Annotated in this window: 196 protein-coding genes, 1 pseudogene and 1 riboswitch (1 of these 198 cut by a window edge); of the genes and pseudogenes, 82 read left to right on the top strand and 115 right to left on the bottom strand. The window is 72.1% G+C overall.

All coding sequences use genetic code 11. The features are described 5' to 3' along the window. The 9 genes from HAV39_RS22270 to HAV39_RS22230 all read right to left on the bottom strand — a co-directional run. A protein-coding gene (locus HAV39_RS22270) for a metalloprotease (RefSeq protein WP_191841088.1) crosses the window boundary here: on the bottom strand, window positions 1–812 show its 5' portion. 400 nt of this gene lie to the left of the window's left edge; 812 of the gene's 1212 nt are visible here — the first part of the coding sequence; the start codon lies at window positions 810–812; the stop codon falls past the left edge of the window. After that, window positions 809–1867 (bottom strand): lantibiotic dehydratase C-terminal domain-containing protein, encoded by a 1059-nt coding sequence (locus HAV39_RS22265; RefSeq protein ID WP_191841087.1) that lies wholly within the window; start codon window positions 1865–1867, stop codon window positions 809–811. The genes HAV39_RS22270 and HAV39_RS22265 overlap by 4 nt, the downstream gene beginning before the upstream one ends. Continuing rightward, window positions 1864–4614, bottom strand: a complete 2751-nt coding sequence (locus HAV39_RS22260) for a lantibiotic dehydratase (RefSeq protein ID WP_373311582.1) — start codon at window positions 4612–4614, stop codon at window positions 1864–1866. Before HAV39_RS22260 ends, HAV39_RS22265 begins: the two co-directional genes overlap by 4 nt. 65 nt (window positions 4615–4679) lie before the next feature. Continuing rightward, a complete protein-coding gene (locus HAV39_RS22255; protein WP_203736072.1) occupies window positions 4680–6251 on the bottom strand; it encodes a nitroreductase family protein in 1572 nt (523 codons plus the stop codon). A 60-nt stretch (window positions 6252–6311) separates the two neighbouring features. Then, a complete protein-coding gene (locus HAV39_RS22250) occupies window positions 6312–8231 on the bottom strand; it encodes a TOMM precursor leader peptide-binding protein (RefSeq protein ID WP_191841085.1) in 1920 nt (639 codons plus the stop codon). After that, the gene (locus HAV39_RS22245; protein ID WP_191841084.1) at window positions 8228–10462 is read right to left on the bottom strand and encodes a TOMM precursor leader peptide-binding protein; all 2235 of its coding nucleotides are present in this window, start codon (window positions 10460–10462) and stop codon (window positions 8228–8230) included. Before HAV39_RS22245 ends, HAV39_RS22250 begins: the two co-directional genes overlap by 4 nt. An 18-nt stretch (window positions 10463–10480) precedes the next feature. After that, window positions 10481–12484 (bottom strand): AfsR/SARP family transcriptional regulator, encoded by a 2004-nt coding sequence (locus tag HAV39_RS22240; RefSeq protein WP_191841083.1) that lies wholly within the window; start codon window positions 12482–12484, stop codon window positions 10481–10483. Between the two features lie 84 nt (window positions 12485–12568). Next, window positions 12569–12826, bottom strand: a complete 258-nt coding sequence (locus HAV39_RS22235; RefSeq protein ID WP_147432738.1) for a hypothetical protein — start codon at window positions 12824–12826, stop codon at window positions 12569–12571. 26 nt (window positions 12827–12852) lie between these two features. After that, window positions 12853–13035, bottom strand: a complete 183-nt coding sequence (locus tag HAV39_RS22230) for a hypothetical protein (protein ID WP_191841082.1) — start codon at window positions 13033–13035, stop codon at window positions 12853–12855. 510 nt (window positions 13036–13545) lie between these two features. Here HAV39_RS22230 and HAV39_RS22225 point away from each other — a divergent pair. Continuing rightward, a complete protein-coding gene (locus tag HAV39_RS22225; protein ID WP_191841081.1) occupies window positions 13546–14520 on the top strand; it encodes a TrmB family transcriptional regulator in 975 nt (324 codons plus the stop codon). A gap of 12 nt (window positions 14521–14532) precedes the next feature. On the opposite strand, the gene HAV39_RS22220 is transcribed toward HAV39_RS22225, so the two are convergent. Then, on the bottom strand, window positions 14533–16611 hold the full coding sequence (locus HAV39_RS22220; protein WP_191841080.1) for a PQQ-dependent sugar dehydrogenase: 2079 nt from the start codon (window positions 16609–16611) through the stop codon (window positions 14533–14535). Window positions 16612–16774: 163 nt separating this feature from the next. Here HAV39_RS22220 and HAV39_RS22215 point away from each other — a divergent pair, with 163 nt between their 5' ends. From HAV39_RS22215 to HAV39_RS22195, 5 genes are all read left to right on the top strand, one after another. Beyond that, complete coding sequence (locus HAV39_RS22215; protein ID WP_191841079.1) at window positions 16775–17575, top strand: class I SAM-dependent methyltransferase; 801 nt, start codon at window positions 16775–16777, stop codon at window positions 17573–17575. Between the two features lie 13 nt (window positions 17576–17588). After that, a complete protein-coding gene (locus tag HAV39_RS22210; protein ID WP_191841078.1) occupies window positions 17589–19517 on the top strand; it encodes a hypothetical protein in 1929 nt (642 codons plus the stop codon). 155 nt (window positions 19518–19672) lie between these two features. Further along, complete coding sequence (locus tag HAV39_RS22205) at window positions 19673–21034, top strand: type I glutamate--ammonia ligase (RefSeq protein WP_191841077.1); 1362 nt, start codon at window positions 19673–19675, stop codon at window positions 21032–21034. Then, a complete protein-coding gene (locus HAV39_RS22200; RefSeq protein WP_191841076.1) occupies window positions 21022–22128 on the top strand; it encodes an amidohydrolase family protein in 1107 nt (368 codons plus the stop codon). Before HAV39_RS22205 ends, HAV39_RS22200 begins: the two co-directional genes overlap by 13 nt. 96 nt (window positions 22129–22224) lie before the next feature. Then, the gene (locus HAV39_RS22195) at window positions 22225–22785 is read left to right on the top strand and encodes an ATP-binding protein (RefSeq protein ID WP_191841075.1); all 561 of its coding nucleotides are present in this window, start codon (window positions 22225–22227) and stop codon (window positions 22783–22785) included. A 1-nt stretch (window position 22786) separates the two neighbouring features. Here the strand turns inward: HAV39_RS22195 and HAV39_RS22190 are convergent, their stop codons facing one another. Then, on the bottom strand, window positions 22787–24022 hold the full coding sequence (locus HAV39_RS22190; protein WP_191841074.1) for an SAM-dependent methyltransferase: 1236 nt from the start codon (window positions 24020–24022) through the stop codon (window positions 22787–22789). A gap of 7 nt (window positions 24023–24029) precedes the next feature. Then, entirely contained in the window at window positions 24030–25391 is a 1362-nt protein-coding gene (locus tag HAV39_RS22185; protein ID WP_203736062.1) for an FAD-binding oxidoreductase, read from the bottom strand. Between the two features lie 80 nt (window positions 25392–25471). On the opposite strand from HAV39_RS22185, the gene HAV39_RS22180 reads away from it, so the two are divergent. The 3 genes from HAV39_RS22180 to HAV39_RS22170 all read left to right on the top strand — a co-directional run bounded on the left by HAV39_RS22180 (window position 25472) and on the right by HAV39_RS22170 (window position 28206). Further along, window positions 25472–26134 (top strand): adenylate kinase family protein, encoded by a 663-nt coding sequence (locus HAV39_RS22180; protein WP_191841073.1) that lies wholly within the window; start codon window positions 25472–25474, stop codon window positions 26132–26134. Between the two features lie 48 nt (window positions 26135–26182). Further along, window positions 26183–26662 (top strand): MarR family winged helix-turn-helix transcriptional regulator, encoded by a 480-nt coding sequence (locus HAV39_RS22175; protein WP_191841072.1) that lies wholly within the window; start codon window positions 26183–26185, stop codon window positions 26660–26662. Window positions 26663–26745: 83 nt separating this feature from the next. Then, on the top strand, window positions 26746–28206 hold the full coding sequence (locus tag HAV39_RS22170) for an MFS transporter (RefSeq protein ID WP_191841071.1): 1461 nt from the start codon (window positions 26746–26748) through the stop codon (window positions 28204–28206). A 124-nt stretch (window positions 28207–28330) separates the two neighbouring features. Here HAV39_RS22170 and HAV39_RS22165 read toward each other — a convergent pair whose 3' ends face one another. After that, window positions 28331–29710 carry an NAD(P)/FAD-dependent oxidoreductase gene (locus HAV39_RS22165; protein WP_191841070.1) on the bottom strand — a complete coding sequence of 460 codons (1380 nt, stop codon included), beginning with the start codon at window positions 29708–29710 and terminating at the stop codon, window positions 28331–28333. A 209-nt stretch (window positions 29711–29919) separates the two neighbouring features. On the opposite strand from HAV39_RS22165, the gene HAV39_RS22160 reads away from it, so the two are divergent. Beyond that, on the top strand, window positions 29920–30453 hold the full coding sequence (locus HAV39_RS22160) for an EF-hand domain-containing protein (protein ID WP_191841069.1): 534 nt from the start codon (window positions 29920–29922) through the stop codon (window positions 30451–30453). Window positions 30454–30588: 135 nt separating this feature from the next. Here the strand turns inward: HAV39_RS22160 and ligD are convergent, their stop codons facing one another. Then, on the bottom strand, window positions 30589–32028 hold the full coding sequence (gene ligD / locus HAV39_RS22155) for a non-homologous end-joining DNA ligase (RefSeq protein ID WP_191841068.1): 1440 nt from the start codon (window positions 32026–32028) through the stop codon (window positions 30589–30591). 70 nt (window positions 32029–32098) lie between these two features. Next, on the bottom strand, window positions 32099–32374 hold the full coding sequence (locus HAV39_RS22150) for a winged helix-turn-helix domain-containing protein (protein WP_373311555.1): 276 nt from the start codon (window positions 32372–32374) through the stop codon (window positions 32099–32101). Between the two features lie 180 nt (window positions 32375–32554). On the opposite strand from HAV39_RS22150, the gene HAV39_RS22145 reads away from it, so the two are divergent. The 3 genes from HAV39_RS22145 (at window position 32555) to HAV39_RS22135 (ending at window position 34399) form a co-directional block, all read left to right on the top strand. Then, complete coding sequence (locus HAV39_RS22145) at window positions 32555–32752, top strand: hypothetical protein (protein ID WP_191841067.1); 198 nt, start codon at window positions 32555–32557, stop codon at window positions 32750–32752. Between the two features lie 85 nt (window positions 32753–32837). After that, entirely contained in the window at window positions 32838–33254 is a 417-nt protein-coding gene (locus HAV39_RS22140) for a hypothetical protein (protein ID WP_191841066.1), read from the top strand. A 197-nt stretch (window positions 33255–33451) separates the two neighbouring features. Further along, a complete protein-coding gene (locus HAV39_RS22135) occupies window positions 33452–34399 on the top strand; it encodes a zinc metalloprotease (RefSeq protein WP_191841065.1) in 948 nt (315 codons plus the stop codon). A gap of 88 nt (window positions 34400–34487) precedes the next feature. On the opposite strand, the gene HAV39_RS22130 is transcribed toward HAV39_RS22135, so the two are convergent. The 3 genes from HAV39_RS22130 to HAV39_RS22120 form a co-directional block, all read right to left on the bottom strand. Beyond that, the gene (locus HAV39_RS22130) at window positions 34488–35585 is read right to left on the bottom strand and encodes a glycoside hydrolase family 18 protein (protein WP_239120092.1); all 1098 of its coding nucleotides are present in this window, start codon (window positions 35583–35585) and stop codon (window positions 34488–34490) included. Window positions 35586–35791: 206 nt separating this feature from the next. Beyond that, entirely contained in the window at window positions 35792–37924 is a 2133-nt protein-coding gene (locus HAV39_RS22125; protein ID WP_191841064.1) for a bifunctional polysaccharide deacetylase/glycosyltransferase family 2 protein, read from the bottom strand. Between the two features lie 2 nt (window positions 37925–37926). Beyond that, window positions 37927–38310 (bottom strand): hypothetical protein, encoded by a 384-nt coding sequence (locus HAV39_RS22120; RefSeq protein ID WP_191841063.1) that lies wholly within the window; start codon window positions 38308–38310, stop codon window positions 37927–37929. Window positions 38311–38511: 201 nt separating this feature from the next. On the opposite strand from HAV39_RS22120, the gene HAV39_RS22115 reads away from it, so the two are divergent. From HAV39_RS22115 to HAV39_RS22105, 3 genes are all read left to right on the top strand, one after another. After that, window positions 38512–39126 (top strand): RNA polymerase sigma factor, encoded by a 615-nt coding sequence (locus HAV39_RS22115; RefSeq protein WP_239120094.1) that lies wholly within the window; start codon window positions 38512–38514, stop codon window positions 39124–39126. Further along, the gene (locus HAV39_RS22110) at window positions 39123–39818 is read left to right on the top strand and encodes a hypothetical protein (protein ID WP_191841061.1); all 696 of its coding nucleotides are present in this window, start codon (window positions 39123–39125) and stop codon (window positions 39816–39818) included. The genes HAV39_RS22115 and HAV39_RS22110 overlap by 4 nt, the downstream gene beginning before the upstream one ends. Window positions 39819–40110: 292 nt before the next feature. Beyond that, entirely contained in the window at window positions 40111–42885 is a 2775-nt protein-coding gene (locus tag HAV39_RS22105) for a PQQ-dependent sugar dehydrogenase (RefSeq protein WP_191841060.1), read from the top strand. A gap of 65 nt (window positions 42886–42950) precedes the next feature. Here the strand turns inward: HAV39_RS22105 and HAV39_RS22100 are convergent, their stop codons facing one another. From HAV39_RS22100 to HAV39_RS22080, 5 genes are all read right to left on the bottom strand, one after another. Beyond that, the gene (locus tag HAV39_RS22100) at window positions 42951–43316 is read right to left on the bottom strand and encodes a hypothetical protein (RefSeq protein ID WP_191841059.1); all 366 of its coding nucleotides are present in this window, start codon (window positions 43314–43316) and stop codon (window positions 42951–42953) included. A gap of 140 nt (window positions 43317–43456) precedes the next feature. After that, window positions 43457–44899, bottom strand: a complete 1443-nt coding sequence (locus tag HAV39_RS22095; protein ID WP_120315892.1) for a glycine hydroxymethyltransferase — start codon at window positions 44897–44899, stop codon at window positions 43457–43459. Window positions 44900–44918: 19 nt separating this feature from the next. Continuing rightward, window positions 44919–45009: riboswitch (ZMP/ZTP riboswitch) on the bottom strand. Between the two features lie 65 nt (window positions 45010–45074). Beyond that, complete coding sequence (locus HAV39_RS22090) at window positions 45075–46889, bottom strand: glycoside hydrolase family 15 protein (RefSeq protein WP_275413892.1); 1815 nt, start codon at window positions 46887–46889, stop codon at window positions 45075–45077. Between the two features lie 123 nt (window positions 46890–47012). After that, window positions 47013–47414, bottom strand: a complete 402-nt coding sequence (locus tag HAV39_RS22085; RefSeq protein ID WP_191841058.1) for a GntR family transcriptional regulator — start codon at window positions 47412–47414, stop codon at window positions 47013–47015. A gap of 30 nt (window positions 47415–47444) precedes the next feature. After that, window positions 47445–48083 (bottom strand): maleylpyruvate isomerase N-terminal domain-containing protein, encoded by a 639-nt coding sequence (locus HAV39_RS22080; protein ID WP_191841057.1) that lies wholly within the window; start codon window positions 48081–48083, stop codon window positions 47445–47447. Window positions 48084–48298: 215 nt separating this feature from the next. Here HAV39_RS22080 and HAV39_RS22075 point away from each other — a divergent pair, with 215 nt between their 5' ends. From HAV39_RS22075 to corA, 5 genes are all read left to right on the top strand, one after another. Beyond that, on the top strand, window positions 48299–49714 hold the full coding sequence (locus HAV39_RS22075; protein WP_191841056.1) for a hypothetical protein: 1416 nt from the start codon (window positions 48299–48301) through the stop codon (window positions 49712–49714). A gap of 207 nt (window positions 49715–49921) precedes the next feature. After that, window positions 49922–52477 (top strand): ATP-dependent helicase HrpB, encoded by a 2556-nt coding sequence (gene hrpB, locus HAV39_RS22070; protein WP_373311556.1) that lies wholly within the window; start codon window positions 49922–49924, stop codon window positions 52475–52477. Between the two features lie 145 nt (window positions 52478–52622). Then, window positions 52623–53534 carry an NAD(+)/NADH kinase gene (locus HAV39_RS22065; RefSeq protein ID WP_203736063.1) on the top strand — a complete coding sequence of 304 codons (912 nt, stop codon included), beginning with the start codon at window positions 52623–52625 and terminating at the stop codon, window positions 53532–53534. Next, window positions 53531–54055 (top strand): GNAT family N-acetyltransferase, encoded by a 525-nt coding sequence (locus HAV39_RS22060; RefSeq protein ID WP_239120096.1) that lies wholly within the window; start codon window positions 53531–53533, stop codon window positions 54053–54055. The genes HAV39_RS22065 and HAV39_RS22060 overlap by 4 nt, the downstream gene beginning before the upstream one ends. Before the next feature lie 40 nt (window positions 54056–54095). Further along, window positions 54096–55211 (top strand): magnesium/cobalt transporter CorA, encoded by a 1116-nt coding sequence (corA, locus tag HAV39_RS22055; protein ID WP_191841054.1) that lies wholly within the window; start codon window positions 54096–54098, stop codon window positions 55209–55211. Window positions 55212–55250: 39 nt separating this feature from the next. Here corA and HAV39_RS22050 read toward each other — a convergent pair whose 3' ends face one another. From HAV39_RS22050 to HAV39_RS22035, 4 genes are all read right to left on the bottom strand, one after another. Then, on the bottom strand, window positions 55251–57152 hold the full coding sequence (locus HAV39_RS22050; protein WP_191841053.1) for a multicopper oxidase family protein: 1902 nt from the start codon (window positions 57150–57152) through the stop codon (window positions 55251–55253). A gap of 181 nt (window positions 57153–57333) precedes the next feature. Then, complete coding sequence (locus HAV39_RS22045; protein ID WP_191841052.1) at window positions 57334–58854, bottom strand: alkaline phosphatase family protein; 1521 nt, start codon at window positions 58852–58854, stop codon at window positions 57334–57336. Window positions 58855–58967: 113 nt separating this feature from the next. Continuing rightward, complete coding sequence (locus HAV39_RS22040; RefSeq protein ID WP_191841051.1) at window positions 58968–59615, bottom strand: HAD family hydrolase; 648 nt, start codon at window positions 59613–59615, stop codon at window positions 58968–58970. Window positions 59616–59717: 102 nt separating this feature from the next. Next, complete coding sequence (locus HAV39_RS22035; protein ID WP_191841050.1) at window positions 59718–61130, bottom strand: mannosyltransferase family protein; 1413 nt, start codon at window positions 61128–61130, stop codon at window positions 59718–59720. Between the two features lie 87 nt (window positions 61131–61217). Between HAV39_RS22035 and HAV39_RS22030 the strand changes: the two genes are divergently transcribed. Beyond that, entirely contained in the window at window positions 61218–62678 is a 1461-nt protein-coding gene (locus HAV39_RS22030) for a serine/threonine-protein kinase (protein ID WP_191841049.1), read from the top strand. 35 nt (window positions 62679–62713) lie between these two features. Here HAV39_RS22030 and HAV39_RS22025 read toward each other — a convergent pair whose 3' ends face one another. Together HAV39_RS22025 and HAV39_RS22020 are read right to left on the bottom strand one after the other, a co-directional pair. After that, window positions 62714–63142: a roadblock/LC7 domain-containing protein gene (locus HAV39_RS22025; RefSeq protein WP_120321338.1), complete on the bottom strand. Its 429-nt coding sequence runs from the start codon at window positions 63140–63142 to the stop codon at window positions 62714–62716. Next, complete coding sequence (locus tag HAV39_RS22020; RefSeq protein WP_191841048.1) at window positions 63139–64512, bottom strand: sensor histidine kinase; 1374 nt, start codon at window positions 64510–64512, stop codon at window positions 63139–63141. Before HAV39_RS22020 ends, HAV39_RS22025 begins: the two co-directional genes overlap by 4 nt. Before the next feature lie 308 nt (window positions 64513–64820). On the opposite strand from HAV39_RS22020, the gene HAV39_RS22015 reads away from it, so the two are divergent. The 4 genes from HAV39_RS22015 to HAV39_RS22000 all read left to right on the top strand — a co-directional run bounded on the left by HAV39_RS22015 (window position 64821) and on the right by HAV39_RS22000 (window position 69964). Then, window positions 64821–66731, top strand: a complete 1911-nt coding sequence (locus HAV39_RS22015) for a chorismate-binding protein (RefSeq protein ID WP_191841047.1) — start codon at window positions 64821–64823, stop codon at window positions 66729–66731. A 67-nt stretch (window positions 66732–66798) separates the two neighbouring features. After that, entirely contained in the window at window positions 66799–67110 is a 312-nt protein-coding gene (locus HAV39_RS22010; protein ID WP_191841046.1) for a hypothetical protein, read from the top strand. 147 nt (window positions 67111–67257) lie between these two features. Further along, window positions 67258–69030 carry a M91 family zinc metallopeptidase gene (locus tag HAV39_RS22005; RefSeq protein WP_191841045.1) on the top strand — a complete coding sequence of 591 codons (1773 nt, stop codon included), beginning with the start codon at window positions 67258–67260 and terminating at the stop codon, window positions 69028–69030. A gap of 121 nt (window positions 69031–69151) precedes the next feature. After that, window positions 69152–69964 (top strand): metal-dependent hydrolase, encoded by an 813-nt coding sequence (locus HAV39_RS22000; protein ID WP_191841044.1) that lies wholly within the window; start codon window positions 69152–69154, stop codon window positions 69962–69964. A 6-nt stretch (window positions 69965–69970) separates the two neighbouring features. Here the strand turns inward: HAV39_RS22000 and HAV39_RS21995 are convergent, their stop codons facing one another. Beyond that, entirely contained in the window at window positions 69971–71632 is a 1662-nt protein-coding gene (locus HAV39_RS21995) for a bifunctional 3'-5' exonuclease/DNA polymerase (RefSeq protein WP_373311584.1), read from the bottom strand. Between the two features lie 66 nt (window positions 71633–71698). Here HAV39_RS21995 and HAV39_RS21990 point away from each other — a divergent pair, with 66 nt between their 5' ends. After that, the gene (locus HAV39_RS21990) at window positions 71699–72346 is read left to right on the top strand and encodes a class I SAM-dependent DNA methyltransferase (protein WP_191841042.1); all 648 of its coding nucleotides are present in this window, start codon (window positions 71699–71701) and stop codon (window positions 72344–72346) included. Between the two features lie 122 nt (window positions 72347–72468). On the opposite strand, the gene HAV39_RS21985 is transcribed toward HAV39_RS21990, so the two are convergent. The 4 genes from HAV39_RS21985 to HAV39_RS21970 all read right to left on the bottom strand — a co-directional run bounded on the left by HAV39_RS21985 (window position 72469) and on the right by HAV39_RS21970 (window position 76863). Beyond that, window positions 72469–73335 (bottom strand): carbohydrate ABC transporter permease, encoded by an 867-nt coding sequence (locus HAV39_RS21985; RefSeq protein WP_191841041.1) that lies wholly within the window; start codon window positions 73333–73335, stop codon window positions 72469–72471. A gap of 12 nt (window positions 73336–73347) precedes the next feature. After that, window positions 73348–74253, bottom strand: a complete 906-nt coding sequence (locus HAV39_RS21980) for a carbohydrate ABC transporter permease (RefSeq protein ID WP_191841040.1) — start codon at window positions 74251–74253, stop codon at window positions 73348–73350. Between the two features lie 27 nt (window positions 74254–74280). Beyond that, window positions 74281–75699, bottom strand: coding sequence for an N-acetylglucosamine/diacetylchitobiose ABC transporter substrate-binding protein (gene ngcE, locus HAV39_RS21975; protein ID WP_191841039.1), 1419 nt, complete (start codon window positions 75697–75699; stop codon window positions 74281–74283). A 219-nt stretch (window positions 75700–75918) separates the two neighbouring features. Next, the gene (locus HAV39_RS21970; RefSeq protein WP_191841141.1) at window positions 75919–76863 is read right to left on the bottom strand and encodes a MurR/RpiR family transcriptional regulator; all 945 of its coding nucleotides are present in this window, start codon (window positions 76861–76863) and stop codon (window positions 75919–75921) included. Window positions 76864–77119: 256 nt separating this feature from the next. On the opposite strand from HAV39_RS21970, the gene HAV39_RS21965 reads away from it, so the two are divergent. From HAV39_RS21965 to HAV39_RS21950, 4 genes are all read left to right on the top strand, one after another. Beyond that, entirely contained in the window at window positions 77120–78097 is a 978-nt protein-coding gene (locus HAV39_RS21965; RefSeq protein ID WP_191841038.1) for an N-acetylglucosamine kinase, read from the top strand. Window positions 78098–78321: 224 nt separating this feature from the next. Continuing rightward, window positions 78322–78642, top strand: a complete 321-nt coding sequence (locus tag HAV39_RS21960; RefSeq protein ID WP_120315915.1) for a DUF6300 family protein — start codon at window positions 78322–78324, stop codon at window positions 78640–78642. 57 nt (window positions 78643–78699) lie between these two features. Further along, window positions 78700–79932 carry a GNAT family N-acetyltransferase gene (locus HAV39_RS21955; protein WP_191841037.1) on the top strand — a complete coding sequence of 411 codons (1233 nt, stop codon included), beginning with the start codon at window positions 78700–78702 and terminating at the stop codon, window positions 79930–79932. A 53-nt stretch (window positions 79933–79985) separates the two neighbouring features. Next, complete coding sequence (locus HAV39_RS21950) at window positions 79986–81509, top strand: ATP-dependent DNA ligase (protein WP_191841036.1); 1524 nt, start codon at window positions 79986–79988, stop codon at window positions 81507–81509. 72 nt (window positions 81510–81581) lie between these two features. On the opposite strand, the gene HAV39_RS21945 is transcribed toward HAV39_RS21950, so the two are convergent. The 9 genes from HAV39_RS21945 to HAV39_RS21905 form a co-directional block, all read right to left on the bottom strand. Continuing rightward, entirely contained in the window at window positions 81582–81773 is a 192-nt protein-coding gene (locus HAV39_RS21945; RefSeq protein ID WP_155386869.1) for a PspC domain-containing protein, read from the bottom strand. A 153-nt stretch (window positions 81774–81926) separates the two neighbouring features. Beyond that, entirely contained in the window at window positions 81927–82847 is a 921-nt protein-coding gene (locus HAV39_RS21940) for a carbohydrate ABC transporter permease (protein WP_203736074.1), read from the bottom strand. A gap of 82 nt (window positions 82848–82929) precedes the next feature. Further along, a complete protein-coding gene (locus HAV39_RS21935) occupies window positions 82930–83841 on the bottom strand; it encodes a carbohydrate ABC transporter permease (RefSeq protein ID WP_191841034.1) in 912 nt (303 codons plus the stop codon). 77 nt (window positions 83842–83918) lie between these two features. Further along, entirely contained in the window at window positions 83919–85349 is a 1431-nt protein-coding gene (gene ngcE / locus HAV39_RS21930) for an N-acetylglucosamine/diacetylchitobiose ABC transporter substrate-binding protein (RefSeq protein WP_191841033.1), read from the bottom strand. A 370-nt stretch (window positions 85350–85719) separates the two neighbouring features. Next, complete coding sequence (locus HAV39_RS21925) at window positions 85720–87222, bottom strand: CoA-acylating methylmalonate-semialdehyde dehydrogenase (RefSeq protein ID WP_373311557.1); 1503 nt, start codon at window positions 87220–87222, stop codon at window positions 85720–85722. Further along, complete coding sequence (locus HAV39_RS21920) at window positions 87219–88520, bottom strand: aspartate aminotransferase family protein (protein WP_191841032.1); 1302 nt, start codon at window positions 88518–88520, stop codon at window positions 87219–87221. The genes HAV39_RS21925 and HAV39_RS21920 overlap by 4 nt, the downstream gene beginning before the upstream one ends. 179 nt (window positions 88521–88699) lie before the next feature. Next, window positions 88700–90370, bottom strand: a complete 1671-nt coding sequence (locus HAV39_RS21915; protein WP_444542264.1) for a PucR family transcriptional regulator — start codon at window positions 90368–90370, stop codon at window positions 88700–88702. A 119-nt stretch (window positions 90371–90489) separates the two neighbouring features. Beyond that, the gene (locus HAV39_RS21910; protein WP_191841030.1) at window positions 90490–90882 is read right to left on the bottom strand and encodes a hypothetical protein; all 393 of its coding nucleotides are present in this window, start codon (window positions 90880–90882) and stop codon (window positions 90490–90492) included. 247 nt (window positions 90883–91129) lie between these two features. Then, window positions 91130–91927 carry a TrmH family RNA methyltransferase gene (locus tag HAV39_RS21905; protein ID WP_360642762.1) on the bottom strand — a complete coding sequence of 266 codons (798 nt, stop codon included), beginning with the start codon at window positions 91925–91927 and terminating at the stop codon, window positions 91130–91132. A 152-nt stretch (window positions 91928–92079) separates the two neighbouring features. On the opposite strand from HAV39_RS21905, the gene HAV39_RS21900 reads away from it, so the two are divergent. Further along, window positions 92080–92817, top strand: coding sequence for a polyprenol monophosphomannose synthase (locus HAV39_RS21900; RefSeq protein ID WP_191841028.1), 738 nt, complete (start codon window positions 92080–92082; stop codon window positions 92815–92817). A gap of 57 nt (window positions 92818–92874) precedes the next feature. Here the strand turns inward: HAV39_RS21900 and HAV39_RS21895 are convergent, their stop codons facing one another. Beyond that, complete coding sequence (locus tag HAV39_RS21895) at window positions 92875–93882, bottom strand: SPFH domain-containing protein (protein ID WP_120315926.1); 1008 nt, start codon at window positions 93880–93882, stop codon at window positions 92875–92877. Continuing rightward, window positions 93882–94304, bottom strand: coding sequence for an NfeD family protein (locus tag HAV39_RS21890; protein ID WP_120315927.1), 423 nt, complete (start codon window positions 94302–94304; stop codon window positions 93882–93884). Before HAV39_RS21890 ends, HAV39_RS21895 begins: the two co-directional genes overlap by 1 nt. Before the next feature lie 195 nt (window positions 94305–94499). On the opposite strand from HAV39_RS21890, the gene HAV39_RS21885 reads away from it, so the two are divergent. Further along, complete coding sequence (locus HAV39_RS21885; RefSeq protein WP_191841027.1) at window positions 94500–95816, top strand: serine hydrolase domain-containing protein; 1317 nt, start codon at window positions 94500–94502, stop codon at window positions 95814–95816. 5 nt (window positions 95817–95821) lie between these two features. Here HAV39_RS21885 and HAV39_RS21880 read toward each other — a convergent pair whose 3' ends face one another. Then, the gene (locus tag HAV39_RS21880; RefSeq protein ID WP_191841026.1) at window positions 95822–96637 is read right to left on the bottom strand and encodes a DUF3097 domain-containing protein; all 816 of its coding nucleotides are present in this window, start codon (window positions 96635–96637) and stop codon (window positions 95822–95824) included. A gap of 90 nt (window positions 96638–96727) precedes the next feature. Here HAV39_RS21880 and HAV39_RS21875 point away from each other — a divergent pair, with 90 nt between their 5' ends. Further along, entirely contained in the window at window positions 96728–97510 is a 783-nt protein-coding gene (locus HAV39_RS21875) for a hypothetical protein (RefSeq protein WP_191841025.1), read from the top strand. Between the two features lie 27 nt (window positions 97511–97537). Here the strand turns inward: HAV39_RS21875 and HAV39_RS21870 are convergent, their stop codons facing one another. From HAV39_RS21870 to HAV39_RS21840, 7 genes are all read right to left on the bottom strand, one after another. Beyond that, a complete protein-coding gene (locus HAV39_RS21870; protein ID WP_191841024.1) occupies window positions 97538–98353 on the bottom strand; it encodes an HAD-IIA family hydrolase in 816 nt (271 codons plus the stop codon). Next, window positions 98350–99390 carry a ferrochelatase gene (locus tag HAV39_RS21865; RefSeq protein ID WP_191841023.1) on the bottom strand — a complete coding sequence of 347 codons (1041 nt, stop codon included), beginning with the start codon at window positions 99388–99390 and terminating at the stop codon, window positions 98350–98352. The genes HAV39_RS21870 and HAV39_RS21865 overlap by 4 nt, the downstream gene beginning before the upstream one ends. Before the next feature lie 177 nt (window positions 99391–99567). Continuing rightward, window positions 99568–100329 carry an enoyl-ACP reductase FabI gene (gene fabI, locus HAV39_RS21860; RefSeq protein ID WP_120315933.1) on the bottom strand — a complete coding sequence of 254 codons (762 nt, stop codon included), beginning with the start codon at window positions 100327–100329 and terminating at the stop codon, window positions 99568–99570. A gap of 46 nt (window positions 100330–100375) precedes the next feature. Beyond that, window positions 100376–101089: a 3-oxoacyl-ACP reductase FabG gene (fabG, locus tag HAV39_RS21855; RefSeq protein WP_191841022.1), complete on the bottom strand. Its 714-nt coding sequence runs from the start codon at window positions 101087–101089 to the stop codon at window positions 100376–100378. Window positions 101090–101743: 654 nt separating this feature from the next. After that, entirely contained in the window at window positions 101744–102703 is a 960-nt protein-coding gene (locus HAV39_RS21850) for a VWA domain-containing protein (protein ID WP_191841021.1), read from the bottom strand. Further along, on the bottom strand, window positions 102700–103695 hold the full coding sequence (locus HAV39_RS21845) for a DUF58 domain-containing protein (protein ID WP_191841020.1): 996 nt from the start codon (window positions 103693–103695) through the stop codon (window positions 102700–102702). Before HAV39_RS21845 ends, HAV39_RS21850 begins: the two co-directional genes overlap by 4 nt. Continuing rightward, window positions 103692–104756, bottom strand: coding sequence for an AAA family ATPase (locus HAV39_RS21840; RefSeq protein WP_373311558.1), 1065 nt, complete (start codon window positions 104754–104756; stop codon window positions 103692–103694). The genes HAV39_RS21845 and HAV39_RS21840 overlap by 4 nt, the downstream gene beginning before the upstream one ends. 310 nt (window positions 104757–105066) lie before the next feature. On the opposite strand from HAV39_RS21840, the gene HAV39_RS21835 reads away from it, so the two are divergent. From HAV39_RS21835 to HAV39_RS21815, 5 genes are read left to right on the top strand one after another with little or no spacing between them, the layout of a single operon-like run. Beyond that, window positions 105067–105267 carry a hypothetical protein gene (locus HAV39_RS21835; protein ID WP_191841019.1) on the top strand — a complete coding sequence of 67 codons (201 nt, stop codon included), beginning with the start codon at window positions 105067–105069 and terminating at the stop codon, window positions 105265–105267. A gap of 17 nt (window positions 105268–105284) precedes the next feature. Next, a complete protein-coding gene (locus HAV39_RS21830; RefSeq protein WP_239120099.1) occupies window positions 105285–105815 on the top strand; it encodes a PH domain-containing protein in 531 nt (176 codons plus the stop codon). Further along, the gene (locus HAV39_RS21825; protein WP_239120101.1) at window positions 105812–107284 is read left to right on the top strand and encodes a PH domain-containing protein; all 1473 of its coding nucleotides are present in this window, start codon (window positions 105812–105814) and stop codon (window positions 107282–107284) included. Before HAV39_RS21830 ends, HAV39_RS21825 begins: the two co-directional genes overlap by 4 nt. 34 nt (window positions 107285–107318) lie before the next feature. Continuing rightward, window positions 107319–108791 carry an AAA family ATPase gene (locus tag HAV39_RS21820; protein WP_239120103.1) on the top strand — a complete coding sequence of 491 codons (1473 nt, stop codon included), beginning with the start codon at window positions 107319–107321 and terminating at the stop codon, window positions 108789–108791. A gap of 29 nt (window positions 108792–108820) precedes the next feature. Then, window positions 108821–108985: a hypothetical protein gene (locus tag HAV39_RS21815; RefSeq protein WP_191841018.1), complete on the top strand. Its 165-nt coding sequence runs from the start codon at window positions 108821–108823 to the stop codon at window positions 108983–108985. A 5-nt stretch (window positions 108986–108990) separates the two neighbouring features. Here HAV39_RS21815 and HAV39_RS21810 read toward each other — a convergent pair whose 3' ends face one another. Beyond that, window positions 108991–109449: a hypothetical protein gene (locus tag HAV39_RS21810; RefSeq protein ID WP_191841017.1), complete on the bottom strand. Its 459-nt coding sequence runs from the start codon at window positions 109447–109449 to the stop codon at window positions 108991–108993. Here HAV39_RS21810 and HAV39_RS21805 point away from each other — a divergent pair. Both HAV39_RS21805 and HAV39_RS21800 read left to right on the top strand, forming a co-directional pair. Further along, window positions 109448–109834 carry a thioesterase family protein gene (locus tag HAV39_RS21805; protein WP_120315939.1) on the top strand — a complete coding sequence of 129 codons (387 nt, stop codon included), beginning with the start codon at window positions 109448–109450 and terminating at the stop codon, window positions 109832–109834. The two genes, HAV39_RS21810 and HAV39_RS21805, sit on opposite strands and share 2 nt — an antisense overlap. Next, a complete protein-coding gene (locus tag HAV39_RS21800; RefSeq protein ID WP_191841016.1) occupies window positions 109831–110682 on the top strand; it encodes an MBL fold metallo-hydrolase in 852 nt (283 codons plus the stop codon). The genes HAV39_RS21805 and HAV39_RS21800 overlap by 4 nt, the downstream gene beginning before the upstream one ends. A gap of 26 nt (window positions 110683–110708) precedes the next feature. On the opposite strand, the gene HAV39_RS21795 is transcribed toward HAV39_RS21800, so the two are convergent. The 4 genes from HAV39_RS21795 to asnB form a co-directional block, all read right to left on the bottom strand. After that, complete coding sequence (locus HAV39_RS21795; RefSeq protein ID WP_191841015.1) at window positions 110709–111296, bottom strand: carboxymuconolactone decarboxylase family protein; 588 nt, start codon at window positions 111294–111296, stop codon at window positions 110709–110711. Further along, window positions 111283–111714 carry a hypothetical protein gene (locus HAV39_RS21790; protein WP_191841014.1) on the bottom strand — a complete coding sequence of 144 codons (432 nt, stop codon included), beginning with the start codon at window positions 111712–111714 and terminating at the stop codon, window positions 111283–111285. Before HAV39_RS21790 ends, HAV39_RS21795 begins: the two co-directional genes overlap by 14 nt. A 9-nt stretch (window positions 111715–111723) precedes the next feature. Next, window positions 111724–112209 carry a hypothetical protein gene (locus tag HAV39_RS21785; protein ID WP_191841013.1) on the bottom strand — a complete coding sequence of 162 codons (486 nt, stop codon included), beginning with the start codon at window positions 112207–112209 and terminating at the stop codon, window positions 111724–111726. Between the two features lie 118 nt (window positions 112210–112327). Next, on the bottom strand, window positions 112328–114343 hold the full coding sequence (gene asnB, locus HAV39_RS21780; RefSeq protein ID WP_191841012.1) for an asparagine synthase (glutamine-hydrolyzing): 2016 nt from the start codon (window positions 114341–114343) through the stop codon (window positions 112328–112330). A 72-nt stretch (window positions 114344–114415) separates the two neighbouring features. Between asnB and HAV39_RS21775 the strand changes: the two genes are divergently transcribed. Together HAV39_RS21775 and HAV39_RS21770 are read left to right on the top strand one after the other, a co-directional pair. After that, a complete protein-coding gene (locus HAV39_RS21775; RefSeq protein WP_191841011.1) occupies window positions 114416–115861 on the top strand; it encodes an aminopeptidase P family protein in 1446 nt (481 codons plus the stop codon). 264 nt (window positions 115862–116125) lie between these two features. After that, window positions 116126–116713, top strand: coding sequence for a calcium-binding protein (locus HAV39_RS21770; protein ID WP_191841010.1), 588 nt, complete (start codon window positions 116126–116128; stop codon window positions 116711–116713). A 60-nt stretch (window positions 116714–116773) separates the two neighbouring features. On the opposite strand, the gene pulA is transcribed toward HAV39_RS21770, so the two are convergent. Further along, window positions 116774–122518, bottom strand: a complete 5745-nt coding sequence (gene pulA / locus HAV39_RS21765; protein WP_191841009.1) for a pullulanase-type alpha-1,6-glucosidase — start codon at window positions 122516–122518, stop codon at window positions 116774–116776. 257 nt (window positions 122519–122775) lie between these two features. Between pulA and HAV39_RS21760 the strand changes: the two genes are divergently transcribed. Continuing rightward, entirely contained in the window at window positions 122776–122946 is a 171-nt protein-coding gene (locus HAV39_RS21760; RefSeq protein WP_191841008.1) for a hypothetical protein, read from the top strand. An 84-nt stretch (window positions 122947–123030) separates the two neighbouring features. On the opposite strand, the gene HAV39_RS21755 is transcribed toward HAV39_RS21760, so the two are convergent. The 3 genes from HAV39_RS21755 to HAV39_RS21745 all read right to left on the bottom strand — a co-directional run bounded on the left by HAV39_RS21755 (window position 123031) and on the right by HAV39_RS21745 (window position 125182). Beyond that, on the bottom strand, window positions 123031–124035 hold the full coding sequence (locus HAV39_RS21755) for a pirin family protein (RefSeq protein WP_191841007.1): 1005 nt from the start codon (window positions 124033–124035) through the stop codon (window positions 123031–123033). Between the two features lie 73 nt (window positions 124036–124108). Continuing rightward, window positions 124109–124753 carry a LysE family translocator gene (locus HAV39_RS21750; RefSeq protein WP_191841006.1) on the bottom strand — a complete coding sequence of 215 codons (645 nt, stop codon included), beginning with the start codon at window positions 124751–124753 and terminating at the stop codon, window positions 124109–124111. A 69-nt stretch (window positions 124754–124822) separates the two neighbouring features. Then, window positions 124823–125182, bottom strand: a complete 360-nt coding sequence (locus HAV39_RS21745) for a VOC family protein (protein ID WP_191841005.1) — start codon at window positions 125180–125182, stop codon at window positions 124823–124825. A 143-nt stretch (window positions 125183–125325) separates the two neighbouring features. Between HAV39_RS21745 and acnA the strand changes: the two genes are divergently transcribed. Together acnA and HAV39_RS21735 are read left to right on the top strand one after the other, a co-directional pair. After that, complete coding sequence (gene acnA / locus HAV39_RS21740; RefSeq protein ID WP_191841004.1) at window positions 125326–128064, top strand: aconitate hydratase AcnA; 2739 nt, start codon at window positions 125326–125328, stop codon at window positions 128062–128064. A 119-nt stretch (window positions 128065–128183) separates the two neighbouring features. Next, entirely contained in the window at window positions 128184–129143 is a 960-nt protein-coding gene (locus HAV39_RS21735) for a pirin family protein (protein ID WP_191841003.1), read from the top strand. A gap of 145 nt (window positions 129144–129288) precedes the next feature. On the opposite strand, the gene HAV39_RS21730 is transcribed toward HAV39_RS21735, so the two are convergent. The 3 genes from HAV39_RS21730 to HAV39_RS21720 form a co-directional block, all read right to left on the bottom strand. Further along, a complete protein-coding gene (locus tag HAV39_RS21730; RefSeq protein WP_191841002.1) occupies window positions 129289–130218 on the bottom strand; it encodes a serine protein kinase RIO in 930 nt (309 codons plus the stop codon). A gap of 276 nt (window positions 130219–130494) precedes the next feature. Beyond that, window positions 130495–131163, bottom strand: coding sequence for an HAD family hydrolase (locus tag HAV39_RS21725; RefSeq protein WP_120315954.1), 669 nt, complete (start codon window positions 131161–131163; stop codon window positions 130495–130497). Window positions 131164–131246: 83 nt separating this feature from the next. Further along, window positions 131247–132662: a DUF2637 domain-containing protein gene (locus HAV39_RS21720; RefSeq protein WP_191841001.1), complete on the bottom strand. Its 1416-nt coding sequence runs from the start codon at window positions 132660–132662 to the stop codon at window positions 131247–131249. 230 nt (window positions 132663–132892) lie between these two features. On the opposite strand from HAV39_RS21720, the gene HAV39_RS21715 reads away from it, so the two are divergent. The 5 genes from HAV39_RS21715 to HAV39_RS21695 all read left to right on the top strand — a co-directional run bounded on the left by HAV39_RS21715 (window position 132893) and on the right by HAV39_RS21695 (window position 137019). Continuing rightward, complete coding sequence (locus HAV39_RS21715) at window positions 132893–133465, top strand: TetR/AcrR family transcriptional regulator (RefSeq protein WP_191841000.1); 573 nt, start codon at window positions 132893–132895, stop codon at window positions 133463–133465. A gap of 437 nt (window positions 133466–133902) precedes the next feature. Then, window positions 133903–134661 (top strand): dimethylargininase, encoded by a 759-nt coding sequence (ddaH, locus tag HAV39_RS21710; protein WP_191840999.1) that lies wholly within the window; start codon window positions 133903–133905, stop codon window positions 134659–134661. A 47-nt stretch (window positions 134662–134708) separates the two neighbouring features. Further along, complete coding sequence (locus HAV39_RS21705; protein WP_239120105.1) at window positions 134709–135635, top strand: TIGR04222 domain-containing membrane protein; 927 nt, start codon at window positions 134709–134711, stop codon at window positions 135633–135635. Further along, complete coding sequence (locus HAV39_RS21700; protein WP_191840997.1) at window positions 135632–136471, top strand: MbnB/TglH/ChrH family RiPP precursor modification enzyme; 840 nt, start codon at window positions 135632–135634, stop codon at window positions 136469–136471. The genes HAV39_RS21705 and HAV39_RS21700 overlap by 4 nt, the downstream gene beginning before the upstream one ends. After that, the gene (locus HAV39_RS21695) at window positions 136468–137019 is read left to right on the top strand and encodes an SCO6045 C-terminal-like domain-containing protein (protein WP_239120107.1); all 552 of its coding nucleotides are present in this window, start codon (window positions 136468–136470) and stop codon (window positions 137017–137019) included. The genes HAV39_RS21700 and HAV39_RS21695 overlap by 4 nt, the downstream gene beginning before the upstream one ends. 111 nt (window positions 137020–137130) lie before the next feature. On the opposite strand, the gene HAV39_RS21690 is transcribed toward HAV39_RS21695, so the two are convergent. The 3 genes from HAV39_RS21690 to HAV39_RS21680 form a co-directional block, all read right to left on the bottom strand. After that, window positions 137131–139026 (bottom strand): ABC transporter ATP-binding protein, encoded by a 1896-nt coding sequence (locus HAV39_RS21690; RefSeq protein WP_191841134.1) that lies wholly within the window; start codon window positions 139024–139026, stop codon window positions 137131–137133. 272 nt (window positions 139027–139298) lie between these two features. After that, window positions 139299–140051: an enoyl-CoA hydratase/isomerase family protein gene (locus HAV39_RS21685; RefSeq protein ID WP_191841133.1), complete on the bottom strand. Its 753-nt coding sequence runs from the start codon at window positions 140049–140051 to the stop codon at window positions 139299–139301. A gap of 45 nt (window positions 140052–140096) precedes the next feature. After that, on the bottom strand, window positions 140097–140324 hold the full coding sequence (locus HAV39_RS21680) for a helix-turn-helix domain-containing protein (protein WP_120315961.1): 228 nt from the start codon (window positions 140322–140324) through the stop codon (window positions 140097–140099). Window positions 140325–140461: 137 nt separating this feature from the next. Between HAV39_RS21680 and HAV39_RS21675 the strand changes: the two genes are divergently transcribed. Beyond that, a complete protein-coding gene (locus tag HAV39_RS21675; protein ID WP_239120109.1) occupies window positions 140462–141775 on the top strand; it encodes a hypothetical protein in 1314 nt (437 codons plus the stop codon). 95 nt (window positions 141776–141870) lie between these two features. Here HAV39_RS21675 and HAV39_RS21670 read toward each other — a convergent pair whose 3' ends face one another. Further along, window positions 141871–143469: an ABC-F family ATP-binding cassette domain-containing protein gene (locus tag HAV39_RS21670; RefSeq protein ID WP_191840996.1), complete on the bottom strand. Its 1599-nt coding sequence runs from the start codon at window positions 143467–143469 to the stop codon at window positions 141871–141873. A gap of 151 nt (window positions 143470–143620) precedes the next feature. On the opposite strand from HAV39_RS21670, the gene ypfJ reads away from it, so the two are divergent. Then, on the top strand, window positions 143621–144652 hold the full coding sequence (gene ypfJ, locus HAV39_RS21665) for a KPN_02809 family neutral zinc metallopeptidase (RefSeq protein WP_191840995.1): 1032 nt from the start codon (window positions 143621–143623) through the stop codon (window positions 144650–144652). A 102-nt stretch (window positions 144653–144754) separates the two neighbouring features. On the opposite strand, the gene HAV39_RS21660 is transcribed toward ypfJ, so the two are convergent. Together HAV39_RS21660 and HAV39_RS21655 are read right to left on the bottom strand one after the other, a co-directional pair. Beyond that, a complete protein-coding gene (locus tag HAV39_RS21660; protein ID WP_275413898.1) occupies window positions 144755–145387 on the bottom strand; it encodes an acVLRF1 family peptidyl-tRNA hydrolase in 633 nt (210 codons plus the stop codon). Beyond that, the gene (locus tag HAV39_RS21655) at window positions 145384–146421 is read right to left on the bottom strand and encodes an aminotransferase class V-fold PLP-dependent enzyme (RefSeq protein ID WP_191840993.1); all 1038 of its coding nucleotides are present in this window, start codon (window positions 146419–146421) and stop codon (window positions 145384–145386) included. The genes HAV39_RS21660 and HAV39_RS21655 overlap by 4 nt, the downstream gene beginning before the upstream one ends. 177 nt (window positions 146422–146598) lie before the next feature. Between HAV39_RS21655 and HAV39_RS21650 the strand changes: the two genes are divergently transcribed. Further along, on the top strand, window positions 146599–147225 hold the full coding sequence (locus tag HAV39_RS21650) for a TMEM175 family protein (protein ID WP_120315966.1): 627 nt from the start codon (window positions 146599–146601) through the stop codon (window positions 147223–147225). 32 nt (window positions 147226–147257) lie between these two features. Here the strand turns inward: HAV39_RS21650 and HAV39_RS21645 are convergent, their stop codons facing one another. The 11 genes from HAV39_RS21645 to HAV39_RS21595 all read right to left on the bottom strand — a co-directional run bounded on the left by HAV39_RS21645 (window position 147258) and on the right by HAV39_RS21595 (window position 156307). After that, a complete protein-coding gene (locus HAV39_RS21645) occupies window positions 147258–148007 on the bottom strand; it encodes an HAD family hydrolase (protein WP_191840992.1) in 750 nt (249 codons plus the stop codon). A gap of 4 nt (window positions 148008–148011) precedes the next feature. Next, window positions 148012–148641, bottom strand: coding sequence for a LysE family transporter (locus tag HAV39_RS21640; protein ID WP_120315968.1), 630 nt, complete (start codon window positions 148639–148641; stop codon window positions 148012–148014). A 157-nt stretch (window positions 148642–148798) separates the two neighbouring features. After that, window positions 148799–149539 carry an N-acetyltransferase gene (locus tag HAV39_RS21635; RefSeq protein WP_191840991.1) on the bottom strand — a complete coding sequence of 247 codons (741 nt, stop codon included), beginning with the start codon at window positions 149537–149539 and terminating at the stop codon, window positions 148799–148801. A gap of 125 nt (window positions 149540–149664) precedes the next feature. After that, a complete protein-coding gene (locus tag HAV39_RS21630) occupies window positions 149665–150069 on the bottom strand; it encodes a metal-sulfur cluster assembly factor (protein ID WP_191840990.1) in 405 nt (134 codons plus the stop codon). Further along, a complete protein-coding gene (gene sufU, locus HAV39_RS21625) occupies window positions 150069–150521 on the bottom strand; it encodes a Fe-S cluster assembly sulfur transfer protein SufU (RefSeq protein WP_120315971.1) in 453 nt (150 codons plus the stop codon). Before sufU ends, HAV39_RS21630 begins: the two co-directional genes overlap by 1 nt. 2 nt (window positions 150522–150523) lie before the next feature. After that, the gene (locus tag HAV39_RS21620) at window positions 150524–151816 is read right to left on the bottom strand and encodes a cysteine desulfurase (protein WP_191840989.1); all 1293 of its coding nucleotides are present in this window, start codon (window positions 151814–151816) and stop codon (window positions 150524–150526) included. A 16-nt stretch (window positions 151817–151832) separates the two neighbouring features. Further along, window positions 151833–152612, bottom strand: coding sequence for a Fe-S cluster assembly ATPase SufC (sufC, locus tag HAV39_RS21615; RefSeq protein ID WP_120315973.1), 780 nt, complete (start codon window positions 152610–152612; stop codon window positions 151833–151835). After that, on the bottom strand, window positions 152609–152932 hold the full coding sequence (locus tag HAV39_RS21610) for a non-heme iron oxygenase ferredoxin subunit (RefSeq protein WP_191841131.1): 324 nt from the start codon (window positions 152930–152932) through the stop codon (window positions 152609–152611). Before HAV39_RS21610 ends, sufC begins: the two co-directional genes overlap by 4 nt. A gap of 8 nt (window positions 152933–152940) precedes the next feature. Then, entirely contained in the window at window positions 152941–154083 is a 1143-nt protein-coding gene (gene sufD / locus HAV39_RS21605; RefSeq protein ID WP_191840988.1) for a Fe-S cluster assembly protein SufD, read from the bottom strand. Then, entirely contained in the window at window positions 154083–155504 is a 1422-nt protein-coding gene (gene sufB / locus HAV39_RS21600; protein ID WP_191840987.1) for a Fe-S cluster assembly protein SufB, read from the bottom strand. The genes sufD and sufB overlap by 1 nt, the downstream gene beginning before the upstream one ends. Then, the gene (locus tag HAV39_RS21595; RefSeq protein ID WP_373311561.1) at window positions 155501–156307 is read right to left on the bottom strand and encodes a helix-turn-helix transcriptional regulator; all 807 of its coding nucleotides are present in this window, start codon (window positions 156305–156307) and stop codon (window positions 155501–155503) included. The genes sufB and HAV39_RS21595 overlap by 4 nt, the downstream gene beginning before the upstream one ends. Window positions 156308–156485: 178 nt before the next feature. On the opposite strand from HAV39_RS21595, the gene HAV39_RS21590 reads away from it, so the two are divergent. After that, window positions 156486–157427: a COX15/CtaA family protein gene (locus HAV39_RS21590; RefSeq protein ID WP_373311586.1), complete on the top strand. Its 942-nt coding sequence runs from the start codon at window positions 156486–156488 to the stop codon at window positions 157425–157427. 76 nt (window positions 157428–157503) lie between these two features. Then, entirely contained in the window at window positions 157504–158223 is a 720-nt protein-coding gene (locus HAV39_RS21585) for a hypothetical protein (protein ID WP_191840985.1), read from the top strand. A gap of 137 nt (window positions 158224–158360) precedes the next feature. Here the strand turns inward: HAV39_RS21585 and HAV39_RS21580 are convergent, their stop codons facing one another. The 3 genes from HAV39_RS21580 to HAV39_RS21570 all read right to left on the bottom strand — a co-directional run bounded on the left by HAV39_RS21580 (window position 158361) and on the right by HAV39_RS21570 (window position 160786). Then, the gene (locus HAV39_RS21580) at window positions 158361–159263 is read right to left on the bottom strand and encodes an ATP-grasp domain-containing protein (protein ID WP_191841129.1); all 903 of its coding nucleotides are present in this window, start codon (window positions 159261–159263) and stop codon (window positions 158361–158363) included. Between the two features lie 82 nt (window positions 159264–159345). Beyond that, window positions 159346–159666: a hypothetical protein gene (locus HAV39_RS21575; RefSeq protein ID WP_191840984.1), complete on the bottom strand. Its 321-nt coding sequence runs from the start codon at window positions 159664–159666 to the stop codon at window positions 159346–159348. 217 nt (window positions 159667–159883) lie between these two features. After that, window positions 159884–160786, bottom strand: coding sequence for a heme o synthase (locus HAV39_RS21570; RefSeq protein ID WP_275413899.1), 903 nt, complete (start codon window positions 160784–160786; stop codon window positions 159884–159886). A 319-nt stretch (window positions 160787–161105) separates the two neighbouring features. Here HAV39_RS21570 and tkt point away from each other — a divergent pair, with 319 nt between their 5' ends. The 6 genes from tkt to pgl all read left to right on the top strand — a co-directional run bounded on the left by tkt (window position 161106) and on the right by pgl (window position 169417). Then, window positions 161106–163184 (top strand): transketolase, encoded by a 2079-nt coding sequence (tkt, locus tag HAV39_RS21565; RefSeq protein ID WP_191840983.1) that lies wholly within the window; start codon window positions 161106–161108, stop codon window positions 163182–163184. Between the two features lie 2 nt (window positions 163185–163186). Continuing rightward, complete coding sequence (tal, locus tag HAV39_RS21560) at window positions 163187–164302, top strand: transaldolase (protein WP_191840982.1); 1116 nt, start codon at window positions 163187–163189, stop codon at window positions 164300–164302. Next, window positions 164299–165945: a glucose-6-phosphate isomerase gene (locus tag HAV39_RS21555; protein WP_191840981.1), complete on the top strand. Its 1647-nt coding sequence runs from the start codon at window positions 164299–164301 to the stop codon at window positions 165943–165945. Before tal ends, HAV39_RS21555 begins: the two co-directional genes overlap by 4 nt. Before the next feature lie 12 nt (window positions 165946–165957). Next, the gene (gene zwf / locus HAV39_RS21550) at window positions 165958–167493 is read left to right on the top strand and encodes a glucose-6-phosphate dehydrogenase (RefSeq protein ID WP_191841127.1); all 1536 of its coding nucleotides are present in this window, start codon (window positions 165958–165960) and stop codon (window positions 167491–167493) included. Window positions 167494–167527: 34 nt separating this feature from the next. Continuing rightward, entirely contained in the window at window positions 167528–168523 is a 996-nt protein-coding gene (locus HAV39_RS21545) for a glucose-6-phosphate dehydrogenase assembly protein OpcA (protein ID WP_191840980.1), read from the top strand. Between the two features lie 138 nt (window positions 168524–168661). Then, complete coding sequence (pgl, locus tag HAV39_RS21540; RefSeq protein ID WP_191840979.1) at window positions 168662–169417, top strand: 6-phosphogluconolactonase; 756 nt, start codon at window positions 168662–168664, stop codon at window positions 169415–169417. Between the two features lie 61 nt (window positions 169418–169478). Here pgl and secG read toward each other — a convergent pair whose 3' ends face one another. From secG to HAV39_RS21480, 12 genes are all read right to left on the bottom strand, one after another. Further along, entirely contained in the window at window positions 169479–169745 is a 267-nt protein-coding gene (gene secG, locus HAV39_RS21535) for a preprotein translocase subunit SecG (protein ID WP_120315984.1), read from the bottom strand. A 78-nt stretch (window positions 169746–169823) separates the two neighbouring features. Next, entirely contained in the window at window positions 169824–171605 is a 1782-nt protein-coding gene (locus HAV39_RS21530; RefSeq protein WP_191840978.1) for an ABC transporter substrate-binding protein, read from the bottom strand. Window positions 171606–171927: 322 nt separating this feature from the next. Then, on the bottom strand, window positions 171928–172707 hold the full coding sequence (gene tpiA, locus HAV39_RS21525; RefSeq protein WP_120315986.1) for a triose-phosphate isomerase: 780 nt from the start codon (window positions 172705–172707) through the stop codon (window positions 171928–171930). Beyond that, window positions 172707–173903: a phosphoglycerate kinase gene (locus HAV39_RS21520; RefSeq protein WP_191840977.1), complete on the bottom strand. Its 1197-nt coding sequence runs from the start codon at window positions 173901–173903 to the stop codon at window positions 172707–172709. Before HAV39_RS21520 ends, tpiA begins: the two co-directional genes overlap by 1 nt. Continuing rightward, window positions 173903–174907: a type I glyceraldehyde-3-phosphate dehydrogenase gene (gene gap, locus HAV39_RS21515; protein ID WP_120315988.1), complete on the bottom strand. Its 1005-nt coding sequence runs from the start codon at window positions 174905–174907 to the stop codon at window positions 173903–173905. Before gap ends, HAV39_RS21520 begins: the two co-directional genes overlap by 1 nt. Window positions 174908–175294: 387 nt before the next feature. Then, window positions 175295–176275, bottom strand: coding sequence for a DNA-binding protein WhiA (whiA, locus tag HAV39_RS21510; protein ID WP_120315989.1), 981 nt, complete (start codon window positions 176273–176275; stop codon window positions 175295–175297). A gap of 69 nt (window positions 176276–176344) precedes the next feature. Then, window positions 176345–177310 carry a gluconeogenesis factor YvcK family protein gene (locus HAV39_RS21505; protein ID WP_191840976.1) on the bottom strand — a complete coding sequence of 322 codons (966 nt, stop codon included), beginning with the start codon at window positions 177308–177310 and terminating at the stop codon, window positions 176345–176347. A gap of 138 nt (window positions 177311–177448) precedes the next feature. After that, window positions 177449–178297, bottom strand: a complete 849-nt coding sequence (gene rapZ / locus HAV39_RS21500; protein ID WP_120321355.1) for an RNase adapter RapZ — start codon at window positions 178295–178297, stop codon at window positions 177449–177451. Between the two features lie 233 nt (window positions 178298–178530). Then, window positions 178531–180585, bottom strand: a complete 2055-nt coding sequence (gene uvrC, locus HAV39_RS21495) for an excinuclease ABC subunit UvrC (protein WP_191840975.1) — start codon at window positions 180583–180585, stop codon at window positions 178531–178533. A 109-nt stretch (window positions 180586–180694) separates the two neighbouring features. Further along, entirely contained in the window at window positions 180695–181153 is a 459-nt protein-coding gene (locus HAV39_RS21490) for a Rieske (2Fe-2S) protein (RefSeq protein WP_120315992.1), read from the bottom strand. 261 nt (window positions 181154–181414) lie between these two features. Then, complete coding sequence (gene uvrA / locus HAV39_RS21485; protein WP_191840974.1) at window positions 181415–184321, bottom strand: excinuclease ABC subunit UvrA; 2907 nt, start codon at window positions 184319–184321, stop codon at window positions 181415–181417. Between the two features lie 365 nt (window positions 184322–184686). Continuing rightward, window positions 184687–185277, bottom strand: a complete 591-nt coding sequence (locus HAV39_RS21480; RefSeq protein WP_191840973.1) for a TetR/AcrR family transcriptional regulator — start codon at window positions 185275–185277, stop codon at window positions 184687–184689. A gap of 112 nt (window positions 185278–185389) precedes the next feature. Here HAV39_RS21480 and HAV39_RS21475 point away from each other — a divergent pair, with 112 nt between their 5' ends. Together HAV39_RS21475 and HAV39_RS21470 are read left to right on the top strand one after the other, a co-directional pair. Continuing rightward, window positions 185390–186133 (top strand): 3-oxoacyl-ACP reductase family protein, encoded by a 744-nt coding sequence (locus HAV39_RS21475; protein ID WP_191840972.1) that lies wholly within the window; start codon window positions 185390–185392, stop codon window positions 186131–186133. A gap of 202 nt (window positions 186134–186335) precedes the next feature. After that, complete coding sequence (locus HAV39_RS21470) at window positions 186336–187001, top strand: hypothetical protein (protein ID WP_191840971.1); 666 nt, start codon at window positions 186336–186338, stop codon at window positions 186999–187001. A gap of 192 nt (window positions 187002–187193) precedes the next feature. Here HAV39_RS21470 and rsgA read toward each other — a convergent pair whose 3' ends face one another. After that, the gene (gene rsgA, locus HAV39_RS21465; RefSeq protein WP_191840970.1) at window positions 187194–188252 is read right to left on the bottom strand and encodes a ribosome small subunit-dependent GTPase A; all 1059 of its coding nucleotides are present in this window, start codon (window positions 188250–188252) and stop codon (window positions 187194–187196) included. Window positions 188253–188445: 193 nt separating this feature from the next. Further along, window positions 188446–188643, bottom strand: coding sequence for a DUF2083 domain-containing protein (locus tag HAV39_RS21460; RefSeq protein WP_144121361.1), 198 nt, complete (start codon window positions 188641–188643; stop codon window positions 188446–188448). 186 nt (window positions 188644–188829) lie between these two features. Here HAV39_RS21460 and HAV39_RS21455 point away from each other — a divergent pair, with 186 nt between their 5' ends. Further along, window positions 188830–189690: a helix-turn-helix domain-containing protein gene (locus HAV39_RS21455; RefSeq protein WP_191840969.1), complete on the top strand. Its 861-nt coding sequence runs from the start codon at window positions 188830–188832 to the stop codon at window positions 189688–189690. Between the two features lie 24 nt (window positions 189691–189714). Then, complete coding sequence (locus HAV39_RS21450) at window positions 189715–189924, top strand: DUF397 domain-containing protein (protein WP_373311564.1); 210 nt, start codon at window positions 189715–189717, stop codon at window positions 189922–189924. A 10-nt stretch (window positions 189925–189934) separates the two neighbouring features. On the opposite strand, the gene HAV39_RS21445 is transcribed toward HAV39_RS21450, so the two are convergent. The 5 genes from HAV39_RS21445 to HAV39_RS21425 form a co-directional block, all read right to left on the bottom strand. Further along, a complete protein-coding gene (locus HAV39_RS21445) occupies window positions 189935–190327 on the bottom strand; it encodes a VOC family protein (RefSeq protein ID WP_191840968.1) in 393 nt (130 codons plus the stop codon). A 184-nt stretch (window positions 190328–190511) separates the two neighbouring features. Further along, window positions 190512–191336 carry an ABC transporter ATP-binding protein gene (locus HAV39_RS21440; protein WP_155386786.1) on the bottom strand — a complete coding sequence of 275 codons (825 nt, stop codon included), beginning with the start codon at window positions 191334–191336 and terminating at the stop codon, window positions 190512–190514. Beyond that, window positions 191333–194269, bottom strand: coding sequence for an FtsX-like permease family protein (locus tag HAV39_RS21435; RefSeq protein ID WP_191840967.1), 2937 nt, complete (start codon window positions 194267–194269; stop codon window positions 191333–191335). The genes HAV39_RS21440 and HAV39_RS21435 overlap by 4 nt, the downstream gene beginning before the upstream one ends. Then, window positions 194266–197235 carry a hypothetical protein gene (locus HAV39_RS21430; RefSeq protein ID WP_191840966.1) on the bottom strand — a complete coding sequence of 990 codons (2970 nt, stop codon included), beginning with the start codon at window positions 197233–197235 and terminating at the stop codon, window positions 194266–194268. Before HAV39_RS21430 ends, HAV39_RS21435 begins: the two co-directional genes overlap by 4 nt. Window positions 197236–197364: 129 nt before the next feature. Continuing rightward, on the bottom strand, window positions 197365–198624 hold the full coding sequence (locus HAV39_RS21425; RefSeq protein ID WP_191840965.1) for a glucosaminidase domain-containing protein: 1260 nt from the start codon (window positions 198622–198624) through the stop codon (window positions 197365–197367). Between the two features lie 147 nt (window positions 198625–198771). Between HAV39_RS21425 and typA the strand changes: the two genes are divergently transcribed. Both typA and HAV39_RS21415 read left to right on the top strand, forming a co-directional pair. Then, complete coding sequence (gene typA / locus HAV39_RS21420; RefSeq protein ID WP_191840964.1) at window positions 198772–200634, top strand: translational GTPase TypA; 1863 nt, start codon at window positions 198772–198774, stop codon at window positions 200632–200634. Window positions 200635–200904: 270 nt separating this feature from the next. Beyond that, entirely contained in the window at window positions 200905–201561 is a 657-nt protein-coding gene (locus HAV39_RS21415; RefSeq protein ID WP_191840963.1) for a lysoplasmalogenase, read from the top strand. Window positions 201562–201720: 159 nt separating this feature from the next. On the opposite strand, the gene HAV39_RS21410 is transcribed toward HAV39_RS21415, so the two are convergent. Further along, complete coding sequence (locus tag HAV39_RS21410; RefSeq protein ID WP_191840962.1) at window positions 201721–202386, bottom strand: hypothetical protein; 666 nt, start codon at window positions 202384–202386, stop codon at window positions 201721–201723. A gap of 64 nt (window positions 202387–202450) precedes the next feature. Here HAV39_RS21410 and HAV39_RS21405 point away from each other — a divergent pair, with 64 nt between their 5' ends. The 3 genes from HAV39_RS21405 (at window position 202451) to HAV39_RS21395 (ending at window position 205175) form a co-directional block, all read left to right on the top strand. Next, on the top strand, window positions 202451–203287 hold the full coding sequence (locus HAV39_RS21405) for a serine hydrolase (RefSeq protein WP_239120114.1): 837 nt from the start codon (window positions 202451–202453) through the stop codon (window positions 203285–203287). Between the two features lie 69 nt (window positions 203288–203356). Continuing rightward, on the top strand, window positions 203357–204445 hold the full coding sequence (locus tag HAV39_RS21400) for a mandelate racemase/muconate lactonizing enzyme family protein (RefSeq protein ID WP_155386778.1): 1089 nt from the start codon (window positions 203357–203359) through the stop codon (window positions 204443–204445). Between the two features lie 13 nt (window positions 204446–204458). Next, the gene (locus tag HAV39_RS21395; RefSeq protein ID WP_191840961.1) at window positions 204459–205175 is read left to right on the top strand and encodes a C40 family peptidase; all 717 of its coding nucleotides are present in this window, start codon (window positions 204459–204461) and stop codon (window positions 205173–205175) included. Between the two features lie 150 nt (window positions 205176–205325). On the opposite strand, the gene HAV39_RS21390 is transcribed toward HAV39_RS21395, so the two are convergent. From HAV39_RS21390 to pnuC, 3 genes are all read right to left on the bottom strand, one after another. Further along, complete coding sequence (locus HAV39_RS21390) at window positions 205326–206336, bottom strand: TerC family protein (RefSeq protein ID WP_191840960.1); 1011 nt, start codon at window positions 206334–206336, stop codon at window positions 205326–205328. A gap of 247 nt (window positions 206337–206583) precedes the next feature. After that, window positions 206584–207663: an AAA family ATPase gene (locus HAV39_RS21385; protein ID WP_239120116.1), complete on the bottom strand. Its 1080-nt coding sequence runs from the start codon at window positions 207661–207663 to the stop codon at window positions 206584–206586. Further along, the gene (pnuC, locus tag HAV39_RS21380) at window positions 207660–208289 is read right to left on the bottom strand and encodes a nicotinamide riboside transporter PnuC (RefSeq protein ID WP_191840959.1); all 630 of its coding nucleotides are present in this window, start codon (window positions 208287–208289) and stop codon (window positions 207660–207662) included. The genes HAV39_RS21385 and pnuC overlap by 4 nt, the downstream gene beginning before the upstream one ends. Window positions 208290–208346: 57 nt before the next feature. On the opposite strand from pnuC, the gene HAV39_RS21375 reads away from it, so the two are divergent. Genes HAV39_RS21375 through HAV39_RS21365 form a run of 3 tightly spaced genes read left to right on the top strand, consistent with a single transcriptional unit; the run spans window position 208347 to window position 210097 of the window. Then, window positions 208347–208646, top strand: a complete 300-nt coding sequence (locus tag HAV39_RS21375) for an antibiotic biosynthesis monooxygenase family protein (RefSeq protein WP_120316014.1) — start codon at window positions 208347–208349, stop codon at window positions 208644–208646. Window positions 208647–208672: 26 nt separating this feature from the next. Then, window positions 208673–209410: an alpha/beta hydrolase gene (locus tag HAV39_RS21370; protein WP_191840958.1), complete on the top strand. Its 738-nt coding sequence runs from the start codon at window positions 208673–208675 to the stop codon at window positions 209408–209410. A gap of 45 nt (window positions 209411–209455) precedes the next feature. After that, the gene (locus tag HAV39_RS21365) at window positions 209456–210097 is read left to right on the top strand and encodes a tetratricopeptide repeat protein (protein ID WP_191840957.1); all 642 of its coding nucleotides are present in this window, start codon (window positions 209456–209458) and stop codon (window positions 210095–210097) included. A gap of 93 nt (window positions 210098–210190) precedes the next feature. Here the strand turns inward: HAV39_RS21365 and HAV39_RS21360 are convergent, their stop codons facing one another. Beyond that, on the bottom strand, window positions 210191–210361 hold the full coding sequence (locus tag HAV39_RS21360) for a hypothetical protein (protein WP_191840956.1): 171 nt from the start codon (window positions 210359–210361) through the stop codon (window positions 210191–210193). Between the two features lie 242 nt (window positions 210362–210603). Beyond that, window positions 210604–211464 carry a GNAT family N-acetyltransferase gene (locus HAV39_RS21355; RefSeq protein WP_191840955.1) on the bottom strand — a complete coding sequence of 287 codons (861 nt, stop codon included), beginning with the start codon at window positions 211462–211464 and terminating at the stop codon, window positions 210604–210606. Between the two features lie 64 nt (window positions 211465–211528). Between HAV39_RS21355 and HAV39_RS21350 the strand changes: the two genes are divergently transcribed. Both HAV39_RS21350 and HAV39_RS21345 read left to right on the top strand, forming a co-directional pair. Continuing rightward, on the top strand, window positions 211529–212200 hold the full coding sequence (locus tag HAV39_RS21350) for a DUF2238 domain-containing protein (RefSeq protein ID WP_203736065.1): 672 nt from the start codon (window positions 211529–211531) through the stop codon (window positions 212198–212200). A 79-nt stretch (window positions 212201–212279) separates the two neighbouring features. Continuing rightward, window positions 212280–213056, top strand: coding sequence for a methyltransferase domain-containing protein (locus tag HAV39_RS21345; RefSeq protein WP_191840954.1), 777 nt, complete (start codon window positions 212280–212282; stop codon window positions 213054–213056). A gap of 59 nt (window positions 213057–213115) precedes the next feature. Here the strand turns inward: HAV39_RS21345 and HAV39_RS21340 are convergent, their stop codons facing one another. Beyond that, complete coding sequence (locus HAV39_RS21340; RefSeq protein ID WP_239120118.1) at window positions 213116–215236, bottom strand: endo-1,4-beta-xylanase; 2121 nt, start codon at window positions 215234–215236, stop codon at window positions 213116–213118. Window positions 215237–215425: 189 nt separating this feature from the next. On the opposite strand from HAV39_RS21340, the gene HAV39_RS21335 reads away from it, so the two are divergent. Then, complete coding sequence (locus HAV39_RS21335; RefSeq protein ID WP_191840953.1) at window positions 215426–216070, top strand: hemerythrin domain-containing protein; 645 nt, start codon at window positions 215426–215428, stop codon at window positions 216068–216070. A 177-nt stretch (window positions 216071–216247) separates the two neighbouring features. On the opposite strand, the gene uvrB is transcribed toward HAV39_RS21335, so the two are convergent. Next, window positions 216248–218404, bottom strand: coding sequence for an excinuclease ABC subunit UvrB (uvrB, locus tag HAV39_RS21330; protein ID WP_191840952.1), 2157 nt, complete (start codon window positions 218402–218404; stop codon window positions 216248–216250). A gap of 390 nt (window positions 218405–218794) precedes the next feature. On the opposite strand from uvrB, the gene HAV39_RS21325 reads away from it, so the two are divergent. After that, window positions 218795–220531: a hypothetical protein gene (locus HAV39_RS21325; RefSeq protein WP_191840951.1), complete on the top strand. Its 1737-nt coding sequence runs from the start codon at window positions 218795–218797 to the stop codon at window positions 220529–220531. Between the two features lie 174 nt (window positions 220532–220705). Here the strand turns inward: HAV39_RS21325 and coaE are convergent. Both coaE and rpsA read right to left on the bottom strand, forming a co-directional pair. Then, window positions 220706–221293, bottom strand: a pseudogene (coaE, locus tag HAV39_RS21320) (dephospho-CoA kinase); the annotation flags it as partial. Between the two features lie 244 nt (window positions 221294–221537). After that, complete coding sequence (gene rpsA, locus HAV39_RS21315) at window positions 221538–223019, bottom strand: 30S ribosomal protein S1 (RefSeq protein WP_120316024.1); 1482 nt, start codon at window positions 223017–223019, stop codon at window positions 221538–221540. Between the two features lie 377 nt (window positions 223020–223396). Between rpsA and HAV39_RS21310 the strand changes: the two genes are divergently transcribed. From HAV39_RS21310 to HAV39_RS21295, 4 genes are all read left to right on the top strand, one after another. Continuing rightward, window positions 223397–224185, top strand: coding sequence for a class I SAM-dependent methyltransferase (locus HAV39_RS21310; RefSeq protein ID WP_239120178.1), 789 nt, complete (start codon window positions 223397–223399; stop codon window positions 224183–224185). 106 nt (window positions 224186–224291) lie between these two features. Beyond that, window positions 224292–225761, top strand: a complete 1470-nt coding sequence (locus HAV39_RS21305) for an amino acid permease (RefSeq protein WP_239120121.1) — start codon at window positions 224292–224294, stop codon at window positions 225759–225761. A 190-nt stretch (window positions 225762–225951) separates the two neighbouring features. Continuing rightward, on the top strand, window positions 225952–227160 hold the full coding sequence (locus HAV39_RS21300) for a S8 family peptidase (protein WP_191840947.1): 1209 nt from the start codon (window positions 225952–225954) through the stop codon (window positions 227158–227160). Between the two features lie 136 nt (window positions 227161–227296). Beyond that, window positions 227297–227803, top strand: a complete 507-nt coding sequence (locus HAV39_RS21295; protein ID WP_239120123.1) for a gluconokinase — start codon at window positions 227297–227299, stop codon at window positions 227801–227803. A 144-nt stretch (window positions 227804–227947) separates the two neighbouring features. Here the strand turns inward: HAV39_RS21295 and polA are convergent, their stop codons facing one another. Further along, window positions 227948–230614 (bottom strand): DNA polymerase I, encoded by a 2667-nt coding sequence (gene polA / locus HAV39_RS21290; RefSeq protein ID WP_191840946.1) that lies wholly within the window; start codon window positions 230612–230614, stop codon window positions 227948–227950. Window positions 230615–230686: the final 72 nt, after the last annotated feature.

The raw sequence follows: 230686 nt of genomic DNA, 5'->3' as shown, positions 1-230686 counted from the left end.
ACCGCGCCGACGAGCAGGAAGCCCGCCAGCGGCGCCCGCACGGCGGACTGCGCCGGCAGCAGCAGCCAGGCCGCCGCGAACGGCAGCAGGTATGCCGCGTTGACCAGGGCCCCCGATGCCGCGATGGCGGCCTGCCTCCGTCGTGATTGGAGGTACAGGAGGTTGTCCACAGTGCACGATAGCGTCAGCATGCTGATGCCGCTGACCGTGCAGCCGAAGTGTCGCGCCGACACGCCGTGCGCCAGTTCGTGCAGCGCGGCGCTCACCCAGACCAGCAGGAACACCGCGACGATCGCCCACGGCTGCCCGCCGAGGCCGCGGAACCCGTCGACCAGCTCGGGCAGGTGCACGCCGAGCACGGCGAGCATGGCCGCGCAGGCCAGCACCACGCCCAGCACGACCGGGCCGCGGATGGCGAACCGCACCCAGCCGTGGACCCGGTCCACCACCGCCGCGGCGTCGCGGACCAGTCGGAACCGGTGGACCCGGCGGACCGGCTCCGGTGCCGCCGCCTCCGCCGGGCTGCCGGCCAGCAACTGCCGCCCGTGCAGCAGCCACAGCAGCTGCTCCCAGTGGCCGTCGCCGAGCCTGCGGCCGAAGGCCGCCGCGTACTCCGTGCCGATCTGCGCCAGCGAGCGCGCCCCGTCGAGCCTGCTGATGAGGAAGTGCTCGCGCTGGGCGATCTCGAACGCACGCCCGTTGCGCGGGTCCTTCACCAGGTAGACGGTGCCCGGCCCGCGCTGCAGCGGCGCGCTCAGCAGCAGGTCGCCGCGCAGCCGCGGGCGGGCGTCGGTGAGGGTGCGGGTGCTCACGGCGCCGCCTCCAGCCGTTCCCGCAGCGACCGGCCCAGCAGGTAGGACAGGTACGCCTCGTCGCGGATGGTGACGTGGAAGCGGTTGTTGGTCATGTGCAGGTACGGCGACAGCACCAGCGGCAGCGCCCGCTCCGGGTCGGTGACGGCCCGGTCGCCGGAGCCGTCCCACGAGCGCAGCACCAGCTCGCCGCGTATGGACAGCTCGCGGGCCCGGTCGGCCAGCTCGAAGCAGTGCACCGCCCAGGCGCGCAGGAACTCCGGCAGGCGGTCCAGCTCACGCCGCTCCAGCACGTCCAGCACCTCGACGAAGCGGGCCGACAGGTCGCCGGCCATGCCGTCGTACATGCGGGCGTACTCGTTGGTGCCGATGAAGTTCGTGCCGGCGAACGCGCTGTGCCAGAACGTGTGGTAGCTGTCCAGGAAGTCGACCAGCTTGCGCCGGTCGGGCAGGAAGCAGGCCGCCATCACCAGCATCAGCTGCGCGGCGACGCCGAACAGCACGGGCCGCAGGTGCAGGTTCATGGTGCGGATCGCGTGCAGCACCGTGTCGCTGGAGTGCTGGAAGTGCCACTCCGCCAGGGCGATGCCGGCCGGGCCGCCGTACTTGCCGTACTCGGGCTCGTAGTCGCGGTAGGCGAAGGAGTTGTTCGGCTGCATGCGCATCTGGCCGTCGTCGCCGATCAGGTGCGCCGGGCGGCCGTCGGGGAACTCCAGCTCGAAGAGCTTGTTGTAGAGCTCGCCGAGGAAACCGGTGCCCATCTCGTACAGCGCGGGCCGCCGCCGCAGGAAGGCGTTGATCTCCGCCTCCGCCCGGGCCGTGACCTGCTCGGTGTGCTCCGGCCGGGCCGGCTTGAGCCGCAGCCGGATGTGGGTGCCCTCCAGCCAGTAGTTGATGAAGAAGTACCCGGCCAGCAGGCCGTCCTCGGTCAGCTCCTTGACCAGCGGGCCCACGCAGTGGGTCAGCAGCGGTTGCGGGTTGGCGGCGTAGAAGACGTGGATGGCGAGCCACTCGCCGGTGACGGCGCCCGCGGGCGCCGGAATGGTCTGGGTCATGACGATGCACCCCTGGGGTCCGTGTGCGCGGCAAGCGGCGCCGGCGACGCCGCGTGGTGCAGGGTCTCGATCGCGAACTCGGCGACGTGGTCGCCCCGCTCGGAGCCGACGTGCAGCTCGTCCTCGGCCGGCAGCATCTCCCGCAGCACCACCCGGGCCTCGGGGCTCTTCACGAGCGCCTCGAACGCGGTCAGCGACAGGAAGCTGTCGAAGTCGAGGTACTGCGGCTTGGCCCCGCCGACGGCGCGGCCGCCGTTGCCGTACAGGGTGGCGAACACCCGGCGCGGCACCCCGTGCTCGGCCCGCCAGCGGTTCCAGTCGAGGAACCAGTCGGCGTCCGTGCCCGCGGCGTTGCGCAGCGGCAGGTCGGCGACCAGCACCGACCAGCTGCGTCGGCTCACCACGAGGCGGCCGTGGCGCACCCGCGGCCGGCGGGACACGCCCCGGTCCGGCACGGCCGGCGCGACGCCGCCCCACACGTCGAGCCGGGCCATCGAGGCCGGCGACAGCAGCAGCAGGGTGCGGGAGATCTCCGGCAGCGCCATCGGCATCAGATAGCCGAGGTACACCGGGATCACCTCGCGGTCCAGCCGCCGCGAGCGCAGCACCACCCGGTCGGCGTCGGCGTCGTGCACCAGGTAGAGGTCGTCCAGCGGCAGCTGGTCGGCCTCCGGCACGGTGCTCGACTCCCCCGGGCAGACGATCACGTAGTCGGTGAGCTGCCCGTGCAGGTTGAGGTTGGTGGACGCGCTGCCACCGGTGACCTCGGCGAACACCGCGCCCGCCGGCTGGATGGCGGCCGCGTGGCGGCGCAGCCCGGCCGACAGCGGACCCGCCGTGCCGTCCTGGGCGGAGCCGTCGAAGCAGTGCGTGAACCGGCTGAACGGGAACGACAGCCCGCCGAAGGACTGGTTGAGCACCAGCAGCGGGTCGTCGGGCCGGTCCACCAGCTGCATGAAGTGGCCCTGCGGCACGAAGCCGCCGGCGACCGGGGCCAGCTCCTCGCCGACGTGGGCGATGAAGTCGTCGTCGATGACGATCTCGTCGCGCCCGGCCGCGTCCTCCCACAGCTTGCGCATCCGGCCGGCGAACTGCCGCCGGGCTGCGTCCAGCGCGGTGATGCCGGGCAGCGCCAGCCAGTTCTCCTCCGGCACGTACTCGTGGTCGTCGCCGAACGGCCGCCGGTCGGCGGTGTATGACACGTACTGGTCGTAGAGGTCCTCGTGGAAGTCCTCGACCAGGCCGAGCATGTCGTCGCAGCGCCCGCCGCGGCCGAAGCGGGCCAGGAAGAAGCCCTTGAAGGTGATCCGGTGCGCCAGCGTCATGTCGAACGCGGGCAGGATGCGCTCGATGCCCGCGATCGCCGGCCCGAACAGCTCCCGCCAGGCCGCGCCCGCGGCCCGGACCTCGCCGGTCCGCACGTCCTCGTAGACCAGCGCCTGTGGCAGGCTCGCCGCCTCGTCGCCGAGCCGTTGCTGGATCGCCTGCAGGCTCTCCCGCAGCTGCGCCAGCAGCCGCCGCCGCTGCCCGACGTCACCCGCCGGGTACGCGTCGAGGCAGGCCAGCGGCGTGTCCAGCCACCCCGCCACCTCGAACGCCCAGGACGTGTCGACCGCGCGCAGCGACGCCTGGAAGGCGCGCACCGGGTCGGCGGTGTGCACATCGGTCTCCAGGCCCTGCACCTGGAGCATGCCCAGCCGCAGCAGCGTGGACAGGTACTGCTCGCACTCGTGCGGCTGGGTGCCCGGCTGGCGGGCCAGCCAGTCCACGATGTCGCGGCAGCGCAGCCGCGCACCGTCGGCGAACAGCTCGATGATCCGGTCCAGGATCCCGCTGCGGCGCAGGAAGAACAGCCCGTCCTTGACCGAGTCGAAGCTGACCGAGGCGCTGTCGTCGCCGACGGTCACCCACCGGCGTACGTAGCGGACCCGGTCCTCCTCGCGCCGCCAGCCCGGGCTGAGCGTCACCGGCAGGTCGCCGCGCCGCGCCGGGTCGGCCAGGATCAGCTCGGCGAGCCGGCCCAGCACGACCACGTTCAGCCGGACGTGGCTGGACCAGCGCGGGTCGGCGGTGATGTGGTGGCCCTCGCCGCCGCCGTCGAAACCGCCCAGCCCGATACCCGTGAAGGTGCTGAAGGGGCTGGTCTTGCAGGCGGTGCGGTACAGGTAGGACAGCACCGAGCGCTCCAGCTTGCGCAGCTTCTTGTCCACCTTGCCGCCGGGGGCCTCCCGGTGCAGGGCGTCGAGCTGCCCCTCCAGCACCGGGGAGGCCAGCAGCAGGCCCAGCCGCAGCCGGTCCTCGGTGATCAGCTCGCGCAGCGCCGCGCGGTTGCGGTCCAGGTCCGCGGCGAGCAGCGCCGCGCCCTGGGCCCGTTTCGCGTCGACGCGCCGCCGGTCGTCGATCCAGTCCGACAGCTGTGCGGCCGTGAACACGTCCTGTGCCAGCACCAGCCGCACGGCCTCGGCCGGGTCGGCGGGCAGCGCGTTCTTGAAGACCTGCCGGCGCAGCGCCAGCAGCCTGCGGCGCGCCTGGTCGTCGGAGTTGGCCCCGATCAGCTCGTGCAGCAGGTCGCTCAGGTGCGCGGCACGGCCGCGCAGCTGCTCCTCCAGCGCGATGACCTCGTCGGCCCACGCGCTCGCGCCGGCGCAACGCAGCCCGTGCACCGCCTGCACCGGCAGGCCGGCGCTGCGGAGCATGAACTGCGGCCCCAGGCTCCAGGCCGGGGCCCTCGCCCCGGCCGTCCCGATGTCCTCGCCCCGCGGAGCGCGGGTCGGGGGTGATGTGTTCACGGCGGTCCCTCCATTCCCTTCGCTCAGACCAGCTCGTAGCGGAAGTCGGCGGGGTGGCGACGCTCGTGCCCGACCAGCATGATCAGCAGGGGCATCTCGCCCGTCTGCTCGATGCCGAGCTGCTCGATGTACGAGATGTTGTCGAACCCCAGCGCGACGCCGCAGCCCAGATCGAGGGCCGCGGAGGCGGTGTAGAAGATCTGCGCCACGGCGCCGATGGTCGCGTTGACCACGTTGTAGCCGCGGTCGCCGACGGCGTCGAGCACGGCCGCGGTGCGGATGGTGGGCACCACCACCGCGCCCGCCTGCTCCAGGTTGTAGTTGGACAGGAAGTAGTTGCGCTGCAGGAAGTCGCCCGGCGGCACCGGGTCGACCAGCCGCAGCGCGTGCGCCCTCGGGTCGTACTCGTAGCTGCCCGCGGGCACGTCCTGGACGTGGTTGACGTAGGCGTAGAGCTTGGTCAGGTTCACCTCGGCCGGGCCCGCGTCGCCGTTGAGGTTCGCCGTCGCGGTCGCCGCGAGCAGCGTGCCCAGCTCCCCCGCGGTCATCACCCGCTCGGCCTCGAACCGGCCGAAGCTGCTGCGCCGGCTGCGCAGCGTGGCCCGGATCCCCGCGTCCAGCGGCTGCGGGGCGGGCAGGGTGATCCGCTCGCCGTCCGCCGGGACGGGCAGGGCCGCCGCGGCGGCCAGCGCCCCGGGGTCCGGCCGCTCGGCGGCGTGCGCGCTGGTGGCCCGGTGGATCTTCGTCAGGGTCGGGAAGTGCAGCACGGTCCGCGACCGCTCCCGGTCGCGCAGCCGCACCGTGGGGGCCGGGTCGTCGCCCAGCTCGCCCTCGGGGTTCCCGGCCGGCCGGGACACCGCGGCGCCGGCCCAGGCCAGCGGCACGACCGCGAAGACGCCCTCGGCGTCGCCGCCCGCGCCGACCAGGTCGCCCAGCGCGGCGGCGTCGAACCACAGCGCGGGCTCGATGCGCAGGCCCTGTGCCTGCGCCCACATCCGCCAGGTCTGCAGCACCGTGCCGACGTCCATGCTGACGGCGTGGTAGGAGAAGCTGTTGTACTTGAAGGCGTTCTGCCAGTACTTCACGCCGATCACGAGGAACTGGTCGGTCCCCTCCGGCAGCGGCAGGTCGCCCAGCGCGCGGCGGACCCGCTCGGTCACGTCGCCGGTGAGCAGCCGCTGGAAGGCGTGCTGCGGGTTGGCGTAGTAGTAGATCCCGGGGGTCATCGGGCCGCTCGACCCCGACACCCAGTAGACGGAGCACGGGTAGAGCCCGCCGCCCGAGGCGGTGCCCCGGTGCCAGTTGGCGTACGCGTACTGCGGCAGCGCCGCCATGTCGGTGTTGGCCTGCACGCCGAGGCGGCGGCCGAGCAGCCCGTACGAGTCGCGCAGCATCCCGCCGAGCAGCGGCAGGGTGAACCCGGCCGCCGGCTCGCCGGGCGCGTCGAGCCCGGCCTGCACCGTGGCGTCCGCGGGTGGCGGCGCGTCGGGCAGCGGGAGGTTCTCCGCGTCGGGGTAGAACTTGCTCTTGCGCGGCGCATCCGGCCAGTTCGGCTCGAAGTTGAACGGTGGCATCGCGACCCGCCCCCGGTGCATGATCGCCGTGGCGTAGTCATGGGCGTATCCCACGGTGGTTCCTCTCTCGTCGTCGTCGGCTCAGGGGAAGGGGTGTGGCGCCGGGTTCAGGTCCTGCGGACGCAGGTCGATGTCGCGCAGTCCCGCCGCCCGCAGCGCGGTGCGCACCCGGGGCATCAGCGGGGCCCGCTGGCGCATCCAGCCGAAGTCGATCGGCAGCAGTCCGGGCACCAGCACGCTGACCGTGTGCAGGCCGAGGTCGCGCTGCTCGGGCATGGTCTGGTCGACCACGATCACGTCGAAGCCCTTGTCCGTCACCGCCTGGACGCAGCGCTCCAGGTCCTCGCGCAGGTCGGTGGCGAGCGGCGGGGCCGGGCGGCTGCCGCCGTAGATCTCGGCGACCGGGCGGGCGGGCGTGTGCGGCTGCCCCTCCGGTCCGATGAGGAACTCGGCGTAGCGCCGCATCTGCGGCACGCCGTACATCAGGGGGTGGTCGTGCAGGCCGCGGACCAGGTCGAAGTCCTCGGTCAGCGTGCGCAGCCGGGCCTCGTCGGCCAGCGTGCGCCCGCGCACCTTCACCGAGTCGGTGGCGATCTCGCACAGCGCGGCGCTCATCGCCGCCTCCGGGTCGAGGCTCGCGCCACCGCCGAAGCACAGCGTGCCCAGGCCCCCGTCGCGGCGTACGGCCACGCCGGTGACCACCGGGATGTCGAAGGTGATGCGGGTGTCGAAGAAGCGGGCCTGGTAGCCGTACATCGCCATCCGGTCCACCATGTGCCGGGTCGCCGGCCGGGCGCTGGACTGGGGGTCGATCTCCGGCAGCGCGCTGCGCCCGTGCCACATCAGCAGGAACGCATCGCGCTCGACGAGCTCCATGAGCCCGAAGTAGATGGCCTCCTCCAGCGACCCGCCGGAGGCGCAGCCGTTGGAGGTCTCCTGCACGAACCGGTTCTCCATGCCGGTGGCGTGGTAGTACACCAGCACCTCGGGCACGAGCACGGGCCGCTGGTCGCGCAACGACCAGCCGTACACCCAGGGGATCTCCCGCTCCGGGGTGAACCGGGTGACGTAGGGGTTCTTGTCGTAGAACTCGTCGGAGTGCACCCCGCACACCCGCGGGTCGAGCGCGGCGTCGCCCAGGTCGCGCAGCGACGCGACGACCTTCGCCGGCTTGGCGCGGGCGCGCAGCCCGGCGGCCCGTTCCATGCCCTCCAGCACCCCGATGCGCGCGCTGCGGGCGTACGTGTCGGCGTGGCCGCCGTACAGCGTCTCCCGCAGGTACACCCCGGAGCGCAGGGTGAACGCGCCGATGGTCGGCGAGGTTGACACCGAGGACATGTCGTAGAGCAGGTTGGTGCTCAGCGCGCCGCACACCGGGTTGGCGAAGGCCTCCAGCTCGAAGCCGTAGTCCTCGACCTTGCGCACCCGGAACGAGCCCGGGTCCAGCTTCGGCGCGGGACGCAGCGTGATCTGCGCGCCCTCGGCGGTGTCGTCGAGCTGCCGGGCGCAGTCGGGGCACTCGGCGTCGGGCACCAGCGGCCAGCGCCGCACCCGCAGCGTCTCCAGGTCGACCTGGTAGACGCACGCCGTCGTGTCGTCGCGCGCCGGCTGCTCCGCGCGGACCAGCTCGGTGATCAGGGCGGCGACCGTGTCGGCGGCGAACGCCGTCGCGTACGGGTTGTCCCCGACCGCCTCGGTGTCCGAGCCGAGCTCCAGCGCGTCCCGCAGGTCCGTCGAGCGGATCGACTGCCACCGCCGGGCCAGGCATCGCCCGCAGGCGCCGGTCGTGCCGATCGGCCCGACGATGGCGGTGCGGCCGTACACGTGCACGGGCACGCCGCCCGCGGACAGCCCGGTCGCGGGGCGCGACAGCTCGTCGCGCACCCCGAGCGCGCTCACCTCGACCGGCCGGCGCGTCCCGCCCCAGCGCTGGGCGCTGCGGCGCAGCGCGGCGTCGAGCGGCGCGCAGGTGCGGTCCCACAGGACCTGCGCGGTGGTCATCGGTCGGCCCTCCGCGCGAGGAGCACCCGGGCCGTGTGGATACCGGCCGTGCGCAGGTCCTCGGGGGTGGTCGGGACGGCCAGCGCGGTCAGCCCGAGGCAGCTCAGCGCGTCGAGCACCCCGGTCCAGGTGGTGGCGGCGTCGAGGGTCGCCGCGGCGGACCCGGTCGGGTGCAGGGTGCCGGCGTCGAAGTCGCCGAGCACCGGGTCCCCGCAGTCGACGGCGGCGTCCGCGGGCAGCTGCTGGCGCAGCTGCACCTGGCCGAGCAGGTCGCGCACCGCGGCCAGCGCCGCGGCCTGCCAGGAGGTGTCGGCGGCCACCGCCCACACCCAGCCGGCCCCCTCGGGCGCGGGGGTGCGCGCGAACAGCGCGTGCCCGGCCCCGTCGCCCGGCAGCTCCAGCAGGTCGAGCCGGATGCCGAGGTTGTGCGCCGACTTGACCAGGAAGGTCAGCTCGGCGTCGCCGTCCATGGTGTCCAGCCCGATCCGGGTCACCTCGCCGCCACGGATCGCCGCGGTCAGCGCCCGGTGCGCCAGTGCGGACAGCAGGCCCTGGCCCACCGCCTCGGTGAGGTCGGCGCCGGCGCCCGCACCGGCCCGGGTGGCGGCGAAGACCCGCCGCTGGTTGGCCGGGCCGGACGGCTGGACCGCCGCGACGGGCACCTGCACGGCCTCACCGGTGGTCAGGCAGACCGCCGTGGTCTGCGGGCCGGCCGGGTCGCCGACCGCGGGCACACCCGTGGCGGTGCCGAAGGCCGCCGCGTCGAGCCGCGGCAGGGTGGGGTCCGCCGCGGGAAGCAGTCCGGCGCGCTCCACGTAGACCACCGCGGCCTCGTGCAGCGCCCGGCGGCGTGCCCCCGCGACGTGGTGCACGTCGAAGGCGGACACCTGGCGGCGCTGCCCGGCGGCGGTGGCCAGCTCGACGGTGCTGAGCTTGAGCGGGGTCTGCGTCCACTGCTCGTCGGTGTACTTCACGAACACGCCGGTGTGCGGCTGCAGCAGCATCGCGCGGGCGTTGAGCTCCTCGACCAGGGCGTCGGCCGCGTCGTCGGCGTTGGCCTCGGCGTTGGCGCGCGCGGCGGCCGCGGCGGCGAGCGCCACGTCGGCCGTGGTGCGCCAGGAGGTGTCGAGCACGTCGTCGCCGGCCGCCGTCGACGGACCGCAGTGCGGGCAGCGCGGATGCGGCAGCAGCCGCTCGCTGATCACGTCCAGCGAGGCCAGGTTCTGGATGATCACCTTGCCCGCGGTCTCGGCCGGCAGCGCGCCGGTGGCGATCCGGAACACCTCGTAGCCGAGCAGGTTGCCGATCATCGCGGCCAGCGGGCCGCCCGGGCGGCGCACGGGGGCGGCCACCGCCTCGGGCAGCGCCACCGTGCTCCACAGCGCGGCGCCGACACCGGCGTCGCCGTTGGCGCTCAGCCGCAGCGCGGAGCAGGTCCAGCAGCCGGCCGAGCCGGCGGTCATCAGCGGGCCGACGACGGCCCGCTCGCCGAAGACCCAGGTCGGCACCAGCGTCTTGCCCTCGGGCACACCCGCCGACAGCAGGCGCAGCGTCTGGTACGGCGCGCGCTCGCCGCCCGCCACCACGACCACGTCGTAGTCGGCGAGATCGGCCCAGTCGAACACGGACCCGGCCTCGCCCAGCGGCAGGATGGTCACGGGCGCGGCGGCCGCGGTGAGCTCGGCGGCCTCCGCCAGGTTCTGCTCGTGCAGGTCGGCCGCCTCGCCGCCGCCGGGCACCACGCCGAGCACTGCCGCACCGTTGCGGACCAGGCTGGAGGCGCACCAGCGGGCGACCGGCGACTCGCCGAGCACGGCGATCCGGGCCTGCCGGAACCGGTCGAACCGGGTCTCCGGGGCGTCGGCGTAGTGGTCGATGTAGGCGATCTGCGCGGCGAACCGCTCGGCGACCGCGGCGGCCAGGATCGGCTCGCCGGTGCCGTCGTCGGTCGGCTCCGCGGCCCGCGCGAAGTCCCGGGCGTACAGCGCGCTCACCAGCTCGCCGACCATCTCCCGCTGGTCGGCGCCGAGCCCGGCGCAGATGTCCGCGACCCGGTTGCGGCCGGTGAAGTGCGGCATGAGCAGCGATGCCAGCCGGTACGCCGTCCTGGCGTTGACCCGGAAGCCGCCCTGCGAGTTGTGGAACAGCACCCCGTCGGGTGTGCGGGTGAACAGCAGGTCACGGCGGACCCGTGGGCGGGTGTCGGCGACTCGTTCGTAGGCGGTGGTCATGGTGGATACACCTCTGTCCTATGCGGCGTTGACAACGCGGAGGGATACGGCCGGTTCGCCCGGGATGGCGACCATGCCGCGGCCGGCGGTACGGGCGGCGCTCGGTTTGCGGTTGACGTCGACCAGGCGGGTGGTGCCGGTGGTGCGGGGAAGGGCCGGGCCGACCGGTTCGGCCACCGCGGGCACGAGCCGGCTGCGCGCGTACAGCCACAGCAGTTCGTGCATCGCGTAACGGCCCGGCCCTTCCTCCAGGAGGTTCGCGTCGACAAGCTGGTCCAGCAGCTCTTCGGCCGACGCGCGAGCGGCACCGAACAGCTGGGCGCTGTCGGTGACCGTGAAGACGGGGTCAGCGGCCGCGCCGAGCCTGGTGAAGGCTTCGGCGAGGGCCGGCTCCAGGCGGGCCAGCGCCCGCTGGAAGCTGTTGCGCACCGACAGCAGCGGCTCGTCGGGCAGCGCGAGCCGGGCGATCCGGTCGTCGCGCAGCCAGGTCACCGCGTCGGCGATGCGCAGGCGGGGACGGGTCTGCAGCCGCGCGCCGACGATGCGCAGCGCGAGCGGCAGGTGGCCGCAGGCGATGGCGAGCCGGGACAGCTCGTGCGGCTCGGCCCCGGACCGCTCCGCGCCGAGCACCGTGGCCAGCAGCTGGTCGGACTCGTCGGGGTCCAGCACGTCCAGCCGGTGCACCCAGCCCCCGTGCGTGGCGACCAGGCCGGCGAGGCTGCGCTGGCTGGTGATGACGACGGCGTTGCCCGCGGCCGCCCCGTAACTCGGCAGCAGCGGGCGCACCTGCTCCACGCCGAGCACGTCGTCGAGCACCAGCAGGCCGCGCGGGTGGCCGGTCACGGGCCGGTTGCCGGCCGGCCCGAAGGCGGCGTCGAGCTGGCGGGTGATCTCGGCGGCCGGGCGGGCCAGCCCGTCCGGGCCGGTCATCGCCACGAACAGCTCGCCGCCGGGGAAACCCGCCTGGACGAGCCCGGCGACGTGCACCGCCAGCGCGGTCTTGCCGATTCCCGGCGGCCCGGTGAGCAGCACGGTCGCCGCGCCGGGATCGGCCAGCCGGGCCACGATCGCGTCGCTGACCACGGCCCGCCCGGTGAAGCTGGACACCGTCGGCATGCCGGGTGTGGCGACGGGCATCGCCGAGGCGGCCGGGCCGGGCTCGGGCCGCTCGGCGACGGCCACCGGCGGCAGCTCCTCGCCGCGCAGGATGACCATTTCGAGTCGCTGCAGCCCGCGTCCCGGATCGACGCCCAGCTCGTCGAGCAGGTACTCCTTGATCCGGCGGATCTCGCTGAGCGCGTCGGCCTGCCGGCCGGTGCGGTAGAGCGCCTCGATGAGCTGCTCCCCGAACCGTTCGTGGCCGGGGTGGGCGCGGGCGGCCTCCCACAGGTCGACCAGCGCCGACCGGGACCGGCCGAGCGAGATCTTGATGTCGCTGGCCCGCTCCAGCACCTTCAGCCGCTCCTCGGTCACCCGCGGCACCACGTCGCGGTGCAGGGCGTCGGAGGGCACGTTGGTGAGCAGCGGGCCGCGCCACAGCGACAGCGCGCCCTCCAGCAGGGACAGTTCGGCCTCGGCGTCGGCCTCCGCGGCCGCCCGGCGCACCAGCTCGCGGAACCTGAGCAGGTCCAGCGACTGCGGGCCGGCCAGGATGCGGTAACCGCCGGGCACGGTCTCGATGGCGTTGGCGACGATGCCGTGCCGGCCGAACAGCTGCCGCAGCCGCATGGCGCAGGTCTGCAGCGCGGCTTTCGCGGTGACCGGCTGGTCCTCGCCCCAGATGGCGCGCTGCAGCGCCCCGGCCGAGACCACCGCGTTGGGGTTGAGCAGCAGCACGGCCAGCAGGATCGTCGGCTTCGACGGTGCGAGCACGACGGACTCCGAGCCGTCGGTGATGGTCAGCGGCCCGAGCAGTTGGAACCGGGTCCGGCCCGGCGCCGGGTCGGCCTGACCCGGCGCCGGCGGCGTCTCGTGCCCCGGTCCCGGACCGTCGATGGTCCAGGCGTTGCGTATTTGCTGCATGGCGATGGCACCTCTCGGCGGGATCTGAGGCCCAGCGGGCGGTGGAGCACTCGGCTGCGGCGGGGCCGGCCGGTCTGGCACGGGTCACGGCCGGTGGATGGACCAACCGCGGAGTGCCGGCACGGAATGAATCGCGCGTCCGCATACCTTGCGGACTATGTAGTCGGAGATGCTCTGCTCGGAGGCGACCGTGAATACGCCGACTTCCACACAGTCGGCGCCGGCCCGGGCGTGGATGTGCTTCACTCCGTCAGACAGAGCCGCGTTGAGCCATAACAGGTCGACGATCTCGCTGACTGACAGGTGGATGCCGGGGCTTTCCGGCGGCCGGAGGACGATCATTGTCAGCAGCATTTCCTGGTGCCGTTCTAGTCAGTCTTGGCTGTCGGGCTCTGCGGCACCCGGCTCCAGTCGAAGCCATCCGCGACGGTGTCGGTGCGGTGCTGCGGCAGCCCGGTGAATGCGGCATTGGACGCGATGACCGAGAGGCTGAAGAATGCGGCGACGGCGAGTCCGCAACGCATTGCGACAGACATTTGCATGACCTTCATGACAGCTTCTCCCCAAGCTCGTAGGTCGTTTTCTCCGGTGCTTTTCTCGCTCTGGGATAAGCGTGCATCCGGCGAGCCGCCGTGTCATCGATTCTGTATTGGACCGAAGCGGCCCTGACCGCTTCCGTCCAGGCCTGCGGCGGAGAACCAGCAGCTCAGGGCCTGTGCGTCCGGGCATGCACACCCGAGCTCACCAGAGTGCCGAGACACGCGATCCGTTGCGGCACAAGGCTTCGCGAACGTCCGGGCAGGTGAAGGAGGGTCCAGTTGGCCGGAAACGGCCAGCCGTCGACGGACCGGGCCCACTTGGACGGCGTACCCACGACGCAGGCTGCGGAGCCGCACGTAATCTACCGGCGGGTAACGATCCGCCATCGGCCGAACGGCTTAGGCCAATAAGCCGGTTGTCGTATTCTCGGTCACGATTGCTGTCCTATTCTGCTACTCCACAATGGACCGAATGTGTTGCACAATGTGGCCGAGGCGCGCTCTGAGGACGACGGGGGAAGCATGCTGGAGCGACTCGGGGTGTCCGCCGAGGCCGAGGCCGTGTATTGGGCCATGCTGAAGCACCCCACGTGGGACGTCGAGGAGATCGCCGAGGCGCTCAGCCTGCCGGATTCCCGGGTCAGGGAGGCGCTCGGCTTCCTCGCGGAACGGGCGATGATCCAGCCTGCGGCGGGCCGCCCGGGGATGCTGCGCGCGGTCAGCCCGAAGCTGGGGCTCACCGCGCTGCTGGCGCACGTCGAGGCGGAGCTGTCCGAACGCCAGCAGTACTTCGCGACGGTCCGGGCGTCCATCGTCGCGGTGGCCGACGCGTACGACAACGGCCACGAACGCGACGAGGTGGTGCGCCTCGACGGCCTGGACGCGGTGCGCGACCGGCTGGCCGAACTGGCCCGCACGGCGCGGCACGAGTGCGCCACGTTCACCGCCGGCAACGCCCTGCCGCCCACCGCGATCGAGTCCGGCAAGTCGCTCAACCAGCTCGCGCTGGAGCGCGGCGTCGCGATCCGCAACATCTACCAGGAGAGCAGCCGCAACGATCCGGCCACGCTGGCTTACGCGACCTGGATGGCCTCGATCGGCGGCCGCAGCCGCACCGTGGCGACCGTGCCGATGCGGCTGACCCTGGTCGACCGGGAGATCGCGCTGCTGCCGCTGGACGTCACCGACAGCAGCAAAGGCGCGCTGGAGATCCGCAGCGGCAGCATGGTCGCCGCGCTGTGCCTGCTGTTCGACCAGACCTGGGAGCTGGCGACCCCGTTCGGCGAGACGCCCCAGCTCGACGAGCACGGGCTCAACCCGCAGGAGCTCACCGTGCTGCGGCTGCTCAACGCGGGGCACACCGACGAGTCGGTGGGCCGCAAGCTCGGCGTGTCCGGGCGCACCGCCCGGCGGGTCGTGGCCGACCTGATGAAACGGCTCGGGGTGGAGAGCCGCTTCCAGGCCGGGGCCGAGGCGGTGCGGCGGGGCTGGCTCTGAGCCCCGCGCCCGCTACTTGATTTTGATCGAGACCGGCACGCTGCGGTCGGTGCCGACCCTGGCGAACAGCTGATACGACCCCGCCGCCGGTGCGGGCCCGGTGGCCACCCGCACCTGGTTCTTGGCGCAGGCACTGCTGGACTTGCCGTTCCAGGCCACGGTGAACACCATCTCCCGGCCCGCCGCGAGCGCGGTGACCTGCTTGCCCGTCGGCGCGCCGCAGTGGTCCGACGACCAGACCTTGTCGGTGCCGTGCATCAGGAACAGCTCCTGCGCGTCGGCCCCGATGTCACGGTTGCAGGTGTGCTTCGACAGGTTCTTGAGCACCAGCGTGAACCCGACCGGGACCCCGCTCTTGACCTCGGTCTTCGACGCCCGCGCGAGCACCTGCAGGTCGCCGTCGGTGCAGGACTCCTTGGCCGCCACCGGCTTGGGCTTGGCCCCGGCCGCCTGCGGCGCGTACCGCACGCGGTAGATCTTCGCGGTCGGCAGGACCGGGTTGTAGCCCTGGTCGGGGTAGAGCCCTGAGAAGTAGAGCCCGTCCGGGCCGGCGGCGATCCCGGCGACCGTCGTCTTGCCGTACCCGTTGTACTCGACCAGGGTCTTGGGCTTGGACACCGAGCCGTCCTTGCCGAACGTGAACTCGACGATGCGCTTGCCCCGCAGCTGCGGGCCGGTCCCGTAGGTCGGGCCGCTTTCGGACACGAACGCGTTGCCGAGCTTCGAGTCGGGGAACCCGGCCGTCTGGTTGCCCTCCTTCTGGATGAAGGTGATGCCCACCGGCGCGTGCGTCGGCGCCCAGTTGTAGAGCGCCTTCTTCTTCAGGCTGGAGGTGTTGGAGTTCCAGCCGTAGTCGGCGCCCTTGAGGATCCGGGCCAGCCGGTCGTTGTTGGTCGAGCCGTTCTCCACCGAGTAGTGCTGGCCGTCCGCCGCCCGCCAGGCCCCGCCGAACGGGTTGCGGAAGCCCGACGCGAAGACCAGGTCCTTGACCTTGCTCTTGTCCACCGGGTCGTAGAACGGGTTGTCCTCGGGCGCGGTCCCGTCCAGGTTGACCCGCAGCACCTTGCCCCGGGCGTCGGTGAGATCACGCGCCTTCTCCGGGGCGAACCCGTCGCCGATGTGGATGTACAGCTTGCCGTCCGGCCCGATGGTCAGGTTCGAGATCTGGTGCGAGGCGACCAGCGGATCGTCCTTCAGGTCCAGGACGGTGGTGACGGTCTTGCCGGTCAGGCCGCCGTCCTCGCTGTGGATGCGCACGACCTTCGGGAAGAACTCCAACCCCGCCTTGTACAGCATGCTGGCGAACACGTCGCCGGTCGTCGGTTCGACCACGATCCCGGTCAGGCCGATCTCGCCGGTGCCGGGGAAGTCCGCGTACGGGTCCCAGTTCAGCAGGTTCTTGGCGTACACCCCGACCTTCAGGTCGCCGCGCACCACCTTGATCGTGCCGTACAGCTCGGTGACGTAGAACATCGGCTTGTCGGGCGCGATGGCATGGGAGGGCACCATGGCGATGTTCACCGGCAGCTCGAACCCCGACGCCACCTCCTCGACCTTGTACCCGGGCTGGGCCACCACCCACTGCGGCGCGCCGGGCAGCGGCTTGCGCTCCTTGTCGGTCCGGAACGGCCGCGTGGTGTACGGGCTCCACTCCGTCGCCGGGTTGCCGCTGCTGTCCTTGTGCCGGACCCGCAGCTCGTAGTCGCGGTCACCGGGCAGGTCACGGCGCGTCGCGAAGGCGTTCTCGAAGACGCCGTCACCGAAGTGGGTGTGCGTCTTCTGCACGCCGCTGATGCAGTCGGCGAACCACACCCGCTCGTGCGGCTGCACCGTCCAGATCTCCCAGTCGGTGCAGACGTGCTCGCTGCCCGCGTCGACGTCCTGCATGGGGCTGGTCTCCATGTGCACGTCCGCGCCGCTGAGCAGCTGGCCGTCGTGCTCCGGCTCGGTGATCACCGGACCGAGCGGGGCCGACGTGGCGGGCAGCACCGGACCAGCGGTGTGCTGGCACGCGGCGATCACACCCAGGACGGTGAGCAGGATCGCGACCAGGATGGACTCGCCGGCGAGCGCGATCTTGCGAGCGTTCATGCGGGCTGTCCCCCGGGGTCGTGTCGTCACCTCACGTAACTCGGGCGAGGGTACAGAGACTTTTGGGGGCTGTTGTGTATTACACGCCCATTATTACAAACTACGACCCATTTGTCCGTTTGGCGGGCTGGAAACTGACTCGTCGATTGCATAGCGTGTCCGGATGACGCACGCGACCTTCGCCGACGGCGACGCCTACGAAGCCTATGTGGGGCGCTGGAGCCGTCCCGTCGCGCAGGCTTTCCTCCGGCGGCTGGCCGTGCCCGCCGGCCGGGAGTGGCTCGACGTGGGCTGCGGCACCGGCGCGCTGACCGAGACCGTGCTGGCCATGGCCGACCCCGCACAGGTGACCGGCGTGGACAGGTCGGCGGCCTTCGTGGACCTGGCGCGGGCCAGGATCTCCGACAGCCGGGCGGCGTTCCAGGTCGGCGATGCCCGCCGGCTGCCGCTGCCGGAGCAGAGCGTCGACGTCGCGGTCAGCGGCCTGGTCCTGAACTTCGTGCCCGACCCGGCGCAGGGGGTCGCCGAGATCGCGCGGGTGCTGCGGCCGGGCGGCGTCGCCGCCGCCTACGTCTGGGACTACGCCGAGGGTATGGCGATGATGCGGCACTTCTGGGACGCCGCCGCCGAACTCGACCCCGCCTCGGCCGCCTGGGACGAGGGCCGACGCCTATCGGTATGCAGCCCCGACGCCCTGCGGGCACTGTGGACCGAAGCCGGGCTGACCGCGGTGGCCGTCGAATCCGTCAAGGTCCCGACGGTGTTCGCCGACCTCGACGACTACTGGGAGCCGTTCCTGGGCGGGCAGGGGTCCGCGCCCGGATACCTGCGTGGCCGGTCCGACGATCACCGTGCGGAGCTGCGCGAACTGCTGCGCTCCCGGCTCCCGGCGGCCCCGGACGGCACGATCCCCCTCACCGCCCGAGCCTGGACGGTCCGCGGCCGAACCCCTCCCACCCCATAAAGGACAAATCCAAATGACCCAGGTGGACGAGCGCGCGGCGCTCGCACCCCGGACGATTCTCGAACACGCCGAACTCCTGCATTTCACCCATCCCGACGGCCCGCTGCCCGACGGCGGCCGCCCGTATCCGGACGCCGAGCGCCACGCCGCGCTACCGCAGACCGGGCGACGGACCGCAGCGAGCAACAAAGCCCTCGTCGACCTGGTGACCTCGGTCTACCGGGCTGAGCCCGCCGCGGCCCGCGCCCGGTTCGCGCTGGCCGAGGCGCTGCGGTCGGTGGGCATCACGTCACGCGGGGGTGGACCGCTCATCGAGGCGGTGGCGTCCTTCGACCCGCGCTGGCGGCACCGGGTCGGGCGGCATCTGGCCTGCACCGGCACCGAGCGGAGCCAGGTCCTGGTCGGGCTGATCCTGCTCGGCGGGGTGGCCGGCCCCGACGACGCGCTGCCCGTACGCCTGCTCGGCCTGCTCAGCAGGCACTTCGGCGAGCCGGCGATCCGCGTGCTCCGGCAGATCCCCGCCGCCGACGACCTGATCTGGCTGGCCGAAAGGTCCGATCCACCGCGCCACGCACATGCCGTCTCCGCGTTGTGCGCCCTGGCCGACCCGGCCACGTTCGCCTGGCTGCTGCGCGAAGGCGTGCGCTCCGGCGAGCCGTCGGCCGAGCATGCCCGGTCCGTCGCCGCAACCGTCGACCTCCCCGACCTGCTCAGCGCGGATGGACCGGCGGGAAGGCGCCCTGGTGCCGGGGAGGCGCCCTTCCTTCACCTCGGCGAGGGGGAGGTCGTGGCGCAGGCGGGGCGGTTGCTGGCCACGATGATGGGGCGTGAGGCGGGTAATGCCGAGCTGCGCCGGTATGCGGACGCGGGGGCGGCGCTGGCCGGGTTCACTCGCGGCGTCGGGAGAATGCGTCCCGGGCTCGACCGGTACGCGATGGTCGTGTCCGTGCTCGCCGACCTTCATGCGGGTCAGGCGGCCACGCTCCCCCTGCCGGAGGGCGAGCTGTCCGCGATGCGGGCAGCGCTCGAACGCCTTCTCGACGAGCCTGACTGGGCCGCCGTCAGGGCGGACGCCGAGCAGTCGGCAGACCCGGCCACGCGGCACCGGGCACAGTGGGCCCTGGCGACCCGCACCGCCTGCCGCCTGACTCCGCTGCCTGCCGAACCGGCCGGGCAGACGCCGCCCGACGGCGCACCGCCGGACGGCGGGCGGAGCAGCTTAGCGATCCGGGTGGCCGTCGGCGACCCCGGTCGGCACGGCGGCGTCGAGACCAGGATCTTCATCGACGGGCGGCCGATCGTCGGCGAGGCGTTCGACAAGGGACCGTCCGAGCAGCCCGAATACCTGCTCGGACCCGAGCACCGGCTGCGTGCCGGCGACGAGCCGCACGAGGTGCGCCTCGCCGAGGCGGAGTGCACCGAGGGCTGCTGCGGGGCGCTCTACGTCACCGTCGAACGCCAGGGCGGCGAGGTCGTCTGGCGCGACTGGCGCAACCCCGACCGGACCGGCGTCGACCTGCCGTCCTACCGCTTCGCCGCCGCCGACTACGACGCCGAGGTGGCCCGCGCCGAGAGCGACCACTCCTGGGAGTGGCCCGACCGGACCGTCGCCCGGCTGCTGCGGGCGCGGTTGCGGGCGGAGCCGGACCTGCTCGGCCGGTGGGACTGCGATCCCGGCTGGGTGTCGGCCTGGCCGCACGATCTGGGGCGGGTGCAGGTGGCGTACTTCCACCCGCGCCGCCCGAGCCTGGCGGACGAGCCGTGGTTGCAGTTCGTCGCCGTCATCGACTTACCGCCGGGCGAGCCGGAGTCCGTCGCCGACGCGGTGGTCCGGCAGCTGGCCGACATCGATCCGCGCCGCCCCGAGTGGCTTTCCGGTGGCAGCGCCGAGGCCGCAGTGGCACTCGGCTTCGACTGGCCGCCCGCACGCCGACCCTCGTGATGATCGCCGTTTCGGAACGGAGAAGTGCGGTCCGGCCGCATCTCGTGACCCGAAACGGCGTTCATCGCGTACCGGCGGCGAGGTTCACGCCTGGTCGCCGGTCGATTTCGGCCGTCCGTGGCGCGGTGTCCAGCCCGGCCAGCGAGAATTCAGGCATGTGGGAGCCGGTGCTGGACCGCGACGCGCGCGGCACCGCCGCACGGTCGGCCGCGGCTCAGCTGGCCTCCGCGGGCGTGCAGGCCGTCGCCCTGACCTGGGTCGACAACGCCGGTGTGACCAGGGTGAAGGGGGTCCCCACCGAGCGCCTGGACCACGCCGCCGCCTGGGGCGTGGGCATGTCCCCGGTGCACGACGTGTTCTGCGTCGACGACAGCATCACCGCCGGCGACCTGATCGGCGGTCCGGTGGGCGACCTGCGCCTGCATCCTGACCTGGGCGCGCTGACCGTGCTCGCGGCGATGCCCGGCTGGGCCTGGGCCCCGGTGGACCGCTGGACCCAGGACGGCGAGCCGTATCCGGTGGACCAGCGCCTGTTCGCCAAGCGCATGGTCGAGCGCGCCCAGGCGGCGGGCCTGCACCTGCGCATGGCCTTCGAGATCGAGTGGTTCCTGGCGCGGCCCGACGGCTCGCCCGCGGCCGACGGTCCGGCCTACGGCATGGCGCGGCTGGCGGAGCTGTCGGACTTCGGCCGGGACCTGCTGGCCGCGCTGGCCGCGCAGGGGGTGGCGGTGGAGCAGTTCCATCCCGAGTACGGCCCGGGGCAGCTGGAGGTGTCGGTCGCGCACGCGGACCCGGTCACCGCCGCCGACCGCGTGGTGCTGGTGCGCGAGACGATCCGGGCGCTGGCCCACCGCCACGGGTTCCGCGCCTCGTTCGCCCCGGTGGCCCTCGCGGATCAGGTCGGCAACGGCATGCACCTGCACTTCTCGGTCTGGGCGGGCGGGGTGAACCTGTTCTCCGGCGGCGACGGCCCGTACGGCATGACGCGCCGCGGCGAATCCGTGCTGTCCGGGGTGCTGCAGCGGCTGCCCGCGCTGGCCGGGCTGGGCGCGCCGAGCCCGGCCAGCGCGCTGCGCCAGGCGCCGCAGCGCTGGGCCGGGGCCTACCAGTGCTGGGGGCACGAGAACCGGGAGGCGGCGCTGCGCTTCGTCACCGGCGCGACCGGCCATCGGGACACCGCCGCCAACGCCGAGATCAAGTGCGTCGACGCCTCGGCGAATCCGTACCTGGTGGCAGGCGCGGTCTGCGCGCTGGCCACGGACGCCGCCGGGGCCGGTATGCGGCTGCCGGACGAGGTGCGGGTGGACCCGTTCACGCTCGCCGAGGCACGCCGGCCACCCCGGCTGCCGGACTCCCCCGCGCTGGCCGCCGAGCGCCTGCGCGCCGACGCGGGCCTGGTCGCGATGCTGGGCGAGCCGCTGCTGGACGCGTTCAACGCCGTGCACGGCGCCGAGGCCGACACCCTCGGCCGCCTGACCACCACCGAACTCGTCGAGGCGGTCCGGTGGCGCTACTGACCGAGGACCTGCCGCTGATCGACGGGCACTGCCATGCGATCACGACGGGTCCGCTGGACGACGCGGCGTTCGAGCTGTGGTGCACCGAAGCGGACGAGCCGCCCCCGGCGGGCACGTCCTACCTGGACAGCCGGGTCGGGCTGGCGCTGCGCCGCTGGTGCGCGCCGGTGCTGGACCTGCCCGTGCACGCCCCGGTCGAGGACTACCTGCGGCGGCGGCGCAGGCTGGGGCCGGACGAGGTCGCGGGGCGGCTGCTGCGGGCGGCGGGCCTGTCCGCGCTGCTGGTGGACACCGGCCCGGTCGCGGGCGGCCTGGCCGACCGCGGCGTGCTGGGCACGCTGGCCGGAGCCCCGACCCACCAGGTGGTACGCCTGGAGCTGCTGGCCGAGCAGGTAGCGCCGGGAACCGACGCGAGCGGGTTCGCGGCCGCGTTCGCCGAGGCGCTCGACGAGGCCCTGCCCGGGGCGGTGGCGACGAAGTCGATCGCGGCGTACCGGCACGGCCTGGACCTGGACCCGGCGCGGCCGGGACCGCACGAGGTGAGCGCGGCGGCGGCCCGCTGGTTTCGCGACGGCGGGCGGCTGACCGATCCGGTGCTGCTGCGCCACCTGCTGTGGAGCGCGGTGGACGCGGGGCTGCCGATCCAGCTGCACACCGGTTTCGGTGACCGCGACGCGGCGCTGGCCCGCGCCGACCCGGCGCTGCTGCAGCCGTTCTGCGAGGCGACGCTGGCGTTCGGGGTGCCCCTGGTGCTGCTGCACTGCTACCCGTACCACCGCCAGGCCGGCTGGCTGGCGCAGGTGTACCCGCACGTCCACGCCGACGTGGGGCTGGCCGTGCCGCACCTGGGCGCACGGGCCACGGCGGTGCTCGGCGAGTTCCTGGAGCTGGCTCCGTTCAGCAAGGTGATCTACTCTTCCGACGCGTACGGCCTGCCGGAGCTGTACCTGATCGCCGCGGCGCAGCTGCGGCACAGCCTGGGCCTGGTGCTGGCCGAGATGGTCGACGACGGCGCGGCGGCTCCGGCCGACGCGCGGCGCATCGCCGAGCAGGTCGGCGCGGGCAACGCGGCCCGCGTCTACCGGCTGGGCTGATCACGCCCGGCACACCGGTCGCCGGGTAGACGATCAAAACGTGAGGGAATGGGTATGGGCCAGAGGCCAGCCGCACCCACCGGATCGAGGTGACGCATGAACCCCGCCGCCAGAACCCGCTACGGCACTCCCGCTGGTACCGCCCCGTACCGCCGAACCCGGCGGAACCTGCTGCCTCCTCCTGCCCCGCCGGTGCCGGAGCACGAGGAGGCGGCCGGGCACGACGTCCCGACCGGGCCGACACCGATGACGCCGCACGACCAGGTCCTCGTGGAGGGCCCGTTCACCCGGGTCGACCTGCGCCGGATCCGTGGCCGGATCCACGAGCTGGGCGAGTCGTGGCGGCTGCCGGAGCCGATCGGCTGGGCGCTGGAGCTGGTGACCACGGAGCTGGTCGTCAACGTCGTCATGCACGCCGAGGGGCAGGGCAGGCTGCGGCTGTCCCGCTACCCAGGATGGGTGTTCTGCCAGGTCAGCGACGTCGGGCCGGGAGTGAGCCGGCCTTACACGGCGGGCTGGCAGCCGCCGTCGGGGACGCAGACCTCCGGCCGGGGCCTGTGGATCGCCCGGTGCTTCTCCGACCGGCTGACCATCGACTCCAGCGCGCTGGGCACCACGGTCACCGCGAAACTCTGGGCGCCGTCCGGGCCGCGGTGAGTCAGGGCCAGCTCGGGCGCAGCGGCATGCCGCTGGCGCCGTGCCCGTCCAGGCGTACGCCCAGCACCTGGTGCAGCTGCACCTGGTCGCGTTCGAAGCCGAGGCGGCAGCCGGCCAGGTAGAGCCGCCACACCCGGGCCCGGCTGTGCCCGATCTCCTCGACCGACTCCGCCCAGTGCCGTTCCAGGTTCGCCGACCACTGGGTCAGCGTCAGCGCGTAGTGCTCGCGGAAGTTCTCCTCGTGGCGGATCTCGAACCCGCTCTCGTTCATCACGCCGATCAGGTGGCCGATGCCCTCCAGCTCGCCGTCGGGGAACACGTACTGGTTGATGAAGGTGCGCCGGTAGCGGCCCGGGTCGCGGTTGTCCGGCCGGGTGATGCAGTGGTTGAGCAGCCGCCCGCCGTAGCGCAGCCGCTGCAGCAGGAACCGGAAGTAACCGGGCAGCTGGGCGCGGCCGATGTGCTCGGTCAGGCCGATCGAGCTGATCGCGTCGTAGTGGTTGACCGGCACGTCGCGGTAGTCCATGTGGCGCACCTCGGCCAGGTCGGACAGGCCCGCGTCGGCGATCGCCTTGGCCGCCCACTCGGCCTGCCGCCGGGACAGGGTGACTCCGAGCGCCTTCACGCCGTACTCGCGGGCGGCGTGCATGACCATGCCGCCCCAGCCGCAGCCGACGTCCAGCAGCCGCATCCCGGGTTGCAGGTCGAGCTTGCGGGCGACCAGGTCGTGCTTGGCGAACTGGGCCTGCTCCAGGGTCGCCGCCGCGTCGGGGAAGACCGCGCAGGTGTACGCCATGGACGGGCCGAGCAGCCACTCGTAGAACCGGTTGGACACGTCGTAGTGGTGGGAGATCGCGGCCTGGTCGCGCTCCTTGGAGTGGCGGCGGCCGCGCAGCCGGGCCTCCATCGGCGGGCGCGGCGGCGGGTTGAGCAGCTTCAGGCCGCCCAGGTCGCGCAGCGCGCGATACCGCCCGGACCAGGACTGGTCCATCTGCAGCCCGTTGACGGCGGTGAGCGCGGCGTACATGTCGCCGTGCACCTCCAGGTCACCGGAGACGTAGGCACGGGCCAGGCCCAGCTCGTGGCGGCCGGTGGCCAGATAGGACAGCGCGCGCTCGCTGCGCACCTCGATGCCGACGGCGGCGTCGGACGGGCCCGCCTCGCTGCCGTCGAACGCGGAGAACCGCACCGGGACCGGGCCCGTGACGAGCCCCTGGACCACCTTCGCAATGCTCATGTCGACCTCACCGAACACACTTGTCGTAAAGGTCGGGCAGCCGACCGTCCGGGTCGTACTCGCCCTTCACCGCCGCGTACGCGGGGCCGTTGTAGAGCTCCCAGAACTCCTCACGCGGATAGTGCACCGTGGAGTAGAGGGACTTGTGGCCGCCGAGCGCGTCGACCCGCGCCTCGATCAGCCGGTTGTGGAAGTCCGCGGCCTGGCCCGGCCGCCGCGCGACGCTGGACCAGAACCCGAAGTTGACGTACAGGTCGTCGGGCTTGAGCGGGTAGAGCGGCCACGGCACGGGATCGCGCAGCCGCAGCGGGCACAGCCACAGCGGGGTGATGCCGACCTCGCCGAGGAAGAAGTCCAGGAACTCCGGGCCCTGGCGCACCGGCACCTCGACGTCCTGCACCACGGCCTCCTGCGGCGGCCGTCCGCGCACCTTGTCCAGCCGGGCGCTGAGCCGGTGCCTGCGGTCGAACCCGACGATGCGGTGGTAGACGTCGGAGCGCCGGTAGCGGCTCGGCCACAGCCTGCGCACCAGGGGATGCTGCGCGCCGAAGGCCCGCGAGCACCAGAACCAGTCGGTGTCCCAGCGCCACAGGTAGTCGCGCACCGTGAGGTAGTCGATGGGCCGCCGGGACGGCGACCGGTAGTAGATCTCCTGGCCGGTGTAGTCGCTGGTCCACGGCGCGGTGTCGGTGAACGTGCCGATGGTCAGGTACATCTGGCGGCCGTGGAAGACGGTGCCGTCGAGGAAGTCGACGCGCGCGTCGCCGTCGCGGCCCGTGCTGCACAGCTCGTCGAGCGCGGCGAAGCAGGCGGCGGCGTTGTCGAAGCGGCGGTGGCGCAGCCGCACGTACGGCTGCACGGGCTCCAGCTCGATGGTCAGCCGCAGCGCGTAGCCGAGCGTGCCGTACGAGTTGGGGAACGCGCGGAACAGCTCGGCGTGCTCGTTGTCGGGCCGGGCGACGACCACCCGCCCGTCGCCGGTGAGGATCTCCATCTCCAGCACGGACTCGTGCGGCAGCCCGTTGCGGAACGACGACGACTCGATGCCCAGCCCGGCCACCGCCCCGCCGATGGTGATGGTCTTGAGCTGCGGCACGACCAGCGGCATCAGCCCGAAACGCAGGGTCTCGTCGACCAGCCGCTCGTAGGTGACCATGCCCTGCACCTGGGCGGTGCGCTCGGTCTCGTCCACGTAGATCACCGAGTCGAAGGCGCTCACGTCCAGGCCGGGCCCGGTGTCCGGGCGGCCGAAGCGGAACAGGTTGGACGTGCGCTTGGCCAGCCGCACCGGTTCGGAGCGAGGCAGGGCCTGGTACTGCGCCCGCAGCGCGCGTACCGCACCGGCATGGTCCTCAACGGATGGCCCCACGCTGGAAACGTACCCCCACCCGGTGTGCTCGGCGTCATAAATCACTCATCACCGATACCCGCCCGTGGTTGACTTCATGTGTGCGCAAGTACGTGATCATGGGTGTCCAGGGCAGCGGCAAGGGCACCCAGGCCAAGCAGCTGGCCGCCGACTTCGACCTGGTGCACATCAGCGTCGGCGACATCTACCGCTGGCACGTGCAGTACCACACCAAGCTCGGGGCACAGGTGCGCCGGGCGATGAACGCCGGCGACCTGGTCGACGACGCCACCACCGAATCCGTGGTGCGCGACCGGATGGCGCTGCACGACTGGAACTACGGCTTCGTGCTCGACGGCTTCCCCCGCAACCGCCGCCAGGCGCAGTTCTTCCTGGAGAGCTACGACGTCGACGCGGTGATCCACCTCGACCTGCCCGACAGCGAGGTGCGCCGCCGCGTGCTGGCCCGGCGGCTGTGCTCGACCTGCGGCATGGACTACAACCTCATCGAGCACCGCCCGGCCCGCGAGGGCCGCTGCGACGCCTGCGGCGGCGAGCTGGTCAGCCGCGCCGACGACACCGAGGAGGCGCTCGCCTCCCGGCTGGCCGACTACCACGCCAAGACCGACCCGGCGCTGGAGCTGTTCCGCGGCAAGGAACTCGTGATCAGCGTGGACGCCCGGGCCGCCAAGGGCGCCGTGCAGCGCGCCATCCGCGAGCAGCTCGGCCTGCCCGTGCCCGCCCGCAAGCCGTCGCGTGGCTGACCAGCGCAGATAATCTGCTACGGATCGAATTTGCGTACACTGGCGGGCATGACCGCCATGGCGCCCACCCGCACCCGCCCCGACCTGTCCTTCCTGCTGGACCACACCAGCCACGTGCTGCGCAGCCGGATGGCCGCGGCGCTGGCCGAGATCGGGCTCACCGCGCGGATGCACTGCGTGCTGGTACACGCGCTGGAGGAGGAGCGCACCCAGATCCAGCTCGCCGCGCTCGGGGACATGGACAAGACCACGATGGTGGTCACCGTCGACGCGCTGGAGAAGGCCGGGCTGGCCGAGCGCCGCGCGTCGAGCACCGACCGGCGGGCCCGGATCATCGCGGTGACCCCGGAGGGCGCGAAGGTGGCCGCGCGGAGCCAGGAGATCGTCGACCGGGTACACGAACAGGCGCTGGCGGCGCTGCCCGCGGCGCAGCGCGAGGCCCTGTTGAGCGCCCTGGAAGGACTGGTCGGCGGACATCTGGCCACCCCCGCCGAGTCCCCGCAGCCGGTGCGGCGGGCCCGCCAGTAGCCAACCTGGTCCCGTAAAAGATTGTCTGCAACAAAACTATCCGCTACGGTCACTCCTAACGGCACCGTCCACAGGAGGACCGCATGTCCACGCCCGTCTCGTCCGCCCCACCCCGTTCCCGCTGGACCGCCCTGGGGGTGATCGCGACCGGGCTGCTGATGACCGTCCTCGACGGCAGCATCGTCACCGTCGCGATGCCCGCCATCCAGCAGGATCTGGGCTTCTCCCCCGCCGGCCTGAGCTGGGTGGTCAACGCCTATCTGATCGCGTTCGGCAGCCTGCTGCTGCTGGCCGGGCGGCTCGGCGACCTCATCGGCCGCCGCCGCCTTTTCCTGGCCGGAACCGCCGTGTTCACCGCCGCCTCGCTGCTGGCCGGACTCGCCGACACCCCGGCGCTGCTCATCGCCGCCCGCTTCGGCCAGGGCGTGGGCAGCGCCATGGCCGCCGCGGTCGGGCTGGGCATCCTGGTCAACCTGTTCCCCGAGCCCGCCGAGCGGGCCAAGGCGATAGCGGTGTTCAGCTTCACCGGCGCGGCCGGAGCCTCGCTCGGCCAGGTGCTGGGCGGCGTACTCACCGACGCGCTCGACTGGCACTGGATCTTCTTCATCAACCTGCCGATCGGCGTGGCCGCCCTGGCGGTCGCCGTCGCGGTGCTGCCCGCCGACCGCGGCCTGGGGCTGGCCGCCGGAGCCGACGCGATTGGGGCACTGCTGGTCACGGCCGGGCTGATGCTGGGCATCTACACCGTGGTCAAGGTCGAGGAGCACGGCTGGACATCGGCTCGGACACTGCTCACCGGCGCGGTGGCCGCGCTGCTGCTGGCCGCGTTCGCGGTCCGGCAGGCCACCGCACGGCGGCCGCTGATGCCGCCCCGCGTCCTGCGCTCGCGCAGCGTCACCGGGGCGAACCTGGTGCAGATGCTGATGGTCGCGGCACTCTTCTCGTTCCAGATCATCACCGCGCTGTACCTGCAGAAGGTGCTCGGTTACAGCGCGGGCGAGACCGGGTTGGCGATGCTGCCCGCCGCGCTGGTGATCGGCGCGGTGTCGCTGGGCGTCTCGGCCCGGCTCAACACCCGCTTCGGCGAGCGCCGGGTGCTGCTGACCGGCCTGGCCCTGCTGATCGTGCTGCTCGGGCTGCTGGCCCGCGTCCCCGTGCACGCGTCGTACGTCACCGACCTGCTCCCGGCGATGCTGCTGGCGGCCGGGTTCGGGCTCGCCCTGCCCGCGCTGACCACGCTCGGCATGTCCGGCGCGGGGCCGGACGACGCCGGGCTCGCCTCCGGCCTGTTCAACACCACCCAGCAGATCGGCATGGCGGTCGGCGTCGCGGTGCTGTCCACCCTGGCCGCCGGGCACACCGGGCACGCGCTGGCCGGGGGTGCGAGCCAGGCGGAGGCGCTGACCGGCGGGTACCGGTTGGCGTACACCGTCGGCGCGGGGCTCATGGTGGCCGCCTTCGCGGTCGCGTACACCCTGCTGCGCGAGCCGCGGCAGACCGCCCAGCCGCACCCGGAGCACCAGCCCGTCCCCGCCACCGCCTGACCCGCTGGCCCCGGCCGGACACCCACCCGCGCCATACATAGACGTTGGCCTATCTGATCGAGTTCGATCTTCGAAAACTCGATCAGATAGGCCAACGTCTATGATAGAACGGGTTGGTTCTTGCTCAGCGCTCGTCGGGCGGCGGGTGACCGTCGGCGGCGGGGACGAAGCCGGCGGGGATCTGGGGGGACGTGGCGGCGGCGTGGCGGCCCGGGTCGGGTACCGGTTCGCAGTTCACCTGCAGTTCCGCGGTCTGGGGTGGGACCAGGCCGAGGCGCACCGACGGGGTGGGCAGGATCGCGTCGAGCAGCCAGTCGGCGGCCACCCGGGACCGGTTGCCGGGCAGCGAGAGCAGGTGGTAGCCGCGGGTCACCAGCGAGGCGGGCAGCCCGGACAGGGGCACCCCGAACGGGTTCGCGGCCGCGTCCAGCCCGCCGAGGTCGACGAGGAAACCCAGGTCGTGGTGCCGGTACGGCCTGCGTGTGCCGACCCCGCAGGAGGCGGCGACGTTGTGCGCGGCGACCCGGCCCTGCCGCACCGCGTGCTGGGCGGTCATCGGGGTGTGGTGGCCCGGACGGGTCAGGTCGGGCACGGCGGCGGCGTCGCCGCAGGCGAACACCTCGGGGTGGCCGGGCACCGAGAGGTACTCGTCGACGATCAGGCGGCCGTCTGCCGACGGCAGCCCGAGCCCGTCCACCAGCGGGTCGGGGCGCACGCCGACGCACCAGATCAGCGAGCGCGTGGGCACGTACGAGTCGTCGGTGAGCTGCACGCCCTCGGCCTCGGCCTCGCGCACCGAGGTGCGCGTCCGCACGTCGACCCCGCGCCGGGCCAGCACCCGCGCGGCGGTGCGCGACAGCCGCGGGTCCAGCTCGGGCAGCACCCGCTCGGCGGTGTCCAGCAGCAGCCAGCGGGGCCGTTCCCGCAGCCGGGGCAGCGACTTGGCCAGCGCGTCGGTGAACAGCTGCCCCTGCGCGGCGACCTCGGTGCCGGTGTACCCGGCGCCGACCACGACGAAGGTGCAGCGGGCGCGGCGCTCCTCCGGGTCGGTGGCCTGCGCGGCCAGCTCCACCTGCAGCGTGATGTGGTCGCGCAGGAACATGGCCTCGGCCAGGCCGCGCAGCCCGTGCGCGTACATGCCGACGCCCGGGATGGGCAGCAGCCGGTTGACGCTGCCCGGCGTGAGCACGAGCCGGTCGTAGTCGATCGTGTTCGCCGCGCCCTCGGGGCCGGTGTAGTCGAGCCGCCGGGTCGCCAGGTCGACGTTCGTGACCATGCCGGGCACCTGCCGCACGTGCCGCAGCGTGCCGGTCAGCGACACCGCGATCCGGCGCGGCTCCAGCAGGCCGGCCATCACCTCGGGCAGCAGCGGCACGTAGAGCAGGTAGTCCGCCGGATTGATCAGCGTGATGTCGGCGTGGCCGCGCGACCGGCGCGACAGGGTGCGGGCAGCGTGGAAGCCCGCGAATCCCGCTCCGACGATGACGATGCGAGGCCGGGCCATAGCCGACTCCATTCCCCGGTACGGCGTTCGGCAAACCCGCCGCGACCGGCTCCGAACACACTCTGTCACAGAATCGCAACGCTCCGCCGCCGGTTCCCCGCGCTTGGTAGTGTCCTGTCAGGCCTCGGGTTCCGCGTGGCTCACCCGGTTCCCATACGGCCTTCGGTTCCGGATCGGCGTTCGCGCCGGTAGAGCAGGGGGTGCGACACATGTTGGACGTTCGGAGCGAGCGGCTCGCGCGGCGGTTCCGGCTGTGGGACACCGACGGCAACGGCCACGTCGACCGGTCGGACTTCGAGGCCGAGGGGCGGCGCATCGTGGCGGCGTTCGGCGAGGACGAGCAGTCCCCGCGCGGCCGGGCCGTGCTCGACTCGTACCTGGCGATGTGGGAGTACCTGGCCGCCAAGGCGAGCCTGGCGCCCGAGGACACGCTGTCGGCCAAGCAGTTCGACCGCATCGCGCAGACCGAGATCATCCTGATGGGCAACACCGGTTTCAGCACCGTGCTGCGCCCGACCATCAGCGCCACCCTCGACCTGTGCGACACCGACGGCGACGGCCAGGTCAACCCGGCCGAGTTCCGCCGCTGGATCGAGGCCATCGGCGTCACCAAGCCGCACGCCGAGGAGGCGTTCGACCAGATCGACGAGAACCACGACGGCCAGCTCAGCATCGACGAACTGGCCCAGGCCGTCCGCGACTACCACGCCGGCCTCCTCGACATCCCCCTCCTAGGCAGGTAAGGAAGGGCACCTTCTTATCGCTATGCGTAGAGGAAGGGCACCTTCTTAACATCGCAGGGCGCTGACCTGCGCGGATGAGGGGAGCTTGCGGAGGTAGGCCTGCGGGCCGCTCCGGGATGGACGGCGTGAGCCGGGTCAGGACTCGGGCACCACGTCGGACGGGGCCTTGTCCGGGCGCAGGCCACGCCAGGCGGGATGACGCAGGCGGCCGTCGCGGGTCCACTCGGTGAAGCGCACCTCGCCGACCAGCTTCGGCGTCGCCCAGTGCGCGTCGCGCGCCTCCCGGATCGGCGGCCCCGCCGCGAACGGCGACGTCTTACGTTCCAGCTTGGACAGCCGCTGCCGCAGGTCGTCGAGCATCTGCCGGGTGAAGCCGGTGCCGACCGAGCCGACGTAGCGCAACCCGTCCGGCCCGGGAATCCCCAGCAGCAGCGCCCCGACCGTGTCGGCTCGATTGCCCTGACCGGAACGCCAACCGGCGACGACCACCTCCTGCGTACGCAAATTCTTCACCTTGATCCAGGCCCGTGACCGCCGCCCCGGCTCGTACACCGAGTCCAGCAGCTTCGCGACGACCCCCTCCAGGCCCTGCTCCCGCGAGGTCGCCAGCAGCCGCGTCCCGCCGCCCTCGGTGTACGGCGGGGTGTCCCAGTGCGCCCCCGACAGGCCCAGCCCCTCCAGCAGTTCCCGCCGCTGCCGGTAGGGCAGTTTCGTGGTGTCCCGCCCGTCCAGGTGCAGCAGGTCGAAGATGACGTAGGTGACCGGCGTCTGCGCGGCCAGCCGGCGCACCCGCGCCGCGTCCTGCACATGCATCCGCGGCTGGAGCGCGCCGAACGAGATCCGCCCCGAGCGGTCGAACGCCACCAGCTCGCCGTCGAACACCGCGGTCGTCGAGCCGAGCGCCTCCCCGAACGCGCGCAGCTCCGGATACGCCGCCGTGATGTCGAGGTCGTTGCGGCTCATGGCACGCACCCGGCCGCCCTCCACGTAGACGACGGCTCGTACCCCGTCCCACTTCAGCTCGTAGCCGTAGCGGCCGTCCTGCGTCTTCGGCGGCAGCTCTCCCAGCGTCGCCATCATGGGCCTGACCAGGTCGGGTGGTGCGGTCCGGTCGGCCGGCGGCGGGTCCATGCGGTGCATCAACCACTGCGTGCCCCTGGTTTGGATGAGCACGTAGCGCCCCTGCACCCGGTGCCCGTGCAGCACGACCTTGACCTCGCGATCGCTCCACTTCTCCAGGTCGTAGGTGCCCCGGTCCCAGATGGCGACCTCACCCCCGCCGTACTCGCCCTCGGGGATGTGACCGGCGAAGTCCGCGTACTCCAGGGGATGGTCTTCGGTGTGGACCGCGAGGCGGTTCTCCTTCGGATCCAGCGGCAGGCCCTTGGGGACGGCCCAGGAGACGAGCACGCCGCCGTGCTCCAGGCGGAAGTCCCAGTGCAGCGCACGGGCGTGGTGCTCCTGGATGACGAAGGTGTCGTCATGCCCGCGCGGCAGCGGCCCGGCCGGGGGCACCGGCTCGGGCGTACGCGCCGCCGACCGCTTCCCCCGGTACGGCGCGAGCTTGTCGGCCACAGTGCAGTTCTACCCCGACCCAGGCTCATGCAGACCCGGTTTGCCCTGCACAACGGCCAAGTTGACGCCGTCAGCCCTGCTCCGGCACGAACGTGCCGCGTCCCGGAACCCCCACGATCGTTCCGCGGGTGCGGAGCACGATCATCACGCGCGAGATCGTTCCGTCGCTGACGTTGTAGAGGCTGGCGAGCTGCGCAATCGTCGGGAGTTGACTGCCCGGGGCGTACTCGCCAGCCGCGATTCGGGCAGTGATGTCCTCGGCGATCTGCGCAGAGCTCATCGGGATGGCAGGCATGGTGACTTCCTCGGGTCGGCTACCCGAGTTGATCACGTCTAGTTGCTTCATGGCAATCAAGTCTTGTGGCTCTACAACCTCTTACAGTAGGTTGCAGAAGAGCCTCCGGTCGGCACTTGGGGCTCACGGGCGGGCTGGAACGCACCCCAGCCCGCCTCCAGAACCGCCCCTGCCGTTCGCGCCCACCGAGACCGGGCGGCGGGGTGCGCTGGTCGGTGAGGAGTAAGCGGCATGGAGCCCATCAGCGACAAGCGGGCAGCGTTCCTTTACGAGGAACTGCACCGCCACCGCAACAGGAAACGAACGGGCCGCTGCCGCGTCTGCTCACGGGTGAGCCGCCAGGCGACCTGGCAGGCGACGGCGGAACTCCTCATGGCCGGCCGGCAGCCCACCCCACCCGGCAGACGGAAGTGGCTGCTCTTCGCGTGAACGACGGCAGTCCCCGAGCTGTGCGACAACACGGCGCAGTCGACAGGGACAGCGGAGCCGGCGAGCAGCGGGCACACTCTCCCGCATGACGCCGACGACATCGCCGACCCGGCCGGACGGCAGCCCTTCGCGTCGCTACGCGGGGCTGCCGGAGATGCTCGGATATCTCCTTCTCATCGCGTGGGTCGGCGCATTGGCCGGGCTGGCGTTGTCGAAATTCGAGCTGTTCGGCGGCTGGGACACGCCGGCGGACAACGCGGCGGAGCTTCGGCTGACCATCGGCTGGCTGAACGCGGTGCTCGCGATTCAGGGCGCGGGCGCGCTGCTCCTGCTGCTGCAGCGCGGCAAGCGCGGGAACGGCGCCGCGCTGCTCGCCGCGACGCTGCTGCTCGCGGTGTGCACGAGCGGGATGCGCGCCTCCGGCGGCACCCCGACTCCCGACGTCACACCCACCGGCTGCTACTCCCGCAGCGGCGGCACCAACACCTGCGCCGGAGGCTGAGCTGACCGGCACGGGAATCGTGACGTGGCGTCGTCCAGCCACATCGGAGTGTCATCGCGTATCCGTGACACGGCCGCGACAACGCCCCCATCCGTACACATGATTTCGATCTCCATCGATCAGCTCTAGCGTCCCTCCCACATGCATGGGAACGGCGCGGACTACCCCACCGCGCCAGGGGCAGGAGAGGTGAATCGATGAACCTGAGGCGCTCCCTCAGCACACTCGGGCTGACCGCGCTCGTCGCGGCGTCCACGCTCACCGGAGGGGCAGCGGTCGGTGTGGCCGCGGCGCCCGCGCCGGTGTGCGCGGAGCCCGCCGCGGCGGCGAAGGCCAAGCCGGGCGGCTCCGCCAAGCAAGACCCCAACGAGCTCACCACGGAGCAGGTGGCCGCCAACGAGAAGGCCCTCGAAGCCGCACTCAAGGCCAAGGGCAAGGCCCGCGCGTCCGGGGCCGCCGCCCTGGCGGCGACCGTCACGATCCCGGTGGTCGTGCACGTGATCTCCGAGGACGGCACCCGCGCCAACGGCAACATCCCCGACTCGATGATCAACAACCAGATCAGCGTACTGAACCAGGCGTACTCCGGCGGCACCGGCGGCGCGGCGACGGCGTTCGCGTTCCAACTGCAGTCGATCAACCGGGTGACGAACGCCGCCTGGTACCCGATCGTCTACAACTCCAACGCGGAGAAGGCGATGAAGGCGGCGCTGCGCGTCGGCGGCGACGGCACCCTGAACATCTACACCGGCCTGCTCAGCCAGGACCTGCTCGGCTGGGCCACCTTCCCCCAGTCGAACATCACCTCGTACGACGGTGCGGTGATCCTCGCCGAGTCGCTGCCGGGCGGCAACGCCAGCCCGTACAACCTGGGCGACACCGCCACCCACGAGATCGGCCACTGGCTGAACCTGTACCACACCTTCCAGGGCGGCTGTAACGGCCAGGGCGACCAGGTCGCCGACACCCCGGCGGAGAAGGCCGCCGCCTTCGGGTGCCCGACCAACCTGGACACCTGCAAGAGCAAGCCGGGCCTGGACCCGATCCACAACTTCATGGACTACACCGACGACGCCTGCATGTTCGAGTTCACCGCGGGCCAGGCGACCCGCATGCTCGACGCCTGGACCGCGTACCGCGCGTGACGGCAGGTGGGGCCCGGTGCGTCCGCACCGGGCCCCACTGATGTTCTCCGGGTCCCGGCGACAGGTGGGCGCCGGGACCTGGTGCCGGTCAGCTCTGCCGCAGCGGGGGCATCGGCACGGGGATGTTCAGGCTGGTCGCGCCGACGCCCATGCCGCCCTCACAGGTGTTCGGCGGGGCGGTGCCGATCCCGCGGGTAGACGGCTTCTCCGCGGCCCAGAACATGAAGCCCAGCATGCCCGCCGTGGTGCCCGCACCGTTCGGCGCGACCGACTGCACGTACGGGGCCGTCGCCTGCTGCACCGAGTTCGCGAAGTTCGTACACTCCGCGCGGACCTTGCTGCCCTCGGCGATGTAGAGCCCGCCGGTGAACTTCGCCGGGGCCAGCGGCGGCACCGGCGGGTTGTACTGCGGCTTGCCGTCGATGTGCTCCTGCCAGTTGGCCTGCGCCGTGGACGCCGACGGCTGCCGGGCGGGCACCATCGCGTTGGCCCAGTCCAGCACCGGGTTGTCGGTGCGCAGCCAGTCGGCGGTCGCCTTCTGGTTGAGCGCGATCAGCCAGCGGTCGCCCGCGGCCACGTCGATGGTCAGCCGCGCCCGCGGGTTCGCGCCGCTCGCGTCGTACGGGTGGACCGCCCGGTACGCGGTGATGAAACTCTGCAGGGCCGCGACGTTCGGGCTGCTGTTCTGCTCGTAGTCGATCTCGATGCCGACCCCGAACTGCGTCGCCACCGCGGCCGCGCGCTGCCCGAGCAGCGTGCCGTTCGTGGCGAGCGCGGTGTCCCAGTCGTCGGTGTAGGTGATGCCGCCGATGGAGAGCATCACCCGGATGCCGCGCGAGGTGAAGTGGTTGACGATCTCCTGCGTCATGCCGCGCGGCACGCCGTTGACGGTGGCCGCGTCGGTGGTCTGGTTCAGCAGCTTCAGCGGGTTGACGAAGCTGAGCACGACCAGGTTGACCGACGGCCGGCCGTCACCGCGGTCGACGAGCCAGTGGTTCTGGCTGTCGAACTCGGCCACGGACCGCGGCGTCGCCCACAGGCAGGCGTCGTTGCCGCAGTGCCAGGCACCGTAGATCTGGATCGGCGTGACCGCCGCGGCCTGCGGCGCGGACGGGGGCGCGGCCGCCGCGGGCAGCGGACCGGCCAGCCCGATCAGTACGGCGAGGAGCAGCGCGAGGCGTCTCATGAGGACCTCCGTTGAAGATGCCCGAACAGAAACCGGAAAGAAGGTTCACCGTTAAGGCGTCAACAGATGCCGATACGTCACTCCCCCAGGTTTACCATGATCGTTCGACTTGCCTGGCAGGTGGGCGAATGCGGGGTCAAGATACGCACAGGTGCCAGGCAAGTCGAACGATCAACGTGGAGCCGACCACCGGGGTCGGTGGCGGGTCAGGCGTTGGTGCGGGCGTGGGCGGTGGCAGCGCCGGTGCGGGTCATGCGGTGCCAGCGCAGGCGGTCGCCGACCAGGGCCATGACCGTGGACTGGATCACCACGAGGTACATCAGCTGCCGGTACACGACCTGCTGCAACGGCAGGCTCCACAGCGGGCCGTAGCGCTCGCCGTCGAGTTTGAGGGCGTACGCCGCGGTCAGCACCTGGACCAGGGTGAAGCCCAGCCACACCGCCGCCACCTGCGTCGGGGGCAGGAAGATCGCGCCGTACACGCCGTAGACGTCGACCATCGGCGCGGACAGCGGCAGCAGCACCTGGAACAGCGTCAGGTAGGACAGGCCGCGGCGGCCCAGCCGCCCCGACGCCCCGCCCTCGGTCAGCGCCCGGCGGTGCTTCCACATCGCCTGCATCGTGCCGTAGCACCACCGGTAGCGCTGCCGCCACAGCTGCCGCAGCGAGGCCGGGGCCTCGGTCCAGGCGATGGCGTCGGGCGCGTACACCACCCGCCACCCGGCCCGGATGATCGCCATGGTGAAGTCGGTGTCCTCCGCCAGGGTCTGCGTGGAGACGCCGCCGACGTCGACCACCGCCTCGCGGCGGAACGCGCCGATCGCGCCGGGCACGGTCGGCATGCATTGCAGGACGTCGAACATCCGGCGGTCCAGGTTGAAGCCGATCACGTACTCCAGGTGCTGCCAGCGGCCCAGCAGCCCGCCGCGGTTGGCCACCTTGGTGTTGCCGGACACCGCGCCGACCGCCGGTTCGGCCAGGGGCTGCACCAGCTCGCCGATCGCGTCGGGTTCGAAGACGGTGTCGCCGTCGACCATCACCAGAATGTCGCCGCGGGCGAACATGACGCCGGTGTTCAGCGCGGTCGGCTTGCCGGCGTTCTCCTGCTCGACCACGTACACGTTGGGCAGCCGCAGGCGGCGCACCAGCTCGGCGGTGCCGTCGGTGGAGCCGTCGTCGACGACGATGACCTCGACGTTCGGATAGTCGCCGCCGATCAGCGAGCGCACGGTCGCCTCGATGTTGGCCGACTCGTTGTAGGCGGGCACGATCACCGACACCGCCCCGACGTACCGCTTGCGCCGACGGGACAGCTTGCGCACCCGGCGCACATGCACGCGGGCGCACCAGACCTGCACGATCAGCCGCAGCACGGCGAGCACGACCGCGGCCAGCATGAGCCAGGTCATCGCGCCGGCCAGCCAGCCCGCGCCGAGCTGTGCGAACCGCAGGGCCTGTCCGCGCACCCGCTGCCCGGCGGACGCGGCCGGTGCGGCGGGCAGCGCCATGGCCTGCGACACGGTGGTGAAGCGGTAGCCCTGCTCCTGCAGCCTCGGGATGAGGATCTCCAGGGCGGCCACGGTCTGCGCACGGTCGCCGCCCGCGTCGTGCATCATCACGATCGCGCCCGCGCCGCCCGCGGGCGTGGCCGCGGCGACGATGGCGTCGACGCCGGGCCGGCTCCAGTCCTTGGTGTCCAGGTCGGCGAGCACGGTGAGGTACCCCTCGTCGGCGGCCTGCCGCATCGCCTCGTACGCGGGGACGGTCACCGCGTCCGGGGTCGCCGAGTAGGGCGGGCGCATCAGCGTCGCGCGCAGGCCGGTCGCGGCGGCGATGGCGTTGCCGGTGAGCGTCGTCTCCGCCGTACGCTGCCAGGCCGGCGCGGCGGTCAGATCGAGGTGGGTGAAGGTGTGCGCGGCGATCTCGCTGCCGCTGTCGACGATCTGCCGCGCGACGTCCGGGTGCTGGTTGACCTGCGCGCCGACGGTGAAGAAGGTGCCGGCCGCGTCATGGCGGCGCAGCACGTCGAGGATCGCGGGGGTCCAGCGCGGGTCGGGGCCGTCGTCGAAGGTCAGCGCGATGGTCTTGGCCGGCATCGCGCGTGTGGTCACCGTGCCGTCGGCGGCCAGCCGCTGCACCGGGCCGCCGTCGACCACCTCGTCCGGGGCGGGGCGCTCGTCGGTGACCGGGTGCGGGCCGCTGCCCTCCGCGCCGATGTGCTCGACGTAGCCGTTGAGCGACAGCCCGGCCAGCGCCAGTGCCAGGGACAGCGCCAGCAGCAGCCAGTGCGCCTTGGGCGCGCGGCGCGGGGACTCGCGCCGTCTCGCGTGTCGCGACATCGCTACTTCTTCTTCGAGGCGGTCGGGTGCGGCCGGTCGGTGGGCCGGTTGCCGCGGGCGGACGACGAGGGGGTGGCCGCTTCGCTCGGCTTGCCGGTGGTCTTCGTCGGCGACGCGGAGGGCCCGGTGAGCGGCTGCGGCCGCGGCTCCGGCGTCGAGGCGGCGGGCGCCGGGCTGGGCGAATCCTCGGCCGCGGGACGGTCGGGCAGCAACTGGGGCAGGCCGGGCAGCCCCGCCCCCTCCACCCCGAGGAATCCCGCCACCACGATGCCCAGCATCAGCGTGAGCGCCACTCCGCCACCGGCGGCGAGCACGGTGAACAGGCGCCGCCTGCGGCCCGTACGGTCCACGAACACCGGCCGGTTCGCGCCTTTTCTTCTGCTCATCCCCTGCTGCCCTGACCTAGCCCTCGCCCCCGGAGGAGGCCTGTCACCGCGCATGACATGCGCCACCGGTAGAGCGCCATGCGCCCGCCGTTCGTCACACCGGGTGACGCGTATCTCAGGACCGGGGTCAGCCGGTTCGCACAGTCGGGTGCGATGTGTGCACAATCAAGCGCTCAGAGACGTGTGGGAGGGGAGCTGCCGGTGACCGAGCTGCGGCCTCCTGCTGCCGACCTGACGGCGGCGGTCGATGCGGCCCGGCACGGCGACGAGGCGGCGTTCAACAGCCTCTACCTGGCCGTTCAGCCGGGACTGCTGCGCTACCTGCGGGTCCTCGTGGGCTCGGACGCCGAGGACGTCGCCTCCGAGACCTGGCTGCAGATCGTGCGCGACCTGCACACGTTCCGTGGCGACGAGGGCGGCTTCCGGCGCTGGGCGGCGACGGTGGGACGGCACCGGGCCATGGACCACCTGCGCCACCACCAGCGCCGACCGTCGGTGCCGTTCCCCGTCGAGGCGATGGCCCACCTGCCCGCCGCCGACGACACCGCGGCCTCCGCCGAGCAGTCGATGACTACCGACGGCGCGCTGTCGCTCATCGCCTCGCTGCCCGCCGACCAGGCCGAGGCGGTGCTGCTGCGGGCGGTGCTGGGCCTGGACGCCCAGTCGGCCGCCGACGTGCTCGGCAAGCGGTCCGGCGCGGTGCGTATGGCCGCGCACCGAGGGCTGCGGCGGCTGGCCGAGGTGCTGGGTGGCGCACGTCACGGTGGCGATGCAGTGACACCCGGCGCGGACCCGACGCTCAACGAGGTGACATGAGCGACTTTTCCACGACCGGCGGGATCGACCCCGGCACGAGCGAGCGGCTGCTCGACGGTGCCCGAACCCAGGTCGCCGACCAGGGACCGGTCGGCGACCTGCTGGCCCGTGCCGCCGCCCCGGGGCGGCCCGAGGAGCTCGCCGGGGCGCCCACGGTGCTGGCCGCCTTCCGCGCCGCGTACCCGCAGCCGGTGGCGCGCAAGCGGCACACGCTGCGGCGGGCCCTGGCGCTGAAGGTCGGGGCGATCGTCGCGGCGTTGACGGTCGGCGGCGTCGCGTTCGCGGCCCACTCGGGCGTGCTGCCCAACCCGTTCCCGATCGGCCCGCAGTCTCCGGTGTCGCCGTCGAAGTCCCGGCCGGGCACCACGCCGGGCCACAGCGCCCTGCCGTCGGCGAGCGGCACGCCGTCGCCGAGCGGCTCGCCCTCGGCACTGCCCTCGGCGGCGGCGAACCTGCACGGCCTGTGCCGCTCGTTCCTGGCCACCGCGGACAAGGACAGGCCGAAGGCGACGGACAGCCCGATGTACGCCGCGCTGGTCGCCGCGGCGGCCGGGCAGGACCTGACCGGCTACTGCACCGCCCTGATCGAGCCGAACGCCTCCCGGCCCAGCGGGAATCCCGGCAACGGGCCCTCGCCGAGGCCGAGCAAGGCCAACCCCGCGCCGTCGGCGAAGAAGACGAAACCCAGCTGACGGCACGCGCGTGACACGCGGGCGACGCCCGGCGCTATCACCAGTGGGACCAGCAGGACGCACCCCTGCTGGTCCCATCATCCGTCCATGGTGAGCGCGTCCCCCGTCGCAGCCCCATGGCGGCCGGGCGCGCCGCGCGGGCACTCCTCCCCGCACGCGCGACGCGCACCGGTCGACCGCCGACATTGCCGAGACGTCCCCCGCACGGCGCGTGCGCTTTATCCCACTCTGCGCTATAGGTAGCCTGACCTGGTTTGTCGCATTTGTTGACATTTCAGGAGGCATATCCAGCATGAATAACGGATTGAGAGCGGGCGCGCTCGGCACCTCACTGCTGTCCGCTGTCCTGATGTTCGGCACCGCGGCCGCGCCGGCCCCGGTCGCCGCCCGCGCCGCGGGCCCCGCGGCCCCGGTCATCACCGAACCGGAGAAGGACAACAGACTGCTCAGCGCCGCCGACGTGCACATGGAGACGCGGGCGATGCAGAACAACGACGCCGGCGACGCCCACCTGTGCACCGACTGGGAGATCTGGGCCGGCAACGCCGGCTCCGGCGAGCGGGTCTGGTTCGACTCCTGCGCCAGCGGCACCGGCCGGGTGCATGTGCACCTGGGCGACGGGGTGTTCGAGAACTCCTTCACCGGCCGCAAGGACCTGATCCCGGACAAGGCCTACACGCTGCGCGTGCGGCACCGCGACGCGAGCGGCGCGTGGAGCGCGTACTCCAGCCGGCCGTTCAAGACCGACGTCGAGCGCAAGCCGCTGCCCGGCGCGGGCGACTGGAAGGTCCACCAGCCCGGCTTCGTGGTCGAGGAGGTCACCGGCGACCTGGCGCTGCCGGTGAACATCGCGATGGTGCCGAACTACTCGGGCGACCCCACCAAGCCGCTGTTCTACGTCACCGAGCTGTACGGCCGCATCCGCGTCGTGACCGGCGACTTCAAGAAGCACACGTACGCCGACGACCTGCTCGACTTCGACCCGAGCGCGCAGTTCCCGGGCACCGGCGAGATGGGCGTGACCGGCATCGTGGTCGAGCCGGAGACCGGCGACCTGTTCGTGTCCATGCTCTACAAGGACGACGGCGACCTGCTGCCCAAGATCGTGCGCTTCCACAGCGCCGACGGCGGCATGACCGCCGCCACCAAGACCACGATCTTCAAGGCGCCGGACGAGCCCCAGTCGACCTCGCACCAGATCTCGAACCTGAGCTTCGGCCCGGACGACAAGAAGCTCTACGTGCACATGGGTGACGGCTTCGTCGCCGACACCGCCGAGGACATGGACTCGTTCCGCGGCAAGGTGCTGCGGATGAACCTGGACGGCACGGCGCCCAGCGACAACCCGTTCTACAAGGGCACCGGCAAGTTCCAGGCCAAGGACTACATCTGGGCGTACGGGCTGCGCAACCCGTTCGGCGGGGCCTGGCGGCTGGCCGACAAGCAGCACTACTCGGTGGAGAACGGCCCGTCTGTCAACGACCGGCTGGCCCGGATCACCAAGGGCGGCCGTTACCACTGGACCGGCGGCGCGAGCGGCCTGACCAAGAACGCCCTCTACAACTGGAAGGAGACCCAGGGACCGGTCAACATCGCGTTCACCGAGAAGGACGTCTACCACGCGGCCGGTTTCCCGCAGGAGAAGTACGGCAACGGCTTCGTCACCCTGAGCGGCCCGACCTACGCCAGCGGCCCGCAGCGCCGCGGCAAGAAGATCGTCGAGTTCTCGTTCAACGACGACGGCTCGGTCGACGACCCGAAGACCCTGATCGAGTACACCGGCAGTGGCAAGACCAGCGTCGCCGGCCTCGCCCCGGGACCCGACGGGCTCTACTTCACCACGCTGTACACCAAGAGCGGCGACGCCACCGACTCCGGCGCCAAGGTGCTGCGCGTGCGGTACGTGCGCAAGGACACCGGCTCGCCGGTGACGCTGTACTCCGACAGCGGGTTCAAGGGCGAGTCCAAGGGCCTGGGCACCGGCATCTTCGACACCGCCGCGTTCGGCAAGGTCAAGGACAACACCGTCAGCTCCCTGCGGGTGGCCGGCGGCTACCGGGCCGTCGCCTGCGACAGCCCGGCGACCGCGCCCGACCTCGGCGCCTGCCGCTACTTCGGGCCCGGCGAGCACGGCGCGCTCGGCGACTTCAACGACAAGTTCTCGTCACTGACCGTCTTCGGCGGCCCGGTCGAGGGCAAGGGTGTCGTCGGCTACGGCGAGACCGGCCTCAAGGGCACCGCGCAGCCGCTGGGCGCGGGCATGCACGAGTCGGTCGCGGGTGAGCTCACCGGTGGCGAGAACACGTCGATCAGCTCGCTGAAGATCGGCGCGGGATACCGGCTGATCGCCTGCGACAGGGACCGCTCGGCCGGCGCCGACCTCGGCGTCTGCCGCATCCTGGGCAGCGGCGAGCACGCCACGATCGGCGCGCTCAACGACAAGATCTCGCTGATCGGCGTCGTCGGGCCGCCGCTGGCCGTGTTCTCCGAGGCCAAGGCCAAGGGCAAGAGCCAGAGCTTCGAGGCCGGTGTCTACGAGGGCACCCGCGGCGAGCTGGCCGAGGTCGGCGACAACGCGATCACGTCGCTGCGCCTGGAGCCCGGCTACCGGGCCGTCGCCTGCGCCGGTGACGGCAGCACCGGGACCGGCCTGGCCACGCTCGGCCGCTGCCGGTCGTTCCCGCCGGGCGAGCACACGCTGACCGGCACCGACCTGGACGACAACATCTCGCTGCTGCTCGTCTCCGGCGAGCCGGTCAAGGGCACGAACGCCACCGCTTACGCCGACCAGGCCTTCAAGGGCGGCAAGTCCGCCCTGGGCCTGGGCATCTTCGAGGCGTCGCACGACGACCTCGACGGAGCCGGCAACGACAACATCAGCTCGCTGCAGGTCACCCCGGGATACCGGGCGGTCGCCTGCGAGCACGGCACCAAGCCGCTCGTGCTCGACGTCGGCATCTGCCGCTACTACAAGGCCGGTGACGTGACCTTCGTGGGCGCAGACGTCAACGACAAGTTCTCGCTGGTCGCGGTCGACAAGGTGGGCGGAGCGCCGGCCAAGCGCTGACGGCTCCATACGACGAAGGCCCCGTTCCCGCCGCACGGCGGGGACGGGGCCTTTCCGCATACCCCCTAGGAACTGCTGCTACTGCTGCCCGAGTCGCTGCCACCGCCGCCACCGCCGAACGAGCTGCCACCGGAGTCGGCGCCGCCACCGGACCAGCCGCCGCCACCGGAGTCGGCGCTGCCGCCCGACCAGCCGCCACCCGAGTCGCCCGACGAGCCGCCGCTGCCGACGTTGTGCTGCCAGGTGTGCTCGTCGGTCCACACCGGGTCACCGGACGAGGTGTGGACGGGGCCGTGGAACCCGGCAGGACGGCGCTTCTGTGCCTGCCCCCGGCTCCCGGCGCGCGTCGCGGCGATGACCGCGACGGCGATGCCGGCCACGACCAGGACGATGCACGCCAGCACCACGAAGAGAAGGATCATTGACTCCATCGGGTCAATGTAGACGCCCTGTGCCAGCGCTGCCGGCCCGTCAAGAACCGCCGCCACCATGCGCGCGACGGCAAGTCGCCCGGCAACCCGTGGTGGGCACGGCAAAGGCGCGGGCCCGTGCCCGCGCCTTTGCCCGATGCTCAGCCCAGGTCGATCGTCGGGTACAGCGGGAAGCCCTTGAGCAGGTCGGTGGTCTGCCCGGCGACCCGGTCGGCGACACCGTCGGCCAGCACGTACGCGGCCTTGGACGGCTTGCCGTCGGTCGTGCCGGGCGTGGTGCCCGCCAGCACGGTGTGGATCAGGTCGGCGATCTCGTCCATCTCGGCGGTGCCCAGGCCGCGCGTGGTCAGCGCTGGGGTGCCCAGCCGGATGCCGGAGGTGTACCAGGCGCCGTTGGCGTCCTGCGGCACCGCGTTGCGGTTGGTGACGATGTTCGCGTCCAGCAGCGCCGACTCGGCCTGGCGGCCGGTGAGGCCGTACGACGACACGTCGAGCAGCACCAGGTGGTTGTCGGTGCCGCCGGTGACCAGCTTCGCGCCGCGCCGCAGCAGGCCCTGGGCCAGCGCCTGCGCGTTGTCGACGATGCGCTGGGCGTAGTCGCGGAACTCCGGCCGGCGCGCCTCGGCCAGCGCTACCGCCTTGGCCGCCATGACGTGCGGCAGCGGGCCGCCGAGCACCATCGGGCAGCCGCGGTCGACCTGGTCGGCCAGCTCGGTCTGGCACAGCACCATGCCGCCGCGCGGGCCGCGCAGCGACTTGTGCGTGGTGGTGGTGACGATCTGCGCGTTCGGGATCGGGTCGAAGTCGCCGGTCAGCACCTTGCCCGCGACCAGGCCCGCGAAGTGGGCCATGTCCACCAGCAGGGTCGCGCCGACCTCGTCGGCGATCTCCCGCATGATCCGGAAGTTCACCAGCCGGGGGTACGCCGAGTAGCCCGCCACGATGATCAGCGGCCGGAACTCGCGCGCCGACCTGGCCAGCGCGTCGTAGTCGACCAGGCCGGTCGCCGGGTCGGTGCCGTAGCTGCGCTGCTCGAACATCTTGCCGGAGATGTTGGGGCGGAAGCCGTGCGTGAGGTGGCCGCCCGCGTCCAGCGACATGCCGAGCATGCGCTGGTCGCCGAGCTCGCGGCGCAGCGCCGCCCAGTCGGCCTCGTTCAGGTCGTTGACGTGGCGGGCCTGCGCCTTGGCCAGCGCCGGGCTCTCCACCCGCTGGGCGAGCACCGCCCAGAAGGCGACCAGGTTCGCGTCGATGCCGGAGTGCGGCTGCACGTACGCGTGCTGCGCCCCGAACAGCTCGCGGGCGTGCTGCGCGGCGAGCGCCTCGACGGTGTCGACGTTCTTGCAGCCGGCGTAGAAGCGGCGGCCGACGGTGCCCTCGGCGTACTTGTCGCTGAACCAGTTGCCCATGGCCAGCAGCGTCGCGGGCGAGGCGTAGTTCTCACTGGCGATCAGCTTCAGCGACTCGCGCTGGTCGTGCAGCTCCGCGCCGATCGCGGCGGCGACCGCCGGCTCGACGGCGCGGATGGCGTCCAGGGCGTGGCGGTAGGCCAGGGACTCGCTGGACAGGGACGCGTCAGACATCGGACCTCCTAGACGATACGGAAGAGGCCCAGGCGCTCGGCACAGCGTCACGACGACGGAGCCGCTCCCCGATGGTGACCCATCCCAGCGCGCCAGTCACGGCCCACCGCCCAGCCTAACAACCTCCGGACCGCCACGCCCCCCGCCGCACCGCCCCGCCCACATCGTGGCGGGGTCAGCCGAGGGCGCGGTCGAGGTTGTAGGCGGCGGAGATGAGGGAGAGGTGGGTGAAGGCCTGGGGGAAGTTGCCGAGTTGTTCGCCGGTCTTGCCGATCTGCTCGGCGAACAGGCCGACATGGTTGGCGTAGGTGAGCATCTTCTCGAAGGCGAGGCGGGCCTCGTCCAGCCGGCCCGCCCGGGACAGGGCCTCGACGTACCAGAACGAGCACATGGAGAAGGTGCCCTCGACGCCCCGCAGGCCGTCGGGGCTGACCGCGGGGTCGTACCGGTAGACCAGGGAGTCGGAGACCAGGTCCTCGGCGAGGGCGTCCAGCGTGGACAGCCACTTCGGATCGGTCGGCGAGACGAACTTCGCCATCGGCATCATCAGCAGCGCCGCGTCCAGCACCTCGGCGTCCTCGTGCTGCACGAACGACTGCCGGTCCGTCGAGAAGCCCTTGCGCATGATCTGGTGGTAGACGTCGTCGCGGGTCTGCCGCCAGTGGGGCAGGTTCGCCGGCAGGCCGCGGTGCACGGCCATGCGAATCGCCCGTTCGATCGCGACCCAGCACATGAGCCGTGAGTAGAGGAAGTTCCGGCGACCGCCGCGAGTCTCCCAGATGCCCTCGTCAGGCCGGTCCCAGTTGCCGCACACCCAGTCGACCAGCCCGGTGACCTCCTCCCAGCGGTCGCTGGAGATCGGGTGCGCCCACTTGTCGTACAGGTAGATCGAGTCGATCAGGGCGCCGTAGATGTCCAGCTGCAACTGGCCGACGGCGTTGTTGCCGATGCGCACCGGAGCCGAGCCCCGGTATCCCTCCAGGTGCGTCAGCTCCTGCTCGGGCAGGTCGGTACGGCCGTCGATGCCGTACATGATCTGCAGCGGGCCGTCGGGGCCGTCACCGCGCAGCGCGACGTGGCGGTCCAGGAAGTCCATGAACGCCGCGGCCTCCTCGGTGAAGCCCAGCCGCAGCATCCCGTACAGGCAGAACGCGGCGTCACGGATCCACACGTAGCGGTAGTCCCAGTTGCGCTCCCCGCCGAGCTGCTCGGGCAGGCTGGTCGTGGCGGCCGCGACGATCGCCCCCGTCGGGGCGTAGGTCAGCAGCTTCAGGGTCAGCACCGAGCGGTTCACCATCTCCCGCCACCGGCCACGGTAGCGGGAGGTCGACAGCCACCGCCGCCAGTAGCGCACCGTCTCGGTGAACTGGTCCTCCGCCTCCGCGAGCGGGCAGGACCGGGGACGCACCTGGTCGGAGACCCGGTCCAGCGCGAACACGGCCGTCTCGCCCTCGCCGAGGGTGAAGGCCGCCCGCGCGTCCCCGTCGTCGGTCGTGACCTCGACGCTGCTGGTCAGGGCGAGCGACAGCACCTCGCAGCTGAACACCACCCGGTCGCCGTCACGGTGCAGCGTGTGCGCCCGGCGGCCGTAGTCGAAGCGGGGCGCGACCAGCGCGGCGAAGGGCAGCGTGCCGCGTACGCAGACCACGCGGCGGATCAGCCGGTGCCGTCCCGCCTCGGTGGGGTCGCCGACGATCGGCATGAAGTCCTGGATCTCGCCCACGCCTTCGTCGGCGTAGAAGCGGGTGATCAGGACGTTGGTGTCCGGGAAGTAGAACTGCTTGGTCCGTGCCGGGACGGCCGCGGCCAGCTCGAACCGCCCGCCGCGGTCGGCGTCCAGCAGCGAGGCGAAGACGCTGGGCGAGTCGAACCGCGGGCAGCAGTACCAGTCGATGGTGCCGTTCATGCCGACCAGCGCCACGCTGCGCATGTCCCCGATCAGCCCATGATCTGAGATCGCCAGGTAGCGATCCGAGCCTCCGTCCGCCACACCGCCAGCATATGACCGGAATGTCCATCCGGCGGCATCAACCGGGCAGGGTGATCGCGCGGCCCGGGGCGGCCGTCGTGCCGGGCGGGCACCACCAGGTCATCACCTCGACCGCGGCGGTGGTCAGGCGCGGCCCGGCCGGTCGGCAGCCGGCGGCTCCGCATCCACCCGGCGCAGCGCCTGGATCGCCCCCTCCACGGTGGCGCCGAGCGCGCGGGCCGCGGTGCGGTAGGCCCGCGCGGCCTCGTCGAGCCGGGCCATCGCCTCGGCAGGCGGCAGGTCGGGGCGGCGCTCGGCGACCGTGGTGCCGTGCCGCACCCGGCTGACCACCAGGCCCGCGGCCTCCAGCTCACGATAGGAGCGGGCCACGGTGTTCACGGCCAGGCCGAGGTCCGCGGCGAGCTGCCGGATCGTGGGCAGGTGCGCGCCCGGGGCCAGCCTTCCGTCGGCGATCATGGCGGCGACTCCCGCCCGCACCTGCTCGTACGGCGGCACGGTGCTGGTGGAGTCGATGTCGAGCCTCATCAGAGGGTCCCCTCGCAGGTCCGACCGCGCTCAGAACGCGGTGATGCTCTCCGGTGCGCGCTCGGCGCGGCTCAGCGCGCGGATCACCGCGGCCTGCCCGTGGCGGCGCACGGCGAGTTCGCCGAGCAGCGCCAGCACCGGTCCGAACACGGTCGGCGGCTGGTCGGGCGTGGGCACGCCGACGCTGTACGCCAGGTCGTCGGAGTGCACGGTGATCTCCATGAGCCGGGTCACCAGGAAGTCGTCCAACCCCATCGCCCACGGCCCTGCGGGAGGGCTGACCAGGCGATCGGCGTGTTCCTCGGCGAGCAGCGCCCGCAGCTCCGACACGGCGAGCCGGATCTGCTCCACCAGCGCCACCGGGCCGCCCCCGGCGACCGCCTCGCCGCCCTGGCGGATCTGCACGTTGACGTCGGCGTCGAGGTCGGCGCCGATCCACCGCACCCGGCCGTAGTGATCGGCCAGCGCGACCGGAGGCCCGTCCGGAGCCGGCGCGCGCAGCACCCGGGGCACGTTCACCACCTGGGCGGCCAGGTGCCCGGCCAGCCCGGCGACGGTGAATCCGGCCAGCGCGCCCGGCTTCGCCCAGGCCGCGGCCACGGCGGGGTCGCCGACCAGGGTCGCCACCGAAGTCGCGGCCTGCAGGTACGCCTCACGCACCGCACTCATCCGAGCCTCCCGGGTCGCTCGCCCACTCCGGCGAACACCCTAACCCGCCCCGGCCGCCGCGCAGCGGCGCTGCGGACCGCCGGGCCGCACGGACTGACCGTCGGGCGTACACCGGCGTATCCCGCCCGCGAGCGGACCGTTCTTGATGAGTGACCCGGACCTGCGCCCCACGTGTGCGCGGGCTCGAAGTCGACCCGTCATCGAAGGGATCGAACGTGCACGACGGCTCGCTGCTCACCGCCGAACGGACGCGCCCCGCCGCGCCGGCGCCCACGCCCGTGCCCGCCGCGGGCCGGACCCCGCGTCCGGTCGCGATCGCCGTGCTGGCAGGAGCGGGGCTGACCGTCGTCGCCGCGGTGCTGGCCGCGCTGCGGCTGCTGCCCGCGGGCTCGCGGGCGGGCGCGTGGCGCTACCGCTACGTCCACACGTTCTCCTGGGAGATGCTGCTGCCGTTCGCGGGCGGCGTGGCCGCGGTGCTGGCCCTGCTGTGGCTGACCCACCGCCTCGGCGCGCGACGGGAGCGGCTCGCGCTCGGCATGTGGCTGGCTGCCGCCGTCCCGCTGCAGCTGGTCGTGCGCGCCGCCGACGAGGCGTCGCTGGGCGCGATCGTCGGCAGCGACCGGGCGAACTCGTTCTACACGCCGTCGCTGCGCTTCACCGCGTACGAGTACCTGACGCGCTTCGAGGAGATCGTGCACGCGCTGCCGCAGCACGCCCGCTCGAACATGCCCGGCAAGACGCTGCTCTACCACCTGCTGGGCACCGTCACCACGAACCCGGCCGCGCTCGGCATCGCCGTCACGGCCGTGTCCAGCCTGGGCGCGCTGCTGGTCTACCTGGTGGTGCGCGAGGTGCTCGGCGACCGCCGGGTGGCGCTGTACGCCCTGATCCTGTGCCTGCTGGTGCCGGGTCGGCTGTACTTCCTGCCCATCCTCAACGCCGTCTCGCCGGTGCCGATCCTGCTGTCGCTGTGGCTGTTCACCCGTTATCTGCGCCACGCGCACTGGGGCTGGGCGGTGGGCCTGGGCGCGTCGCTCTACCTGGTGTTCTTCTTCGAGCCGCTGCCGCTGGTGATGGGGCTGACGTTCGCGGCGCTGGCCGCGCTGGCGCTGCACCGGCGGCGGCTCGACGGGCTGGGGCTGCTCAAGCTGGTCTCGTTGACGCTGGCCGCGTTCGCCGGGGCGTACCTCGGCCTGAAGCTGGTGTTCGGCTACGACCTGTTCGTCAACCTCGCCGAGGTGCTCGCCGACGCGACCGACTTCAACGAGCGCGCGCACCGGCCGTACGACGTGTGGGTGGTGCGCAACCTCGGCGACTTCGCCCTCTGCGCCGGGATCGCGGCCATCGTGCTGATCGGGTACGCCGCCTGGGACGCGGTGCGCCGCGGGGCGGCCCGCCCGATCGCCGCGCTGACCCTGTCCGGGCTGGCCGTGCTGGCCTTCCTCGACCTGGTCGGGATCAACCGTGGCGAGACCACCCGGCTCTGGATCTTCCTCGCGGTGTTCCTGATGATCCCGGTGGCCTGGGCGTGCGCCCGCTCGCCCCGGGTGTGGCCGTTCGCCGTGGTCGCCGCGGCCCTGATGCTGCAGGTCGCGACGACCACGCCGATGATCGCCTTCATCCGCCCCTGAGCCGAGCGCAGCGGCTGAGCCCACACAGTGCGGCGGCCCGACCCACGGTCAGCCGGGTCACCACCAGCCGCGGGGCGGCGCCCCGGTAGAACGCCTCGAAATCTGACACTGTCACGCCAAGGACACGGGCCGGGCCGCCGCCAGGTTGCAGCACCGCCGGGTCTCGCGGGAAGGGGCGTCCGGCAGACTGGGCGGGTGCTTCGTGACGTGGCTGGAACCGACCTCCCGGTGCGGGAGGCGCTGCCCGCGCTGCTCGCGGCGCTGTCCGGACCCGGCGCGGCGGTGCTGGTCGCGCCGCCCGGCTCCGGCAAGACCACGCTCGCGCCGCTGGCCCTGGCGGGCGAGGTCGCCGGCCGGGTGATCGTCGCCGAGCCGCGCCGGGTCGCCGCCCGCGCGGCGGCCCGCCGCATGGCCGAGCTCACCGGCACGCCGCTGGGCGGCCCCGTCGGGTACAGCGTGCGCGGCGACAGCCGCACCAGCGCGGCCACCCGGGTCGAGGTGGTCACCACCGGCCTGCTGGTGCAGCGCCTGCAGCACGACCCGGAGCTGTCCGGGGTCGACGCGATCCTGCTCGACGAGGTGCACGAGCGCCAGCTCGACTCCGATCTGGCCCTGGCGTTCACCACCGACGTGCGCGCCGCGCTGCGGCCCGACCTGCGGCTGGTGGCCGCGTCCGCGACCGCGCAGGCCGAGCGGCTCGCCGCCGTGCTCGGCGCGGGCACCCCCGTGGTCACGGCGGGCGGCACGCCGTACCCGATCGAGGTGCGCTGGCGGCCGCCGACCGGCCCGGTGAGCGCGCCGTACGGGCTGCGGGTCGATCCGCGCCTGCTCGACCACGTCGCCGCCGTGATCCGGCAGGCGCTGGCCGAGACCGCCGGCGACGTGCTGGTGTTCCTGCCCGGGGCGGGCGAGATCGAGAGTGTCACCGGGCGGCTGGCGGGGCTTCGCGCCGAAGTGGACCTGCTCAGCCTGCACGGCCGCCAGGCCGCGGGCACCCAGGACGCCGCGCTGCGGCCAGGACCGCGCCGCCGCGTCGTGCTGGCCACCGCGGTCGCCGAGAGCAGCCTGACCGTGCCGGGCGTACGCGTCGTCGTCGACGCGGGCCTGGCCAGGGTGCCGCGCACCGACCTCGGCCGCGGGCTGGGCTCGCTGGTCACGGTGCGGGCCTCGCGCGCCTCGGCACACCAGCGCGCCGGACGCGCCGGCCGCGAGGGGCCGGGTGTGGTCTACCGGTGCTGGTCGCAGGCCGAACACGAGCGGCTGCCCGAGCACCCCGAGCCCGAGATCGCCACGGCCGATCTGACCGCGTTCGTGCTGCAGCTGGCCTGCTGGTCCAGTGCGGACGGCGCGGGCCTGGCCCTGCTCGACCCGCCTCCGGCGGCCGCCGCGGCGGTGGCCCGCGAGACGCTGACCGCGCTGGGCGCGCTCGACGGCGACGGGCGGGTCACCGGGCGCGGCCGGGCCATCGCGGGTGTCGGCGCGCACCCGCGCCTGGCCCGCGCGCTGCTCGACGCCGCCGGTGAAATCGGACCGCACCGCGCCGCCGAGGTCGTCGCGCTGCTCGGCGCGGACGCTCCGACCGGGACCGACGACCTGGCCGCCGGCTGGCGGCGGCTGCGCGACGGGGTCGACGCGGCCGCGAGCGCCGCCTGGCGCACCGAGGTCCGCCGCCTGACCGGCAGCCTGCGCACCGGCGGCCAGGAGACCGCGGCTCGCCGCGACGGCAGGGGGCGAGCCGGTGGCGCGTCCGCCGCACGTGACCGGGCCGAGTCGGGTGGGCTGACCGACGACCTGGCCGGGGCGCTGGTGGTCGGGCTGGCCTACCCGGAGCGGGTGGCGCGGATCCGGGGTGCGGGCAGCCGGATCTACCTGATGGCCGGGGGCACCGCCGCCGAGCTGCCGCCGGGCTCGCCGCTGACCGGGGTGCCGTGGCTGGCCGTGGCCGCCGCGGACCGGCAGCCGGGCAGCAGCTCGGCCCGGATCCGGCTGGCCGCCGCCACCGACGAGGCGACCGCACGGCAGGCGGCGGCTCCGCTGCTGGTGACCGGTGCGGAGATCGCCTGGTCCGACGGGGACGTGGTGGCCCGGCAGGTGACCAGGCTGGGCGCGATCGTGCTGGCGGAGCGCCCGCTCGACCGGCCCGACCGGGAGCTGGTGGCCCAGGCGCTCGCCGAAGGGCTGCGCCGGGAAGGGCTGCGGCTGCTGCGCTGGACGCCCGAGGCGAACGCGCTGCGCGAGCGCCTGGCGTTCCTGGCGCACGCGCTCGGCGAGCCGTGGCCCGCGGTCGACGACGAGTCCCTGCTGGCCGCCGCCGGGCAGTGGCTGGGCGGGGCGCTGCACGCCGCGCGCCGCCGCGCCGACCTGCAACGGGTGGACGTCGCCGCGGCCCTGCGCGCCCTGCTGCCCTGGGCGCAGGCGGCGCAGCTGGACCAGCTCGCCCCGGAGCGGCTGGAGGTGCCCAGCGGGTCGCGGGTCCGGATCGACTACGCGGACCCGGCCGCCCCGGTCCTGGCCGTCAAGGTCCAGGAGGCTTTCGGCTGGACCCAGACCCCCCGCCTGGCGGGCGGCCGCGTGCCCGTGGTGCTGCACCTGCTCTCCCCCGCCGGCCGCCCCGCCGCCGTCACCGGCGACCTGGTCTCCTTCTGGCGCACCGGCTACCCCCAGGTCCGCGCAGAACTACGCGGCCGCTACCCCCGCCACCCCTGGCCAGAAGACCCGACGACGGCCCCACCCACCCGCCGCCTCCAACCCCGCAACCCTTGATCGCGACGATCTTGCGTGGACGGTGGGTACGACACGCACTGTTCGGACAGATCGCCAGCGGTTCGTGCAAGATCGTCGCGATCAAGGGGCGGGTAGCGGGGCGATAGCGGCTGCCTGGGCAGGGGGTGGATCGTAGAGTGGCAGCGTGGGGCTGGTGCATACGGTGGGTCTGGTGCTGCATCCGCAGCGCGACTCCGTGCCCGCGATCGACACCATCATGGATTGGGCACGCCGCCGCGACGTCACCGTGCTCGGCCTGCCCGACGAGGTCGACCGCATCTTCTGCGACGCGGTCGCGGTCGACCCGCAGGAGCTCGCCGAGCGGTCCAGCCTGCTGGTGAGCCTGGGCGGCGACGGGACGATGCTGCGCACCATGCGCCTGGGTGCGGGCCGGCCCACGCCGGTGCTCGGGGTCAACCTCGGCCGGCTCGGCTTCCTGCCCGAGATCGACGTGGACGGGCTGCCCGCGGCCCTGTCCGCGATCGACAACCAGCACTACTCGATCGAGTCGCGGCTGGCGGTGCGCACCACGCTGCCCGGCGACCACGAGGTCACCGCGTTCAACGACATCGCGCTGTGCCGGATCCCGGGCGACGGCCTGGCCGGGGTCGCCATCACCGTCGAGGACCACGCCTTCGTGCGCTACGCCGCCGACGCCGTCATCGTCGCCACACCCACCGGATCGACGGCGTACGCCTTCTCCAGCGGTGGCCCGATCGTCTCCCCCACCGTGCGGGCCGTGCTGGTGACGGCTGCCGCCGCGCACTCCAGCTTCAACCGCGCGCTGGTGCTCTCCGCCGACGAGCAGCTGGCCCTGCAGGTGCTGCCGAGCAGCGGCCGGCTCGCCGTGGAGGTCGACGGGCGCGTCGACGGCTACGTGGCGCCGGGCGACCGGCTCGCGATCACCGCGCTGCCCGACGCCGGCCGGGTGGTGCGGCTCGGGCTCACCACGTTCTACGAGCGGGCCCGGCGCAAGCTCCAGGTGCGCGGCAGCGCCGAGGTCGACGGCCCCGGCGACCTCGGCGCCGCCGAGCCCATGTCGCATACGGCACTATGACCGCTGTGTTCATCCGCCGCGAGACACCCGCCGACGTCGACGCCATCCGCACGGTGACCCAGGCCGCGTTCGGGCCGCAGTACGCGCCCGAGCCGGCTCCCGAACCGGGACTGGTCGACCAGCTGCGCGCCGACAGCGCCTGGCTGCCCGCCCTGTCCCTGGTCGCCGAGGTCGACGGCGAGATCGTCGGGCACGTGGTGTGCACCCGGGGCCGCGTCGGCGACACCCCGGCCCTGGGCCTCGGCCCCCTCAGCGTGCGCCTCGACCACCAGCGGGCCGGCGTCGGCAGCGCGCTGATGCACGCGGTGCTGGGCGGGGCCGACGCGCTCGGCGAACCGCTGGTGGCCCTGCTGGGCGATCCCGGCTACTACCGCCGGTTCGGCTTCCGGCCCGCCCAGGAGCTGGGCGTGCTCGCGCCGGAAGCCGAGTGGGGGAACCACTTCCAGGCGCGGCCGCTGGCCGGGCACGACCCGGCGGTGCGGGGACTGTTCACCTACGCGGAGCCGTTCCTTCGCCTGTAGCCGACTAAGATCGCGGCGAGGGCCCGGCCGGGAGGTGACCATGAGCGACGAACCGCAACCGCAGGGCACCGCCTGGGCGTGGGCCGCGCCACTGCGCAAGGCCGCCTCCCGCATCCGCCCGCCGGAGCCCGCCGGCACCGAGGACGACGGCGACACACCGGGCCGGTCCGTGGTCGACTGCGCGGTGTACGTCGAGGGGCGACGTCGGCCGGGCGCGTGCGACTACGACTCCGGCCTGGCGACCGTGAGCCAGACGCCCGGCTCCTTCCTCTGGCTGGGCCTGCACGAGCCGAGCGAGGCAGACTTCGCCCCCATCGCCAAGCGCTTCGGCCTCGACGAGCTCGCGGTGGAGGCGGCGACCACGCGCCGCCAGCGCCCCAAGATCGAGCACTTCGCCGACGTGGCCCTGTTCGTGCTGCGCACCACGCGGTATGTCGAGCACTCGACGCTGACCGAGAGCTGCGACGTGGTGGAGACCGGCTCCGTCGTGCTGTTCATCGGCGACGCCTATGTCATCAGCGTGCGCCACGGTCCCGCGGGCGAGCTCGCGCCGGTGCGCAGCGACCTGGAGAAGCGGCCCGACCGGCTGGCGCAGGGCCCGTGGGCGGTGGCGCACGCGGTGGCCGACCGGCTGGTCGACTCGTACCTCGAAGTCGCGGTCGCGTTCGAGAACGACATCGACGAGCTGGAGGACCACGTCTTCGCGCCCCAGTCGCAGAACCGGGCCGCGCAGATCTACCAGCTCAAGCGCGAGCTGATGGAGTTCAAGCGGGCGGTCGCCCCGCTGCAGCACCCGCTGGCCGCGCTGATCGACGACAAGGAAGGGCTGCCCAAGGAGATCCGGCGCTACTTCCGCGACGTCAACGACCACCTGCTGCGCACGGTGGAGCGCATCGTCACGTACGACGACCTGCTCAACTCGATCCTGCAGGCGCGGCTGGCGCAGCTGTCCGTGGACCAGAACAACGACATGCGCAAGATCGCGGCCTGGGCCGCCATCGCCGCCGCGCAGACCGCGATCGCCGGCATCTACGGCATGAACTTCGACTACATGCCCGAGCTGCACTGGAAGTACGGCTACGTGATCGTGCTGGCGCTGATGTTCGTGGTGGCGTCGACGATGTACCGCGCGTTCCGCCGCTCCGGCTGGCTGTGACCCCGGGGCGACGCGGTCCGCGCCGCCCCAGGCGTCGGCTCAGCCGACCCGGTAGGGCCGCATCATCTCGTTGTCCTCGTGCTCCAGCAGGTGGCAGTGCCACACGTACTGCCCGGCCAGGTCGAACTTGGCCTTCACCCGGGTGATCTCACCCGGCAGCGCGATCACGGTGTCCTTGGTGCCGCGCTCGCCCGGCTCCGGCGGCTGCTTGCCGTCCACGCCCCGGCCGAGGATCTCGAACTGCACCAGGTGCAGGTGGATGGGGTGCGCGTCCTGGCTGAAGTTGTGCAGTTCCCAGATCTCGGTCGCGTCGAGCTTCGGGTTCTCGGTGATCGGGTGGTCCCAGTGCATCGGCATGGCGTGGCCGTCGGGGCCGACCGTGCCGAGCATCAGCTCGATGGACTGGTCGTGGCCCAGCTCCTCGTCCAGCGACAGCTGCCGGGTGTGGTCGGCCGGGCCGATCGGCTTGATCCAGGGCAGGTCGAGGTCCTCGGGCGGGGTGCTGCGGTCCTTGCCGGTCAGCCGCCCGACGGTGAAGCGCATGACCTGGCCGGTGGTGGCCGGGTCGGACGGGTTGAAGGTGCCGTTGTAGGGCTCGTCCGGGCCCTCGTTGATGAGGTACAGCTCGGTGCCCTCGCGCAGCCCGGTGAAGTCGAGGATGACGTCGGCGCGCTCGGCCGGGCCCATCAGCAGCTGCTGGAGCTTCGCGGGCTTGGGCAGGAAACCGCCGTCGTTGCCGATCTGCCAGATGGGCAGGTCTGCCTGCGCCGGGCGGGCGGTCGGGTTGGCGCTGACCTTCATGATCAGTACGCGGCCGTTGCAGCCGTTGAGGAAGCGCAGCCGGTAGCGGCGCGGCTCGACCTCCAGCTCCGGCCAGGTGTTGCCGTTGACCATGATGGTGTTGGCGAAGAACTCCGGGTTCCAGATCGGCGGGAACGGGCCCTCCGGGATGTACGGGCCGGCGTCGTCGGCGAACGCGCGGCTGGCCGGGTAGAACAGCGAGCCGTCGGCGTTGAACGAGCGGTCCTGCACCACGACCGGGATCTCGTAGTAACGCGTGCCCGGCTTGTCGCCCAGCTGCGGAGCCGGGCCCGGCAGCACGCCCGGGGGCAGGTCGCTCTTGCCGCCGCGCAGCAGGTAGAACCCGGCGAGTCCGGCGTACACGTTGACGCGGGTCACGCCGAGCGAGTGGTCGTGGTACCACAGGGTCGAGGCGCGCTGGTCGTTGGCGTACTGGAACGTCGCCGTGCCCGGCTTCCAGGACACCCCGTTGCGCTGCTCGAACTCCGCCCCGAACTCGTCGTAGAAGGTGCCGACGGTCGCGTACCCGGCCGGGATGTTGCGCGCCTTCGGCAGGTACCACGCCTCCGGGTAACCGTCGCTCTCCTCGTGCGAGTGGCCGCCGTGCAGGTGCGTGACGATCGGCACCGGCCCCCGGTACGGCCCCGGCGTCGAGGTGAACGTGGGCCGGGTGTCGCGTCCGGCGTCACCGCCCGGCGGGTTCGCCCAGTGCAGCGTCGGGTCCACGGGCAGCAGGTGCGGACGGAAGTCGCCGTACGAGTCGACCAGGTCGTTGACCCAGGTGACCCGCACCGGCCGGTCCACCCGGGCCTCGATGGTGTCCGACGGGGTGCGGAAGCTGCGCGGCTTCGACACGTCGCCGTAGCCCCAGACCGTGGTCTGCGGCAGGTTCGACGGCAGGATCTGCTGCCGGAACTGGCGCACCCCGACCAGGTAGCGGGCCAGGCCGTCCTCGCCCCGGTGCGCGGGCGGCATCACCGACGGCACCGCCAGCGGCGTCACGTACTTGCGGATCTTCGTCGGGTCCAGCGTGCCCGCCCGGCCCTGCCCCACCGCCCAGGCCCACCCGGCACGTTGGGAGATCACCGTGGCGGCGCCCACGGCCGCCGTCGCCTGAAGAATCCGCCTGCGGTCGACCATGTCGCACACCTTCCGCCGCCCCCGCGCGGCGTCACGAAACTGCCGCAGGACGTCGGGAGTCCCGCGCGGCGCCGCCCCCGCGCGGCGCCTGCCAGGAGGAACGACTCAATCGACCTTGGGAAACGAGCCAGGCGGCGTACCGGACCGGCGAGCGAACGGCCGGACCGGTACGCCGCGCGGGTCAGCTGACCCGCAGATCGTCGATGACCCAGTACCAGTTGTTGCTCGCGTTGTAGTAGCGGAACTTCACCGTCATCGAGGTCGCCCCGGCGGGCACCGTGACGGTCAGCGACTCGGTCTTCGCCCGGGCGTCCGCGCTGTAGCGCTTGACCAGCTGGTTCGCGCCGCCGTTGAAGGAGACCAGCACGTCGCCGGTCTGCGCGCCCTCCTGCAGGTAATGCGTCACGTAGCGCAGCGTCTTCGTGCTGCCCGCGGTCACCGGGTACGCGGGCGAGACCAGCGTCGAGTCGAACGACGCGCCGCCCGAGCGGTCGTCGAACTCGTCGGAGTCGGCCACCGCGAACACCCCGCGCAGCCGCAGGCCGTTCTCGCGGTTCTGGGACGACTGGGTGCGGCTCCAGAACTCCTCGTTGGTGAAGGACCAGCCGCGCCACTCGTTCACGCCGCCGGCCGGCATCGCCGAGCGGTCCACCGACCAGCCGGCGGGAGCGGTGTGCGTCCAGCCCTTCACCGTGGCCGGGATGCCGGTCTCGTGCGAGCGGGTCTGCAGCGAGGCGTTCAGGCCGTCGAACGGGTCGGTGGCGCGTACGTTCAGCGGCTTGCTGTCGAGGTTCCAGGCCGGGTTGACCGCCACACCCAGGTGCGCGAACACCGTGCCGGCGACGTCGGACAGCCGGGTGTCGATCGGGCGCAGGCCCGCGGCGTGGCCGGTGCCCTTGGCCAGCACGAACGTGCGGCGCTCGGCGTCGACGCCGCAGCCGCCGTGGCCGCCCGACGGGTTGTTGTGGCCGTGGTCGGTGGTGACCACGATCAGCCAGTCCTCGCTCGCGTACGTCGGCCGGGCCGCGATCGCGTCGAGCATCCGCTTGAGCTGGGCGTCCTGCGTCTCGATCGCGGTCCGGTACGCCGTCCCGGTGCCGACCGAGTGCGCCACCACGTCGGTGTTGCCCAGGTAGACGAAGGCCGCGTCGGGGTCGTTGTTCCGAAGCTGGCTCACCGCGTCGTTGGTGACCTTGACGTCCTCGCCGACGTAGCCGTTGGCGTCGCCGTTGTAGGTGATCCGGGTGTCGATCGCCGCGCCGAACGTGCCCTGGGTGTGCAGCACCGCCCAGTCCAGGACGGACAGCGTGGAGTACGCCGGGTCGGCCTGCTCCAGCCGGGTCAGGAAGTCGGGGTACGTGCCGTACTGCTTGCCGCTGAAGGTGTTGTCCTTGACGCCGTGCTTGTCGGGCATGACGCCGGTGGCGATGGTGGACCAGCCGGGCCCGCTGGACGAGTTCGCCACCGGGTTGCAGTAGAGCAGGCTCTCGCCGAGGGTGCCGCCGGCGGCCAGCGCGTCGAGCGTCGGGGCGTTCGCGTCGACGACCTTGGCCCAGTTCAGCCCGTCCATGCCGACCACGAGCACCTTCGGGGTGAGCGCGGCGGCCTGGGCGAGCGGTGTGGTGAGCGTGAGCGTGAGCGCGGCCGTGGCCGCGACGGCGGCGGTGGCCGCGAGGGCACGCGGACGGGAGAACGGCGACATGGGTCGACCTCCGATCGGGACGGGATGTCCAGATCAGACCGTCACCCGATGAACGTTGCGCGACAACGGCCGCCCGTTCGGACTACACCGCCGTGAAAGGACGACGCCGCACCCTAGCGCAGCCCGAGCAGGCCGGGGAGCTTGCGCATGTCGTGGAAGACCACGGTGTCCGGGCCTTCGAGCCAATCGGCCGGCGTCACTCCCCCGGCGTACGCCAGGACCCGCATGCCCGCCGCCCGCGCGGCCTGCACGCCGGGCCGGCTGTCCTCGACCACCACGCAGCGCGCCGGGTCCGCCCCCATCCGCGCCGCGGCGTGCAGGAACAGGTCGGGCGCGGGCTTGCCGTTCGCCACCTCGGTGGCCGAGAAGATGCGGCCTTCGAACCGCTCGTAGAGCCCGGTGATCCCGAGCGTGTTGCGCATCTTGTCGTGCCGCCCGCTGGAGGCCACGCAGGTCGGCAGCGTGATCGCGTCGAGCGCCTCGACGATGCCGGGCACCGGCACCAGGCCGGCCTCGTGCGCGGCCAGCTGGCGCGCGACGAACATCTCCGGCCACTGCGGCAGCGGGCGGCCCAGCTTCTGCTCGATGACCGGCACCATCGAGGCGGCCGAGCGGCCCACGAAGTGCTCCAGGACCTCGTCTTCGGTCAGCGGCCAGCCCAGCTCGGCCAGCATCTGCGAGGCGACCCTGATGGCGATGGTCTCGGAGTCCACCAGCACACCGTCGCAGTCGAAAATGACAAGATCCACCGATTCGATCACGGCAGGACCCTACCGCCCGGCCCGGCCGCGGCCCGCATCAGTACGACGCGGTCCCACGGCGGATGCGGCCGTCGACCGCACCCGCCAGGAGCGGAAGCTCCATCAGCCGACGAAGTTGTTCTGCACGAAGACGATGATCATGGCGCCTTGCAGGGCGAACATGACGGTGGTGTAGATGCGGTCGAAATGCACGTTCCGTCCCATCCGGGCCAGCACCATGAACGCCACCGCGCACTCCAGCGCGTACCGCCAGGTCGAGCTCAGCGGGTAATGGGTGTGGATCGGATTCGACAGCGGCATCAGGATGATGATCGCCGCGAAGATCACCAGGTAGGCGTGGTCCGCCCCGAGCTTCCAGGGCCCCACCAGGGCCAGCACCAGCAGCGCCAGCATGACCAGCGCCGTGGTCAGGTTGACGATGTTGCGGATCGCGTCGGGGTGGTAGGCCGAATCGCTGCCGCTGATCAGGTCGGCGACGTCGCCGATGACCGTCCACGGCGCGGTGAACCCGAACCGGAACCAGGCCTTCTGCGCGTCGAGGAACTCCAGGGCGTTGCCGAAGGTCAGGTAGCAGAACAGCATGTATGCGGCGAGCCCGGTCGGGACCAGGAGCACCGCGAACACGTTCCGGTCGAGCACCCCGAACGTGCGGCGCAGGGGCACCCGCACTCCCCGCAGCCAGCCCCTGACGTCGTGCCGGGAGAAGCCGCCCAGCCACTGCGGGACCGAACCCGGCGAGAATCCGCGCTGGCGCAGGTACTCGTAGCCGAAGGCCACGCCGAGCATGACGCCCGCCATCCGGGTGGCGCTGGCGTACCCGGCGAACATCGCCGCCCACCACCAGCGCCCCCGCCGCATGTTGTAGAGCGAGGCCAGCGCCAGCGCCACGAACAGCGACTCGTTGTATGCGGCGACCAGGTAGAACGCCGTCGGGAAGGCCAGCAGGTAAATCGTGGTGCGCCGGGCGTCCTCGGCCCCGATCATCTCGGTGGCCAGCCGGTGCACCAGGATCAGTGCGGCCAGGCAGGCCAGCGCGCCGATGATGAGGCCTGCTTCGAAGGTGCCGCCGGGCAGCACCGGGTTGAGCGCCCGCACCGTCATCGGGTAGAGCGGGAAGAACGCGGTGCTGCGGGAGTCGTACTCGTAGCCGGAGTCCGCGATGATCAGGTACCACTCGGTGTCCCAGCGGTTCCACGCCTGGATGAGCTCCGCGAACGTCGTCGGGACGGGCCCGGCCTTGCTGTCCAGCCCTTCGGTCGGCATCCACGCGACCGCGGTGACCAGGAAGTAGGCCAGCAGGCCGCTCGCCCAGGCGACGAACCCGGTGACCACCGAAGGCCGCCACCGCCGCCAGGCCGCCTGCCCGCCGCGCTCCGGCTCCGCTGCCGCCGCCTCGTCATCAGGTGACGAAACGGGTGACTCGGGCAGATCGTCGGTGGGGAGGGCGCCGTCGCCGGGTGCGCCCGCCGGGTGGCGGCGCACCGGGACGAGCCCTGGTCCGGGGGAGTCAGACATAGGCAGGAATATAACCATGGGCGACCGAGGTCACGCTGCCCCGCGCTTGGTGTCACCGGCAGCTGGGACACGGTACGGTTGTCCACCATGTCCGCCTTCACCCCCGGTCTCAAGCTGCACGACCGCTACCTGCTGGATCGCCGCATCGGCTCCGGCGGCATGGCGGAGGTCTGGCAGGCCCACGACCTCGTGCTGGGCCGCCCCGTGGCGGTGAAGGTGCTCGCCGGGCCGACCGCCGCCGACCCGGCCCTGCGCGCGGGTGCGCTGCGCGAGGCCCGCTCGGCCGCGCAGCTCACCCATCCGCACATCACCGCGGTGCACGACTTCGGCGAGGTCACCTTCCCCGACGGCCACGTCGAGCCGTATCTGGTGATGGAGCTGCTCACCGGCGACTCCCTGGCCGACCTGATGGCCCGCGGGCCGCTGCCCTGGGCGCACGCCGCCTCGATCGGCGCGCAGGTCGCCGGTGCGCTGGCCGCCGCGCACTCCCGGGACGTGGTGCACCGCGACATCAAGCCGGGCAACATCATGATCACCGCGACCGGCGCGAAAGTGCTCGACTTCGGCATCGCCGCGATGACCGGCCTGCCCGACGCGACCGGCACGCTGATCATCGGCACTCCGGCGTACGCGGCCCCGGAGCGGCTGCGCCAGAAGGCCGCCGATCCGGCCGCCGACGTGTACGCCCTGGGTGTGCTGCTCATCGAGATGGTGACCGGCCGGCGGCGCAACGGCATCGACAGCTGGGAGCAGTTCGAGTCCGAGCACGCCCGCCCGCGGCCGCTGCCCGCGCTGCCCGGGGTGCCCCCGGCGATCATCGCGCTGATCGCGGCCGCGGTGGACCCCTCGCCCGCGCGCCGCCCGCGCGCCGACGACCTCGCCCACGCCCTGGGCGGCCTGTCCGTGCCCGCGGTGTCCGGCCCCGCGCCCGCCACCGTGCTCGCCGGCCCGAATCCGACGTTGCTCGCACCCACCGGCGGCTCGATCGCCGGCGCGGCCCGGGTGCCCGCCCCGGCCACCCGGGCGCAGGCCGCGCCGCGGGCCAAGGCGGCGCCCCCGGCCCGCCCGAAGCGCAGCCGCAAGCCGCTGCTGGCCCTCGCGCTGGTAATGGCGATCATCATGATCAGCGGCGTGCTCCTGATCATGTCGGCGCTGCGGGAACCGCTGGACCCCGCGAACGCCACCCCGACCCGGACGCCGAACCGGCCCGCCCGCACCACGGCGGCACCCAAGCCCAGCCCCACCCCCGAGCGGGCCGGGCCGTTCCAGGTCGTGAAGCTGATCTCCGACCTCGACGACGCCGTGCAGAAGCTGCGCGACACCGAGGTGATCACGCCGAAGCAGAAGGCCGAGCTGGAGAACGGGCTCAAGAACATCTCGGGGAAGATGCTCCAGGGCGACTGGGACGAGGCGCGCCGTCGCGCCGAGAACCTGCAGAAGAAGGTCGAGGGCTGGGCCGCCGACGCCGAGGGTGACGCCAAGGAGGCCTACGAACCGGTGCAGAAGCTGCTCGACGAGTTGGAGAAGCTCGCCAAGCGCAACAGCTGAGGCTCAGCAGCGCGTTGCGATGTCCCGGCCGCCGGTCAGCGCGGCAGGGCGCGTTGCAGCTCGGCGCGCAGGGCCGGGGTGAGGATCTCCCCGGTCTGCTTGGCCAGCCGCGCCATCTCGAAGCCGACCACGCCCAGGTCGGCGTCGGCGGCGGCGACCACCGCCAGCACCGAGCCGTCCCGGATCGCCATGGTGAGGAAGTAGCCCCGCCCCATCTCGATCACGGTCTGGCGCACCTCGTCGCCGTCGGACAGCTGCGCCACGCAGCCCGCGATGCCGATCAGGCCGGAGGTGACCGCGGCCAGCTGGTCGGCGGTGGCCCGGTCCAGGTTCGCGGAGACCGCGACCACCAGGCCGTCCGAGGACGCCACGATCGCGTGGCGCGCGCCCGGCACCCGGTCGGCGAATCCGGCCACCAGCCAGTTGAGGTCCTGGGCCGGCTTGCTGAGCGTCGCAGTGGTCATGGCTCCCCCTTGATGTCGTCCGGTGCCGCCGGCGGTGCCGCCGGGCCGTCGCCGGCCTGCCCACGGCGTACGCCCTCGTACAGCCGGGTCAGCGTGGCGGCCGTGGCCGCCGGGTCGGGCTCGCGCCGGCGCCGCGGTGCGCTCGGCGGTTCGACGGTGGCCGGGCGGGCCGGCCCGGCAGCGGGTGGCCCGGGCCGGACCGGTGAGTCCGCGGGCTCGGCCAGCAGCGCGGCGGGCAGCTCGACGGCCGCGCGCACACCGCGGTCCGGGCACAGCGACAGGCCCACCCGCACGCCGTGCCGGGCCGCCAGGTGGCTCACCACCACCAGCCCCATCCGTTCGCTGGACGCCACGTCGACCTCGGCGGGCACGGCCAGCAGCGCGTTCGCCTCGGCGAGCGCGCGTTCGCTCAGGCCGATGCCCTCGTCCACGATCTCGACCAGCGCACCGCCGGGCGCGACGTGCGCGCTCACCCGCACCGCGGTGTCCGGCGCGGAGAAGGCGGTGGCGTTGTCCAGCAGCTCGGCCAGCAGGTGACCGATGTCGGCAGCGGCGTGCCCGGCGATGTACAACGAGTCGTCGACGTCGGCGCGCACCCGTTCATAATGCTCGATCTCGGAGAGCGCGGCCAGCGCCAGCGCCGCGAGCGGCACACCCTCACGCCACCGCCGGCGCGGCTCGGCCCCGGCGAGCACCAGCAGGTTCTCGTCGTTGCGGCGCAGCCGGGCGGCCAGGTGGTCCAGTTTGAACAGCGCCGCCAGCCGGTCGGGGTCGCGTTCGTCGCGCTCCATCTCGTCGAGCAGGCGCAACTGCCGCTCCACCAGGATCTGCGAACGCCGGGCCAGGTTCGTGAAGATCCCGTTGACGGCACGCCGGGAGCGCGCCTGGCGCAGCGCGAGCGCGACCACGCTGTCCCGGACCGCCGACAATGCCTCCCCGGCCGCGGCGAACCCGTCGGCCGCGGACGTCGCCTCGCTGGGAGGTCCGTACACCTCCGCGGCGGGCGCCTCGCCGTTGCCGGTGCGCAGCCGCTCGAAGGTCACCGGAAGCTCGTCGGCCAGGGCCAGCGCGTCGCGGCGCAGCCGGTCGGCGGCGGCCAGCAGCTCCCATCGCACGGCGACGACGAGGCGGATCAGCAAGCCGAAGGCCAGCACCGGGCCGACCGCGATCACGGCCACCCATCGCCAGGCCACGTCCGCGCCGTGCGCGGCACCGTCGACCCCGAGCGCGGCCGCGTCCCGCAGCTGCAAGGCCTCGGCCACGGCCCAGCCCAGCAGCGCGCACGCCGCCATCGCGAAGGCGAGCAAAGGCAGGGTGAACGCGGACGCGAGACGGGTTGCCGCCCACTGCTCACGAACGTCCCCCGCCACCGGCCCCTCCCCTGCCTCGGCTGAACCACCGCCACCACTGGTGACTCGCGGTATGTTACCCGTCACACAGCGAAAAGTGGATAGGCGAGCGCGAATGTGACAACCGACCCGGTGAGGTTTCTGGACAGTCGCGCCAGTCGCCGGTAGCGTTACCGCCATGACTTCCACCCGCAACCTGTGGTGGCGCGCCCGACCGGCGGCCATCGACACGCGCGGGTAGGCATACCCACACCGCGGCCGCCTCGACGAGGCGGCCTTTGCTTTTTCGGTCGCCCGGCGCACGGCCCACCCGAACCGGGAGACCATCGATGAACCTGCTCCACGACCTGCTCGGCGCGCCCGACCCGGGCCCGTTCGCGCTGTTGCGACGCGAAGGTTCCGAGCACCTCGAGGTGCTGCGAGGTCCGCTGTCCACCGTGGCACGGCTGGCCGACATCCCCCTGCCCGAGCACGCGGACGGCGACGAAGCCGGCCCGCGCACGCTCGCCCTGGTCCCTTACCGCCAGCTCGTCGAGCGCGGCTTCGACCGCATCGACGACGGCACCCCGCTGGCCTGCCTGACCGTCGAGTCGTACGACCGCATCCCGCTGGCCGAGGCCCTGGCCGCCCTCCCGGACACCGTGCCCGACGTGACCGACCTCGGCTTCGACATCGACGACGCGGCCTACCGGGAACTGGTCTCCGCCGTGCTGCGCGACGAGATCGGCCACGGCGCCGGATCCAACTTCGTGATCCACCGCACCGCCCGCGCGCACACCGACGCCGACCCCCGTCTGCTGGCCGGGGCCGCACTGCGCCGCCTGATCTCGGGTGAGCGGGGCGTGTACTGGTCGTTCCTGGTCCACCTGCCTGGTGAAGGCGGCCGCACGCTCGTCGGCGCCTCCCCGGAACGGCACGTCAGCGTCGACGACGGCCTGGTCATGATGAACCCGATCTCCGGCACGCTGCGCCACCGCGACCTCGCGCCGGGCCCGGACGGGCGCGAGACGCTGCTGAGCTTTCTCAGCGACCGCAAGGAGATCAACGAGCTGTCGATGGTGCTCGACGAGGAGCTCAAGATGATGGCGGTGGTCGCCCAGCAGGGCGGCCAGGTGCTCGGCCCGTACCTCAAGCACATGACCCACCTCACCCACACCGAATACCTGCTGGCCGGGCGCACCGACCTGGACGTGCGCGACGTGCTGCGGGAGACCATGTTCGCCCCGACGCTGACCGGCAGCCCCATCGAGAACGCCGCCCGCGTCATCGCCCGCTACGAGACCTCCGGCCGCGCCTACTACGCCGGGGTGCTGGCGCTGCTGGGCCGCGACAACGACGGTCGGCAGACGCTGGACGCGCCGATCCTGTTCCGCTGCGCCGACATCGCCGCCGACGGGACCATCGCGGTCAAGGCGGGCGCGACGCTGGTGCGCGACTCCACCCCGGACGGCGAGGTCGCCGAGACCCACGCCAAGGCGGGCGGCGTGCTCACCGCGCTGGGCCTGCGCACCGCGCCGGACACGCACTCCGCCGCCGACATCAAGGAACTGGCCGCCAACCCGGCGGTACGCGCCACGCTGCTGGCCCGCAACGAGCGGCTGTCGCGGTTCTGGCTGGCCGAGCGCGCCGCCGAGCCGGTGACCGGCCCGCTGGCGGGCCGCACCGCGCTGATCGTCGACGCGGAGGACACCTTCACCGGCATGCTCGGGCACGTGCTGCGCTCGCTGGGCATGCGGGTCACCGTCCAGCCCACCACGGCACTGGGCGGACTCAGCTCGTACGACCTGGTGGTGGCCGGACCGGGGCCCGGCGATCCGGGCGACGACACCGACCCCCGGGTGGCGACCCTGGGCAGGGTCGTGGAGGAGCGGCTGTCCCGCCACGCGCCGCTGCTCGGCGTGTGCCTGGGCCACCAGGTGCTCAGCCGCCGCCTCGGCCTGCCGATGCACCGCCGCGACGTGCCCTACCAGGGCCTGCCGTGTGACATCGACCTGTTCGGGGTGACCCGCCGGGTGGGCTTCTACTCCACCTTCACCGCGGTCGCCCCCGCCGACACCCTGTCCACCGCGTACGGCGACCTGCAACTGTCCCGCGAGGACGGCACCGGGTTCGTGCACGCGCTGCGCGGTCCGGGTTTCGCCGGCGTGCAGTTCCACCCCGAGTCGGTGCTCACCGAGCACGGCCCGGAGCTGCTCACCGAGCTGGTGACCGGCATCTTCACCCCGGCGGCGGTCGCCTGAGGCGGAGTTATCCACAGATCGCGTGGGGGGCGTTGTGCCGTCCCCCACGCGCTGCCACTCTCGATGCGTGACGCAGCTGACCGGCGAGCCCCCGCAGACCCTGCGGCTGGCGGCGGACCTGGAATCCCTGGCCGAGGCCCTGCACCGGGCCCCGCTGCCGCCACCGGAGCGTCCCTCCGGAATGGACGCGGCCATCACGACGGCCCACCTGGCCACGGTGCGGGCGGCCGAACACGCGCTCGCCGCGCTCGCTGACGGCCTGCTCACCGACGCCGACCGGCTCTACCTGGTCGCGGCCACCCACCGGCGCACGGAGGAGCAGTCGGCCGCCGACCTCGACCGCGTCCGCGACCCCCGCCGCCCCCGGGGCATGTGGTGACCCGCCGACCGGGTGCCCGATGAAGGCCAGCACGCCGCAGCGCCCTGCCACAAGCGCGCAGGGGCACGGCGTTCCGGGCCGGTGCGCAGGCGTGCCGTCCGGCGCTGCGGCCAGCCCGCCGGGGTCCGGCGCTCCGGCCGGTGCGCGGTGAGGCCGGACGCGCCGGCCGACGCTGCGGTCGAGTTCGTCATCGCGCTGCCGCCGCTGTGGTCGCTGCCGGTGCGCGAGGCGCCGCTGCTGGCGGCGGCACAGCGCTGGCGGTCCTGCGCGGCGCTGGCCGCCGACACCGCCGACGGGCTGGCCGCGGCCACCGCCGCGAGCGCGGCGTGGACCGGCGCCGACGCGACGGCCTACGAGGACTCCCGCAGGCGGCTGGCCGCCGGGGCCGCGCTCGCGGCGGAGCTGGCCCGGCGGGCGGCGCTCGCGCTGGAGGTCCTCGCCGGGCGGCTGACGTCGGTGCAGCGGCACCTGGACGAGTCGCTGGCCCGGGTCACCGCCGCCGTGCCCTGCCGGGGCGGCCCGGACCGGGTCCTGTTCCTCGCGCCCGGCCCGGCGCACGCCGCCCGGGTGCACGCGGCCGCCGCCGAGGCGAGCGACCTGCGCGGCGACCTGGCCGCCGCGACCCGCCAGGCCGAGGCCGCCCTCGCCGCCGTCACGGCGGGCTGGCAGGAGCTGGCCGGAGGGTTCCCGCCTGCCGCGCCGCCGCCGACACCGGAGCCGTCGGAGCCGGTGGTGGTGCGCGGCGGCGGTGTCACCCTGGTGAGCACCGGCGCGCACGACGACGACGTGGTGGTCACCGTCGACGCCGCCGGCCGCCCGCTGGTGCTGGTCGGCGGCGTGACGGTGGCCGCGGTCCCGGACGGGCGGCTGGTGGTGCGCACCGGGGCCGGCGAGGACCGGGTGCGCGTCGACCCGGCCGTGGCGGCCTCGGTCAGCGTGCTCGCGGGCGCGGGCGACGACCGGATCGACGGCGGGAAGCTGCTGCACGGCGCGGGCGGCGGGGACACGCTGCTCGGCCGCGACGGCGACGACCTGCTGCTGGGCGGTGACGGCCGGGACTACCTCGACGCCGGGGCCGGGGCCGACATGGCCGACGGCGGTCCGGGCGACGACACCGTGTACGGCCTGAGCGGCGACGACACCCTGCACGGCGGCACGGGACGCGACCACCTGTCCGGCGGCCGCGGCCGCGACCTGCTGTCCGGCGGGGACGGCGACGACGTGCTCACCGGCGGCGCGCAGGCGGACCTCCTGGACGGCGCGGGCGGCTTCGACCGCGCCTACCGCGACCTGGCCGATCCCGCCACCGAGGCCGAGTCGTCGCACGCCGCACCGCAGACCGCGGCAGGCGCCGGGATCACGGTCACCGGCACCCCGGAGTTCGCCGAGCGCGTCGTTTCCGATCTGGACCTGCTGCGGGCGTCGGCTACCGGGCGGCGCATGCTGGCCGAGCTGGACACGGCGCTGGCCGGCAGCGACGGCTGGCTGCCCGGCGACGCACCGGACACCCTGGAGATCCGGGAGCTGCCGGCCGGGGCCGCCAACGGCTTCGCGGGCGTGGACGGGGACGCCGACCGGCACGTCATCTCGTACGAGCCGGGTTTCCAGGGCCTGCCGGGCGGCGCGCCGCCGGTCGTGGTGCTCTACCACGAGCTGGCGCACGTCTGGGACGACCTGGCCGGGCACGACCACCCGGGTGCGCACAGCCGCGACGACCTGATGTGGGACGGCGACGGCTGGGTGCCGGTGCCCGACCGGGAACGGGTGGCGGTCGGCCTGCCGATCGACGATGACGGGGATCCGACAACGCCCGAACGCCTCGACCCGCACCACCCGTATCCGCTGACGGAGAACGCCCTGCGCGATGAGCTGGGCGTATCCGGCAGGCAAACATACGGCACGACGCGCCGCCCTACGTGACGCCACCGCCACCGTCTGCTATGGAGATCCGGCCGATTGCATCCGGACGCCCTTGTTTGACACAGTGTGCGACGTTGATCGCAACGCGACGTTGTGGTGGTCAGGGGAGGAATCAAACATCATGATGGGTCCACAGCACGCGCTGTCCGGCGCGGCCACGTGGCTGGCCGGGTCCTGGGTGGCCGCGCAGTTCTTCGACTACCCCCAGTCGGCCACGACCATCGCGGTCGGCGCCGCGGTGTGCGCGGGCGGGGCGCTGCTGCCCGATCTGGACATGTCCGGCAAGGTGACCAAGGGCCAGGGCGGCTCGACCGTCTCCCGCAGCTTCGGCGTGGCCTCGCTGTTCGTCGCCGAGGTCATCGAGAAGATCTCGGTCGGCGTGTACACGGCCACCAAGTTGAGCAAGGACCCCGACCGGCACAACGGCCACCGCACGCTGACCCACACGCTGCCGTTCGCGGCCCTGATGGGCTTCGGCTCGATCTGGCTGTGCACCAGGTACGGCCGGTGGGCGGTGATCGGCATCCTGTTCTTCATGTTCGGCTTCGCGCTGCGCGGGCTGTTCGACAAGTGGGCCGACCGGGCCGGCTGGGTCATCGTGACGCTGACCTCGGGCGCCGCGGCCTACTTCGCGTTCAACTTCCTGCCCAGCGAGAACCGCGGGTATCCGATGATCGGCCTGGCGGTGGGGGTCGGCTGCATCGTGCACCTGATGGGCGACATCGTGACCCGGGCCGGGGTGCCGATCCTGTGGCCGATCCCGACCGGGCGGCGCATGTGGCGCATGATCGGCCTGCCGGACACCTTCGCGATCGAGGCCGGCAGCAAGGTGGAGACCACCGTGCTGCGCACCGTCTTCACGGTGATCTCGCTGGTCGCGGGTGCGGGCCTGCTGGCCCCGGCGCTGCTCAAGCGCTTCGACATCGAGGTCTGACCAGGTTCACTTCGCGTCGCCGTAGGAGTCGACGACGGCGACCGTGAGCGGGAACCGCACGGGCGAGCTGCCGAACAGCAGCTCGCCCGTTGCTTTCGCGCCGGCCGCAAGGGCCGCCACCACGACGTCGGCCTCGTCGTCCGGGCAGTGCACGATGACCTCGTCGTGCTGGAAGAAGACCAGCTCGGCACGGGTGTCCCAGAGCCGGGCGCGCAGCGTGGCCAGCAGCGAGGCAGCCCACTCGGCCGCGGTGGCCTGGATGACGAAGTTGCGGGTGAACCGGCCCCGCGAGCGGCCCGACGCGCCCTCGTCGGCCCACGACGACTCCAGCGCCGACGGCGGGCAGGTGCGGCCCAGCCAGGAGCGCACCAGGCCGCCCGTCTCCCCGGTGCGCGCGGCCGCCTCGACGTACGCCCAGGCCTTGGGGTAGCTGCCGCGCAGCGCCGCGATCGCTGGTGCGGCCGCGCCGCCGGTCTGGCCGTACATCGCACCGAGCAGGGCCAGTTTCGCCGCCGCCCGGTCGCCCTTGAACGCCTCGGCGGCCAGCACCGCGTAGAGGTCGCCCGCGGCCGCGGCACGGGCCAGCCCGGCGTCACCGGACACCGCGGCGAGGATGCGCGGCTCCAGCTGCCCGGCGTCGGCCACGACGAGCCGCCAGCCGGGATCGGCACGGGCCGCGCCGCGCACCGCCTTGGGGATCTGCAGCGCTCCCCCGCCCCGGGTGGCCCAGCGCCCGGTGACCACCCCGCCCGGCACGTACGCGGGCCGGAAGCGCCCCTGCTGCACCCACTGCTCCCGCCAGCTCCAGCCGTGCGCGGTCCAGATCCGGTAGAGCTCCTTGTACTCCAGCAGCACCTCGATGACCGGGTGGTCGACCGCGCGCAGCACCCAGGACCGGGTGTTGGGCACCTCGATCCCGGCCCGGCGCAGCGCCTTGCGCAGCTCGGCGGGCGAGTCGGGGTGCAGGCCGGGCGCGTTCAGCAGCTCGGCGATCCGGCCCGACAGCTCCGCGAGCCGCCGCGGCGGCCCGCCCACCGGGGACGGCTCACCCAGCAGGCCGACCAGGATCTCGTCGTGCGCGCGGGCCTGCCAGGGCAGGCCGGTGTGCCCCATCTCAGCGGCGATCAGCGCGCTGGCCGACTCGGCCGCGACCAGCAGCCGCATCCGCGCCGGGTGCTCGACGGCGGCGGTGCGGGCGAGCTGGTCGCGATACACCGCGGCCAGCGCCGCCAGCGGGTCCACCCCGTCCGGCACGGCGACCGGGGCGGGCGTGTCGCCGAACAGGGTGCCCTGCAGGTCTCCCGGCGGCTGGGCGGGCCGGGCGGCGTGATCGGCGGGCACCGGCGCACCGGTCAGCCGGGCGTACGCGGCGGCGGCCGAGCGGGGCTCGCCGTAGCGCCCGGCGTGCCCGAGCAGCAGCACCTCGGCCAGCTCGACGTCGTGGCAGCGGCGCACCCGCACCCCCGCGGGCAGCAGCGGCCCGTAGACCTGCTCCGTCGACCCCCACAGCCAGCGCGGTCCGCCGTCCTGTTCGCGGGAGGCGACGGCCGCGGCGAGGTCGGCCACGGCTTCCTCGGGCCCGCTGGGCTCGCCCGCGGCGTCCAGCGGGCGCAGCCGACCGCCGCCGCTGCCGTCCGCCACCACCGCGATCACCGTCACGCCGCCCATTGTGCTGGTCGGGGCGGACATCCCGAATCAGCTCCGGGCCCGGCGGGATGCGGCTATATAGAAGTCATGACCGAATCCAGGCCCGTGTTCGACCGGATCGGCGCGACCTACAGCGAGGCCTTCGCGGATCGGCCGGGCCAGCTCGCCGCGGGCCGGTGGCTGCTGGAACGGCTCTCCGACCGGCAGCGCCCGCTGGTGCTCGACGTCGGCTGCGGCTCCGGCACCCCGACCGCCCGCCAGCTCATCGACGGCGGCTGCCACGTCGTCGGCATCGACACCTCGCCCGTGATGCTCGAACTTGCCCGCAACACCGTGCCCGAGGCCATCTTCGTGGAGCGCGACCTGTTCGACCTGGACGGCCTGCACCCGACCCAGCAGCGCTTCGACGGCGTGGTCGCCTTCTTCTCGCTGCTCATGCTGTCCCGGGCCGACATCGACAAGGCCCTCGACGACATCCACCACGTCCTCGACCACACCGGCTACTTCGCCCTGGGCATGGTCGAGGGCGACTCGGACCACCTCATGCGCGACTTCCTCGGCACCCGCGTCCCCCTGACCGCATACCCCCGAGAAGCCCTGAAGCACCTCCTGAACCGCCACGGCTTCACCGTCGAGGACCTGGTCACCGACCTCTGGGAACCCGCCCTCCCCACCGTCGACACCCAACCCCAAACCCACCTCTACGCCTACTGCACCGTCGCCCGCCCCTACTGACAAAGATCGCGACGATCTTGCGCGAACTGTTGGGGATACGCCCGAATAGAGCGTGTCATCCCCACAGCTCAAGCAAGATCGTCGCGATCTTGACGGGCGGGGTGGTGGTGCGACGGGGGGGGTTACTTCACGGCGCCGGCGGTGAGGCCGGACTGGATCTGGCGCTGGAAGATGGTGTAGACGATGATCATCGGGATGATGGCGATGCTCAGCGCGGCGAAGAGGGCGGGCCAGTCGGCCTGGTAGCCGGCGGCGGTCGAGATGTTGGCGATGCCCTGTGTGAGCAGCCACTTCTCCTGGCCCTCGGCACCGCCGGGGAGCAGCGAGACCGGCAGGACGTACTGGTTCCACTGGCCGATGATGTTGAAGATGGTGATGCTGATCAGGCCGGGCTTGGCCATGGGCATCATCACGCGGAAGAACAGCTTGGTGTGCGAGGCGCCGTCGATCATCGCCGCTTCGGCCACCGCGTTGGGCAGTGTCTTGAAGAAGGCGGCCAGGAAGAAGACGGTGAAGGGCAGCGAGTAGGCGATGTACACCAGGATCAGGCCGGTGTGCGTGCCGAGCAGGCCGAGTTCCTGGACCACGATGTAGAGCGGGGTGAGCGCCAGGTACACCGGGAAGGCCAGGCCCGCGATGAACAGGAAGTAGATGAACCTGTTGCCGATGAACTCGTAGCGGGCCAGCACGTAGGCGGCCATCGCGCCCAGCAGCATGGTGCCGAACGTCGAGCAGGTCACCACGATCAGGCTGTTCAGGAAGTACGTGCCGACCTTCGCCTCGGTCCAGGCCCGGCCGAACGACGCGAAGTCCCAGTGGCTCGGCAGCGCGAACGGGTTGCCGATGAAGATCTCGGTGTTGCTCTTGAACGCGGCCAGGAACGTGAAGACCAGCGGATAGATGATCAGGATGGCCCAGACGGCCAGCGCGACGTGGGACAGCTTGTTCAGGACGCCGGCGCTGCTGCGCTTGGAAGACTTGTTTGCCACGACAGACCCCGCTCAGTGCTCGACCGCGTTGCGCTTGCCGCCACGCAGGGACAGCACCGCGAAGATGATGGTGAAGACGGCCAGCGCGACGCCGAGCGCCGACGCGTAGCCGTAGTCCGACTCCCGGATGCCGGACTTGTAGATCTGCACCGGCAGCACGGTGGTGGCCCCGTCCGGGCCGCCCTCGTCAATGGAGAGCACCATCACCAGGGCGAACGCGTCCATGGCCAGGATGCCGAGGTAGACCCAGGCGACCTTCACGGTCTCCATCAGCAGCGGGATGGTGACCCGGAAGAAGATGGTGACCCGGCTGGCGCCGTCCATCACGGCCGCCTCGTAGATCTCGGCCGGGATGCTCGACATGCCCGCGGCGAACAGCACCACGTAGAAGCCGACCGCCTGCCAGACCAGCACGCCGAGGATGGACCAGAGGCCGTACTCGGCCATGAACTGCACCGCGTCCACGCCGAACAGTTCGAGGAAGCGGTTGAGGATGCCGCTGCCGTCCGGGGCGTACACCCGGCCGAAGATGACGCCGACGATGACGACGGCCAGGACCTGGGGGAGGAAGAACACCACGCGGTAGAACTTCGACCCCCAGACCCCGGTCATCATGCCGCCGCGGGTGCCCCCGCCCATGTTCAACAGGAACGCGAAGAACAGGGCGAGGGCGATCGTGATCACCGGCAAGGTGACCAGCAGGAAGACGTGGTGCTTGGCTGCCAGCCATACCTTGTCGTCGTCCAGGAGCTTCTGGAAGTTCTCCAGGCCGACGAAATCGAAATTCGGGGACAGGCCGCTCCAGTTCGTCATGGACACCTGGACCGCCGCGGCGATCGGGCGCAGGACGAACATGCCGTAAAGGGCAAGTGGGGCGATCAGGAACCCGATGACGAACGGGTATTTACCTTGCCGCATGATCAACTACTCCGGCTTCGGGGGGATTTAGCGGGAGAACTTCTTCTCGGTCTTGTCAGCCGCGGCCTGCATACGGGTGCAGAACTCGTCGGCGGTGCCACCCTGGAACATGAGCTTGTTGGTGGCGGCGCGGCACTCGTCGTCCAGGTTCTTGTACCAGGCGTCCCAGCGGAAGCTGAAGTTGGCCGCACCGGCCGCGGTCAGCGCCGCGTTGGCCGAGGTCAGACCGGGCGAGAGGGTCAGACCCTCGGCCGCGCCGGTGACGACGGTCAGCGACTTGGTGAGCTCGGTGAAGCCCTTGGCGCCGGCCTTGGACAGCATGTGGCGCAGGTACTCCTTGCCACCCTGGACGTTCTTGCCCTTGCTGGCGACGAAGTACATCTCACCGGCGGCGGCGTAGAGGCCCGTGGCGGGCAGCTTGTCCGACGCGGCGGCACCCGGGATGGCGGCGACCTGGTAGTCGAAGCCGGCCGGGGTGTCCTTCGACTGCTCGTTCTCCAGCCAGGAACCCGACGGGTAGAAGCCCACCTTGTACTGGTTCTGCTGCAGCTGCACCTCAGTGTGCTTGAGGCCCAGGTGCGCCTTGTTGCCGTACTTGGCGCCGATCTCGCCCCAGAGGGTGGCGGCCTGCTTGACGGCGTCGTTCGTCCAGGCGCCCTTCTCCAGGTTGTCGATCGCCTTGAGCACGTCCGGGCCACCGATCTTGGCGGCCGTGGTCAGGATGACCAGGTACTGGTAGTAGGCCGCGTTGGCGCCCGCGTACGAGTACGGGGTGATGCCCTTGGCCTTCATCTTGTCCAGCAGCGCGGTGAAGTCCGCCCAGGTGGTCGGCGCGGTCCAGCCGTTGTCCTTGAACAGCTTGCCGGAGTACCACAGGCCGAACACGGTGTAGGCGTAGTTCAGCACGTACGGCTTGCCGTTGAACGTGCCCTGCTCGATGGTGCCCGGGATCAGGGTCTCACCGACGGTCTTGCCGGCGATGTCCAGCGACGGCGCGGCGAACAGGTCGCTCAGGTCGGCAACCTGGCCGGCCTCGACGAGCTTGCCCTGGTCCATCAGCTTCGAGCCGGCGTTGTTGACCATGTCCGGCGGGGTGTTGCTGGCGAACCGCGGCTGCAGGGTGGTCGAGACCTCCTGCGTCGAGGAGAAGGTCACCTTCGACTTCGGGAACTTCTTCTCGTACGACGGCACGTGCACGTCCGTGGCGTACTTGGTGCCCAGACCGCCATCGAAGATCACAACCTCGACCGGGGTCTCGGTGGAGACGCCCAGCGGGTTCTCCGCGGAGACCTGGCCGGTCGCCTGGGTGGTGGGCTCGTCGGTGCCGCCGCCGACACAGGCGGAGAGCAGACCGGCGGCGGGGGTGGCCAGCAGGCCGACGGCCGCGGTCCGGCGCAGCACGCTGCGACGGTTCAGGGCCGACGGGCTGTCGGTGTGGTTGGACATCATTGTCTCCTCAGTTTCGGGTCGCTGAAGTAGTGACTCGAGGGTGTGGTGAGGCGGTGCCTGTAGCAGTCGCGGTCACGGGCGGACCCGCGGCCGCGGCGGACCCGGCCGCACCGGGTTGCAGTGCGGCACCACACCGGGCGGCGTTGCCCGATGTGGTGTCGGCCCAGTGCTCGATCGGGTCGAGCACGGTCATGGACAGCACGGCGGCGGGGGCGGTCACAGCTCGCCCTCCTTGCTCTGGCCGTTGCTGAAACGGTGCGCGTCCACCGCGCGGGCGGTGCGCTGGAACGCGGCGTGGGAGCGGTCGTGGGTGCGCTGGGCGACCGCGATGTAGAGCAGGTCCAGCACCACCAGCTGCGGGTGGCGCGCCGACAGCGCGTCGGGGCGGAACGAGGTGGCCTGACTCGCGGTGAGCAGCACGATGTCGGCGAGCTCGGCCAGCGGCGAGCGCGGGAAACCGGTCAGCGCGACGGTGACCGCGCCGTGCGAACCGGCCTCGGCCAGCATCTCCACGGTCTCGCGGGTCTGCCCGGTGTGCGAGATGCCCAGCGCGACGTCGCCCTCGCGCAGCAGCGCGGCACTGGCCAGGCCGTTGTGCACGTCCGGCCAGGTCCACGCGGCGATGCCGATGCGGTGCAGCGAGAACTGCATCTCGGCGCCGACCAGCGCGGAACCCGACGCCCCGTAGATGTCCACGCGGTTGGCCGAGGAGATCGCGGCCGCGGCCCGCTCGACCTCGGCGAGGTCGAGCATCGCGGCGGTGTCGCGCATCGCCTGGGTGTCGGCCGCCATTATCTGTCCGAGTACGCGCTCCAGCGGGTCGCCCGGCTCGATGGCCCGGCCGATGTCCTCGGCCCAGCCCGCGGAGCGGGCCGCGCGGCCGGTCTCCCCGGCGATGGCCAGGCGCAGATCGGCGTAGCCCTCGAAGCCCAGCGCGCGGCAGAAGCGGGTGATCGAGGCGGGCGAGGTGCCGGAGCGCTCGGCCAGCTCGACGATGGTGGCGCGGGCGGCGCCCGCCGGGTCGGTCAGCACCTGCTCGGCGACGCGCTGCAGGGCCCCGGTGAACTCGGGCAGCTGCGCCCGCACCCGGACCAGCACGCTGTCCGGCCGGTCCAGGCCGCTGAGCCGGGCGTGCGGGATCTCCAGCGGGGCGGACTGCACCGCCGCGACCGGTTCCACGCGCTCCACCACTGACTTCTCCTACTGACCGGGTCCCGAACAATTAACCGAAAGGAAGTTAACTGTTAGTGGTAAAAGTTCTTACTGACGACCCCCTCTTGTCAAGTCCACGGGCAAACTTTTTAAAGCTGTTACCTGGCGATGCTGCCGTGGCCTTGCTCCAGGCGGCCACTACGGGCAGCATGAATGCCGCATAGGCCACACCAGCGCTGACCGTTTGGACGAGGTAAGAGGTGACATGTCGGACAAGCTGGTACTCGGGCTCGACGTCGGCGGAACGAGCACCCGGGCCGTGCTGGCCACGCCCGACGGGCAGCGGCTCGGGGCCGGTCGGGCCGGCGGCGGCAACCCCACCACCCACGGCGCCGCCGCGCTGGCCGAGCTGACCGGGGCGATCCGCGCCGCGCTCGGCGACGCCGCGCCCGAGGCCGTCGCCGGGGCGGTGCTCGGCATGGCCGGGTTCACCAAGCTCGGGGCCGACCCCGCCCTGCGCGCCGCCTTCGACCAGGCCTGGACCGGGCTCGGCCTGCGCTGCGAGCCCCAGCTGGTCAGCGACGTGCTGGCCGCGTACGCCGCGGGCACCCCCGACCCCGACGGCACCGTGATCGTGGCCGGCACCGGCGCGATCGCCGCCCGGGTCCGCGGCCACCGCCTCGACCACGTCGCCGACGGCCACGGCTGGCTGCTCGGCGACCTGGGCTCCGGCTACTGGCTGGGCCGCGAGGCGGTCCGCAGCGCCCTGCGCGACCTGGACAAGGAACGCCCGCCCGGCGCGCTCGCCGCGGGCGTGCTGACCGAGCTGCTCGGCACCGACACCGTCGCGCCCCGCCGCCGGGACACCGCCGCCGCGCTGGTGCAGGCGGTCGTCGCGGAGCCACCGATCGCCCTGGCCCGGCTCGCGCCGATGGTGCTGCGCTGCTACGACGCCGACGACCCGGCCGCCGTGGACGTCGTGCAGCGCGGCGCGGCCCACCTGGCCGACACCGTCGCCATGGTGCGCGCGCCCGGCGAGACCACCGTCCTGGTCCGCGGCGGCGGCCTGCTCACCAACGACACCCCGCTGGCCGCCGAACTGGCCGCCGCGATCGCGGTGAGCTGGCCCGCCACCACCCTGCGCCCGGCCGGCGACGCCGCCGCGGCGGCCGCCTGGCTCGCCGCCCTGCCCACCGCCCCCGACCCCCGCACCCTGCACACCCGTCTGCTCACCCCGTCCTGACCCGCCATGATCGTCCGACTTGCCAGGCAGGTGGGCGAAAGGCGGGTCAAGATACGCACAGGTGCCAGGCAAGTCGAGCGATCAAGGGCGCCCGTGCGCCCTCGCGAACGGGTGGATGCGGGGCGGCGCGGACGTGGAACGGTGCGGGGCTGGCGGGGCGCGGGCGGGTGCGCCCGGTAACCTGCTCCGGTGCAGGTCTGCCAGTTCGCTCCAGAGGCGTCGCGATGACGGACGTCAAGGTCCGCGCCGCCGGGGGCACCCGCTGCGGCAGCTGCGCCGAGGCGCTGTGCCTGACCGCCCAGGTGCCGCTGCCCCGCTCCAGCCGCACCCGCACCGTCGGGCTGTGCCCGCAGTGCGACGCCGGCCGCCCCGAGACCCAGGGCCTGCTGGCCTACTTCGCCGAGCACCCGCAGGTGCGTCCCGAGGACCTGCACCGGGTGTCCGAGCTGGTGGGACGCTGGCTGGAGGCGCTCACCGAGCGCGCCGACCGGGACAGCTCGCTGGCCGCCGACGTCGAAGCCTGGTGGGCGGGTCGCGCGGGCTGAGCCGCCACACCGGCGAATACGGTTGCCGCCGTCGCGCCCGCGGGTTAAGAACCTCCCATGGTGACTTTCCGGACCGGCGTCGAGGGTGACTACGACGAGGTCAACCAGCTGGCCCAGCGCACCTTCCTCAACGACGTCGCCGGGCGGGAGTGGGACGAGGAGCGGGCCCTGTTCGAGCCCGCCCGGTCCGTGCTGGCCGTGGACGGCGACCAGGTGGTCGGCCACGTCGGCACGTACACCCGCGAGCTGACCGTGCCCGGTGGCGTGCTGCCCGCCGGGTTCGTCACGTGCGTCGCCGTGGCCGGCACGCACCGCCGCCGGGGCCTGGCCTCGGCGATGCTCACCCGCCAGCTCGGCGAGATCCGCGACCGCGGCGAGGCGCTGGCCGTGCTCTGGGCCAGCGAGGGCAGCATCTACGGCCGGTACGGCTACGGCCTGGCCAGCCGCCGTCTCAGCTTCGAGATCGACCGCCGCGAGGCGCGCCTCGACGGCTCCCGCTTCGACAAGTCCCGCCTGGACGGGCTCCACCTGCAGGCCGGACCCGCCGCCCGGCACCGGGCCCAGGTCACCGACCTCTACGAGCAGGCCCGCCCGGCCCGGCCCGGCTTCGCGAGCCGCGACGCCCGCTGGTGGGACTACCGCCTCGCCGACCAGGCCTGGCACCGCGACGGGGCCGGCCCGCTGCAGGCCGTGGTCTGCCACGACGGCGACACCCCGGTCGGCTACGCCCTCTACCGGTTCCGCTCCAGCTGGGACGGCAGCGGGCCGAACGGCGAGGTCGGCGTCATGGAGACGGTGACGACCACCCCGGCGGCGTACACGATGCTCTGGGACTTCCTGCTCAACGTGGACCTGACCCGCAAGGTCGGGCTCTGGCTGGGCGCGCTCGACGAACCCCTGCAGTACCTGGCCAACGATCCGCGCCGGCTCGGCATGCGGCTGGGCGACGGCCTGTGGGCCCGCCTGCTCGACGTGCCCGGGGCGCTGTCCGGCCGCCGTTACGCCGCCGAGGTCGACGTCGTGCTGGAGGTCGTCGACGAGCTGCTGCCCGCCAGCGGCGGCGTGTTCCGCCTGCGCGGCGGCCCGGACCACGCCACCTGCGAGCCGACCACCGACGCACCCGACCTGCGCCTGGACACGTCCGCGCTGGCCGCCGTCTACCTGGGCGGCAACAGCCTCGGCTCGCTGGCCGCCGCCGGCCGCGTCGACGAACTCCGCCCCGGCGCCATGGCCGCCACAGCCCCCGCCTTCACCTGGACCCGCGCCCCCCACGCCCTCGAAATCTTCTGACCCACCCCGCCGACGCCGGGTGGGGTGTCGGGGTGGGCTGCCAGGATGGGGGCATGCTGTTCGCCGGGATCGCCGCGACGTCGGCCGCCGTGACCGCCACCTCGGGCCGCAAGGCGAAGGTGGAACTGCTGGCCGCGGCGTTGCGTGAGCTGGCAGCCGGTGGCGACCCGGTCGAGATCGCGGCGGGGGCGGCCTACCTCAGCGGTGAGCTGCGGCAGCGGCAGATCGGGGTGGGCTGGGCGTCGCTGCGCGAGCTGCCCCCGCCCGCCGAGGCGGCCACGCTGGACGTGCGGGCCGTCGACGCGGCACTGGAGTCGATCGGGCTGATCAGCGGGCAGGGTTCGCAGGCGCGGCGGCGCGACGCCGTGGGGGCGCTGTTCGGCGCGGCCACCTCGGGCGAGCAACTGCTGCTCAGCGGGCTGATCCGCGGCGAGTTGCGGCAGGGCGCGCAGGCGGGGCTGCTGGCCGACGCGGTGGCGCTGGCCTCGGGGGCGTCCGCGGCGGTGGTGCGCCGGGCGCTGCTGCTGTCGGGGGATCTCAAGACGGTCGCCACGACCGCGCTGACCGAGGGCGAGGCGGGGCTGTCCGCGCTGCGGCTGTCGGTGGGCACCGCGCTCGCGCCGATGCTGGCCCAGTCTGCGCCGGACCCCGCGCAGGCCCTGGCGGCGACCGGGGTGCCCGCCGCGGTGGACGCGAAACTGGACGGCATCCGCATCCAGGCGCACCGCGACGGCGACGAGATCGCGGTGTTCAGCCGGAGCCTGGACGACATCACCGCCCGGGTGCCCGAGATCGTGTCCGCGGTGCGGGCGCTGCCGGTGCGCTCGGCCGTGCTGGACGGGGAGGCGATCGCGGTCGACGAGCGCGGGCGGCCGCGCCCGTTCCAGGAGACGTCAGGGCGGGCGGCACAGCGCGCGTCGGGGTCGCTGACCTCGTACTTCTTCGACCTGTTGCATCTGGACGGCACGGACTGGATCGACGAGCCGGGCACCGCGCGGTGGGCCGCATTGGACACGATGCTGCCCGCGGCGATGCGCGTCGAGCGGACCGTCGCCGAGACACCCGAGCAGGCGCAGCGGGCGTTCGCGGCGGCGCTGGCGGCCGGGCACGAGGGCGTGGTCGTGAAGGCGGCGCAGGCGGCGTACGAGGTGGGCCGGCGCGGCGCGGGCTGGGTGAAGGTGAAGCCCCGGCACACGCTCGACCTGGTGATCCTCGCCGCCGAGTGGGGAAACGGGCGGCGGCGCGGCTGGCTGTCCAACCTGCACCTCGGCGCGCGGGATCCGCAGGGCGGCTTCGTGATGCTGGGCAAGACGTTCAAGGGCCTGACCGACGCGATGCTGGCCTGGCAGACCGAACGGCTGCTGGAGCTGGCGGTCGAACGGAACGACTTCCAGGTCACGGTGCGGCCGGAGCTGGTCGTGGAGATCGCGTTCGACGGGGTGCAGCGCAGCACGCGCTACCCGGGCGGGGTGACCCTGCGTTTCGCGCGGGTGCTCGGCTATCGCGAGGACAAGAGCGCCGCCGAGGCCGACACCCTGGACGCGGTCCGCGCGCTCGGCGCGTCCGAAGAGGCCTGAACACGGCACGAGGGCCGCGCCGGAGGCCCCCGGCACAGCCCTCGTCGATCACGCGACGCGGACACCCCGCGCTCACTCCTCGGGGACGATCACCCACATCGCGATGTAGACGATGAACTGCGGTCCCGGCAGCAGGCACGACAGCAGGAACAGCAGTCGGACCAGCCACGCCGGCATGTTGAAGCGCTGCGCCAGCCCGGCGCAGACACCCGCGATCCAGCGTCCGTGACGCGGCCGGTACAGCCGCCGACCCGTTGAGGCCATCTTGGTCAACTCCCCGAAGAAGCGGTGCGGCGTGTTCGCCGCGGCTGTCTACGACGGTAGAGGGCGGGGTCACCCCCGCCCTCGATCCCGAGATGGATAAACGCTGGTCGTCGCCCCGTACGGGCGTCCCCTATGGCGCGGCTGTGCTAGGTCTCACTTCATCTGGCCGGCGGTCAGGCCGGACTGCACCTGGCGCTGGAAGACCGCGTACACCACCAGCACCGGCAGCATGGCCAGGGTGAGGCCGGCGAACAGCCGCGAGTAGTCACCCCGGTAGCCCTCGCTGATGGCGAGGTTGGCCAGGCCCTGGGCGAGCACCTGCTTCTCGTCCGAGGTGATCAGGACGACCGGCAGCAGGTACTGGTTCCAGTGGCCGAGGAAGTTGAAGATGCCGACGCTGATCAGGCCGGGTTTGGCCATCGGCAGCATGACCCGGAAGAAGGTCCGGAACGGCCCGCACCCGTCGATGTAGGCCGCCTCGGCGACCGCGTCGGGCAGGGTGCGGAAGAACGCGGTGAGGAAGAAGACCGTGAACGGCAGCGAGTACGCCGTGTAGATCAGCATCAGACCGGGCAGGGTGTCGCGCAGCCCTACCCCGCCGACGATCTTGAACAGCGGCACGAAGGCCAGCACGACCGGGAACATCATGCCGCCGACGAAGACGAAGTACACCAGGCGGCTGCCGAGGAACTTGTAGCGGGCCAGGGCGTACGCGGCGGTCGCGCCGAGCAGCATGGTCAGCGTCAGCGATCCCGCCAGCACGATGCCGGTGTTCACGAAGTACTGCCCGATGTTGCCGTGCGTCCAGGCGCGGGCGAAGTTGTCGAAGCGCAGCGCGCTGGGCAGTCCCCACGGGTCGCCCAGGATCTCCGCGTCGTCCTTGAACGAGCTCAGCACCACCCACAGCAGCGGCAGCGCGGTGAGCAGGCCCCACACCACCAGGAAGGCGTGCGAGAACACGTTCAGCGTGCCGTCGACGGCCTTCCGGCCCCGGCCGGGCTCCCCGCGCGCCGGCTTGGCCGGGCGGACCGCCTGGCCGACCTCTGGGCCACGCTCGATGACGGTGGCGTCCATCGTCTGCTCGCTCATGCCATCTCCTCGCTGCGCTCGTCGCCGGCATGAGTCCGTGCGCTCATGATTCGCTCGCTTTGCTCGCTCATGAAAGCTCGATCCTCTCGCGGCGGGTCAGGCGCAGGGACAGCACGGTGACGCTGAGGGTCACGAAGAACATCACGACGCCGATGGCCGACGCGTAGCCCCACTTGTAGTCGCCGAACGCCTCGGTGTAGAGCCGCAGGCCGACCACGTCGGTGGAGAAGTTCGGGCCGCCCCGGGTCATCACGTGGATCAGCGCGAAGCCGTCCAGCGCCAGGATGGCCAGGTAGACCCAGGCGACCTGGATGGTGTCCCAGAGCAGCGGCACCGTGATGCGCACCAGCGTGGTCAGCCGGCTCGCCCCGTCCAGCGCGGCGGCCTCGTAGATGTCGCGCGGCACGGACTGCATGGCCGCGCCGAACAGCACCACGTAGAAGCCGACGTTGGCCCAGACCATGACCGCGAGCACGGCCCAGAAGGCGTACGCCGGGTCGCCGAGCCAGACCTTGGCCAGCCCGTCCAGGCCGAGCGCGCGCAGCGCCGAGTTGAGCAGGCCGCTGCGCGGGTTGTAGACCTCGGCCCAGAGCACGCCGACGATGGACACCGACAGCATCTGCGGCGCGAAGTAGATGACCTTGTACAGCCCCGAGCCGCGCACGCCGGTGACCGTGCTGCGCCCGCCGCGGCCGCCCACGTTGAGCATGGTGGCCAGGAACAGGCCGAGCGCGATGGTCAGCAGCGGCAGCAGCACCAGCAGCCACAGGTTGTTGAGCAGGGCGTTCCAGACGTACTCGTCGCCCATCATGCGCTTGAAGTTGTCGAATCCGACGAACTCGTACGCCGGCGACAGCCCCTGCCAGTCCGTCATGGCGATCAGGAACGACTGGGCGTACGGGGACACCACGAAGTAGCCGTACAGCGCCAACGGCGGCAGTAGAAACGCCAACAGCAGCGGATACTTCCCGTGTCTCACGTCTTGCCCTCCCCATCGAGTGCGGTTCGGCGCCCGCCCCGCCCCAGGCGGACGGGGCGGACGCCGTGGTCAGCGCGTCAGGCGCTGCGCTTGTACTTCTTGAAGCTGGTGTCGGCCGCGATCAGGTCCGCGCCCTTCTGGCAGGCCGCGAGGAACTCCGCGGGCGTGGTGCGCCCGGAGAAGAACTCGCCGCACGCCGCGTCCACCAGCTCGCGCTCCAGCTTGCGGTAGTACACGTTGTAGACCCAGTTGAAGCCGTTGCTGCCCGAGTCGGCCAGCGCCTTGACCGCGCTGGTCAGACCGAACGGCAGGGTGGCCCCCTCGGCCGCGCCGGCCACCACGGACAGGCTGGAGACCTTGCCCGTGAAGTCCTTGGCGCCCTTCATGGACAGCATGTGCCGCATGAGCTCCATGCCGCCGCGCTCGTTCTTCGCCTTGGCGGGCACGATGAACGGCTCGCCGGCGGTGCCGCGGATGGCGGCGAACGGCAGCTTGTCGCCCGAGCCGAGGCTCGGGGTCGGGGCGACGGCCATGTTGAAGCCCTCCGGGGTGACCGCCTTCTGCTCGCTCTCCAGCCAGGAGCCGCAGGAGATGAACGCGGCGTTGCCCTTGCACCACTCGGTCTGCGACTGCTTGTGGTCCAGGCCGGGCGAGCCCTCAAGGATGTACTTGTCCTTGACGATCTGGTACCACGCCTCGGCGGCGGCCTTCATCGCGTCGGAGGTCCACGCGTTCGGCTCCAGGTTGTCGATCGCCATCGCGACCTGCGGCCCGCCGAACTTGATCGCCGTGGAGATCACCGGCCAGGACATGTAGCGCGGGTGCTTGCCCTGGTAGGTCCACGGCGCGATGCCGGCCGCCTTGATCTTCTTGCACAGGGCGATGTGCTCGTCCCAGGTCTTCGCGTACTCCCAGCCCTTGGCCTTGAACAGCTTGTCGGAGTACCAGATGCCGTAGACGGTGTACGCGTAGTTCAGCACGTAGGTCTTGCCGTCGAAGCTGCCGCTCTCGACCGTGCCGGGCAGCAGGGTCTCCCGCACCTTCTTGCCGGGCACGTCCAGGCTCGGCGCGTCCAGCAGCGGGGTGAGGTCGGCGAGCGCACCCTGGGCGACCAGGCCGCCGAGGTCGATCTGGCCCGCGCCGGAGTTGTTCACGAAGTCCGGCGGGGTGCCGTCGACGAAGCGCGGCTGCAGCTCCTTGTTGATCTCCACCACGGCCGAGTGCTTGACCTCGGCCTTGGGGTAGGTCTCCTTGTACATCGCCTGGTGGGCCTTGGCGTAGTCCTCGCCGAAGCCCCCGTTGAAGATGACGACGTCCAGCGGGGCGTCTTCCTTCACACCCAGCGGGTTCTTGTCGGTCTTGGTGCCCTCGTATTTGCCGGACGTGTCGCCGGACGTGTCGTCGCCGAGCGCGCAGCTGCTGAGCAGCCCCGCGGCCGGACCGGCGAGTACGCCGGCCGCGGCGGCACGCCGCAGCACCGTACGCCGGTTCAGGTCGGACTGTGCCATCACCACTCCTTGCCAGAGACGGTCTGGTATTTCCCTACAAGTTTCGGCCGTGTTCTGAAGGATTCTTACGGCCGCCGTCGTCACTAGGCAAGATGTCGCCGCAGAAACGTTACGCAGACTTTCTACAGAACCCCCATAATTCGCCCCCAGGCGTTCATGAGCAGGTGGCCGCCTGTTCACGAACCCGCAGGATCATCGGATGATCCCCTACCCGCGGCGGTGAAAGTTTTCACCAACTCCCCCGCGCGGACATGACAGCAGCTCCGAACATGCGCCTGAGCTGCATGATCCGGAGTTGCGGGCGATCCTCTCACAAACACGAAACCCCGTCCACGCAGCTCAAGCGGCATGGACGGGGTTTCGCCGACGATCAGTGCTGGGTCGGGAAGCCCAGGTTGATCCCGCCGTGGCGCGGGTCCAGCCAGCGGCTGGTGACCACCTTGCCCCGGGTGAAGAAGTGCACACCCTCCGCGCCGTGCGCGTGGGTGTCACCGAACAGCGACGCCTTCCAGCCGCCGAAGGAGTAGTACGCCATCGGCACCGGGATCGGCACGTTGACGCCGATCATGCCGACCTCCACCTCGTGCTGGAAGCGCCGGGCGGCCCCGCCGTCGTTGGTGAAGATCGCCGTGCCGTTACCGTACGGGTTGCCGTTGACCAGCGCCAGCGCCTCGTCGTACGAGCCGACCCGGACCACGCTGAGCACCGGTCCGAAGATCTCGTCCGTGTAGATCGACATCTGCGGTGTGACCCGGTCGAACAGCGTCGGCCCGAGGAAGAAGCCGGACCCGTCCGCGTCCGGCCGGACGGTGCGGCCGTCCACGACCACCTTCGCGCCGGCCCGCTCGCCCGCGTCGACGTAAGACACAACCTTGTCCCGGTGCACCTTGGTCACCAGCGGCCCCATGTCGCAGCCGCGGCGGCCGTCGCCGGTGCGGATGCCCGCCACCCGCTCGGAGATCTTGCCGACCAGCTCGTCGCCGACCGGGTCGACCGCGACCACCACCGAGATCGCCATGCAGCGCTCGCCCGCCGAGCCGAACCCGGCGTTGACCGCCGCGTCGGCGGCCAGGTCCAGATCCGCGTCGGGCAGCACCACCATGTGGTTCTTCGCGCCGCCCAGCGCCTGCACCCGCTTGCCGTGCGCGGTGCCCGTCTCGTACACGTAGCGCGCGATCGGCGTCGAGCCGACGAACGAGACCGCCTTCACCTGCGGGTGCGTCAGCAGCGCGTCCACGGCCTCCTTGTCGCCGTGCACCACGTTGAACACCCCGTCGGGCAGCCCCGCCTCGGCGAACCACGACGCCAGCAGCACCGACGCGCTCGGGTCCTTCTCACTCGGCTTGAGCACCACCGCGTTGCCGCAGGCGATCGCGATCGGCGCGAACCACAGCGGCACCATCGCCGGGAAGTTGAACGGCGTGATCACCGCGACCACGCCCAGCGGCTGCCGGATCGAGTACGAGTCCACCTCCGTGGAGACGTTCTCGCTGAAGAAGCCGCGCTGCGCCGACGGGATGCCGCAGGCGAACTCGACCACCTCCAGGCCGCGCTGCACCTCCCCGGCCGCATCCGAGAGCACCTTGCCGTGCTCGGCGGTGATCGCCGCGGCCAGCTCGTCGCGCCGCTCGTGGATCAGCTGCCGGAAGGCGAACAGCACCGCGGTCCGCTTGGCCAGCGACGCGTCCCGCCACGCCCGCGCCGCACGGTCGGCCGCGCCGACCACCACGCCGACGTCGGACGTCGACGCGAAGTCCACCAGCGCCGCCACCTGCCCGGTGGCCGGGTCGTACACCTCGCCCTGCCGGGTCGCCCCGTGCTCCCAAGGCTTGCCGTCCACGAAATGCGTGATGTATCCGATGTCGCCGCTCATGCTTTCACCGCCTGCTGATGTGCGGCCGCCAGCGCGGCGGCCAGGATGTCCAGGCCTTCCTTGGCCTCGGCCTCGGTCAGCGTCAGCGGCGGGCCCATCCGGATCACGTTGCCGTAGAGGCCGCCCTTGCCGACCAGCAGCCCGTTGGCCTTGGTCTCCTCCAGCACCCGCAGCGCCAGCTCGGGAGCCGGGTCCAGGGTGCCCGGCCGGACCAGCTCGAACGCCAGCATCAGGCCCTTGCCGCGCACCTCGGCCACGATCGGGGAGTCCAGCCCGCGTACGCCCGCGTGCAGCACCTCGCCCACCCGGGCCGCGTTGGACTGCAGGTCGTGCGAGAGCACGTAGTCGAGCACGGCCTGACCGGCCGAGGCGCTGATCGGGTTGCCGCCGAAGGTGTTGAACGAGACCGCGTTCAGGCAGTCCATGATCTCGGCACGGGCGACCACCCCGCCCAGGGCGAAGCCGTTGCCGATGCCCTTGGCGAAGGTCAGCATGTCCGGCACCGCGTCGTGGGCCTGGTAGCCCCAGAAGTGCTCGCCGGTGCGGCCCCAGCCGGTCTGCACCTCGTCGGAGACCCACAGGATGCCGTGCTCGTCGAGCACCTCCTTGATCGCCTTGAAGTAGCCGTCGGGCGGCGCGACGAAGCCGCCCACGCCCTGGATCGGCTCGGCGATCAGGCAGGCCACGTCGCCCGCGGTCGTGGTGGCCAGCACCTCGCGCAGGTCGGTCACGGCCCGCGCGATGTACTCGGCGTCGGACAGCCCCGCGAACAGGCCGCGCAGCCGGTCGCCGGAGTGCAGGTAGCTGACGTTCACCGGGGACAGCGAGGTCGCCGACCAGCTGCGCTGCCCGGTCACCGCGAGCGCGGCGAAGCTGCGGCCGTGGTAGCTGTTGCGCACCGCGAGGATCTGGTTGCTGCGCCGGTACTGCGTGGCCAGCAGCAGGGCGGTGTCGTTGGCCTCGGTGCCCGAGTTGGCCAGGAACACCTTCGCGTCCGGGATGCCGGACACCTTGGCGATCTTCTCGGCCAGCTCGACCTGCTTGCGGATCAGGTACAGCGTCGAGGAGTGCGCGATGCCCTTGTCGATCTGGCGGCGCACCGCGTCGGAGATCTCCGGGATGTCGTACCCGATCATGTTGGTGAGCACGCCGCCGAAGAAATCAAGGTACGTGCGCCCCGACGCGTCGGTGACCCGGCAGCCCGCGCCGGAGACCAGCTCGATCGGCTCGGCGTACAGCGGACTGATCCAGTTGGGCATGACAGCGCGGTGGCGGTTGAGCAGTTCGTCGGTGCTCATGGGCTAACACGTCCTTCGGCGGGCGGTATGCGGCTGTGTGTCAGATCACCCTGGACGCTCCCAGCTCCGGGAGCCCCGGGCAAGCTACATCCTGCCAGCCGCCGCCGTGTCCGCCTGACAGGTCGTCAAGCCGAGGGGGTACGCGCCGGGCACCGTGCCTAAGAATCGAAGGTTTGAGGTCAGCCCCGCAACGCGTCCCGAGCCAGCAGCGCCACGTGCAACGACAGGCACGCCTGTACCGAGTCCAGGTCTACTCCCAGAATGCGCTCGATCCGGGCCAACCGCTCGTAGAAGGCGGGCCGCGACAGGTGCGCCGCACCGGCCGCGATCGACTTGTTGCGCCCGTGCTCCAGGAACACCCGCAGCGTCGGCAGCAGCGCGTCCCTCGGATGCTCCGCGTCATACGCCAGCAGCGCCCCGAGCTGCCGCTCCACGAACGTCTGCAGTCGCGGTTCGTCGCGCAGCAGGTGCAGCAGGCCGGGCAGGCCCACGTTGGGCAGCCGGTGCACCACGGGCCCGGTCGGGTCGTGCCGGGCCGCCTGTGCCACCTGGCGTGCCTCCACCAGCGAACGCCGGGCCTCGCGCAGGCTGTCCACGCCCGAACCCGCCGCGATCAGCAGCGTGTCGGCCCGCCCACGGCGCAGCGTGGCGGCGAAGGACTCCAGCGCCGGCTCCTCCTCCCCGCGTACCGCCAGCAGCGCGCCCACCGCGCGGTCGTCGACGGCGCTGGTAAGCCCGGTCTGCTTGGCCTCGCGCAGCGCCTGCGAGACGGCGTCGGCCAGGTCGCGCAGGGCGGCCTGGCCGGCCTCGGTGCCCGCCGCCAGCGACTCGTCCCGGAGCCGGACCACCACCCCGACCAGCCGCCGGCGCTCCAACTGGATGCCCAGCGCGGCGGCCCGCAGCGCCACCTCCGACACCGGCAGGCTGTGGTCCAGCAGCGCCGACAGCAGGGTGCCGTGCAGCTGCCGCTCCAGCCCTTCGGCGTCGCGCCGGATCAGCCGCCCGAGCGCCAGCGTCGAGGCGGCCCGCTCCAGCAGGATGGTGAGCCGCGTCGGCGGCGCGGTCGGCAGCACCCGCAGGCCCGCATCCGGCTCCTCCCATGACACGTCCCGACCCGAGGCGGGCCAGCGCAGCAGGAGGCGGCCCCAGTCCTGGCCGCGCGCCCCGACCGGGGTCACCAGCCAGCCCGTGTCCGGGTCGTAGCCGGTGCGGCCGCTGCCGGACGGCTGCGCCTTCACCCGGCGGGAGTGCTGCTCCCACCCGTCCAGCAGCATCTCCGCGCGATCTCCGGCCGCGTCGTAGGCCAGCACCTGCCGGGCCAGGTTCTCCAGCACCACGGGGCACCCGGCGAGTTGCGCGGCCTGGTGCACCACCTCGGCGGGCTCCGCGCCCTCCACGCTCAGCTCGGTGAACCGCTGGTGGATCTGCTCGGTGGCCCGCAGCTCGGCCAGCTGCGCATCGACGATCAGCGCATGCACCGCCTCGGTGATCTGCACGAACGGGGTCGGCCTGCGCAGCTCGACCAGCGGCATGCCCGCCTTCTGCGCGGCAGCCGCCATCACCCGCGGCACGCTGGCCGTGTACCGCCGCCCCAGCTCCACGATCAGCCCGGCCACGCCCACCTCGGCCAGGTCGTTGACGAACGCGCGCACGCCCGCGTCGTCGGCGGGCAGCCCGATGCCGGTGGTCAGCACCAGCTCGCCGCCGCGCAGCAGGGTCGCGATGTCGGGCACCTCCGCCGAGTGCACCCAGCGCACCGGCCGGTCCAGGCCCGACTCCCCCGCCACCAGCCGCGGCGCGCCGATCCGCACCGAATCCAGCGCGATCACCTCACGCACCGTCGGGAACACCGCCGTCACCACGGCTCCGCGGTGAGCACGTCAGCGGTACACATGGCGCAGGTCCCATCATTCGCAGCTCAGCTGTGGTCACCACCCTACTGAGGCGGGCGCGCGAGCGGCGAGAGCGGTCAGCCAGGCGGCGGGGCGGACGCCGCCTGCCCGTGGCGGTCGGCGCGGTCCTGCAGCACCGCCATCGGCACGAACGCGAGCACGGCTGCCGCGGCCGCCCACAGCGGCGACATCTCGCCGCTCACGCCCGTCATGGCCGCGGCGAACGCGGTGGCAGTCCAGACGAGCTCAGTGGCCCTCCCCGCGGTCCGGAGCGAGCGCGGCACGGCGGGCTGCCACCGGGACGGTCCGGCGTTCGGACGCCGGTCCAGCCACCACTCCAGCGGCCAGGCGATCACGGCCCCGAGCAGCCAGGTCAGCGCGAAAGCGCGCCAGCTGAACGGCTCAGCCGACTCCGCGCCCGGCAGCCACCTCCCGACCAGCACGAACAGGTACATCCCCACGGCCGTCACGAGCACTCGGATCGGAATGCCCCACCGACCGAAACGCCCAGCAAACCAGCCGTATCCGGCATGGCGTCCGGGCGGATCAGACTCCGTCACGGGCGGCAGCCTACGAAACGCCCGCCACGCCCGCCGCCCCGAAGACCGCTCGACTTGCCAGGCAGGTGTGCGTATCTTGACCGCGCTTTCGCCCACCTGCCTGGCAAGTCCGACGATCTTGGCGGCGCGCCGCGGGTCGCGACGCGGCTCGGGTCGGTCAGGCGGGGTCGTCGCGGGTGAGTTCCCAGCAGGCGACGGCGGTGGCGGCGGCGACGTTGAGGGAGTCGACGCCGCGGCGCATGGGCAGGCGCACGCGCACGTCGCTGGCGTCCAGGGCGTGCCGGGACAGGCCTGGCCCCTCCGCGCCCAGCAGCAGCGCCGGGCGCAGCCGCTGGGTGTCGGTGAGCTGCTGCATCGGCACCGCGTCGGCGGCCGGGGTCATCGCGAGGATCGTGTAGCCCGCGTCGCGCACCTCCGACAGCGCCTGCGGCCACGGATCGAGCTTCGCGTACGGGATCGCGAACACCTCGCCCATGCTCACCCGCACGCTGCGCCGGTAGAGCGGATCCGCGCAGGTCGGCGAGAGCAGCACGGCGTCAACCCCGAGCGCCGCAACACCCCTGAAGATCGCCCCGATGTTCGTGTGGTTGTTGATGTCTTCGAGGATCACCACCCGGCGCGCCGCGGCCAGCACCTCCGAGGCCGGCGGCACGGGCTGGCGGTGGAAGCTGGCCAGCACGCCGCGGTGCACGTGGAAGCCGGTGACCTGCTCCAGCACCTCCGGGTCGGCGCCGTAGACCGGCGCGCCGTCGAGGTCGGCGACCTGCCCGGCGCGCTTGGCCTCGACCAGGAACGAGCGCGGCCGGTAGCCGGCCCGCAGCGCGCGCCGCAGCACCAGCTCACCCTCGGCGATGAACAGCCCGTGCGGCGGCTCCCAGCGGGTGCGCAGCTCTACGTCGGTCAGCGCCCGGTAGTCCGCGATCCGCTCGTCGCCCGGATCCGTGATCAGTTCCACGTCCCGATTCTGCCGTCCCGGCAGGCGCGGCCTGGCGGCGACACCGGGCTTGGGGCGTTCGGCCCCGCCGACGGGTAGGATCGGCCACCGCCGCCCGTCCATCGGCCGCCCGCCCGCTCAGCCGGTCGGACGTCCCCAATCCCGAGGTATCGATGAACAGCACCGAGCCGAAGATCACCGTGGTCGTGCCCACGTACAACGAGCGCGACAACCTGCCGAAGATCGTCGACCTGCTGGCGGCCCTGCCGGTCCCGAACGTCCACGTGCTGGTGGTCGACGACAACTCGCCGGACGGCACCGGCGAGGTGGCCGACAAGCTGTCGGTCGACGGGCCCATCCCGGTCGGGGTGCTGCACCGCACGGCCAAGGACGGGCTGGGCCGTGCCTACGTCGCCGGCATGACCAAGGCGCTGGCCGAGGGCGCGGACATCGTGATCCAGATGGACGCCGACCTGTCCCACCCGACCACGGCGATCCCCACGATGCTGCAGACGCTGGCGGAGACCGACGCGGCCGTCGTGCTGGGCTCGCGCTACGTCGCGGGCGGCGCGGTGGCCAGCGACTGGCCGTGGCACCGCAAAGCCCTGTCGGCCTGGGCCAACTTCTACGTCAACGCCATCCTGCAGCTGCGGGTCAAGGACGCCACGGCCGGCTTCAAGGCCTGGCGCGCGCAGACCCTGCGCGCCATCGACGTCGAGTCGGTGCAGAGCAACGGTTACGCCTTCCAGGTGGAGATGAACCACCGCGTCGTGCGCCGCGGCCTGCGCATCGCCGAGGTGCCGATCAAGTTCGAGGAGCGCGAGGAAGGCGTCTCCAAGATGAGCCTCGGCGTGCAGCTCGAGTCGGCGCTCGTGCCGTGGAAGCTGCTGCTGGGGCGCGATCCGCGCTGACCTGGTACAGCAGAAGGGCCGGCAGCGTGCGCTGCCGGCCCTTCTCGTGCCCGTCCGTCACTCCTTGGGGAGGCGGCTGGTCTCGATCTCGATCTCCTTGACGGCCGCGGCTGCCTCCGCCGCCAGCCGGGAGGCCTCGGCCTCGGCCTCGGCGCCCGACTCGCGGGCCGCCTCGGCTGCCCCCGGGTCGCTGCGCAGGCCGCCGAAGGTCGCCGCGATGCCGTCCAGCGCCTTGGTCAGCTCCACCGGGACGATCCACAGCTTGTTCGACGCGCCGGCCGCGATCTGCGGGAGGGCCTGCAGGTACTGCCAGGCCATCACCTTGTTGTCGGGCGAGGACACGTGGATGGCGTCGACGACCAGCTTGATCGCCTTGGCCTGGCCCTCGGCCTGCAGGATGCGGGCCTGGCGGTCACCGTCGGCGCGCAGCACGGCCGCCTGCTTGTCACCCTCGGCCGTGAGGATCTGGGACTGCTTGACGCCTTCGGCGTTGAGGATCGCGGCGCGGCGGTCCCGCTCGGCGCGCATCTGCTTCTCCATGGAGTCGCGGATGCTCGGCGGCGGCTCGATCGCCTTGATCTCGACCCGGGTCACCTTGACGCCCCAGCGGCCGGTGTTCTCGTCGAGCACCGCCGACAGCTGCCGGTTGACCTCCTCGCGGCTGGTCAGCGAGCGCTCCAGGTCCATCGAGCCGATGACGTTACGCAGGGTGGTGACGGTCAGCTGCTCGATCGCCTGCAGGAAGTTCGCGATCTCGTAGGTGGCCCGCACCGGGTCGATGACCTTGAAGTACAGCACGGTGTCGATGGAGACCACCAGGTTGTCCGACGTGATCACCGGCTGCGGCGGGAAGCTGACCACCTGCTCGCGCAGGTCGACCTTGGTCCGCACGGCGTCGATGAACGGCACCAGGATGTTCAGACCGGGGGTCAGCGTGCGGTTGTACTTGCCGAGGCGCTCGACCACGTCGTTGCGCTGCTGCGGCACGATCTTGACCATCTTGATCAGCGTGATCAGGACGATCAGCGCGACGATGGCCACCAGCGCGGTGATAAAAGTCTCCATCAATCCCTCCAGACCAGCGCCGTCGCGCCGTCCACTTTCACTACCCGGACCCGGTCACCCGGGACGTATGTCTTCGTGGCGTCGTACGGCCGGGCCCGCCAGAGCTCGCCGCCGATCTTGACCAGGCCGTTGTCGGCGTCGACCCGCTCCACCACGAGCGCGTCCGCGCCCTCGGTGACCGCGAGGCCCATCGAGGCGGCGTCGGCGTCCTGCCGGAACCAGCGGTGCTTCATCCAGGGACGCACCACCGCCAGCGAGAGGACGGACACCACGACGAACGCGATGCCCTGGATCCAGCCGGGCGCCCCGGCGAGACCCACCAGCGAGGCGACCAGCGCGCCGGCAGCCAGCATCAGCAGCACGAACGTGCCGGTGAAGAGCTCCGCGATCACCGCCACCGCTGCGAGGAGTAGCCACCACATCCAATCTTCCACGAGCTGATCGTGTCACGCCCGCGCCAGTGATGGGAGGTGTGGATCTCCTCGTCCGTTCGGCCAGATCCGGAGGTACGCGCAGCCAGCCGCGGTAACGCCTTGGCTCGGACGCCGTTGTCCGCATAGGTTGTCCAGCGCGATTGGCAGCGCACGGAATGGCACGGTGCGCAGGGTGGAGTGACGATGACGCTGAACACGCAGACCGCGGCACGGGTCGACGAGCTGGTCGCCGGCGCCCAGGCACAGGGGCGTACGCCCTGCCTGGTGGCGGCCGTGGTGCGCGAGGGGCGACCGGCGCACCTGGCGGTGGCGGGCGTGGACCCGGCCACCGGGGCCGCGCCCACCGGCGACACCCAGTTCCGGATCGGCTCGATCAGCAAGACGCTGACCGCCGTGCTGGTGATGCAGCTGCGCGACGAGGGCGCGCTGTCCCTGGACGACCTGCTCTACCGGCACCTGCCGGGCACCCCGGTCGGCAGCGCGATCACCATCCGGCAGCTGCTCGGCCACATCTCCGGCCTGCAGCGTGAGCCCGACGGCCTGTGGTGGGAGCGGCACGACGGTCCCGACCTGGACACCTTCCTGGCCGCGCTGACGCCGGACAAGCTCGCCTACCCGCCGCACCGCGCCTACCACTACTCCAACCTGGCCTACGGGCTGCTCGGCGCGGTCGCCCACAAGCTCACCGGTCTGCACTGGACGGAGCTGGTCACCAAGCGGCTGCTGGAGCCGCTGGGCATGACCCGCACCAGCTACACCGAGGTCGAGCCGTTCGCCCGCGGCTACGTGGTGCACCCCTGGCACGGCACGCTGCAGGAGGAGCCGCGCACCGACGCCGGGGCGATGGCCCCCGCCGGGCAGCTCTGGTCCACCGCCGACGACCTGATCAAGTGGGCCGCGTTCCTGGCCGAGCCCGACCCGGCGGTGCTCGCCCCGGCGACGCTGGCCGAGATGTGCGCCCCGGTGGTGATGACCGACCTGGACGCCTGGACCACCGGCCACGGCCTCGGCCTGGAGCTGGTCCGCAGCGGCGAGCGCATCTTCGCCGGGCACGGCGGCTCGATGCCCGGCTACCTGGCACACCTGTGGGCGCACCGGCCCAGCCGGACCGGTGTGGTCACCTTCGCCAACGCGTACACGCTGCACGGGCGGCGCATGGCCGACCTCAGCCGGCAGCTGCTGGCCGAGGTCCTCGACGCCGAGCCGGAGCGCCCCGCGCCGTGGCAGCCCCAGCCCGTGGGCGAGCCCCACGAGCTGGAGGGCACCTGGTGGTGGATGGGCCGCGAGTTCGCCGCCCGCTTCGACGCCGCCGCGGGCGAGCTGGTCTTCACCCCGGTCACGGTGCCCGCCACCCCGTGGCGCTTCACCACCGAGGGCGCGGACGTGTGGCGCTGCCACAGCGGCAGCAACGACGGCGAGGTGATGCGGGTGCGCCGCGACGCCGACCGCACCCCGGTGGAGCTGGACATCGCCACGTTCGTGCACACCCGGCAGCCCTGACGCGGCTACTCCTGCGGCGCGGTCACGAAGTCGATGAGCCGCTCCACGGAGTTCACCAGCGGCGTCTCCAGGTCGTGGTAGCTGTCCACCCGCGACAGCAGCCGCCGCCAGAACAGCGCGGGCTCCTTGACGCCGAGCGCGGCGCAGATGCCCTCCTTCCACGGGTGCCCGTACGGCACCACGGGCCACTCCTCCATGCCCAGCCGCGACGGCTTCACCGCCTGCCACACGTCGACGTAGGGATGCCCGGCGATCAGGGCGTACGGGCTGTCCACGGCCTTCGCCAGCCGGGCCTCCTTGGTGCCGCTCACCAGGTGGTCGACCAGCACGCCCAGCCGCCGCCCCGGTCCGGGCGCGAACTCGCGCACCGCGGCGGGCAGGTCGTCGACGCCGTGCAGGGGCTCCACCACCACCGCCTCGGCGCGCAGGTCGTCGCCCCAGATCCGCTCCAGCAGCTCGGCGTCGTGCAGGCCCTCGACCCAGATCCGGCCCGCCCGCGCGACCTGCGCGCGGGTGGGCGTCGCGGCGACCGAACCCGACGCGGTGCGGCGCGGCTGCGCGGGCGCGGCGGAGGCCTGCGGGCGGCGCAGCGTGACCACCGTCCCATCCAGTAGGAAGGCGGCGGGTTCCAGTGGGAAGTGCCGGCGGCGGCCGTGGCGGTCCTCCAGGGTCACCGCGCCGTACTCGAAGCCCACGATCTCACCGCAGAAACCGCTGCCGGCGTCCTCGACGACCATGCCCAGCTCAGCGTCGTGTTCGGGGGTCACCCGGCGGGGCTTGCGGCGGTCGAAGGAATCGAGCACATCATCGCTGTAGCGCATGCGACGGCACCCTAGTCCGCGCGCGCGTTCCGCGCTCAATGACGCGCCGGTCCGGGACAAACCCCAGGAACAGCACGTACCCTGGTCGGCATGTCCCCCGCAGCGCAGGTGACCCTGACCACGCGCCGGTCCGCCCGCTTCGTCGCGTGGACCCGGGCCTGGCGCGCCGGACTGGTGTCCTTCGACGAGATCCTCGACGACCTGACCGCCGAGGAGGAGCAGCACGTGCGCGACCTGCCCGGCCAGTGGCGCGAGGAGGTCGAGCTGCGTGAGGCGCTGCCCGCGCTGGCCAAGCTGCACCCCGACGAGATCCGGCTGGTGCTCCCGGTGCCCGGCGACCCGCGCGGGCTGCCCGGCCCCGGCCCGTTCACGAGCCACGCGCTGGTCAGCGGGGAGGGCGTCATCGCCAGCCGGCTCGGGTTGGTGCCCGAGACCCGGCAGCACACGTCCGGTTCGGGCGTCACCTTCACCACCGTGCTGTGGCGGGCGTTCGAGCTGCCCGAGGCCCCGAGCGCGCAGCTGCCGGGCGTGCGCGAGGCCGACGGCGCGCTCAGCCTCGCGCTGACCGAGACCACCACCCGGCTGGTCCGCCTGGACGTGGCGCAGTGGCGCCCGGAGCTGGCCGGGGCGCTGCAGGCGCTGCGCAAGCCCGACGCCGAGACCGACCTGCCCCCGGGCTACGACCCGCGCGCCAGGCGGCTCTACGCCCGCGCATGCGTGCTGGACCGGGTGCTGACCCTGGCCGGCCAGGCCGCCCCGGGCGGGGCGCTGAACAGCTTCGAGGCCCAGCAGCGCGACGAAGCGCTGCGCCCGCTCGCCGGCGCCTGCCGGGCCGCCCTGATGGCCGCCTGCAACGCCCCGTTCGAGGGCTGAGGGGCGGACCCGGGACGCGCGGCCCGGTCAGGCGGTCGTGGCCTCCGCCGCTTCCTTCAACGGCTCCACCTCGTCGATCAGGTCCGCCACGGAGTTGACGACCCGCGACGGCCGGTAGGGGTAGCGCTCCATATCGGCCTTGGTGGCGATGCCGGTGAGCACGAGGATGGTGTGCAGGCCGGCCTCCAGACCGCACAGCACGTCGGTGTCCATCCGGTCGCCGATCATGGCGGCCTGCACCGAGTGCGCACCGATCTTGTTGAGTGCCGAGCGCATCATCATCGGATTCGGCTTGCCCACGAAGTACGGCTCGATGCCGGTGGCCTTCGTGATCAGCGCGGCGACCGAGCCCGCGGCCGGCAGCGCGCCCTCGTTGGACGGTCCGGTCGCGTCGGGATTGGTGCAGATGAAGCGGGCACCCTTGTTGATCAGGCGGATCGCCGTGGTGATCGCCTCGAAGCTGTAGTTGCGGGTCTCGCCCAGCACCACGTAGTCCGGCTCGTAGTCGGTCATGATGTAGCCCGCCGCGTGCAGCGCCGTGGTCAGGCCCGCCTCGCCGATGACGTACGCCGTGCCGCCCGGCCGCTGGTCGGCCAGGAACTGCGCGGTGGCCAGAGCCGACGTCCAGATCGCCGACTCCGGCAGGTCGAAGCCCAGCCGGGTCAGGCGCGCGTGCAGGTCGCGCGGGGTGTAGATGGAGTTGTTGGTGAGCACCAGGAACGGCACGCCCGCAGCCCGCAGCCGGCCGATGAACTCCGGCGCGCCCGGCACCGGCTCACCCTCGTGGACCAGTACGCCGTCCATGTCGGTCAACCAGGCGGCGATCGGCTTGCGGTCGGTCATCGGGTTCCCTCTCTGTTGCTGCGCACCGGCGGCGGGCAGCAGTTGCTCGCACAGACATCCCAGTGCTCGAGCCTACCGAGCGCGGTCCGCTCCCGGCCGCCCGGTGCCGTGCGCTCCAGCACGAGGTCGCGCACCATCGCCACGAAGCGCGGATCGGCCCCCGGCGTGCCCGCGCGGGCGAAGCCGAGGCCCAGCCGCCGGGCCGTCGCCGCGGCCTCCTCGTCGAGGTCCCACAGCACCTCCAGGTGGTCGGAGACGAACCCGATCGGGCTCACCACCACCTGGGTCACCCCCTCCTTGGCCAGCACCTCGAGGTGGTCGTTGACGTCCGGCTCCAGCCACGGGACGTGCGGCGCGCCCGAGCGGCTCTGCCACACCAGGTCCCACGCCAGGCCCGGCGCGCCCCGCTCGGCGACCAGCCGGCCGGTCTCGCGCAACTGCGCCTCGTAGCGTCCGCCGGCCGGGCCGCTGGACTCCGCCATGGACACCGGGATGGAGTGCGCGGTGAACACCAGCCGGGTGTTCTCGTGCTGCGACACGTCCAGCGTCGACAGTGCCGCGGCCACCGCGTCGGCGAACGGCTCGACGAATCCCGGGTGGTCGTGGAAGTGCCGCAGCTTGTCCACGACCGGGGCGCGCGGCCCGACCGCGGCCCGCGCCGACGCGATGTCCTGCAGGTACTGCCGGCACGACGAGTACGACCCGTAGGCGCTGGTCGCCAGCGCCACCGCGCGCTCGATGCCGTGGTCGCGCATCTGGGCCAGGGTGTCGGCCAGCATCGGCCGCCAGTTCCGGTTGCCCCAGTAGACCGGCAGGTCCAGCGCGTTGGCCGCGAAGTCGGCCCGGATCGCGGCGACCAGCTCCCGGCACTGCTCGTTGATCGGCGACACCCCGCCGAAGCGCAGGTAGTGCTCGGCCACCTCGGCCAGCCGTTCGGGGGGCACGCCGCGGCCCCGCGTCACGTTGTGCAGGAAGGGCAGCACCTCGTCCGGGTGCTCCGGACCGCCGAACGACAACAGCAGGAAGGCGTCGTACATGCGTAAAAGGCTAGAACCCCACCCGGACCGCCCACACATCACCCACCCGCCGTCCCACCCATGTCACACCCCCACACACCATCCAGGCCGCAACTCTCAGAGAGTTGCGGCCTGGATGGTGTGTGGAGGCCGCGACTCTTTAAGAGTTGCGGCCGGGGGGTGTGCGCCCGGGGAGGGTTACGCGCCGAGGGCGTGGTAGCCGCCGTCGACGTGGATGATCTCGCCGGTGGTGGCTGGGAACCAGTCCGAGAGCAGGGCGCAGACGGCCTTGGCGGTGGGCACGGTGTCGGTGAGGTTCCAGCCCAGCGGGGCGCGCTCGGTCCAGGACTCCTCGAACTTCTCGAAGCCCGGGATCGACTTGGCGGCCATCGTGCGCAGCGGCCCGGCCGACACCAGGTTGCTGCGGATGCCCTGGTCACCGAGGTAGTTGGCGAGGTAGCGGGAGGCGGACTCCAGGCCGGCCTTGGCCACGCCCATCCAGTCGTACACCGGCCAGGCCACGGTGGCGTCGAAGGTCAGGCCGACGATCGAGCCGCCGTGGGGCATCAGCGGCAGGGTGGCCATCGCCAGCGCCTTGTACGAGTACGTGGACACGTGCACCGCAGTGGCCACGTCCTCCCAGGTGGTCTGCAGGAACGTGCCGCCCAGCGCGGTGGCCGGCGCGAAGCCGATCGAGTGCACCACGCCGTCGAGGCCGTCGACGTACCCGCGCACGTTGTCGGCCAGGGCCGCCAGCTGCTCCGGGTTCGTCGCGTCCAGCTCGATCACGGGCGCGGTGACGGGCAGCCGCTTGGCGATCCGCTCGACCAGGGACAGCCGGCCGTATCCGGTCAGCACCACGGTCGCGCCCTGCTCCTGAGCGATCTTCGCGACGTTGAACGCGATCGACTGCTCCGTGATCACGCCGGTGACCAGGATGCGCTTACCTTCGAGCAGCACGTCTACTCCTCATTCGAAATCTTGTTGAGCACGGTGGTGAGGACCGTCAGTGGCCCATGCCGAGGCCGCCGTCGACCGGGATGACCGCGCCGGAGATGTAGCCCGCGGTGTCGCCGGCGAGCCAGGTGACCACGCCCGCGATCTCGTCGACCGCGGCGATCCGGCCGGCCGGGATGGCCTTGCGGATCTCGGCCTTGCGCTCGTCGGTGAGCTTGTCGGTCATGTCGGTCTCGATGAAGCCGGGGGCCACCACGTTCGCGGTGATGTTGCGGGTGCCCAGCTCGCGGGTGATGGAGCGGGCCATGCCCACCAGACCGGCCTTGCTCGCCGCGTAGTTGACCTGCCCGGCGCCGCCGTACAGGCCGACCACCGAGGAGATGAAGATCATGCGGCCCCAGCGTCCCCGGACCATCTTGGTGGAGGCGCGGCGGGCACAGCGCCAGGCGCCGCTCAGGTTGGTGTCGAGCACCCGGCCGAACTGCTCCTCCGACATGCGCATCAGCAGCGTGTCGTCGGTGATGCCGGCGTTGGCGACGAGCACCTCGACCGGGCCCAGCTCGTTCTCGACGGTGGTGAACGCCGCGTCGACCGCCGCCGGGTCGGTGACGTCACAGGTGACGCCCAGGATCTCCGGCGCGACGGCCGGGTCGAAGGTGCCCCGGTGGGTGATCGCCACACGGTCGCCCTGCTTGGCGAACGCCTGCGCGATCGCCAGGCCGATACCTCTGTTGCCGCCGGTGACCAGGACGGTGCGAGACACGGTTACTCCTTCGCGATCAGGTTGTTCCGCCTGAGCCTAGGGCGCTGCCCGGAAGGCGGCGGGTACGGGGGCGTGACTAAATCCGACTATAATCTTTGTGCGATTCCGCCAAACGGCCCCGTCCGGGTGGACACGGAAACCCTGCCGGTACGGCTGATGCGGATCACGATCGCCCATACGGTATGATCACGACGTTTGCGAGCTGGATTTCGGCCTAAGGAGGTGATCGCTATGCGAGATAGCGATCCTCCGAGTCATGGCCGGGTCCTGCGAGCCGCAGTGCGCCGATCCTGCGCCTGACTTTCTCGCATCCCCGCGCGTCCTCCCGTCGAAACCGAGCCGGTGCGTCTTCCACCGGCTGGGAGGTCCGTGCGCTGACCTGGTCATGACTCACACCCGAGTGTCCCTGTAGTTGCCTGCACAACACAGTCACCGGAGTAGGTCATGAGCCGTTACCTCGCCCCGCTGGGCTTCACTCTCGCCGCGGCCTGGGTAGGAGCCATCTTCCTGCTGGTCAGCCGCTGAGCGCCACCGGCAGCGCACGCCCGCGACGCCGCCGGCGTGCCGTACCGACAGCTTCTGCTCTGCACCCGCCCGCGCAACACCTCGATGGTTGCGCGGACGGGTGCAGAGCAGGCGAACACCGCCGCCCCGTCAGGGCAGGCGTGACGTCCACAGCAGGCTGAGCACGCCCGCGCCGAGGCCCAGCAGCAGGGCCGCGCCGGCGAACCACTGCGAGACCTCCCTGGGCACCCGCTTGTGCCCGATCGACGAGCCCATGTCCTGGTAGACCTGGGTCAGCTCGGCCGCCGACGCCGCCTCGTAGAAGAAGCCGCCCGTCGTCTCGGCCAGCTCGGCGAGGGCCTGCCGGTCCACCGGCACCCGCTGCAGCTGCCCGGCGATGTCGACCATGCCCGCGTCGGTGCCGAAGGCGATCGTGGTCACCGGCACGTTCGCCTCGACCGCCGCGGCCGCCGCGTCCTCGATGGCCCGGCCGTAGGTGCGGTAGCCGTCGGACAGCAGCACGATCCGGGCGGGCGGCGGCCCTTCGGCCCCGGCGCCGGGCACCGCCTTGATCGCGTCCAGCGAGGTGAACACCGCCTCGCCGGTGGCGGTGGCCTCGGCCAGCTCCAGGGCGTCGATCGCGTCGTTCACCGCCGCGCGGTCCTTGCCCGGCGAGACCAGCACGTTCGCCGATTTGGCGAAGGACACCAAGCCCAGGTTGTACGAGGCGGGCAGCTCCTGCACGAACTGCTTGGCGGCCTGCTGCGCCGCCTCCATCCGGGTCGGCTCCACGTCGTCGGCCTGCATCGACAGGGACACGTCGATGGCCAGGATGATGGTCGCCCGCTCCAGCGGCTCGTCGACCTCCATCGACGGCCTGGCCAGCGCCGTCACCAGCGAGAACAGCCCGGCCAGGAAGAGCCCGGCGGCCACGTGGCGCCGCCAGCCCAGCCCGCGGGGCACCAGCGAGCGCAGCAGCTCCAGGTTGCTGAACGGCAGCGCCGTGTCGCGGCGGAAGCGCCGCAGCAGATGCCGGGCGGCGTACGCGCCGGCCAGCGCGAGCACCGGGATCAGCGCCAGCAGCCACATCGGATCCAGGAAACGGATCATCGGCTCCCCCCGCGGGTACGGCGGTGACGTTGCGCGGCCACGAACCGCACCAGGTCGAGCAGCCAGTCGGAGTCGGTGCGCAGCCGCACCTGGCGCGCCCCGGCGGTGCGCACCGCGTCGGCGATCAGCTCGCGCTGCCGCTGGGCGGCCTGGGCGTAGCGGCGGCGCAGGTCCCGGTCGCCGGTCTGCACCTCGTGCCGCGCGCCGGTCTCCGGGTCGCGCAGTTCGAGCACACCCGCCGCGGGCAGTTCCAGCTCGCACGGGTCCAGCACCTCGACGGCGAGCACCTCGTGCCGGGTGGCGAGCTTGCGCAGCTGCCAGGCCCAGCGCTCGGGCGGGTCGAGGAAGTCCGAGATCACCACGGCCAGCCCGCGCCGCCGCGGCGGGCTGTTCAGCGCCTCGATCAGCGGCGCGAGGGTGTCCGCGGGGCGCGCCGGAACCTGGCTCGTCCCGGCGCGCCGCTCTGGCGGCGTGCCAGGCGACTCCCCACGCGCCGCGCCGCCCTCCTCGATCAGCCTGGCGACCGTGCGCAGCAGCCCCTGCGCCTCCCGGCGGCCGGGCCGGGCCGGCCGGCGGACCAGCTCGGGACCACCGGCGTTGATCACCGCGCCGACGCGGTTGCCGCCGCGCACGGTCAGGTGGGTCATCGCCGCGGTCGCCGCCAGCACCAGATCGCGCTTGAGCATCCGGGCGGTGCCGAAGTCGAGGCTCGGCGACAGGTCCACGGCCAGCCAGGTCTCCAGCTCCCGGTCGGCCACGGTCAGCCGCACGTGCGGCACCGTGGTGCGGGCCGTGACCGGCCAGTCCATCCGGCGTACGTCGTCGCCCGCCCGGTATTCCCGCGACTCCCCCGCCTCGCTGCCCGGTCCGGGCAGCAGGCCCAGGTAGTCGCCCTGCAGCAGCCCGTCCAGCCGCCGGTTGACCAGCAGCTGCAGCCGCCGCAGCGCCGCCTCGCCACCGGCTCGTTCCGGGGCGGCCACGGCCACGCTCACGTCGCCTGCTGCCGCGGGGCGACCGACGGCAGCGGCACCGCGGCCAGCACCCGGCCCACGACGTAGTCGGCGGGGATCTCGTCGGCCAGCGCGTCGTAGCTGAGCACCAGCCGGTGGCGCAGGATGTCCGGGGCGATGTCGAGCACGTCCTGCGGCAGCGCGTAGTCGCGCCCGCGCAGCAGGGACAGCGCCCGGGTGGCCCGCACCAGGCCCAGCGAGGCGCGCGGGCTCGCGCCGTACTGGATGAGCCGGGCGATGTCGGGCAGCCCGTGGTCGGCCGGGGCGCGGGTGGCCAGCACCAGCCGCACCGAGTAGTCGATCAGAGCGTTGTGGACGAACACCTGGTCGGCGCGCTCCTGCAGGCCGATCAGGGCCTCGGTGGTGAGCACCGGCACCGCGCGCGGGGGCGCGACGCCCATCCGGTAGACGATCTCCCGTTCCTCGACGTCGGTCGGGTAGCCCACCAGCACCTTCAGCAGGAAGCGGTCCCGCTGCGCCTCGGGCAGCGGGTACACGCCCTCCTGCTCGATCGGGTTCTGGGTGGCCATGACCAGGAACGGATCCGGCACGGTGTGGGTCACCCCGCCCAGCGACACGTGCCGCTCGGCCATGACCTCCAGCAGCGCCGACTGCACCTTGGCCGGCGCCCGGTTGATCTCGTCGGCGAGCAGGAAGTTGACGAACACCGGGCCGAGCTCGACGTCGAACCGCTCGCTGCCGGTGCGGTAGATGCGCGTGCCGACGATGTCCGCGGGCACCAGGTCCGGCGTGAACTGCACCCGGGCGAACGAGCCGCCCACCACCGTGGCCAGCGTCTCCACCGCCAGCGTCTTGGCCACCCCGGGCACGCCCTCCAGCAGGCAGTGCCCGCGTGCCAGCAGGGCCACGAACATGCGCTCGATCAGCCGATCCTGACCGACGATCACCTTCTTGACCTCGAACAGGGCGCGTTCCAGCAGCGTGGCGTCCTGCGCGGGGGTGGCGACCGTGGCGGGGCCGGCATCGGCGGTGCCGGTCGGCCCGGGACCGGCGGCATTGTCGTAGGTGATGGGCTGCACCACGGCTCCTCGTTACCGGCGGGTTGCTGATCTGCCCCAGCCTCGCATGAACAGCCGACTTATGCGGCAAAGTGCCGTTATTCCGGCGAAACCCTCGGTCGTTCCAGCCTGTTTGACACGACGTTTGATTTCATCCGAACGGATGCCCCGGCGGTCTTCCCTCCGCGCCCGGCGCGTGGTTAATATTCGTGCGTTGCCGGGCGGCTTCCCCCGTGGCCGCCCGGCACGCCAAACGTCTCCGCACCACTTGACACGCGATCACGCAGCCCGAGCCGAGCTCGGGCTTTTCTGTCGCGCGGGTAGGCTCCACGACGTGTTCGAGGCCGAGGCTCCCCTGATCTGCTCGCGCAAGGGCTGCCGCGCCGCGGCCACGTGGGAGCTGCGCTGGAACAACCCGAAGCTGCACGATGCGCAGCGGCGCAAGAGCTGGCTCGCCTGCGACGAGCACCGGCAGACCCTGGCCGACTTCCTGTCCGCGCGGGGCTTCCTGCGCGAGACGCTGCCCCTGGCCTGATCGTCTATCGTCGAAACGTGACCGACCCGCGCCTGGAAGCACCCCTGCCCACCGCGGCGCGCAGCGCCCTCGACCCGTGGCCGGGCGAGCTGGCGTGGCGGCCCGTCTCGCCGCGGCTGGTGGCGCTGGAACTCACCCGGGTCGCCATCAGCACCGCGCTGATGCTCGCCGTCTGCGCCGTGATCTGGTTCTTCACCGGCTCCGGCTGGGCCCTGTTCGCGGCTGTCGCGGTGCTGGCCCTCACCGTCGTGCGGGGCGTGGTGGCGGTGCGCGCCGCCCGCTCCTACGGCTACGCCGAACGCGAGCGCGACCTGCTGGTCCGGCACGGCCGCATGGTCCGGCACCTGTCGATCGTGCCGTACGCCCGCATGCAGTACGTCGACGTCGTCGCCGGCCCGCTGGAGCGCGGCTTCGGCCTGGCCACGGTGCAGCTGCACACGGCCGCCGCGGCGTCCGACGCGACCATCCCGGGCCTGGACCCCGCCGAGGCCGCCCGCCTGCGCGACCGGCTCGCGGCGCTCGGCGAGGACGCCGGTGAGGGCCTGTGACCGCACCCGCCACCCCTCCGGAGCACCCGCTGCCCACCACCACCACGCCGCCACCGTCGCCGCCGGAGCAGCCGAACCCCGCCGGCCGGCCTGACGCTCTCGCCCCGCAGCTGGCCGCCGGGCCGGGGCAGCCGCACCCGGCGCAGGTGATCGCCCGGCAGCGGCTGCATCCGCTCAGCCCGGTGCTCAAGAGCGTGCGCACGCTCACCCTGGTCATCGTCGCCGTGTCCTGGCGCGGCGTGCAGAACCTCGGCCCCGACAAGTACGCCCTGGTCCTGCTCGGCCTGCTGGCGCTGGTGCTGCTCTACTCCGCCGTCGCCTGGCGCTTCAGCGGCTACGAGGTGATCGGCCGGGAGCTGCGCATCCACGAGGGCGTGCTGTTCCGGCGCACCCGCGCGGTGCCGCTGGAGCGGCTCCAGGCCATCGAGGTGGTGCAGCCGGTGCTGGCCCGGCCCGCCGGGCTAGCCGAGCTGAAGCTGGACGTGGCCGGCGCGGGCAAGGCCGAGGCCCCGCTGGCGTTCCTGCCCCTGGCCGAGGCCGATGCGCTGCGCGCCCGCCTGCTGGCGCTGGCCACCCGCACCCCGGTGCCGCCGGTCGGGACGGCCCCGCCGGAGCCGACCACACCGGCGGTGGACCAGCCCGAGGAGCCCGACCTCTACCGGGTCGACAACAACGACGTGGTGGTCAGCCAGTTCCTGACCCCGCCGGTCATGTTCACCCCGCTGGCCGTCCTCTACATCGTGGGCCAGTTGCTCTTCAACAGCGACTTCGGCGTCTTCGCGGTCGCCAGCATGGTCACCGCGGTCGCGGGCACCATCGGCGCGCCCGTGATGCGCATCCTCAACTTCTGGAACTTCCGGATCGGGCGGGCCCCCGCCGAGCGCCTGCGCATCCGGCACGGGCTGCTGGAGACGCGCAGCCAGGTGGTCGGGCCGCGGCGCATCCAGTCGCTGACGGTGACCTGGCCGCTGCTCTGGCGGGGCAAGGGCTGGCTGCGGGTCACCCTCGCGGTGGCCGGGCAGAGCTCGGTGGGCGCCGACGGCCAGCAGAGCCGGGCCGAGACCGACCGGCTGCTGCCGGTGGCGACCGTCGACACCGCCCGGGCGATCGTGCCGCTGGCCCTGCCCGGTCTCGACATCAGCACGCTGCCCCTGTCGCCGGTGCCGCACCGGGCCCGCTGGCTGGCCCCGCTGCGCCGCCGGGTGCTGGCCGCCGGGCTGACCGAGCACGCGTTCGCCACCGTGGACGGCCTGCTCACCCGGCAGCTGACCGTCGTGCCGTACGCCCGGATCCAGAGCGTGCGGGTCACCGAGGGCCCCTGGCAGCGCCGCCTCGGCCTGGCCACGATCTACGTCGACGTGGCCGGGTCGACCCCGGCCGCGGCGGTACACCGGCCCCTGGCCGAGGCGTTCACCTGGGCAGACGAGCTGACCAAGCGCGCCCGCGCGGCCCGCGCCGCCATGGTATAACTCGACTTATTATAAATCCAGTTATACTTCTGCCATGCCAGTGACGCCCGCCGTGCCCAAACCCGGGGAGCTCTTCGACCGTGTCCACGAGTGGAACGCGCTCAGCGGGTTCGTCAGCCAGCAAAGGCAGGCAGCGGCCCTGGGGCTGGTCTACGGCAGGCGGCGGCAGGGGAAGACGTTCCTGCTGTCGCAGCTGGCCCGCGCCACCGGCGGTTTCATGTTCACCGCCGCGCAGCAGGCGGCCGACCAGAACCTCGCCGCCCTGAGCACCGCCTACCACCAGTTCACCGGTCAGTCGCCGGCCCAGTTCGCCGGCTGGCCGGATGCGATCGACGGCCTGCTGCGCCTCGGTGAGCGCGCACCCGTCACGGTGGTGCTCGACGAGTTCTCCTACCTGCTGGACAGCGTCGACGGCATCGCCTCGCACCTGCAGATCGCCTTGGAGCCGCATCACCGTGGTGGCAGCAGCCAGGCCCGCCTCATCCTGTGCGGCAGCGCCATGACCACCATGCGCAACGTGCTGGGCGGCACCGCACCGCTGCGCGGCCGGGCTTCGCTGGAGCTGCTGGTGCATCCGCTCGGCTACCGCGACGCCGCCACCTTCTGGGGGGCGCGCGACCCGGAGCTGGCCTTCCGGATCAACGCGCTGGTCGGCGGCACCCCGGCCTACCCGGCCATGTCGGAGACCGCACCGCACACCCTCGCCGAGTTCGACGGCTGGGTCGTCGACCGGCTGCTCAACCCGGCATCGGTCATGTTCCACGAGGGCGATGTGCTGCTGCGCCAGCAGACCGAGATCGCCGACCCCGCGCTCTACTTCTCCGTGCTCGCTGCGATCAGCCGGGGTGCGCACCGCCGGTCGGAGATCGCCAACGCCCTCGGCCGACCGGACACCGCGCTCGGCCATCCGCTGGCAGTGCTGGAGAGCGTACGGCTGATCGACCGGGCCGACGACGCGTTTCGCCAGCAGCGTCCCTCCTACCGCATCGCGGAGCCGCTGATCCGCTTCCACCAGCTGGTCATCGTCGGCAACGATGCGGCGTTCGCCCTGCGCCAGGGCGAACGCGTCTGGCAGAGCAAGGCCGACACGGTCAGTTCCAAGATCTATGGTCCGCACCTGGAGCAGCTCGCCCGGGAGTGGACCCAGGCCCACGCCGCCGAGCAGACCGTCGGCGGCTGGCCCAACCAGGTCCGTTCCGCCGTCGTCGCCTGCCGCGAGCACGGCCAGGGCCACGAGGTCGACGTCGTCGCGATGCGGGAGGAGCCCCTCGAGCCACGCCGGGTGCTCGCGATCGGCGAGGTGAAGGCCACCGCCAAACCGGTCGGCGAGACCGAACTGCACCGCCTGCGCCATGTACGCGACCTGCTTCCGGGCAATGTCACGCCCGAGCCGGTCCGCCTGCTGCTGTTCAGCCGCGCCGGGTTCACTCCGGCGCTGCGCCGGCTGGCCGCCGAGGACCCCGGCGTGGAACTCGTCGGCCTCGATCGGCTGTACCACGGAGAATGACGGTTCGGGAACGGCGACGGAGGAAACACATGACCGCTGGGAGCGCCCCGCACCGCTGGATCGTGTGGCGGCAGGACGACAACGGCAACCGGTACGAGGTGCGCCGGTGCGGCACCCGCGAGGAGGCCGAGGCGCTGGCCGCCGAGATGGAGGCACGCGGGCACAAGCAGCTCTACTGGGTCGCCGCGGCCTGAGGCGCTCAGCGCAGGTCGATCGGCTGCAGGCCGACCCGCACCAGGCGGACCCGCCCGGCCAGGTCCCGGGCGAGCACCGGCACACCCCTGGCGCGGGCCGGGCGCACCTCGAACAACACGTTGCGCTCGTGCACGTCGGAGTACTGCCGCCGGTAGCGGTCGTAGCGGCCGCCAAGAAACAGCCGCAGGTATCCGGTGAGCAGCGCGTCGAGGCGGCCGGCCCGGTCCGGCCGCCAGCCGAAGCGCCAGGCGCTCCCCGTCGAAGTCGACCAGCACGGGCACCTCCAATGTGTACCGCCACTGTGCCGCGCGACCGCGGATTCCGCCGCCCCGCCCGGATGACATCGCCGCCCGGCCACCTCGGCGCGCGGGCTGCTCACCGCCGCGACGGGCGGTCCGGTGGGCGGCGACGGCGGTGCGGGGAGCGTGCGGGCGGCCCGGCGAGCGCCTAGGCTGTGGCGCATGCAGCAGCTCACGGCAGGCCTGACGGCGAAGGTGCAGTTGACGGTGAGTGACGCGGACACGGCGCAGGCGCTGGGCTCGGGCGACGTCCCGGTGCTGGGCACGCCGCGGGTGGTCGCGCTGGCGGAGGCGGCCACGGTCGCGACGACCGCGCGGGTGCTGGAGTCCGGGCAGACCACGGTCGGGACGCGTGTCGAGCTGGATCACCGGTCGGCGACGCCGGTAGGCCGTACCGTGGTGGCGGAGGCGCTGCTGACGAAGGTCGACGGCCGCAAGCTCACCTTCGAGGTGACCGTGCGCGACGGCGAGACCGTGGCGGCGGAGGGTCGGGTGGAGCGGGTCCTGGTGGACCGGCACCGCTTCGTGGAGAAGGCGACGACGTCATGACCGAGTTCACCGAGATCGCCGACGGGGTGTTCGTGCTGGTGTACCCGTACCTGCGGGTGAACTGCACGCTGATCACGGGCGAGACCGGTGCGCTGCTGGTGGACACGCTGTCCACCGAGTCGCAGGCCCGTGAGCTGCAGGAGGCGGTGCTCCGGATCACCACCAAGCCGCTGGGCATCGTCAACACGCACTTCCACTTCGACCACTGCTTCGGCAACAGCACACTGGCCGGGCCCGCCACTCCGATCTGGGGACACCGCGAGTGCATCCGCGAGCTGCGCGAGCACGGCCGCGACTGGCAGCGTTCCTGGGAGCAGGAGCTGCTGGCCGACGACGAGCGGATCGCCCGCGATCTGGGCCGGGTGACGCTGCGCGTGCCGGACAGCGCGGTGGAGCGCGAGGACCTGATCGACATCGGCGGGCGGCTGGTGCGCCTGTCCTGGCACGGCCGCGGCCACACCGCCGGGGACCTGGTGGTGCGCGTCGACGACGTGCTCGTCGCCGGGGACCTGGTCGAGGAGGGCGCCCCGCCGGGGTTCGCCGACTCGTACCCGCTGGACTGGCCGGAGACGCTGCTGGCGCTGTCCCGGACGGTCGGGCCGGACACGGTGGTGGTGCCGGGCCACGGCGAACCCGTCGACGCCGAGTTCCTCACCATCGCCCGCGACGAGCTGGCCGCCCTGGACTGGCTGATCCGCGAGGCGCACGGCGACAGCGGCGACGTGGTCAAGGTGGCCGCGAGCAGCTCGCTCGCCCGCTGGGGCGAGGCCGGGCTGCGCGAGGCCGAGCACGCGGTCCGGCGCGGCTACGCCCAGCTGGACGCGGCCACGCCGAACACCATCGGCTGAGCTCATGATTCGCTGGCTGCGCTCGCTCAGCCGATCGCGTAGCCCCGCTTGAGCAGCTGGTAGGCGTCGCCCTGGAAGCCCTTGTCGTCCGGGATCGCGAAGTCGACCGCGTCGGCGATCCGGTTGATGGTGCAGAAGATCGCGCAGACGTGCACCGCGTCGCGCACCCCCTGCTCGGTGACGCCCTCGGCGTACGCCGCCTCGACCAGTTCCGGGCCGACCTCGCCGGGCTCCAGGGTCAGCCGCTCCAGCAGCGCCAGCGCCGCCCGCAGCGGGGCCCGCAGCGGCGCGGTGCGCCAGTCCGCCAGCACGGCGGCGGTCAGCTCGGGCCCGAGCGTCGCGTCGACGATCGCACCGTGGCTGCCCTCGCAGAACCGGCACTGGTTGAGGTGCGACACGAAGGTGGCCATCAGCTCGCGCTCGGCGATGCTCCACTCGGAGGGACCGCGCAGCACCTGGTGTACCCAGGCGGTGAACGGCTCTCCGAAGAACTCCCGGCGGTAGTGCAGGATCTTGAGGATGTCGGCCGGCGGGCGCCCGCTGGCGATCCGGATCATCTTCAGTTTGACCCGGTCGCTGAAGCGCCAGGCCCGGCCCAGGCTAGGCAGCCGCATGCCGGGTCACCTCCGCGACCGGCCGGGCCGCCGCCTGGGCGGGCACCGCGGGGACCGGGGTGACGGGCGCTGCCGCCTGCCGGGTCTGCGCCCGCGCGATCGCGGCCAGCCCGGCGTCCAGCCGCCGCTGCCCGGCGCCCAGCGCCACCGCGACGGTCAGCTCGAACACCTGGTCCTCCGACCAGCCCACGGTCAGCAGGTCGCGCACCTGGTCGTCGGTGCTGCGCCAGGCGTGCTCGCGCATCGTGTCGACGTAGCCGCGCAGCTCGTGGGAGACCTCGTCGAGCTTGGCGTGGGCGACGACGTGGCGCACCCGCGACGGCGTCGATCCGGGGCCGTCCAGCACCGCGTGGCGCAATACGGCGAAGAGGCTCTCGGGGGCGGTGTCGTCGTTGTCCGTGTCAGGTACGAGGGGCACGAACGCACCTTAGGCCGCGGCGGCCTTCTCCGCTAGATCCAACCAGCCCGGTGCGTCCCACGGCACACCGCCGGAACCCAACGCGGCCTGCAGATTCGGTAACGTCGCGGTGAACGGCAGTCCGATCAGGATATCCGCAGGGCCGTCCGCGCGGAGCCTGCCGTCCGGATGGTCGCAGACGAGGATCGACACCGCCGGGCCGCACGCCAGCAGCACCGTCCCGCGGCCCAGCGCACGCAGCCGCCGGGCCGCGCGCAGTGGCGGGACCGGCCCGAACAGCCTGGTCGCGGCGGCGCTGCCGAGCACGGTCAGGTCGGCGTCGCGGCTGAACTCCTCGGCCAGGTCCCGGAGCCAGGGCAGCGCGGTGTCCGGCATGCCGGTGACGTCGGCGTGCAACAGCCGCGGGGGCCCCGGCACACGCCAGAGCCCCCGGGCGGCGACGAGCGCGTCGGGTCTGAGCAGGGACGAGACTTCCACCAGGACCGGCTGCGCCATCCCGCCTCCCCTGACGGCTCCGCCGGTCGCGGACTCCGGTGTCGCACCTGGACGGTGTGACACGGCGGGCGCGAATGCGGCGTCGGTTGTCAGAGCAAGCATGGCACGGCGTTAACCGTCAGGAAACCATCGAGCCGACGACGGGTTTCGTCAGCAGCGCGGATTCGTTGCGGCCGACGCCCGGGTCCAGGGTGCGGGCCACGAAGATCGAGTGCCATACGCAGAAGACCAGCACCGTCCAGATCTTGCGGGAGTTGTCCGCGCCGCCGGCCCGGTGCTCCTTGAGCAGTCCGTCGACATAGGACAGGTCGAGCAGGTCGTCGGCACCGGAGGTGTGCAGGATCTCGCGGGCCCAGTCGTACATCTCGCCGGCCAGCCAGACCCGGGTCGGGGTCGGGAAGCCCAGCTTCGGCCGGTTCACGATGGCCGGCGGCACCACCTGTTCCAGGGCCTTGCGCATGGCGTACTTCGTCGCGTTCGAGCGCGGCGGGACCTTGAGCTCCAGCGGGATCTTCGAGGCCACCGCGAACACCGCCCGGTCCAGGAACGGCACGCGCAGTTCCAGCGAGTGCGCCATGGACATCCGGTCGGCCTTGACCAGCACGTCCCCGCGCAGCCAGGTGTGGATGTCGACGTACTGCATGGTGGCCACGTCGTCGAGGCCGTCGCCGGCCGCCTCGGCGTACAGCGGCGCGGTCACGTCGGTGAACCGGGCCGCCGCCTCGACCGACTCGCGGCGGCGCAGCAGCCTGCGGATCTCGGCGTCCGCGGTGAAGATCCGCGAGTTGCCGCTGAACCGCTCGGTCAGCGGGGTGGTGCCCCGCTCCAGGTAGCTCTTGCCGCGCATACCCCGCGGGATCGCCTTGGAGACCGCCCGCAGGCCGCGCTGGAACGAGTGCGGCAGCCGGGTCAGCGGGGCCAGCGACAGCGGCTCGCGGTAGATGCCGTACCCGCCGAAGAACTCGTCCGCGCCCTCGCCCGACAGCACCACTGTGACGTGCTTCGCGGCGGTCTGCGCCACGTGGTAGAGCGGGACCAGGGACGGGTCGGCGACCGGGTCGTCGAGGTGCCAGATGATGCGGGGCAGCGCCTCCATCATCTCCTTGGCGCCGATCTTGGTGGGGATGGTGGTGACGTCCAGGTGCCGGGCCGACTCCTGGGCCACGTCGATCTCGGAGTAGCCGGGCACGTCGAAGCCGACCGTGAAGGTCAGGATGTTCGGGTTCCACTCCCGGGCCAGCGCCACCACCGCGGTGGAGTCGATGCCGCTGGACAGGAACGCGCCGACCGGCACGTCCGAGCGCATGTGCAGCCGTACGCTCTCCCGCAGCGTCTCGTGGATCTGCGCGAACAGCCGCTTCGGGTCGTCGATCGACAGCCGGGGCCGCAGCACCGGCCGGAACCAGCGCCGCTTGGTCAGCTCCCCGCCGGTGCGCTCGCCGGCCGGGCCCGGCCGCCAGGTCAGGCACTCGCCCGAGCCGATGCGCTCGATGCCGTAGTGCAGGGTGTGCGGCTCCGGCACGTACTGGAAGGTCAGCAGGTGCGACAACTGCACCGGGTCGATGCCCGCGTTGCCCGCCGCGGCGCTGGGCGCGAACGGCAGCAGCGCCTTCTTCTCGCTGGCCAGGAACAGCCCGTCCACGGTCTGCAGGTAGTGCAGCGGCTTGATGCCGAACCCGTCGCGCGCGCCGAAGGCCAGCCGCTCCTGCCGGTCCCAGATCACGAAGGCGAACATGCCCCGCAGCCGGTCCAGCACCGCCTCGCCCCAGTAGTGGTATCCCGCCACGATGACCTCACCGTCACCCTGCGTGGCGAACTTCGCGCCGTGCTCGTCGATCAGCTCCTGCCGCAGCTCGACGTAGTTGTAGATCTCCCCGTTGAAGGTGAGCAGGTAGCGGGCCTCGGCAGAGTCGGCGCTGTCCGGGCCGGGCGGCGACCAGGGCAGCGGCTCCTTGGAGAACTCGACGTCGATGATCGCCAGCCGCTTGTGCGCGAAGATCGCGTCGTTGTCGACGACGTCCAGCCCGGTGTCGTCGGGACCCCGGTGGTGCAGCCGTTCCAGGGCCTCACGAAGCGGCCCGGAGTACGCATCAACCGTGCCCTGACTACTGAAAAAGGCCAAAAGTCCACACACGTGGGCAATCATGCCAGCTACCAGCGGGCGATAGGCTCGGAACACACGAAGACCATGCTCGGAGGCGGCAATATGACTGAAGAGAAGAAGGGCACCGAGTCGCACGACCCTGCGTACCCGGAGAAGTTCCTGCAGTTCATGCGCACCGGATGGAGCGACACCGAGCTCCCGGTGACCCTGCGGGCGGAGGCCCCCAACCACGCGAAGCGCCGCGCGGCGCTGTCCGCGGCGTTCCCTGGCGAGACGCTGGTGATCCCGTCCGGGCACGAGATGGTGCGGGCCAACGACACCGACTTCCCGTACCGTCCGGGCAGTGATTTCGTCTACCTGACCGGTGAGCACGACCCGGAGAGCGTGCTGGTCATGCGGCCCAACGGCTCGGGCCACGACGCTATCCTGTTCGTGCGCCCGCGCTCCCCGCGCGACACCGACGAGTTCTTCAAGGACCGCCGCTACGGCGAGCTCTGGATCGGCCGCCGCCACACGCTGCGCGAGAAGTCCGCCGAGCTGGGCGTCGAGACCGCCCACCTGGACACGCTCGCCGAGGTGCTGAACGACCTCGCCCCCGGCCGCACCCGGGTGCTGCGCAACCTCGACCCGCACGTCGACGGCCTGGTCCGGGCGACCGGCCCGGAACGCGACCGCGAGCTGGCGCACACCATCTCCGAGATGAAGCTGGTCAAGGACGAGTGGGAGATCGCGCAGCTGCAGGACGCGATCGACGCGACCGTACGCGGCTTCGAGGACGTGGCCCGGATCATCCCGGCCGACCGCGCGATCTCCGAGCGCCTCATCGACGGCGTGTTCGGCCTGCGTGCCCGCCATGACGGCAACACCGTCGGGTACAGCTCCATCGTCGGCGCGGGCGGCAACGCCACGGTGCTGCACTGGATCCGCAACGACGGCCGCACCACCCCGGGCGAGCTGCTGCTGCTGGACATGGGCGTGGAGAACCGCAACCTCTACACCGCCGACGTGACCCGCACGCTGCCGGTCAGCGGCACGTTCACCCCGCTGCAGCGCCAGGTGTACGACATCGTGCACGCCTCGCAGCAGGCCGGCATGGACTTCATCAAGCCGGGCGTCAAGTTCGCCGACGTGCACACCACCTGCATGCGGGTGCTCGCCGAGGGCCTGCACGACCTGGGCATCCTCCCGGTCAGCGTGGACGAGGCCATGTCGAAGGAGTCCACCGTCTACCGCCGGTGGACCCTGCACGGCTTCGGCCACATGCTCGGCATCGACGTGCACGACTGCGCGCACGCCCGGCACGAGAAGTACAAGGACGGCGCGCTGGACGAGGGCTACGTGCTCACCGTCGAGCCCGGCCTGTACTTCCAGCCCGAGGACGAACTGGTCCCCGCCGAACTCCGCGGCGTGGGCATCCGCATCGAGGACGACGTCCTGGTCACCAAGGACGGCGCGGTCAACCTCTCGGCCGGCCTCCCCCGCACCTCCACCGAGGTCGAGTCCTGGTTCGCCACCCAGCGCGACCAGGGCCCCCGCCTCCCCGGCTGACCCCCGAAACGCGTCGATCATGAACCTATGGACGTGTTCGACGGCGTGTCGCTCCCCTAACTTCATGATCAACGGCAGGTGACGGCGGCGGCCGGGTGTCCCGTGGGGCGCCCGGCCGTCGCCGTTCTGCCGCACAGGTGTTTGGATCATGGCCGTAACCTGGTCAGAAGCTTCGCGTTGGAGCACATCGGACGGCCAAGACACACGCCGACCTGCACGGGGCAGGTCATCGCCCGGCGTGAACGGTCCGCCCGGGGGTGAGCGATGCTCGCGAAGAGTGTGTTCCAAGGTCGCCGTGGATGGACGCGCGCGGCGGCGGCCGGATTGATGGTCGCGGCCGGCATGCTGGCGGGCGGCCTGTCCGGGCCGACCACGGCCGGCGCGCTGGTCCCCGACGACGGGTCCAGCGCCGGGCAGCAGGCCGCGACGGCCCTGGTGGTGACCTGCGCGACAGCCACGCCGACCAGGGTCGGCACCAACGGGGCCGACTACATCGTCGGCACCCCGGGCGCCGACGTCATCTTCGGTCTGGGCGGCAACGACTACATCGACGGCCGCGGCGGCGCGGACCTGCTGTGCGGCAACGCGGGCGCGGACTACCTCGTCGGCGGCGACGGCACGGACACCCTCGAAGGGGCCGACGGCAACGACTACCTGCGCGGCGACGCCGGCGCCGACCTCCTGATCGGCGGGAACGGCGAGGACTACCTGCTGGGCGGGGGCGGCAACGACAACCAGTTCGGCGGAGCCAACAACGACCTGCTCAACGGCGGCGACGGCACGAACACCAACGACGGCGGCACCGGCACCGACACGTGCATCCGCCCGTCGACCGGACCCGGCTGCCCCTGATCCGGCCATGACGCAGGTGGGGGCGGACCGCACACGGCGGTCCGCCCCCACCTTCCTGCGTCACTTCGTGACGAACACCGCCACGGTACGGCCCGGCACCGTGAACGCACCCGTGGCCGGGGCGTACGCGGACTGGCGCACCACCGAGTCGACCGAGGCGGCCAGCACCGGGTGCAGGCCCAGCCGCGCGTTCCTCAGCGACGCGACCACCTGCGTGGTGCTCGACGTCGTGGCGTTGAAGACCACCACGACCGTCTTGCCGTCCTTCTTGATCACCATCGTGATGACGCCCGGCGTCTCGGCCGCCCCGGACAGCGGGAACGACACCGCCTGCTGCACCTCGGACTGCGTACGCAGGGAGAACAGCGGGCTGGACGCGCGGACCCGCAGCAGCTCCGCGAACCGGTCCCCGGCGAGGTTGATCGCCTCGCACGTCGGCACCAGCGCCGGATCGGCCAGCAGCGGCTTGGCGTACGCCCACTTGCTCTCGTTGTCGGCCGCCGGCGGCAGGCCGAGGCCGAACCCGTTGCCGCTCGCGCAGTCCCAGCGGATGGCGTTGAACCAGTCGCCGGAGTTGTACGAGTTGCGGTCCAGCGACTTGCTGCGCAGCAGGTCCGAGCCCGCGGTGACGAACCCGGTGCCCTGGCTGAGCACGACCGTCGACAGTGCCAGCACCTGCGCCCGGGCCCGGTCCAGCGCCGGGGTGCCCGCGGGCAGCTTGTAGGCCAGCGCGTCGAACAGGATCTCGTTGTCGTGCGCGTCGACGTAGGTGACCGCCTCCGCCGGGGCCTTGGTGTACCCGGCCGGGGAGCCGTTGTAGTCCACCTCCGCGCCGCTGACCTTGTTGCCCGCCGAGTCGGTGAACGTGAACCCGGCCAGGTTGCCGGTCAGGCCGACCTTGATCTGGTCCTGCTGGTGCAGCAGCCGGGCCTTCTGCTGGTCGGCCGTGCCGTTGGCCGCGTCCCCGTTCGGGTCGGTGAACAGCCCGGACGCGAATCCCTGGATACGCGGGTTGTCGTCGAACGGCCCGCCGCCGCGTACGGCGTCACGCAGCCGGTCGTTGAACGTGGCGATGCCGGTGCCCGCCATGTTCACCTGGGTGGCCTGCACGAACCGGGCGTCGTTCGCGACCTCGCCGAAGTTCCAGCCCTCGCCGTAGAGCAGGATCGACTTGCCGTCGACGCCGTCCTTGGCCAGGGTCAGCTTGTCCAGGGCCGCCCGCACGTCGAGCAGGTTCTGCTTCGGGTGGTGGCCCATCAGGTCGAACCGGAAACCGTCCACCCGGTAGGTCTTCGCCCAGGTGACCAGCGAATCCACCACCAGCTTGCCCATCATGGCGTGCTCGGGCGCGGTGTTGGCGCAGCAGGTGGAGTTGGCCACCGTGCCGTCGTCCAGCAGCCGCTGGTAGTAGCCGGGCACGATCCGGTCCAGCACCGACTTCGGGTCGTCGCCCGCCGCCGAGGTGTGGTTGTAGACCACGTCCAGCACGACCCGCAGCCCGGCCCGGTGGATGCCGTCCACCATGGACTGGAACTCGACGTTGCGCGCCCTGCCTTCCGGGTCGGTCGCGTAGCCGCCCTCGGGCACGGTGTAGTGCAGCGGGTCGTAGCCCCAGTTGTAGCCGTCGGTCGCGGCGACCGCGCCGACGCACTCCTGCTGCCGGTCCGAGTCCCGGGGCAGCGACGGCAGGTCGCAGGCGGGCTGCTGCTGGTCGGTCCGCTTCTCCGGGATGGTCGCGAAGTCGAAGACCGGCAGCAGGTGCAGGTGCGAGACCCCGGCGTCGGCCAGCGACTTCAGGTGCCGCATGCCCGCGGTCTGCGGGTCGGTGAACGCGGCGTACGTGCCGCGCCGATCCTGCGGCACCGTCGTGTCCGCGACCGAGAAGTCGCGCACCGACAGCTCCTGGATCTGCGCCCGGCCCGTGTAGGACGGGGCCTTCACCGCCGCGCCGGGCAGCTTGGCCAGGTCGATCAGCTGGCTGTGCGTCGAGTTCGCCGACAGCGCGACGGCGTACGGGTCGGTCACCGACGCGGTGACGACCTGCCCCTTGGCGGGCTGCCACACGCTGACCTGGAACCGGTAGTACTTGCCGGTCCAGTCGCTGGACCCGGTGACCTTCCAGACGCCGGTGGCATCGTCACGGATCATCGACACGGTCTGCGGCGCCGCCGACGGGCTGTCGAACAGCTGCAGCTTCACGCCCTTGGCGGTCGGCGCCCACAGCGCCAGGCTCGGCCTGCCCTTGGCGAACACCGGGCCGAGCGTCGCCTTGGCCGCGGCGGAGTAGACGTCGTCGAGCGCGCCCGGGATCTGCACCCCGGTCGCCGACAGCAGCTTGCCCTCGTGATCGCTCTCGGTCACCACGAGCTGCCCGCGCAGCGCGTTCTTGATGCTCGCGAGCGTCGCGTTCACCTCGAACGCGCCGTACGCCCACAGGTGCGGGAACTTCTGCCGCTGCGCCTCGGACAGGCCGCCCGCCGCGGTCAACCGGATCTTCGTGAAATCGCCCGCCAGTGCGCCGTCCACCACGGACAGTCCGCCGTTCGGGGCGACGACCAGGTCGTACACCTTGCCGTCGGGGTCCTTCTTGTTCCACGCGATGGTGCCGCGGTCCAGCCACTGCGCGGACGACTTGGTCAGGTCGATGTCGAGCGCCGCACCCTTGACCGACGGCCGCAGGTAGGCCTGCTGCCCGGACAGGATCCAGGCCTCGTTGCCGAACGTCGCGAAGTCGAGCCGCTGGTCGCTCGGCAGGTCCTTCTCGTCGCCCTTGTGGATGATGTAGTTGACCCCGGTCGCGCCGTCGACCAGCGGGATCCGCCAGTACGCGCCGAACGCGTCGGTGCCGGTCGGCAGCATCGGGCTGCCCCACTCGACCGGGTCGGCGTTGCCGTCCCACAGGTGCAGGCCCCAGCCGGCGTAGTTCCCGTCGGCGCGGTGGTAGTGCAGCACCGCGGTCTTCTCGGCGGCGGCTCGGCTGGTGTGCACCGTCGCGTCGCCGGACGCGAGCCACGCCTCGCCGACGCCCATGTCCATGGCGAGATCGGCGTTCGGGTCCTTCGCGTCACCTTGGTGCACGATGAAGTTCACGGGCTTGGTCGCGTCGCCGACGGGCACACTCCAGTGTGCGCCGAAAGCGTCCGTGCCGTCCGGCTGGCGCGGGCTGGACCAGTCCGTGCCCGCCCCGGCGGCCAGGCCGTCGCCCCACAGGTGCAGGCCCCAGCCGCTGTAGTTCCCGTCGGCCCGCCGGTAGTGCATGTCGACCTTGCCGGTGGCCGCGGCGCGGGAGGTGTAGACCGCCGCGTCGCCCGATTTCAGCCAGATCTCGCCGACCCGGCTCGGATCGACGCTGCGGTCGGCCTCGACGTCCTTGCTGCCCGAGCCGTCGACCACGAGAAACCCGACGCTGGTCGCGCCCGGCTTGACCTTCACCCAGGCGAAGCGCCCGTAGGAGTCCTCTCCCGCGAACGGCTGCCCCTGCGGCCACGGGTGCTGCATCGACCCGTCGACGTCACCCCAGGTGTAGAGCCCCCACGGGTCGTAGGCGCCGTCGCCGCGCTGGTAGTGCACCAGCACGTACTCGCGCTGCGCCGCCTGCGCGGGCGAGGCCACGGTGATGGCGCTGGTCGTCGACGCGGTGCGGCCCGCACTGTCGCGGGCGACGGCCTTGTAGGTGACGGTCGTGCCACCGGCCAGGCCGGTCAGGTCGTGGTGCACGGTGTGGCCCGACGACGCGGTGGACGTGCCGAGCAGCTTCCACGGGCCGTCGCCGACCTGCGCCGCGAACGTGACCGTGGCGAGCGGGTCACCGGTGACCTGTGCGGTCACGGCAGCCCGGGTCGCCACCTTGGCACCAGCCGCCGGAGCCGTGATGGTGACCTGCGGGTCGCCCGCGCTCGGCAGTGCCCGGTCGGCACGCAGCACGATGCTGGACAGCGGCGGCACGGTGATGGTGACCTTGCCGTCCGCGCCAGCGGTCGCGCCGTCGCCCGTGGCCGGGTAGAGCCGCCCGAACGCCGCTCCCGCCGTCGCGGTGTCCACGGTGACGGTCTTCGGCGCGGTGCCGCTGTTCGACGCCACCAGGTACTCGAAACGCTGCGCCGGGTCGATGCGGGAGAAGGCGAACACGCCGTCGCCCGCGTGCCGGGTCACCTGCACGCCCTCGCGCAGCGCCGGGTGCGCCTTGCGCAGCGCGCCGAGCTCGGCGATCGCGCGGTAGAGCGGGTGCGCGGTGTCGAACTGGTCGGACGCGTGGGTGCGGTCGGTGCCGAGCAGGTCGTCGTCGAGGTAGTCGGCGACCTGGCTGGCGAACATGTCCTGCCGGGCGTCCTTGTCCCCGCCGTTGCCGGTGAAGCCCTGCTCGTCACCGGAGTAGACGACCGGCTGGCCGCGGGTCAGGAACATCAGCTCGTGCGCGAGCCGGTCGCGCTGCAGCGCGGCCGCGGCGTCCGCCTCGACGTTGCGGATGAACGTGCCGATGCGGCCCATGTCGTGGTTGCCGAGGAAGGTCGGCAGGGTGGACGCGTCGGTGCCGGGCGAGGTGTACAGACCGTCGGCGGCGTACAGGTCGGCCAGCCCCTGGCCGGAGCCGCCGGTGACGAAGCCCTGCGCGGCGGCCTGGAAGCCGAAGTCCAGCGTCGCCTGCAGGCGGCCCTGCCGCACGTAGCTCGACATGATGTTCGGGTCGGCCGAGTAGACCTCGCCGAACATGAAGAAGTCCGGCTTGCCGGCCTTGCGGGCGTTGCTCGCGATGCCCTGGCTGAACTGCGGCCAGAACTCCATGTTCACGTGCTTGGCCGTGTCCAGGCGGAAGCCGTCCACGCCGGTGGACTCGATCCAGTCCGAGTACACCTTGGTCATGCCGCGCACGACCTCGGGCCGCTCGGTCCACAGGTCGTCCAGGCCGAAGAAGTCGCCGTAGGTGCTGTTCTCGCCGGAGAAGGTGGAGTCGCCGCGGTTGTGGTACATCGTCGGGTCGTTCAGCCACGCGGGCGTCTTGGCCTTCGCGTCGGCGGCACTCTTGAACACCGGGGTGTACGGCATCGACGTGCCGTCCGTCTGCGGGAACCCGTTCTTTCCGTCGGCGTGGTTGACGTCCTCGAACGCCCGCCCCTGCGCGTCGGTGTACGGGCTGGTCTTCTTGTCCACGTACGAGTACTGGTTCTCCTGGTACGCGATGACGTCGGCGGTGTGGTTCACGATGACGTCGAGGTAGATCTTGATGCCGCGCTGGTGCGCGAGCTTGACCAGCTTCTTCAGGTCCGCGTTGGTGCCGAAGTGCGGGTCGACCTGGGTGAAGTCGGTGATCCAGTAGCCGTGGTAGCCCGCCGAGGCGTCCGCGCCTGCCCCCTGCACCGGCCGGTTCTGAAACACCGGCGCGAGCCAGATCGCCGTGGTGCCCAGGCCCTCGACGTAGTCCAGCTTGTCGATCAGGCCGGCCAGGTCGCCGCCGTGGTAGAAGCCCTTGTCGGTCTTGTCCAGCCCGGTCTTGAGCCGGTCGCCGGACAGGCCGCCCCTGTCGTTGCGGGTGTCGCCGTTGGCGAAGCGGTCCGGCAGCACGAAGTAGAACTGCTCCGCCTTGCGCCGGGGCGCGCCTGCCGCGGCGAGCGCCGCCGCCGCGGGCTCGTCCGCCCAGTAGGTGTCACCTGCCTGCACCCACTGCGCGGGCCCGCCGCCGGTCAGCCCGCGGACCACCGCGAACGGGGCCGCGGCCAGCACCACCGCCAGCAGTCCGATCAAGAGGGTGCGGGGGTTTCTCAACTCTTTGCGAAGTGCCGGGCGCACGAGGGCGCGTAGGGCTGCCATGGGCCTTCTCCGGGAGGGTGAAGTGTCGGGGGCGTCACACGAGCAACAGCGGCAACATACGGGTAACTGAAATGTTTCCGCAAGGCCTTGCAATCTTTGACGGGTTAGCGGCAGACATCTGAAAGATCGCCGCCGACACCCTCCCCCGCCCGTGGTCCTCCGGAAGCGGGTCAACCCTTGCCACATGTCGGCTATTAGCTATCAAATGGTCCTAATCGGTCGTACGCCTCCACGACCGCACACGGAAGGTGGATCCCGTGGATGCCATCACCGAACTGCTGACCAGCATCAACGACCTGCTGGCCAGCCTGATCTCCATCGTGCTCGGCGGCGCCGCACCCGGCCTGCCCGTCGACCCGAGCCTCCCGCCCGTACCCGGCCTCCCCGAACTCCCCGTCCCCCTCCCACCCCTGCCCCCGATCCCCTGAACCCAGGCAGAAGGAAGGGCACCTTCACAACGCTCCGCGTTGAGAAGGTGCCCTTCCTTCACTCATGGGACCCGAAGGCCCTGCTCAGAGGACGTCGTGGCCCGGGTGGTCGCCGTCGCCCACGTCGACCCGGCGCGGCGCGCTCGGGATGACGCCCAGCTTGCCGGCCTGGTAGTCCTCGAACGCCTGGACCAGCTCGGCCTTGGTGTTCATCACGAACGGGCCGTACGCCATCACCGGCTCGCGGATCGGCTGCCCGCCGAGGATCAGCACGTCCATGCCGGCCGCGTTGCGGCTCTCCTGCGACGCGTCGGCCTCGATGGTGATCACGTCACCGGCCCCGAACACCGCCAGGTCGCCCAGCTTCGCGGGCCGCTTCTCCGCACCGACCGAACCCGACCCGGCCAGCGTGTACACCAGCGCATTGAAGTCCGGCCGCCACGGCAGCCGCAGCTGCGCCCCCGGCGCGAGGGTGGCGTGCACCAGCGCGATCGGCGTGTGCGTGATGCCCGGCCCGGCGTGCCCGGCCACGTCGCCGGCGATGACGCGCAGCAGCACGCCGCCGTCGGGCGAGCTGAGCAGCGACACCTGACCGGCCCGGATGTCCTGGTAACGCGGCGCCGACATCTTCATCTTGGCGGGCAGGTTGACCCACAGCTGGAAGCCGTGGAACAGACCGCCCGACATGACCAGCTCCTCCGGCGGGGCCTCGATGTGCAGCAGGCCGCTGCCGGCGGTCATCCACTGCGTGTCACCGTCGGAGATCAGGCCGCCGCCACCGTGCGAGTCCTGGTGCCGGAAGATGCCGTCGAGCAGGTAGGTGACCGTCTCGAAGCCCCGGTGCGGGTGCCACGGGGTGCCCTTCGGCTCGCCCGGCGCGTACTCGACCTCACCCATCTGGTCCATGTGAATGAACGGGTCCAGGGCCTTCAGGTCGACGCCGGCGAACGCGCGGCGGACCGGGAAACCCTCGCCCTCGAACCCCGACGGCGCGGCGGTCACCGACGTGACCTTCCGCTCGACCGCGGCCTCGCCCGGCACGGGCACTCGAGGCAGCACCAACAGGTCATCGACGGTAACGGCAGGCATGACGCCCTCCTCTGTACTAGCTCGTTCCCCTGACAATAGTTGAACAGTCAACGATCGTCCAACATTCCCCTGCCTAGACGGGAGTGGGGCGGGCGTGGTCGGTGGCCATGCGGAGGGCGAGCGCGCCGAGCACTGTGCCCATCAGGTAGCGCTGGGCGCGCAGCCAGACCGGGCGGCCGGACAGGAAGCCCGCGATCGTGCCCGCGGCCAGGGCGATCAGCCCGTTCACGGTGACCGCGACCACGATCTGCACCGCGCCGAGCGCGAACCCCTGCGCCAGCACGTGCCCCGCCTCGGGCTCGATGAACTGGGGGATCAGCGAGAGGTACATGATGGCGATCTTCGGGTTGAGCAGGTTGGTGACCAGCCCCATCGTGAACAGCCGCCGGTTCGAGTCGGGCGGCAGCGCGGTGGGCTCGAACACCGATACGCCGCCGGGTCGCAAGGTCTGGAGAGCCAACCAGCCGAGGTATGCCGCACCGGCGAGCTTGACCGCGAGGTAGAGCGACGGCACCGCCACGAACAGCGCGGAGAGCCCCAGGTTCGTGGCCGTCAGGTAGACGAGGAAGCCCACCGCGACGCCGCCCAGCGAGATCAGCCCCGCCCGCCGGCCCTGGGTGATGCTGCGTGACACGAGATACATCATGTTCGGCCCCGGGGTGAGCACCATGGCCAGCGCCACCGCGAACACCCCGAGGACCGCGCCCGAAGAGATCATGATCGGATCGTCCCACCGCACGATGCCCGCGGTGGAGCACCAATCCACACTCGGTGGCCCCCGGCTCGCCTACTGCTCGACGAGGACGAATTCGAGGCGGTTGGCGTGGGGGTCTTCGGTGTGGAAGCGGCGGATGCCGGGAACCTCGTCGTTGCCCCAGGTCACCGGGTAGCCGGCGGCGGTGAGGCGGGTGGCGAGGTCGTCGAGGTCGGGGCGGAGGAGGGCGGGGTGCGCCTTGCGGGCGGGGCGGAAGTCGTCCTCGACGCCGAGGTGCAGCTCGCTGCCGTACTCGTCGACGAACCAGCAGCCGCCGCGGACCGCGAGCACCGGAGGTTTGGGTTTCTCGGTCATGCCGAGGACGCCGACATAGAAGCCGCGCAGCACGTCCTCGCTGCCCCGCGGGCAGGCGACCTGTACGTGGTGAATCACATCCCGGAGTCTGGCACGGACTTGCGCGTTAAACAAGACGGACGTACGGTTTGAGTGAGGGCACCGCCCGCTACCAGTAAGCCTTGCCTTACCTGCCGGCGTGCCAGCCCCTGCGAAAGACTTCAGGTTGTAACAGACCCGCTGTGAAGGAGTACGACGTGGCGAGCCTCGACACGTTCGGTGCCAAGAGTGAGCTGCGCGTCGGTGACGCGGGCTACGAGATCTTCCAGATCAGCAAGGTGGAGGGCCACGAGCGGCTGCCCTTCAGCTTGAAGATCCTGCTGGAGAACCTGCTCCGCACCGAAGACGGCGCCAACATCACCGCCGATCACATCCGCGCGCTGGGTGGTTGGGACCCGACCGCCGAGCCCAGCGTGGAGATCCAGTTCACGCCCGCCCGCGTCCTCATGCAGGACTTCACCGGCGTGCCCTGCGTCGTCGACCTGGCCACCATGCGCGAGGCCGTCCGCGACCTGGGCGGCGACGCCTCGAAGGTCAACCCGCTGGCCCCGGCCGAGCTGGTCATCGACCACTCGGTCATCGCCGACGTGTTCGGCCGCCAGGACGCCTTCGAGCGCAACGTCGAGATCGAGTACGGCCGCAACCAGGAGCGCTACCAGTTCCTGCGCTGGGGCCAGACCGCGTTCAACGAGTTCAAGGTCGTGCCGCCGGGCACCGGCATCGTGCACCAGGTGAACATCGAGCACCTGGCCCGCGTGATCATGCCGCGCAACGGCCAGGCCTACCCGGACACCGTGGTCGGCACCGACTCGCACACCACGATGGTCAACGGCCTGGGCGTGCTGGGCTGGGGCGTCGGCGGCATCGAGGCCGAGGCCGCGATGCTCGGCCAGCCGGTCAGCATGCTGATCCCCAAGGTCGTCGGCTTCAAGCTGTTCGGCGAGCTGCCCTCGGGCGCGACCGCCACCGACCTGGTGCTCACCATCACCCAGCAGCTGCGCAAGCACGGGGTGGTCGGCAAGTTCGTCGAGTTCTACGGCCCCGGCGTGACCGCGGTGCCGCTGGCCAACCGGGCCACCATCGGCAACATGAGCCCCGAGTTCGGCTCCACCTGCGCGATCTTCCCGATCGACGCGGAGACCATCGCCTACCTGGAGCTCACCGGCCGCCCGGCCGACCAGATCGCGCTGGTCGAGGCGTACGCCAAGGAGCAGGGCCTGTGGCACGACCCGTCGGTCGAGCCGGCCTACTCGGAGTACCTCGAGCTGGACCTGTCGAGCGTGGTGCCGAGCATCGCCGGCCCCAAGCGCCCGCAGGACCGCGTCGAGCTGACCAACGCCAAGACCGCGTTCCGCTCGGTGCTGCCCGACTACGTCAAGGACGACGACACCGACGAGGCCGGACAGGAGAGCTTCCCCGCGTCGGACGCCCCGGCGCACAGCGTCTCCCGCGCCAGCAACCCGACGCCGGTGACCGCCGCCGACGGCACGACGTACCAGCTCGACCACGGCGCGGTCGTGATCGCCTCGATCACCTCCTGCACCAACACGTCGAACCCGCAGGTCATGCTGGGCGCCGCGCTGCTGGCGAAGAAGGCCGTCGAGCGGGGCCTGCGCGCCAAGCCGTGGGTGAAGACCACGCTGGCACCCGGCTCCAAGGTCGTCATGGACTACTACCACAAGGCCGACCTCGTGCCGTACCTGGAGAAGCTCGGCTTCCACCTGGTCGGCTACGGCTGCGTGACCTGCATCGGCAACTCCGGCCCGCTGCCGGAGGAGATCAGCGCCGCGGTCAACGAGGCCGACCTCGCCGTGGTGTCGGTGCTGTCCGGCAACCGCAACTTCGAGGGCCGGATCAACCCCGACGTCAAGATGAACTACCTGGCGTCCCCGCCGCTCGTGGTGGCGTACGCCATCGCCGGCACCATGGACATCGACCTGGCCCGCGACCCGCTGGGCGTGGACCCGGACGGCAAGCCGGTCTACCTGGGCGACATCTGGCCGACCCCGGCCGAGGTGCAGGACACCATCAACAAGTCCATCTCGGCGGAGATGTTCACCAAGGACTACGCCGACGTGTTCGCGGGCGACGAGCGCTGGCAGGGCCTGCCGACGCCGACCGGTGACACGTTCGCCTGGGCCGGTGACTCGACCTACGTGCGCAAGCCCCCTTACTTCGAGGGCATGGCGGCGCAGCCGGGTCCGGTGAGCGACATCGCGGGCGCGAAGGTGCTGGCGAAGCTGGGCGACTCGGTCACCACCGACCACATCTCCCCCGCCGGCTCCATCAAGGCGGACTCCCCGGCGGGCAGGTACCTGGCCGAGCACGGGGTGGACCGCAAGGACTTCAACTCGTACGGTTCCCGCCGCGGCAACCACGAGGTGATGATCCGGGGCACCTTCGCCAACATCCGCCTGCGCAACCAGATCGCGCCCGGCACCGAGGGCGGCTTCACCCGCGACTTCACCGTCGCGGACGCCCCGGTCAGCACGATCTACGACGCCAGCCAGAACTACCAGGCCGCCGGCATCCCGCTGGTCATCCTGGCGGGCAAGGAGTACGGCTCCGGCTCCTCGCGTGACTGGGCCGCCAAGGGCACCGCGCTGCTGGGCGTCAAGGCCGTCATCGCCGAGTCCTACGAGCGCATCCACCGCTCGAACCTCATCGGCATGGGCGTGCTGCCGCTGCAGTACCCCGCCGGCCAGACCGCCGAGTCGCTCGGCCTGACCGGCACCGAGACCTTCACCTTCACCGGCGTGGAGGCCCTGAACTCCGGCACCACCCCGAAGACGGTCAAGGTCACCACCGACACGGGTGTCACCTTCGACGCGGTCGTCCGCATCGACACCCCCGGCGAGGCGGACTACTACCGCCACGGCGGCATCCTGCACTACGTCCTCCGCCGCATGCTCGCGAGCTGACCAGCGTCTGAGGGCAAGGAAGGGCACCTTCACAACGCTCCGCGTTGTAGAAGGTGCCCTTCTTCACGCTCCACCTACGCTGAGCTGGTTCGGCGAGGGGGCGGAGCTAAGGTCGTTGCATGAGCAACGTTGAGGCGGCGCCGGTCGAGACTGCTTGCGGGCACGAGGCGGTGCCGGACGGGCCGACCCACGAGCTGCTCCCCGGCCGCGAGGTGGTGCTCGGCGGACCGCGCGGCATGACGGTCAGCCGTACGCTGCCGCACAAGGAGCGCCGCATGGTCGGCGCGTGGTGCTTCGTCGACCAGTACGGCCCCGCCGACCACGACATGCGCGTCGCGCCCCACCCGCACACCGGTCTGCAGACGGTCACCTGGCTCGTCGAGGGCGAGGTGCTGCACCGCGACAGCGTCGGCAGCAAGGCGCTCGTCCGCCCCGGTCAGCTCAACCTGATGACCGCCGGGCACGGCATCTCGCACTCCGAGGAGTCGCCCGTCCCGCGCACCGAACCGCTGCACGGCGTGCAGTTGTGGGTCGCGCTGCCCGACGCGGCGCGATCGGTCGCCCCGGCCTTCGAGCACCACCCCGACCTGCCCGTCGTCGAGCTGGCCGGAGCCTCCCTGACGGTGATCATGGGTGAGCTGGCGGGTGCGGTGTCGCCCGCGACCGCGTACACCCCGCTGGTCGGCGCGGAAGCCGCACTGGCCGCGGGCGCGGAGATCACGCTGGCGCTGCGCGGCGATTTCGAGTACGCGGCGCTGGTGCTCGACGGCGCGGCCCGCGTCGACGGCGTGCCGCTGGCCCCCGGCACCCTGCTCTACCTCGGCCGCGAACGGACCGCGCTCGACCTGGCCGCGGCCGGACCGGCACGGGTGCTGCTGCTCGGCGGCGAGCCGTTCGAGGAGGAGATCGTGATGTGGTGGAACTTCGTCGGGCGCAGCCACGACGACGTGGCCGCCGCGCGCGAGCAGTGGATGGCGGCCGACCCGCGGTTCGGCGAGGTCGTCGGCTACGACGGCGCGCCGCTGCCGGCGCCTGTCCTGCCCAACGCCCAGCTCAAGCCCCGAGGCCGCCGCCGCTGACCCGGTTTCGGCGGCGGTCGGCCCGCCGGCCCGAGCGACGCCGCGCGGCGCCGTGATCCGCCGACTTGCCTGGCATTCGGGCGTATCTTGGACGCCCATTCGCCCGATTGCCAGGCAAGTCCAACGATCATGGCCGCACGCCGGATCAGGAACGCATGCCCGCTTCGGCCAGGAGTTCGGCGGTCAGGGCCGCCTCGTCCAATCCGGACAGGCCGCGAGCGGTGAACCAGGTCGCCACGTTGTGCACGTCGCGGGCCAGGAAGCGTTTGCCCTGCGGGTTGGCCACCACGTCCACGATCTGCGGCAGGTCGATGATGACCAGACGCCCCTCGTGCACGAGGATGTTGTACGGCGACAGGTCGCCGTGCGCGTACCCGGCGCGGGCCAGCACGGTCAGGCCCAGCACCAGTTGCGCCCACAGGTCGGCCAGGCCGGCCTCGTCGGTGCGCACCTGCGCGAGCCGCGGCGCGGCGGTGCCGTCGGGCGCGCCGATGAACTCCTGCAGCACCTCGGTGCCCAGGATCTGCACCGGGTACGGCGTGAACGGCGCGACGTCGAGCTGCTTGGCGATCTCCCAGAGCCGCGCCAGCGCGCCGAACTCGGCCGCCGCCCACTGCCCGGCGATGGCCTCCTTGCCGAACGCGCTGCGGTTGGCCATGGCCCGGTTGACCCGGGACTCCTTGTCGCGGCGGCCTTCGAGGTAACCGGAGTCGCGGTGGAACATGCGGTGGTCGTGGCTGCGGTAGCGCTTGGCCGCCAGCAGGCAGCCCCGGTCGGTGCCGGGAACGTGGCGGTGCAGCAGGAAGACGTCGGCCTCCTTGCCGGTCTTCAGCACTCCGCGCTCCACGTCGACCGCGGCCAGCTCGGTGACGAGCCAGTCAGGGTGGGGCAACGGCCCGCGCTCGGTGGGGGTCGACAGGTCCCAGGTGGACCAGCGGTCACCGAATTCAGGCTTGTCGGGGGTCTCGTCCCACTCGACTTCCTCGGCGTACGACTTCTCGAAGGTCAGTTCGTCGTCGTCGAAACGGTTCCGGCGGTTGACGCGGCCGGCGCGCGGAAAGTCGTGCTCTCGCACTGGAAAAGCTCCTCGGTCGGAGAGAAGAAGAAAGAGGCGGAATGCGCGCAGCGCACAGCGACGGCAACCATTCGGCTCAGCTCCCTTCTCTCCCGACCCGGAATCAGTTCCGGGATCTCGCACAACGCCGACGAGTCTTCCTCCGACCCCCGACCTCTGTCAACCGATTTTCGCCGGCGACCCGCATCACACCCGACCAGTCGAGTCGATCATGAAGTTGTGGCCACGACACACCGCCGAGCCGTGCCATAAGTTCATGATCAACGAGGGGTGGGGTCAGCGGGCCATGCGATGGGGTGGGTCGGCGGCGAGGACGGCGGCCACGGCCTGGATGGCGCCCTCGGCGACGCGGGTGGGGCCGAAGCGGCGCTCGGTCCACTGGCGGCCGCGGTGGATCCAGACGCTGGGGATGCCGATCGTGGTCGCGCCGCCGATGTCGGCCTCGGGGCTGTCGCCGATCATCCACGCGCCGCGCAGCCGCATGCGGGCCCGTTCCGCGGCGATCTCGAAGATGCGCGGGTTGGGTTTGCGGCAGTCGACCTCCTGCGAGACGACCCAGTCGGCCACGAAGCGGTCCAGGCCGGTACGCCGGATCTTGGCTTCCTGCTGGCGGGTCTCACCGTTGGTGACTATCACCGGGACCCAGCCGGCCTCGGCCGCGATCCGCAGCGCGGCGCCCACCATCGGATCCAGCCGGGTGGCCTCGATCTGCCCCTCGTGCAACTCCTCGACCAGGTCGATGACGGAATTGCGCAGTCGATACCGGTCACGGATCGCGTCGGCGAGATCCCAGCGCGAGGTCAGGCCGTCCGCGTCGGCGTCCACCAGCCAGTCGATGTCGTACGGCGGGGCGCTGATCTCGGACAGGAACCGAGTACCCCACATCCGGAAGGCGCCCTCGCGGTCGACCAGTGTGTTGTCGAGGTCCAACAGCAACAGAGGCACGCGGGCACCTTACGTGACTCAGGACACGCTGGTGAAGCCCCCCTTTGTGCGGGAAACCTCGCGGAAACGAAATCGATGCCTGCTCACGCCAGATCCGCGTCCACGCCGAAGGTGTCCCGCTGCCGAACTGCCTTGATCTGGTTGCGGGCCCAGTTCTCGCCCGGCGTGCGCCCGTACTCCCGGGCCGTCCACTCGCGGACGAAGGCCACGCTGACCGGCTCGCCGCGCGACTCCGCCTCGGCGATCATCCGCTGGACCGGTTCCTGGAGGTGGTTGAGCATGCCGCGCGAGGTGATCTCGCTGGTGTCGGACAGCGGCCGGTGGCCCATCGGCTCCCGGCCGGTCGGGGCGCTCAACACCGACTCCAGGGTGGCCCGCAGGTCCCGGCCCAGGATCGTGCCCCGCTCGTCGCGCTCGGGCACGAGGTCCTGGGACACCGGCTCCGGCTCCGGCTGGCGGGGCGCGGGCGGCGGCTCGGGCAGGACCTCCGGCTGCGGCGTGGGCTGGTAGACCGACTGGGGGGCGAACTGAGGCCCGGCCGGCTGGTGCCCGTTCTGGTGATGACCGTTCGGCTGGTGCCCGTTCTGGTGGTGCGGCACGGGCTGGTGGGGCATGGGCAGGTGCGACACCGGCGACCCGCCGCCCGGGGCCGTTCCCGAGCGCCAGCTCGCCGAGCGGGCCCGGCGCACCTCGGCACGGGCGTGCACCTCGACCAGCTTGGCCTGCTGCTCCTCGCGCACCAGCTGCGCGCCGTACAGACGGCGCTGGCGCTTGGCCTCGCGGGTGTCCTCCAGGTGCGTCAGCGCGTTGCGCACGCTGGGCCGCAATCCCTCCGCGGGCGGGTGCACGATCCAGGCGCGCCGGGCCGAGAACGTGGAGATCGGCGCGTAGAACCAGCGCTGGCCGAAGCGCGGGTAGCGGGTCTTGAGCGCCACCTCGTCGTCGTAGCCGGCCATGAACTGGTCGAGCAGCTCGTGGAACATCGCCATGCCCGCGAACGACAGGAACGCCAGGTAGAGGCCCGCCCAGATGGACCACTTGTCGCGCCCGTGCACGAAGTTCAGGGTCGCCGACACCGTCGCGGCGGCGAGCACGATCTTGTATGCCCGGCCGGGGTGCCGCCCGCGCTTGACCGCGACGAACGCCCACGCGCCGAAGGAGATGCTGATGCCGTCGAGGCTCAGCGGCACCAGGACGTTGGTCCAGTGGTTCCAGCCCATGACGTCGTTGGCGAAGCCGGTGAGGCCGATGAAGGACACGCCCATCACGGCGAGCCAGACCAGCAGCGTCGGGATCAGCGCGGCCAGGAAGAGGCCGGTGTCCTTGGCCTTGTCCGCACGGGTGGCGTACGCCCCCGGGTTGGCCAGCCGGATCCCCCGCCGCCGCCCGGCCGACCGCGCCAGCGGCACGCCGATCAGCAGGGAGATCGTCAGGATCGACACCACCAGCACCATCACCCACGTGTCGACGTAGGTCGTGGTCAACAGCTCCAGGTCCACAGCTCGTATCCTCCCCGGCACGCCGCAGACCATTGGCCTGCAACGTTTCGCACGGTGTCGCCTTACTGCCCCCGACGCTCAACGCACGCCGGCCGCGGAGGATTCTTCCATGCGGCGGTCACGCGCGCATTGCGTCGTAGATCTGCCATCATCGGCAGTGGCCGCCCCTACCAGGTGTCAAGCCGTACGTACGGATTGCATGTGCCGAGCCGACCTGCGAAGATCGGCATGTGCCCAGGGTGAGTCAGGATCAGCTCGACGCGCGCCGCCACGAGATCCTCGCCGCGGCCCGCGCCTGCTTCGCCCGCTACGGCTACGAGGGCGCCACCGTGCGCCGCCTGGAGCAGGCGACCGGGCTGTCCCGGGGCGCGATCTTCCACCACTTCCGCGACAAGGACTCGCTGTTCCTGGCCGTCGCCGAGGACGACGCGGTCGAGATGGCCGCCACCGTCGCCGCGAACGGCCTGGTGCAGGTGATGCGGGACCTGCTGGCCCATGCCCAGGACCCCGACGCGGCCGGCTGGCTGGGCACGCAGCTGGAGGTGGCCCGGCGGCTGCGCACCGACCCGGCGTTCGCCAAGCGCTGGGCGCAGCACAGCGAGGCGATCGACACGGCGACCCGCGAGCGCCTGCAGCGCCAGGCGAGCGCAGGCGTGCTGCGCGAGGACGTGCCGCTGGACGTGCTGGCGCACTTCCTGGAGCTGGCGTACGACGGGCTGGTCAAGCGGCTGGCGATGGGCGGCTCGGCCGACGACTTCGGCCCGGTGCTGGACCTGATCGAGGAGACCGTGCGCCGCCGCTGAGCGGATTCGGATTTCCGGGCCCGAACGTGACGAAACCCGGGGGTTCCGCGCGGGTGCGCGGGCCGGCTGGACAAACCGGACATTCCCCCGGGAATCGGGTGGCTCCCTTGGATTCGCCAGGGCCGCTGACACACGGCCTCGACGCTCCAGTCGAACCTTCAGGTATCGACAGAAGTGCAGTCGATGACAGCCGCCTAGCGGGCAGCCACCTCACGTGTCCTGTAGCTACTCAAAGCTGGACCACCTCCTTTCCCGTGTACCGCCGACATTAGTCACGAGATCCACCCATCGACAAGATATTTTCAAGCGAGCTTTCGGGCGCTACAGTGCCGCCCCATGGGCGCCCTCAAACCTTGGCATCTGATCCTCGGCGGCACCGTCTGCTGCGCCACCGTGGTGGTGGTAGCGCTGGTGCTGTTCCTGGTACTCCGTAAGAAATGAGAACCGCCCTGGTCCGCGAGCCCAGTTCCCGGCTCGCCGACGGCATCGTCACCCACATCGGCCGCAGCGACGTCGACCTGTCCCTGGCCCGCGCCCAGCACGTCGCGTACGCCGACGCGCTGGCCTCGGCCGGCTGGGAGGTCTACCCCGCCCCGGCCGCCGACGACTGCCCGGACTCGGTGTTCGTCGAGGACGCGGTGGTGGTCGTCGACGACCTCGCCGTGCTGACCCACCCCGGGGCCCCGGCCCGCCGGGGCGAGATCAGCGGCGTCGAGCAGGCCATGCGGGAACTGGGCCTGCGCACCGCGCGCATCGCGGCGCCGGGCACCCTGGAGGGCGGCGACGTGCTCCAGGTCGGCGCGACCGTCTACGTCGGACGCGGCGGGCGCACCAACGCCGAGGGCATCCGGCAGTTGCGGGCGCTGCTCGCGCCGCTGGGGCGCACCGTCGTCCCGGTGCCGCTGGGCGAGGTGCTGCACCTGAAGTCCGCGGTGACCGCGCTGCCCGACGGCACCTTCCTGGCCCTGCCGCACCTGGTGCCGACCGGGCTGTTCCCCGCGGTGCGACCGGTCGAGGAGGAGGGCGGCTGCCACGTGGTGCCGCTCGGCGGCGACCGGGTGCTGCTGGCCGCGTCCGCGCCGCGTACCGCGGAGCTGCTGGCCGATCTGGGGTATCTGCCGGTCGTGGTGGACATCGGCGAGTTCGAGAAGCTCGAAGGCTGCGTCACCTCCCTGAGCGTCCTGGTCTCCCGCTGATTGCGGCCATGGTCCATCATGAGGGCTCCCTCGTCGAAGGAGCTCCCGTGGCGGACACCTGGGGCATCTCTGGCCCCACCTTCCTGATGCTGTTCGCGGTGGCCGCGGCGGTGGTCCTGGTGGGCACGCTCGTCCACCGGTCCCGCCTGTTCGCCGGCCCCGCCCAGGTCCGCGTGGACCAGCTGTCGCCGCAGCACACGGCCTACCTCAACGGCGGCGCGGCGCTGGCGGTGTACTCGTCGCTGACCTTCCTGCGCCAGAGCGGCGTCGTCGCGGCCGACGAGGCCGGTCGGCTCACCCGCACCGGCGGGCTGCCGCCCGGCGGGAGCCCGCTGGACGCCGCGGTGCTGCACGCGGTGGGCAACGGGCTGCGCACCAAGGACCTGCACACCGACCGCTCGGTGGCCGAGGCGCTGGCCGCCATCGGCGAGGACCTGCGGCGCGGCGGCCTGACCGTCGGCCCCGACGTGATGTCCCGGGCCCGGCGCGGCCCGCTGCTGCTGCTCGCCCTGTTCGCGGTCGGCGTGGTCCGGATCATCGCCGGGATCGGCAACGACCGCCCGGTGACCTTCCTGGTGCTGCTCGTCATTCCGATCGGCATCCTCGGCCTGGTGCTGTTCGCGCGCAGGCCGCGCCGCACCAAGGCCGCCGAGAACGCGCTGCTCCAGGCCAAGCGCCACTTCAACCACCTGCGACCCGCGTCGCGGCCCGCCTGGAACACCTACGGGCCGGCGCAGACCGCACTCGCCGTCGGCCTGTTCGGCACCGCCGTGCTGTGGGCCGCCGACCCGGGCTTCGCCGGGGAGACCCAGATCCCCGAGCGGGACGACACCAGCGGCGCGTACGGACCGTTCTACAGCGGCTCCGACACCGGCGGATCGAGCAGCGGCGACAGCGGCGGCTCGTCCTGCAGCAGCGGCTCCTCCTGCGGCGGCGGGGGTGGCTGCGGCGGCGGAGGCGGGTGCGGCGGATGACCCCGCTGGCCGGACGGGGCGTCGGCATCGGCTGGCGCCCCGAGATCTCCGGCTTCGTCGCCGAGCTGCCCGGCCTGCGTTTCGTCGAGGTCATCGCCGAATCGCTGCCGCACTCCGGCGAACCGCCCGAGGCGCTGGCGAAGCTGCTGGCCTCGGGCGTCGCCGTGGTGCCGCACGGCGTGAAGCTGTCCCTCGGCGGAGCCGAACCGGTCGACCCGCACCGGGTGGAACACCTGGCCCAGGCCGCCCGCGCCGTCAACGCGCCGCTGGTCAGCGAGCACATCGCGTACGTACGCGCGGGCGGCGTCGAGGCCGGTCACCTGCTGCCGCTGCCGCGCAGCCGCGAGGCCGTCGACGCGGTGGTCGCCAACGTCGCGCGCACCACCGCCGAGCTCGACGTGCCGCTGGCACTGGAGCCGATCGCCGCGCTGTTCGAGTGGCCCGACGACGAGCTGACCGAGGCCGAGTTCCTGACCGAGATCCTGGAACGCACCGACGCGCTGCTGCTGCTCGACATCGCCAACGTGTACGCCAACGCGCTCAACCGCGGCGAGGACCCGGCCGAGCTGCTGGCCCGGCTCCCGCTGGAGCGCATGGCGTACGTCCACGTCGCCGGCGGCCGGATCCATGAGGGGCGTTACCACGACACGCACACCGACCCGGTGCCCGGCGAGGTCCTGGAGCTGCTGGGCGAGCTGTGCGCCCGGCAGCGCCCGCCCGCGATCCTGCTGGAGCGCGACGGTCACTACCCGCCCGCCGCGGCCCTGCGCGCCGAGCTGGACGCCCTGTCCGCCGCGACCGGCTACCCCGCGATCACCGGAGCCCCGACCAGATGACCGGCGACACGGACCTCGGCAGCGCGGATGCCGGCACTGCTCCGCACGGTGCCGTGGAGGTCGGCACTGCTCCGCACGGTGCCGTGGAGGTCGGCACTGCTCCGCGCGGTGCCGTCGGCGGGGGGCTCGCGCGGCGGCAGGAGGAGCTGGTCCGCGCGCTGGTCGCCGGGGCCGGTCTGCCCGCGGGCTTCGACGCCGCAGCAGTGGCCGCGACCCAGGCCGCGCTGCTGCGCAAGCGGGCCGAGGACGTCGCACGCACGTGGCCCCGCCTGGCCGCGTCAGCGGGCCCGGGACAGTGGGCGCGGACGTTCTCGGCATGGGCTGCGGGACGCCCGCCGCAGGGCTCGCTGCGCGACGGCTGGGACTACGCCCGAGCCCGCCCGCCCCGCGACGCGGCGGCCGCCCGCGAACTCGCCCTCCGTGAGCTGCTGTGGGCGTACGACGGCGAAACTGCGCCCCGGCCACGCCGCGGCCCGGCCGCCCGCCTCCACAACGGTGAGCTGCACCTGCGCTGGCGCGGCCGCACCCGCACCTACCGCCCCCGCTGACCCCGCCCGGCCGCACCCGAAGGTGATCACGGTGGCGGGGTGGCGACACGCCGTCGAACCCGTCCTCAAGTTCATGATCAACGCGACGGGTGAGGGCCGGCGGGGCGTGGGTCAGGCGGGGGTGTCGGCCAGGCGGGGGGAGTCGGTGGTGGCGAACTGGGTGCGGTAGAGGTCGGCGTAGAGGCCGCCGGAGGCGAGCAGTTGTTCGTGGGTGCCGCGTTGGACGATGCGGCCGTCGTCGAGGACGAGGATCTGGTCGGCCTCGCGGACGGTGGACAGGCGGTGGGCGATGACCAGGGCGGTGCGGCCGGCCAGGGCGGTGGACAGGGCCTGCTGGACGGCGGCTTCGCTCTCGGAGTCCAGGTGGGCGGTGGCCTCGTCGAGGATGACGATGGAGGGCGCCTTGAGGAGCAGGCGGGCGATGGCGATGCGCTGCTTCTCGCCGCCGGAGAAGCGGTAGCCCCGCTCGCCCACCACGGTGTCCAGGCCGTCGGGGGTGGCCCGGACCAGGGTGTCGATCTGCGCGGCGGCCAGCGCGGCCCACAGCTCGTCGTCGGTGGCGTCGGGCTTGGCGTAGCGCAGGTTCTCCGCGATGGTCTCGTGGAACAGGTGGGCGTCCTGGGTGACCACGCCGATGCTGTCGCGCAGCGACTGCAGCGTGGCGTCGCGTACGTCGACGTCGCCGACGAGCACCGCGCCGTCGGTGACGTCGTACATCCGGCTCACCAGCATCGAGGTGGTCGACTTGCCCGCGCCGGAGCTGCCGACCAGGGCCACCATCTGGCCGGGCTCCACGGTGAACGAGACGCCGCGCAGCACCGGCGCGGTCGCGGTGCGCTCCAGCGTCGCCACGTCCTCCAGGGAGGCCAGCGAGATCTCGGCGGCGGTCGGGTAGCGGAAGGCCACGTCCCGGAACTCGATCTTCGAGGAACCCCGGGGCACGTCGACCGCGCCGGGCTTCTCCGCGATCGCGGGCGGCAGGTCGAGGACCTCGAAGACCCGGTCGAAGGAGACCAGCGCGCCCATCACGTCGATGCGTACGTTCGACAGCGCGGTGATCGGCCCGTAGAGCCGCGTCAGCAGCAGCGCCAGGGCGACGACGTCGCCGGCGTCGAGCGTGCCCCGCACCGCGTACCAGCCGCCCAGTCCGTAGACCAGGGCCTGGGCGAGCGCCGCGACCAGCATCATGGCCGCGAAGAAGGTGCGGGAGTACATCGCGCTCTGCACACCGATGTCGCGCACCCGCCCGGCCCGCTCGGCGAAGCGGCCGGACTCGGTCTCGGGCCGGCCGAACAGCTTCACCAGCAGCGCCCCGGCCACCCCGAACCGCTCGGTCATGGTGGCGTTCATCTTCGCGCCGAGGTCGTACGACTCCTTGGTGATCTCGGCCAGGCGGTGGCCCACCCGCCGCGCGGGCAGGATGAACACCGGCAGCAGGATCAGCGACAGCACGGTGATCTGCCACGACAGGGTGAGCATGACGACCACGGTGAGCACGAGCTGGATGAGGTTGCCGACGACGCCGGACAGCGTCGAGGTGAACGCGCGCTGCGCGCCGAGCACGTCGCCGTTGAGGCGGCTGACCAGCGCGCCGGTCTGCGCCCGGGTGAAGAACTGCACCGGCATGCGCTGCACGTGGTCGTACACCTGGGTGCGCAGGTCGTAGATGAGGCCCTCGCCGATGCGGGCCGAGTAGAACCGTTCCGCCAGCGACAGCACGGCACTGACCACGGCCAGCAGCGCGATCACCACCGCGATCGTGATGACGGTCCGGCCGGCGTCGGGGGACATCACCCCGGTCTTCGGGGTGATCGCGCTGACGACCTTGCCTGCCAGCAGCGGCGTGGCCACGCCGATGACCGCGCCGACGACGATGGTGACCAGGAAGAACGCGATCTCCCGGCGGTACGGCCGGGCGAAGGAGAGAATCCGCTTCGCGGTGGGCTTGCCGATCTTGCGGTTCTCGACGCTCTGCCCCCGGCGCATGGACCGCATCAGCGACTCCATACCGCCGCCCGCACCCGGATAACTCACCGGTGAACCTCCCGCTGTGAAAGAACTGACGTGCCGCTCAACGTGCCGTGCCGAACGAAAATTCCTTAGCCCGGCTCATTAACTATTCCGCTGGGCAGACAATGGCACACGACCGGGTGCCGCCCGCTCACCGGAAAGGAGAGGACGGCCGTCTTTCCACCATGGCGAATCAGCCACTGGTATGACGCCCGAAAGAGTGGCTCAGGGTGCGGGAAAGGGATGGCGGAACCGATACCGCCGGAAAATCACTCGCCCAGGCCGGCCAGGTCGCGGATGCGGCGGGTCTGCGCCTCGCGCTCCGCGCGCTCCTGCTCGGCGAAGCCCCGGCCGCTCGCGGCGGCCAGCAGGGCCTTGATCTCGACGACCGCGTCGCGCGGGGCCGCCAGCACCGCGTTGGCCAGATCGGCCGCGGCCGCGTCCAGCTCGTCGCGCCCGACCACGAGGTTGACCAGGCCGATCCGGTCCGCCTCGGCGGCGTTGACCCGGCGGCCCGTCACGCACAGCTCCAGGGCGCGGGCATAACCGACGAGCTCGACCAGGCGCTTGGTGCCGGTGAGGTCCGGCACGAGCCCCAGCGTCACCTCCGCCATCGCGAAAAGGGCGTCGTCGGCGGCGATCCGCAGGTCACAGGCCAGCGCGAGCTGGAAGCCCGCGCCGATGGCGTGGCCCTGCACCGCGGCGATGGTGACCAGGTCGGGTCGGCGGAGCCAGGAGAAGGCCTGCTGGAAACCGGCGATCCGGTCCGCGCACTCCTCCGGGCTGACGGTGGCGAGCTGCTGGAACTCGCCGCCCTGCACCACTTTCAGGTCGAGGCCCGCGGAGAAGGACCGCCCTTCCCCGCGTACGACCACGACGCGCACATCGCCGGCGAGCCCCCGTGCGGCTTCCGCGAGACCTGCCCAGAGCTCAGGCGTCTGCGCGTTGCGCACCTCCGGGCGGTCCAATGTCACCGTCGCGACCGGACCGTCCTGGCTGATGCGAAAGCCGGCCGCTGCCATCTCAGACATCAACCGGCTCCCCTTGCTCGGCGTGGCGCGGGCGAATCATGCCTTCTTGCGCCGACGGGCTCCGCCGCGCTGACGCAGCGCGACTCCGGACTCGGTGAGCACGCGGTGGATGAATCCGTACGAACGGCCAGTCGACGCGGCCAGCGCGCGGATGGACTCACCCGACGTGTAGCGCTTCACGAGGTCCTTGGCGAGCGTCTGGCGTTCGGTCCCGACGATCCGGCGACCCTTCTCGGTGGTGGTAGCTGTGCCGGTGGCTGCCATGTTGAAATCCTCACGTCCCGGACGATGCGGTTTGCGGTCCAACCTATTAGACCGCCTCCGACGATCATGCGCTAGATATCAATTCCACGCCAACCGACACGCACGGTGCTGTCGGGTACCCGATAGCGTGTCTCGCCGTGACCACCGTCGACCCCCTGAGCACCCGCAACCGCGAACGCCGAGACCTGTTCGGCTGGTTCGTGCTGGTGAGCATCGGCCTGCTCGCGACCTGGCTGGCGGTGCGCGCCGGGGCCCGGCTGGGCACCGCGAGCGCGCCGTTCCTGGGCCGCTACCGCTTCGAACTGTCGCCGATGTCGTTGCTGGCGCCCGTCGTCGCGACGGCGGTGCTCGGCGCTGCCTGGCGCGGCTGGATCCATCGACTGCCGTGGCGGGCGGTCAGCGCCGGGGCGACGGTGGCGTTCTTCGCCTGGGCCGTCTCGCTCGCCCTCGTCGACGGCGCCGACGGGCTGACCCGGTCGCTGACCCCGGACAGCTACCTGGGCGACGTGCAGGAGGTCGGCGACGACCCGCTCGCGTACCTGCGCAGCTTCACCGACCGGTCGGCCGAGCACACCGCGGCCACCCGGGGGCATCCGCCCGCGCCGGTGCTGGTGCTGTGGGCCGTGCAGCGGCTCGGGATCACCGACCATCTCGCGCTGGGCTTGCTGGTGACCGCCGTCGGGGCGCTGTCGGTGCCGATGGTGCTGGCCGCGGTGCGCGACATGAGCGGCGAGGCCGCCGCGCGGCCGTACGCGCCGGTGCTGGCGCTCGCGCCGTACGCGGTGTGGACCGCGGTGTCGATGGACGCCGTGGTGGCCACCATCGGCGCGGCGATGACGCTGGCCGGGGTGCGGGCCACCCGCCGCCACGGCTGGCGCGCCGCGGCCTGGGCGGTGCTGGCCGGGCTGCTGCTGGGCACGGCGGCGCTGTTCTCGTACGCCGTGGCATGGCTCGGGCTGTCCGTGGTGTTCCTGAACTTCGCCCGCCGCCGGGCCGCCCTGAACATGTTCGCCGGACTCGGCGTGCTGCTGCCGGTGCTCGGCGCGGCGAAACTGGGCTTCGCCTGGACGGACGGGCTCGGCACGGCGTACGCCGACTTCGCCCAGCGCATCGAGCCGCACCGGTCCGCGCTGTGGTGGGGCCTGATCAGCGTGTGCGCGCTGCTGCTGGCGGCCGGGCCGCCCATCTACGCGAGCCTGCGCAAGGTGCGCAACACCCCCGGCTGGCCGTTCCTGGTGGGCGCGTCCGGGGCGGTGCTGTTCTCGGTCGGCGCGGGGCTGGCGCGGGGCGGGGTGGAGCACGCGTGGCTGCCGTACTTCCCCTGGCTCACCATCGCCGCCGTCGCCCCCGAACGCCCCGCCGGCGACCCGGTGCCCGCCCCGCTGACCCTGGTCGCCGTAGGCGCCCTCTCCGCCATGCTCATCGAAGCCATGCTCTCAACACCCTGGTGACCGACCCGTTCAAGCGCGCAACTCTTGAAAAGTCGCGGCCACGGCGGGTGCCGGTGGCCGCGACTTCTAATGAGTTGGGAAAAGGGTGAGGCGGGTCAGGCGAGTTCGACGAGTTCGAGGAGGTCGTCGGACCAGGCGTCTTCGTCGCCGTCGGGGAGGAGGATGGCGCGGTCGGGCTTGAGGGCGGCGACGGCGCCGGGGTCGTGGGTGACCAGGACGATGGCGCCGGGGTAGCGGGCGATGGCGTCGAGCACCTGCTCGCGGCTGACCGGGTCGAGGTTGTTGGTGGGCTCGTCGAGCAGCAGCACGTTGGCGCCGGAGCAGACCAGGGTGGACAGCGCCAACCGGGTCTTCTCGCCACCGGACAGCACGCCCGCGGGCTTGTCCACATCGTCCCCGCTGAACAGGAACGCGCCCAGGATGCGGCGCAGCTCCGTGTCGGTCTGCTCGGGGGCGGCCGAGCGCATGTGGTCGAGGATGGTGCGCTCGACGTCGAGGGTCTCGTGCTCCTGGGCGTAGTAGCCCAGGCGCAGGCCGTGGCCCGCCTTGACCTCGCCGGTGTCCGGCTCCAGGATGCCCGCGAGCATGCGCAGCAGGGTCGTCTTGCCCGCGCCGTTGAGGCCCAGGATGACCACGCGGGAACCGCGGTCCACGGCGACGCTGACGTCGGTGAAGATCTCCAGCGAGCCGTACGACTTGGACAGCCCCTCGGCGGTCAGCGGGGTCTTGCCGCAGGCGGCTGGGGTCGGGAAGCGCACCTTGGCCACCTTGTCCGAGGCGCGCACCTCGTCCAGGCCGGCGATCATCTTCTCGGCCCGCTTGGCCATGTTCTGCGCCGCGATCGTCTTGGTGGCCTTGGCCCGCAGCTTGTCGGCCTGCGCCATGAGCGCGCCGGCCTTCTTCTCCGCGTTGGCCCGCTCGCGCTTGCGGCGGCGCTCGTCGGTCTCGCGCGCCTCCAGGTACGTCTTCCAGCCCATGTTGTACGCGTCGACGACCGAGCGGTTGGCGTCGAGATACCACACCTTGTTGACGACGGCCTCCAGCAGCGAGGCGTCGTGGGAGATGACGATCAGCCCGCCCTTGTGGCCGCCGAGGAAGCCGCGCAGCCAGGTGATGGAGTCGGCGTCGAGGTGGTTGGTGGGCTCGTCGAGCAGCAGGATGCCGCCGCCGGTCTCGGTGGCGTCGCGGAACAGGATGCGGGCCAGCTCGACGCGGCGGCGCTGGCCGCCGGAGAGCGTGCCCACGGTCTGCTGGAGCACCCGGTCGGGCAGGCCGAGGTTCGAGCAGATCCGGGCCGCCTCGGCCTCGGCGCCGTAGCCGCCGAGCGCGGAGAACTGGTCCTCGAGCTGGCCGTAGCGGCGCATGAAGCGCTCGTCGTCGGCGAGCTTGCCCTCCAGCTCCTTCATCTCGTTGCGCAGCACGTCCAGGCCGCGCGCGGAGAGCACCCGGTCGCTGGCGGTGATGCCGAGGTCGCCGGTGCGCGGGTCCTGCGGGAGGTAACCCACCGGCCCGCGAGTGTCGATCTTGCCGGCGTACGGGGTGCCCTCGCCGGCGAGGACCTTGAGCGTGGTGGTCTTGCCAGCCCCGTTGCGCCCGACGAGACCGATCCGGTCGCCGGGCTGCACGCGCAGGGTGGTGTCCCCCAGCAGGATGCGCGCACCAGCGCGCAGTTCCAGACCGGTGGCCGTGATCATGAATTGCTCCCAGGTCAGGGGTGGGCCACCGGGTGGCTTCGGAAGGAGCCTCCAGTCTACCGAGCGCCCCGACCCGCCCTGCCACGGCATTTACCCCTGGGACGGCCTGATTTGGGTGTGATTCGCCACAAAACTGCCTACGCTGGCGAACGTGAGCATCAACGAGAACGCCGAACTCGACCCGTCACAGGTCGAGGACATGCGTGGCGCCGGGGGCGGGCGCGGCGGCGGCGGCTTCAACTTCCCGCCCATGGGCGGCGGAGGCGGAGGCGGCGGCGGGATGGGCGGCGCGGGCTGCCTCGCCGGACTGCTGCCGTTGCTCATGCGCAGCAAGATCGGCATGGCGGTGCTGCTGGTCGGTGCCCTGTGCGTCGGTTTCCTGATCTGCACCGGCGGCGGCTCCAGCCTGTTCAGCGGCGTCGGCGGGTTGACCCCCGAGCAGCAGCAGGGCCAGCAGCCGGGCCCCAACGACGTCAACAGCAGCGCGCTGGCGCAGCAGTGTGACAAGTCGAACCCCAAGCGGTTCGACAACCCGGCCTGCCGCAACCTGCTCTACATCAACTCGATTCAGGCGTACTGGCGCTCGGCCATGCCGCAGTACCTCGGCCAGCCGTACCAGCCGGCGACCACGCGGTTCTTCACCGGCTCGGTCAACACCGCCTGCGGCCCGGCCACCGCCGGTGTCGGCCCGTTCTACTGCCCCGGCGACAACCACGTCTACATCGACCTGAGCTTCTACGACGAGCTGGCCAGCCGGTTCGGCGCCAAGGGCCAGTTCGCCCAGGCGTACGTGCTGGCCCACGAGTACGGCCACCACATCCAGACCCTGCTCGGCACCGAGGCGCAGGTGCGCCGGGCCCAGCAGCGCGACCCGGCCAACGCCAACAAGTACTCCGTGGCCATGGAACTGCAGGCCGACTGCTACGCCGGAGTGTGGGCCAACTCGGCCGCCAAGACCACCGACGCGACCGGCCAGCCGCTGTTCAAGTCCATCACCCAGCAGGACATCGACCAGGCCCTCGAAGCGGCCGCCGCGGTCGGCGACGACGCCATCCAGCAGAAGGCCACCGGCCGCATCAACCAGGAAGCCTTCACCCACGGCTCGTCCGAACAACGCCAGCAGTGGTTCAACCGCGGCTACACCACCGGCGACCCCCGCCAGTGCAACACCTTCGCCAGCTGACCGGGCGGGGCAGGCTTCAGATCATCCGACTTGCCAGGCAACCGGGCGTATCACGGTTCAAGATACGCCCGGTTGCCAGGCAAGTCGGATGATCTTTTGCGGTCAGGGGACCAGGTGGATGCGGATGGCGTGGGCGGCGGTCACCGCTTCGACGAGGATGGCGTGGCGGGGTTCGGGGACGTCGAGGAGGCGGTCGTGGCGCAGTGGGAGGAGGGGGGCGAGGCGGCGGTCGGTGAGGATCTCGTCGACGGTGCCGCGGTCGCCGCCGCAGACCAGGGCGGCCATGCTTTCCGTGTACGGCAGCAGGATGCGCGCGGCGATGTCGGCGGCGTCGCGGGCCGCACCGGACGCCTGGTTCTCCCGGCGGCGGGCGTAGCGCTGCTGCGACCAGCCGCCCGCGGCGGTGCGCCCCTGCACGTAGAACGTGTCCACCTTGGAACTGATCAGCTCGTCGCCGTCGGCGACGCCCACCGCGACGGCGTTGCGCCGGGCCAGCAGCAGCCCCAGCCGCCGCGGCTCGGCCAGCGCCGCCAGCAGCGCGTCCACGTCGGCGACCGGCCCGACGCCGGGCGGCGGCAGCAGCTCGGCGGTGTCGCCGTTGGCGGCCACGAGTTTCAGGCCCTCCTCCTGCGCGCCGTCGTGGCGCGAGTAGAAGCCGTCCAGCCAGCGACGCAGCCGCCGCGGTTCGACGTCGGCCCAGCGGCCCCCGCCCGCGGCGGGCTTGGCGACCATCAGCCCACCAGGGCGTTCAGCGCGGCGTCCACATCGGCCTGCGTGGTGTACGCGTGGAACGACGCCCGGATCCGGCCGTTGCGCACCGCCGTGCGGATGCCCGCGGCGGCCAGCTTGGCGTCCGCGCCGGGCACGTCCACGCTCACGATCGCGCTGTCGCCCGGCGGCAGGCCCAGCCCCGCCAGGAACCTGTTGGCCAGGCCGACGTCGTGGGCGTGGATGGCCGGCACGCCGATCTCCTCGACGACCTCCAGCGCGGGCGCGGTGCCGACCCAGGCCTGCCAGGCGGGCGAGATGTCGAAGGCGCGGGCGTCCTTGGCCAGCCGCAGCGGCATGCCGTAGTACGAGCTGTGCACGTCCTCACCCGCATACCAGTTGGCCGCCAGCGGCCGGGAACGCTCGCGCACCGCCGGGTTCAGGTAGACGAAACCCGTGCCGCGCGGCGACATCAGCCACTTGTAGGCGACGGTCACGACCACATCGGCCAGTGCGCCGTCGAAGGGCAGCCAGCCGCACGCCTGGGTGGCGTCCACGACGACCGTCGCACCCGCGGCGCGCGCCGCGGCGATGACCGCCGGGTAGTCCACGACCGTCCCGTCCGACGACTGCACCAGCCCGAACGAGACCACGTCGACGCTCGCGTCGATGCGCTCGGCGAGCCGGTCGGCCGGTGCGGTGCGCACGGTCACACCGCGGTCGGCGTGCACCGCCCACGGGAACACCGCCGAGGTGAACTCCAGCTCGGGGACCAGCACCGTCGCGCCGTCGGGCACGGCCGCGGCGACCGGGGCCAGCAGCTGCGACACCTGCGCGCCGACCGCGACGTCCGCCGCGTCGACCCCGATGATCCGGGCGTACGACTGGCGCGCCCGCTCGGTCGACTCGCCCCACCCTTCCCACGAGGTGCGGCCCGCCCGCCAGTCGGCGAGCGCCACCTGCAGGGCGTCCCAGGCCCGGTTCGGCGGCAGCCCGAAACTGGCCGTGTTCAGGTAGCCGGGCTCGGCGGACCACAGCGAGGCGAGGTCGATACTGTCCATGATTGGCAGTATTCCACCGGCCACGGGCGATCACCGCAGGCCAATACGCATGAGGTGGCATGGCGCGGTTCCGGCTCGTCGCGCGTGGCCGCGCGGCGGGCGCGGCTGTCCGGGCCGTCCCGCCGGGAAGCGTGCAAGCACCTGAGCTGACCAGGGCGGTTGTGGTACCCCAGAGGGATGCAGGAGTCGCGTTCGCTGGTCCGGCTGACCGCGTTCACCGACGGGGTCGTCGCGATCGCGCTGACCCTGCTGATCCTGCCGCTGGTCGACACCGCCCGGGACGCGCAGACCGAGACCGTCCGGGACCTCGTGCGCGAGCACGCCGGCGACTTCGCCGCCTTCGTGATGTCGTTCGTGGTGGTGTCGCTGTTCTGGATGGTGCACCGCCGGGTCTTCGACAACCTCGTCGACGTCGGCGAGGGCATCATGCTGCTCAACAGCCTGTGGCTGCTGGGCGTGGTGTTCCTCCCGGTGCCGACGGCGGTGCTGACCTACGAGGTGAACCAGGGGCGCGGCGCGACCCTGCTGTACATGGCCAACCTGGTCTTCATCGCGTTCAGCGGCCTGCTGCTGTCGATGCGTATCCGCGACCGGGTGCCCCTGCAGCGCCCCGGCCGGGCCGAGGCGGTGCAGCGGTCGGTGCGCCGTGGCGTGATCGCGACCAGCGCCATGGTGGCCACGCTGGTCGCCGCCCTGTTCCTGGCCAACCTGGCGCTGCCGCTCCTGGCGCTGATGCCCCTGATGCAGGCGGTGGCGGAGCGGCGCGCCCAGCGCCACAACAACCACGACGACCACCACCGCTGACACGCCGGAACCGGCGGGCGGCGGTGGCCTGTCTACAGCGCCTGCCGGAGCAGCGCCAGCAGCTCGGTGCCGTCGGCGACCACGGCGTCCGGCGTGTTCTCGCCGACCTCGCGCGGCTCGCCCTCGGGCATGAGGATGGCCGCGCCGGCCCCGGCCCGCCGGGCGCACACGATGTCGCGGTGCGGCTGGTCCCCGACATACCAGCAGTCGGCCGCGGCCACGTCCAGGTCCCGCGCGGCGGCCCAGATCATGCTCGGATGCGGCTTGTACACGCCCAGCTCGTCGCTGTAGATCTGGACGGCGATCGCGCCGGTCAGCCCGAACTCGTCGAGCGCCTCCCGGTGGGCCTGGCCGCAGGGGGTGTTGCTGACGACGGCGACCTGCATGCCCCGGCCCACCGTGAAGTCCAGCAGGTCGGCGATGCCCGGCCGCAGCCGCCAGTCGGACCGCCGCGCCCACTGCCGGGTCAGGTCGCTGGCGTGCACCAGCACCGTGGCCCTGGCCACGGCCGGCCACTCGACGGCGATGAGCTCCCCCCAGAGCTGCTCATGGCTGATCTCCAGGCACTCCTCGGTGTTCTCGCGCATCCGCGTGCGGGCTTTCTTCGCCTCGTCCAGCGCGTGGCGGATCTCGTCCTCGCCGACCACGCCGCCGGTGAGCCGGTGGACGCGCTGGACGAGTGCGGCGTGCCGATACGTGGAGTCCTCCGGCCGGGGTGACCGTCCGGATTCGACGATCACCCCACCGAAGTCGAGCAGCAGAGCAGAGGGGGTAGGCAGCATGGGGTTACTCTGCCACGACGAGTGCCACCGCGAGGACTGAGATCACCAGGCTGGACACCAGGGCGGTGACCAGGCGTCCCCGTGGCGTGGCGAGCACCCGGCCCACCAGCGCCCCGCCCGCCGCGACGGTCAGCTGCCAGCTGGCCGAGGCGAGGAAGGCGGCGGCCACGAACACCGCGCCCTCCGGGCCGGTGAGCCCGTCCATCGCCTGCCGCCCGCCGAGGACCAGCGCGCCGAAGTACACGATGGTCATCGGGTTGAGCAGGGTCAGCCCGAGCAGCGCCAGGAAGGCCCGGCCGGGGGTGTCCAGCAGCTTCGTCTCGCGGGCCCGGGCCGGGTCGCGGTAGTGGCGCACCGCCCCCACCGCGGTGTGGCCCGCGATGTAGAGCAGCACGACCACGGCGATCCAGCGCAGCGGGGTGGCGATCGGTTCGATCCAGCGGGCCAGGGCGGCTCCGCCGAGGACGGCGACAAGGGCGTAGATCCCGTCGGCGGCCGCCACACCCAGTGCGGCGGCGGCGCCGATCCGCAGTGAGGTGCGGGCGGTGAGGCTCATCAGCAACAGCGCGATCGCGCCGACGGGCACGGCTACGCCGTACCCGGCCAGCACGCCCGCCACGAGGGCGGCGGTCACGACTGCGGGCGGCTCGTTCCGGCCACGGGCCCACGCTGCTGTCGACGCCGTCCTTCCGCCGAAGCGGACAGGGGCGCGAGGCGCAGGCAGGTAGTCGTCATGCGCAACATTCTGGGCCCTCGCGATCCCGCCTGCGACCTGTTTTCCGATCGATGTCTCAGGCCCCGGTGCGGTGCCGGATCCACACGTTGGGCTCGACGTACACGGCCCAGTCGTGCTCGGCGTCGTTGTGCACCGGCGTCAGCGCCCTGGGCACGTGCACCGGCCCGGTGGTGTCGAACGGCAGCCCGGTCCACTCGCGCCATTCCGCGCAGGTGCCCGGGATGACCATCGAGCGGGGTGCGATCTTCTCGATGACGCCGCCGGCGCGCACGTGCACCCGCAGCCACGGGTCCACCGGCAGGCCGTCGTCGCGCGTGCGGTACGCGTACGACGTCATGGGTTCCGCAGGGTCCTTGGCCCCGTTGGGCCGCACCGGCGCGACCAGGTCGGTGAAGCCCAGCCGGGCCGCGTTGTCGCGCATCGCGGCCAGCATGACCGCGGACAGGCCGGTGCCCTGCCGGTCGGGCCGCACCGCGATCTCGATCGCGGAGACGATGTTCGGCTTGTCCCCCGCCACCCGGGCGCGCACGGCGCGGCGCAGCGCGCCGTCCCAGCCGTCGACCGGCAGTTCGTCACCCTCGGGCAGGAAGAAAGGCACACTGTGGCCCTTGGCGACGAGCCGGCCGGGTTCGTCCGGATCCTCGGCGACCAGGATGTACTCCGGCCACTCCTGGACGGCCAGGCCGTAGTACAGGTTCGAGATGGGGTCGTGGCGCATGAACTCCGGCCAGACCGTGGGCATGTCCCACAGGGCGTCGACGAGGTCGGGGCGTTGGTCGAGGGTGGCGATGTGCATGACCGCGAGCCTCCTCCGCCTGCCGGGAGTCGATCAACCGCATTATCCCGCGCGCCAGGTGACCTTCGAGCCGGGATGCGCGAAGGGCGTCCACCCCTGGGGTGGACGCCCTTCGAAGACGTCGGTCAGACGTTGAAGCCGAGCGAGCGGAGCTGGTCGCGGCCGTCGTCGGTGATCTTGTCGGGGCCCCACGGCGGCAGCCACACCCAGTTGATGCGCATGTCGTTCACCAGGCCGCCACCGGGGCCGGTGCACAGCGCGGCACGGGTCTGCTCCTCGATGACGTCGGTCAGCGGGCAGGCCGCCGAGGTCAGCGTCATGTCGAGGGTCGCGGTGTTCTCGTCGTCGATGTGCACGCCGTACACCAGGCCCAGGTCGACCACGTTGATGCCCAGCTCGGGGTCGACGACGTCCTTCATGGCCTCGCGGACCTCGTCCACCTCGGCCTTCTTGCCGGCCTTCGGCGCGGCGGGCGCGGTCTCGACGGGCGCGGCCTCCACGGCGCTGTCGACGATGTCGGTCTCGCTCATCACACTTCCTCCTTCTCGAGGGCGACGGCCTGCGCGACCGCGTCCTTCAACGCCATCCAGGACAGCAGCGCGCATTTGACCCGCGCGGGGTACTTGGCGACGCCGGCGAACGCGACCGCGTCCCCCAGCACCTCCTCGTCGGGCTCGACCTGGCCCTTGCCGCCCATCAGCTCGACGAACGCGGCGTGCACCGCGAGCGCGTCGTCGACCTTGCGGCCGTTCAGCAGCTCGTAGAGCACGCTCGCGGACGCCTGGCTGATGGAGCAGCCCTGGCCGTCGTACGAGATGTCGCTGATGGTCTCCCCGTCCAGGGCGACCCGGAGGGTGATCTCGTCGCCGCAGGTCGGGTTGACATGGTGCACGTCCGCTGCGAACGGCTCGCGCAACCCGCGCCCCTGCGGGCGCTTGTAGTGGTCCAGGATGATCTCCTGGTAGAGCTGGTCGAGCTGCATGGCTAAGCGAAGACCTTCCGCACCTGATCCAGGCCGCGCACGAGCGCGTCGACCTCGTCGGTCGTCGTGTAGAGGTAGAACGAGGCCCGGGTGAGCGCGGGCACGGAGAAACGGTCGCAGATCGGCTTGGCGCAGTGGTGGCCGACCCGCACCTGCACACCGAGCGAGTCGAGCACCTGGCCCACGTCGTGCGGATGGATCCGGTCCAGCGTGAACGAGATGGTCGCGCCGCGTCCCACCGGCACCTTCGGGCCGTAGATGCGCAGGCCCGGCACGGTGTCCAGGGCGTCAAGCGCGTACGCCGTCAGCTCCTTGTCGTGCCACGCCACCGCGTCCATGCCGACCGCGTTCAGGTAGTCGATCGCGGCGCCCAGCCCGACCGCCTGCGCGATCGGCGGAGTGCCCGCCTCGAACCGGGCCGGGGCGGGGGCGAACGTCGAGCCGGTCATCTTCACCGTCTCGATCATCGACCCGCCGCCCAGGAACGGCGGCATCGCGTTGAGCAGCTCACCGCGGCCCCACAGCACGCCGATGCCGGTCGGGGCCAGCATCTTGTGCCCGGTGAACGCGATGAAGTCCACGTCGTAGTCGACGACGTCCATCGGCAGGTGCGGCACCGACTGCGAGCAGTCGAGCATCAGCAGCGCGCCTACCTCGCGCACCCGCGCGGTGATCCGCGCGGTGGCGTTGACGGTGCCGAGCACGTTCGACATGTGCACGATCGAGACGATCTTCGTGCGCTCGTTGACCAGCTCGTCGAGGTTCGACTCGTCGAGGCGGCCGGACTCGGTGAGGCCGAACCACCGCAGCGTCGCGCCGGTGCGCTCGCAGAGCAGCTGCCACGGCACGATGTTCGAGTGGTGCTCCATCTCCGAGATCACGATCTCGTCGCCGGGGCCGAGCCGGAAGCGCGGGTCCCGCGCGTGCGGGCCGAACGCGTGCGCGACCAGGTTCAGCGACTCGGTGGCGTTCTTGGTGAACACCACCTCGTCCACGCTCGGCGCGTTGATGAACGCGGCGACCTTGGCTCGCGCGCCCTCGTACGCCTCGGTCGACTCGGTGCCCAGCGTGTGCACCGAGCGCGCCACATTGGCGTTGTGCTCGGCGTAGTACCGGGCGACCGCGTCGATGACCTGGCGCGGCTTCTGCGAGGTGTTGCCGCTGTCGAGGTAGACGAGCGGGTGACCGTTGACCTCCCGGCCCAGGATCGGGAAGTCGGCGCGCACGCGCTCCACGTCGAAGCGCGGCTTGTCGTCGTACTGCGGCATCCCGGCCGGGATGGTCATGGCGGTCATCGTCAGCTCAGCTCCCTCAGGCGCCCACGGCGGCCGCGCCGGCGCCCGCCACGTAACGCTCGTAACCCTCGGCCTCCAGCTTGTCCGCCAGCTCCGGGCCGCCCTCTTCGACGATCCGGCCGGCCACGAACACGTGCACGAAGTCGGGCTTGATGTAGCGCAGGATCCGGGTGTAGTGGGTGATCAGCAGCACGCCGGTGTCGCTGTTCTCCTTGACCCGGTTCACGCCCTCGGAGACGACACGCAGCGCGTCGACGTCCAGGCCGGAGTCGGTCTCGTCGAGGATCGCGATCTTCGGCTTGAGCAGCTCCAGCTGCACGATCTCGTGCCGCTTCTTCTCACCGCCGGAGAAGCCCTCGTTCACGTTGCGCTGGGCGAAGGCGGGGTCCATGCCCATCTTCTCCATCGAGCCCTTCAGCTCGCCGGCCCAGGTGCGCAGCTTGGGCGCCTCGCCGTCGATCGCGGTCTTGGCGGTGCGAAGGAAGTTGGCCACCGACACGCCGGGGACCTCGACCGGGTACTGCATGGCCAGGAACAGGCCCGCGCGGGCGCGCTCGTCCACGGTCATCGCCAGCACGTCCTGGCCGTCCAGGGTCACCGTGCCACCGGTGATCTCGTACTTCGGGTGGCCCGCGATCGAGTAGGCCAGGGTCGACTTGCCGGACCCGTTCGGGCCCATGATGGCGTGCGTCTGGCCCGACTCCACGGTCAGCGTGACCCCGTGCAGGATCGGCTTGAGCTCGCCCTCGGGCAGCTTCACCGACACCTGAAGGTCGCGGATCTCCAACTTGCTCATCGGGTCACTCCATTGCTTGGCGTCATGCTGACGTAGACATCACCGTCACGGACTTCGACGGGAAAGACGGGTACGGGTTCGGTGGCGGGCAGGCCGGTCGGCTCACCGGTACGAAGATCGAAACGCGAGCCGTGCAGCCAGCATTCCAGCGTGCAGCCGTCGACCTCGCCCTCGGACAGCGCCACGGCGGCGTGCGAGCACTCGTCGTACGCGGCGTAGAAGCCGTCGTCCTCCGCGTGCACCACCACCACCGGCGTGCCGGCGAGGTCCACCGCGAGCGCCGCACCCTTGGCGACCTCGTCGGCGGCACAAGCCCTCATGAAGTCGCTCACGAGCCCGCCTTCTCCAGCCGCTCCTCGATCGCCGCCCCGAGGCGCTCGCGCAGGTCCTCGGCCGGGATCTTGCCCAGCAGCTCGGCGAAGAAACCACGGACCACGAGCTTGCGGGCCTCGGCCTCCGGGATGCCCCGGGCCATCAGGTAGAACAGCTGCTCGTCGTCGAAGCGGCCGGTCGCCGAGGCGTGGCCCGCGCCGACGATCTCGCCGGTCTCGATCTCCAGGTTCGGCACCGAGTCGGCCCGCGCCCCGTCGGACAGCAGCAGGTTGCGGTTGACCTCGTAGGTGCTGGTGCCGGTGGCCTGGTCCTGGATCAGCACGTCGCCGACCCAGACCGTGTGCGCGCCCTCGCCCTGCAGCGCGCCGCGGTAGCCCACGTACGAGCGGCAGTCCGGCACCGAGTGGTCCACCAGCAGGCGGTGCTCGATGTGCTGCGCGCCGTCGGCGAAGTAGAGCCCGTACAGCTCGGCCTCGCCGCCGCGGCCGGCGTAGTCGACGCTGGTGAACTGGCGCACCAGGTCACCGCCGAGCGACACCTGCACGTGCAGGATCTTCGCGTCGCGGCCCAGCTTGACCTTGATGTGCTGCGCCTGCACCGCGTCGGCGGCCCAGTCGGCGACCGTGACCAGGGTCAGCTTCGCGCCGTCGGCGACCGCGATCTCGACGTTGTCGGCCAGCGTGACGCTGCCGGTCTGCTCCAGCACGACGGTCGCCTCGGCGTACGCCCCCACCGACAGGTAGGTGTGCGCCGCCGCGGCGCCCTCGGCGCCATGCCCGGCCAGCCGCAGCGTGAACGGCTCGGCCAGCACGGTCTCCTTGGCGACCTCGACCAGCAGCGCGTCGGCCGCGTTCTCGAAGGCCCAGGCGCTGATCCGGTCGAACGGGGTCAGCACCCCGCCGATCCGGGCGTCCGAGGTCGACACCGTGGCGACGGTGACACCCTCGGGCAGCGTGCCGTACTCGTGCTTGGGCGCGGCCGAGGCCGCGAGGTCGCCGGCCGCCAGGCCCCGCAGCCGCTTGAGCGGCGTGAAGCGCCACTCCTCCTCGCGACCGGTGAGCGCCGGGAAGTCGGCGACGTGGAACGAGCGCAACGCCTGCGACTTCGTCTTGGGCGGTGCGATACCTTCGGTGCTCATCAGCCGACGGCGCCTTCCATCTGCAGTTCGATCAGTCGGTTCAGTTCCAGGGCGTACTCCATCGGGAGCTCCTTGGCGATGGGCTCGATGAAGCCGCGCACGATCATCGCCATGGCCTCGTCCTCGGACAGGCCCCGGCTCATCAGGTAGAACAGCTGGTCGTCGCTCACCTTGGAGACGGTCGCCTCGTGGCCCATCGCCACGTCGTCCTCGCGGATGTCGACGTAGGGGTAGGTGTCCGAGCGGGAGATCGTGTCCACCAGCAGCGCGTCGCACTTGACCGTGCTCTTGCTGTGGTGCGAGCCCTCCATCACCTGGACCAGGCCGCGGTACGAGGTGCGGCCGCCGCCCCGGGCGATCGACTTGCTGATGATCGTCGACGAGGTGTGCGGAGCCGCGTGCACCATCTTGGCGCCGGCGTCCTGGTGCTGGCCCTCACCGGCCATCGCCACCGAGAGCACCTCGCCCTTGGCGTGCTCGCCGACCATGAACACGGCCGGGTACTTCATGGTGACCTTGGAACCGATGTTGCCGTCGACCCACTCCATGGTCGCGCCCTCGTGGCACACGGCGCGCTTGGTGACCAGGTTGTAGACGTTGTTCGACCAGTTCTGGATCGTGGTGTACCGGCAGCGCGCGTTCTTCTTCACGATGATCTCGACGACAGCGCTGTGCAGCGAGTCCGACGAGTAGATCGGCGCGGTGCAGCCCTCGACGTAGTGCACGTACGCGCCCTCGTCGACGATGATCAGGGTCCGCTCGAACTGGCCCATGTTCTCGGTGTTGATCCGGAAGTAGGCCTGCAGCGGGATCTCCACGTTGACGCCCGGCGGCACGTAGATGAACGAGCCGCCCGACCACACCGCCGTGTTCAGCGCGGCGAACTTGTTGTCGCCCACCGGGATGACGGTGCCGAAGTACTCCTTGAACAGCTCCGGGTGCTCCTTCAGCGCCGTGTCGGTGTCCAGGAACAGCACGCCCTGCTGCTCCAGGTCCTCACGGATCGCGTGGTAGACGACCTCGGACTCGTACTGCGCGGCGACACCGGCCACCAGGCGCTGCTTCTCCGCCTCGGGGATGCCCAGCTTGTCGTACGTGTTCTTGATGTCCTCGGGCAGGTCTTCCCAGCTCGCCGCCTGCTTCTCGGTCGAGCGCACGAAGTACTTGATGTTGTCGAAGTCGATGCCCGACAGGTCCGCGCCCCAGTTCGGCATGGGCTTGCGGCCGAACAGCCGCAGGCCCTTCAGCCGCAGGTCGAGCATCCAGTCGGCTTCGCTCTTCTTCTCCGAGATGTCACGGACCACGGCCTCGTTGAGACCACGCCGCGCGTTTACGCCGGCCAGGTCCGGGTCGGCCCAGCCGTACTCGTACTTGCCCAGGCCAGCGAGCTGGTCCTCGGTCGTGGTGATCTGCTCGGTCATGAGTCCGTCCTCATCGTGACGCCATCGTGGATCTGAACAAGCTCGGTTCGTCCCGCCGGAGCCGGCGCGCCACCAGGCGGCGCTCCGGGACGGAACACTTTCGTCGGACCAGGTATCTGATCCCGGGCGAAGCCCGGGATGTGGGTGGTGCACACCCCGTCGCCGTGCGCGATCGTCGCGAGTCGCTGCACGTGCGTGCCGACCAGACGACCGATCACCTCGGTCTCGGCCTCGCACAGCTGCGGGAACTCGGCGGCGACGTGCGCGACCGGGCAGTGGTGCTGGCACAGCTGCCCGCCGGTGGCGATCGTGGACGCGCTCGCAGCGTATCCCTGCGCGGTCAGCGCCTCCGCGAGCGCCTCCGCGCGGGCGAGAGGATCGTCACCCGAGTCGCGTACGGCGGCCTCGCAGCGCTGCTCCAGCACCGAGATCTGCGCCGCCGCGAAGGCGGCCACCTCGCGCTCGCCGCCACGCTCGGCGATCCAGCGCAGCGCGGCCGCGGCGAGCCCGTCGTAGGCGTGCCGGCCGAGCCCGTCGCGGGCGGCGTCGGTGAGCGAGAAGACCTTGGCGGGGCGTCCCCGGCCGCGCGGGCCGCGGATCACCTGCTCGCGAGCGCTGACCAGGCCCTCGGCGTACATCGCGTCGAGGTGGCGGCGCACACCGGCAGGGCTGAGACCGAGCTCCTCCCCCAGCGCCGCCGCGGTCGCGGGGCCCTGGGCGAGCAGCTCGATCACCCGACCGCGCGTGGCAGGATGGCCCACGCGGCGATCGGATGCCTCGGTGATCACCCCGCCCTTTTTCACTACACCAGTGTTACTTATTTAGTTCGACGTGCGCAAACCACCCCCGGCGTGACCCGTGACACCCAGCCTGCCCTAACTCGGCACGCCCGGAACGCGCGCCTACCATCGGTTCGTGCGTGATGTCGAGACCGTCGAAGCAGCCGGGTTCGTGCCCCGGGTCACCCGCGTCCTGGAGCGGGTGCCGGGCACCCGGCAACTGCTCGACGCGGATGCGGTGACCCGCCGGAGGCTGGCCCTGGCCGGGCTCGCGGGCAACATCGGCATCGTGATCACCGGTGGCGCGGTCCGGCTCACCGGCTCCGGCCTGGGCTGCCCCACCTGGCCCAAGTGCACCGAGGACTCGTACACCGCCACCAAGGCGATGGGGATCAACGGGGCCATCGAGTTCGGCAACCGGCTGCTCACCTTCGTGCTGTCGGCCATCGCCATCGCGCTCGTGGTCGCCGTGTGGCGGCACGCCCGGCTGCGCCGCCCCGCGGTGATCCTCGCCCTGGGCATCCCCGGGCAGGGCGTGGTGGGCGGCATCACGGTGCTCACCGACCTCAACCCGTACGTGGTCGGCCTGCACTTCCTGCTGTCCGCGGCGATGATCGGCGGCTCGTACCTGCTCTGGCAGCGCACGGCGCCCCGCCCCGCCGCCGAGCCCGGCGCGGTCCGGCTCCGCCCGCTCACCTGGGCGCTGACGGCGGCCTCGGCGGCCGTCGTGGTGATCGGTGTCGTGGTCACCGGCAGCGGCCCGCACGCCGGCGACGAGAAGGCGCACCGCACCGGCCTGAACCCCGAGATGATCTCCCAGCTGCATGTGGACGCCGTCTTCCTCCTGCTGGGCCTGGCCGTGGCGTGCTGGTTCGCCGCCCGCGCCGTCACCGCCGCCCCGATGGCCCGCGCCGCGACGATCCTGCTCGCCGTGCTGCTGGCCCAGGGTGCGATCGGCTTCGTGCAGTACTTCACCCACCTGCCCGCGGCGCTCGTCGGCGCACACATGGCCGGAGCATGCGCGGTGTGGGTCGCGACGCTGGCTGTGGTCTGGTCGACGGGGTTCGACGCGCCCGGGGCTGATGGGAGCGCGTCCATCCTGACCAGCGACGAAACGAACCGGACATTGGTCACCGTCCGGTAACCGCCAGATTCCGATCCGGTCGTCAACCGGTCGCGCAAGGGCCTCACGGAGCGCCCGGCAGAGCGATGATGACGGGGTGCCCACCTCTCTGCGCCGCGCGCCGCAGGCCCACCCCGAGGACTCCCTCCCCGGCGTGGTGACCCGGACCTTCACCACCACCGGTGACCTCGACTACTGGGCCAGCGTCCGGCACGCCGAGAGCGCCGCGCGGGTCGCCGAGGAACTGGCCACGCTGGTGCGCACCGGCCGGGCCGGGGTCGCCCGCGAACCCCTCGCGCACGCCGTCGAACTGCTGCTGAGCACCCTCGACCACGCCGACGACGCCTCCGGCGCCCTGGACAACCTGCTCAGCCGCCTGCTGGCCACCCACGCCGAGGCCTGCCGCCAGGCCCTGCCCGAGCCCGTGGACCTGGCCGACTGGCTGGTCACCGTGCAGTTCGACACCGGTCGCTGGTGCCCGGTCGACATCTGGGCCTACGGTCCCGCGCTCGGCCCCGGCGGCCTCGACCACTACCGGGCCGCGGTGCGCCGCCGCTGGGCCGCCGACCCCGGCGACCTCAGCGCCCGCGACGCCGTCGAACGCCTGGCTCGCTGGGAGCGGGACACCACCACCCTGATCGAGGTCATCGGCGGCGACCTCAAGCACGCCGCCCAGTACGGCCGCCTGGCCCGCGCCCTGGCCGACATCGGCGATCCCGGCGCCGCCCGCTCCTGGGCCGAACGCGGCCTCGCCGCCCACCCCGACGACCCCCCCGGCGCCGGCCTCCGCGACTTCCTCTCCCGCACCCCCCACTAACCCCACCCCACCCCACCCCACCCCGCTCCCCAAGATCGCGTCGATCTTGCGTGAACTGTGGGTGCGACACGGGCATTCCGGGCGAAGCGCCAACAGTTCGCGCAAGATCGTCGCGATCTTGGCGGGGTGGGGTGGGGTTAGAGGGCCCAGGTGATGGCGGTGGCGAGGCGGGTGGGGGCGGCGGCGTCGTGGAGCATGAAGACCGAGGGCTCGGTGAGTTCCAGTTCGACCAGGAGCGGGTTGCCCCGCTCGTCGGGGATCAGGTCGACGCGGGCGTAGACCAGGCCGGCGGGCAGGGTGGCCACCACGGCGTCGCCCACGGCGCGCTCGGCGGCGGTGGGCGTCCGGGGCGTGATCTCCTCGAGCTTGTAGAGCGTGTCCATGCCCTCGTCGGGGCCGGTCAGCATCGGGCCCTTGCGGATGGCGTGGCTGTAGGCCAGCCGGCCCGTCGCCGGGTCCGCGAAGTAGAGCAGGGCGGTCTCGCCGTAGGAGTCCACCGCGGGCAGGTAGGGCTGCACCATGGTGATCCGCCCGGCCGCCTGGAGACGGCGTACGTGGGCAACGGCCTGCACCTTGTCGGCGGGGCCGTAGCGGCCGGTGTCGCGGCTGCCGGCGCTCACCGCGGGCTTGATGACGTACTCGACGTCGCCCGCCGGGGGCGTCCACGGGTCGCCGGGGGCCAGGAACGTGGTCGGGGTGACCGGCAGCCCGGCCGCGGCCAGCTCGGCGAGGTAGCGCTTGTCGGTGTTCCAGGCCACCGTCTCGGCCGGGTTGACCAGCCGGGGCACACCTGCCGCCCAGGCCAGGAACTCGTCGTGGCGCTGGGCGTAGTCCCACGGGGAGCGCAGCACGACCAGGTCGTAGGAGGACCAGTCGGCGTCGGGGTCGTCCCACACCACGGGCTCGGCGTCGACGCCCAGCGCCGCCAGCGCGGGCAGCACCAGCCGGTCGTCGTCCTCCAGCAGCGGGATCTCGGCGCAGGTCACGATCGCGACGCGAGGACGGGCACCGGAGGGGGTGGAACCTGCTTCAGAAACCAGGGCGACCCGGGCCTGGGCCCGGGTCGCGTGGTCAAGGGATGTGCTCACAAGATCCGAATATAACGCGGGATCTGAAAGAACCTCAGCGTGCCAGGACTCGCTTGGACATGGAACGCCAGAGGTCGTTCGTAGGGCGCATGAGCTCGATCAGCTCGCGCTCCCACTCGTTCTCCACGGTGATGCCGGCCTTCTCGCAGGCGGCTCGGGCCGCGTCGGTGCTGGGAGCCATCTGGTCGCCCCATGCCCCGTCATTGCCCACCAGCACGATGCGCGCACCGCGCCGTCCGACGTACTCGACGACGCCCTTCGCTCCCCCGTGCTCGCTCGCGAAAGCGCGCAGGCCCGCCACAAGGTTGGCGGCGGGGTGGACGATGGTCGTCGTCGTATCTGAACCTTCTGCCATGCCAAGCACGATAAGCAGAACGGGTGTCCCTTGGAGGGATGGTGATGGGCTTTTGTGATTCCCGTTACGCGATCGCAACCCGGTGTACAGAGATCAGCTGTCCGGGTTCGCCCGGAAATAGCATCGTCAATGCGTCACAGAACGGACAGTTTTCAGTCAGCTGGCCGACACTCCGTGCCGAAAAAGGGCGTGTCCGGCCGAAACAGGTAAGAACCGCTCAGATGAACACGTCGACCGCGGCGGCCACGAACACGATCGTGAGGTACGCCGTGGACCAGTGGAACAGCCGCATCGGCTTGACGTCCTCACCCTTGACGGTGCGGCTGTACAGGCCGTGGGCCTCCAGGATGAAGAAACCGCCGCAGATGAGCGCGGGCAGGCCGTACACCGACGACATGCCCAGCGGCCACACCGCCAGCGACACGGCCACCGTGAGCCAGGAGTAGACCACGGATTCGATCGCGACGCGACGCGGGGTCGCCACCACCGTCAGCATCGGGATGCCGGCCTTGGCGTAGTCGTCCTTGAAGCGGATGGCCAGCGCGTAGAAGTGCGGCATCTGCCAGAAGAAGACGACGCCGAACAGCAGCCAGGCCGCCGGGGCCAGCGAGTTCGTCACCGCGGCCCAGCCGATCAGCACCGGCATCGCCCCGCACACGCCGCCCCAGAAGGTGTTGTGCGGCGTGGTGCGCTTGAGCCAGGCGGTGTAGATCACGTCGTAGTAGACGATCGCCGCCACGGTCAGCGCGGTGGCCAGCCAGTTGGTGAACGCCGCCATCAGCAGTGTCGAGGCGACCGCGAGGGTGAGGCCGAACACGAGCGCGGCCTTCGGCGAGATCTTGTGGGTCACCAGCGGGCGGCGCGAGGTGCGGCCCATCAGCGGGTCGATGTCGCGGTCGATGTAGCAGTTGATCGCGTTGGCCGCGCCGGCCGCGAACGAGCCGCCGACCAGCACCACCAGCATCAGCCAGATCGAGGGCAGGCCCTCGGCGGCCAGCATCATCGCCGGGATCGTCGTGATGAGCAGCAGTTCGACGATGCGCGGCTTGGTGAGCGACACGTATGCCCCCACCATCGCCCATCTGGCCTTGCGCTGCTGCAGCTGGGCAGCACGGGCCACGGCGCCCGGCTGGACCGGGATCACGGCGGTGCGGGGGGACGGGAGGTCTACGGTGGCCGCCTCAGGCGACTCTGCGGCGAGCGTGCTCACCCGCAACAGGGTACGGCAACGCTGGTCAACGCCTGCGAGCGCTACGCCACACCCGGAATGGACGGGTTCACACATGCGCTGTGCGCGGTATGAGTAGGGTCAACACCGACGCCAGGCGACACCGTGGCCGCCCGGACGACGATGCTTCATACCTGCCGGAGCCCCTGGGCGTGGCGAACTTTTCCACGGCCTGGCGCGACGGAAACGAGTCGCTAGGAGTAGCACAGCTGTGACCGAGCAGTTGATCTGGTCTGACATCGACCGCCGCGCGGTGGACACCGCCCGCGTCCTGGCCATGGACGCCGTCGAGAAGGCCGGCAACGGCCATCCGGGCACCGCGATGAGCCTCGCGCCGCTGGCTTACCTGCTGTTCCAGCGGGCCATGCGCCTCGACCCCAACGACCCGGACTGGACCGGCCGCGACCGCTTCGTGCTCTCCGCCGGCCACTCCTCCCTCACCCAGTACGTCCAGCTCTTCCTCGCCGGCTACGGCCTGGAGCTGTCGGACCTGCAGGCGCTGCGCCAGTGGGGCTCGCTGACCCCCGGCCACCCGGAGCACGGCCACACCCGCGGCGTGGAGACCACCACCGGCCCGCTGGGCCAGGGCCTGGGCAACGCCGTCGGCATGGCCATGGCGGCGCGCCGCGAGCGCGGCCTGTTCGACCCGGACGCCGCACCGGGCACCAGCCCGTTCGACCACCACATCTACGTGATCTGCTCGGACGGCGACATCGAGGAGGGCGTGACCCACGAGGTCTCCTCGATCGCGGGCCACCAGAAGCTGGACAACCTCATCGTCTTCTACGACGACAACGAGATCTCGATCGAGGACAACACCCTCATCGCGAAGTCCGAGGACGTCTGCAAGCGCTACGAGGCGTACGGCTGGCACGTGGAGAAGGTCGACTGGACCGGCGGCAACACCGGTTACCACGAGGACATCCCGGCGCTGTGGGCGGCGATCCAGCGCGCCAAGGCGGTCACCGACCGGCCCAGCTTCATCGCGCTGCGCACCATCATCGGCTGGCCCGCGCCGACCAAGCAGAACACCGGCAAGATCCACGGCTCGGCGGTCGGCCCCAACGAGGCCGCCGCGGTCAAGGAGCTGCTCGGCTTCGACCCCGCCGTGGCGTTCCCGGTCGAGGACGAGGTCATCGCGCACACCCGTGCCGTGGCCGAGCGCGGCCGCCTGCTGCACGAGCAGTGGGAGGAGGCGTTCCACGACTGGGCGAAGACCAACCCGGAGCGGCTGGCGCTGTTCGACCGGATGAGCACCCGCACCCTGCCCGACGGCTGGGAGCAGGCGCTGCCGTCCTTCCCGCACGACCCGAAGGGCCTGGCCACCCGCGCCGCGTCCGGCCAGGTGCTCAACGCGCTGGCGCCGGTGCTGCCGGAGCTGTGGGGCGGCTCGGCCGACCTGGCCGAGAGCAACAACACCACCATGAAGGGCGAGCCGTCGTTCGTCCCGGCCGAGTTCGCCACCAAGGAGTTCCCCGGCGACGAGTACGGCCGCACGCTGCACTTCGGCATCCGCGAGCACGGCATGGGCTCGATCATGAACGGCATCGCGCTGCACGGCGGCACCCGCGTCTACGGCGGCACGTTCCTGGTCTTCTCCGACTACATGCGCCCGCCGGTGCGCCTGGCCGCGCTCATGAAGCTGCCGGTGACCTACGTCTGGACGCACGACTCGATCGGCCTGGGCGAGGACGGCCCGACCCACCAGCCGGTGGAGCAGCTCACCGCGCTGCGCGCGATCCCCGGCCTGGACGTGGTGCGCCCGGCCGACGCCAACGAGACCGCGCACGCCTGGCGCATGGCGCTCAAGCACACCGACCGGCCCACGGCGCTGGCGCTGACCCGCCAGAACGTGCCCACCCTCGACCCGGCGAAGATCACCGGCTTCGAGCGCGGCGGCTACATCCTGGAGGAGGCCTCCACCGGCGCCCCGCAGGTGATCCTCATCGGCACCGGCTCCGAGGTCTCGATCTGCCTGAAGGCCCAGGAGCTGCTGGAGGACGAGGACGTGCCCACCCGGGTCGTGTCGATGCCCTGCCAGGAATGGTTCCGCGCCCAGGATGCGGGGTACCGGGAGTCCGTGCTCCCCGCGAACGTGAAGGCCCGGGTCAGTGTCGAGGCCGGTATCGCCATGTCCTGGCGTGACCTGGTCGGCGACGCGGGCGAGTCGGTGAGCCTGGAGCACTACGGCGCGTCGGCCCCGGCCGCGACCCTGTTCGAGAAGTTCGGTTTCACCCCGGAGGCGGTCGCGGAGGCGGCCCGCCGCTCCCTCTCCAAGGTAGGCGAGTGACTATGACTGATCCACTGGGCGAACTCTCCGCCGCGGGCGTGGCGGTGTGGCTCGACGACATCTCGCGTGAGCGGCTCACCGAGGGCGGCTCGCACACCGCGCTGGAGAAGCTGCGGGACGAGTTCCACGTCGTCGGCGTGACCAGCAACCCGACCATCTTCGCGGGCGCGCTGGGCGGCAGCGACGACTACGACGCGCAGCTGCACGACCTGAAGGTGCGCGGCGTCTCGGTCGACGAGGCCGTGCGCATGCTCACCACGTACGACATCCGCTGGGCCTGTGACGTGATGCGCCCGGCGTTCGACGCCTCCGACGGCGTCGACGGCCGGGTGTCCATCGAGGTCGACCCGCGGCTGGCGAACCAGACCGAGCCGACCATCGCCGAGGCCAAGCAGCTGTGGTGGCTCGTCGACCGGCCCAACCTGTTCATCAAGATCCCGGCGACCCTGGCCGGCCTGCCCGCGATCACCGCGGCGCTGGCCGAGGGCATCAGCGTCAACGTGACGCTGATCTTCTCGCTGGAGCGCTACCGCGCGGTGATGGACGCCTGGCTGGCCGGCCTGGAGCAGGCGCAGGCCAACGGGCACGACATCTCGAAGATCGAGTCCGTGGCGTCCTTCTTCGTGTCGCGCTTCGACACCGAGATCGACAAGCGGCTGGAGAAGATCGGCACCCCGGACGCGCTCGCCCTGCGCGGGCAGGCTGCGGTCGCCAACGCGCGGCTGGCGTACGGCGCGCACCTGGAGGTCGTCAACGGCCAGCGCTGGGCCGCCCTCAAGGCCGCCGGCGCCAAGCCGCAGCGGCCGCTGTGGGCCTCCACCGGCACCAAGAACGCCGCCTACCCGGACACGCTCTACATCGAGCAGCTGATCGCGCCGAACACGGTCAACACCATGCCGGAGAAGACCATGCAGGCCTTCGCCGACCACGGCAAGGTGCCCGGCGACACGATCACCGGCAACCTGCAGTCGGCCGAGATGGCCCTCGACGCGCTGCGCGAGGTCGGTGTCGACTACGACGACGTGGTGGACTTCCTGGAGCGCGACGGCGTCGCCAAGTTCGACGCCAGCTGGACCGAGCTGCTCGAGGGCGTGCAGGCGAAATTGGCGCAAGCATGAGCGATGACTTCCAGGAGGTCGTCTTCGGCGGCGGGCTGACCGTGCGGGTTTCCCGCGAGGTCGCCGCCGCGGCTGAGCCCGTGCTGGCCCAGCTGCTGGCCGACGGCGTGCCCGCGAAGCTGGCGGCCAAGGACCCCACGCTGTGGGGTCCGGCCGCCGCAGCCGAGGCGGCCGTCCGGCTGGGCTGGGTGGACACGTTCGAGCGCAGCCGGGCGCTGCTGCCGCAGCTCGCCGAGCTGCGCGAAGAGCTGGGCGACCTGGACCACGTGGTGCTGGCCGGCATGGGCGGCTCCTCGCTGGCCCCCGAGGTGATCTCCCTCACCCTGGGCAAGCGGCTCACCGTGCTGGACACCACCGACCCTGGCCAGGTCGCCGCCGCGCTGGGCGACCGGCTCGACCGCACCGTGGTGGTGGTGTCGAGCAAGTCCGGCGGCACCGTGGAGACCGACAGCCAGCGCCGGGCCTACCTGCAGGCGTTCCTCGACGCGGGACTCAGCCCGGCCGAGGCCGGGCGGCACTTCGTCGTCGTCACCGATCCCGGCTCGCCGCTGGAGTCGACCGCCCGCGAGATGGGCGCTTTCGTGCTGCTGGCGGATGCGGACGTGGGCGGCCGCTACTCCGCGCTGACCGCGTTCGGGCTGGTCCCGACCGCGCTGGCCGGGGTGGACGTGGCAGAGCTGCTGGACCAGGCGGAGGAGTTCGCCACCACGCTGACCGGCGACGTCGACAACCCGGCGTTCCTGCTCGGCGCGGTGCTGGGCGCGGCGGCCCGGCACGGCCGCGACAAGCTCGCGCTGGTCGACGACGGCAGCGGCATCACCGGCCTGGGCGACTGGGCCGAGCAGCTGATCGCCGAGTCCACCGGCAAGGACGGCAAGGGCATCCTGCCGGTCGTGGTGGAGACCCCGATCAGCGCCGGCGCCACCGGCCCCGACGTGCTCACCGCCACCATCGGCGGCGCGCTGGGCGTCGGCGCGGTGCCGGGCAGCGGCGTGGTGCCGCACGTCTCGGTCAACGGCGCGCTGGGCGCGCAGTTCCTGTGCTGGGAGGCGGCGACCGCGGTGGCCGGGCGGGTGCTCGGCATCGACCCGTTCGACCAGCCCAACGTCACCGAGTCCAAGCAGAACACCAACAAGATCCTGGAAGCGGGCCTGCCGGCGGCGACGCCGTCGTTCACCGAGGGCGCCATCATCGGGTACGGCGACGCGAACTCCCTGGAGGACGCGCTGCGCGCCCTGCTGGGTGCCGCGGGCGGGCACGGCTACCTCGCCGTGCTGGCCTACCTGGACCGGTTCGCCGACGCCGACGCCGCGAAGCTGCGCGAGCAGCTGGCCGCCGCGTCCGGCCGTCCGGTGACGTTCGGCTGGGGCCCGCGTTTCCTGCACTCGACCGGCCAGTACCACAAGGGCGGCCCGCAGCACGGGGCCTTCCTGCAGATCACCGGCGACGTCGCCGAGGACTTGGCCGTGCCGGGCAAGCCGTACACCTTCGGTCAGCTGCAGGCGGCACAGGCCGCGGGCGACCGGCAGGCGCTGGCCGGCCGCGACCGCCCGCTGCTGCACCTGCACCTGACCGACCGGGCCAAGGGCATCGCCCAGCTGCTGGACGCGGCGGGCCGCCTCCAGCCGTACAAGGAGAGGTGACGTCACGTGACCGTGTCGTCCGACCCGGAGCGGGTCAATCCGCTGCGGGACCCCCAGGACCGCCGACTGCCGCGGATCCCGGAGCCATGCGCTCTAGTCATCTTCGGGGTCACCGGTGACCTCGCCCGTAAGAAGCTCATCCCCGCCGTGTACGACCTGGCCAACCGGGGCCTGCTGCCGCCCGGCTTCGTGATCGCCGGGTTCGCCCGGCGGGACTGGGGCGACGGCGACTTCGAGAACGTGGCCCGCACCGCGGCCATGGAGCACGCGCGCACCCCGTGGCGCGAGGAGGTCTGGGCCCGGCTGGCGGGCAACTTCCGCTTCGTGGGCGGCGCGTTCGACGACGACGCGGCCTTCGACCGGCTGCACGACTGCCTGAACGAGCTGCGCGACTCGCACGGCATCATGGGCAACGCGGCGTTCTACCTGTCCATCCCACCGGCCGCCTTCCCGACCGTGCTCAAGCAGCTGGAGCGCACCGGCATGGCCGACAACGCCAAGTCCGGCGGCTGGCGCCGGGTCGTGGTGGAGAAGCCCTTCGGCGAGGACCTGGAGTCGGCCAAGGCGCTCAACGACCTGGTCGACGACGTGGTCAGCGCGGAGGACGTCTTCCGCATCGACCACTACCTGGGCAAGGAGACGGTCCAGAACATCCTGGCGCTGCGCTTCGCGAACTCGCTGTTCGAGCCCATGTGGAACTCCAAGTACGTCGACTCGGTGCAGATCACCATGGCCGAGGACGTCGGCATCGGCACCCGGGCCGGCTTCTACGACGCCACCGGCGCCGCCCGCGACGTCATGCAGAACCACCTGATGCAGCTGCTGGCGCTGGTCGCCATGGAGGAGCCGACCACGTTCGACGCCTCCGAGATCCGCGCGGAGAAGCTGAAGGTGCTGCGCGCCGTCGTGCCGCCCAAGGACGTGGCCGCCGAGACCGTGCGCGGGCAGTACCTGACCGGCTGGGTCGGCGGCGCGCGCGTGCCGGGCTACCTGGAGGAGTCGGACGTCCCGCCGGACTCGAACACCGAGACGTACGCGGCGGTGCGGCTGACCATCAAGAACCGGCGGTGGGCGGGGGTGCCGTTCTACATCCGGGCGGGCAAGCGCCTGCCGCGCCGGGTCACCGAGCTCGCCGTCCTCTTCAAGAAGGCCCCGCACCTGCCGTTCTACCCCGAGGACGTGGAGCTGCTGGGCAACAACCAGCTGGTCATCCGGGTCCAGCCGGACGAGGGCGTGATGCTGAAGTTCGGCTCCAAGGTGCCCGGCACCCAGATGGAGCTGCGCGACATCACCATGGACTTCGCCTACGGCGAGGCGTTCACCGAGTCCAGCCCCGAGGCGTACGAGCGGCTCATCCTCGACGTGCTGCTGGGCGACCGGACGCTGTTCCCGGACGCGGCGGAGGTCGAGGAGGGCTGGCGCATCATCGACCCGCTGGAGGACGCCTGGGCGGGCACCAAGCCCGCGACCTACCGGGCCGGCGAGTGGGGTCCGCGCGAGGCCGACGAGATGCTGGCCCGCGAGGGCCGCACCTGGCGGCGGGCATGAGCGACTTGTTGATCAAGCGTGGAAGTGGGACGGAATGCTAGCCCTGTGGGACACCACCGGTAGCGAGGTGGTGCGCAAGCTCGCCTCGGAGCGGCGCAACGCGGGCGGCGTCGCCAGCGGCCTCGCCCTCAACCTGGTCGTCATCGTGGACGAGGGCCGGGTGCGCCAGGTCGAGGACGCAGCCACCATCGCCGCCGCGTCGCACCCGTGCCGCCTGCTCGTGGTCAGCCGCGGCCCGGTGGCGGGTGTCGACGCGGCGACCGCCAACGCCAAGAACCGGCTCGACGCCGAGATCGTCGTCGGCGGCCGGCTCGGCCCCTGCGAGGCCGTCATCATGCGCATGCACGGCCGGCTGGCCCTGCACAGCGAGTCGGTGGTCATGCCGCTGCTGGCCCCGGACGTCCCGGTGGTCACCTGGTGGCACGGCTGCCCGCCCGAGCACATCGCGTACGACCCGCTGGGCGTCGTCGCCGAGCGCCGGGTCACCGACATCGCCCAGTGCCCCGACCCCGCCGCGGCGCTGCACCAGCGGGCGGTGGACTACGCCCCCGGCGACACCGACCTGTCCTGGACCCGGCTGACCGGCTGGCGGGCGCTCATCGCGGGCGCCTTCGACACCGCGACGGCGGGCGCGCTGTCCGCGACGGTGCACGCCGCCGCGGGCGACCCGCTGGGCGCGCTGTTGCGCGGCTGGATCATGGCGCGGATGGGCGTCCCGGTGCAGCTGGCCGAGGTCGCCGGACCGCTGCACGGGGTCGACTTCGCGCTGGCCGACGGCGGCTCGCTGAGCCTGCACGCCACCGGCGACGGGATGGCCCTGCTGCGCAAGAGCGGCTCGCTGGACCAGGTGCTGCCGCTGGTGGAGCGGCGGCTCGGCGAGGTGCTGGCGGAGGAGCTGCAGCGGCTCGACGCCGATCAGCCGTACGCGGCGGCGCTCGCGGCCGCCACGGGCGTCGCGAACCTCGGCGACCGCGCGTCGACCCGTACCCACATCTGGCAGGACCCGGCCTGGGAGCCGGTGGCCGCATGAGCGAGCGCAGCGAGCGAATCGTGTCACAGGTCTCTCATGCCGCCGACGAGCGCAGCGAGGAGAAGGCATGAGCGAGCGCAGCGAGCGAATCGTGTCACAGGTCTCTCATGCCGCCGACGAGCGCAGCGAGGAGAAGGCATGAGCGAGCGGTCGGTGCTCGTGCATGCCGATGCGCAGGAGCTTGCCGGGGCGGCGGCGGCGCGGTTGCTGGCACGGCTGGCGGACGCCCAGGCCGCGCGGGGTTCGGCTGACGTCGTGCTGACCGGGGGCCGGGTCGCGGCCGCCGTGTACCGGGCGGTGCTGGCCGATCCGGCCCGGGACGCCGTCGACTGGTCACGGGTGGACCTGTGGTGGGGCGACGAGCGCTTCCTGCCGGCCGGTGACCCGGACCGCAACGAGACCCAGGCGCGCGCGGCCCTGTTGGACGCGCTGCCGCTCGACCCGGCCCGAGTGCACCCGATGCCACCCTCCGACGGTCCCGACGGCTCTGATCCCGAACTGGCGGCCGCCCGCTACGCCGGGGAGCTGGCGCGCACCGCGCCGGACTCGACCGGGCTGCCGCGCTTCGACGTGCTGCTGCTCGGTGTCGGCGAGGACGGCCACGTGGCGTCGGTGTTCCCTGGGCATCCGGTGGCGGCCGAGACCCGGCCGGTCAGCGCGGTGCGGAACAGCCCGAAGCCGCCGCCGGTGCGCACCACGCTCACCCTTCCCGCGATCAACACGGCGGCGGAGGTGTGGCTGATCGCCGCCGGGCCGGACAAGGCAGAGGCGGTCGGGGCGGCCCTGTCGGGGTCGGCGGAGCTGCCCGCGGCGGCGGTGCACGGCGTCTCGCGTACCGTCTGGCTGCTCGATCGGGCCGCGGCGGCCCAGGCGCCGCAGAGTTCGTCGCGCTAGCTCCCGAACAAGCCGAAAGGGCGGCTGACCGATGGTCAGCCGCCCTTTCGCGTGCTCGCTGTCAGCCGACGGTGCCGGCGGCCATCTCCAGCTTGAGCCAGAGGCCGAGGCCGACAATGCAGGCAAACCAGACGATACCCACCAGGACGGTGTAGCGGTCGAGGTTCTTCTCCGCCACCGACGACCCGGCCAGGCTCGACGACACACCGCCGCCGAACATGCTGGACAGGCCGCCGCCCTTGCCCCGGTGCAGCAGGACCAGCATCGTCAGCAGGGCGCTGGTGATGATCAGCAACACGATCAACGTGTAGGCGAACTGGATCGGCATGGAACAGGTGTCCTTAGGCTCGGTTGCCGCTCGCGCGGCCGCGGGGCGTCGGTCAACAATAGCGGAACAGCGTGCCGTCTAGGACCCGGAGGAGGTCACATCCACCGGGATCGAGGGGTCCTTCAGGCCCAGCGACGCCAGGTCCGGTGCGCCGAACTGCGAGTGGATGTACGCCCCGGCGACGTTGGAACCGTACATCCGGATCGACTTCGGGTAGAGGACCGGGATGGTCACCGCCATGTCCGACAGCCGGTTGTCGATCTCGCCCCACAGCTTGTACTGCCGGTTGAGGTCGTCCTCGGCCATCGCGTCGGCGATCGCCTTGTTGATCTCCGGGTCGTTGAGGAACGAGTAGTTCGAGCCGCTCTGCTCACCGGTCGGCTTGACCAGGGCGCCGTCGAACAGCGGCGGGATGACCGCGGAGCCGTTCGCCCAGTCCGGGATCCAGCCGGCGTAGACCAGGTGGTTGCCGTGCCCGACGTCGGCGATCAGGCCCCAGTACGGCTTGGCCGGCAGGCGGTTCAGCTCGACCTTGATGCCGATGCGGATGTAGGCGTCGACCATCGTCTTGACGTACCGGGCGATGGTGTCGTTGTCCGGCAGCGCCACCTTGAGCTTGTCCGGGCAGGGCTTGCCCTCGTTCTTCGCCTTGTCGAGCAGCTTGAGGGCCTCGTCCTCGTCGCCGTCGCTGTCGCTGAGCGTGCGGTAGATGTCGAACTTGGCGTGTGCCGCGAGGTTCGGCGGGATCATCGACGTCGCCAGGTCGCCGATCACCGAGCCGCCCATCGCCTGGCGGTACTTGCGCTTGTTGAACGCGAACGACAGCGCCTTGCGGCAGTCGAGGCTCTTGACCATCTCCGTGTTGATCGCGAAGTACCGGACCGAGCCGGACGGGCCCTGAGCCACCCGCTGCGACAGCTTCGGGTCGTTGATGACCTGCTGCAGGAAGTTCGGCGCCACGTTGGTCTGCAGCACGATCGTGTTGCGGTCCGCGCCCTGGTCCTGGATCAGCGCGTTGGTCACGGCCGGGTCGTTGGCGTCGACCACGAACACGATCTTGTCGGGGTGCGCCTTGCGGACCGAGTCCAGCGACGACGACCAGTGCTCGTTGCGCACCAGCGTGAAGCTGGTCGCGTCCTTCGGCCGGGGCTCGACGCGGTACGGCCCGCTGGACAGCGGACGGATGTCGTAGGCGTCCTTGTCAGACCCGTCCGCGCCCTGCTTGGTCGGCGCGAAGATCGACAGCGCGACCGTGTAGTTGAAGTCGCCCGCCGGCTGCTTGAGCCGGAACTTGATGGTCTGGGTGTCCTCGCAGACGACCGAGTCCAGCTCCTTGCCGCTGTACGGGCCCTCGTAGGGGGTCGCGTTGTCGGCCAGCATCAGCTCGGCGTAGGGCAGGCCGGAGTCGAACACCTTGGCGAAGTTGCGCTCCACGCCGTACTTGAGCTGCGAGCAGACCACCGGGGAACCGTCCTCCCACTTCACCCCCTCGCGCAGCTTGAACTCCCAGACCGTGTTGTTCTCACTCGGCCGGCCCAGGTCGGTGGCGAGGTCGGGCACCAGCTCACTGCTGGCCGTGCCCGGCTCGGCCTTGTACGTGGTCAGCGTGCGGGAGATCAGGCGGCTGATGTTCGAATCCATCGCCGCCGCGATCTTCTGCGGGTCCAGGTGGTCCGGCAGGGCCGGCAGCACGACACGCAGGGTGCCGCCTTGCGTGATCGTGTCGTTCGCGTCGGCGGCCGAGTCGCAGGCGGAGGCGACGCCGAGCAGGGTCACCGCGGCGGCTGCCGCGACGAGGCGGCGGCGCATACGGCTCGCCCGCATAGAGGCGTGGACCGGCGACATCGAGAGGTCAGGCATGGTCGTCCTCCCGGCGGTCCCGCGCCCTCGCGCGTCCGCCAAGAATCCAGGGGTGAGTGATCCGGGGGTGGTAGCTCGCCACACTCTAGGCGGACCGACCGCGCGATCAGAAGTGGGGCGGGGAGATTCGTTATGCGGCATCAGCAGGTCGGACGCAGCGCGTTCGCATGATCACCCTGCGCACCCGAAAGCGTCGCTCCCGGGCGCCCGCGCGCCCGGCCCGGCCCCGCGGAGCCAGTCCGCCGGCGCAACGCGACAGGACCCCGGGCGGCCTGCCCGGGGTCCTGTTCGGATGCCGCGCCCGCCTGGCGGGCGCACGTGCTCAGACGCCGAGGCGGCAGAGCCTGGTGAACTCTTCGGCATCGAGGCTCGCCCCACCGACCAGCGCGCCGTCGATGTCGGGCTGCGCCATGATGGCGGCCACGTTGCCCGCCTTCACCGAGCCGCCGTAGAGCACCCGCACCGCCTGCGCGGTGGACTCGCCCTGCGTCTTGGCCAGCTGCGCGCGGATCGCCCCGATGACCTCCTGGGCGTCCTCGGGCGTGGCGGTCTTGCCGGTGCCGATCGCCCAGACCGGCTCGTACGCCACCACGACCTTCTCCACCTCGGCCGGGGTGAGCCCGGCCAGGCCGCCGTCGAGCTGGGCGAGCGTGTACTCGACGTGCTCGCCCTTCTCGCGGATGTCGAGGCCCTCGCCCACGCACAGGATCGGCGTGATGTCGTTGGCCAGCGCCGCCTTCACCTTCGCGTTGACCAGCGCGTCGGACTCGGCGTGGTACTGCCGGCGCTCCGAGTGGCCGACCGTCACGAACGAGCAGCCCAGCTTGGCCAGCATCGCGCCGGAGATCTCCCCGGTGTACGCGCCGGAGGTGTGCGCCGAGATGTCCTGCGCGCCGTACTCGATGAGCAGCCGGTCGCCGTCCACCAGCGTCTGCACGCTGCGGATGTCGGTGAACGGCGGCAGCACCGCGACCTCGACGGCCTCGAGCTGCTTCTCGTTCAGGCTGAAGGCCAGTTTCTGCACGAGCGCGATGGCCTCGAGGTGGTTGAGGTTCATCTTCCAGTTGCCGGCCATCAGGGGCCGGCGCTTGACCTCTGCCATCACGCCTCCAGCGCTTCGAGACCGGGCAAGGACTTGCCCTCCAGGTACTCCAGCGACGCGCCGCCGCCCGTGGAGATGTGGCCGAACGCGGCCTCGTCCAGGCCGAGCGCGCGCACGGCCGCGGCAGAGTCGCCGCCGCCGACCACGGTGAAGCCGTCGACCTTGGTGATGGCCTCGGCCACCCCGCGGGTGCCGTTCGCGAACGGGGCCAGCTCGAACACGCCCATCGGGCCGTTCCAGAAGACCGTCTTCGCGCCGGACAGCGCCTCGGTGAACAGCGCCACCGACGCGGGGCCGATGTCCAGGCCGAGCCAGCCGGCCGGGATCGCGGTCGCGGCCACGGTGTCGGTCGCGGCGTCGCCGGCGAAGCGGTCGGCGACCACCACGTCGGTCGGCAGCACGATCCGGTCGCCGGCCCGCGCCAGCAGGTCGCGGCAGGTGTCGAGCATCTCCTCCTGCAGCAGCGAGGCGCCCACCTCGTGGCCCTGGGCCTTGAGGAAGGTGAAGCACATGCCGCCGCCGATGAGCAGCTTGTCGGCCTTGCCCAGCAGCGCCTCGATCACGGCGAGCTTGTCGGAGACCTTGGATCCGCCGAGGATCACCACGTACGGCGTGGCCGGGTCCTCGGTGAGGCGCTTGAGCACCTCGACCTCGCGCAGCACGAGGCCGCCCGCGTAGTGCGGGAGCCGGGACGCGACGTCGTAGACGCTGGCGTGCTTGCGGTGCACCGCGCCGAAGGCGTCGTCGACGTACACGTCGCCGAACGCCGCCAGCTGGTCGGCGAACGCGCCGCGCACGGCGTCGTCCTTGCTGGTCTCCCCCGCGTTGAAGCGCAGGTTCTCCAGCAGCACCACGCCGCCGGGGGTCAGCGCCGCCACGGCCTCCTGCGCCGACGGGCCGACGGTGTCACCGGCGAAGGTGACCGGCGAGCCGAGCAGCTCGGCGAAGCGCGTCGCGACGGGCGCGAGCGTGTACTTCGGGTCGGGCTCGCCCTTGGGGCGGCCCAGGTGCGACATGACGATCACCGAGGCGCCCGCGTCGCGCAGCGCCGTGATGGTCGGCAGCACCGCCCGGATCCGGCCGTCGTCGGCGATCTGTCCGGGGCTGTCCTTCAGGAAGGGCACGTTCAGGTCGGCGCGCACGAGCACGCGCCGACCCGAGACACCCTCGGCGAGCAGTTCGTCGAGGGATCGCATTACAGCGAAGCGCCCACGAGCTTGGTGAGGTCCACGAGCCGGTTGGAGTAGCCCCACTCGTTGTCGTACCAGCCGACGACCTTCACCTGGTTGCCGATGACCTTGGTCAGGCCGGCGTCGAAGATGCAGGAGGCCGGGTCGGTCACGATGTCCGAGGAGACGATCTCGTCCTCGGTGTACACCAGGATGCCCTTGAGCGGGCCCTCGGCGGCGGCCTTGATCGCGGCGTTGACCTCCTCGACCGACGTCTCGCGAGCGGCGGTGAAGGTCAGGTCGGTGGCCGAGCCGGTCGGGATCGGCACGCGCAGCGCGAAGCCGTCCAGCTTGCCCTTGAGCTCGGGGAGCACCAGGCCGATCGCCTTGGCGGCGCCGGTCGAGGTCGGCACGATGTTCAGGGCCGCGGCGCGGGCGCGACGCAGGTCCTTGTGCGGGCCGTCCTGGAGGTTCTGGTCCTGGGTGTACGCGTGGATCGTGGTCATCAGACCCTTTTCGATCCCGATCGTGTCGTTCAGGACCTTCGCCATGGGGGCGAGGCAGTTCGTGGTGCAGGAGGCGTTCGAGATGATCGTGTGCTTGGCGGCGTCGTACTTGTCGCCGTTCACGCCGAGCACGATCGTGATGTCCTCACCCTTGGCCGGAGCCGAGATGATGACCTTCTTCGCGCCGTTGTCGGCGTGCACCTTCGCCTTGGCGGCGTCCGTGAACAGGCCCGTCGACTCGATCACGACGTCGGCACCCAGGTCGCCCCAGGGCAGCTTGCCCGGGTCGCGCTCGGCGAACGCCTTGAACGACTTGCCGTTGACCGTCAGCTCGGTCTCGGTCGCCTTCACCTCGTAGGGCAGGCGGCCCAGGATCGAGTCGTACTTGAGCAGGTGCGCCAGCGTCGCGTTGTCGGTCAGGTCGTTCACGGCCACCAGCTCGATGTCCGCGCCGGACGCGAGCAGCGCCCGGTAGAAGTTACGCCCGATCCGGCCGAAGCCGTTGATGCCAACCCGGATGGTCACAGGTCCCATCTCCTCGCCATGTGCGCCGACTGGCGGCTGTTCGCCCAGTGCGGCGGCCGATAGGTCACTCGCCCGGTCACGCCGCCAACACACCTGGCGGACGGCGTCGCGGCCGAGCTGCCGGCAGCGTCGCCGTACGGTTCCGACCCTAGCTGAGCTGTACCGGACATCCCCGCCGGGGTCTTTGTTTCACCCCCGTGTCCCCCATCACACGAAACCACAACGACCCCACCTCCAAGATCGCGACGATCTTGCGCGAACTGTTGCCCCTTTGCCCGTTTCGAGTGAGTCGCACCCACGCGCCCCGCAAGATCGTCGCGATCTTGGGGGTGGGGGTGGGGGTGACGCCGCGTTGCGGGTGGGGTGCGGCGGTCACGGGTGGGGCGGTCAGACGGTGAGCATTTCGGCGGTCACGGCGGCTTCGGTGTCGGGGATGCCGAGGTCGCGGGCGCGCTTGTCGGCCAGGGCGAGCAGACGCCTTATGCGGCCGGCGATGGCGTCCTTGGTCAGCGGCGGGTCGGCCAGCGCGCCCAGCTCCTCCAGGGAGGCCTGGCGGTGTTCCAGGCGCAGGCGGCCGGCGCTGGTCAGGTGACCGGGCGCGTCGTCGGCCAGGATCTCCAGGGCGCGGGTGACCCGGGCCGCGGCGGCGACCGCGGCGCGGGCCGAGCGGCGCAGGTTGGCGTCGTCGAAGTTGGCCAGGCGGTTCGCGGTGGCGCGGACCTCGCGGCGCACCCGGCGCTCCTCCCAGGCCAGCACGCTGGAGTGCGCGCCGATGCGGGTGAGCAGGGCGGCGATGGCGTCGCCGTCCTTGACCACGACCCGGTCCACGCCGCGCACCTCGCGCGCCTTGGCGGTGATGCCGAGCCGGCGGGCCGCGCCGACCAGCGCCAGCGCCGACTCCGGGCCCGGGCAGGTGATCTCCAGGGCACAGGAGCGGCCCGGCTCGGTCAGCGAGCCGTGCGCCAGGAAGGCGCCCCGCCAGGCGGCCACGGCGCAGCACACGCTCGCCGAGACCACGTTCGGCGGCAGGCCCCGCACCGGCCGCCCGCGCACGTCCAGCAGGCCGGTCTGGCGCGCGAGCGCCTCGCCGTCCTTGACGATGCGCACGATGTAGTGGCTGCCCTTGCGCAGCCCGCCCGACGCGAGGATGTGTACCTCGCTCGGGTATCCGAACAGGTCGGCGATGGTGGTCCGCAGCCGCCGGGCCACCGCACCGGTGTCCAGCTCCGCTTCCACCACCACGCGGCCCGAGACGATGTGCAGCCCGCCCGCGAAGCGCAGCAGGGCCGCCATCTCCGCGCGCCGGCAGCACGGCTTGGGCACGTCGACCCGGCTGAGCTCGTCTTTGACCGCAGCGGTCATCGCCATCGTGTCGTCACCTCGGGGCCGGTCGCGGCTGTGATTGCCTAATTGTGTCGTGCGCTTTGTCGTACGTGCTTAACGAGCGGTGCCCAAGAGTGGCACCAGTGCGCGGCCCAATCGGACCGGATCGTGTCGCGCGGTGCCGTCCTGGACGGCCACCGGAGCGATCGCGATGCGAGCACCGAGTGATTCTGCCGCATTCGCGACCGGTTCGGGGTCTCCCACGGCATTCCTGTCGACCAGAACAATATCGACCTTGAGGTCCGGGAGGTACCGACCCAGCGCGTCCAGGTGGTCGGGCAGCGACAGGCCGACCGTCTCCCGGTCCGCGGCAAGGTTCAGGGTGACCAACCGCCGCGCGGCGCTCCGCGTGACGGCAGCCGCCAGCTGCGGCACCAGCAGATGCGGGATGACGCTGGTGTACCAGCTGCCCGGCCCGAAGACCAGCCAGTCCGCGTCGGCGATCGCCGCCAGGGCCTGCGGGCAGGCGTCCGGCTCCGGCGGCTCCAGCCGCACCTGGAGCACCCGCCCCTGGGCGACCGCGACCTGGTGCTGGCCACGCACGGTGATCTGCCGCCCGTCGACGGCCAGGTCGGCCTCGATGCCCAGCGGCTTGTTGGACATGGGCAGCACCCGGCCCACCGCGCGCAGCATCGCGCCGACCTGGTCCAGCGCCGCCACCGGGTCGCCCAGCTGCTCCATCAGGCCGCACAGCACCACGTTGCCGACCGGGTGCCCGGCCAGCTCGTCGGCGCCGCCGAAGCGGTACTGCATGAGCCGGGCGGTGCGGTCGCTGAGATCGTCGTCGCCGGCCAGCGCGGCCAGCGCCTGACGCAGGTCACCCGGAGGGAGTACGTCGCGGCCCGCGCGGATGCGACCGCTGGAGCCGCCGTCGTCGGCCACGGTCACCACCGCGGTGATCTCCAGGGGCAGCCCGGTCGCGCGCAACGCGCGCAGGCTCGCGCTCAGCCCGTGCCCACCGCCGAACGCCACCACCCGGATCCGGTCGCCGCCTGCCTGCGGCGCGAACCCGATGCTCATGCCTGCTCCTCGCTGCGCTCGGCACAGGCACGTATCGAGCCCATGATTCGCTCGCCGAGCTCGCTCATGCCTGCTCCTCGCTGCGCTCGTCCGCGGTCCGACGCGGCGGCGCGACGATCGGCTCCCCGGCGCCGCTGCTCATTCGCGTCCCAGGTCGCGGTGCTGGGCGTGGGCGACCACACGCAGCTCGCGCAGGCGTTTGGCCAGCTCCTCGGCGATGGCGACGCTGCGGTGCTTGCCGCCGGTGCAGCCGACGGCCACGGTCAGGTAGCGCTTGCCCTCCCGTTCGAAGCCGGGCGCGGTCGCGGTCACCAGCCGGGCGTACGTCTCCACGAACGTGTTCGCCCCGCGCTGGCCCAGCACGTACCGGCTCACACCCTCGTCGCGACCGGTGTGCTCGCGCAGTTCGGGCACCCAGTACGGGTTGGGCAGGAAGCGGGCGTCGAGCACGAAGTCGGCGTCGGGCGGCAGCCCGTACTTGAAGCCGAAGGACAGCACGGTGACCCGCAGCCGCAGCGCCTCGGGGCTGGCGAACAGCTCCTCGACCCGGGCGCGCAGCTGGTTCACGTTCAGGTGGGACGTGTCGATCAGCACGTCGGCCTGCTCGCGGGCCTCGGCCAGCAGCGAGCGCTCGGCGGCGATGCCGTCGGACAGCCGGCCGTCGCCCTGCAGCGGGTGCGAGCGGCGCACGCTCTCGAACCGCCGGATCAGCACCTCGTCGTCGGCGTCGACGAAGACCACCCGCGGCGAGAAGCCCTTCTCGCGCAGGTCGCGGATGGCGCCCGCGAGGTCGGTGGAGAAGACGCGGCTGCGCACGTCGAGCACCATCGCGGTGTGCCGGGCCGCGCCGCCCGCCTTGGCGGCCAGCTCTGCCAGCTGCACCAGCAGCGCCTGGGGCAGGTTGTCGACCACGTAGTAGCCGACGTTCTCCAGCGCGCGGGCCACGGTGCTGCGGCCGCCGCCGGACACGCCGGTGACCACCACCAGGTTCGTGGCGGGGCCCTCGCCGGACTCCTCCGCGACCGTCCTGGGCTCGCCCTGCTGCTCGTCACGTTCGCCCGGCGTGCTGCGCCTGGCCGGTATGTCCACGCTCACGTGCGCCCCCACTGCTGTCGTCGCCGCCTGCCGGAGCGGCCGCCCGCGGACGGCCACCGGGTTCCAGCGAACCTCCGGTGGCGGGCGAGCACGTTGCCGCCGGATGTCGGCAACGAGAGAACATCCTAGCCAGGCGTGCCGGGTTCGTCCGCTGTGGCCAGCGTCGCACCCCGGACAGGCGCGGCCTGCGGCTGCGTCACCGGGGCGGCGGACGGCTCGCCCGGCTCTGGTTGATCCGAGGTCGGCGGCGTGCCGGGCGGGGCCGGCGGTGCCGCCCCGCTCTCCGGCACCGCCGGCTGCGGCGGCACGCCGAGGGCGGTGAGCACCGCCACGGCGGTGCGCGGGCCGATGCCGGGCACCTCGGCGATCTCCTCGACGCTAGCCGCCGAGAGCCGCTTCAGCGAGCCGAAGTGGCGCAGCAGCGCCTTGCGCCTGATGTCGCCCAGGCCCGGCACGCTGTCGAGGTCGGAGGCGGTCATCCGGGCGGAGCGCCGCTCGCGGTGGAAGCGGATGGCGAAGCGGTGCGCCTCGTCACGGACCCGCTGGAGCAGGTACAGACCCTCGGCGGTGCGGGGCAGGATGATCGGCATCGAGTCGTCGGGCAGCCAGACCTCCTCCAGCCGCTTGGCCAGCCCGCACACCGCCACGTCGGTGACACCGAGCTCGGTGAGCACCGCTGCCGCCGCGTTGACCTGCGGCGCGCCGCCGTCGACCACGACCAGCTGCGGTGGGTACGCGAACCGCCGGGGCCGCCCCGCGGCGGCCTCCTCGGTCGGGTCCACCGAGCCCTCCGCGAGATGGCGGGCGAACCGCCGCCGCATCACCTCGCTGATCGCCGACACGTCGTCGGTCGCGCCCTTGATGATGAACCGCCGGTAGTCGGCCTTCTTCGGCACGCCGTCCTCGAAGACCACCATGCTGGACACCACGTCGGTGCCCTGGATCTGCGAGATGTCGAAACACTCGATCCGCAGCGGGGCCGCGGCCAGCCCGAGCGCGTCCTCGATCTCCTCCAGGGCCTTGCTGCGCGCGGTGAGGTCGCCGGCGCGGCGCAGCTTGTGCTGGGCGAGCGCCTGCAGGGCGTTGCGGGCGACGGTCTCCATCAGCGTCTTCTTGTCGCCGCGCTGCGGCACCCGCATGCTGACCCGCGTGCCCCGGTGCTGCGACAGCCAGTCGGTCAGCGCGTCGGCGTCGGCGGGCAGCTCCGGCACGAGCAGCTCGCGGGGCACGTCGGACTCCCCGGTCTCGCCGCCGTAGATCTGCGTGCAGAAGTGGTGCACGAGGTCGCCGATGCTCAGCTCCTCGGTCTTGTCCACGATCCAGCCGCGCTGGCCGCGCACCCGCCCGTCCCGGACGTGGAAGACCTGCACCGCGGCTTCGAGGGGGTCGTCGGCGAAGGCGACCACGTCGGCGTCGGTGCCGTCGGACAGCACGATCGACTGCTTCTCCATGGCCCGGCGCAGCGCCACCAGGTCGTCGCGCAGCCGCGCGGCGCGCTCGTACTCCATCGCGGCCGACGCCTCCTGCATCTCCTTCTCCAGGCGGCGCTGCATGTTCTCGGTGCGCCCGGCCATGAAGTCGCAGAAGTCCTCGACGATGCCGCGGTGCTCGGCCGCGCTGACCCGGCCGACGCACGGCGCCGAGCACTTGCCGATGTCGCCGAGCAGGCACGGCCGGCCGATCTGGCCCGCCCGCTTGAACACGCCCGCCGAGCAGGTGCGCGCGGGGAAGATGCGCAGCAGCAGGTCGAGGGTCTCCCGGATGGCCCAGGCGTGCGAGTACGGCCCGAAGTAGCGCACGCCCTTGCGCTTGGCCCCGCGCATCACCAGCAGCCGCGGATACTCCTCGTCGAGGGTGACCGCGAGGTACGGGTACGACTTGTCGTCGCGGTACTTCACGTTGAAGCGGGGGTCGTATTCCTTGATCCAGGAATACTCCAGCTGCAGCGCCTCGACCTCGGTCCCGACCACGACCCAGTCCACGCCGGCGGCGGTGGTGACCATCTGCTGGGTGCGCTGGTGCAGCGTCCAGACGTCGGCGAAGTAGGAGTTCAGGCGGCTGCGCAGGCTCTTGGCCTTGCCCACGTAGATGATCCGGCCCTGGTCGTCGCGGAACCGGTACACACCCGGCGCGTCGGGAATCGTGCCCGGCGCGGGCCGGTACTGGGACGGATCAGCCACGTCGCCAAGCCTAGACGATCAGTCCGACAGGTCCCCGGGACGCGATCGGCCCCGGGCCGGCGCCCGGCCCCGGATCCACATGGGAGCCAGGGCCCGGCACCGCGAACGGTCAGGCGATCTTGATCTCGCCGTTCTCGACCTTGATCTCCTTCTTGTCCAGCGCACGGGGGGCGGGCGGGCTGATCACGGAGCCGTCGGTGATCGAGAACTCGCTGAAATGGCACTGGCACTTGATCTTGCCGGCCTCGACCTGGCTCACCGGGCAGGCCTGGTGCGTGCAGATGGCGCTGAAACCCACGTACTGACCCGCGGTCGGCTGGGTGACGACGACGCCCTGCTCCTTGAAGATCACCCCACCGCCGACCGGGATGTCCGCAGCCTTGCCCAGCACGGTGCCCGCGCCGACCGCCTGGCCGCCCGCCGGCGGACTCGCCGCCGCGCCGGTCGGCCCCGTGGTCGCGGGCGCCTCGGAGCCGCAGGCGGCGAGCAGGGCGCCGGCACCGACCGCGCCCGCGGAGGCCAGCAGGACCCGGCGCGAGGTCGCGCCGGACGTGGTCACGTCACTCATGAGGGGCCTTCCTAGGTGAGGGTTTCTCTGGATCAACCTAGCGGCCCGTTCTGAAATTTAACTGCGAGATCAACCATTTTTCTCGCCCACCGTCATTCAAGATCGCCAGACTTGCCCGGCACCTGGGCGAATCTTGAGCCCGCTTTCGCCCACCTGCCTGGCAAGTCGAGCGATCATGAACCGGCCACGCGCGCCCGGGCGGGCACGAGAAAGTCCCGGCGACCGCGGAGGTGGTCGCCGGGACGGGTCGTGCGGGCGGGGTCAGCCCACCGTGGCCTTGCTGCGGGACTTGCGGGCGCGGGGCGGGGTCACGGCGACGGCGGGGGCCTTGGCGAGCATGGGCGCCAGGAACTGGCCGGTGTAGCTCTCGGCGACGGCCGCGAGCTGCTCCGGGGTGCCGGTCGCGAGCACGCTGCCGCCGCGGTGCCCGCCCTCGGGACCCATGTCGATCAGATGGTCCGCGGACTTGATCACGTCGAGGTTGTGCTCGATGACGATCACCGTGTTGCCCTTGTCGACCAGCCCCTGCAGCACCAGCAGCAGCTTGCGGATGTCCTCGAAGTGCAGACCGGTGGTCGGCTCGTCGAGCACGTACACGGTGCGGCCGGTGGAGCGCTTCTGCAGCTCGGAGGCGAGCTTCACGCGCTGTGCCTCACCACCGGACAGGGTCGGCGCGCTCTGCCCCAGCCGCACGTAGCCCAGGCCGACGTCGACCAGCGTCTTGAGGTGGCGGTGGATCGCGGGGATGGCCTCGAAGAACTCGGCCCCCTCCTCGATCGGCATCTCCAGCACCTCGGCGATGGTCTTGCCCTTGTAGTGCACCTCCAGGGTCTCCCGGTTGTACCGGGCGCCCTTGCACACCTCGCACGGCACGTACACGTCGGGCAGGAAGTTCATCTCGATCTTGATGGTGCCGTCGCCGGCGCAGTTCTCGCAGCGCCCGCCCTTGACGTTGAACGAGAAGCGCCCCGGCCCGTAGCCGCGCACCTTCGCCTCGGTCGTCTCCGCGAACAGCTTGCGGATGTTGTCGAACACGCCCGTGTAGGTGGCCGGGTTCGACCGCGGGGTGCGCCCGATCGGCGACTGGTCCACACCGACGACCTTGTCCACGTGCTCCAGCCCGGTGACCCGGGTGTGCCGTCCCGGCACCATACGCGCCCCGTTGATCTGGTTCGCCAGCACCGTGTAGAGGATGTCGTTGACCAGCGTCGACTTGCCCGACCCGGACACGCCGGTGACCGCGATGAACTGCCCCAGCGGGAACGCCACCGACACGTTGCGCAGGTTGTGCTCCCGCGCGCCGACCACGGTCAGCTCGCGGCCCGGGTTCGCCGGCCGGCGGTGCGCCGGGGTCGCGATCTCCTTGCGGCCCGACAGGTACGCCCCCGTCACCGACTCCTCGTTGACCAGCAGCTTGTCGTACGTCCCGCTGTGCACGATGCGGCCGCCGTGCTCCCCCGCGCCCGGACCGATGTCGACGACCCAGTCGGCGGTGCGGATGGTGTCCTCGTCGTGCTCCACCACGATCAGGGTGTTGCCCAGGTCGCGCAGCCGCACCAGGGTCTCGATCAGCCGGTGGTTGTCCCGCTGGTGCAGGCCGATCGACGGCTCGTCCAGCACGTACAGCACGCCGACCAGGCCGGAGCCGATCTGCGTGGCGAGCCGGATGCGCTGGGCCTCACCGCCGGACAGCGAACCCGACGGCCGGTTCAGCGACAGGTAGTCCAGGCCCACGTCGACCAGGAAGCGCAGCCGCGCGTTGATCTCCTTGAGCACCCGCTCGGCGATGAAGCGCTGCCGGTCGTCCAGCTCCAGCCCGGCCAGCACCACCGCGGCCTCGCCCACCGACAGCGCGCACAGCTCGGCGATGTTGCGCCCGTCCAGGGTCACCGCCAGCACCTCGGGCTTGAGCCGGGTGCCCGCGCAGACCGAGCACGGCACCTCGCGCATGTAGCCCTCGTACTTCTCCCGCGACCACTCGCTCTCGGTGTCCGAGTGGCGGCGCTCCAGCCAGGGGATCACGCCCTCGAAGCCGGAGTAGTACGAGCGCTCGCGGCCGTACTTGTTGCGGTAGCGCACGTGCACCTGGTTCTCCGCGCCGTGCAGGATCAGCTTCTGCCCGCGTGCCGAGATGGCCCGCCACGGGGTGTCCATGTCGAAGCCGTTCTCCTCGCCGAGCGCCTCCAGCAGGCGGGAGAAGTACTCCTGGGTCTGCCCGCCGGCCCACGGGGAGATCGCGCCCTCGGCGAGGCTCTTCTCCGGGTCGGGCACGACCAGCTCGGCGTCGACCTCCTTCTTGGTGCCCAGGCCGGTGCACTCCGGGCAGGCGCCGTACGGCGAGTTGAAGGAGAAGACCCGCGGCTCCAGGTCCTCGATGCCGAGCTGGTGCTCGTTGGGGCAGGCCAGGTTCTCGGAGAACTTGCGCTCGCGGTGCTCGTCGTCCTCGGGCAGGTCCACGAAGTCCATGATCACGATGCCGCCGGCCAGGCCGAGCGCGGTCTCCACCGAGTCGGTGAGCCGCTGCTTCGAGCTCTCCTTGACGGCGAGGCGGTCGACGACCACCTCGATGTCGTGCTTCTTCTGCTTGGCCAGCTTCGGCACCTCGCCCAGCGGGTGCACCACGCCGTCGACGCGCACCCGGGCGAAGCCCTTGCTCTGCAGGTCGGAGAAGAGGTCGAGGTATTCGCCCTTGCGGCCGCGGATCACCGGCGCGAGCACCTGGAAGCGGGTGCCCTCGGCCATCGCGAGGACGCGGTCCACGATCTGCTGCGGGCTCTGCCGGCTGATCAGGTGACCGCAGACGGGGCAGTGCGGCTGGCCCACCCGGGCGAACAGCAGGCGGAGGTAGTCGTACACCTCGGTGATCGTGCCCACGGTCGAGCGCGGGTTGCGCGAGGTCGACTTCTGGTCGATGGAGACCGCCGGGCTCAGGCCCTCGATGAAGTCGACGTCGGGCTTGTCCATCTGACCCAGGAACTGCCGGGCGTACGACGACAGCGACTCGACATAACGCCGCTGGCCCTCCGCGAAGATCGTGTCGAAGGCGAGGCTCGACTTGCCGGAGCCGCTCAGCCCGGTGAACACGATCATCTTCTCGCGCGGCAGGTCCAGGCTCACGTCGCGCAGGTTGTGCTCGCGCGCCCCACGGATGATCAGTCGGTCGCTCACAGCAGGCTCTCCCCACACGGTCTTTCGGCGATGTCTTCAGGGCGGTCCGCCACGGCGAAGTCCCAGCTCAGCGGCATGGGTCAAGCAGCACGACACGCTCGGCACGCAGTGCAGTCGCGTGCCGTGGGCAACTCTAGCCCCGGCCTCCGACATTCTTGTTTCGCGCCACGAACACACGTGCTAACCCGGCGATTCGCGTGGTGCGCGTCACCCCTGGCCGTCGCCGTCGCCTCACGTTCAGCGCACCGGCGGCCGGCGGGGCAGATCACCCGTGAGGGTGAACAGCGCGGCCCCGGTGCCCGATTCCCCGTGGTGGCGCTCGCGGACCGGGTGGCCGTGGCGCCGCGGCACGGACGGCCGGCAGGTCACTCCCAGGGCAGCCGGTGCAGGGTCAGCTCGACGGTGCGCAGCAGCCGCCCGCGGTCCGCGCCACCCGCGGCCTCGACCGCGAGCCCTGAGGACAGCGCGAAGACGTAGCCCGCCGCCGCCCGTGGATCGACCGAGGCCGGCAGGTCGCCCTCGGCGCGTGCCCGCTCCAGGCGCGCGACCAGGAACTGCTCGCCCCGGTCGCGCCGCCCGGCCAGCTCCGCGCGGATGGACGCCGCGCCGTCGCCGGCGGCCAGCGCGCCGTGCACCAGCAGGCAGCCCGGCGGGGTGTCGGGGCCGGTGGTGGCCCGGGCCACGCCCTCCAGCCAGTGCCGGATCACCTCGCGCACGGTCGGTTCCTGGATCGCGTCGCGGGCGTACCTGAAGACCGAGTCCTCGTAGCGGTCGAGCACCTGCGCGAACAGCCCGGCCTTGGAGCCGAACGCGGCGTAGACACTGCCCGGCTTGAGCCCGGTCGCCGTGCTCAGGTCGGCCATGGTGGTGCCCTCGTAGCCCTTGGCCCAGAACACGTCGAGTGCGGAGCCGAGCACCCGGTCCAGGTCGAATTCGCGCGGCCTGCCGGCTGCCATCGCCTGCCTCCCCGAATTTCTTGAGTGAATGTTCAATATATCACGTTGCCGACCGCCCGCCGTGGTGAGATGTTGAATGAGCACTCAATAATTCGAGCGAAGGAGCGGGACGATGACACAGCAGCTGAACGGCAAGGTGGCCCTGGTGACCGGCGGATCGCGCGGGATCGGCGCGGGGATCGCCCGCCGGCTGGCCCGCGAGGGGGCCACCGTGGCCGTGACCTACCAGTCCTCGGCCGACGCGGCCGCGACCCTGGTCAAGGAGATCGAGGCCGAAGGCGGCACGGCGTACGCGGTGCGCGCGGACTCGGCCGACCGGGACGCGGTCCGCGGGGTGGTGGACGAGGTCGCGCGGCGGTCCGGGCGGCTCGACATCCTGGTCAACAACGCCGGAGTCACGGGGTTCGGGCCGATCGGCGAGCTGACCGACGAGGTGTTCGACCAGACCGTGGGCGTCAACCTGCACGCCGTGTTCCACGCCAGCCAGGCGGCGCTGCGCCACCTCGGCGAGGGCGGGCGCATCATCACCATCGGCAGCGTGAACGCCGACCGCATGCCGTTCCCCGGCGGCAGCCTGTACGCGCTGACCAAGGCCGGGGTCGCGGGCTTCACCCGGGGCCTGGCCCGCGAGGTCGGACCGCGCGGCATCACCGTCAACACGGTGCAGCCCGGCCCGGTCGACACCGACATGAACCCCGCCGACGGCCCGATGTCCGGCGCGCTGCTGCCCGCGCTCGCGGTCGGCCGCTACGGCACCGCCGACGAGGTCGCGGGCGCCGTCGCCTACCTGGCCGGCCCCGAAGCCGCCTACATCACCGGCGCGACCCTGGACGTCGACGGCGGCTTCCTCGCCTGACCACCGCGCCGCCTCCGGGCCGACCGGGCCGGGCCGCGTCGGCGATCGCTGTTTCGTGCCACGATCTGCGGTCCGACCGCACAAAGTGACACGAAACAGCGATCACCCGCGGTGGCGGCCCAAGCGCGTGGCTCGGCGACGGGGCGGGGTAGGCGGCTGGAGGGTGTGCAGAGAGTGTCAGTAGCGCATACCATTCGCGATCGTGACGGATCTGATCGACTCTCAGCTCACCGGCCGGCCCGGGACGCCGCAGCTCGACTGCGTGGTCTGCGGCCACGTGCCGGCGGCCGAGGTGAGCTTCTACCGTCATCTCGGCCTGGTGCTCTACGTGCGCTTCAACCGGATCCAGGGTCCGTTCTGCCGCGACTGCGGGCTGGCGAAGATGCGCGACGCCACCGCCGAGACGATCATCAGCGGGCTTTGGAGCCCGGTCTCGGTCGTGCTCGCGCCGCTGGCGATCGTCCGCAACCTGCTCGGCCGCCGTACCGTGCTCGCCCTGGACAAGCCGGTCCCCCGCCCGGGACAACCGGAGTCCAACCTGGCGCCGCTGCTGCCGACCCGCCCGGTGTTCCGCCGGTTCAAGGCCTGGTTCGCGCCCGCCGTCCTGGCCGCGGTGATCGCGGTCCTGACGCTGGTCGACCTCCCGTCGGCGGAGAAGCTGGACGTGGTGGGCGGCTGCGTCAAGTTCGACAACATCCTGCACGTCGACACCGCGGATTTCGTCCGCTGCGACGAGAAGCACGACGCGGTGATCACCAGCATCGAGAACAGCTGGCAGGACTGCGCCGACGGCTACGTCGAGAAGCTCTACCGCTACTACTGCCTCGCCCCCGCCGAAGGCGCACCCGCGCTCGTCAACGTGCCCTGAGCCCGCGCAGCTTCCCGAATCCGCACGATTCGCCTCACCGGTGCCGCGCACTTTCCCTGAAACTGCACGATTCACCCTGGCGATAGCTGCACTTTCCCCGAAACTGCACCGTACGGCGGCTCGGTGGCAGCGGTTTCCCCGAAATTGCACGACCGCACGCGCCGGCGCGTGCGGTCGTGGCGGGTGACGCGGTCAGCGGGAGCGGTAGTTCCAGTGGGCGGGGCGGCTGGCGGGGCCGCCCCGACCGGTGCGGCGGGCCCTGGCGCGGCGGGATTCGAAGGCGAGCTCGCGTTGCAGCTTGCACCAGCTCTCCCAGCGGCGCGCGGTCAACCCGCCGTCGGCCAGCTCGGCCCGCACGGCGCAGCCTGGCTCGCTGTCGTGCGCGCAGTCCTGGAAGCGGCACTTCTCGATGAGCGCGACGATGTCGGCGAACGTGCGGTCGAGGCCCTGCTCGCCGTCGAGCAGGCCGACGGCCCGGATGCCGGGCGTGTCCAGCACCGCCCCGCCGCCGGGCACCGGCACCAGCGCGCGGTACGTGGTGGTGTGCCGGCCCTTGCCGTCGACCCGGCGGATGGCCTGGGTCTGCATCACGGTCGCCCCGATCAGCGCGTTGACCAGGGTCGACTTGCCCGCCCCGGACGCGCCGACGAGGCCGAGGGTGCGGCCGTGGGCGACCAGGGGACGCAGCGCGTCCATGCCGGCGCCGGTTTCGGCGCTGACCGCGATCGCCTCCACGCCCGGGGCCAGCTCGGCCAGCTGGTCGGCCAGCGCCTGCGGGTCGGCGACCAGGTCGGCCTTGGTGATGATGAGCAGCGGCTGCGCGCCCGAGTCCCAGACGAGCGCGAGCAGGCGCTCGATGGTGGACGGCTCGGGCAGCGGGTCGGGTGAGGCGATCACCGCGGCGGTGTCGATGTTGGCGGCCAGCACCTGGCCGGTGGCGTCCTTGTCGGCGGTGCGGCGCACGATCGCGCTGCGCCGCGGCAGCACCGCCTCGATGGTGGTGCGGTTGTCCGGCCAGTGGCGCAGGGCCACCCAGTCACCGGCGCACGGCAGCGCGACCGGATCGGCCGCGGCCGCGATCATGGCGGGGCCGCCGAGGCCGGCGCGGGCCGTGCCGGTGCCGGTCAGCACCGTGCAGATGCCGCGGTCGGCGCGCACCACCCGGCCCGGCACGTGGTCCGGCCGGTCGAACAGGGGGTACGCGGAAGCGAAGTGGTCGTCCCAGCCCAGGGACGACAGGGAGACTGTCATCGGATTCCTTGTCATGGATGCGCGAGCGAAACGGGGGGTCACGCCATCCGGGAGGGTGGCGTGCTGGATACCTCGACAGACATGGCGCCACCTCCCTCGAAGTCATCGTGGCGAGCTGTCCTCACCTTCGCCATCACGGTACGCGGGCCGCCAGGGCCGGGCCACGTGATTTCGGTCGTACCCCGACCGGGGGTCACTCGCCGGGCGGAGCGTCGACCGCCGTCGACCGCCCGGCGACCAGCAGGGTGCGGTAGGCGTAGTGGTAGTCGGCGCAGCCCGGCCGGTGGCACAGCCGGCAGCCGGCGCCCGGCGCCGCGGGGTCGGGCAGGTGGTCACGGAGCATCCGCCGGTATCCCACCGCCTGCTCGTCTGTGATGCGTCCAGTGTGCACGTCGCCTCCCTGCACGACCGTCACCAGGGCTCCCGACTTCCACAGTGCACGCGCGAAATGCAACTTGCAACTCGGCACGCGAGCAAGTTCCCGACGCGACCCGCCGGGGGTCCCTTGCCGAGCCGATGGAGCCACCGCAGACTGTCATCGCACTGTCGGCAAAGGAGGGTCGGACGAAGGAGGATCATGGCCACCTCAGGCACCTCGCTGCGCCGCCGCCGCCTCGGCGTGGCACTGCGCGAGCTGCGGGAACGCGCGGGCATGACCCACCAGCAGGTCGGCCCCACCCTCGACTGCTCGCCCTCGAAACTGAGCCGGATCGAGAACGGCGAGGTCGGCGTGCGCCGCAGCGACCTGCTGGTGCTGCTGGACCTGTACGGCCTCGACGACACCGCCCAGCGCGACGAGCTGATCGAGCTGGCCCGCGAGTCCAAGCGCCGCGGCGGCTGGTGGCTCAAGTACGGCGAGGTGTCCAGCCCGTACCTGAAGCTCATCCAGCTGGAGTCGGAGGCGGACTCGATCCGCGGCGCGGAGCTCAGCTTCGTGCCCGGGCTGCTGCAGACCGAGGACTACGCCCGGGCCGTCATCCGGGCCACCCGCCCGCATGACGGCGCGGAGGAGGTCGAACGCCGGGTGCAGATCCGGCTGACCCGGCAGGAGCTGCTCAAACAGGAAAAGCCACCGGAGTTCTGGACGGTGCTCGACGAGGCCGTGCTGCACCGCACCGTCGGCAGCCCGCAGGTGATGGCCGAGCAGCTGCGAGCCCTGGCCGCGGCCAACGAGCTGCCGCACATCACCGTGCAGATCATCCCCTTCGCCCACGGGGGCCACGAGGCCATGGCGGGGGCGTTCCGCATCCTGCGCTTCCCCGACCGCAGAGACCCGGACACCGTCTACCTGGAGGGCTTCGCCGGCGACATCTACCTCGACGACGCCTCCGAGGTGACCCGCTGCAGTCTGGTTTTCGACCATCTCAGCGCGGCGGCGCTGAGCCCGCGCCTGTCCAGCCTCAGAATGCTGGAGATCGCGCAGGGTCTCACGGGGTGAGCCGAGTCAACGAGGAGTAGTCAGTTGTCATTGCACCAAGTCGATCTGTCGGACGCCGTGTGGCGCAAGAGCACGCGCAGCGGAGGGAATGGGGACTGCGTCGAGACGACCGCCCTGAGCGGGGCGGTCGCGGTGCGCGACTCCAAGGACCCGACCGGCCCGGTGCTGCTGTTCAGCGCCGCCGACTGGGGAACCTTCCTGGCCGGCACCAAGGCGGGTGAGTTCGACCGCTGACCGGGCCGGGTCACCAGCCCTCGGGCCGGTAGGACCCGAACGTCCACTGGTTGTCCTCGGGGTCGGCGGCGGTGTAACTGCTGCCGCCGTACTCCTCCGCCTTCGGCGGCGAGACGATCTCCGCGCCGTTGGCGACCGCATGGTCGTGGTGGGCCTGGACGTCGTCGACGATCACGTACAGCCAGGCCGGGCCGCCCTGGAAAGGCGTCCGGCCGTCCTGGCCGTCGGTGGTGGAACTGACCATGACCATGCCGGTGCCGTGGGTCAGCTCGGCATGCGCGACCGTCCCCTCCGCACCCGGCACCACCAGCAGCTCCCGGAACCCGAAGGCGTCCCGCAGGAACCGGATCGCGGCCACCGCGTCGCGGTAGCGCAGCGTGGGTATCACCGTTGCACCCGACATCACGACCTCCCACCAGGGACGCTACCGCCCCCGGCTCGCCCCCTGCCCCGGAACGCCCGCCCCCACCCAAGGTCATCCGACGTGCCGGGCACCTGTGCGTATCTTGCGGCCGAATACCCACATCCGCCAGGCAAGTCGAGCGATCTTGGCGTGCCGGGCGCGGGGCGGGGCAGGCGGCGCGGCGTTATTCGATGAGCAGGCTCAGGCGGCCGTCGGTCTGCTCGACGACCAGCAGGGTGCCCGGGGGCACGTTCTCCAGGACCTCCGGCGGCAGCTGCACGGTGCCGTCCGAGGCGACCACGGCGAACTCGCGGCCCTCGCGGCCCTCCGCGCCGACCCGGCCGTCGCGGATGGTCACCGCCCGGCCCAGGCGCGCGCCCACGTCCGGGTCGTGGGTCACCGCCACGATGGTGGTCCCCCGCTCCCGGTTGATGGTGTCCAGCGCGTCGAGCACCTCGTCGCGAGCCTCGCGGTCCAGCCGGCTCGTCGGCTCGTCGATGAGCAGCAGGCCGGGCGACGCGGCGACGCCGACCGCGATGGCGACCCGCTGCGCGGCACCCGGCGGCAGGTCGCGCACCCGGCGGTGGCCCATGCCGACCAGCCCGAGCAGGGACAGGATGCGCTCGGGGCGCTCCACGTCGGCGGGGCGCACCTGCACCGCCCGGCGCTGGGCCAGCCAGATGTTGGACAGCACGGAGGCGTACGGCAGCAGGTTGCGCCGCGCGCCCTGCAGCACCACGCCCAGGTCGGTCCCCCGCATCCGGGCCAGCTCGGCGTCGCTGACCCGGCCGATGTCCACCGGCCCGATCCGCACCTGCCCGGCGCTGGGGCGCATCAGGCCCGACAGCAGCGCGATCAGCGTCGACTTGCCCGAACCCGACGGCCCGACCAGGGCGAGCTTCTCCCCCGCCGCGATGTCGAGGTCCACGCCGGACAGCGCGACCACGTCGCCGCCCTCGGCCCGGTAGATGTGCAGCACCCGGCGGCACCGTACGGCCAGTCCCGTCATCGCTCCTCCTCCCTGCGCCGGCGCACCACGTGCGCCGCCGTCCAGCAGCCCGCCAGCAGCACCGCGACGGCGGCGGCCACCGGTCCCGCGACCGCGCCGGGCTCCGGGAGCACGGGCGGGGTGAACGTGGTGTCGCCGTCGGAGAAGACCGGCAGCACCGTACGCGCCAGCGCCCAGGCCAGCGCCGCCGAGCCGAGCCCGGCCACGACCGCGGCCAGTGCCAGCGCGCACCGGCTGCCGGCCGAGACCAGCAGCAGGGTACGGGTGCGGATGCCCTGCTCGCCCAGCACCGACAGGCCGCTGTCGCCGCCCGGCCGCTCGAACATCGCCAGCGCGGGCAGCGCGACGGCGGCCAGCAGCACGGTCAGCGCGGCGACCGCGAGCGCGAACCACAGCCCGAGCCGGGGCGCTGCGCTGATCTGGGCCCGGCGCTGCGCCACGGTGTACTCGCCGGTCACGGTCAGCCCGGCCCGGCGCAGCCGGTCCACGGCGTCGGCGGGCGCGTCGGCCGACAGCCAGACCTCCGGCTGCGACAGCATGGTCCCGCGGCCGAGCACGTACTCGGCGACGTCGAAGTCGAGCAGGGCGCCCTGCGGGCCGAAGCGGGGCACCGCGCCGAGCGTGGCGACCACCTGCACCGGCAGCTCCATCCCGCCGGTCGCGGTGAGCAGGGGTGAGCGCAGCGGGCCGGTGACGGCGATCGGCAGCGGCCCGGGCAGCGCGGCGGCGGACAGGCGCATGTCGGCCACGACCGTGGAGTCGACCGAGATCACCAGGCCCTCGGGCGTGCCCCGCAGCGCGGGGACCGGACGGGCCGCGCTCGCGGGCGGCTGCGCCCAGTGGCTCACGTCGCCCAGGGCGGCGGCGTCCAGCACCACCGCGCCGTCGCCGTCGCGGATCGTGTGGATGGTGATGTCGAAGCGGTGCTGGTCAGGCCGCATGTTCTGGAGCTGGATCTCGTCCAGGCGGCACGGCTCCGGGTCGCAGAGCGACGCGTCGAGCTCCACCCGCTGGAAGCCCGGCCGCACACCGGACATGCGCAGGTCGTGCCGCAGCCCGCGATCCGAGATCACCAGCAGCCGCAGCTGCAGGGAGAGCTGGGGGTCCGGGCTCTCCACGGTCACGTCGACGACCAGCTTCTTCGCCTTGACGACGATCGCCGTCGGCTGGGCGGGCCGCAGCAGTCCGGCCACCGCGCCGGGGGCCAGGCCGGCGCTGTCGGGCCAGTTCGCCACCCGGGCCAGGCGGGTGGTGTCGGCGGCCACGATGTTCTGCATCTGGTTGCTCTTGTACCGGGACACCGCCATCGCGAACTGCCCGTCCGGGTCGACCGCCGCCACGGCGGAGCGCAGCTGCACCGCGGACGCGCCGTCGACCTTCACCACCCGGGCCGCGCCGGTCTGCACCTGCGCGCGCTCGTCCCAGGCCCGCCCGGCCGTGTCGTACGCGGTGACCGCGAACCCGAGCAGCCCGAAGACGACCGTCACCAGCACCACCAGCCGACCCGTGCCGGGCACCCGGGCCAGCGCGAACCCGGCCAGCCCGGTGCGCCAGCGCCCACGGCGCAGCGCGGCGCGCGCCACCCGCGCGGCCGCCACGGGCAGCAGCCGCGCCGCCAGCAGGCCGCAGGCCAGGCCGAGGCAGGCCGGCGCGAGCAGGCCGATGCCGCCCGCGTCGCCCGCGGCGGCGGCCTGGTAACCGGCGACGGCGGCGAGGCTGCCCGCGCCGACCTCCAGCGCCGTAGCGAAGCGCCCCCGCCGCGGACCGCCGCTGCGCCGCAGCAGCCCGAGCACCGGCGTACGCAGCGCGCCGACCTGGGCGAACACGCCCGCAAGCAGCGCGCCGAGCACCGCGAACGCGGCGTAGCGCAGCGATGCCCCGTCCCACTGCACGGTGCTGCCCGGCAGCACCGTGCGGACCAGTGCCGCCGTCAGCGCGTACCCGGCGAACAGGCCCGGCACGGCCGCGGCCAGCACCGGCACGGCCACCTCGGCGAACGGCAGGGCCCAGCGCAGCCGGGCGGGCGTGCCGCGCAGCGCGGCCAGGCCGAGCTCCTCGCGCCGCTGGTCGACCCCGGCGGCCACCGCCAGGAACAGCACGAACCAGCAGATCAGGATCAGCGGCACGGCGGCGATGGTGACGGTGTCGGCCAGCATCCGATCGCCCTGGTCGATGCGCTTGCTGAGGTCGGTCATCAGCGTGCTGCCGACGTATCCGCCCGCGGTGAGCTGCTGCTGTGCCTGCTCGATCTGCCCGGCCAGCTCGGCCGTGTCGGCGAACGCGGCGGGTTGCGCCACCAGGTCGACGGTGACGGTCGCCTGGCCGCCGAACCCTTCCAGCGAGCGGTCGGTGGCGAACAGCACGGGCTGCTCGACCCCCAGCAGGTTCACCCGGTCGGCCCAGTACGCGTCGGCGGCGTCCGGCCGCCGGTAGACGCCGACGACGGTGAAGCGCACCGGCTCCGGCGAGCCGAGCGTGCTGAACGTCAGCACGCCGCCGAGCCGGGTGCCGAGCAGTTCCGGCGTGCCGTCGGGCAGCACGGCCTCCCGGTCGGCGACCGCGCACCGCCCGGCGGTGAGGACCAGCACCCGGCACACCCCGGTCCGCGAGGCCAGCACGGCGTCGGTCGCCCGGTCGCCGCCGCCCGCGGTGCCCTGCACCTGGACTCCGTACACGGTGCTCATGTGCGCGACGTAGGGCAGCGAGGCGGGGCGGCTCTCGGCGGTCTCGTCGGCTCTGGTCGGCTGCGAGGCGGTGAGCACGCGCTCTGTCACCGGAGCCTGCGCGATCTGGTCGAGCCGCAGCGACTGCGCCGCCGCCGCGTGGTAGATCGGGCCCCCCGCCGCGGCGGCGGTCGAGGCCAGGGTGAGCAGGAACGTGATCAGGGCGGCGGCCCGCCGCTCGCGGATCATCTCCCACAGCAGCGCGGTCATCGGCCCTCCTCCAGATCCAGCCCGGTGACCTTGGACAGCCGGGTGCCCACCACGAAGGCGGTGACCGCCAGGAGCAGCGTGGCCCCCGCCAGCACCGCGACCGGCAGCGCCGAGGCGGCCGAGCCGTCCGCCGCGGCAGCGCCGAGCAGCCCGCCCCCGACTGCGGCCGCCGCGACGATCAGCACGTAGCCGCTCCGCGTGGCCCGGCCCACCGCCCGCTGCGGCAGCCCCTGCGTGCGCAGCGCGGCCAGCTCCGCCCCGCGCCGGGGCGCGTCCACGGCCACCACCAGCGCCACCGCCACCATGACCAGCAGCACCGCGAGCAGCGCCGCCCCGAACCGGAACCGTGAACCGGGCCCCAGCCCGACGGCGAGCCCGTGCTCGGCGCGCTGCACCGCGGTCTGCGCCGACACGGGCACCAGACCGGTGTCGCGCAGCCGGTCCAGGGCGTCGGCGGGCGCGTCCGGGGCCAGCCACACCTGCAGGTCGGCGATGTTGTCGGTGCTGTCGCCGACCCGGTCGGCGTACTCCAGGTCGACCAGCAGGCCTTGCGCGCCGACCCCGGGCAGTGCGGGCACCGCCGCGAGCACGTCGACCGGGCGGCGCAGCGGGCTGAGCATCTCGCCCCGCAGCACGGTGCGGTCGTGGGCCAGCCGGGCCTGCCCGGCCAGCACGGCGGGCATCGGCAGCGGCACGTCGGCGACCTGCACCCGCACCTCCGGGTCGGGGAAGCGCGGGTCGGCCGGTTCGTAGTCCACGGCCAGCCCGGCGGGCAGCGGCGTCAGCGAGACGCGCCCCTCCGCGCCGACCGTGGTCCGCCAGCGGGCCGGGTCCGTCATCGCGGCCACGTCGGCGACCACCGCGTCCGGGCCGGCCTGGGCGATGCCGTGCAGCACCAGGCCGCCCGGGTCGTAGCGGAAGCTCAGCCAGGCCAGCCGGCAGCCGTCGCCGGACGCGCAGGCCGGCACGGCCAGCCGCAGCGTCTGGCGCCCGCGCCCCGGGACCACGGCCGAGGTCGCCGTGACCGGCGCGCCGTCGGGCCCGTCGAGCACCGCGGTCAGCGGCTGGTCGACCTCCACGGTCGCCGGCGCGGTCAGGTCGAGCAGCAGCGTCGTTCCGGTGACCCGGACCGCGGGGTTGGCGGGTGGCCGCAGCGCCCGCGCGAGCTGGTCGGCGTTGACGTCGGCAGTCGCGGGCCAGTACGCGACGCGGGCCAGCCGGGCGGAGTCGACCGCGACCGTGGTGCCCGATGAGGACTCCTGGCGGGCCACCGCCATCGCCCAGGCCCCGGCCGGATCGGCCGCGCGCACCTGGTGCAGCAGCGCGGCCCGCGACGGCGCGCGGACCCGGACCACCTCGGCCGCGCCGAGCGCCAGCCGGGCCCGTTCGGTCTCGTCGGCCTGCAGTCCCTGCCAGCCGTACGCGGCGTGGCCGAGCAGCGCCGTCGCGATGACCACGAGGGCGACCAGCCGGTCCATGCCGGGGCGGCGCGCGGCGTACAGGGCGGCCAGCGCCGTGCCGGCCCGCCCCGAGCGCAGTCCGGCGCGGCCGAGCAGCCCGGCCAGCGGGCGCACCGCCCGCGCGGCGACCAGCCCCGCCGCGACCAGCATCAGCACCGGCGCCGCCGCGGGCAGCACGTAACCGGCCAGGCCCAGCACCTCGTCACCGTTGCGCAGCTGCACCGCCGCGGCGACGGCGAGGACCACGACGACCACCACGGCGACGCTGCCGGCCGCGCCACGGCGCGCGGGCACCTGGCGCAGCGCGTCCAGCACCCCGCCCCGCTGCGCCCGGACGTACGCGACCACCACGCTGGCCAGCACCGCGACGGTCAGCCCGATCGCCACCGCGAGCGCGGTCACCGTCAGCTCGACCGGTCCGGCCGCGTCCATGGCGGCCCAGGCCAGCAGTCGCGCCAGCAGGCGGCCCAGCACCAACCCGACGGGCAGCGCGAGCAGCACCGTCAGCACTCCCGGCCCCGCCGTCAGCGCGGCCCGGTGCCGGGCGGGCGCGCCGCGCAGCGCGCCCAGCACCGTCTGGGTGCGCCGGGCGGCCGCGGCGTGGCCGACCCCGAGCAGCAGCACCCACCAGGCGACCCCGAGCAGCAGCACGGCTCCGGTGACCACCGGCACGGCGACGGTGTCCCGGTCGGCGACGATCTGCGGCAGCAACCGCGACAGCCCGCCGGTGACGGCGATGCCGCGACCGGGCACGTCGCCGTCGCGCAGCGTGCGGGCCAGGGTGTCGACGTCGGCGGGGCTCATCGCGGTGAGGTCGGCGACGTAGTCGAGGGTCGCCTGGAAGGTGTCCGCGTCCAGCGCCTGGAGGCTCTCCGGCACCGTGAAGACCGGATTCTCGGCGCGCAGCGGCACGGGGGTCAGCTCGGCGCGGCCCGCCCAGTACGGATCGGTGAGCGCGGCCGACGCGCCGTCGACGGCGTACACCCCGGTGACGCGCAGCGGCGCGGCCGGTGTGCTGGGCCGGACCTGGAATCCGAACGTGTCGCCCACGGCCAGCCCGAGCCGGGCCGCGGTGGTCGCGGCGAGCGCCGCCTCGCCGGGCGCGGTCGGGCAGGCGCCGGTCAGCGCGAGGTGCGCGCAGGCGTCGTCGCGGGCGGCGAGCAGCAGCTCGACCGGCGCGCCCGGCTCGCGGGGGGTGACCGCGCCGCGGCGGTAGCCGCCCCGGATCTCACGCACGCCCGGCCCGGCGGGGGCCGTGGCGATCGAGCCGCGCAGCTCGGCCAGGGCCGCGGCGAAGCCGTTGCGGGTGGTCATCTCGACGGTGACGGTGAGGCTCAGCTCGGCCGGGGTCGCGGTGTCGGCCGTGGCGGCCACGACGTTGCGTGCGGCGGCATCGGCGTACAGCGGACCGGCCACGCCGACCGCCACCACCAGCGCGGCCAGCAGGCCCAACAGCGCCGTCTCGCCGAGCCGTTCCCGGATCGCGCTCAGTACCAGCCGAACCATTGCCAACCTCTGCCTGAACCTTGGTGACAGACCGCCATGCCATAAGCGATCAAGGTTCGGCCCCCGGTTGACCCCGGCCGCCGTTTGTGGCCGATCAGGCGGCGGCGGGTCAGCCGGACGGGTGACGGGTCAGCGCACGGCGTCCAGCCGGTAGAGGTCGTAGCGGCGCATCAGCTCGACGATCCGATCGGCGTAGCGGGCCCCGCCCGGGTAGCCGGCGGCCTGCAGTTCCCGTACGAAGCGCTCCGGGTCGCCCGCGTGGGCCAGCGCCCTGGCGTGCTGCGGCTGCGCGGCCAGCAGCGCCGCGTGGTCGGCGAACGAACCCGCCTGGTCGCGGTAGGCCCGCAGCGAGACGCCGCCGTAGCCGCGGCAGCCCAGCGCGACGGGCACGGCCTCGGCGTCGGCCCGCGGGTTGTCACTCGCCCGTGGACTCGCGGCAGCCTGCGGGCGGGAGCCCGGCGAGGCCGTGGCCGGCGGTGGGCTCGCGGCAGCCTGCGGGACGGCGGCCGACGAGGTCGCGGACGGCAGCGGGGGCGCGTCGGTGGCCGGCTGCCCGGCAGCGGCCGGCGGCCGGCAGGCGGTGTCGAAGTAGTTGTGGTCGCGGCGGGCCACCGTGGCGCGGCCCCAGTCCGAGGCGTGTACCGCCTGGGCTACCAGCACCGAGGCGGGCACGCCCGACGCCTGGGCGGCGGCCCGCGCCGCGGCGGTCGCCTGCTCGACGAAATCGCGCGACGAGGCGGGCGGCACCCGCACCGCGTCCTGGCCGCACCAGGGCAGCCAGGGGCGGTTCGGCGACCAGCGCACGAACGCCTCGGCGACGTACCGTCCGCCGGTCAGCCGCAGCCACCCGGCCGAACCCGCGGCCTGCTCGCCGGTCGCCTGGCACTGCACGGCCAGCGGCCGGCCGTCGTCGACGGTGCCGAGCCGCGCGGCCCGGGTGCCCGCCTCGCGGCGCACGTTGAGCACCGAACCGCCGGTGGCGACCCGGGCGGTCACCGCGCCGGCGTCGCCGGAGCCGCACCACGGCACCTCGGGCCGGGGCGCGGGCCAGGCCAGGAACGCGTCGGGCAGGTAGCGGTCCGCGCCGACCCGGACCCAGTACGCCGAGCGCCGCTCGGTGCCCGCGACCTGCTCGCCCCACACCTTGCAGCGCACCGCGACCCGCGTGTCGTCGCCGAGCGAGGCCATGGCGCGCTTGTCGGTGGCGGGACCGGACCGCACGCTCACCACGCCGCCGTCGGTGTTGATCCGCGCGCTCGGCGCGGTCGGATCGGCGATCGCGATCGCGCCGGGCGCCGACCACACCGTCCCGACGGGCACGCCGGTGGGCGGCGCAGCCGCCGCCAGCAGCGTCGGAAACGCGGTGAGCAGCAGGAATGGCGCGATCAAAGCGGTGCTCAGCACCCTACGCGGCGTGGCCGACATACCACCAATAACGGAATTTAAGCGCGAAAGACACCCATTCATCCGGGTGATACCCGCCACCCGGACGACCCCGACCGCCATTTTCGATCACGCCTGCCGGAGAATGGAACCATGCTTACCCGCCCCGATCTCCGTAACGTCGCGATCGTCGCGCACGTCGACCACGGCAAGACCACGCTCGTCGATGCCATGCTCACGCAGGCCGGCGCCTTTCACGCGCGCGCAGCGGCCGCCGATCGGGTCATGGACTCCGGCGACCTGGAGCGGGAGAAGGGCATCACCATCCTCGCCAAGAACACCGCCGTCAAGTACGTCGGCGAGAGCGGCGAGCAGGTCACCATCAACATCATCGACACCCCCGGCCACGCCGACTTCGGCGGTGAGGTCGAGCGCGGCCTGACCATGGTCGACGGCGTCATCCTGCTGGTGGACGCCTCCGAGGGCCCGCTGCCGCAGACCCGCTTCGTGCTGCGCAAGGCGCTCAAGGCCCGCATGCCGATCATCCTGGTCATCAACAAGGTGGACCGGCCCGACGCGCGGATCAAGGAGGTCGTGGACGACACCTACGAGCTCTTCCTCGACCTCGACGCCGACGAGGCCCAGATCGACTTCCCGATCGTGTACGCCTGCGCCCGCGACGGCATCGCCTCGCTGGTCCAGCCCGAGGACGGCAAGGTCCCCGGCGACAGCGACTCGCTGCAGCCGCTGTTCCAGACGCTGCTGGACACCATCCCGGCGCCGACCTACACCGAGGGCGCGCCGCTGCAGGCGCACGTCACCAACCTCGACGCCTCGCCGTTCCTGGGCCGCCTCGCGCTGTGCCGGGTCCGGGAGGGCCGCATCCGCAAGGGCCAGACCGTCACCTGGTGCAAGACCGACGGCACCCAGCAGAACGTGCGCATCTCCGAGCTGCTGATGACCGAGGCGCTGGAGCGCAAGCCCGCCGAGGAGGCGGGCCCCGGCGACATCATCGCCGTCGCCGGCATCGCCGACATCATGATCGGTGAGACGCTGGCCGACTCGGAGAACCCGGTCCCGCTGCCGCTGATCACCGTCGACGAGCCAGCCATCTCGATGACCATCGGCACCAACACCTCGCCGCTGGTCGGCCGGGTCAAGGGCGCCAAGGTCACCGCGCGCATGGTCAAGGACCGGCTCGACAAGGAGCTCATCGGCAACGTGTCGCTGCGCATCCTGCCGACCGAGCGCCCCGACGCGTGGGAGGTGCAGGGCCGCGGTGAGCTGGCGCTGGCCATCCTGGTCGAGCAGATGCGCCGCGAGTCGTACGAGCTGACCGTCGGCAAGCCGCAGGTGGTCACCAAGGACATCGACGGCAAGCTGCACGAGCCGGTCGAGCGCCTGACCATCGACTCCCCCGAGGAGCACCTCGGCGTGATCACCCAGCTGCTGGCCACCCGCAAGGGCCGCATGGAGCAGATGGTCAACCACGGCACCGGCTGGATCCGGATGGAGTGGCTCGTCCCGGCCCGCGGCCTGATCGGGTTCCGGACCGAGTTCCTCACCGACACCCGCGGCACCGGCATCCTGCACCACGTCTTCGAGAAGTACGAGCCGTGGTTCGGCGAGCTGCGCACCCGCAACAACGGCTCGCTGGTCGCCGACCGCTCCGGCGTGGTGACCGCGTTCGCGATGACGAACCTGCAGGAGCGCGGCACGCTGTTCGTCGAGCCGACCACCGAGGTGTACGAGGGCATGATCGTCGGCGAGAACTCGCGCTCCGACGACATGGACGTCAACATCACCAAGGAGAAGAAGCTCACCAACATGCGGGCGTCGACCTCCGACGAGACCGAGAAGCTGATCCCGCCGCGCAAGCTGTCCCTGGAGCAGGCCCTCGAGTTCTGCCGCGAGGACGAGTGCGTCGAGGTCACCCCGGCCGCGGTACGCATCCGCAAGGTCATCCTCGACCAGACCCAGCGCGGCCGCCTCGCCGCCCGCCGCAAGCACGCCTGACCTACCCGCACCACCCGAAGCCCCCGCCGCGCCCACGCGCGCCGGGGGCTTCGCCGCGTTGATCATGAACCTATGGACGTGATGGACGGCGTGTCCCTACCCCGGCGCCGTGATCGCCCCCGGCTTCGTCGGCGATCACGGCGTCAGGGTGGCAACACGCCGTCCATCACGTCCTTAAGTTCATGATCAACGCGGCGGAGGCGGGGGTGTTGCCGGGGGGCTACCGGTGGGTATGCTGCGCGGACCCCTTAACCCCTCGGGAGATCCACTATGCGCGCAGACCGGCTTGTGCTGGGCCTTTTCGGTGTGGCCTCGGTCCTGAACGTCGTCGCTGCCGGCATCCAGAGCAGGCCGCTGGACTGGGCGACCAAGCCGTTGCTGCTGCCGTTGCTGGCGCTCTGGTTCTTCCTGAACCAGCGGGCCGAGGGTGTGCGGCCGACCGCCGGGATCCTGGCCGCGTTGCTGTTCTCCTGGGCCGGTGACGTGGCGCTGCAGTTCGACGGCGGCACCGCGTTCATCATCGGTATGGCGCTGTTCGGCACCGCGCACGTCTGCTACGTGACGACGTTCGTCCGCAACGGCGCGCCGGCGCGGATGCGCCGCCTGCCGATGCTGCTGGTGCCGATCGGGTACGCGGTCTTCCTCGTCGCCGCGCTGACCTGGCTGTGGCCCGCGCTGTCCGACGCGGGGCTGGCGGTGCCGATGGCCGTCTACGGCACGCTGCTGTCGTCGACCGCGGCGCTGGCGGCGGCGTTCGGCTGGCGCACCGCGCTCGGCGGGGGCCTGTTCCTGATCTCCGACCTGCTGATCGCGGTGCGCGTCGCCGACGCGTTCGCCATCCCCGGCCCGCCGGTCTGGGTGATGGTCACCTACATCGCGGCACAGTTCCTGCTGGCCACCGGCTGGGCGCAGCGCCGCACGGCCTGATCACGCCGATCCCGGCACACCGGCTGCGTCACGCAGTTTCGGGGAAACCGCGTGAATCGGGCTGGGCGAACGTGCACTTTCCCCGAAACTGCGAGCGAACCGAGCTCGGCCCGGGTCCCGGCCGGTCCGCGGACCGGCCGGGACGGCTGCGACGGGCCGTCAGGACGGGTCGGGGCCGAGGCAGTAGATGTCGGTGGTGGTGGTCCGGCCGCGCCGGGTGTAGGTCTCCTCGACGACGCCGATCGTGTCGGCCGAGCACTGGCTCTCGTCGTCGACGACCTGGGTCACCACACCCTCGTTCGGCCTGCTGCAGTCCACGAACTCGACCTCGGTCCCGCCACTGGTCGCGACGACGCACATACCGATCTTGTTCGCCGCGCCGCCGGTGGCCATGGCGTACCCGATGGCGCCCACCACGGCGAGCGGGACGGCCAGGCCGATGATGGTGGCCCGCTGGTACACCGGCTTGCCCGGGTTCCACGGCATGCCCGACGACCCGTCGAGGGCGGGCGCGGGCTCGGTGAGCCTGTTCAGCTTGTGGCGCGCGAACAGGTTGTAGAGCAGGACGAGCGGCGTGATGATGAACGACGCCCAGCCCCACCAGCCCTGCACCAGGGTGCGGCTGGTCATGGTGCGGAAGATCGCCAGGCCGCAGGTGCGGCAGTAGGTGCCGCGTTCCTTGAGGAACTGCATCATGAGGATCATGCCGCGGTGACCGCGGAAGGTCATCTCCGCCGCCGGGCTGCATCCGCAGTTCTGGCAGCGGTGGGTGCGGTCCGGTTGCAGGACCGGCGAGGAGAGGTGCGAGGGGATCAGTTCGGTCACGGCGCGGGACTCTAGTGCAGCCCGGGGCCGGCCGCCGCCCCGTTTGTCGGTACGCTGCCAAACCGTGGACACGCTGCAGAGCCTCACGCCCGAACTCGACGCGTTCCCCGGCACCGCCTCGGTGTGGTGCGGCCGGCTGGACGGGCCCGCGGTGTTCGCCCGCGCCGAGCACGACCTGCACTACGCGGCCAGCACCATGAAGGTCGGCGTGATGGCGGCCGCGTGGCGGGCCGCCGAGGCCGGCCGGCTCGACCTGGACGCCGAGATCGCGGTGCACAACGAGCACGTCTCGGCCGCCCCCGGCGGCCCGGCCTACGCCAACGACCCGGCGTACGACAGCGACCAGCAGGTCTGGGACCGGCTGGGCGGCCGGGCGCCGCTGCGCTGGCTGATCGACCGGATGATCGTGCGGTCGTCCAATCTCGCCACCAACCTGGTGCTGGGTGCGCTGGGCCCCAGCGAGCAGGCGTTCGCACAGGTCAACGAGGTGTGGCGGCTGGCCGGCGCGACCCGGGCGCACACCGACCGCGGCATCGAGGACTACCCGGCGCGCGACGGCGGGATCAGCAACGAGGTCACCGCTGCCGACCTGGCCGCGCTGTTCGGCGCGCTGGCCGGGAATCGGCTGGCGTCGGCCGCCGGGTCGGCCGCGATGATCGACGTGCTGACCGCGCAGCAGTGCCGCGACGACCTGCACCTGGGCCTGCCCGCGGGCACCCGGGTGGCGCTGAAGAACGGCTGGGTCACCGGCGAGCGGCACAGCAGCGCGCTGATCTTCCCGCCCGACGCCGCGCCGTACCTGCTGGCGGCCTGCACCACCGGCGAGGTGTCCGACACGGACGCCTGCGCGCTGCTGGGCCGGATCGCGGCGGCGAGCTGGGCACAGCTCGGCATGAACTGACCATCGCGCTGGTCAGTCGTTACCGATCGGTGCTTCTGCAGCATCTGTTTCAGACGTAGGGTCGAAAGCGTGTCGATCACCGCAGTTCGCACGCGCCGCATCTCCGCGCCGCTGCACACCCCGTTCGTGACCGCGCTGCGCCGGGCCACCGCCGTGGAGACGCTGCTGGTGGAGGTGGTCGACGCCGACGGGCGGTCCGGCTTCGGCGAGGCTCCGCAGGTCTGGGCGGTGACCGGGGCGAGCCTGGCCGGCTCGCAGGCCTGCGTCGAGGAGATGATGGCGCCGCTGCTGGTGGGCCGCGATCCCGACGACCTGGCCGCGCGCTGCCGCGACGTCGCGCGGGCCGTGGTCGGCAACGAGGCCGCCAAGATGGCCGTCGAGATCGCACTGCACGACCTGGCCGCGCGCCGGCTGGACATCCCGCTGGTACGCCTGCTCGGCGGCACGAACCTGACGGTGCCCACCGACGTGACGCTGTCCGCGGGCGAGCCGGGCGCGCTGGCCGTCACCGCCAAGCAGCGCCTGGCCGAGGGCTTCACGGTGCTGAAACTGAAGGTCGGCACGGACGCCGCGGGCGACCTGGCCCGGGTCCGCGCCGTGTGCGACGCCCTGGAGCCGGGACTGAAGCTGCGCCTGGACGCCAACCAGGGCTGGACCCCGCGGGACGCGCTCAACATCATCAACCGCATCGCCGCCCTGGAGCTGCCGGTCGAGCTGGTCGAGCAGCCCGTCGCCCGGCACGACCTGGACGGCCTGGCCTGGGTCAGCGCCCGCGCGGACCTGCCGATCATGGCGGACGAGTCGGTCTTCGGCGTACGCGACCTGGTCGAGGTGATCCGCCGCCGGGCGGCCGACCTGGTCAACGTGAAACTGGCCAAGAGCGGCGGCCTCACCACCGCACGCACCCTGCTCGAACTGGCCGCCGCGCACGGCCTGGGCACCTGCGTCGGCTCCATGATGGAGGGCCCGGTCGGCATCGGCGCGGCGGCGAGCCTGGTCGCGGCCCATCCGACCACCGTGGTCAGCGATCTCGACGCGGCCTGGTGGCTGGCGGAGTCGCCGGTCACCGGCGGCATCCGCTACGACGGCGCGACGGTGGTCCTGCCCGACGCCCCCGGCCTGGGCGTGTCGGTTCCGTCGCCGGGATCGGCCGAGTGAATCGAGGTCCGGCATGAAGATCGCCACGGTGACCGCCCCGGTGGCGACGCTCTGGTCCCGCCCCGACGCGCCGCGTCCAGGCGTCGACGCCGCGGCGCTGGGCCCGCGCAGCGACCCCCGCTCCTGGGTGGCCGGCCTCGACGACACCGGGCGGATGTACACCGGCGTGCTCACCCAGCTGCTGCACGGCGAGCAGGTGCTGATCGAGGAGGTTCGCGACGGCTGGGCCCGGGTGGTCGCCACCGAGCAGCCCGCCGCCAAGCTCGACCCCCGGGGCTATCCCGGCTGGCTGCCATTGGACCAGCTCAGCGTCCGCGAGACCGCTGGCGGCGGCACGAGCGCGGTCGACACGGTCGCGGCGCTGGCGGCGGCCCGGGCCTGGCGCGGGGTGCCCTACGTCTGGGGCGGCCTGACGCCGTACGGCATCGACTGCTCGGGGCTGGTGCACCTGGCGTTCCGGCAGCTCGGCGTGACCATGCCGCGAGACGCCGACGACCAGCGGGCCGTCACGGCGGACGTGCCGCTGGGCACCGAGCGCCCCGGCGACCTGTACTTCTTCGGCCCCGGCGACGGCACCGTCCAGCACGTCGGCTTCGTCACCACAGCGTCGCGCCCCGACGGCACCCGGCACATGCTGCACGCCTGCGGCGACGCCTACCTGGTCGTCGAGGAACAGCTCCGCCCCAACCGCGTAGCCACCCTCCTCGCCGCCGGCCGCGTCACCGCCTGACACCACCCCGGCGACGATCTTGCGCGAACTGCGGGTATGACACGCCCAAAGCGGGCATATGGGCAACAGTTCGCGCAAGATCGTCGCGATCATGGGGCGAGAAAGCCCCGCCCGGGTGGGGCGGGGCTTTCGCGACCGGGCTCGGGGAGGTCAGCCGACCGGGGTGGGTGCCTTCTCCTCGTGGTTGTTCTTCTCCTCGCGGGAGGACTTGATCAGGCTGGCGACCGTGGCGATGGCCAGGATGCCGATGATCACGCCGAGCGAGACGCCGATGCTGATGTGCGGGACCGCGGTGATGGGCTCGCCACCGTTGATGAACGGCACGTTGTTGCCCGCCAGGGCCTCCATGATGAGCTTCACGCCGATGAAGCCGAGCACCGCGGCCAGGCCCAGCGACAGGTAGACCAGCCGGTCGAGCAGGCCGCCGAGCAGGAAGTACAGCTGGCGCAGGCCCATCAGGGCGAACACGTTGGCGGTGAAGACCAGGAAGGGTTCCTTGGTCAGGCCGAAGATCGCGGGGATGGAGTCGAGCGCGAAGATCAGGTCGGTGGTGCCGATCGCGATCATCACGATCAGCATCGGGGTGAAGAACCGCTTGCCGTTCTGCACCACGGTCATCTTCGCTTCGTTGTACTCCTTGCTGATCGGCAGCACCCGACGGCTCCACCTGATCAGCGCGTTCTCCTTGAAGTCCGACTCGTCGCTCTCCCCGTGCTTGGTGAGCGTGTAGGCGGTGTAGATCAGGAAGACACCGAAGATGTAGAACACCCACACGAACCGCGACACCAGCGCGGCGCCCGCCGCGATGAACGCGCCGCGCATGATCAGCGCCAGCACGATGCCGATGAGCAGCACCTTCTGCTGGTATATGCGCGGCACCGCGAAACGGCTCATGATGATCACAAAGACGAACAGGTTGTCCACGGAGAGGCTGTACTCGGTGACCCAGCCGGCGAAGAACTCCTGGCCGTACTGCGATCCGTGGTTATAGAAGATCCAGCCGCCGAACGCGATGGCCAGGGCAACGTAGAAGACGACCCAACCGGTCGCCTCCTTCATCGACGGCTCATGCGGCCGCCGACCGATGATCATCAAGTCGAAGGTCAGCAGCGCCAGCAACCCGATGAGGGTGGCGGCCCATTCCCAAGTGGACACGTTCATATGAACAGACCTCCGGTCGGCATCATTTTTGCCCCGGAGGTCTCTCCTGCCACCGGCCTACTGCCGGTGACCGACGATGCCGGGATCACACCAGGCCTCTGTTGGCCGGGGGGAGCCGTGCTGACGACACCGTCGTGAGGGATACTCCCCTCCCGCGTCTCTCTATTGTTTACCACGCGAACCTGTAAACCCAGACGGGGTCGCCCGCACGGACGCCCTATCGGGTCATTCGGGACGTCCGGCCAGGTCAGCCAAGTGGTGCCGCGAGCTCCCGACCCGTGCTCAACGCCTGTTCGCACGCCGTCACCGCCGTCCGCAGCCGCACCTCGTGTGATCCCGACAACTCCACGACCGGCGCCGGCGCCGCCGCGAGCACCTCGCGGAACCGCCCGGTCATCCAGCCCCGCAGGTGCTCGCCGTCGCGCAGCCCGTCGTCGTCGAAGGCGACCCCGACATGCGAGGTCAACAGGTACAGATCGGGACGGCGGGCCAGTGCGCGCACCTGCGGTGACGAACTGCCCAGGTAACGCTCCTCCCAAACCTGGGTGGCCAGCGCGTCGGTGTCGCAGACCAGCAGGGGCGAGCCCCGCCTGGCCGCGGCGTCCTCGGCCGCAGACTGGGCCCGCGCCACCGCGACGAAGTCGGACCGGTCCCAGGCGACGTCGAACACCGTCGCCGCCGGGTCGGCCGCCCGGAGCGCGGCCAGCTTGCGCTCCGTCAGCTCCCGGCCGTACTCGGGCACCCAGCGCGTGGCCGCCCAGACGCCGCCCCGGGCCGCGAAGTGCGCCGACAGCGCCGCGGCCATGGTCGTGGTGCCTGTCGACTCGGCCCCCAGCACCACCACCCGGCGGGTGAACCAGGCCCGCACCGGCGCGGAGAGCATGGCCCAGTGCGCGACCGGATCGGCCCGCACCGCCGTGCCCGACACCGGGAACGCCAGGCGGGGCGTGTCGACCTCGACGTGCACCGCCCCGAACCGGCGGGCCAGCTCGTCGCCGTACTTCTCCGAGCTGAACACGGCGTCGACCGCCCGGCCGCCGACCGCCTCCCGGAACACGGCGCAGTGCCCGTCCCATACCGCCGGATCGTCGTAGTCCACCCGCAGGTCGTCGTAGCGGCCCGCGAAGCGCACCCACGGGGTGTCCGCGTGCTCCTCGCGCAGCCATTCCAGCCGCGTACGCAGCGGGATCGACTCCTGCCGGGACGGCGCCACCACCACGGTGACCTCGGCGCAGGCCGCGGCCGCCACCCGGATCAGATGGTGGTGGCCGGCGTGCGGCGGGTAGAACTTGCCCACCACCATGCCGTGGGCGTGCCTGCGGCTCATGCCGCCACCGGTTCCGGCACCCGGGCCCGCAGCGCGTTCTGCCAGGCCAGCAGGCCCGCCACGCACAGGCCCAGGAACACCACGTAGAGCGCACCGGTCAGCCGCAGGTCCTTGTAGAGGTAGAGCGGGATGTAGATCAGGTCCGCGACGATCCAGATCCACCAGCTCTCCAGCTTCTTGCGGGTCTGCAGGTACGTCGCGACGAGCGAGAGCACCGTGGTCAGCGCGTCGGCCAGCGGCACCGTCGAGTCGGTGACCCGGTCCAGCAGCAGCCACAGCCCGGCGGTCGCCGCCACGCCGACCACCGCGAGCACGGTCCTCTCGGCACGCGTCGTCCGGGTCACCTCCAGTCGACCGCCCCGCTCCCCGCCGCGCAGCCACTGCCACCAGCCCAGCATGCCGAGCGCCACGTAGACCACCTGCAGGCCCGCATCGGCATACAGGCCGTAGGTGGCGAACACCACCATCAGCAGGAGCACGTTGAAGATGCCGACCGCCCAGTTGGCGACGTTCTGGCGCACCAGCAGCCACACGTTGAGCACGCCGGTGCCGAAACCGAGCACCTCGGCCCAGGTCGTCGGAGTCTTGTCCACCGTGAACGCGGTGCTGAGCAGCCAGTCGAGCATGGGCGACACCCTAGGGCACCCGCACCACGGCCGGACGGCCGTGCAAGGATCATCGCCATGGTGCTCGAGATCGCCCAGATCGACGTCCTGCCCGGCCAGGAAGACGGCTTCGCCGCGGCGTACGCGCAGGCCCGGCCCTGGCTCGCGGACACGGACGGCTGCCTCACCACGCGGATGACCCGCGGCATCGAGTCGCCGTCGCGGTTCGTGCTGCTGGTCGAGTGGGAGTCGGTGCAGGCCCACGAGGAGAACTTCCGGGCCACCGACCGTTTCACGCAGTGGCGCACGATCCTCAGCCCGTTCTTCGCCAAGCCGCCGTTCGTCGAGCACTACGCGGACCTGCCCGACGCGGGCTGAGGCCTGCCGCGAGCGCACTGCCGACCATGACCGACCGCACCCTCACCACGTCCGACGGCGTGTCCGTCGACGCCCACCACGACCCGGGCGACCCCGGGCTGGCGATCGTCGTCGCGCACGGCTTCACCGGCTCCTGGCGCCGCGAGGCGGTGCGCCGCGCCGCCGGGATCTTCGGCCGGCGCGGTGGCGTGATCAGCTTCGACTTCCGCGGGCACGGCCGCTCCGGCGGCCTGTCCACCGTCGGCGACCTGGAGATCCACGACGTCGCCGCGGCCGTCGCCTGGGCTCGCGAGCTGGGCTACCGCCGCATCGTCACGGTCGGCTTCTCGATGGGCGCGTCGGTGGTGGTGCGCCACGCGGCGCTGCTGCGCGGCGTCGACGCCGTGGTGGCCGTCAGCGGCCCGGCGCGCTGGTACTACCGGGGCACCCCGCCGATGCGGCGCGTGCACTGGGTGCTGGAACGGCGGCTGGGCCGCTTCGTCGGCCGGGTCGCGCTGCGCACCCGGATCGCGGCCGGCGGCTGGGACCCGGTGCCCGATCCGCCGTACGCCGTCGCCGGGCTGATCGCCCCGACCCCGCTGCTGGTGGTGCACGGCGACGCGGACGCATACTTCCCCGTCGAGCACGCCGAGCAGCTCTACGGCAGCGCCGCCGAGCCCAAGGAGCTGTGGCTGGAGCACGGTTTCGGCCACGCCGAGAACGCCGCCCCCGACGAGCTGCTGGAACGCATCGGCGCCTGGGTCGCCGCGCCCGCCGCGAGCTGAATCAGGGGCTGTGCCCTCGCTGTCCGTCCAACTAGGTTGGTGGGCATGAACGGGGACGAACGACTGACACGAGCCCACGACCTGTACGAGAGCGCCGTCTTCGGGGGCGACACCACCGCGACCGAGGCCGCCCACCGCGACCTGGACAGCCTCGAAGCCGACCTGGCCCTGGCCCGCGGGCGGCTGCTGCACGCCGACTTCCTGCACCGGCGGGAGGAGGACCCGGGCGAGCTGCCCGCCTTCGAGCGGGCCCTGGAGCTCTACACCCGGCTCGGCGACGCGCCCGGACAGAGCAGGGCGCTGTTCTGGCTCGGCTGCTACCACCAGGTGGTGCGCGACGACGCGGGCACCGCCCGGCCGCTGCTGCAGCGCTCGTACGACCTGGCGCAGCAGGACGGGGACCGGCTCACGATGTCGTACGCGATCCGCCACCTGGGCTTCGCCGACCTGGAGGCGGGCGATCGGGCCGGGGGCCGCGAGAAGCTGGAGGAGTCCGCCCGGATCCGCCACGAGCTGGACTTCCTGCCCGGCCTCGCGGCGGCGCAGCTGGCACTCGCCCAGCTCGCCTACGAGGAGGACCGCGACGAGGAGGCCGCCGCACTGCTGGCGCAGGCCCGGGAGGCCGCCGCCCGCAGCCGCGCCCACGGCGTGCTCGCCTGGATCGACGCGGCCCGCGTCCGCATCTGACTCACCGGGCCGACACGTCGGCGCAGGAGCCGACGGATCAGCTCCTGCGCCTGATGTGCCTGCGTGCGGGCCGATCGGCCCGCCGCGGACCGGTCATCTGGTCGCCGCCATGACGGCGAGCAGGTGGTTGCGGACGGCCCGCAGAGCCGGCTGGGACGGGTCCCAGGCCGCCTCGGCGGCGGCGCGGCGCTCCGCGGCCGTCAGCGATGGCGCGGCGCCCGCCTCATCCGGCGGACGCGTGCGCCCGTGCCTGTGTTCGACCATCGAGACCTCCTCGGTGTCGCCGAGGGCGTTCGACACACCGGCAGCGAAGCAGCCCGGAGTACGCGGTTCACGAACCGGCCCCACTGCGTGTGGGCGCCGTGCCTGTTCCGTCGAGCAAGAACGGCGCTCCACATCGACCGCCGGTCACGGAACGAGCCCGCCCTTTCCTCTCCTATGACCGCACTGCCGGTGCCGAAACCTTTCCGCCGCGCCCGATTCGCGACGATCGATCGTGGCGGCGGTCAGGCGGCGCGGGTGAAGCGGGCGCGGCGGCCGAGGGTGGTGAAGCCGAGCCGGTGGTAGAGACCGGCCGCGCCCGGGTTGTTGACGTTGACGTCGAGCAGCATCTCGGACGTGCCGTCGGCGGCGGCCGCGCGCAGGGCGGCCACCGTCAGCGCCGCGCCGACCCCCTGGCCGCGTGCCGCGGGCGCGGTGCCGACCTGCACGAGCCAGCCGTCGCCGCAGACCACGAAGCCGAGATCGGCGCCGTCCGGGCCGACCGCGAGCAGCGACCACGGCGGGCGGAAGTCGTCGTCGACCAGCCAGCCGGTCCACTGGTCCAGGTCCCAGTCCGGGAATCCGGGCCGCTCGGCGAACGCCGCCCGGTACGCCGCGTGGAAACGGGCCACCGTGTCCGGGGCCCAGCCGACGAGGCTCACCCCCGCCGGCGGCGCGACGTCGGGGATCTCCTTGAGGTCGTGGCGCATCACGTCCTCGGCGAACGACTGCGTCAGCCCGCGGCTGGCGAACAGGGCCGCGGCGGCGTCGGTCAGCGACTCGGTCTCGACGACCTCGGCCCCGGCCAGGCACCAGTCCAGCGCGGCGCTGCCCAGGCCGCGCCCACGGGCGGCCGGGTCCACCAGGGCGGTGCCGGTGACCGTGCTGCCGGTGGGCCGGATCGCGGCGGCGGCGACAAGCGTGCCGTCGGGGTCGTACGCGCCGATGGCGAGCCCGCCCTCCGCGGCGTAACGCCGCGCGGTGAAGCCCTCGCCCGCCGCCAGCGGCAGCCCGCCGTCGACGGACAGGCACCGGGCGGCCAGGCGGGACACGGCCGGCACGGCGTCCGCGGCCAGCGGGGCGAAGAGGGCGTCAGCATCGGTCACGGGACGGGAGCCTAGACGAGTTCGCGCTCAGCGGCACTGGATTTGCACTGGCAGCATGGCAGCGGTGAACACCCCTTCACTGGAGCGCCTCCCGGCCGGACAGGCCGCACCGGACGCCGTCGCGCCCCGCCGCCTGCCCCGCGGCCACCTGGTCGCGCTGCTGGTCTTCGCCGCGCTCGTCGCCGCGTCGTGGTGGCGACCCTTGTGGCCCGCCGAGCAGGCGCTGCACCACAGCCTGACCGTGCTGGCGGTGGCCGGGCTGCTGTGGGCGCAGTGGCGGCTGCGGCTGCCGCTGAGCTCGTTCGTGCTGGTGCTGGTCTTCCTGACGCTGCACACGGTGGCGGCCCGCTGGATCTACTCGTACGTGCCGTACGAGCAGTGGTGGCAGGCGCTCGCCGGCACCGTCCCGTCCGGTGGGCGCAACCACTTCGACCGGCTGGTCCACTTCGGATACGGGCTGCTGCTGGCCCCGGTGCTGGTGCGGGCGTGGCGCGAGCGCGGTGCCGGACGCGGGAAAGCCTGGCTGCAGGCGGTGCAGGTGATCGTGTCCACCGGCGCGCTGTACGAGCTGTTCGAGTGGGGCGTCGCGCTGACCCTGGCCCCGGACGCGGCCGAGGCCTACAACGGCCAGCAGGGCGACGGGTGGGACGCCCAGCGGGACATGGCCCTGGCCCTGGCCGGTGCAGCCCTGGGCGCGACGGTCGCCGTCTGCCGCAGGTCCGCGACCCGCCGCTGACCGCACGGCCACCGGGATCCACACCAGACCTACACGATCTCTGCACATCGCGCATGCCGTGGTGTGCTGGGCTGGGTGGATGACCTCCTTCACGCCCGCCGCGACTGCGGCACCGGACCCGATCCAGTACCTCGACGCCGTGGCACGCACCCCGATCGGCCTCGACTACAAACAGCGGCTCGTCGACCTGCTGCGGCCACAAGCCGGGCACACGGTGCTCGACATCGGCTGCGGGCCGGGAACCGACCTGCCCCGGCTCGCCGAGGCGGTCACCGCCACCGGCACGGTCATCGGGGTCGACGACAACCCGGACATGGTGGCCGAGGCCCGCCGGCGGCACGCGCACCGTCCGGGTGTCGAGGTCCGCCACGGCGACGCCCACCGGCTCCCGCTGGCCGATGCGAGCGTCGACCGGGCCAAGGTGGACCGGGTGCTGCAGCATCTGGCCGACCCGGGCCGGGCGTTGGCCGAGGCGCGCCGGGTGCTGCGCCGTGGTGGCGTGTTCGCGATGGCCGAGCCGGACTGGGACACCCTCACGGTCGCCGACGAGGACGTGGAGACCAGTCGCTGCTTCGCCCGGTTCACGGCGGGCCGGGTCCGCAACGCGACCATGGGCCGCCACCTGGTGAGCCTGGCGGCACGGGCCGGGTTCGGGATCGGCGCGGTGGAGGCCACGGTAGCGGTCTACCGCGACTTCCAGGCCGCCGACCAGGTGCTCGGCCTGCGGCGCAACACCGCCCGCGCGGTCCGGGACGGGGTGATGGCCGACGAGGTGGCCCGGCAGTGGCTGATCCGCCTGGAAAGCGAGCCGTTCCTGGCCGGCTTCACGTTCTACCTGGTCACCGCGGAGGCCTGAGCCGGCGTACGGCGGCGTACCCGCCACGGGGTGACCGTGGCGGGTGCGCCGATCCGTGCTCAGCCGAGCACGCAGGTCGCTCCGTTCAGGGTGAACGTCGTCGGCGTGGCGTTGGTCCCGCTCCAGCTGCTGAGGAAGCCGAAGGAGGCGGTGCCGCCGTTCGCGCCGATGACGCCGTTCCAGGCCGCGTTGGTGATCGTCACGTTGGCGCCGCTCTGCGCGTACGTGCTGCTCCAGGACTGGTTGATCACCTGGCCGTTGGCGAAGGTCCAGCGCAGCGCCCAGCCGTTGACCGCCGCCGGGCCGACATTCGTGATCACCACGTCACCCTGGAACCCGGTGTTCCACTGGTTGGTGACGGTGTACTTCACCCGGCAGCCGCCGGTCGACGGCGAAGTGCTGACCGACGGGCTCGGCGAGGCGCTGGCGCTCGGCGACGCCGAGGGACTGCGCGACGCGCTCGGGCTCGGGCTCGGGCTCGGGCTCGGGCTCGGCGGGGCGCTGGCGCTCGGCGACGCCGACGGGCTGCGCGACGCGCTCGGACTGGGTGACGACGACGCGGACGTGCTCGGCGAGGCCGGTCCGGACGCCGACGGCGAGGCCGCGCCGATCACGGCCCAGTACGCCGGCTTGGCCTGCAGCTGCACGTCGAACAGCAGCGGGAAGTCCTTGCGGCTCACCGGGTAGCTGTCCAGCCAGGTCTCGTCGTCGGCCAGGCCCCAGAACGTCACCGAGGTGATGTTCGCCTTGTACTTGCGGTACACGTCGAACCAGGCCTTGTACCGCGCGGCCTGGCTGGTGAGCCGGTCCGCGGGCGGCGTGGTGAAGCTCTCCGAGCTGCTGGTGTAGATGCTGGTGTCCATCTCGGTGATCTGCTGCTCGACGCCGAGCGGAATGAACGTCGCGATCATCGAGTCGGTCTCCGCGCCGGTCGGCCAGGAGATGTTGCCGTGCTGCTGGTGGCCCACCCCGTCGATCGGCACCCCTTCGGCCTTCAGCTGCGCGACCAGGTTGTAGAGCTTGTCCCGCTTGGCCTGCACATTGGTGTTGTAGTCGTTGATGAACAGCTTCGCGTTCGGCGCGACCTGCCGGGCGACCCGGAACGCGGTGCGGATGTAGTCCAGCCCGGTGATCGTGTACCAGGTGCTGCGGCGCAGGCCGTCCGACTGGTTCTCGTCGATGACCTCGTTGACCACGTCCCACGCGGAGACGTCGCCGGCGTACCGGCCGCCGACCGCGCGGATGTGCGCCTCCAGCCGGGCCAGCAGCAGCGTCTTGTTGGCCGCGGTGGCGGTCATCGGCTGTCCGCTGGCGTCGTTGAACACCCAGGCCGGGGTCTGGTTGTGCCAGACGAACGTGTGCCCGCGCACCTTCATGCCGTTGGCCCGGGCGAACGCGACGATCGCGTCGGCGTCGGTGTAGTTGAACACCCCTTCGGTGGGCTCGGTCGCGTCCCACTTCATCGCGTTGCCCGCGGTCACCGAGTTGAAGTGCTTGGCCAGCAGCTGGCCGCGCTCGGCGAGCAGCTGCGGGCGACCGACCGCCGCGCCGATCGGGAAGTCATTGGCGAACACCGTCTTCAGCGACGGGATGTCGGTCTGGATCGGACTGGCCGGCAGGTAGGACAGGCTGAAGTCGTCGAGGTGGAACGACGCCGTGCCGCTGACCGTCTCGACGTACACGGCGAAGAAGTCGGCGTCGTTGGCGAGCGTGTAGCCGCCGGTCAGCTGGGTCCAGCCGCCGTCGGTGACGGTGGTGCTGTTGACGACCTGCTCGTAGTTGGCGGTGCCCTGCCAGCGGCGTTCGACGCTCATGCGCAGCTGCACGCTGCCCGCGCCCGCGGCGGCACGCGCCCAGACGGAGTACGTGTAGCGGGTGCCGCGGGTGACGGTGGCCAGCAGGTCCCGGCTGGGGCCGTTCCAGGACGCGGTGCGGCCCGAGGTCAGCAGGCTGCGGCTGCCCGCATGTGCGACGGCGGTGCTGTTCTCGACGGCCTCGACGGTGCCGCGCCGGGCCCAGCCCTGGCTGGTGCCGTCCTCGAAGTCGCTGGTCAGCACGGTTATCGGGTCGGCGGCGCGGCCGGGGGTGGGCAGGCTCGCGACGACGATCGCGAGCGCGGACAGGGTCAGCATGAGCAGGGCGAGCGTGGCACGCCCCGCTCTGGAGGAGAGTGTGGGCACGGTGGGGATCCTGTTCCGGGAGGATTCATGCGCGAACGGATGCACACCACTGCCCTTGGTGGCCGGACCGGCCACGCCGAGAACTGACCGCCGGAGCCCGGAGGCGATCGGCGTCGATGCTATGAGGTCCGGCAGGCCCCGTCAATCGACCGAGGTTTGCCTGTGCCCGCCCGCGGGTAGCACCGCGACATGAGCGCTGAGCTGCCACCACTACCGCCCCTGTCCCCCGAAGCCGAGGCCCAGTACACCCCCGCCGGGCAGAGCATCGTCGACATGCTGGCCGACGAGCACCGGCAGATCACCCGCCTGTCGGCGGAGCTGGCCACCGAGGCCCCGACGGCCTCACCGGCCAGGCGCCGCCAGGTCGCCGAGGTGGTGACCGCGGTCGTCAGCCGCCACCTCGCGGCCGAGGAGCAGTACCTGTTGCCGACCGTGAAGAATCTCTTCCCCGACGGCGACGACCTGGTCTCCCGGGAGCTCGCCGAGGACGGCGCGATCCGCCAGGTGCTGCAGACGCTGTCGGTCATGCCGACCGAGGACGAGGGCTTCCAGCACCTCGCCCTGGAGGTCGACGCCCACCTGCGCCGCCACAAGCACACCGCCGACCGCCGCATCCACGGCCGACTGAAGGAACTCGCCGATGACGACGAGCTGATCCGCCTGGGCAACCGGGCCGCGATCGCCGAGGAGGCGGCGGGCACCCGCCCCCACCCCAAGTCCCCGAGCACCCCGCCCTGGAACAAGGTCGTCGACCCGATGCTCGGCGTCGCCGACAAGCTCCGCGACGCCGTCACCGGCCGCCCCACCTACCCCGACCAGCTCGACCCCCGGTGACCCCCGCCCCACCCCGCTGCCGCAACTCTTAAAGACCCGCGCACTCCCGGCCGTCCGGAAGGCGCGGGTCTTTAAGGGTTGCGGCCCCGGACGGCCAGGGCGGCGGCCTGGGGGGCGGAGACGGCGCGGCCCGCCGCGCCGGGTGGCGGGCGGGCCGCGTGTGGGCGGGCGGGCCGGTCAGGCGCCGGCGTCCATCTGGCGGAGTTCCTTCTTCAGCTCGGTGATCTCGTCGCGGATGCGCGCGGCCAGCTCGAACTGCAGCTCGGCCGCGGCGGCCAGCATCTGGTCGGTCAGCTCCGTGATCAGCTTGGCCAGCTCGACGCGGGCCATGCCCTCGGACGCGGCGACCACCGCGCCCCGCTTCTCCGAGGTGGTGCGCGCCTTCGAGCGCGTGCCCGGCGTCGGCGCCTTGCCGCGCGACATCTGCCGGCCCGACCCGCCGATGATGTGCCCGCCAGGCCCGTGCCCGGCCAGCGCGTTCTCGGTGTCCTCAGCCTCGCGGTAGATGTCGTCCAGGATGTCGTGGATCCGCTTGCGCAGCGGCTGCGGGTCCACGCCGTGCGCCTCGTTGTAGGCCACCTGCTTGGCCCGGCGCCGGTTCGTCTCGTCGATCGCCGACGCCATCGACGGAGTGATCTTGTCGGCGTACATGTGGACCTCGCCGGACACGTTGCGCGCGGCCCGGCCGATGGTCTGGATCAGCGAGGTGCCGCTGCGCAGGAAGCCCTCCTTGTCCGCGTCGAGGATCGCCACCAGCGACACCTCGGGCAGGTCCAGGCCCTCGCGCAGCAGGTTGATGCCGACCAGCACGTCGAACTCGCCGATGCGCAGCTCCTTGAGCAGCTCCACCCGGCGCAGCGTGTCCACCTCGGAGTGCAGGTAGCGCACCCGGATGCCGTTCTCCAGCAGGTAGTCGGTGAGGTCCTCGGACATCTTCTTGGTCAGCGTGGTGACCAGCACCCGCTCGTCGCGCTCGGTGCGCACCCGGATCTCGTGCATCAGGTCGTCGATCTGGCCCTTGGTCGGCTTCACCACCACCTGCGGGTCGACCAGGCCGGTCGGGCGGATCACCTGCTCGACGAACTCGCCCTGCGCCTGCTTGAGCTCCCACGGCCCCGGGGTCGCGGACAGGAAGACCATCTGGCCCACCCGCTCCAGGAACTCGTCGAAGCGCAGCGGCCGGTTGTCCTGCGCGCTGGGCAGCCGGAAGCCGTGCTCGACCAGCACCCGCTTGCGGGAGGCGTCGCCCTCGTACATGCCGCCGATCTGCGGGATGGTCACGTGCGACTCGTCGATGACGGTCACGAAGTCGTCGGGGAAGTAGTCGAGCAGGGCGTGCGGCGGGCTGCCCTGCTCGCGGCCGTCGATGTGGCGCGAGTAGTTCTCGATGCCGTTGCAGAAGCCGACCTGGCGCATCATCTCCAGGTCGTACGTGGTGCGCATGCGCAGCCGTTGCGCCTCCAGCAGCTTGCCCTGCTGGTCGAGCTCGGCCAGGCGCTCCTCCAGCTCGGCCTCGATGCCGGCGATCGCCCGCTCCATGCGCTCCGGCCCGGCCGCGTAGTGCGTCGCCGGGAAGATCATCATCTCGGTGACGTCCTTGATCACGTCGCCGGTGAGCGGGTGCAGGTAGGACAGCCGCTCGATCTCGTCGCCGAAGAACTCGATGCGCAGCGCCAGTTCCTCGTACGCCGGGATGATCTCCAGGGTGTCGCCGCGGACCCGGAAGGTGCCCCGGTTGAACGCCATGTCGTTGCGCGCGTACTGGATCTCGACCAGGCGGCGCAGCAGCTTGTCCCGGTCGATCTCCTCGCCGACCTTCACCTTGACCGCGCGCTCCAGGTATTCCTGCGGCGTGCCCAGGCCGTAGATCGCGGAGACCGTGGCGACCACGATGACGTCGCGGCGGGTCAGCAGGGACATCGTCGCCGAGTGGCGCAGCCGCTCCACCTCCTCGTTGATCGAGGAGTCCTTCTCGATGTAGGTGTCCGTCTGCGGGATGTACGCCTCGGGCTGGTAGTAGTCGTAGTAGCTGACGAAGTACTCCACCGCGTTGTTGGGCATCAGCTCGCGGAACTCCTTGGCCAGCTGGGCGGCCAGGGTCTTGTTCGGGGCCATCACCAGCGCCGGGCGCTGCAGCTTCTCGATGAGCCAGGCCGTGGTCGCCGACTTGCCCGTGCCGGTCGCGCCGAGCAGCACCGAGTGCTTGTCGCCGCGGCGCACCCGCTTGGCGAGCTCCTCGATGGCGGTGGGCTGGTCACCGGCGGGCACATAGTCGCTGATGACCTGGAACGTCCCGTCCAGGCGGGGGATCGTGGCGGCAACGGTCTCACTCATGTGACCCAACCTACGCCCGGCGTGTGACACTCGCGCGAGCCGATGTGCAGGTACGCGGGGCTAGTGTGACGGTAGGTGAGTGACCGGCTCCAATATTGCGATTGTGTGTCATCAATCACCGCGATACCGTCATGTGGTAGGCCGTTCGCGGCGGCCGTCCCAGGGAGACCGGACCTCCACACCGGCCGGTTGTCACCTCTGGCGCACCGGTAGCAGCCTCGATCCGCCCCACCGCAGGATCGATGAGCGCACCGCTGCGGTCGCGCACACTGTGTGCGCCGACCGGCCGCCGCGGGCGGTCTTGACGTATCCGCCCAGCCCCGAGCACCCGACGGCGACCCTGACCGGTTTGGCACGTCACCTCACCCCCGCCGGCCCGTTGCATTTGCCGTGGGAACCTCGACCAACGGACGACGCCGGATCCTCCATCTCCTCGCCGCGGGCGGGCTCCTGCTGGGCCTCACCGCGACCCTGACCGGCGGCCTGGCCTCCTGCTCGGCGGACAAACCCGCCGCGGAGGCCAGCCGCCCGCTGAACAAGGCCGAGCTCGAGCGCCTGGCCGGCATGCGCGCGCGCAACTTCGCCGACGGCCGGGTCGGCCTGCGCGGCACCATCGGGCCGGGCAGCCGCCAGACCAAGGTCGACGGCTGGGTCGACTGGAAACGCCAGCTGGTCTACCTGTCCGTGTCCGGGACCGGAGCCGGGGCGAGCACGGTGCTGATCCAGGCCACGCCCGGGGTGGTGGCGATGCGCCCCGGCGCGCTGCCCGCGCCCGCAGCGTCGGGTCCCGCACCGGAGTCGGCCCGCGAGTCCGCCTCGCCCGCCGCGGCGTCGCCCGCCGCACCGGCCGCGGTCCCGGCCGGAAAGCCGCCGCTGACCGCGCCGGAGGACGGCTGGCGGGTACGCCCGCTGCAGCTCGGCGGCGACGAGGAGCGGCCGATCGACAACCTGGTCGCGTTCCTGTTCCTGCTGGCCAAGCAGGAGGCCGACCCGACCGGTCCGCTCGGCGAACTGCGCAACGAGTGGGTCCGCCGCGACACGTTCGAGGGCGCCCCGGTGGACGTGCTGCTCGGCCCGGCGCTGCTGCCGCAGGCCGCGCCGAGTGCGGCGCCGTCGGCGTCCGCCGTGCCCTCCCCCTCCGCGGCCGCCTCGGCCGGGGTGTCCGCCTCCGCGGCGACCGCTCCGCGCACGGAGGCGACCACCGCGCCGTCCCCGGGCGACGCCTCGCCCGCCCCGTCCCCGGGCAGTGGCGCCTCGGCCGGCACGGACCAGGCCGCCAAGGCGAGCGGCAGCCCGTCGCCCGCCCCCGACCCGAAGTCGCTGGAGGCCAACGGCGGCGCGGTCGGCTACTGGCTGGACGCCAAGGGCGCGCTGGTGCGCCTGGAGACGGTGCTCGGCGACGGCCTGCCGTCCGTGCTCGATCTGCAGCGCGGCCAGCAGCAGGAGTTCGTGCGCACGATGGCGCTCGGCGGGCGCGACCACAAGCCGACCGAGATCACCAAGGCCGAGGCGAAGGTGCTGTCGCAGCTGCGCCAGCGCAACCTGAAGGCCCGGGGCGGCGCGGTCACCGTGACCATGCCGGTCCTGCCCGGCGCGCTGCGGACCGGCAAGGGCTGGCTGGACTGGCAGAAGCGGCTGGCGTACCTGGCGGTGCGCGACGTCGACGACGAGAGCTACGACGTGCTGCTGCACGCCGACCGCACCGGCATATCCATCCGCAAGCCCGGCAAGCGCGTGCCCGAGCAGCCGCCGCTGCCCGCGCCGACGGGCAAGTGGGAGCGGGCCGAGTGGGTGGTGCTGGGCAGCTCCGGCGAGATCACGGACATGGACTACCTGATCTACGAGGCGCTGTCGCTGGCCGCCAACGTCCCGGACGACGCGGATCACATTCGCGAGCACGGCCGCCGGCTGCGCGTCGACGTGCTGAACAAGGTGCCGGTAGGCGTGTTCGAGCTGCCCAGCGCGGTCGAGACCAACGTGCCCGCGGGACAGGCCCGGATGCGCTACTGGGTCGACAACGCCGGGGTGCTCAAGCGGCTGGAGCTGCGTACCGCCACGGGTGGTTTCGCCCAGCTCGACCTGGACCTGAACGAGAAGTCGCCGAACCTGCCGATGAAGGTCAAGTAGCCGGTCCCCCGGCTGATCGAGGCCCGTGCCGCCGCCGCGGCGCGGGCCTCTTCCCGTGCGGCCCACCCATGATCGCCCGACTTGCCCGGCACCTGTGCGTATCTTGAGCGCCCATTCGCCCACCTGCCTGGCAAGTCGGGCGATCATGGCGTTGCGGGGCGGACGGCCGGGTCAGGGGTGAAGGCGGGTCTGCCAGACCTCGTCGACGGCGGCGCGCAGGTCGGCCAGGGTGCCGTCGTTGACGATGGCCACGTCGGCTGCGGCGCGGCGCTGCTCGTCGGTGGCCTGCGCCGCGATGCGGGCCCGCGCCTCGGCCTCGGTCATGCCGCGGTCGCGCACCAGCCGGGCCACCCGGGTCGCCTCGTCCGCGAAGACCACGATCACCAGCTCGTACTGCCCGGCCAGGCCGGCTTCGATCAGCAGCGGCACGTCGTTGACGACCACCGTGCCGGGCGGCGCGGCGGCGGCCAGCTCGGCGGTGCGGGCCCGCACGCGCGGGTGGATGATCGCCTCCAGGTCGCGGCGGGCCTGCTCGTCGCCGAAGACGAGCTTGCCGAGCGCGGGCCGGTCGAGCGCGCCGTCCGGCCCGAGCACCTGCGGCCCGAACCGCGCGACCACCTCGGCCAGCCCGTCCGTGCCCGGCGCGACGGCCTCCCGGGCCAGCCGGTCGGAGTCGATCACCACCGCGCCCAGCTCGGCCAGCCGCGCCGCCACCGCACTCTTACCGGATCCGATCCCGCCGGTCAGCCCCACCCATCGCACCGCCCCATGCTCGCACCCGCCCGCGCGCGCCGCCGGGCCGGGCCCTTCCAAGATCGTTCGACTTGCCAGGCAAGTGGGCGAATGGGCGCTCAAGATACGCACAGGTGCCAGGCAAGTCGGGCGATCATGCGGCGCACGGCCGGGCGGTGGGCCCGGCCGAGGCTTCGGGGTACGCGAAGAGGGCGGCCCCCGACTCCGTGGAGTCGGGGGCCGCCCTGTGTGCTACTCAGGCGCGAGGCGAACCTCAGGCCTTGCCGCCCGCCAGCTTCTCGCGAAGCGCGGCCAGGGCCTCGTCGGTGGCGAGGGTGCCGCTGGGCTCCTCCGCCGCCTTGGCCGGGGCCGGGGTCGAGGTCGACACGTTGCCGGACGGCACCTCGGACGCGGCAGCGGCGTCGGCCGCCCGCGAGGTGACGACCTGCTTGGTGTGCGCCTCCCAGCGCGCGCGGGCGTCAGCGTACTGCTGCTCCCACACCTCGCGCTGCTTCTCGTAGCCCTCGAGCCACTCGCCCGTCTCCGGGTCGAAGCCCTCGGGGTAGATGTAGTTGCCCTCGTTGTCGTACGTCGCGGCCATGCCGTAGAGGGTCGGGTCGAAGTGCTCCTCGCCCTCGACGAAGCCCTCGTTGGCCTGCTTGAGCGACAGCGAGATGCGGCGACGCTCGAGGTCGATGTCGATGACCTTGACCATCACGTCGGAGCCGACCTGAACGACCTGCTCCGGGATCTCCACGTGGCGCTCGGCCAGCTCGGAGATGTGCACCAGGCCCTCGATGCCGTCCTCGACCCGGACGAACGCACCGAACGGCACCAGCTTGGTGACCTTACCCGGCACGATCTGCGTGATCGCGTGGGTACGGGCGAACTGACGCCACGGGTCCTCCTGGGTCGCCTTGAGCGACAGGGAGACGCGCTCGCGGTCCAGGTCCACGTCGAGAACCTCGACCTCGACCTCGGTGCCGACCTCGACGACCTCGGACGGGTGGTCGATGTGCTTCCAGGACAGCTCGGAGACGTGCACCAGACCGTCCACGCCGCCCAGGTCCACGAAGGCGCCGAAGTTGACGATCGAGGACACGACGCCCTTGCGGACCTGGCCCTTCTGGAGCTTGTTCAGGAACTCGGTGCGCACCTCGGACTGGGTCTGCTCGAGGTAGGCCCGGCGGGACAGGACCACGTTGTTGCGGTTCTTGTCCAGCTCGATGATCTTCGCCTCGAGCTCGCGGCCGACGTACGGCTGCAGGTCGCGGACGCGGCGCATCTCGACGAGCGAGGCCGGCAGGAAGCCCCGCAGGCCGATGTCGAGGATGAGGCCACCCTTGACCACCTCGATGACGGAGCCACGGACGACGCCGTCGTCTTCCTTGATCTTCTCGATGGTGCCCCACGCCCGCTCGTACTGCGCGCGCTTCTTGGAGAGGATCAGACGCCCCTCCTTGTCCTCCTTCTGGAGGACCAGGGCCTCGATGTGATCACCGACGGTGACGACCTCAGCAGGGTCCACATCGTGCTTGATCGACAACTCACGCGAGGGGATGACGCCCTCGGTCTTGTAGCCGATGTCGAGCAGGACCTCGTCCCGGTCGACCTTGACGACGGTGCCTTCGACAATGTCGCCGTCGTTGAAGTACTTGATGGTCTCGTCGATCGCGGCGAGGAATGCCTCCTCAGAGCCGAGATCGTCGATGGTGACCCTGTTGGCGCTCGAGGTGGCCTCGATGCTGCTCGTCATGTGGACTGTTGCTCCGTCGGATGGATGTTCAGTGTGACCCAGTGGGTGTTCCACTGCCGCTCCCGCTCGCCTACGCTCCGGTGATCCGGCGCGCTACGGGTCTGCTCCATGCCGAGAACCGCGGACGTGCGAGTGCATCGAACAGCTTACCGTGCCCATTACCACACGACGCAACCCCACCCCTCCCGTGACGCTCCCCTCTTCCTGATTCGCGGGGCTCCACGGCGATTGCGGGCGAATTGTTCCGTGCGTCACACCCGGTGAGTCGCCCCCGGACGACCGGCTCGTACGCTGTCCGGGTGGAGATCCATTCTGCCGGTGACGACGACCTCGACCTCGCGCACGACGGCCCCGACGACGTCGCCTCCGGACCCGGCGTGACCCGCCGCCCGGTCACCGCCGCGGAGAACCTGCGCGCCTCCCGCGGCTGGTGGGACGCCGACGCCGACAACTACCAGTCCGAGCACGGCGAGTTCCTCGGCGAGGCCGACTTCGTGTGGTGCCCGGAGGGGCTGCGCGAGGCCGACGCCAAGCTGCTCGGCGACGTCGCCGGCCGCCGGGTGCTGGAGCTGGGCTGCGGCGCGGCGGCCGCGGCCCGCTGGCTGGCCGCGCAGGGCGCCGACGTGGTGGCGATGGACCTGTCCGCGGGCATGCTGCGCCACGCCGAGCAGGCCGCCGCGCGCACCGGCCTCACCGTGCCGCTGGTGCAGGCCGACGCGAGCGCGCTGCCCTTCGCCGACGGGGCCTTCGACGTCGCCTGCACCGCGTTCGGCGCGGTGCCGTTCGTCGACGACTCGGCGCTGGTCATGCGCGAGGTGTACCGGGTGCTCAAGCCGGGCGGGCGCTGGGTCTTCTCGGTCACCCACCCGATGCGCTGGATCTTCCTCGACGACCCCACCGAGGGCGGCCTGCGGGCGGTGCACTCCTACTTCGACCGCCGCCCCTACGTCGAGTACGACGAGCACGGCGCGGCGACCTACGTCGAGCACCACCGCACCATGGGCGACCGGCTGCGCGAACTGCTCGGCGCGGGCTTCACCCTGGTCGACCTGATCGAGCCGGAGTGGCCCGAGGGCCACGAGCAGATCTGGGGCCAGTGGTCCCCGCTGCGCGGCCGCCTCTTCCCCGGCACCGCCATCTTCGTGGCCGCGAAGCCGTCCGACTGACCGGCGCAATTGCACTTTTCGCGAAACCGCGCGGAGGGGGCGACGCCGGGCGGATGATCAGGGCGTGGCAATGGGGATATTCAGGACAAAGCGCATCGAAGCCGAGATGGCCGAGACGGTGGAGCCTGAACACAGGCTCAAGAAGAACCTGACCACCCTCGACCTGATCATCTTCGGCGTCGCCGTGATCATCGGCACCGGCATCTTCGTGCTGACCGGCCGGCAGGCCGCGGTCAACGCCGGCCCGGCGATCGTGATCTCGTTCGTGGTGGCCGGCATCGTCTGCGCCCTGGCGGCGCTCTGCTACGCCGAGTTCGCCTCGACCGTGCCGGTGGCCGGTTCGGCCTACACCTACTCCTACGCGACCCTGGGCGAGATCGTCGCCTGGATCATCGGGTGGGACCTGGTGCTCGAACTGGGCCTGGGCGCCGCGGTGGTGGCGCGCGGCTGGTCGGCGTACCTGGCGAACCTGCTCAGCCTGCCCGCCTGGGTAGCCGGAGAGAAGGCGATCCCCGACTTCGGGGCGATCTTCATCGTCGCGGTCTGCACCATCCTGGGCGTGCTCGGCACGAAGCTGTCCAGCCGGGTCTCCGGCGTGCTGGTCGCGATCAAGGTGGCCGTGGTGCTGCTGGTGATCGTCGTGGGCGCCTTCTTCATCAAGTTCGCCAACTACAAGCCGTTCATCCCGCCGACCGAGCCGGCCGCGCAGACCGGAGCCGGGGTCTGGCACACCCCGCTCTCCCAGCTGCTGCTCGGCATCGAGCCGGTGCATTTCGGCATCCCCGGCATCCTTGCCGCCGCCGCGATCGTCTTCTTCGCCTACATCGGGTTCGACATCGTGGCGACCACCGCCGAGGAGGTGCGCAACCCGCAGCGGGACATGCCCCGCGGCATCATCGGCTCGCTGGTCATCTGCACCCTGCTCTACGTGCTGGTCTCCCTGGTGATCACCGGCATGGTGCACTACACCGAACTGGCCGTCGACGCGCCGCTGGCGCACGCCTTCGACGTGGTCGGCCAGCCCTGGGTCGCCAAGCTCATCTCGCTCGGCGCGATCTGCGGCATCACCACCGTGGTGCTGGTGCTGCTGCTCGGCCAGGTGCGCGTGCTGTTCGCGATGTCCCGCGACGGCCTGCTGCCGGTCGGCATGGCCAGGGTGCACCGCACGTACGGCACCCCGTACCTGATCACCATCGGGGTCGGCGTCCTCATCGCCCTGCTGGCCGCGTTCATCCCGCTGGAGAAGCTGTCCGAGCTGGTCAGCATCGGCACCCTGTTCGCCTTCTTCGTGGTGGCGCTCGGCGTGATCGTGCTGCGCAAGACCCGGCCCGACCTGCACCGCCCGTTCCGCGTGCCGTGGGTGCCACTGCTGCCGATCCTGGCCGCGCTGGCGAGCCTGTGGCTGATGCTCAACCTGCCCGTCGACACCTGGGTGCGCTTCGCGGTCTGGATGCTCATCGGTTTCGTCATCTACTTCGTCTACAGCTACCACCACAGCCGCGAGCGGCCCGGCATCCGCTACGACGCGGAGCACGCGCGGACCTACGAGCAGAAGCCCGGCCCGCCGCCGGACTGACCGCCCGCCGCGACCGGTCCCGGACCTCCAGGTGCCGCCCCGAACGGGGCGGCACCTGCTTGCTGCGCCCGCCACGCCTGTCGAGCCTGACACATCCGCGGTCATGCATTGATTCTTGTAACAACGTCTATGTATTCTCCGAGCCAGCTGCCGTCCAAACAGGACGGCCTCTGGCTCCGGGGAGGAAGACGTGCCAACCAACCGGCCTTGGCGTGCCCGCCTACTGGCATTCGCCGCGATCACCGCCACCACCCTGGCCACCGCCGTGGCCCTGCCGTCACCCGCACTCGCCGCCGGCGCGCCCTACCGGGCCGTCCCGGTCCCGATCACCGCCCCCGCCGCCTCCGCGGACACCACCGTCATCCCCGGCGCCTACCTGGTCACCTTCCGCGCGGGCGCGGACCGCGGGATCGCGCTGCGGGCCTTGCGGACCACGGCCCGCCTCGACTTCGGGGCCACCGTCAACGGCTTCGCCGCCGAGCTGACCGCCGCCCAGGTGCGCGAGCTGTCGCACAGCGCCGACGTGCTGGCCATCGAGCGCGACGCCTGGCACCGCAACGTGCTCGACACCACGCAGACCAGCCCACCCGCGTGGGGCATCGACCGCATCGACCAGAACGCGCTGCCGCTGTCGGCCAGCTACAGCTACACCGCCACCGGCGCGGGCGTGCACGCGTACATCATCGACTCGGGCGTCGACGCCTCCCACCCGAACTTCGGTGGCCGCGCCCAGTTCAACTACAACGCGGTGGACAGCAACAACACCGACTGCAACGGCCACGGCACGCACGTGGCGGGCACCATCGGCGCCACCTCGTACGGTGTGGCGAAGGCCGCGACCCTGCACGGCGTGAAGTGGCTCAACTGCGCCGGCAGCGGCACCACGTCCGGGGCCGTCGCCGCGGTCAACTGGGTGCGCACCAACCACGTCAAGCCGGCCGTGGCCAACACCTCGTGGAACATGACGTACAGCGCGACGCTGGCCACCGCGCTGACCAACCTGATGAACGCGGGCGTCTTCCTGGCCACGTCAGCCGGCAACACCGGCGGCAACTCGTGCGACCGGCTGCCCCGCAACCTGACCGCGGCGCTCGTGGTCGCGGCGACCACGTCCACCGACGCCCGCGCCAGCTACTCCTCCACCGGTTCCTGCGTCGACGTCTACGGCCCCGGCTCGGCCATCGTGTCCACCCTGCCCGGCAACACCACCGGCAGCTACAACGGCACCTCGATGTCCACCCCGCACGCCGCCGGCATCGCCGTGCTCTACAAGGCGACGTACGGCGACGCGAGCCAGGCGACCATCCACGCCTGGGTCGTCGACAACGCCACCACGGGCGTCGTCACCGGCAGCCTCTCCGGCACGCCGAACCGCCTGCTGAACAAGCGGACCCTGTAAAGGGTCCGCGCGCACCGGGTGTGCCTCCACCCGCCCGGTGCGCGCCGCTCCGGCCGTGGGTCCCGCCGCGCGGCCGGAGCGGCGCTCCACCCGTGTCCGCCGACCGGCGACGGCGCGCTGAGCTAGTGTCACGATCGTGAGCGCCTCGACCGTACTCGTCATGGGAGTCTCCGGCAGCGGCAAGAGCACTGTCGGCACGCGGCTGGCCGAGCGCCTCGGCGCCGTCTACGCCGACGGTGACGACCTGCATCCCCAGGCCAACGTGCAGAAGATGTCGGCGGGCATCCCGCTGACCGACGCAGACCGCGCACCCTGGCTGCGCCTGTGCGCCCAGTGGCTGGCCGAGCAGCAGGATGAGGGCATCCCCGCGGTGCTGGCCTGCTCGGCGCTCAAACGCTCCTATCGCGACCTGCTGCGCGAGGCCGCACCCGGCCTGGCCGTCGTGTACCTCGACGGCTCGCACGAACTGCTGGCCTCACGCCTGTCGAACCGCCCCGGGCACTTCTTCAACCCGCGCCTGCTCGACTCCCAGCTCGCCGACCTGGAGAAGCCCGGCGACGACGAGTCCGCGATCGTCATCCCGATCACGCTGACCCCGGACGAGATCATCGACCAGGCCACGGCCGCCCTGTCCCGAGCCTGAACCCCGGCCCGGCTAGGCCCGAGCCGTTTCGATCATGAGGTTGTGCCGCCGACACGCCGCCGAGCCGTGCCATAAGTTCATGATCATCGCGGTAGGGGGCGGGCTGGCCCGGCGGGGCCGGGTGGGCCGGCCCCGCCGGGGTGGTCAGTGGTCGGCTTCGTTCCAGTCGTGGCCGGCGCCGACGGAGACCTCCAGGGGGACGGACAGGTCGACGGCGGTGCCCATCTCGCGGCGGACCAGCGCCTCCAGGGTCTCCCGCTCGCCCGCGGCGACCTCGAACACGAGCTCGTCGTGGACCTGCAGCAGCATCCGCGAGGTCAGGCCCTCGGCCCGCAGCGCCCTGTCGACCCGCAGCATGGCCAGCTTGATGACATCGGCGGCCGAGCCCTGGATCGGGGCGTTGAGCGCCATGCGCTCGGCCATCTCGCGCCGCTGCCGGTTGTCGCTGACCAGGTCGGGCAGGAAGCGGCGGCGGCCCAGGATGGTGGCCGTGTAGCCGTCCTTGCGTGCCTGGTCGACGACCGCGTGCAGGTAGTCGCGCACGCCGCCGAAGCGGGCGAAGTAGTCCTCCATGAGCCCGGTCGCCTCGGCCGTGGAGATGCCCAGCTGCTGCGACAGCCCGTACGCGGACAGGCCGTACGCCAGCCCGTACGACATGGCCTTGATCCTGCGCCGCTGCTCGGCGGTGACCTCGTCGGTCGCGAAGACCTTCGACGCGACCGTGGTGTGCAGGTCCTCGCCGGTGGCGAACGCCTCGATCAGGCCCGCGTCCTGCGACAGGTGCGCCATGATGCGCATCTCGATCTGGCTGTAGTCGGCCGTCAGCAGCGACTCGAAGCCCGGCCCGACCACGAAGGCGCGGCGGATGCGCCGGCCCTCCTCGGTGCGGATCGGCACGTTCTGCAGGTTCGGGTCGGTGCTGGACAGCCGGCCGGTGGCCGCCACCGTCTGGAAGAACGTGGTGTGGATCCGGCCGTCGTCGCTGACCGACTTGAGCAGGCCGTCCACCGTGGACTTCAGCTTGGCGACGTCGCGGTGGCGCAGCAGGTGCTCCAGCACCGGGTGCCCGGTCTGCGCGAACAGCCACTGCAGCGCGTCGGCGTCGGTGGTGTACCCCGTCTTGATCTTCTTGGTCTTGGGCAGGTTCAGCTCGCCGAACAGGATCTCCTGCAGCTGCTTGGGCGAACCGAGGTTGAACTCGCGGCCGACGTCGCCGTACGCGGCCTGCGCCGCCGCCTTCACCTCGCCCGCGAACTGCGCCTCCAGCTCGGTCAGGTAGTCGGTGTCGGCGGCGATGCCGACCCGCTCCATCGCGGCCAGCACCGGCACCAGCGGCAGCTCCACGTCGGCCAGCAGCCGCTCGCCGTCGCCGCGGTCCAGCTCCCCGCCCAGCGCGTCGACCAGGTCGAGCGTCGCCCGGGCGCGCAGCATCAGCGCCTCCTCGGCGGCGTGGTCGGCGGTGCCGTCACCGAAGTCCAGCGCCAGCTGGCCGGTGTCGTTCGCCTCCGCCCGCAGCTCCCGGTGCAGGTAGCGCACCGCCAGATCGGCCAGGTCGTAGGAACGCTGATCGGGACGGGCCAGGTAGGCCGCGAGCGCGGTGTCGTGGGTCAGGCCGTGCAGCTCCCAGCCGCGGGCCTGCAGGGCCAGCAGGGCGGGCTTGGCGTCGTGCAGCACCTTCGGCTTGGCCGGGTCGGCCAGCCAGGCCGCCAGCGCCGCGTCGTCGGCGGGCTCCAGCCCCGTCGGGTCGACCCACACGGCGGCGTGGTCGGCGGCCAGCGCCAGCCCCGTCAGCGTGCCCGTGCCCCGGCCGAACGTGCCGGCCACGGCGATGCCGACCGGGCCGGTCACCTGCTCGCCGAGCCAGGCCGCCAGCGCGCCGGGCTCGGTGAGCACGGTGCCGTCGATGTCGAAACCGGCCTCGGCCTCCGGCTCGGCGGTGTCGAGGTACTGGTACAGCCGGTCGCGTAGCACGCGGAACTGCAGCGTGTCGAAGACCTGATGCACGGCCTCGCGGTCCCAGGTCGTCCAGTGCGTCGACGGCACGTCCAGCGGCAGGTCGAGGTCGTCGCGCAGCAGGTTGATCTGCTGGTTGCGCATCACCCCGGCCAGGTGCTCGCGCAGGCTCTCCCCCGCCTTGCCCTTGATCTCGTCGACCCGGGCGATGACGCCCTCCAGGCCGTCGTACTGGTTGATCCACTTGGCGGCGGTCTTCGGGCCCACGCCCGGCACGCCGGGCAGGTTGTCGCTGGACTCGCCCACCAGCGCGGCCAGGTCGCGGTAGCGCTCCGGGCCCACGCCGTACTTCTCCAGCACCGCCGCCGGGTCCATCCGGGCCAGGTCGGACACGCCCTTGCGCGGGTACAGCACCGTGACGTCCTTGGTGACCAGCTGGTAGGCGTCACGGTCGCCGGTGCAGATCAGCACCCGCATGCCGGCCTCGCGGCCCTGCCGGGCGAGCGTGGCGATGATGTCGTCAGCCTCGTATCCCGCCAGCTGCACGTGCTTGACCTGCAGCGCGTCCAGCACCTCCTGGACCAGGCTGACCTGCCCCTTGAAGTCCGTCGGCGTCTCCGAGCGGCCGGCCTTGTACTCGGCGTACTGCTCGGTGCGGAACGACTGCCGCGACACGTCGAACGCCACGGCGATGTGCGTGGGCTTCTCGTCGCGCAGCACGTTGATCAGCATCGAGGTGAAGCCGTACACGGCGTTGGTGGGCTGCCCCGTCGACGTCGAGAAGTTCTCCACCGGCAGCGCGAAGAACGCCCGGTAAGCCAGCGAATGCCCATCAAGCAGCAGCAGCGTCTCAGTCACCCGAAGAGCTTATGCCCTCCCCCCGACGCCCCCACCCCGCGCCGCCACCCCACCCCGCACCACCCGCGCCCC

It is taken from the genome of Catellatospora chokoriensis, assembly GCF_011297315.1.
Lineage (GTDB): Bacteria > Actinomycetota > Actinomycetes > Mycobacteriales > Micromonosporaceae > Catellatospora > Catellatospora citrea.
This window is presented reverse-complemented; position numbering and strand designations above follow the sequence as displayed.

Excerpts from the sequence above, each read along its gene's own strand:
- HAV39_RS22265 (WP_191841087.1), bottom strand. The coding sequence starts at position 1,867 with ATGACCCAGACCATTCCGGCGCCCGCGGGCGCCGTCACCGGCGAGTGG.
- HAV39_RS22000 (WP_191841044.1), top strand. The coding sequence starts at position 69,152 with ATGATGGGTCCACAGCACGCGCTGTCCGGCGCGGCCACGTGGCTGGCC.
- HAV39_RS21365 (WP_191840957.1), top strand. The coding sequence starts at position 209,456 with ATGAACGGGGACGAACGACTGACACGAGCCCACGACCTGTACGAGAGC.
- ngcE (WP_191841033.1), bottom strand. The coding sequence starts at position 85,349 with ATGGCACAGTCCGACCTGAACCGGCGTACGGTGCTGCGGCGTGCCGCC.
- HAV39_RS22250 (WP_191841085.1), bottom strand. The coding sequence starts at position 8,231 with ATGACCACCGCGCAGGTCCTGTGGGACCGCACCTGCGCGCCGCTCGAC.
- HAV39_RS21955 (WP_191841037.1), top strand. The coding sequence starts at position 78,700 with ATGGTGACTTTCCGGACCGGCGTCGAGGGTGACTACGACGAGGTCAAC.
- HAV39_RS21980 (WP_191841040.1), bottom strand. The coding sequence starts at position 74,253 with ATGCGGCAAGGTAAATACCCGTTCGTCATCGGGTTCCTGATCGCCCCA.
- HAV39_RS21635 (WP_191840991.1), bottom strand. The coding sequence starts at position 149,539 with ATGCACATCGCCACCCTCGACCAACGCCCCGACCTCGTCGACGCCCTG.
- HAV39_RS21850 (WP_191841021.1), bottom strand. The coding sequence starts at position 102,703 with ATGATCCGTTTCCTGGATCCGATGTGGCTGCTGGCGCTGATCCCGGTG.
- HAV39_RS21505 (WP_191840976.1), bottom strand. The coding sequence starts at position 177,310 with ATGAGCATCGGGTTCGCGCCGCAGGCAGGCGGCGACCGGATCCGGGTG.
- HAV39_RS22235 (WP_147432738.1), bottom strand. The coding sequence starts at position 12,826 with ATGATCGTCCTCCGGCCGCCGGAAAGCCCCGGCATCCACCTGTCAGTC.
- HAV39_RS22145 (WP_191841067.1), top strand. The coding sequence starts at position 32,555 with ATGGAGCCCATCAGCGACAAGCGGGCAGCGTTCCTTTACGAGGAACTG.
- HAV39_RS21895 (WP_120315926.1), bottom strand. The coding sequence starts at position 93,882 with ATGGAGACTTTTATCACCGCGCTGGTGGCCATCGTCGCGCTGATCGTC.
- HAV39_RS22035 (WP_191841050.1), bottom strand. The coding sequence starts at position 61,130 with ATGTCTGACTCCCCCGGACCAGGGCTCGTCCCGGTGCGCCGCCACCCG.
- HAV39_RS22215 (WP_191841079.1), top strand. The coding sequence starts at position 16,775 with ATGACGCACGCGACCTTCGCCGACGGCGACGCCTACGAAGCCTATGTG.
- HAV39_RS21475 (WP_191840972.1), top strand. The coding sequence starts at position 185,390 with ATGACACAGCAGCTGAACGGCAAGGTGGCCCTGGTGACCGGCGGATCG.
- HAV39_RS21690 (WP_191841134.1), bottom strand. The coding sequence starts at position 139,026 with ATGGAGTCGCTGATGCGGTCCATGCGCCGGGGGCAGAGCGTCGAGAAC.
- HAV39_RS21815 (WP_191841018.1), top strand. The coding sequence starts at position 108,821 with ATGACCGCTGGGAGCGCCCCGCACCGCTGGATCGTGTGGCGGCAGGAC.
- HAV39_RS21755 (WP_191841007.1), bottom strand. The coding sequence starts at position 124,035 with ATGCCTGCCGTTACCGTCGATGACCTGTTGGTGCTGCCTCGAGTGCCC.
- HAV39_RS21345 (WP_191840954.1), top strand. The coding sequence starts at position 212,280 with ATGACCTCCTTCACGCCCGCCGCGACTGCGGCACCGGACCCGATCCAG.
- whiA (WP_120315989.1), bottom strand. The coding sequence starts at position 176,275 with ATGGCGATGACCGCTGCGGTCAAAGACGAGCTCAGCCGGGTCGACGTG.
- HAV39_RS22220 (WP_191841080.1), bottom strand. The coding sequence starts at position 16,611 with ATGAACGCTCGCAAGATCGCGCTCGCCGGCGAGTCCATCCTGGTCGCG.
- HAV39_RS21305 (WP_239120121.1), top strand. The coding sequence starts at position 224,292 with ATGGCCGAGACGGTGGAGCCTGAACACAGGCTCAAGAAGAACCTGACC.
- HAV39_RS22165 (WP_191841070.1), bottom strand. The coding sequence starts at position 29,710 with ATGGCCCGGCCTCGCATCGTCATCGTCGGAGCGGGATTCGCGGGCTTC.
- HAV39_RS22125 (WP_191841064.1), bottom strand. The coding sequence starts at position 37,924 with ATGTCGCGACACGCGAGACGGCGCGAGTCCCCGCGCCGCGCGCCCAAG.
- sufU (WP_120315971.1), bottom strand. The coding sequence starts at position 150,521 with ATGCAGCTCGACCAGCTCTACCAGGAGATCATCCTGGACCACTACAAG.
- pgl (WP_191840979.1), top strand. The coding sequence starts at position 168,662 with ATGAGCGAGCGGTCGGTGCTCGTGCATGCCGATGCGCAGGAGCTTGCC.
- HAV39_RS21785 (WP_191841013.1), bottom strand. The coding sequence starts at position 112,209 with ATGGCGCAGCCGGTCCTGGTGGAAGTCTCGTCCCTGCTCAGACCCGAC.
- HAV39_RS21685 (WP_191841133.1), bottom strand. The coding sequence starts at position 140,051 with ATGGCAGCGGCCGGCTTTCGCATCAGCCAGGACGGTCCGGTCGCGACG.
- HAV39_RS21865 (WP_191841023.1), bottom strand. The coding sequence starts at position 99,390 with ATGTACGACGCCTTCCTGCTGTTGTCGTTCGGCGGTCCGGAGCACCCG.
- uvrB (WP_191840952.1), bottom strand. The coding sequence starts at position 218,404 with ATGAGTGAGACCGTTGCCGCCACGATCCCCCGCCTGGACGGGACGTTC.
- HAV39_RS21670 (WP_191840996.1), bottom strand. The coding sequence starts at position 143,469 with ATGATCACGGCCACCGGTCTGGAACTGCGCGCTGGTGCGCGCATCCTG.
- typA (WP_191840964.1), top strand. The coding sequence starts at position 198,772 with ATGCTTACCCGCCCCGATCTCCGTAACGTCGCGATCGTCGCGCACGTC.
- HAV39_RS21735 (WP_191841003.1), top strand. The coding sequence starts at position 128,184 with ATGAGCAACGTTGAGGCGGCGCCGGTCGAGACTGCTTGCGGGCACGAG.
- HAV39_RS21375 (WP_120316014.1), top strand. The coding sequence starts at position 208,347 with ATGGTGCTCGAGATCGCCCAGATCGACGTCCTGCCCGGCCAGGAAGAC.
- HAV39_RS22230 (WP_191841082.1), bottom strand. The coding sequence starts at position 13,035 with ATGAAGGTCATGCAAATGTCTGTCGCAATGCGTTGCGGACTCGCCGTC.
- HAV39_RS21875 (WP_191841025.1), top strand. The coding sequence starts at position 96,728 with ATGTCCCCCGCAGCGCAGGTGACCCTGACCACGCGCCGGTCCGCCCGC.
- HAV39_RS22045 (WP_191841052.1), bottom strand. The coding sequence starts at position 58,854 with ATGTCGCCGTTCTCCCGTCCGCGTGCCCTCGCGGCCACCGCCGCCGTC.
- HAV39_RS22195 (WP_191841075.1), top strand. The coding sequence starts at position 22,225 with ATGAACCCCGCCGCCAGAACCCGCTACGGCACTCCCGCTGGTACCGCC.
- ngcE (WP_191841039.1), bottom strand. The coding sequence starts at position 75,699 with ATGTCCAACCACACCGACAGCCCGTCGGCCCTGAACCGTCGCAGCGTG.
- HAV39_RS22210 (WP_191841078.1), top strand. The coding sequence starts at position 17,589 with ATGACCCAGGTGGACGAGCGCGCGGCGCTCGCACCCCGGACGATTCTC.
- HAV39_RS22120 (WP_191841063.1), bottom strand. The coding sequence starts at position 38,310 with ATGAGCAGAAGAAAAGGCGCGAACCGGCCGGTGTTCGTGGACCGTACG.
- HAV39_RS22205 (WP_191841077.1), top strand. The coding sequence starts at position 19,673 with ATGTGGGAGCCGGTGCTGGACCGCGACGCGCGCGGCACCGCCGCACGG.
- ddaH (WP_191840999.1), top strand. The coding sequence starts at position 133,903 with ATGAGAACCGCCCTGGTCCGCGAGCCCAGTTCCCGGCTCGCCGACGGC.
- HAV39_RS21880 (WP_191841026.1), bottom strand. The coding sequence starts at position 96,637 with ATGCGCTACAGCGATGATGTGCTCGATTCCTTCGACCGCCGCAAGCCC.
- HAV39_RS21435 (WP_191840967.1), bottom strand. The coding sequence starts at position 194,269 with ATGACCGCGCTGCTGTGGGAGATGATCCGCGAGCGGCGGGCCGCCGCC.
- sufB (WP_191840987.1), bottom strand. The coding sequence starts at position 155,504 with ATGACCGAGCAGATCACCACGACCGAGGACCAGCTCGCTGGCCTGGGC.
- HAV39_RS21370 (WP_191840958.1), top strand. The coding sequence starts at position 208,673 with ATGACCGACCGCACCCTCACCACGTCCGACGGCGTGTCCGTCGACGCC.
- HAV39_RS21920 (WP_191841032.1), bottom strand. The coding sequence starts at position 88,520 with ATGAGCACCGACGAACTGCTCAACCGCCACCGCGCTGTCATGCCCAAC.
- HAV39_RS22150 (WP_373311555.1), bottom strand. The coding sequence starts at position 32,374 with ATGAAGCAACTAGACGTGATCAACTCGGGTAGCCGACCCGAGGAAGTC.
- HAV39_RS21455 (WP_191840969.1), top strand. The coding sequence starts at position 188,830 with ATGGCCACCTCAGGCACCTCGCTGCGCCGCCGCCGCCTCGGCGTGGCA.
- HAV39_RS21700 (WP_191840997.1), top strand. The coding sequence starts at position 135,632 with ATGACCCCGCTGGCCGGACGGGGCGTCGGCATCGGCTGGCGCCCCGAG.
- HAV39_RS22110 (WP_191841061.1), top strand. The coding sequence starts at position 39,123 with ATGAGCGACTTTTCCACGACCGGCGGGATCGACCCCGGCACGAGCGAG.
- corA (WP_191841054.1), top strand. The coding sequence starts at position 54,096 with ATGAGCGACGAACCGCAACCGCAGGGCACCGCCTGGGCGTGGGCCGCG.
- HAV39_RS22190 (WP_191841074.1), bottom strand. The coding sequence starts at position 24,022 with ATGAGCATTGCGAAGGTGGTCCAGGGGCTCGTCACGGGCCCGGTCCCG.
- HAV39_RS21650 (WP_120315966.1), top strand. The coding sequence starts at position 146,599 with ATGCAGGAGTCGCGTTCGCTGGTCCGGCTGACCGCGTTCACCGACGGG.
- tal (WP_191840982.1), top strand. The coding sequence starts at position 163,187 with ATGACTGATCCACTGGGCGAACTCTCCGCCGCGGGCGTGGCGGTGTGG.
- HAV39_RS21695 (WP_239120107.1), top strand. The coding sequence starts at position 136,468 with ATGACCGGCGACACGGACCTCGGCAGCGCGGATGCCGGCACTGCTCCG.
- HAV39_RS21965 (WP_191841038.1), top strand. The coding sequence starts at position 77,120 with ATGTCGGACAAGCTGGTACTCGGGCTCGACGTCGGCGGAACGAGCACC.
- HAV39_RS22130 (WP_239120092.1), bottom strand. The coding sequence starts at position 35,585 with ATGAGACGCCTCGCGCTGCTCCTCGCCGTACTGATCGGGCTGGCCGGT.
- HAV39_RS22160 (WP_191841069.1), top strand. The coding sequence starts at position 29,920 with ATGTTGGACGTTCGGAGCGAGCGGCTCGCGCGGCGGTTCCGGCTGTGG.
- HAV39_RS21520 (WP_191840977.1), bottom strand. The coding sequence starts at position 173,903 with ATGCGATCCCTCGACGAACTGCTCGCCGAGGGTGTCTCGGGTCGGCGC.
- secG (WP_120315984.1), bottom strand. The coding sequence starts at position 169,745 with ATGCCGATCCAGTTCGCCTACACGTTGATCGTGTTGCTGATCATCACC.
- HAV39_RS21440 (WP_155386786.1), bottom strand. The coding sequence starts at position 191,336 with ATGACGGGACTGGCCGTACGGTGCCGCCGGGTGCTGCACATCTACCGG.
- HAV39_RS22140 (WP_191841066.1), top strand. The coding sequence starts at position 32,838 with ATGACGCCGACGACATCGCCGACCCGGCCGGACGGCAGCCCTTCGCGT.
- HAV39_RS21575 (WP_191840984.1), bottom strand. The coding sequence starts at position 159,666 with ATGGCAGAAGGTTCAGATACGACGACGACCATCGTCCACCCCGCCGCC.
- HAV39_RS21770 (WP_191841010.1), top strand. The coding sequence starts at position 116,126 with ATGCTCGCGAAGAGTGTGTTCCAAGGTCGCCGTGGATGGACGCGCGCG.
- HAV39_RS21990 (WP_191841042.1), top strand. The coding sequence starts at position 71,699 with ATGACCGAATCCAGGCCCGTGTTCGACCGGATCGGCGCGACCTACAGC.
- sufC (WP_120315973.1), bottom strand. The coding sequence starts at position 152,612 with ATGAGCAAGTTGGAGATCCGCGACCTTCAGGTGTCGGTGAAGCTGCCC.
- HAV39_RS21950 (WP_191841036.1), top strand. The coding sequence starts at position 79,986 with ATGCTGTTCGCCGGGATCGCCGCGACGTCGGCCGCCGTGACCGCCACC.
- HAV39_RS22015 (WP_191841047.1), top strand. The coding sequence starts at position 64,821 with ATGAACCTGCTCCACGACCTGCTCGGCGCGCCCGACCCGGGCCCGTTC.
- HAV39_RS21555 (WP_191840981.1), top strand. The coding sequence starts at position 164,299 with ATGAGCGATGACTTCCAGGAGGTCGTCTTCGGCGGCGGGCTGACCGTG.
- HAV39_RS21445 (WP_191840968.1), bottom strand. The coding sequence starts at position 190,327 with ATGTCGGGTGCAACGGTGATACCCACGCTGCGCTACCGCGACGCGGTG.
- HAV39_RS21430 (WP_191840966.1), bottom strand. The coding sequence starts at position 197,235 with ATGGTTCGGCTGGTACTGAGCGCGATCCGGGAACGGCTCGGCGAGACG.
- HAV39_RS21395 (WP_191840961.1), top strand. The coding sequence starts at position 204,459 with ATGAAGATCGCCACGGTGACCGCCCCGGTGGCGACGCTCTGGTCCCGC.
- HAV39_RS21360 (WP_191840956.1), bottom strand. The coding sequence starts at position 210,361 with ATGGTCGAACACAGGCACGGGCGCACGCGTCCGCCGGATGAGGCGGGC.
- HAV39_RS21925 (WP_373311557.1), bottom strand. The coding sequence starts at position 87,222 with ATGAGCGGCGACATCGGATACATCACGCATTTCGTGGACGGCAAGCCT.
- HAV39_RS22175 (WP_191841072.1), top strand. The coding sequence starts at position 26,183 with ATGACCGCCATGGCGCCCACCCGCACCCGCCCCGACCTGTCCTTCCTG.
- HAV39_RS21820 (WP_239120103.1), top strand. The coding sequence starts at position 107,319 with ATGCCAGTGACGCCCGCCGTGCCCAAACCCGGGGAGCTCTTCGACCGT.
- HAV39_RS21335 (WP_191840953.1), top strand. The coding sequence starts at position 215,426 with ATGAGCGCTGAGCTGCCACCACTACCGCCCCTGTCCCCCGAAGCCGAG.
- HAV39_RS21775 (WP_191841011.1), top strand. The coding sequence starts at position 114,416 with ATGACTGAAGAGAAGAAGGGCACCGAGTCGCACGACCCTGCGTACCCG.
- HAV39_RS21800 (WP_191841016.1), top strand. The coding sequence starts at position 109,831 with ATGACCGAGTTCACCGAGATCGCCGACGGGGTGTTCGTGCTGGTGTAC.
- HAV39_RS22240 (WP_191841083.1), bottom strand. The coding sequence starts at position 12,484 with ATGCAGCAAATACGCAACGCCTGGACCATCGACGGTCCGGGACCGGGG.
- HAV39_RS22060 (WP_239120096.1), top strand. The coding sequence starts at position 53,531 with ATGACCGCTGTGTTCATCCGCCGCGAGACACCCGCCGACGTCGACGCC.
- HAV39_RS22030 (WP_191841049.1), top strand. The coding sequence starts at position 61,218 with ATGTCCGCCTTCACCCCCGGTCTCAAGCTGCACGACCGCTACCTGCTG.
- HAV39_RS21995 (WP_373311584.1), bottom strand. The coding sequence starts at position 71,632 with ATGGGCGGCGTGACGGTGATCGCGGTGGTGGCGGACGGCAGCGGCGGC.
- HAV39_RS22170 (WP_191841071.1), top strand. The coding sequence starts at position 26,746 with ATGTCCACGCCCGTCTCGTCCGCCCCACCCCGTTCCCGCTGGACCGCC.
- HAV39_RS21890 (WP_120315927.1), bottom strand. The coding sequence starts at position 94,304 with ATGTGGTGGCTACTCCTCGCAGCGGTGGCGGTGATCGCGGAGCTCTTC.
- HAV39_RS21805 (WP_120315939.1), top strand. The coding sequence starts at position 109,448 with ATGCAGCAGCTCACGGCAGGCCTGACGGCGAAGGTGCAGTTGACGGTG.
- HAV39_RS22085 (WP_191841058.1), bottom strand. The coding sequence starts at position 47,414 with ATGAGGCTCGACATCGACTCCACCAGCACCGTGCCGCCGTACGAGCAG.
- HAV39_RS22105 (WP_191841060.1), top strand. The coding sequence starts at position 40,111 with ATGAATAACGGATTGAGAGCGGGCGCGCTCGGCACCTCACTGCTGTCC.
- HAV39_RS21630 (WP_191840990.1), bottom strand. The coding sequence starts at position 150,069 with ATGAGCGAGACCGACATCGTCGACAGCGCCGTGGAGGCCGCGCCCGTC.
- HAV39_RS21480 (WP_191840973.1), bottom strand. The coding sequence starts at position 185,277 with ATGGCAGCCGGCAGGCCGCGCGAATTCGACCTGGACCGGGTGCTCGGC.
- HAV39_RS21645 (WP_191840992.1), bottom strand. The coding sequence starts at position 148,007 with ATGCTGCCTACCCCCTCTGCTCTGCTGCTCGACTTCGGTGGGGTGATC.
- HAV39_RS22225 (WP_191841081.1), top strand. The coding sequence starts at position 13,546 with ATGCTGGAGCGACTCGGGGTGTCCGCCGAGGCCGAGGCCGTGTATTGG.
- HAV39_RS22095 (WP_120315892.1), bottom strand. The coding sequence starts at position 44,899 with ATGTCTGACGCGTCCCTGTCCAGCGAGTCCCTGGCCTACCGCCACGCC.
- HAV39_RS21385 (WP_239120116.1), bottom strand. The coding sequence starts at position 207,663 with ATGAGCCGCAGGCACGCCCACGGCATGGTGGTGGGCAAGTTCTACCCG.
- HAV39_RS22050 (WP_191841053.1), bottom strand. The coding sequence starts at position 57,152 with ATGGTCGACCGCAGGCGGATTCTTCAGGCGACGGCGGCCGTGGGCGCC.
- sufD (WP_191840988.1), bottom strand. The coding sequence starts at position 154,083 with ATGAGCACCGAAGGTATCGCACCGCCCAAGACGAAGTCGCAGGCGTTG.
- HAV39_RS21620 (WP_191840989.1), bottom strand. The coding sequence starts at position 151,816 with ATGACCGCCATGACCATCCCGGCCGGGATGCCGCAGTACGACGACAAG.
- HAV39_RS21530 (WP_191840978.1), bottom strand. The coding sequence starts at position 171,605 with ATGCCTGACCTCTCGATGTCGCCGGTCCACGCCTCTATGCGGGCGAGC.
- HAV39_RS22255 (WP_203736072.1), bottom strand. The coding sequence starts at position 6,251 with ATGCACCGGGGGCGGGTCGCGATGCCACCGTTCAACTTCGAGCCGAAC.
- HAV39_RS22100 (WP_191841059.1), bottom strand. The coding sequence starts at position 43,316 with ATGGAGTCAATGATCCTTCTCTTCGTGGTGCTGGCGTGCATCGTCCTG.
- rsgA (WP_191840970.1), bottom strand. The coding sequence starts at position 188,252 with ATGACAGTCTCCCTGTCGTCCCTGGGCTGGGACGACCACTTCGCTTCC.
- HAV39_RS21885 (WP_191841027.1), top strand. The coding sequence starts at position 94,500 with ATGACGCTGAACACGCAGACCGCGGCACGGGTCGACGAGCTGGTCGCC.
- HAV39_RS21415 (WP_191840963.1), top strand. The coding sequence starts at position 200,905 with ATGCGCGCAGACCGGCTTGTGCTGGGCCTTTTCGGTGTGGCCTCGGTC.
- HAV39_RS21960 (WP_120315915.1), top strand. The coding sequence starts at position 78,322 with ATGACGGACGTCAAGGTCCGCGCCGCCGGGGGCACCCGCTGCGGCAGC.
- pulA (WP_191841009.1), bottom strand. The coding sequence starts at position 122,518 with ATGGCAGCCCTACGCGCCCTCGTGCGCCCGGCACTTCGCAAAGAGTTG.
- HAV39_RS22025 (WP_120321338.1), bottom strand. The coding sequence starts at position 63,142 with ATGACCACTGCGACGCTCAGCAAGCCGGCCCAGGACCTCAACTGGCTG.
- HAV39_RS21940 (WP_203736074.1), bottom strand. The coding sequence starts at position 82,847 with ATGGACGCCACCGTCATCGAGCGTGGCCCAGAGGTCGGCCAGGCGGTC.
- HAV39_RS21610 (WP_191841131.1), bottom strand. The coding sequence starts at position 152,932 with ATGAGGGCTTGTGCCGCCGACGAGGTCGCCAAGGGTGCGGCGCTCGCG.
- pnuC (WP_191840959.1), bottom strand. The coding sequence starts at position 208,289 with ATGCTCGACTGGCTGCTCAGCACCGCGTTCACGGTGGACAAGACTCCG.
- tpiA (WP_120315986.1), bottom strand. The coding sequence starts at position 172,707 with ATGGCAGAGGTCAAGCGCCGGCCCCTGATGGCCGGCAACTGGAAGATG.
- HAV39_RS22245 (WP_191841084.1), bottom strand. The coding sequence starts at position 10,462 with ATGACCACCGCCTACGAACGAGTCGCCGACACCCGCCCACGGGTCCGC.
- HAV39_RS21750 (WP_191841006.1), bottom strand. The coding sequence starts at position 124,753 with ATGATCTCTTCGGGCGCGGTCCTCGGGGTGTTCGCGGTGGCGCTGGCC.
- HAV39_RS21490 (WP_120315992.1), bottom strand. The coding sequence starts at position 181,153 with ATGAGTGACGTGACCACGTCCGGCGCGACCTCGCGCCGGGTCCTGCTG.
- HAV39_RS22080 (WP_191841057.1), bottom strand. The coding sequence starts at position 48,083 with ATGAGTGCGGTGCGTGAGGCGTACCTGCAGGCCGCGACTTCGGTGGCG.
- HAV39_RS21900 (WP_191841028.1), top strand. The coding sequence starts at position 92,080 with ATGAACAGCACCGAGCCGAAGATCACCGTGGTCGTGCCCACGTACAAC.
- rpsA (WP_120316024.1), bottom strand. The coding sequence starts at position 223,019 with ATGACGAGCAGCATCGAGGCCACCTCGAGCGCCAACAGGGTCACCATC.
- HAV39_RS21795 (WP_191841015.1), bottom strand. The coding sequence starts at position 111,296 with ATGCGGCTGCCTAGCCTGGGCCGGGCCTGGCGCTTCAGCGACCGGGTC.
- HAV39_RS21680 (WP_120315961.1), bottom strand. The coding sequence starts at position 140,324 with ATGGCAGCCACCGGCACAGCTACCACCACCGAGAAGGGTCGCCGGATC.
- HAV39_RS21810 (WP_191841017.1), bottom strand. The coding sequence starts at position 109,449 with ATGCGCCACAGCCTAGGCGCTCGCCGGGCCGCCCGCACGCTCCCCGCA.
- HAV39_RS21545 (WP_191840980.1), top strand. The coding sequence starts at position 167,528 with ATGCTAGCCCTGTGGGACACCACCGGTAGCGAGGTGGTGCGCAAGCTC.
- HAV39_RS21870 (WP_191841024.1), bottom strand. The coding sequence starts at position 98,353 with ATGACCGACCGCAAGCCGATCGCCGCCTGGTTGACCGACATGGACGGC.
- HAV39_RS21390 (WP_191840960.1), bottom strand. The coding sequence starts at position 206,336 with ATGAACGTGTCCACTTGGGAATGGGCCGCCACCCTCATCGGGTTGCTG.
- HAV39_RS22135 (WP_191841065.1), top strand. The coding sequence starts at position 33,452 with ATGAACCTGAGGCGCTCCCTCAGCACACTCGGGCTGACCGCGCTCGTC.
- HAV39_RS21655 (WP_191840993.1), bottom strand. The coding sequence starts at position 146,421 with ATGGACAGTATCGACCTCGCCTCGCTGTGGTCCGCCGAGCCCGGCTAC.
- HAV39_RS21945 (WP_155386869.1), bottom strand. The coding sequence starts at position 81,773 with ATGGCCTCAACGGGTCGGCGGCTGTACCGGCCGCGTCACGGACGCTGG.